Here is a 229767-nt window from a genome sequence, read left to right as displayed (position 1 = left end):
GGTGGCGAGGGACTTGGAGAGGTTGAGGATGCCCGCGCGGGCCGCGCTCGTGGTGATGAGGCGGGGCTCGGGCTGCTTGGCCAGGACGGCGTTGACGTTGACGACGCTCGCCGCGTCCGACGCCGCCAGGTGCGGGCGGGCCGCGTGCAGGGGGTTGAGGACGCCCGCGAACTTCAGCTCCAGCTCATCGCGCCAGTCGTCGGCGGTCGACTCGTCGAGGCCCTTCATACGGGACTGCCCCGCGTTGTTGACGAGCCCGTCCACCGACCCGAAGGTGTCGGCCGCGTGCCGCGTGAACTCCCGTACGGCGTCCGCGTCCCGCACGTCGCACACGCCCGTCAGCAGCCGGTCGCCGCCGCCGAGCGAGGCCGCGGCCTTGCCGAGCCGTTCGGCGTCACGTCCGCAGGTGGCGACGCGCGCACCCTCGTCGAGCAGGGCGCGGACCGTGGCCAGGCCGACGCCCGAGCTGCCGCCGGTGACCAGGACGGTCCGGTCGGCGAGGCCCAGATCCATAACTCATCGCTCCTGTACGTCAGTTCATCGTGAAGCCGCCGTTGACGGCGATCACTTGTCCGGTGAGATAGCGGGACTCCTCGCGGAGGAGGAAGGAGACGAGCCCGACGAGGTCGTCCGGCTGCTGCGGGCGGGAGATCGCCCGGTGGCCCCGGTAGAGGTCGTGACGCTCGGCCGGGACGCCCTCGGTGGCCTCGCACTCGGTGAGACCCGGCGCCACCGCGTTCACGGTGATGCCCTTCTCGCCCAGCTCGCGTGCCATCGCCCGCGTCAGCGCGATGACCGCGCCCTTGGAGGCGATGTAGTGGGCGAGCCGGGGAGAGCCGTAGAGCGCCGCGTCCGATGCGATGTTGACGATGCGGCTCGGGGAGGCGAAGAGCGGATGCAGGGCCTTGGCGACCAGCCAGGGGCCGCGGGCGTTGACCGCCATCAGTCGGTCCCACACCGCGACGTCGATGTCCTGGAACTCCCTGCCGCCGACGCCGTTGGCGAGCGCGGCATTGTTGACCAGGCCGTACAGCGACCCCAAGTCACTCACCTGCGCGGCGAGTTGCCCCACCGAAGCGGGGTCGCCCACATCGCACCGCACGAAGTGCGCGTCGCACCCCTCGGCCCGGAGCTCCGCGACGGCCCGCTCTCCGAGCCCGGGATCCACCTCCGCGACGACGACCCGGAAGCCGTCCTCGCCCACCCGGCGGGCCATGGCCAGACCCAGGCCACGGCCCGCCCCGGTGACGACGACGGAGGCGACGTCAGTCACGGGTGACGCCGTGCATCGGCGAGTGCTCGGGGTAGGTGGGGACCTGCGGCTTCTGGGTGCCGATGACGACGCAGAAGAGCGCGTCGGTGTCGCCCTCGTTCTTGAGGGAGCGCGCCACACCCGCGGGCACCACGATCATGTCGCGGTAGCCGAGCGTCCGGTACTCGGCCTCGCCCGCGCCCCGGTGGATGCCCACCTTGACCTGCCCCTCCAGGACGAAGAAGGCCTCCTCGACGTCGTGGTGGGTGTGCTCGGGCCCCTCGGCGCCGGGCGGAAGCAGCATGTTGGAGAAGGTGAAGCCGCCGGACGGCAGGATCCGGCTGTCGCTCTCGTGGTTGCCGGTCGCCCCGGAGCCGACGTAACGGATCTGCCCGCGACGGTACTGGGGCCCCGCCTTCTCCTGGAAGGAGAGCGTGTCGAAGTCCGCGACGCGGGACTCCTTCGTGGCGATCAGGGAGTCGGTGTACTTGCCGAGGTCGCCGCCGTTGTCGTACTCGGTGGTGGTCAGAGGCATGGGGAGGCTCCTACTCAGGGATTGCTCAGGGATTGCTCAGGGATGTGGGCGGTGATGCGGAGGTGCGAGAGCACCCAGGCGTTGAAGGCCCCGGGCTGCTCCTGGTTGGCCAGGTGACCGGCGTCCTTGACGATCACGTAGGCCGCTTTGTGCAGGGCCCCGGCGATGGCCTGGGAGGCCTCGACGCCGGTGACCCGGTCCTTCTCGCCGCAGAGGACGAGGGCGGGAGCGCTGATGCGGGGGATCTCGGGGCGCAGATCGGCGCCGGCCATGGACTCGGCGGCGTACGCGTATCCGGGGAGGCGCACGGACGCCGCCATGGTGTCGACGACCCGCCGGACGAGCTGAGGGGGCGCGTCCGGCGAGACGAGCCGGGGCCCGCGCCGCTCGGCGAACTCCCGCGGCCCGTGCTCCGCGAGCTCGGCGGCCCGCTGCCGCATGGCGTCGGCTTTCGCGGGATCGGTGCCGGACCCGGCGCTGGAGTCCGCGACGATCAGCGAGTCGACGAGACCGGGGTGCCGGGCCGCGAGCCGCAGCGCGATCACCCCGCCCCACGAGACACCGAGCACATGGGCGCTCGCGCCGCGCTCCCGGATGAGGTGGGCCGCCGTGTCGGCGAAGCCGTCCAGGTCCAACGGGCCTTCGGGGTCAGACGACTTGGCGTACCCGGGAGCGTCCCAGGCCACCACCCTCACGTACGCGGACAGCTCGGCGAGCTGCGGTGCGAAGGCGGCGGACGAGGAGCCGATGCCGTGCAGACAGAGCAGCAGCGGCCCTTCACTGCCCGCCTCCTCCACATGGATGGCCGGGGCGGTCACAGGATCTGCCCCGTCCGCCCGGCGAGCGCCGCGAGGCTGCGAAGGACCGCGTACGGCACGACCTGGCTGGTCGCAGGGTTGCCCGGGTCCGGCAGATGCGCGACCTCGAAGCGGTACGACCCGTGCGCGCCGGACGCCTCGATGACATGCCGCGTGCGGTGGGCGCCCGGATCGGCGACGACCTGGACCCGCACAGCGTCCAGGTCGCCGACGGCGAGGGCGACCGAGGCCGCGACATTCGTCGACTTGGGGAACTTCACCGGGACGTCGCGCGCGGTCCCGGACATCACCTCGACCGGGCCGGTCGCCGTCCGCATCCGGGACAGCAACTCCGCGCCCATCCACGGCTGTTCGAGGGTGGCGGGCAGCTTGGTGGTGGTGAGCCTGACCTCGTCCAGGGGGCCGAGGGAACGCACCGCCTGGAGCAGGTCGAGACCGCCGACCGCGCCCGAGGTGAAGTACACGCGTCCGGGCCCGGCGGACAGGAGCCGTTTGGAGAGCTCCTCGTCGGTGAGCGCGCCGGTCGATGCGATCAGCAGATCGGTGCCGGAGGCGAGGACGCGCTCGCCCCATTCCCGTACGACTCCCTGGCCCGCCGCCTCCACGATGAGATCGCAGAGTTCCAGGGCCTCGTCGAAGGAGACCTGCGGAGCGGGGGCGCTCTCACCGAGCGGACGGTTGTCGACGAGGCAGGTCAACTCGGCCCCCGAGACGCGCTGTTCGGCCAGTGCCGTGCCGACCACCCGGCCGATGGCGCCCCAGCCGACGATGCCGACCTTGCGTACGCTGCTCATGCCTGAACCTCCAGGGGGCGGGCGGGGGAGAGGGGGCCGGGGTCGGGAGAGCCCGCCATGTGGCAGCGGATCTCCTTCGACGGCGGGCCCGCCGTCCCCCACAGGTCGGACAGCTCGGGAACCCGCCGCCACACCTTGGCGATCCACGCGTCCTCGACGATCTGCGCGACCTCGGAGGTGTACTCGCAGACGAGGCCGGAGGGGTCGGTGAAGTAGGAGAAGGTGTTGTTGCCGGGGCCGTGCCGACCGGGGCCCCACTGCGGGGTGATCCCGTGGTGCCTGAGCCGGCCGAGGCCTCGCATGAAGTGGTCGACCGAACTCATCTCGTACGCCACGTGGTTGAGGGAAGCCCACTGAGCCTGGTTGAAGGCGATGCAGTGGTGGTCGGCGTTGCAGCGCAGGAACGCCATCTGGTGCTCGGACCAGTCGGAGACGCGAAGACCGAGGACGTCGCGGTAGAAGGCCACGGAGGCGTCGATGTCCGCCGTGTTGAGCACCGCGTGTGTGACACCGACCGGCACCGCACCGTCCTGGCCGCGTGGCGGGACCGCGTGGACCTCCGCGCTGATCTCGATCAGGCGGTGCTCGGGGTCGGTGAAGCGCAGGCCGTAGCCGCCGCCGACCTGGTCGAGGGGGCCGGGGCCCGTGACCGGGGTGATGCCCCGGGCGATGAGCCGCCGCGCCGCCTCGTCGACCTCGCCGGGCGTGGCCACCGCGAAGGAGATCCTGCCGAGCCCGGTGCGGTCGGCGCGGGTCAGCTGGAGGGCGTGGTGCTCGGCGCCGGTGCCGCGCAGCCAGGCGGCGGCGCCGCGCTCGGACTCGACGGTCTCAAGACCCCAGACCTCCTGGTAGAAATCGGCGGCCTCGGTGAAGGAAGGCGTGAGCAGTTCGACGGAGCGCAGGGCGCGCAGCCGTGCGACGGGGGGTTGAGGCATGACCTTCTCCAGAAGTACGGGGATCAGTTGGCCCAGGGGAGCGGCGCGTCCGAGAGGCCCCAGTACAGGGACTTCTGGCGCTGGTAGGCGCGGATGGAGTCGCGGCCCTTCTCCCGGCCGAGACCGCTCTCCTTCATGCCGCCGAAGGGCGTGGCGATGCTGAACTGCTTGTAGGTGTTGATCCAGACGGTGCCCGCCTCGACCCGGCGCGCGATGCGCCAGGCGGCCCGGTGATCGCGGGTCCAGATGCCGCAGGCCAGGCCGTAGACGCTGGAGTTGGCCTGCCGCACGAGGTCCTCCTCGTCGTCGAAGGGCAGCGCGACCAGGACGGGCCCGAAGATCTCCTCCTGGCAGGTGCGCGAGGAGTTGGGCAGGCCGTCCAGGACAGTGGGCAGGTAGTACGCCCCGTCCCCGTACTCCGCGCCCTCCGGCACGCCCCCGCCGCACAGCACCCGCGCGCCTTCCTCGCGGGCGATATCGACGTACGAGGCGACGGAGTCCCGGTGCTTGTGGTGGACGAGCGGCGCGACCTGGGTATCGGGGGACGTGCCGGGTCCGACCCGCAACTTCCCCACGCGCTCCACGAGTTCGCCGACGAACTCCTCGTACAGCTCACGCGCGACGAAGAGCCGTGACCCCGCGACGCAGGACTGCCCGCTGGAGGAGAAGACGCCGAACATCACGCCGGCCAGGGCCTGTTCGACGTCGGCGTCGGCGAGGACGACCGTCGGCGATTTGCCGCCCAGTTCGAGGGAGACCGGCATCAGCTTCTCGGCCGCCGCGTGCGCCAGCGTACGGCCGGTGCTCGTGCCGCCGGTGAAGGTGACCTTGCCGACGCGAGGATCGCGCACGATCGCGTCCCCGACGATGCTGCCGCGGCCGGGAAGTACCGACAACAGGCCTGCGGGGAGACCGAGTTCATGGAGCGCTCGGCTGATCAGGCGGCCGAGCGCGAGGGAGACGAGTGGCGTCCACTCGGCGGGCTTGAGCAGGACCGCGTTGCCTCCCGCGAGGGCCGGGGCGAGCTTCTGGGCGTCGCTGGCGATGGGGGAGTTCCAGGGGTTGATCGCGCCGACGACGCCGACCGGCTCGTACACGCTCATCGTCACGTAGTCGCCGCGCGAGGGCGTGATGGCCTCCTCCGCGGTCTCCAGGGCGGCGGCCGTGTAACGGAAGGTGGCCGCCGCGCTGCCCACCAGGGCGCGGGTCTCGGTGAGCGCCTTGCCGGTGTCGGCGGTCTGCAGGGCGGCGAGGTCTTCTGCGGAATCGTCGATCAACTCGGCGATGCGGTGCAGGAGTTGGGAGCGACAGTGAGGCAGGAGGTCACGCCAGCGGGGGTCGGCGGCGGCCTCTGCCGCCCCCTTGGCCGCTTCGGCCACCTCGTCGAGCGAGACCGCGTGGACGGCTGTCAGGGTCCGGCCCGTCGCCGGGTCGACCGTGTCGGCCGGTGCGCCCGCGCCGCGTCGCCACTCGCCCGCAATGAGGGCTTCGTCGGCTGGGATGCGGGGCATGGGGGCCTCCTTGCGGAACGTGACTTGGGTGGGGCGCTCAACACACTTCGGTAAGCGCTAGAAATCTAAGGGCTTAAATATCTGGAGCGCAAGACCCCACCGAAGAGTGGCCTTCGACGATTTCCCCTGCGGAGGCTCTTGACGTGCTCCGGTGCCGGGACGGTACAACTTAAGCGCTTAGAAACTTTGCGCTTACCCGCCCCTTGGCTCGGGTTTCCCCAGACTCCGTCGCCCGGCGCGTTCGCGCCGCTCGTCCCTGCCCTCCTGCTCGTCCCCGCCCCCGCCCCCTCAGCAGCGGAGTACCCGCATGACGATCGACGCTTCCCCGGACCGAGCGGTCCGGGCCGCCATAGCCGCCCGCTTCGAACGGCTCCCTCTGTGCCGCTGGCACGTCACCGTCCGGCTCATCGTGGGCGCGGTCACCTTCTTCGAGGCCTTCGACCAGCTCCTGATCGCCTACGCCCTGCCTGAGCTGCGCCACGAGTGGGACCTGAGCACGTCCGCCGCGACGCTGCTGCTCACCGTCGGCTCGATCGGCATGCTGATCGGGGCGCTGCTCTCCGGGCGGCTCGCGGACCGGATCGGCCGGGTGAAGGTCATCGCGCTGTGCATCGCGCTGTCCAGCGTCGCCAACCTGGCCCTGTCCTTCGCCACCTCGCCCGACGCCTTCATGGCCCTGCGGTTCTTCCAGGGCCTCGCGATCGGCGGTGAGGTCCCGGTGGCGGCCACGTTCATCGCCGAGATCACCCGCAGCCACCAGCGTGGCCGCTTCGTCCTCCTCTACGAGCTGGTGTTCCCCGCCGGTCTCACGGTCGGCGCCCTGGTCGCGGCCTGGGTGGTGCCCATCCTCGGCTGGCGCTGGATGTACGTGCTCGCGGCGCTGCCCGGCCTGCTCTGCATCCTCGTACAGCGGAAGGTCCCCGAGTCACCCCGGTGGCTGGCGGACCACGGACAGGCCGACAAGGCCGCCGAGGTGATGACCGGAATCGAGGCGGAGGTCGAGCGGATCACCGGAAAGCCGCTCCCACCGGTCCCCGAGGCGCTCCCCGTCGCCGCCCCCGGAGAATCCGCCTCCGGGCTGCGCGGTCTGTTCACCGGCCGCTACCGCCGCCGCACCCTGGTGATCGGCGTGCTCTGGTTCACCGGCTACTTCGTCAACTACGGGATCACGTCCTGGCTCCCGACGATCTACCAGAACCGCTACGACCTCACCCTCTCGGACGCGCTGCTCTACTCGACGGTCACGTCCTGCGCCGGACTCCTCGGCTGTCTGGTCGCCGCGCTCACGGTCGACCGGCTCGGCCGCCGGAAGGTCATCACCGGCTGCCTGGGCGGTGCGGCGGTGATGCTGGTGGCCCTCGCGGCCGTCGGCGCGGGCACGCCGGTCCAGGTCCTGGTGTGGACCTCGCTCGCCGCGGTCTTCTTCTTCGGCTCGAACATCTGCCTCTACCTGTACACACCCGAGCTGTTCCCCACGAGGATGCGGGCGCTCGGCAGCAGCATGGGCGGGGCGATGAACCGCCTCGGCGTCATCCTCGGCCCGATCGTGGTGGGCGTCGTGTACGCCGGCGGGAACGTGTCCACGGTGTTCGTGATGCTGGGGGCGGTGGCGCTGGTGGGTTCCGTGGTGGCGGCGGTGGGGGCGGAGGAGACGGCGGGGCGACGGCTGGAGGAGGTTTCGCCGTAGGCGGGGCTGAGTTATCAGCCCGTCCGGCGTTTGAGGACGAACTCGGCGAAGCCGGTGATAAACGCTGCTCAAAGCCCAGGGGCCAGCGCTACCCGAACCGCTCGATCCGGATCCGGTCAACCCGCTGGCCCCCGGCCACCAGCAGCCGCGACGCATGCTCGGCGAACCCGTTCGACCCGCAGATATACGCCTCCCAGCCACCCACGGGCTGCGCGGGGCCGAGGAACGGCGCCAGGTGCCCCGCGTTCAGTCGGCCCTGCGTACCCGTGAGGACCACCGTCGTCTCGTCGCCGTACTCATCCGCGTAGATCAGATCCTCACGCGTACGCGCCGACACGAGAAGCCGCAGCGGCACCGCGCTCCCGCCCCGACGCCAATGCCGCAGCATCGACATCAGCGGCACCACGCCCGAGCCCGCCCCGAGCAGCAGCGCGGGACGGTCACCGGGCCACGCGAAGAAGCCGGAGAGCGGTCCGCGCACCTCGACCACGTCGCCGACACGGGCGACCGTGTGCAGATGCCCCGACACCTCGCCCCCGGGCACGTGGTCCAGGGTGAGCTCGATCTCGCCGCGTTCGATCGCGTCAGCCGGGGCGGAGGCGATCGAGTAGTGGCGCTGGGCGACGTAACCGTCGGGCGCCGTGAGCCGCAGCATCAGATGCTGGCCCGGCAGATGTCCCTGCCAGTCGGCCACCTTCAGCCGGAAGGTCGAGACGGTTCCGGCGGCGTTGTCCCGGCGGACCTCCACCACGGTCGCCCGCTGCCAGACGGAAGCCGCGCGATTGCTCACCGCGATCCGGCCGGGCACGGCGAACCGCGTGGGCGGCACGAAGGTCTCGGTCACGTTCTCGGTCACGCTCTCAGTCACGTTCTCGGCCACGTTCTCAGTCACCGGCGTACCGCTCTTCCCGCCACGGGTTCCCCCGGTGGTGATAGCCGTTCTGCTCCCAGAACCCCGGTTCGTCGTGGTCCAGGAGCCGCAGCCCCGCGATCCACTTCGCGCTCTTCCAGAAGTAGAGGTGCGGGACGATCAGCCGCGCCGGGCCGCCGTGCTCGGGAGGCAGCGGGCCATCCCCGTACTCCCAGACGATCCACGCCTTGCCGCCCGTCACATCGGCGAGGGGCAGGTTCGTGGTGTAACCCGTGTGCGAGTACGCGACGACGTGCGTGGCCTCAGGGCGCGGCCCGGCGGCGGCCAGGAACGTGTCCAGGCTCACCCCGCCGAAGCGCACCCCGAACTTGGACCAGCTGGTCACGCAGTGGATGTCCCCGCGGTACTCCGAGGGGGGCAGTGCGTGCGCCTCGTCCCAGGTCCAGGTGCGGGGGGAGGCGACGAGCCCGTCCACGCGGAACGTCCAGTCCTCGGCCGTGAGGGCGGGCGTCACCTCGGCGGACAGGACGGGCCAGCCGTCGGCCGCGTCGTACTGCCCGGGAGGCAGCCGCGGGTCGCGGTCGGCGGCACGGGCGCGGCCGGTGAAGCCGCGGGTGGGTTCGATGGTCATACGTTGCTTGCCACTTCGGAGGTGCTGGTGGTGCTGGTGAGGCCGACCGCCGCGGAGTCCGCCGCGTCCCGCAGAGCGCGCAGCGCGCGCCGCTCGTCCAGTGTCTCCAGCGTACGGTCCCGCATCAGCACCCGGCCGTCGACCACGGTGTCCCGGACGTCGGAGGAGGTCGCGGCGTACGCCAGCATCGACCACGGGTCGTGCCGGGGTGTGAGGTGCGGCCGTGCCAGATCGAGGACGATCAGGTCCGCGCGCTTGCCGGGCTCCAGCGAGCCGAGCTGGTCGCCGAGGCCAAGGGCCCGCGCCGATTCGATGGTCGCCATGCGCACGGCCTGCTCGGCGCCGACCGCCGTCGGGTCGCCGCCCGCCTTGTGCACGAGCGCCGCGACCTTCACCGCGCCGAGCAGGTCGAGGGTGTTGGAACTCACCGCGCCGTCCGTGCCGAGGCCCACCGTGACACCCGCGTCGAGCAGGTCGGGGACGCGCGCTATGCCGCAGCCAAGCTTCAGGTTCGACACGGGGCAGTGCGCGACCGACGTGCCGGTGCGGGCGATGGTCTCGATCTCGCCGTCCGTGAGGTCCACCGCGTGCGCGAGCAGCGTGTCCGGGCCGAGCACGCCGAGCGAGTCGAGCAGCTCCACGGGACGCATCCCGTGCTGCTCGATGACGGTCTCCACCTCGCCCGCGTTCTCGGCGGCGTGCAGGTGAAGCAGCGCGCCGTGCTCGCGGGCCAGCGCGGCGATCGCCGTGAGCTGCTCGGGCCCCAGGGTGTACGCGGAGTGCGCGAAGAGCACCGGGCGTGTGCCCGGTGCCGGGGTGCGGGCGGCCAGGTCCGCCGCCGCCCAGCCGAGCCGGTCGGCATAGGGGCGCCCGTCCGGCGGGCCCGGCACGTCCATGAACGTGGGTCCTGTCAGCAGCCGCCACCCGGCGTCGCGGGCGACGGCCTCGGCAGCCTCGTGGAACCAGTACATGTCGAGCGCGGCGGTGACCCCGCCCCGTACGGACTCGGCGATCGCGCCCTCGATGCCCGCCCGCACCGTCTCCGGCGAGAGTCCCTCCGCCTCGGCCGGGATCACCCGGGCCAGGAAGCCCTGGAGCGTGACGTCGTCGGCGATGCCGCGGAACAGCGTCATCGCGAGGTGGGTGTGCGTGTTGATCAGACCCGGCAGGACGAGACAGTCACGGGCGTCCAGCTCCTCGGCGGCCTCATAGGCGGCGCGCAGCCGCTCGGCCGGACCGACCTCGACGATCCGCCCGTCGCGCACGGCCACGGCGCCGTCCTTCACGACGGTGCCCGACGCGTCGACGGTGAGGACGTCGCCGCCGTGGACCAGGAGATCTATGGAGCCGCCCCGGTCCTGGGCCGGCAGGTCAGTGGGGTGCATCGGTTCCGTTCTCCACAACGTCGTTCAGGTGTCTGCTCAGTGCTTCATGGCGGCAAGGATCCGTGCTTCATGGCGGCAAGGATCAGTGCTCCGTGGCGGCAAGGAGACGAAGCGCGTCCAAGGCTATCCGGGCGCCTCGGCCGACTCCTTCGGCCACCACATCGCGGTGCGGGTCGTACCCGCCTGTCGAGAAAGGTGCCTCCTCGTCGACGAGTTCGTCGGCGTTGGCCCCGTCGATGACGAGCGCGCCGCCCGCCGTGAGGCCGTGCGTGGAGGCGAAGACGAGCAGCGCCGAGAGCTCCATCTCGATGGCCGCGATCCCGGCCGCCGCGTACGCCTCGCCGGGCAGCGGCAGGAAGCCCGGCTGGAACGCGGCCCGCGTCCACACCACACCGCGGTGGTACGGCGCTTCGGCCGCGCGGGCGGCCCGCTGGAGCGCGATGACCGCCTCCGGAGTCGCGAACGCAGGGTACTCGGCGGGGATCAGCTGCTGGGTCACGCCGTCGTCGCGTACCGCCGCGTCCGCGATGACCAGGTCGCCGTCGCGGATGCCGGGGCGGATCGCGCCCGCCGTGCCGAGCCGCAGAATGGTGCTTACGCCCGCCTCCGCGAGCTCCTGGAAGAGGAGGATCGCGCCGGGGGCGCCGACGCCGTGCGAGGCGACGACGACCGGGGTGCCCTGCCAACTGCCGGTGAAGGTGCGGTACTCGCGGTGGTACGACACCTCCTTCGCGTCGTCCAGGAGGTCGGCGACGGAGCCGGCGCGCGCCGGGTCGCCGACGACGACCGCGCGGGTGGGCAGGCCGGTGCGGGGGACGCGGGTGATGGGCAGCGCGTCGAGGGGCGTACGGGCATCGGTCGTCACGAGGGTGCTCCTACCAGGGGCTGCTTGCGGCGGCGCCTGCGCGCCGTGGACAGGAAGAGGGCGGCCAGGGTCACCACGTACGGGGCGGCGTCGGTCGCCTGCTGCGGCATGCCGAGCCCCTGGAGACGGAAGCCGACGGCCTCCGCGACGCCGAAGAGCAGCCCGGCGAGCAGGACGCCGAGCGGCAGGGCGCGGCCCAGCATCACGGCCACCACGGCGATCCAACCACGCCCGGCCGTCATGTTCTCCGAGAACAACGTGACGTTGCCGAGCGCGAGTTGGGCGCCCGCGAGGCCGCACAGGACACCCGATGTCAGCACGGCGGCGTACTGGTACTTCGCGGGGCTGACGCCCAGCGTCGCCGCCGCGTCGGGCGCCTCGCCGACGCCGCGCAGGCGAAGGCCCCACGGATGGCGGGCCAGGAACACCCCGGCCACGGCGACGGCCGCCCACGAGAGGTACACGAGCGCCGAGTGCCCGGAGAGAACAGCCCCGGCGAACGGGATGTCGATGCCGTCGAGACCGGCCAACTCCGGATCGGAGAAGGTGCCCTGCACGCCGAAGACCGTACGCAGCAGGAACCCGGTAAGACCGACCGCGAGGAGGTTGAGCGCGACGCCGAGGACGACGGCGTCCCCGCGCAGACTGATCGTCCCGACGGCGAGGATCATCGAGTACGCCGCCGATGCGAGGGCTGCGAACACCACACCGAGCCAGGCGCTCCCGGTGAACCAGCTGCCCGCCACGCCGCTGAAGCAGCCGATCAGCATCATGCCTTCGAGACCGATGTTGAAGACACCCGCACGCTCGCAGATCGCACCGCCGAGTGCGGCGAGGAGGATCGGGGTGAGGGCGAGGAGCGCCGAGTGGAACAGCGCGGAGTCGATGCTCATCGCACGCTCACTTCCTTCACGTCGTTCGTGTCGTCGGGCAGCTCCGCGGGCTTCTTCCGGGCCCGCCGCCACGTCAGGTTGAGCCGGGCCGCGAGGAAGACGATGACGACGGCCTGCAAGACCTGCGTCAGCTCGCGCGGAACCTCGGTGGTGCGCTCCATGGCGAGCCCGCCCACTTCGAGCGCCGCGAAGAACAGGGCGGCGAACACCGTCCCTACGGGCGCCGCCGCGGCGAGGAGTGCTGCCGTGAGGCCGGTCCAGGTGTGCCCGGCCGCGGTGAGCGACCCGTCGATGAAGCGATAGGGGAAGCTGAGTACGCCGATGGCGCCCACCAGGCCCGCGACGGCGCCGGAGAGCGCCATGAGCCGCAGCGTGAGCCGTGGCCTGTCGACCCCCGCGTACGCGGCGAAGCGCGGATTGAGGCCCGTCATGCGGATCTCGTAGCCGGTGGCGGTGCGGGCGTCGGTGAACGCGAAGACGGCGGCGGCGACGGCCACGAGGAGCAGCCCGACGGTGACGGTCGAAGAACCGAAGGCGGGCAGCTCGACCCCGTCGGGCAGCCGCCGTGTCTGCGGAAGGCTCGACCCGTCCTCCTTCAGCGGGAAGCGCGCGAGGTAGGAGGCGAAGGACATCGCCGGATACCCGAGCAGCAGACTGCTGACGAGCAGCGGCACCCCGAACCGGTTCTGGCACACGGCGGCGAGCGCCGCGTAGGCCGCGCCTGCCGCCATCCCCGCGAGCAGCGCGGCGACGACGGTGAGGGGCGCGGGCAGCGGCGAGTAGAGCCCGGTGGTGGCGGCGGCGATCCCGCCGAGCACCAACTGCCCGTCCCCGCCCAGGTTGAGCAGCCCCGCCCGCATGGGGATCGCAAGGGCGACGGCGAGCCCGATGATGCCGGTCCCGGTGGTGAGCGTGGACCCGATGCCGTCTGGCCCCAGGGCGCCGCTGACGACGGAGCCGTACGCCCCGACGGGGTCGGCCCCCGTCCCGACGAGGAAGAGCGCGCCGACGACGACGGCGGCGACGACGGAGTGCAGGGCGGGGGAGCGCAGGCTCCGGCCGCCGAGGGAACGGATCACGGCGCCCATGTCAGGGGGCCTCCTTCGACGGGACGGGCCGATCGCTCTCGCGGGGAGACGGAACCCCGGACCGGGCTGTGGCGCCCGCCATGGCGAGGCCGAGCGTTCGCTCGTCCGCGTCCGCGCGGGCGTACTCCGCGGCCACCCGGCCCTCGTACATCACCAGGACACGGTCCGAAAGGCCGCGGATCTCGCTCAGTTCGGCGGAGACCAGGAGGATCGCGTGGCCCGCGTCCCGGTGGGCGATCAGCTGGTCGTGGATCGTCTGGACGGCGCCGATGTCGACGCCCCGGGTGGGCTGCTCGACGATCAACAGGGGGGATTCGTGGGCGAGTTCGCGGCCGATGACCAGCTTCTGCAGGTTGCCGCCGGACAGCGAGCCCGCCGTGTGACGGGACGAGGCCGCCTTGATACCGAAGCGTTCGATCAGGACCCGTGCGTGCTCGCGCAGCCAGGAAGGGCGCAGGAGGCCGTGCCCCCGATGGTGGCCCATCGCCAGGTTCTCCGCGATCGTCGCGGCCGGCGCCGTGCCGACCGCCACGCGGTCCTCGGGGACGTACGCGAGACCCGCCGCGCGGCGCCCCGCGGCCGACGCGTCCGTGATGTCCTGACCGGAGAGCGTGACCCGTCCGCGGGAGAGCGGACGCAACCCGGCGATCGCCTCGACGAGTTCACTCTGGCCGTTGCCCGCCACTCCCGCGATGCCCACGATCTCGCCCGCGCGGACGGTCAGCGAGACCTCGCGCACCGCGTCCGTCGACAGGGACTCGACCGACAGGAGTTCGCCGCCCGGCGCACCCGGCGGATGCACGCGGTCCAGCTCCACGGCCCGCCCGGTCATCGCCGCGGCGATCTCGTCCGCGCTGGTGTCGGCGGTCCGCATCCGGGCCGCGACCCGGCCGTCCCGCAGGACCGTCACCGCGTCGCTGCCCTCCATCACCTCACGCAGCTTGTGGGTGACGAGGAGGACCGTGCGCCCGTCGTCCGCGAGGGAGCGCAGGACGCCGAACAGGCTGTCGGCCTCCGCCGGGGTCAGGACGGCCGTCGGCTCGTCGAGGATCAGCGTACGGGCGCCGCGGTAGAGCAGCTTGAGGATCTCCACGCGCTGGCGGACCCCCACCGGGAGGTCCCCGACCTTCGCCGCCGGGTCCACCGCGAGCCCGTGCTCATCGGCGAGCGTAGCCACGCGCCGCAGCGCCTGCGCCCGGTCCATCAGACCGAAGCGGCGCGGCTCGGCGGCGTACACGACGTTCTCGGCGACCGTGAAGGACGGGAAGAGCTTGAAACTCTGGTGCACCATGCCGAGGCCCGCCGCGATCGCCTCGCTGGGGCTCGCGAAGGTCACCTCGCGCCCGTCGAGCAGGATCTGCCCGGCGTCCGGCCGCCGCAGCCCGTAGAGGACGGACGCCAGCGTCGACTTGCCCGCGCCGTTCTCACCCATCAGGGCGTGGATCTCACCGCGCGCGACGGTCAGGTCCACCCGGTCGTTGGCGAGGGTGCCGGGGTACTCCTTGGTGATGCCGCGGAGTTCCACGGCGGGGGGAGCGACGGTGGACTCAGGCCGCGGGGTCATTGACCTTCAGCTTCCCCGCGACGATCTCGTCCCGCAGCGACTCGACGCGCTTCAGCACGTCCTTGTGGCCGGCGATCAGGCACTTGGAGTCCGCGACGCCGGGCTCAAGACCGGTCAGCGACATGCCGCCCTCCTTGAGGCCGTACGACACCGTGGTGCCGCCCTTGCCCGTCAGGATCTGCGCGATGCCCTTCTCGACGGCGACATCGGTCTTCTTCAGTACGTTGTCGACGACGACCCCCGGGTTGCCCAGGCACTGGTTCGCGTCGACGCCGTACGCCTCGAAGCCCTTGTCCTTCGCGGCCTGGAAGACACCGGTGTTGCCGCCCGCGGCGGCCGCCATCACCTGGTCGACCCCGCCGGAACCGAGCGTCGCCGCCTGGTCCTTGGCGCGCGCCGCGTCGTTGAAGGGCGACTGCCCGCCGACGAAGAGCGTGCGGGAGCTGACCCCCGCCTTCACCTTCTTCGCACCGGCCGCGAACGGCTCGCTGTAGCGGCGGAACTGTGAGGTGTCGAGGACGTCGACGGCGCCCACCTTCTTGCTCTTGGTGAGCAGCCCGGCCTCGGCGCCCGCGAGGTAGACCGCCTCGTGCTCGCGGAAGACCGCGCAGGTGACGTTCTTGTACGTCTTCTTCGTGCACGCGTCGACGAGCAGGAACTGCTGCTTGGGGTGCGCCTCGGCCTGCTGGGCGGCGATGTCGGCGAACTCGAACCCGACGAGTGCGATGACATCGGGCGCGGAGTCCACGGCCGACTGCACGTTCTGCTGCTGGGAAGAGGTATCGCTGCTCTGGAAGACCTTCGGCGCCTTGGCGCCCTGCGCCTTCGCCGCCGACTTCACCCCGCTGACGGCCAGCTTGAGGAACTCGTTCTGCGCCACGGGGTCGGGCGTGACCAGCGTGAACGCCTTGGCTCCCGATCCGCCGTCGCCGTCCGAACCGCCCTTTTCCGCGGCGGCGTTGCAGCCGGTGGCGAGAAGGGCGGCGCCGACGGCGAGCGAGGACAGCCGAAGAGACGTACGACGGGATATGCGAAGCGACATGCGCAGGGACATACGGGAGCGCCTTCTCGAAGGAGCCTGGGAGCCCAGGCGGTGGCGGGGGAGGTCGGACGTGCGGAGCGGAGTCGCTCAGCGACAACAGCGGCACATTCGGCGGCCGTCGGTCACGGCGGGACAGCGTTGGGTCTTCATGGCCGTCCTCCTCGCACCGTGGGTCGATCCGTCCTGGATGGCGGTGAGGGTAACACCGGATTTCGGACAGCCGTACGAACGTCTCGAAATATGGTTCGAGCACGTCAGGTACGGTGACGACACCTCTCCCCGCATGGCCGGAAACGCCCCTATTCTCCCGGAGTTGAACACCCATGAGCAGCCAGGAACTGCGTGCTGTCCAGTGGCAGGCGGCTGTGGAGGGCGGCGACACACCAGCCCTCTCCCTGATCGACCAGACAGCGCTCCCGCACGCCCTGAATCGGCTCGACGTCACAGACGTCGACCAGCTGATCGACGCGATCGTGCGGCTCGTGGTCCGCGGTGCGCCCGCGATCGGCGCGGCCGGTGGCTACGGCGTCGCGCTCGCCATGGCACAGGGCGAGCGCGAGGGCTGGGACCGCGCACGCCTCGACGCGGAGGTCGCGCGCATCCGTGCGGCGCGGCCGACCGCCGTGAACCTGATGGTGTGCGTGGACCGGGTGGCCCCGCTTGTCGACGCCGGTCTGTCCGCGGTGCTCGCGGAGGCGGACGCGATCGTGCGGGAGGATCTGGCGGCGAACCACGCGATGGGCGCGTACGGGGCGGACTGGCTGGTCAAGCGGCTGCCCACGGACCGGCCGCTGCGGATCCTCACCCACTGCAACACGGGCGCGCTCGCCACGGCGGGCTGGGGCACGGCGCTTGGCGTCATCCGCGAACTGCACGGCCGTGGCCGCCTGGAATCCGTGTACGCCGACGAGACCCGCCCCCTGCTCCAGGGCGCGCGGCTCACCGCGTGGGAGCTGGCCCAGGAGGGAATCACACACTTCGTCCAGGCGGACGGGGCCGCGGCGGGCACGATCCTGCGGGGCGAGGTGGACGCGGCGATAGTCGGCGCGGACCGGATAGCCGCGAACGGCGACACGGCGAACAAGGTGGGCACGGTGGGGATCGCGCTGGCGTGCGCGTACGCGGGGATCCCGTTCGTGGTGGCGGCGCCCACCACGACGGTGGACCTCGCCACGGTCACGGGCGCGGACATCCACATCGAACTGCGGGGCGAGGACGAGGTGTTGGGGTGGGGAGGGGTACGGACTGCCCCGGCGGAGTCGCGTGGCCACAACCCCGCCTTCGACGTGACGCCGGGGTCATTGGTGACGGCGCTGGTGACGGAGCGGGGCGTGCGGGAGGTGTCGGCGGGGGAGCTGCCATAGATAGCCCGTCCGGCGTTTGAGGACGAACTCGGCGAAGCCGGTGATGGCGGCAGGCAAGGCCCCCGCGCCGAGCGGGTTTTCGGGAAGGGGCGGGGTTGGGGAAATTCAGCCCCGCGTCAGCTCAAGCTCCAGCAACCACTCCACCACCTCAGTACGATGCCGCGCCTCACGAGGATCCGCCCCCCAGACATAAAGCCCATGCCCAGCGACAACAACCGCAGGCATCCCCGGCTGAAGCGCCGCCTCAAGACGATCCCCCAGCACCCCCATGTCCTGGCTGTTCTCGATGACCGGCAGCGTCACAGCCACCTCATGCGTCGGATGCCCGAGCCCCTTCAGCATCTCCAGGTCCCGGAACGCCACGCCTTCCGGCTTCCGATGCCCCATGGCCACCGACGCCACGGTATGGACGTGCACCACGGCCCCGGCCCCGGTGAGCGCGGCCACCCGAGCGTGCAGCGCCGCCTCCGCAGAGGGCCGCCCCGCACCGAGCGCCGCACCGGACGCGTCCGTCAACACCACGTCCGCGGACGTCAGTTCACCCTTGTCGCGACCGCTCGCCGTCACGGCGAGCTGAAGCGGCGTACGCGAGAGGACCACGGACAGGTTCCCGGAGGTTCCCCGCATCCATCCGAACGACGCGAAGCGCGCGGCCTCGGCGGCAAGGACGGCGCCGGCCTCCTCCAGGTCAAGAACAGTGACGGTGTCACTCGCCGAACTCATCGAACGCTCCTAGCAAAGCTGATCTCATCGAAGGCCGAAACCTCCGTATGTCCGCCGACCCCGGCGGCGAAATAGGGCTCCCCGGCCCGCCGTACCCCGACGGTCCGCCACCCGGCCTCCCTGGCCGCGTCCAGCTCCCCGAGCCGGTCGGAGAGGAAGAGCGTGCGGCCCGCGGCAACACCGATCGCGGCCGAAATGGCCCGGTAGGAGTCCGCCTCCTGCTTGGGGCCCGCGTTCTCGGTGTCGTAGAAACCGCTCACGAGCTCCATCAGGGAGCCTTCGGGGGAGTACGTGAACCACGCCCGCTGGGCCGCGACGGACCCGGACGAGTACACGTACAACCGCGCCCCGTCCGCTGCCCAGCCGCGCAGCACCTCGATCACCTCGGGGTAGAAGTGCGAGACCAGCTCGCCCCGCGCGAAGCCCTCCGCCCAGAGAATGCCCTGAAGCGTCTTCAGGGGAGTCGCCTTGCGGTCGGCGTCGACCCATTCGCCCAGGATCTTCTCCACCCGTCCGGCATCCGCGTCCGGCTCACCGGCGAGATCCCGCACCTGCGCGACGGCCCGCGCCACCTGCGGCTCGTCGCCCCGCGAGGCGAGCAGCGCCCCGAAGCGCTCGCGCGCGTAGGGATACAGCACATCCACCACGAACCCCGTGGCGCTCGTGGTGCCCTCGATATCGAGCACCACGGCGTCCACGGCGTCCACGTTGTCCACGTCGGGCCCCGGCCCCACCGTCACGCGGCGTATCCCGCGTGGATCGCGTCGAAGTCCGGGAAGCGGTCCGCGATCGGGCTGCCCGTGAACGTGCCGATCCAGCCGTCCTCCTCGTGGAAGAAGCGGATCGCCGTGAACGAAGGGGACGTACCCATGTCGAACCAGTGCGTCGTGCCACGCGGCACCCCGAGCAGATCGCCCTTCTCGCAGTAGACCGCGTGCACTTCGCCGCCCACGTGCAGATAGAAGATGCCCGCGCCCGCGACGAAGAACCGCACCTCGTCATCGTCGTCGTGCGTGTGCTCGGCGAGGAACTTCTGCCGGGCCGCCTTCGCCTTCTCGGGCCACTCGGGGTCGTCGCTGGGGTGCAGCCCGACCACGTCGACTGTCCGGAAGCCCTCCTCGGCGTTCAGCAGGTCGATCTCCGCGCGGTACGCGGCGAAGACGGTGTCGCTGTCCGCGTCGGCGGGCACGTCCTCGCGCACCGGCCACTGCTCGTAGCGCACGCCGACAGGGGCGAGCGCGGCGGCGATCTCGACCGGGTCCGCGGTGCGGCGTACGACGGTCTCGGGGCCGGACTCCGGCCAGGTCGTCAGGAGGGTCATGGCTCGCTCCAGAAGGGGACAAGGTGGGTACGGGGGATCGTAACTCCCAGGTCAGCAGAGGTCAGCCGCGCTTACGCGCCGTCCCACAGGGTGGACGGCGCGGCCCGGCGGACCACCGGTGCGACCTCCTGTGCGAACCGCTGGAGCGTCTCGATCTGCTCGCCGCGCTCCAGGCCGAAGCCGTCCACGGTGATCGACTGCAGGTCGTGTCCGTACACCTCGTGGTAGCCGAGGATCTTGTCGATGATCTGCTGAGGGGAGCCGATGAGCTGCGGCCCGTCGGCGATCGCCTTGCTCTGGCGCACCTTCGCCTCGTACAGCTCGCGGTAGCGCGAGACCGCCTGCTCCGCGGAGTCCGCGATCAGAAGCCCGCCCGAGCCCGCCGCGACACGGGCGCCCGCCGGATCATGCCCGTACTCCTCGAACCGCTCGCGGTAGTGCGCGATCAGCTTCGCGTACGCGGCGCGCGGCTGGATGGCGTTGGCGGTGAAGAGCGGGTCCCCGTGTTTGGCCGCCAGATCGGGGGAGTTGAGGGAGGTGGCCGACCCGTGCCAGATCCGCGGCAGGCCCGCGTACGGGCGCGGCACCGTCGTCACGTCCTTGAGAGCGGGCCTGAACTCGCCCTCCCAGTCGACGTTCTCCTCGCTCCACAGGCGGCGAAGGAGCTCGTACTTCTCCTTCTGCAGATCCCACTGCCGCTCCTCGTCCAGCCCGAAGAGATCGAAATGACCGGCCTCCGCGCCCTTGCCGATCACCAACTCGATCCGGCCGCGCGAGATCTGATCGAGCGTCGCATAGTCCTCGGCGACCCGCACCGGGTCGAGGATCGCCACGACGGTGACGCCGGTGAGCAGCTTGATCCGGGTGGTCCGCGCGGCGAGCGCGCCGAGCACGACCGTGGGGCTCGACGACAGGAAGGCGCCCGCGTGCCGCTCGCCCACCGCGTACGCGTCGTAGCCGAGCCGCTCGGCGGCCACGCCGACCTCGATCACGTCCGCCAACCGATCGGCGGACGTGGGGAGTTGACCGGTCAGCGGGTGCGGGGCATGACCGATGATCGAGAGCACCTGGAACTTCATGGATCCACTCTCCCCGCGGCCTGTTGCACGCGTATGTACGCGGTATGGCAGCCCCGCCGGGGTACGCCGAAGGGCGGCTCCCGTGCGGGGGAACCGCCCTTCGACAACTCTCGTCCAGGTATGACTACTTGGCGTCGAGTACGTCCTGGACCTTGGCGCGTACGTCGTCCGTGGCGAGGCCGCGGATCGTCAGCGTCGTACGGCGGCGCAGGACGTCGTCCGCCGTCTCGGCCCACTCGTGGTCACGGGCGTAGACGACCTGCGCCCAGATCTCGGGGGCGTCCGGCGAGACGCGCTCGGCGAGCTCCGGGTTCTCGTTCGCCAGGCGGGCGATGTCGAAGGAGAGCGAGCCGTAGTGCGTCGCCAGGTGCTTCGCGGTGTCGGCGGCCATGCGCGGGCCGGGCGCGGGACCGTCCACCAGGAGACGGTGCGCGACCGCACGCGGGTTGGCGATGCCGGGCAGCGGAAGACGCTTCTGGAGCTGCGAAATCGGCTCATAGTCGTCGCCGAGGGGGTGCCCCGGCAGCGACTCCAGCTTCTTCATCACCGTACGGCCGATGTGGCGGAACGTCGTCCACTTGCCGCCCGCGACGGAGAGCATGCCGCGCGCGCCCTCGGTGACGACCGTCTCGCGCTTGGCCTTGGACGTGTCGCCGGGACCGCCGGGCAGGACACGCAGACCCGCGAAGGAGTACGTGATCAGGTCACGGGACAGCTGCTGGTCGCGGATGGAGAACGCGGCCTCGTCCAGGATCTGCGCGGTGTCGGCCTCGGTGACGCCGACGTCGGCCGGGTCGCCCTCGAACTCCTCGTCCGTGGTGCCGAGAAGCAGCATGTCCTCCCAGGGCAGGGCGAACGTGATGCGGTACTTGTCGATCGGCGTGGCCAGCGCGGCCTTCCAGGGGGCGGTGCGCTTGAGGACCAGGTGCGCGCCCTTGGAGAGGCGGATGGAGGGAGCCGCGTCGGGGTTCTCCATCTTGCGCAGGTGGTCGACCCAGGGCCCGGTGGCGTTCAGCACGAGGCGGGCGTTGACGCCGAACTCGTCGCCGCTCATGCGGTCCTTGAGCTCGGCGCCCGTGACCCGGCCCTTGGTGAAGCGCAGCCCCGTGACCTCGGCGTGGTTGAGGACGGCGGCGCCGGCCTCGACGGCCGCGCGGACCGTCATCAGGGCCATGCGGGAGTCGTTCATCTGGTCGTCGCCGTAGACGGCGACGGCCTTCAGGTTGTCCGTGCGCAGCTCCGGCACGTCCTGCGCGGCCTTGGAGGGCGAGAGGAGGTGGCCGACGCCGTCACCGAACGCGGACAGCGCGCTGTACGCGAACACGCCCGCGCCCAGCTTGGCGGCGCCGTGCGGGCCGCCCTTGTACACGGGCAGGTAGAAGGTCAGCGGGTTCGCCAGGTGGGGGGCCACCTGGCGGGACACCGCGCGACGCTCGAAGTGGTTCTCCGCCACCAGCTTCACCGCGCCGGTCTGCAGGTAGCGCAGACCGCCGTGGAGGAGCTTGGAGGAGGCGGAGGAGGTGGCGCCGGCGAAGTCACCGGCGTCCACCAGGGCCACCCGCAGTCCGGACTGCGCGGCATGCCAGGCGGTGGAGATGCCCAGAATTCCGCCGCCGATCACCAGGAGGTCGTACGTCGCCTTGGAAAGCTGCTCCCGGGTCTCGGCGCGGCTCGGGTGGGAACCGGCGGCCGGATGCGTCCCGAGGGCAGGGACGCTCTGCAGGGTGGTCATGTTGATTACTCCTCGCCACTTTCGTCGAGCCAGCCCATGGAGCGTTCGACGGCCTTGAGCCAGCTCTTGTACTCACGGGCGCGGGTGTCCGCGTCCATGGAGGGGGTCCACTCCGCCGCCCGGCGCCAGTTGGCACGCAGTTCGTCGGTACCGGACCAGAAGCCGACGGCGATTCCGGCGGCATAGGCGGCGCCGAGGCAGGTCGTCTCGGCCACCATCGGGCGCACCACCGGCGCGTCGAGGAAGTTCGAGAGCGTCTGCATCAGCAGGTTGTTGGAGGTCATGCCGCCGTCGACCTTGAGGGCCGTGAGCTCGACGCCGGAGTCCTTCGTCATGGCGTCGGTGATCTCACGGGTCTGCCAGGCCGTGGCCTCCAGGACGGCGCGCGCGATGTGCGCCTTGGTGACGTACCGGGTGAGACCGGCGATCACACCGCGGGCGTCGGAGCGCCAGTACGGGGCGAAGAGGCCGGAGAAGGCCGGTACGAAGTAGGCACCGCCGTTGTCCTCGACCGACGACGCGAGCGTCTCGATCTCGGCGGCGGAGTTGATCAGGCCCATCTGGTCACGCATCCACTGCACAAGCGAACCGGTGACGGCGATGGAGCCCTCGAGCGCGTAGACCGGCTTCTGGTCGCCGATCTGGTAGCCGACGGTGGTCAGCAGGCCCGAGTAGGAGTTGATGGCCGACTCACCGGTGTTCATCAGCATGAAGGTGCCGGTGCCGTACGTGGACTTGGCCTCACCCTTGGCGAAACAGGTCTGGCCGAAGAGGGCGGCCTGCTGGTCGCCGAGCGCCGAGGCGACGGGGATGCCGGGCAGGATGTCGCCGAGCTTGCCGCCGGTGACCTCGCCGTAGACCTCGGCGGAGGAGCGGATCTCGGGGAGCATGTTCATCGGGACGCCGATGGACTCGGCGATCTTCTCGTCCCACTTCATGGTGTGCAGGTTCATCAGCATGGTGCGTGACGCGTTGGTGACGTCGGTGACGTGCCTGCCGCCGTTGACACCGCCCGTCAGGTTCCAGATGACCCAGGAGTCCATGGTGCCGAAGAGGATGTCGCCCGCCTCGGCACGCGCCCGCAGACCGTCGACGTTGTCGAGCAGCCAGCGGGCCTTCGGCCCGGCGAAGTAGCTGGCGAGCGGCAGGCCCGTCTCACGGCGGAAACGGTCCTGGCCGACGTTGCGGCCGAGCTCCTTGCACAGGGCGTCGGTACGGGTGTCCTGCCAGACGATGGCGTTGTGCACCGGCTCGCCGGTGTTCTTGTCCCAGAGCAGCGTGGTCTCACGCTGGTTGGTGATGCCGATCGCCTTGATGTCTTCGTGCGTGATGCCCGCCTTGGAGATCGCGCTTGCGACGACCTCCTGGACGTTGGTCCAGATCTCGGTCGCGTCGTGCTCGACCCAGCCCGGCTTCGGGAAGATCTGCTCGTGCTCCTTCTGGTCGACCGAGACGATCCGGCCGTCCTTGTCGAAGACGATGCAGCGGCTGGAGGTGGTGCCCTGGTCGATGGCCGCGATGAAGGGGCCGGTGTGCGCGTCGTTGGTCACGGTGTGCTCCTGATTTCTTGCTCGGCGGTCTGTCTCAGCGGTCGTCGGTGGCTTCGCGCTCCTACTTGAACGCGAGGTTGTAGAGACCACCCGCGATGGCGCCGCCGATCAGCGGGCCGACGATCGGCACCCATGCGTACGTCCAGTCCGAGCCGCCCTTGTTGGGCAGCGGGAGCAGGGAGTGCACGATGCGCGGACCCAGGTCACGGACCGGGTTGATCGCGTAGCCGGTGGGGCCACCGAGCGAGAGACCGATGCCGACGACGACGAGCGCGGTGATCAGCGCACCGAGGACGCCGATGCCGTTGCCGTTGTCGTTCAGGCCCTGCGTGAGGATCGCGAGGACCAGCACGACGGTCGCGATGACCTCGGTCAGCACGTTCTGCGCGTAGTTCCGGATCTCGGGGCCTGTCGAGAAGATGCCGAGCACCGGACCGGCCTTGGGCGCGGCCTTCTGGTCGACAAGGCCCTCGTCCGCCGGCTGGGCGGCGAGGATCTCGGGGTCGGTCAGGTGCGCCTTGAACTGACCCATGTACGTGAGCCAGACCAGGATCGCGCCGATGATCGCGCCGAGCAGCTGCGAGCCGAGGTAGAGCGGAACATTGCTCCACTTGGTGCCGCCCTCGATGGCGAGGCCGATCGTGACCGCCGGGTTGAGGTGGGCGCCTGACACGCCACCTGCCAGGTAGGCGCCGGTCAGCACCGCGAAGCCCCACCCGAAGGTGATCGCGAGCCAGCCGGCGTCCTTGGCCTTGGAGGCCTTGAGCGTGACGGCGGCGCAGACGCCACCGCCGAGCAGGATGAGTATGGCGGTACCGATGGTCTCGCCGATGAAGATGTCGGAGCTGGACACCCGCGACTCCTTTGTCCTTCGTCCAGGGGAAGGCGAACCCCGGGTCCCTCCGGTGGTCCGCGACCTCAGGTGAGGTCTTGCCGGCCCTTGGCCTTGTCACACTCTAGCGCGTAATGCCGGTAGGTGTTCGACAATGCCGACCGATGGACGCGAGTCTCACCCCGGGGTTACCAGCCCGTCAAGAGTTCTGTTATTGAAAACACGATCGTTATTGATCGTTCCGGGTTATCGGTCCTGGCAGAGGTCGCCACGAGGTGAAACGCGTCCAACGATGGTTGCGCGAAAAGGTGTCCCGTGCATGTTGAGCGCCCCGAAGGGGCGCGGGGCCGTGACACGTGCGGCTCCGCCGCGGGACGCGATCGGCCACGGCGCACCCGCGGATCGGGATGCCGGAATCGGCGCAGCGCTAGAAGCGCCCGGCGCCCAGGTCCCGCGAGACGGCGCGGGCGCAGTCCCGTACGGCCGCGATCAGGTCGGGCCGCAGCTCCCCGTCCTTCTGGACCCGCTCGACCGCGCCGGTGATGCCGACCGCGCCGACCGGCATGCGCCGCCGGTCGTGGATGGGGGCGGCCACGGAGGCGATGCCCTCCCACGTCTCCTCGACGTCGGCGGCGTACCCGCGCGCGCGGGTCATGTCGAGTACGCCCTCGAAGCCCTCGGGGTCCACGACGGTGCGCTGCGTGAAGCTCTGCCAGTCGGCCTCGGCGGCCTCGCTGTGCGCCACCGGGTCGTACGCGGCGAGCACCTTGCCCAGCGCCGTGGAGTGCAGCGGCTGCATCGCCCCCACCTCCAGGACCTGGCGGCTGTCGTCGGGGCGGAAGACGTGGTGCACGATCAGGACGCCCTGCTGGTGCAGGACACCCAGGTAGACGCTCTCGCCGCTGGAGCGGGCCAGGTCGTCGGTCCACACCAGGGCGCGGGCCCGCAGCTCATGGACGTCCAGATAGCTGTTGCCCAGGCGCAGCAGCTCGGCGCCGAGCTGATAGCGGCCCGACGCGGACTCCTGCTCGACGAAGCCCTCCGCCTGCAGGGTGCGCAGAATGCCGTGGGCCGTGCCCTTGGCGAGGCCAAGGGCGGACGCGATTTCCGAGAGGCCGAGCCGTCGCTCTCCGCCCGCGAGAAGCCGCAGCATCGCGGCGGCCCGCTCGAGCGACTGGATGTTCCGTGCCATCGCAGCCCCTTCCTCCGTCCCCTGTGACTCCAACGTTCGACAATGCTGAACACTATCGGTCGTTGTCGACCTCCCGCTAACCAGCGGCAGGCGGTGTTTCTCGCCGTTTTCCGGCGCGCCCTGGAGTCGTACCCCGTGAAGGGCCTTTTTTGGACAGGGCGTCCGCCCCGTGAACACCCGCGCGCTTTGGACCTTCATCCCGCTACCCTGGCCGGGTGCGCCTTCCACCGAAGCGCAAAGCCGACAGCCGTCGCACCTCAGGGAGCTCTTTCATGGCCTCGTTGCCAACCCCCTCGTCCGGTTCCTCTTCCTCGAACGGAACCCGAGTCGATGCCCTCCGCGAAGCCCTCGCCACCCGTGTCGTGGTGGCCGACGGTGCGATGGGCACGATGCTCCAGGCACAGGACCCCACCCTCGAGGACTTCCAGAACCTCGAAGGCTGTAACGAGATCCTGAACGTGACACGCCCGGACATCGTCCGCTCGGTCCACGAGGAGTACTTCGCGGTCGGTGTGGACTGTGTGGAGACGAACACGTTCGGCACGAACTTCGCGGCCTTGAGCGAGTACGACATCCCCGAGCGGAACTTCGAGCTGTCCGAGGCGGGTGCGCGGATCGCCCGTGAGGTGGCGGATGAGTTCACCGTGTCGACGGGTCAGCAGCGCTGGGTTTTGGGTTCGATGGGTCCGGGCACGAAGCTGCCGACGCTGGGTCATGCCCCGTACACGACTTTGCGCGATGCCTATCAGATCAACGCCGAGGGCATGATCGCGGGCGGCGCGGATGCCCTGCTGGTGGAGACCACCCAGGACCTCCTGCAGACGAAGTCGGCGATCTTGGGTGCGCGGCGTGCTCTGGAGGCCACCGGCACGAACCTCCCGCTGATCTGCTCGGTCACCGTCGAGACGACCGGCACGATGCTGCTCGGTTCGGAGATCGGCGCGGCGCTGACGGCGTTGGAGCCGCTGGGCATCGACATGATCGGCCTGAACTGCGCCACGGGCCCGGCCGAGATGAGCGAGCACCTGCGCTATCTCGCCCGCCACTCGCGTGTGCCGATCTCCTGCATGCCCAACGCGGGCCTGCCGGTCCTGGGCAAGAACGGCGCGCACTACCCGCTGACCGAGGCGGAGCTGGCCGACGCGCAGGAGACCTTCGTACGCGAATACGGCCTGTCCCTGGTGGGTGGCTGCTGCGGTACGACCCCCGAGCACCTGCGCCAGGTCGTCGAGCGTGTGCGCGGCGTCGAGACGACCCGCCGTGAGCCGCACCCCGAGCCGGGTGCCGCCTCGCTCTATCAGACGGTGCCCTTCCGCCAGGACACCGCGTATATGGCGATCGGTGAGCGGACGAACGCCAACGGCTCGAAGAAATTCCGCGAGGCCATGCTGGAGGGCCGCTGGGACGACTGTGTGGAGATGGCCCGCGACCAGATCCGCGAGGGCGCCCACATGCTCGACCTGTGCGTGGACTATGTCGGCCGCGACGGTGTCGCCGACATGGCGGAGCTGGCGGGGCGTTTCGCGACCGCCTCCACGCTGCCCATCGTCCTGGACTCCACCGAACTCCCGGTGTTGCAGGCCGGGTTGGAGAAGCTCGGCGGCCGTGCCGTCATCAACTCCGTGAACTACGAGGACGGCGACGGCCCCGAGTCCCGCTTCGCGAAGGTCACCGCGCTGGCCCGGGAGCACGGCGCGGCGCTGATCGCGCTGACCATCGACGAGGAGGGCCAGGCCCGCACGGTCGAGCACAAGGTCGCCATCGCCGAGCGCCTCATCGAGGACCTGACCGGCACCTGGGGCGTCCATGAGTCGGACATCCTCATCGACTGCCTGACCTTCACCATCTGCACCGGCCAGGAAGAGTCCCGCAAGGACGGCATCGCCACCATCGAGGCGATCCGCGAGCTCAAGCGCCGCCACCCGGACGTCCAGACCACCCTGGGTCTGTCCAACATTTCCTTCGGCCTCAACCCGGCCGCCCGCGTCGTCCTCAACTCCGTCTTCCTGGACGAGTGCGTCAAGGCCGGCCTGGACTCGGCGATCGTGCACGCCTCCAAGATCCTGCCCATCGCGCGCCTGGAGGAGGAGCAGGTCAAGGTCGCCCACGACCTGATCTACGACCGCCGCGAAGAGGGTTATGACCCCCTGCAAAGGCTCATGGAGCTTTTCGAGGGCGTCAACATGAAGTCGATGAAGGCGGGCAAGGCCGAGGAGCTTCTGGCCCTGCCGCTGGACGAGCGCCTTAAGCGGCGCATCATCGACGGTGAGAAGAACGGCCTGGAAACCGACCTCAACGAGGCCCTGGAGACCCGCCCGGCGCTCGACATCGTCAACGACACCCTCCTGGAGGGCATGAAGGTCGTCGGTGAGCTCTTCGGCTCCGGTCAGATGCAGCTGCCGTTCGTGCTGCAGTCCGCCGAGGTGATGAAGACGGCGGTCGCCCACCTTGAGCCGCACATGGAGAAGTCGGACTCCGAGGGCAAGGGCACCATCGTCCTGGCCACCGTCCGCGGCGACGTGCATGACATCGGCAAGAACCTGGTGGACATCATCTTGTCCAACAACGGCTACAACGTGGTGAACCTGGGCATCAAGCAGCCCGTCGCCGCGATCCTGGACGCCGCCGCCGAGCACCGCGCGGATGTGATCGGCATGTCGGGTCTCCTGGTGAAGTCGACCGTGATCATGAAGGAGAACCTGGAAGAGCTCAACCAGCGCAAGATGGCCGCCGACTTCCCCGTCATCCTCGGCGGCGCCGCCCTCACCCGCGCCTACGTCGAGCAGGACCTGCACGAGATCTACGAGGGCGAGGTCCGCTACGCCCGCGACGCGTTCGAAGGCCTGCGCCTGATGGACGCCCTCATCGCGGTCAAGCGCGGCGTCCCCGGCGCCACCCTGCCCGAGCTGAAGCAGCGCCGCGTGGCCAAGAAGGACACTCCGGCCCTGGAGGTGACCGAGGACGAGGGCCCCGCCCGCTCGGACACTTCCGTCGACAACCCCATCCCCACCCCGCCGTTCTGGGGCACCCGCGTCGTCAAGGGCATCCAGCTCAAGGAGTACGCCTCCTGGCTGGACGAGGGCGCCCTCTTCAAGGGCCAGTGGGGCCTCAAGCAGGCAAGGACCGGCGACGGACCCTCGTACGAAGAACTGGTGGAGAGCGAGGGACGGCCCCACCTGCGCGGCTGGCTCGATGAGCTGCACACCAAGAACATGCTGGAGGCGGCCGTCGTCTACGGCTACTTCCCCTGCGTCTCCAAGGGCGACGACCTGATCATCCTGGACGACGAGGGCAACGAGCGCACCCGCTTCACCTTCCCGCGCCAGCGCCGCGGCCGGCGCCTGTGCCTGGCGGACTTCTTCCGCCCGGAGGAGTCCGGCGAGACCGACGTCGTCGGCCTCCAGGTGGTCACCGTCGGCTCGAAGATCGGCGAGGCGACCGCGAAGCTGTTCGCCGCCGACTCCTACCGCGACTACCTCGAACTGCACGGCCTCTCCGTCCAGTTGGCCGAGGCGCTCGCCGAGTACTGGCACGCCCGCGTGCGCGCCGAGCTCGGCTTCGGCGGCGAGGACCCTGCCGACGTCGAGGACATGTTCGCCCTGAAGTACCGCGGCGCGCGCTTCTCGCTTGGCTACGGAGCCTGCCCCGACCTGGAGGACCGCGCGAAGATCGCCGAGCTCCTGGAGCCGGAGCGGATCGGCGTCGAGCTTTCCGAGGAGTTCCAGCTCCACCCCGAGCAGTCCACGGACGCGATCGTCATCCACCACCCCGAGGCGAAATACTTCAACGCGCGTTAAGGCCGTCAAGTCGTACACTGGTCGGTCCAGTGCAGGCCGGTTGCTCGCCCGTCAAAAGGCAGCAACCGGCCTTCTCGTCCCTCATGGAGGTGTGTCCGGATGACCAGTACGGTTCCCGCGCTCGGTACCCGAACGGCCGAAGGCTCGGCCCTGCAGGCGGTCCTCCTCGACATGGACGGAACACTCGTGGACACCGAGGGGTTCTGGTGGGACGCCGAGGTCGAGGTCTTCGCCGCGCTGGGCCACAGGCTCGACGAGGCCTGGCGTGACGTGGTCGTCGGCGGCCCCATGACGCGCAGCGCCCGATTCCTCATCGAGTCAACCGGCGCCGACATCACGGTCCCCGAGCTCACCGTGCTGCTCAACGACGGCTTCGAGCACCGCATCGGCCGCGCCCTGCCGCTGATGCCGGGCGCCGCGAGACTGCTCGCCGAACTCGCCGCCCACGAGGTGCCCATGGCGCTGGTCTCCGCGTCCCACCGGCGCATCATCGACCGCGTACTGGAATCGATCGGCGCCCACCACTTCACGCTGACCGTCGCGGGCGACGAGGTGACACGGACCAAGCCGCACCCGGACCCCTACCTCCTTGCGGCGGCCGGGGTTGGCGCACAACCGGCCAGATGTGCGGTCATCGAGGACACCGCTACCGGCGTCGCGGCGGCCGAGGCCGCCGGGTGCCATGTGGTGGCCGTGCCGTCCGTGGCGCCGATCGCCCCGGCATCCGGCAGGACCATCGTGCCGTCCCTCGAACACGTCAACCTGCCTTTTCTGCAAGGCCTGATGGCTGAAAAGCGCTGAACCGTTGAAGGTGTGACCTTTCCCACTCCACAGGGGGTCGACAGCTGGCCGCGGCTGTGCGGGACCGCCGATATGGGCGAGTTGCGGTGTGACGTTGTGTCCTGATTGAGGGGAACCTGACGAAACCTTCCTGTGTCGGGTTATCGGTGCGTCCGCACCCGGTTTCGCTGCGTGATTGAGGGTCAACTCCGGTCCCGTCCAGCCCTCCTGGCGGTGCGGACTAATGTCGTCGCGAGAACATCGCCAAACCCCCACGGACCGACTGACCCCACCCCTCGTTGCCGGCCCGCACGGGAACAACAGCTCTGGAGAACGTCGAGCATGAACCGTAAGACTTTGGTGCTGCCGGCCGTCATAGGTCTGCTCGCTCCCGCGCTCGCGGCCTGCGGCGGGGCGGGTGGCGGTGGGGGAGACGACGCGATCGCCGTCGGCACCACGGACCGGTTCTCCACCTCACCCGAGATCCCGGCTCCCTTCGATCCGGCGTACGCCTATGACGCGGGCTCCTGGAACGTCGTGCGCCAGACGGTCCAGACGCTGATGGCCGCTCCGCGCGGCGGTGGAGACCCGGAGCCCGACGCCGCCGAGAAGTGCGGCTTCACCGACACCGGCAACGAGCGCTACGAGTGCACGCTGCGCAAGGGCCTGAAGTTCTCCGACGGCGAGCCGCTGACCGCCACCGATGTGAAGTTCTCCATCGAGCGGGTGCGGGACATCAAGATCAAGGACCCCAGCGGCTCCGCCGGCATGGTGTCCAACGTCGACGCGATCGAGACCGAGGGCGACCGGACCGTCGTCTTCCACCTCAAGAGCTCCGACGCGACGTTCCCGTACAAGCTGGCCACGCCCATCGCGGGCATCGTCAGCTCGGAGCACTACGCCAAGAACAAGCTGCGCGCAGGCTTCGACTTGGACGGCTCGGGCCCCTACACCGCCAAGCAAGAGGTCAAGGGCAACGAGCTCGTCAAGACGGTGTTCTCCAGGAACCCCAACTACAAGGGTGCCCTGAAGCCCAAGAGCGACAAGATCGAGATGCGCACCTACGAGTCCACCGACGCCATGGGCAAGGCCCTCAAGAGCGGCGACCTCGACATGATGACGCGCACCATGTCGCCCGAGCAGATCAAGCAGCTCGACGCGAACCCGGGCAACAACATCGAGCTGGTCGAGACCCCCGGCCTGGAGATCCGCTACCTCGGCTTCAACACGGACGCCACCACCGTCAAGTCCAAGGCGGTCCGCCAGGCCATGGCGCAGGTCGTCGACCGCGGCGCCATCGCCTCCGGCGTCTACGGCGACGCGGCCGAGCCGCTCTACTCCCTGGTGCCGGCCACGATCACCGGCCACACCAACTCGTTCTTCAACAAATACGGCAACCCGAGCCCGGCCAAGGCCCGGAACCTGCTGGAGAAGGCCGACATCAGCACCCCGGTGAAGCTCACCCTGCACTACACGAACGACCACTACGGCCCGGGCACCAAGAAGGAGTTCCAGCTCCTGCGGAAGCAGCTCAACGCGAGTGGCCTGTTCGACGTGTCGATCAAGGGTACGGACTGGAACACCTTCCGCCCCGCCGAGCAGAAGGGCGCGTACGACGTCTACGGGATGGGCTGGTTCCCGGACTTCCCCGACGCCGACAACTTCCTCACGCCGTTCCTCGACAAGGACAACATCCTCGGCTCGCCGTACGTGAACAGCACCATCAACGACGAGCTGCTCCCGCACTCGCGGCGTGAGGCCGACCGGCTCACCGCCTCCAAGAGCATCCAGAAGATCCAGGACATCGTCGCCGAGGACGTGCCGGTGCTTCCCCTCTGGCAGGGCAAGCAGTACATCGCCGCCCGGGACGACATCACGGGCGTCGAGTGGGCCCTCAACGCCTCCTCGAACCTGCAGCTGTGGGAGCTCGGCCGCGGTGTGAGCGGCTGACCTCCGCGCACACCGGCATCGGCCCAGCCGGGCTTCGCTCCACCGAATGACATCAACGACAAGGCACGTTCGTGAATTTGCGTAACCAGTGGCTGGCCCTTCCCCTCACGGGAGGGCTGGCCGCGGCTCTGCTGACCGGCTGCGGCACGGAAACGGGTGGAGCGGGGGAGGACGGCGACTCGGTGGTGATGGGGATGTCGGACGACGTCCTTGCCACCGACCCGGCCTCCGGCTACGACCCCGGGTCGTGGCTCCTGTTCAACAACGTCTTCCAGTCCCTGATGAGCTTCCCGAACGGGGCCACGGAACCGGAGCCGGAGGCTGCCAAGGAGTGCGGCTTCAGCGACACCAAGACCAAGGTCTTCACGTGCACGCTGCGCGACGGCCTGAAGTTCAGCAACGGCAACGCGCTGACTTCGAAGGACGTCAAGTTCTCCTTCGACCGCATGATGAAGATCAATGACGGCGCCGGTCCGGCGATCATGTTCCCGATGCTCGACCGCGTCGAGACGCCGAACGCCAAGAAGGTCGTCTTCAAGCTCAAGTACGCCGACGCGACCTTCCCCAGCAAGATCGCCTCCGGCGCCGGATCCATCGTCGACCACGCCTCGTACGACATGAACGCGCTGCGCGGGGGCGACGAGGCCACAGGCTCGGGACCGTACAAGCTCGACTCCTTCGACAAGGAGAAGGCGGTGTTCTCGGTCAACCCCGACTACAAGGGCACCGCCAAGGTGAAGAACAAGGGCGTCACCCTCAAGTTCTTCCACAACGACCAGAAGGGCCTGAAGAAGGCGCTCCTGGACAACCGGATCGACATCGCCTACCGAGGCCTCGGCGCGTCCGACATCGCGGACATCGAGCAGGACACCTCCGACGCGAGCCAGAACATCGACGTCGTCGAAGGCACCAGTGCCGAGGTGCAGCACCTGGTCTTCAACATGAAGGACCCGGTCGCGGGCAAGCTGGGCGTGCGCAAGGCCATGGCGTACCTGCTCGACCGGGACGCCCTGGTCAAGGACGTCTACCGGGACACGGCGACACCGCTGTACTCGATCGTCCCGGCCGGCATCGGCGGTCACAACACCGCCTTCTTCGACACCTACGGCGCCCGCCCGCAGCGCTCCAAGGCCGCCGCCGCCCTGCGCGAGGAGGGGCTGACCGGCAAGGTCAAGCTCACGCTCTGGTCCACGCCCTCGCGCTACGGTCCCGCGACCGACCAGGAGCTGAAGGCGATCGCCAAGCAGCTCAACGCGAGCGGCCTCTTCGACGCCGATGTGAAGTCGATCGAATTCAGCCAGTACGAGCGGGACATCAAGTCCGGCAAGTACGGCGTCTACGTCAAGGGCTGGGTGCCGGACTACCCGGACCCCGACAACTTCACGCAGCCGTTCTTCGGCAAGGGCAACGTCCTGAACAACGGCTACCGGAACAGCGACATCACCGGGAAGATCATCCCCGGCACCGCGGCCGAGAGCGACCGCACCAAGACCGACGAGGACTACGCCGACCTCCAGGGCATCGTCGCCGACGAACTGCCGATCCTGCCGGTCTGGCAGGCCAAGCAGTACGCGGTGATCCGCGACAACGTCTACGGCGTCGAGTCCTGCCTCGACGCCTCGACGGTGTTCCGCTTCTGGGAGCTCAGCAAGGCCTGACCCCACGGACAACCGAAGGTGGCCGCCCCACAAGGGGCGGCCACCTTCGTCGTTCGTCCGGCTGTAGCGGTTACCGCTTACTGGGCGCCCGGCCGCACCAGACCGCTCTCGTACGCGTACACAGCAGCCTGCACCCGGTCGCGCAGGCCCAGCTTCGTGAGCACATGGCCCACATGCGTCTTGACCGTCGTCTCGCTCACGAACAGATCCGCCGCGATCTCCGCGTTCGACAGGCCGCGTGCCACCAGCTTGAGCACCTCGACCTCCCGCTCGGTCAGCGTGTGCAAGGTGTCGGGCACCGGCTCGTCACCCGAGGGAAGATGACCGGCGTACTTGTCCAGGAGCCTGCGCGTGATGCTCGGCGCGAGCATCGCCTCGCCCGACGCGACCACGCGGATCGCCTGCACCAGCTCGTTCGCCGGGGCGTCCTTGAGCAGGAAGCCGCTGGCACCCGCGCGCAGTGCCTCCACCACATACTCGTCGAGGTCGAAGGTGGTCAGGACCAGAACCTTCGCCGGTCCGTCCCGGCCGGGCCCGGTGATCTGCCGGGTCGCCTCGACGCCGTCCATCCGCGGCATGCGGATGTCCATGAGCACCACATCGGGCTGCAGCGCCCGCACCTGGTCGAGAGCCTGTAGGCCGTCTCCGGCCTCGCCGACGACCGCGACGTCCTGCTCGGCCTCCAGAATCATCCGGAACCCCGTGCGCAGCAGTGGCTGGTCGTCGACCAGTAGGACACGGATCGCCACGTAACTCTCCTTCGCTAGCCCGGGGCCATTCTGCCCTGCGCGCCCTCGCCGGACTCGGGCACCCTCACCGCAAGGGGGTACGGCGGGGGAGTCCCGCCGAATTCCGGACATACGGCCTGGTGGTCGCACCAGCCACAGAGCTTCGTCGGCCTAGGGCGCCAGTCACCCGTCTCGGTGGCGAGCGTGATCGCCTCCCACAGGGCGTGCAGCTTGCGCTCGATCTGCTCCAGGTCCGCGATCAGCGGGTCGTACGTGATGACGTCGCCGCTGCCCAGATAGACGAGCTGCAGACGGCGCGGGACCACGCCCTTCAGACGCCACACCACCAGGGCGTAGAACTTCATCTGGAACAGCGCGCCCTCCGCGTACTGAGGGCGGGGGGCCTTGCCCGTCTTGTAGTCGACGATCCGCACCTCGCCGGTGGGCGCCACGTCCACCCGGTCGATGATGCCGCGCAGCTTCAGGCCCGAGTCCAGCTCCGCCTGCACGAAGAGCTCGCGCTCGGCGGGCTCCAGACGGGTGGGGTCCTCAAGGGTGAACCAGCGTTCGACGAGCTTCTCCGCGTCCGCGAGCCAGCGCGCGAGCCGCTCACCCTGCTCATCGTCGGCGAACAGCTCCGTCAGCTCCGGCTTCGCCTCCCGCAGACGGTCCCACTGACCCGGGATCAGGGACTTGGCGCGCGGCGCGGTCCGCTCATCGGCGGGAGCGTCGAAGAGCCGCTCAAGGACGGCGTGCACCAGCGTGCCGCGGGTCGCCGCCTCGCTCGGCTTCTCGGGCAGCTTGTCGATCACCCGGAACCGGTAGAGCAGCGGGCACTGCATGAAGTCACTGGCCCGCGAGGGCGACAGAGACGCAGGACGCACGGCCGTCACGGCGCCCTCGGTGCTGGTTTCCATGTAGACAGACCCTACGGCCCACCACTGACAACGGCCGCATACCATCGACGACAGACCCTCTCGCCCTGCATGATCGTGCGTGTACCGCGCCGGACAGGGGCGAGGGACGCTTCGAACGAGGGGACATCGTGGACGAGAGCGGCGGGAGCGGCAGGCCGCAGTCCGGGGGCACGGACGGCCTGCGGCCGGACGGCGCGGACGGCTCCGAGGAGTCGACGCGGCCCGGCGGCCCCGACACGCCCGCGGCCGGAAGCCCACGGGACCAGGACACGGGGTCCGACGCGCCGAGCTCCACGCACCGGCCGGCCGGCCGCCTCACGAAGACCCCGCCGGAGGGCAGCCCCGCCGAGCCCGCGGCTGGTGACCCGGGCACCGAAGGGGACGCGCCCAAGGCGACGCCGAAGGACACCCACCCCGACTTCGCGCACGCCACGCACGGCCCCACGCACAAGCCCGTCCCGCCCAAGGACAAGAAGGGGCCCGGCGGAGGGCTGCTCATGGGGCGGCCGTTCGGCGTCCCCGTGTACGTGGCGCCGAGCTGGTTCCTCGTCGCCGCCCTCATCACCTGGGTCTTCGGCGGCCAGCTCGACCGCGTCCTGCCCGAACTCGGCGCCGCCCGCTATCTGGTCTCCCTCTTCTTCGCCGTCGCCTTCTACGCCTCCGTGCTCGTCCACGAACTGGCCCACACCGTCGCCGCCCTGCGGTTCAAGCTGCCGGTGCGCCGGATCCAGCTGCAGTTCTTCGGCGGCGTCTCGGAGATCGAGAAGGAGTCCGAGACCCCGGGACGCGAGTTCATCCTCGCCTTCGTCGGGCCGCTGCTCTCCCTGATCCTCGCGGGCATCTTCTACGCGGCCATGAGCGTCGTCGAGCCCGGCACCGTCCCCGGCGTCCTGCTCGCCGGGCTGATGATCTCCAACCTCATCGTCGCCGCCTTCAACCTCCTGCCGGGCCTGCCCCTGGACGGCGGCCGCATGCTCCGCGCCGTCATCTGGAAGATCACCGGCAAGCCCATGAGCGGCACCGTCGCCGCCGCCTGGGTCGGCCGCGCCCTGGCCATCTCCGTCCTCGTAGGCCTGCCGATCCTCAACCAGTCCGGCGCGCTCGGCGGCGAGACCCAGGACATCGGCGGCATGGACACCGTCACCGACGCCCTGCTCGCCGCGATCCTCGCCGCGATCATCTGGACCGGCGCCGGAAACAGCCTCCGCATGGCCCGCCTGCGCGAACACCTGCCCGAGCTCCGCGCCCGCGCCCTGACCCGCCGCGCCGTCCCCGTCGAGTCGGCAACCCCGCTCTCCGAAGCACTGCGCCGCGCCAACGACTCCGGGGCCCGCGCCCTCGTCGTGGTCGACGCCGACGGCGACCCCACGTCAGTGGTCCGCGAGGCGGCCATCGTCGGAGTGCCCGAGCACCGCCGCCCCTGGGTCACCGTCAGCGGCCTCGCCCAGGACATCACCGAAGGCATGCGGATCTCCGCGGAGCTCGCGGGCGAGGAACTCCTCGACACCCTGCGGGCCACACCCGCCACGGAGTACCTCGTGGTCGAAGCCTCCGGCGAGATCTACGGAGTGCTCTCCGCCGCCGACGTGGAGCGCGCCTTCGTCAAGGCGATGGCCCGCCCCAGCTGAGCCCCACCCTGGTCCGCGGCCCCCGCACGGGCCGGTAGGCTGTTCACATGTCCGAACCGACCGGTGCCGCCCGCCGACGCGGGCCCTTCAAGGTCGGGGACCAGGTTCAGCTGACCGACCCCAAGGGCCGCCACTACACGTTCACGCTCGAGGCCGGGAAGAACTTCCACACCCACAAGGGTTCCTTCCCCCACGACGAGCTGATCGGTGCTCCCGAGGGCAGCGTTGTCCGCACCACGGGAAACGTCGCCTACCTCGCGCTGCGCCCCCTGCTCCCCGACTATGTCCTGTCCATGCCCCGCGGCGCCGCCGTGGTCTACCCCAAGGACGCGGGGCAGATCCTGGCCTTCGCCGACATCTTCCCCGGCGCCCGTGTCGTCGAGGCGGGCGTGGGCTCCGGCTCGCTCAGCAGCTTCCTCCTGCGCGCCATCGGCGACGAGGGAATGCTGCACTCCTACGAGCGCCGCGAGGACTTCGCCGAGATCGCCCAGCAGAACGTGGAGCGCTACTTCGGCGCCCCGCACCCCGCCTGGCAGCTCACCGTCGGAGACCTCCAGGACAACCTGAGCGACACCGACGTCGACCGCGTCATCCTCGACATGCTCGCCCCCTGGGAATGCCTGGACGTCGTCTCCAAGGCGCTCGTCCCCGGCGGCATCCTCTGCTGCTACGTCGCGACCACCACCCAGCTCGCCAGGACCGTCGAGTCCATCCGCGAGCTCGGCGGCTTCAACGAGCCGACCGCCTGGGAATCGATGGTCCGCAACTGGCACGTCGAGGGCCTCGCCGTCCGCCCCGACCACCGCATGATCGGCCACACCGGCTTCCTGCTCACCGCCCGCCGCCTGGCGGACGGCGTCGAGCCGCCCATGCGCCGCCGCCGCCCCTCCAAGGGCGCCTACGGCGACGACTACACCGGCCCGAACGCCGACGGCGGCACGCCCCGCGCCGAGAGCTGAGCACACCGACAGCGCGCACCCGCTGAACGCACAGGCGCCGCCGCCGAGTTCCCCCTTCGACCAGGGAACTCGGCGGCGGCGTCTTTCTGTTCACGGGCACACGTGCCTGTTCACGGATACGCGTGGACCCCGGTGTTCCGCCGCGGTGTGAGGTATGGCACCATCCTTGCCACCTCCCCCACCGGCACAGCCCTCACAGGAGACACTCCTAGTGCAGCACCCAGCCGTCCCGGAACTGGCACACAACACCACCCGCCCCATCCACTGGCTGGCCACCGCGGCCGCGCTCGCCGCCGTCATCGCGGGCTCATCCGTCCTGCAGCCCGACCACGCGAACGCCGCCCAGCCGGGTTCCGAGCCGTCCGGCAAGGTGGCCGCGGCGCCCGTCCCGGCCCCGGATCCGGCCACCGTCACGTACCCCATCACCTGCGGCAAGGTGAAGGCCGTCGTCAAGAAGAAGGCCTCCGGGGACCTCGACGGGGACGGCATCCCCGAGACCGTCGCCGTGGTGCACTGCGCCGCGGGATCGGGCACCCCGCCCGACGGCGTCTACGTGGTCACGCGCGCCACCGGGGGCAAGCCCCGGGTCGTGGCCACCCTCGTCGACCCGAAGGACCGTCAGAACGTCAGCGACTTCGCGGTACGCGACGGTGTGATCACCGCCACGCTCCTCGGCTACTCCTCGCCGAACGTGCCCAGCTGCTGCCCGGATCTCCAGGACAAGGCCAAGTGGCAATGGAAAGACGGCACGTTCGCGCGGTCCACACCGGCCGCGGCACACAGCGTGTGACCGTCCGTACATGAAGCAAGGGCCTGTGCCCGCCGCTGGACGGCGGGCACAGGCCCTTGCTTCATGCGCCAGTTCGCGCGGCCTCAGGCCGCGTCGGGACCGTAGACCTCGACCCTGTCCGAAACGCGGCGTACATGAATGCAGTCGCCCGGACACTCCTTCGCCGAGTCGACCACGTCGCGCAGAAGCGTCAGCGGCACCGGCGTTGTGGCGCCCGGAGCCTGCAGCAGCTCGTCCTCGCCGCTCTTCACATAGGCCAGCCCGTCGATGTCCAGCTCGAACACCTCAGGCGCGTACTGCGCGCAGATGCCGTCGCCAGTGCAGAGGTCCTGGTCGATCCAGACCTCCAGCGGATCACGGCTCTCGGAGCCCGTACCGGCCTCGTCTCCCACGGTCATCTCTCCTGCCGATCGTCACGCCGAGTGAGCCGACTTTGCAGCAAGTCGGGCCAGCCCTGACGGGTGTTGAACGCTTCGACGATACAACCGCCCGCTTTCCGATGTTGTTGGGTGGGTATCCCCTTGACGTGAGGGAGAGCGCAAGGGTGAAGATCGGACACACCTCTACCGTCTTTGTGATCTAGGGGTTTCAATCGACACCCACCCAGGTAGGGTCTGGAAGCGTCCAGCTCCCCTTGGAGGAGGTGAGGACCGTGGCAGCCCACGACGACGACATCAACCGCGGCATCCGGCCGGGACGAGGGTCTGAAGACCCCGCCGGTCAGGTTGCCTATCTCGAGCAGGAAATCGCCGTCCTGCGACGCAAGCTCGCCGACTCTCCGCGTCATACGAGGATTCTCGAAGAGCGGATCGTCGAGCTGCAGACCAACCTGGCCGGCGTGTCCGCACAGAACGAGCGGCTCGCCAACACGCTCCGTGAGGCCCGCGACCAGATCGTGGCCCTCAAGGAGGAAGTCGACCGGCTCGCGCAGCCGCCGGCCGGCTTCGGGGTCTTCCTCGTGGCGAACGAGGACGGCACGGCGGACATCTTCACCGGGGGCCGCAAGCTCCGGGTGAACGTCAGCCCCAGCGTGGAGCTCGAAGAGCTCAGGCGCGGCCAGGAAGTAATGCTCAACGAAGCGCTCAACGTGGTCGAGGCCATGGAGTACGAGAGCGTGGGGGACATCGTCACCCTCAAGGAGATCCTCGAGGACGGCGAGCGTGCCCTGGTGGTCGGGCACACCGACGAAGAACGGGTGGTCCGGCTCGCCGAACCGCTCCTCGACGTCACCATCCGCCCCGGCGACGCACTCCTGCTCGAACCCCGCTCCGGCTACGTCTACGAAGTGGTTCCCAAGAGCGAGGTCGAAGAGCTCGTCCTCGAAGAGGTTCCGGACATCGGCTACGAGCAGATCGGCGGCCTGGGCAACCAGATCGAACTGATCCGCGACGCGGTCGAGCTCCCCTACCTCTACCCGGACCTCTTCAGGGAGCACGAACTGCGGCCGCCGAAGGGCGTCCTGCTGTACGGGCCCCCCGGCTGCGGCAAGACACTGATCGCGAAGGCCGTCGCCAACTCCCTTGCCAAGAAGGTCGCCGAGGTGACCGGACAGGCATCGGGGAAGAGCTACTTCCTCAACATCAAGGGTCCCGAACTGCTCAACAAGTACGTCGGTGAGACCGAGCGCCACATCCGCCTGGTCTTCCAGCGTGCGAGGGAGAAGGCGAGCGAGGGCACCCCCGTCATCGTCTTCTTCGACGAGATGGAATCCCTCTTCCGCACCCGCGGATCCGGAGTCAGCTCGGACGTGGAGAACACCATCGTCCCCCAGCTGCTCGCCGAGATCGACGGCGTGGAAGGCCTGGAGAACGTCATCGTCATCGGCGCCTCCAACCGCGAGGACATGATCGACCCCGCGATCCTGCGCCCCGGACGACTCGACGTAAAGATCAAGATCGAGCGCCCGGACGCCCAGGCGGCGAAGGACATCTTCGCCAAGTACCTCACCGAGCGGCTCCCGCTGCACGCGGACGACCTCGCCGAACACAGCGCCGACCGGCGCACCACCGTGGACGGCATGATCCAGTCCGTCGTGGAACAGATGTACGCGGAGTCCGAGGAGAACCGCTTCCTCGAGGTGACGTACGCCAACGGAGACAAGGAAGTCCTGTACTTCAAGGACTTCAACTCCGGCGCCATGATCGAGAACATCGTCGGACGCGCCAAGAAGATGGCCATCAAGGCCTTCCTCGACGCCAACCAGAAGGGCATCAGGGTCTCCCACCTCCTCCAGGCTTGCATCGACGAGTTCAAGGAGAACGAGGACCTGCCCAACACCACCAACCCGGACGACTGGGCCCGCATCTCCGGCAAGAAGGGCGAACGGATCGTCTACATCCGTACGCTCGTCACCGGAAAGCAGGGCGCGGACACCGGACGCTCCATCGACACGGTGGCGAACACCGGTCAGTACCTGTAGAAGACAGGGCGGCTGCGGGTGTCCTTCGTGGGTACCCGCGGCCGTCTGTTTTTCAATGAAGGCAATGATCTCCCCACCAGGGCAAAGGCGCTCTAGGCTCTTCGGTACCGCCGCGTCGCGTTGTGCGGGGACGGGCACCGCACACGCACCGGAGAACCAGCGGTACTTGAGCGCCGCGCCCGAATGGGAGCGCCGCCGGGCAAGGAGGGCCGCATGACCGTACGGCGAGTAATGGGCATCGAGACGGAGTACGGCATTTCCGTCCCTGGCCACCCGAACGCCAATGCCATGCTCACCTCATCCCAGATCGTCAACGCCTACGCCGCGGCGATGCACCGGGCGCGACGCGCCCGCTGGGACTTCGAGGAGGAGAACCCCCTGCGGGACGCGCGGGGCTTCGACCTCGCCCGTGAGACCGCCGACTCCAGTCAGCTCACCGACGAGGACATCGGCCTCGCCAATGTGATCCTCACCAACGGGGCGCGCCTCTACGTGGACCACGCGCACCCCGAATACAGCTCACCCGAGGTGACCAACCCCTGGGACGCCGTCCTGTGGGACAAGGCGGGCGAACGCATCATGGCGGAGGCGGCCGAACGCGCCGCGCAGCTCCCGGGTGCCCAGCCGATCCACCTCTACAAGAACAACACCGACAACAAGGGCGCCTCCTACGGCACGCACGAGAACTACCTGATGAAGCGGGAGACCCCCTTCTCGGACATCGTGCGCCACCTGACCCCGTTCTTCGTCTCCCGGCAGGTCGTCACCGGCGCGGGCCGCGTCGGCATCGGCCAGGACGGCCACGAGCACGGCTTCCAGCTCAGCCAGCGCTCGGACTACTTCGAGGTCGAGGTAGGCCTGGAGACGACCCTCAAGCGGCCCATCATCAACACCCGGGACGAGCCGCACTCCGACGCCGAGAAGTACCGCCGTCTGCACGTCATCATCGGCGACGCGAACCTCTCCGAGATCTCGACCTATCTCAAGCTCGGCACCACCTCCCTGGTCCTCGCCATGATCGAGGACGGCTTCATCGCGGTGGATCTCGCCGTCGACCAGCCCGTGCGCACCCTGCACCAGGTCTCCCACGACCCGACCCTCAAGCGCCTCGTCACGCTCCGCAGCGGCCGCACACTCACCGCTGTCCAGCTCCAGATGGAGTACTTCGAGCTGGCCCGCAAGTACGTGGAGGAGCGTTACGGCTCCGAGGCCGACGAACAGACCAAGGACATCCTCACCCGCTGGGAAGACGTCCTGGGGCGCCTGGAGAGCGATCCGATGAGCCTCTCCGGAGAGCTCGACTGGGTCGCCAAGCGGGAACTCATGGAGGGCTACCGCCGCCGTGACAGCCTCGACTGGGACGCGGCGCGGTTGCACCTGGTGGACCTCCAGTACGCGGACGTACGGCCCGACAAGGGCCTCTACAACCGTCTGGTGGCCCGCGGCAAGATGAAGCGGCTCCTGGAGGAGCCACAGGTCGAGCGCGCCCAGACGAAGCCCCCCGAGGACACACGCGCGTACTTCCGCGGCCGGTGCCTGGAGCAGTACGCGGACGACGTGGCCGCGGCCTCCTGGGACTCGGTCATCTTCGACCTGCCCGGCCGCGACTCCCTCCAGCGGGTGCCCACCCTGGAGCCGCTGCGCGGGACACGCAACCACGTAAAGGAGCTCCTGGACCGCTGCCGCACGGCGGAGGACCTAGTACGGGTGCTCTCCGGAGGCTGAAAGACCCGGCGTGTGGGAATCATCGAGGTGGTCCCCGGACGTTGCAGTAACTACGGGGCCGATGTCAGACCTGGCTTATAGGGTCTGATCAAGTGCATCGAACCGAGCGAGCGGGGTGAGGTAGATGGCGACCAAGGACACCGGCGGCGGACAGCAGAAGGCAACGCGTTCCACCGAGGAGGTCGAGGAGCAGACAGAGGAAGCACAGGGCTCCGAAGACCTCAAGGAGCGCCAGGAGAAGTTGAGCGACGACGTGGACTCCGTCCTGGACGAGATCGACGATGTCCTCGAGGAGAACGCAGAGGACTTCGTGCGCTCCTTCGTTCAGAAGGGTGGAGAGTAGTTTCACCTTCGCTTCGGAGGTTCGATTCGGAGGTTGAGACGGGGGTTGCTGGGTTGACCGAAGGCCGGTGGGAGCAAGACCGGCCGCGCCTCGGAGACCTGGCGACGCTCTCCGGTGGGACCCGGGGGTCTCTTTGAACGCTCCAGCCGTTCATGTGGATCACCGTCATGAGGCGGGTAGGGTCCTGGCGTACTGTGCTTCAACTGCAATTCGGCCATCGGCAAGTTGGGAGATGATCCCGACACTCTGCGTCGGGCCGTCACTTACCTGGAAGGAAACGCGTGGAAGCCAACACTCGTAGCACCGGGCGTCTACCAGCTGCCTTCCTGACGCCTGGTTCCTCGTCCTTCATGGACTTTCTGGCCGTGCACCAGCCCGACATCCTGCCGGGCAACCGGCAGTTGCCGCCCACGCAGGGTGTGATCGAGGCGCCGCACGGCACCACGATCGTGGCGACGACGTTCCCCGGTGGCGTGGTGCTCGCCGGTGACCGCCGGGCGACCATGGGCAATGTCATCGCGCAGCGCGACATTGAGAAGGTCTTCCCGGCTGACGAGTATTCAGCGGTCGGCATCGCCGGCACCGCCGGTCTCGCCGTGGAGATGGTCAAGCTCTTCCAGTTGGAGCTGGAGCACTTCGAGAAGGTCGAGGGCGCGACGCTTTCCCTGGAGGGCAAGGCGAATCGTCTCTCGACGATGATTCGGTCGAACCTCGGAATGGCCATGCAGGGCCTGGCCGTTGTCCCGCTCTTCGCGGGTTATGACGTGGACCGGGAGAGGGGTCGCATCTTCTCGTACGACGTCACGGGCGGCCGTTCCGAGGAGCACGGCTTCGCGGCCACCGGCTCCGGTTCCGTCTTCGCGCGCGGTGCGATGAAGAAGCTCTACCGCAAGGATCTGACGGAGCAGGAAGCGACGACGCTCGTCGTACAGGCGTTGTACGACGCTGCGGACGACGACTCGGCGACGGGTGGTCCGGATGTCGCCCGTCGCATCTATCCGATCGTGACTGTGATCTCCGATGAGGGTTTCCGGAGGCTGGGAGATGAGGAGTCTTCCGAGATCGCCCGCTCGATCCTGGAGCGGCGCCTGGAGCAGCCCGACGGCCCGCGGGCCGCACTGCTCTGATCGATCCGTATTCGCCACTGACTGAGTCACTGACAGAAAGGGACGGATAGCCGGTGTCGACGCCGTTCTATGTCTCACCCCAGCAGGCCATGGCCGACCGGGCGGAATACGCCCGCAAGGGCATCGCCCGTGGTCGCAGCCTTGTTGTGCTGCAGTTCGCCGATGGCATTGTGTTCGTCGGCGAGAACCCGTCCCGTGCGCTGCACAAGTTCAGCGAGATCTATGACCGGATCGGCTTCGCCGCCGCCGGCAAGTACAACGAATACGAGAATCTCCGGATCGGCGGCGTGCGGTACGCCGACCTTCGTGGATATACGTACGACCGTGACGATGTGACGGCCCGTGGGCTCGCGAACGTCTATGCCCAGACGTTGGGCACGATCTTCTCGAGCCAGGCGGAGAAGCCGTACGAGGTGGAGTTGGTCGTCGCGGAGGTCGGTGCCACGGCTGACGCCGATCAGATCTATCGGCTGCCGCACGACGGTTCGATCGTGGACGAGCATGGCTCGGTCGCGGTCGGCGGCAACGCGGAGCAGATCAGTACGTATCTGGATCAGCGGCACCGCGACGGGATGTCGCTCGCGGAGGCGCTGAAGCTGGCCGTGCAGTCGCTGTCCCGCGACACCAACGGCACTGAGCGGGAGATCCCCGCGGAGCGCCTTGAGGTGGCGGTCCTTGACCGTACGCGGCCGCAGCAGCGCAAGTTCAAGCGCATCGTGGGCCGTCAGTTGGCGCGTCTTCTGGAGGGCGACGCTTCGGCGCCCACGGACGCCGCGTCCGACAACGAGGAGCCGGATTCCGATGCCGGTTCCGGATCCGGATCCGCCTCAGGGTCCGCCTCCGAGTCCACCGAGGAGTAGTCCGCCGCTTCGTACGCCCCGTGTCCTGGCCTCGCGGCCGGGGCGCGGGGCGTTCGTGTGCGTGGCGCGCTAGCGGGCGGCGGGGGCCGTGGAGCCGCGGATCACCAGTTCGACGGGGAGGGTGTCGGGCGGGGGCGTGCGGCCGTCGAGGACGGCGAGCAGGGACGTCATGCCGCGTTCGCCGAACCGCTCCGCGGGCAGCCGCACGGTGGTGAGTTCGGGTTCCACCGCGGTGGCCAGGGTCAGGTCGTCGAAGCCGGCCACGGAGAGGTCTTCGGGTACGCGAAGCCCCAGTCGGCGGGCGGCCTTGCAGGCGCCGGCGGCCAGGATGTCGTCGTCGCAGACGAGCGCGGTGGGCCGGGGTCCCGGCGTGGCCAGGGCGGCTTCGGTGACCGCGCGGGCGTCGTCGACGTTCAGGGGCGCCCTCGCGGTGCGTACGGCCGCTCCTGTGCCCCTGAGAGCCGCCGTGAGGGCGTCCGAGCGTACGTCGAAGGTCCAGGAGTCGACGTCGGCGGCCAGATGCAGGAAGTCGTGGTGTCCCAGGGCGAGCAGATGTTCGGTGGCCTGTCGCATGCCGTCGGCGATGTCCAGGTTGACGGTGGCGGCGCCGAGGCTGCCGGCCGGGTCGCTGTCGAGCATGACCAGGGGGAGCGTTTCGCCCTGGATGCCGGCGAGGGCGTCGGAGGCCATGGAGGAGGCGAGGATGCCGTCGAGGGAGGCGCGGCTGGAGTCGAAGGGGTCGCGGGCGGGGCCTGTGCCTTCGGGGGAGGGGTAGAGGACGACGGCGAAGCCGTTCTCGGCGGCGACGCGGGCGGCTCCGGTGTAGACGCGGGCGAAGAATTCGTTGGTGAGGGCGGGGACGACGAGGAGCGCGGTTCTGGTGCGGCCGAGGCGGAGGTTGCGGGCGGCGAGGTTGGGGCGGTAGCCGAGCTCCTGGGCGGTGGCCCGGACGCGCTCGGCGGTGCGCTCGGCGACGCGCCCGCGCCATTTCTCGCCGAACACGAGGGAGACGGTGGCCTGCGAGACCCCGGCGGCGCGTGCGACGTCGCGGCTGGTGGGGCGTGGCCCTGCGGCCTCCTGCTGTGGCCCGGCCACTACTGGTACCTCCCAGGTCGGTGCCGCGGGGCGGCGTCGAGGTGGACCCGCGGTCAGCGCTCATGGTACGTATGACCCTCGACGTTATACGTAAAACCTCGGTGCGCGCGGACCGGGCGAAGGGGTGGGAAGCATGGCTGCCGGATACGCGGAGATCCTCCGGACGAGATATGCCGGGCGGCTGCTCGCGGGCACGCTGGTGGGGCGGCTGCCGAACGCCACCGCAGCCATCGCCATCGTGCTGTTCATCCGCGCCGAGGGCGGGACGTACAGCCTGGCCGGCGGGCTCGCCGCGGTGTACGGCGTGGCCAACGCGGTGGGACAGCCGCTGCTCGGCCGCCTGGTGGACCTCTACGGCCAGCCGCGCGTCCAGCTACCGGCAGCGGTGCTCTCGGCGCTCGGCATGGGGGCCTTCGCCTTCACCGGCCCCGACTCGCTGGCCCTCGCATACGCCGCGGTGGGCGTGGCGGGTCTCTTCACTCCGCCCCTCGAAGGCGGCCTGCGCGCGCTGTGGCCGAGCGTGCTCGGCAAGGAGGGGCAGGTGCACACGGCGTACGCCATGGACGCCATCGCCCAGGAAGTCATGTTCACCGTGGGCCCCTTGCTCATCACCGGCTGCGCCGCGCTCTGGTCGGAGCAGGCCGCGCTGCTCGTCGTGAACGCCATCGGCCTCCTTGGCGCCCTCTCCGTAGTGGTGTCGCAGCCCTCGCGCGCGTGGCGTTCGGCGCCGCGTGAGGCGCACTGGCTCGGCGCGCTGCGCTCGCCGGGGCTCCTCGCGCTGCTCGGCGCGTTCCTCTTCATCGGCATGGCGCTCGGCTCGATCACCGTGGCCGGCGTCAGCTACGCCGACAGCAACGGCGGCGACGCGGTGTACGGGTGGATGATGGCGGCCCTGGGCCTCGGCGCCCTCATCGGCGGCTCCGTGTACGGCGCGCGGCAGTGGAGCGGCGTACCGGAGAAGCGACTCACCGTCCTGGTGGCCCTGCTCGCCCTCTGCTACTGGCCGTTGACGCTGACACCCGGCGCCGTCGCCATGACGGTGCTCGCGGGGGTCGCGGGGGTCTTTCTCGCGCCGGCGCTCGCGTGCGCGTTCATCATCGTCGACCGGCACGCCCCGAGGGGCACCGTCACCGAGGCGTTCTCCTGGCTCGTGACCACGTTCACCGTCGGCGCGTCGCTCGGAACGGCCGCCGCGGGGCCGGTCGTCGAGTGGGGCGGGACCGTGTGGGGCTTCGCCGTTCCGGGGCTCGCGGGCGTGGCCGCCCTGACAGTTCTGCTGGCCACGGGCCGGGCGCTCGCATACCCCGCTGATTCGGCGGTCGTTGCGGGTTCATCGGAAAATGATCGAAACGGTGCCGTCGAACCCGGTTTCAGCGCAGGGCATCAGGCGTAATGTTCAGTCATGGACCGCCGCATTTTCGGGCTGGAGAACGAGTACGGCGTCACGTGCACGTTTAGGGGACAGCGCCGTCTGTCGCCTGACGAGGTGGCGCGCTACCTCTTCCGCCGTGTTGTGTCATGGGGCCGCAGCAGCAACGTCTTTCTGCGGAACGGCGCCCGCCTCTATCTTGACGTCGGGTCACATCCGGAATACGCGACACCGGAATGTGACAACGTGACCGAGCTGGTCACGCACGACAAAGCGGGCGAGCGCATTCTGGAAGGCCTGCTCGTCGACGCCGAACGCCGCCTGCACGAGGAGGGAATCGCGGGCGACGTCTATCTCTTCAAGAACAACACCGACTCGGCGGGAAACTCCTACGGCTGCCACGAGAACTATCTGGTGGCCCGGCACGGGGAGTTCTCGCGGCTCGCGGACATCCTCATTCCCTTCCTCGTCACGCGACAGCTGCTGTGCGGCGCGGGCAAGGTGCTGCAGACTCCGCGCGGCGCCGTGTACTGCGTCAGTCAGCGTGCCGAGCACATCTGGGAAGGGGTCTCCTCCGCGACCACCCGCTCCCGGCCGATCATCAACACCCGCGACGAACCGCACGCGGACGCCGAGCGCTACCGCAGGCTCCACGTCATCGTCGGTGACTCGAACATGTCCGAGACGACCATGCTCCTGAAGGTCGGCGCCACCGACCTCGTACTGCGCATGATCGAGGCGGGCACGGTGATGCGGGACCTCACCCTGGAGAACCCGATCCGGGCGATCCGCGAGGTCAGCCACGACATCACGGGCCGCCGCAAGGTGCGCCTTGCCAGCGGCCGTGAGGCCTCGGCCCTCGAAGTGCAGCGCGAGTACTACGAGAAGGCCGTGGACTTCGTGGAGCGCCGCGGCATCCGCACGGGCACGGTCGAACAGGTCCTGGAGCTGTGGGGCCGCACGCTCGACGCGATCGAGGCAGAGGACCTCGACCGCATCGGCACCGAGATCGACTGGGTCATGAAGTACAAGCTCATCGAGCGGTACCGCGCGAAGAACAACATGACCATGTCGCATCCGCGGGTCGCGCAGATAGACCTCGCGTATCACGACATCCACCGCCGTCGCGGCCTGTACTACCTGCTGGAGAGGAAGGGCCAAGCCGCCCGTATCTGCAACGACTTGAAGATCTTCGAAGGCAAGTCGGTGCCGCCGCAGACGACCCGCGCGCGGCTGCGCGGTGACTTCATCCGCAGGGCCCAGGAGCAGCGCCGCGACTTCACGGTCGACTGGGTGCACCTGAAGCTCAATGACCAGGCACAGCGCACGGTGTTGTGCAAGGACCCCTTCCGGTCGGTGGACGACCGGGTGGAGAAACTGATCGCCGGTATGTAACCCCTGATGCAGGAGGTGCGTTGCGGGAACGCAACGCGGGGCGCCGTACGTTCCTCGTACGGCGCCCTTCTCCATGCGTAGAGTTGCGCGCACGCCAACCGACAAGATCGACCGATACGAGGCCCCCACCGTGCGCCGACGCTCACTTCTCCTTGCCGTTCCGGCCGGCCTGCTCACGCTGGCCGGATGTGGTGACGACAAGAAGGCCGACAAGGCCAAGTCAAGCGACAGCCCGTCCCCTTCCAACTCGACCTCGGCCGCGCCGACGGCGAAGATCGTGGACGGGCCGCTGCCCGAGATCACGAAGGGGGCGAAGTTCGGTCAGAAGCCGACCGTCGCCAAGGGGCCCGGCAAGCCTTCCTCCGACCTCGCGGTCAAGACCCTGGTCCAGGGCAAGGGCGCCGAGGTCAAGAAGGGCGACTACCTCCAGGCCAACTACCTCGGCCAGATCTGGGCCACGGCCAAGGTCTTCGACAACTCCTACGACCGCGGCAACCCCACGGTCTTCCCGATCGGCGTCGGTCAGGTCATCCCCGGCTGGGACCAGGCCCTCGTCGGCAAGAAGCTCGACAGCCGCGTGCAGCTCGCGATCCCCCCGAAGATGGGTTACGGCACCGAGGGCAACAAGCAGGCGGGCATCAAGGGCTCCGACACGCTGGTGTTCGTCGTCGACCTGGTCGGCACCTTCAGCAACAAGAGCTCGGCCAAGGGCAAGGAGGTCGCGCAGTCCAACATCGACCTCCCCAAGGTCGGTACGAACACGGACGGCAAGGCCCCCAAGATCGACGTCCCGAAGAAGGACGCTCCGAAGAAGCTCGTCGCGACCTACATCCTCGAGGGCGACGGCGACGAGATCAAGGAGACCGACAGCCTTCTGTGCCAGTACAAGGGGGTGCTCTGGGCCGACGGCAAGGAGTTCGACTCCTCGTACAAGAGCGGTCAGCTCGCCTCGTTCCAGCTGGCGCAGGTCGTCAAGGGCTGGGCGCAGGGCCTGACCGGCAAGAAGGTCGGCAGCCGCGTCCTGGTCATCGTCCCGCCGGAGCTCGGGTACGGCGACAAGCCGCCGCAGGGCAGCACCATCAAGAAGGACTCCACGCTGGTCTTCACCGTGGACATCCTCGCGAAGATGTAACACTGTCCCAGCTGGCCATTCGTATCAAAGCAGGAGCATCAGACGTGAGCATCGAGAAGCCCGAGATCGACTTCCCCGAAGGTCCGGCCCCGGCCGACCTGGAGATCGTGGACATCTGGGAGGGCGACGGTCCCGTGGCGAAGGCGGGTGCCACCGTCTCCGTCCACTACGTGGGCGTGGCCTTCTCCACCGGTGAAGAGTTCGACGCCTCCTGGAACCGCGGCACGCCGCTCCAGTTCCAGCTGGGCGCCGGCCAGGTCATCGCCGGCTGGGACCAGGGCGTACAGGGCATGAAGGTCGGCGGGCGCCGCCGGCTCACCATCCCGTCCCACCTCGCCTACGGCGAGCGCGGCGCCGGTGGCGGCGCCATCGCGCCGGGCGAGTCGCTGATCTTCGTCTGCGACCTCGTCGGCGCCTGAGCGACGACTGGGGCCTGGGTCTGATCAGACCTGTCCACCGAAGGGTCCATGCCTGTTCCGGCATGGACCCTCGGCTTTTGCCACGACACCCCGGGGCGGTACGGTCAGCGGTCGGAAGCACTGTTCAGAAAGGGCGTCGATGGCCATTGCCAAGGCCGAGCGGCTGATGAACCTGGCGCTGTGTCTGCTGGGGACGCGGCGGCCGCTCAGCAAGCGTGAGCTGCGCGAGTCCATCGAGGCCTACCTGGAAGCCGGGTCGGACGACTCCTTCAACCGGATGTTCGAGCGCGACAAGGACGATCTGCGCGAACTCGGCCTGGTCATCGAGACCGTGGAGAACCTCGACGGTGACGTCGGCTATCTCGCGCGCCGCGACAGCAACCGCCTGCCGCCCATCACCATCGACGCCGAGGAAGCCGCGGCGCTCGGCCTCGCCGCCAAGGTCTGGCAGCAGGCCCGCCTCGCGGGAGCGGCCAGCGGCGCCCTGCAGAAGCTGCGCGCCGCCGGGCTGCCCGAGGACCTTGACCCGTACGGGACGCACAGCGCCCTTGAGCCGCGCATCCCCGTGCACGAGGCGTCCTTCGAGCCGCTGATGCTCGCCTGCCGGGACCGCCGCCCCGTCGTCTTCGACTACCGCAAAGCCACCGCCGCACGCCCCGAGCCGCGCCACGTCGAGCCGTGGGCGCTCGAGTGCTGGCGTGGCCACTGGTATCTGGCGGGCTGGGACCGCGACCGCGGCGCCGAGCGCGTCTTCAGGCTCTCCCGCATCACCGGGAAGGTCCGCTCCCGCGCCGGTAAGTTCACCGTCGGCATCCCCGATGTCGTCACGGTGCGCGAGACCGTCGCGAGCTGGGCGGGGGAGAGCGCCGACCGCTCCGCCCTGATCAGACTCCGTACGGGCGCGGGCTATCCGCTGCGCGCCAAGGCCGCCCGGATACGTGAAGTGGGCGAGGGGTGGGACGAGTTGGAGATTCCGTACGGGCACGGGCTCGATGCCTGGCTGGTGGAGTTCGGGCCCGATGTGGTGGTCCTCGAGCCCGCCGAACTGCGGGCCGATGTCGTGGACCGGCTGCGCGCCGTGGCCAAGGGCTGAGGGGCGGAGCGACCATGGCCTCGAACGCCATCGACCAGACCCGGCGAATGCTCTCCCTGGTGACCTATCTGCGTGAGCGCCCCGGTGCCCACGTCAGCGATGTCGCCCGCGCCTTCGGGATCACTGAGGACGAGCTGATCTCCGACCTGGACGTGCTGCCGCTGTGCGGTACCAGCTTCCGCGGCGGGGACCTCCTGGACATCGACACCGACGGCGACCGCATCTGGTGGCACAACCCGGACGACGTGGCGGCCCCCCTGCGGCTCGCCGCCGACGAGGCCACCGCGCTCCTGGTGGCCGCCCGCGCGGTCTCCACGCTGCCGGGGCTGCGCGAGAGCGACCGGCAGGCGCTGCTGCGTGCCACCGCGAAGCTGGAGACGGCGGCGGGGGAGAACGCCGGGGCCAGCGCACGGCTCTCGGTGACCTTCGAGTCCGAGGGCGGCGTCTTCGCCGAGGTGGACCGTGCCATCTCCGAGCGGCGCAGACTCTGGCTGCGGTACTACTCGCCCGCGCGTGACGAGCTCACCGAGCGCGAGGTCGACCCGATCCGGCTCTTCGCCGTCGGCCACACGTACATGGAGGCGTGGTGCTACCTCTCCGAGGCGCGCCGCACCTTCCGCCTCGACCGGGTCGCCGAGATCAGGATCCTGGACGAGCCGTCGTCGCCGCCCGAGGTCGAACTGCGCGATCTCTCCGAGGGGCTCGTACAGCCCGCCGCCGAGGATCCCGAGGTGGTCATCGAGGTCGGGCCCGGCGGCCGCTGGGTCGCCGAGTACTACCCGCACGACAGCGCCGAGGAGCTCCCCGACGGCGGCCTGCGGATCACGCTGCGCACCCCGGACCCCACCTCGCTGCGCAGGCTCGCCCTGCGGCTCGGCGGGGACGGGCACATCGTCTCCCCGGCGGCCCTGGCTGACAGCGCGCGGCAGGCGGCACGCGAGGCGCTCGCGGCCTATGACCAGCACCCCGAAGGGTCGTACGACAGGCAGGAGCAAGGGCGTTGAACACCAGCATCATGTCCGAGATTCCCGGAATGTCGAGACTGGCCCCTGTTCTCTTCAAGGCCGCCTGCCCCGACTGCCGGGCCCGCTTCGAACTCTCCGCGGGCGCCCTGCGGTTGGCCATCGGCGCCTCCGCCCGCACCACCTTCTACTCGTTCACCTGCCCCGAGTGCGGCACCGCGGTGCGCAAGCCGGCCGGTGAACGCATCGTCGAACTCCTCACCGGCGGCGGGGTGCGGACCCTGCGTCTGCACTCGACCGTCTAGGCTCGGCGCATGTTCTGGGCGATGGTGGCGATTGCCGCGGGGTTCTGTGGCCTCGCCGTACTCGGCGTACTGGCGATCCGGGTCTTTGTCGAGGCGCAGCGACTCGGCGCCCAAGTGACGCAGACCACACAGCGGATCAACCGTGCGGCGGAGGATCTGGAGCAGGCGGCGGCCTCAGTGGCCCGAGCGGGCCGGGACGTCCTCTGAGACCTGTGAATCCCACAGAACCCACAGAACCCGCGGATCCTGAGGAGACGCGGCTTGCGCCTGCGGCCTGTCAACTTCCCTTGTCAGGAAGGTACGCTGCTGAGGTGGCCCGGAGTGCGAGGCGCGGGCCGCAACTGGGAGTACGCACAGGGATTGCCCTGCGTTCACCCCTGAGCGTTACGATCGCTGCCAGCACGGTGGCCGGACATCAAGTCCGGCCTGTCCGGCAGCCCCGCCCCTGCCGCCTCGGTGAGAAGGTAAAGACCTATGTTCGGAAAGATCGGCGCCCCCGAGATCATTCTCATTCTCGTCGTGATCGTTCTGCTGTTCGGCGCGAAGAAGCTTCCCGACATGGCCAGGTCGCTCGGCAAGTCCGCGCGCATCCTCAAGAGCGAGGCCAAGGCGATGAAGTCGGACGGGAAGAAGGACGAGGCCGCCCCGGCCGACCCGCCCACCGACCCTGCCGCCTCCGCTCAGCCGCGTACCATCCAGGCCGCACCCGGCGACGTGACCAGCTCGCGCCCGGTCACCGAGCCCACCGACAGCACGACGAAGCGCTGATCCAAGGCCGGCGACGGCCGGCCTGCCGCACGAGATGAGGACGTGGGTTGCTCAAGTCTGCCCGCAAGAAGGAACAGGATCCCGAGGGGCGGATGCCTCTTGCGGAGCACCTGCGTGAGCTGCGCAACCGGCTAGCCAAGGCCGTGCTGGCCATCATCGTCGTGGCGATCGTCGCTGCCTTCTTCTACAAGGACATCATCGAGTTCTTCACGAACCCGATCCTGAACTCCGTGGGGTGCGAGTCCAGCTTCGCCGAGCTGGCGGAGAAGGGCGGCGAGGAGACCTGCGCGCGCATCGTCCTGAACGGTCTGCTCACGCCGTTCACCCTCGCGCTGAAGATCTCCCTGATGGCCGGCCTGGTGCTCGCGTCGCCGATCTGGCTCTACCAGCTGTGGGCCTTCGTCGCCCCCGGACTGCACAAGAGCGAGAAGAAGTACGCCTACGGATTCGTGGCCGCCGGTTTCCCCCTGTTCCTGGGCGGCGGATTCTTCGCGTACAAGACGCTGCCGACGATGGCGCGAGTGCTGCTCGAATTCTCGCCCGGCGGGATCGACAACCAGCTGCCGCTGGATGAGCTGATCGACCTGGTCACCCGCATGGTGATCGTCTTCGGCCTCTCCTTCGAGCTGCCGCTCCTGCTTGTGATGCTGAACCTCACCGGGGTGCTCACCGGCAAGCGGATGCTCGGCTGGTGGCGCGGCATGATCATGGGCATCACGGTCTTCGCGGCCGTGGCGACGCCCAGCACGGACCCGCTGACCATGCTCGCCCTCGCCGGACCGATCTGGGTGCTGTACTTCGCGGCCACCGCGTTCTCGCTCATGAACGACCGGCGCAAGGCCAAGATCGAAGCGGCCGGGCCCGATGACGACGAGGCGTCCGACCTGGACCTCACGCCCGAGGACGTCGGCGAGATCGAGACCGTCTCCGCGAACAGGGCGCTGCCGGAACAGGCGAGCGGCGACGGCGCGAACCGAGATCGGGTAAACGGTTTCGACGACGTGACCTGACCTTGTAGGGTCCGGCCGTGACCAGCGAGATCACTCTCTTCGTCAATCCCACCGCGGGCCGCGGCCGGGGCGCTCACGCAGCGCAGCCGGCCGCTTCCGCGTTGCGGGCAGCAGGTTTCTCCGTGCGCACGGTCATCGGCGAGGACTCCGCCGACGCGTTGCGCAGGGCGCGCGATGCCGTCGAGGACGGTACGCGAGCGCTGATAGCCGTCGGCGGTGACGGCATGGCGAGCCTCGCGCTGCAGGCCGTCGCGCAGACGTCCACGCCGCTGGGCGTGGTCGCGGTGGGCACCGGCAACGACTTCGCGCGGGCCCTTGGGCTGCCGGTGCGGGATCCGGCCGCCGCCGGGGCAGTGATCGCCGAGGCGCTGGACGCGGGGCGCACGCGCGCCGTCGACCTGGGCCGGGTGGGCAAGACCTGGTTCGGCACCGTCCTCGCCTCCGGCTTCGACTCGCGGGTCAACGACCGGGGCAACCGCATGCGATGGCCCACCGGACGCTTCAAGTACGACCTGGCGATGGTCGCCGAACTGGCCGCCTTCAAGACCGTCCCGTACCGCATCACGCTGGACGACGGCGCGGTCCACGAGGTCGACGCGACGCTCGTGGCCGTCGGCAACGGATCGTCGTACGGCGGAGGCATGAGGATCTGCGCGCGGGCCGACATGAGCGACGGGCTCTTCGACGTCACGGTCGTGGGCGACTGCAGCCGTACGACGCTTCTGAAGGTCTTCCCGCGCGTCTACAAGGGCACGCACCTGGACCACCCCAAGGTCACCGCCTACCGGGCCGCGAAGGTCGAGATCGCCGCGCAGGGGGTCACCGGCTACGCGGACGGGGAGCAGCTCGGAGGGCTGCCGCTGACGGCGGAGTGCGTGCGGGGTGCCGTGCGGCTCCTGGTGCCCGAAGGGTCTTCAGCGCCGTAAGGCAGATAATGATCGTCCGTTGTCAGTGGTGGCCGGTAGTCTCGAAAGCACGATGACAGAGGACCTCTCACCGGCCGAGCGGTACGCGGCGGCGCGCGAGCGCGCTGTCGAGCAGGCCACCGCACTCGCGGGCTTCCGCGAGATGTACGAATTCGGCCTCGACCCCTTCCAGATCGAGGCCTGTCGGGCACTCGAGGCGGGCAAGGGCGTGCTCGTGGCCGCCCCCACGGGCTCGGGCAAGACGATCGTCGGCGAGTTCGCCGTGCACCTGGCCCTCCTTCAGGGCAAGAAATGCTTCTACACCACGCCGATCAAGGCGCTCTCCAACCAGAAGTACGCCGACCTCTCCAGGCGGTACGGCGCGGACAAGGTCGGTCTGCTGACCGGCGACAACAGCGTCAACTCCGATGCGCCCGTGGTCGTGATGACCACCGAGGTGCTGCGGAACATGCTCTATTCGGGCTCGCAGTCGCTGCTCAACCTCGGCTATGTGGTGATGGACGAGGTGCACTACCTCTCCGACCGCTTCCGCGGCGCCGTCTGGGAAGAGGTGATCATCCACCTCCAGGAGTCGGTGACGCTGGTCTCCCTGTCGGCGACCGTCTCGAACGCCGAGGAGTTCGGTGACTGGCTGGACACCGTGCGCGGCGACACCCAGGTGATCGTCTCCGAGCACCGGCCCGTGCCGCTGTTCCAGCACGTCCTCGCCGGGCGCCGGATGTACGACCTCTTCGAGGAGGGCGAGGGCCGGCGCAAGGCCGTCAACCCCGACCTCACGCGCATGGCGCGGATGGAGGCCAGCCGTTCGTACAACCCGCGTGAGCGCCGCAAGGGCAAGATGATCCGCGAGGCCGACCGTGAGCGCGAGCGCAGACAGCGCTCCCGTATCTGGACGCCGGGCCGGCCCGAGGTCATCGACCGGCTCGACTCCGAGGGTCTCCTTCCCGCCATCACGTTCATCTTCAGCCGCGCGGCCTGCGAGGCCGCCGTGCAGCAGTGTCTGCACGCGGGGCTGCGGCTGAACGACGACGACGCGCGGATGAAGGTCCGCGAGATCGTCGAGGAGCGCACGGCCGCCATCCCGGACGAGGACCTGCACGTCCTTGGCTACTACGAATGGCTCGAAGGCCTGGAGCGCGGCATCGCCGCCCACCACGCGGGCATGCTGCCCACGTTCAAGGAAGTCGTGGAGGAGCTCTTCGTCCGTGGCCTCGTGCGCGCCGTCTTCGCCACCGAAACGCTCGCCCTGGGCATCAACATGCCCGCGCGCAGCGTGGTGTTGGAGAAGCTCGTCAAGTGGAACGGCGAGCAGCACGCGGACATCACCCCCGGCGAGTACACGCAGTTGACCGGCCGTGCCGGGCGGCGGGGCATCGACGTCGAGGGCCACGCCGTCGTCCTGTGGCAGCGCGCCATGAGCCCGGAGCATCTCGCGGGCCTCGCCGGCACCCGCACGTATCCGCTGCGCTCCAGCTTCAAGCCGTCGTACAACATGGCGGTGAACCTGGTCGAGCAGTTCGGGAGGCACCGCTCGCGCGAACTCCTTGAGACGTCCTTCGCGCAGTTCCAGGCCGACAAGTCGGTCGTCGGGATCTCGCGGCAGGTGCAGAAGAACGAGGAAGGCCTTGAGGGTTACAAGGCCTCGATGACCTGCCACCTGGGCGACTTCGACGAGTACGCGCGACTGCGCCGCGAGCTAAAGGACCGGGAGACCGAGCTCGCCAAGCAGGGGGTCAACCAGCGCAGGGCCGCGGCTGCCGCGGCCCTGGAGAAGCTCAAGCCCGGCGACGTCATCCACGTACCCACCGGGAAGTACGCGGGCCTGGCGCTCGTCCTGGATCCGGGCATTCCCGCGGGCCGGGTCAACGGCCACCGCGGCTTCGAGCACCAGGACGGGCCGCGCCCCCTTGTGCTGACCGCCGAGCGGCAGGTCAAGCGGCTCGCCGCGATGGACTTCCCGGTGCCGGTCGAGACGCTGGAGCGGATGCGCATCCCGAAGTCGTTCAACGCGCGCTCGCCGCAGTCGCGCCGGGACCTGGCGTCCGCCCTGCGCACCAAGGCCGGGCACATCGTGCCGGAGCGCCACCGCAAGGGGCGCGCACCGGCCGCCGACGACCGCGAGATCGCCCGGCTCCGCACGGAGCTGCGGGCGCATCCCTGCCACGGATGCGACGAGCGCGAGGACCACGCGCGGTGGGCCGAGCGCTACCACCGCCTGCGGCGGGACACCGTGCAGCTGGAGCGGCGCATCGAGGGCCGCACGAACACCATCGCGCGGACCTTCGACCGGATCGTCGCGCTGCTCTCCGAGATGGACTATCTCCGGGGCGACGAGGTCACCGAACACGGCAAGCGGCTCGCCCGGCTGTACGGGGAGCTGGATCTGCTGGCCAGCGAGTGCCTGCGGGAAGGCGTGTGGGAGGGACTCAGCCCCGCCGAACTGGCCGCCTGTGTCTCGGCGTTGGTGTTTGAGGCCCGGGTCAGCGACGACGCGCTCGCCCCGAAGCTGCCCTCCGGGAAGGCGAAGGCCTCGCTCGGCGAGATGGTGCGGATCTGGGGGCGGCTGGACGCCCTGGAGGAAGAGTTCAAGATCAACCAGGCGGAAGGGGTCGGTCAGCGGGAACCCGACCTCGGCTTTGCCTGGGCGGCCTACATGTGGGCCTCAGGCAAGGGACTCGACGAGGTGCTCCGTGAGGCCGAGATGCCCGCGGGGGACTTCGTCCGGTGGTGCAAGCAGGTGATCGACGTCCTGGGGCAGATCTCAGCGGCCGCGCCGCGGGAGGGGTCGACCGTGGCGAAGAACGCCCGTAAGGCCGTGGACGAGTTGCTGCGGGGCGTGGTGGCCTACAGCTCGGTCGGATGACGGGACCGTAGGCACCTCAGCCCGAAAAGAACGCCGGGGCCGGCTGGAGAGATCCAGCCGGCCCCGGCGTTTGTGCGCCAACCGGAGGCGTGTTCCCCGATGTTCGACTCCATCACTCCGCGTGTTCGAACGATCGCCACGTGTGCAAATGGAGCCGAGTGTAGAGCTGTCGCCGGGGCCGCGCAGAGGGTTGCTGAATATGACTCGGCGATGATTCCGGCCCACTAAGCTCGCCCGGAGCGCGGCGAGTTGAAACGAGTTGCGATAGATTCGCGCGCTTGTTCCCAGATCTCCAGATAGTTCGTATACGTCTTCCGTTCTCAACTCCCCGTAGGATCCCCCCATTTCGCAGCTTCATCCCCCATTCCCCCCAAGACGAGTGTTCAGAGGGCATACATGGTGAGTGTTCAATCGCCTCCCGGTGGCCGAGAAGTTCCTTACGCACGTGTGCTGTTGCTGCCCTCCGTGGTGATGGCCGCGGCGACCGGAGCCGCCGTCGCGGCGGTCACGGAGCCCGCCCGTATCGCGGTGGGCTGGTGCGGCGCGATCGCGACCCTCGTGGTCATCGCGGTCGGCGCCGAAGCAGTGCGCCGCGGACGGACCATCCGGGAGCTGCATCAGCGGTACACGCAGCGGATCGCCTTCCTGGAGCGGCGCATCGCGTCCCACGACGACGAGACCGTCCGCCTCGGCAAGGAGATCATCCCCGTCGCGGTGCTCCGGCTCCGGCAGGGCGAAGCACCCTCGGAGGTCATCCGCCACCTCGTCGACGGCGACGAGTCCTTCTCCGAACTCCCGCAGTCGCAGCGCGACATGCTCCGCCACGTCCTGGACACCCTGGACAACGGAGAGGCGATGCGCGAGTCCTCGCAGCGCGCCTTCGTCAACATCGCCCGGCGCGTCCAGTCGATCGTGCACCAACAGAACGCGGAACTGCGCGAGATGGAGGAGTTCCACGGGCGCAACCCCGAGGTCTTCGACGACCTGCTCCGCATCGACCACGGCACCGCGCTGATCGGCCGCCTCGCCGACTCGATCACCGTGCTCGGCGGGGCCCGTCCCGGACGCCAGTGGCCCAATCCCGTACCGCTGTACAGCGTGCTGCGCGGCGGCATGTCCCGGATCCTGGAGTACCAGCGCGTCGACCTGCACTCGATCGCCGAGGTCGCCATCCGTGGCACATCCGTCGAGCCGCTCATCCACGCCTGCGCCGAGCTGCTCGACAACGCCACGCGCTACTCGCCGCCGCAGACCCGGGTGCACGTCACCGCGGTCGAGGTGCAGACGGGCATCGCCATCGAGATCGAGGACGGCGGCGTCAGCCTCAGCGAGGAGGCCAGGGGCAGGGCCGAGCACATGCTCGCCCAGGCACAGGCCGGTATCGACCTGAACGACCTCGGTGAGACCCCGCGCCTGGGCATGGCCGTCGTGGGCCGGCTCTCGCAGATGTACAACCTTCAGGTCTCGCTGCGCCAGTCCGCGTACGGCGGCGTCCGCGCGGTGCTCATCGTGCCGCACGAGATGATCACCAGCGATCCCGCGCCCGGCCTCGCGCACGGCATCGGCGCCTCCGCCGTGCCCCGGGTGAACGCCGAGGGCGAGCCCATCAAGGAGTCCCACGGCATCCGGCGCAAGAAGCCCCGCGTGATGACGGCGGGACCGCCGCTCTCCAAGCTCACCGCGGCCATGGAGGACGACATCCCCGAGGTCACCGAGTGGACGTCGAACGGCCTGCCCCAGCGCCGCAGCCGCGTCAGCATCCCGCTGGGCGAGCGGCTCGCCCAGCAGGCGGCGGACGAGGAGGCCGCCGCGCAGCGTGCGCGGTTCTCCCCGCAGACGCCCCCGCCCGAACCGGTGAAGAAGGAGGAGAAGGAGCCAGGTCTCTGGATCGAGGCCTTCATGAAGGGCGTCAACGGCGAGGACTCCGCAGCCGACGACCCGTTGTTCCCCAAGGGTCACAGCGAGAACGACCACGGCACCGCCGACAGTGCCGACAACGCCGACGAGGGGGGCTGGAAATGATCCAGCAACGGGCCAATTTCGACTGGATGCTCAAGGAACTCGCCGACGGGGTGCCGCAGACCCGGCAGATCGTGGTGCTCTCCGCGGACGGCCTGCGCATCGCGCGCTACGGCGGCGACCCCGACGCCGCCGACCGGATCGCCGCCGCCTGCGCGGGACTTCAGTCCCTGGCCGCGGCGGTCGCCACCGAGATCCCGCGCAGCGACGGCGGGATGCGCATGGTGATCATCGAGATCGACGGCGGCTACTTCTACCTGATGGCCGCGGGCGCGGGCGCCTACCTCGCCGTACTCGCCGACGAGACCGTCGACGCGGGTCTCGTCGGCAACCGCATGCGGGACCTGGTCGTCCGGATCGGCGCCCATCTGACGAGCCCGCCCCGGCGTGATGGGCAGGCCGTATGACTCCTCCGCAAGGCGAGAACCCCTCTCACCGGGACGACCCTCCCCAACGGCAACGGCGGAGCCGCGAGAACCCCGAGCGGCTCTACACCCTGACCGGCGAGGACATGGAGAGGGCGCCGATCGACCTCGTCACGCTGATCGTCGCGCACGGCGAGGCGCCCCCCGCGTGTCAGCCCGAGCACTCCGTCGTCCTGCGGCTGTGCAAGGCACCGCTTTCGGCCGCCGAGCTCTCGGCGTATCTCGCGCTGCCGTTCAGCGTGGTGACCGTCCTGCTGACGAAGATGCTCGGGGCCGGCCTGGTACAGGCGCGGGCGCCCATCGTCCGCTCCACGCTCCCCGATCGTTCCCTTCTCGAAGCGGTGATGCATGGACTTCAAAAGCTCTGACACGATCACCGGACCCAGCAGCGAGGACCATCTGCCGCACACGGCCACGGCGGCCGTGAAGATCGTGATCGTGGGCGGGTTCGGGGTCGGCAAGACGACCATGGTCGGCTCGGTCAGCGAGATCCGCCCGCTGACCACCGAAGAGACCATGACCCAGGCCGGTATCGGGGTCGACGACAACTACGGCTCCGAAACCAAGACGGCCACCACCGTGGCGATGGACTTCGGGCGGATCAGCGTCTCCGAAGAGCTGGTGCTCTATCTGTTCGGCACCCCCGGCCAGGAGCGCTTCTGGTTCCTGTGGAACGGACTCTTCGAAGGGGCGCTCGGCGCGGTCGTGCTGCTCGACACCCGGCGCCTCGAAGTCAGTTTCGACGTGATCGGGCGCCTGGAGGAGCGCGGCGTGCCCTTCGTCGTCGCCGTCAACGACTTCCCCGACGCGCCCCAGCACTCCATGGAGACGCTGCGTCGCGCCCTCGACCTGGACGAGGCGGTGCCGATGGTGAAGTGCGACGCCCGCCGGCGCGCCTCCAGCCGGGACACCCTGCTGACCCTCATGCGGTACCTGCACTCCCTGACCGTGGCCCGCGTCTGAACCTCACCTCATCAGCAACCCCGGAGCGACGAACGTGACGACCCCTTCCCACTCCCACCCCGGCATGGACGATCCGGCCATGCCGCCGCCCGGCTGTCCCGCGCACGGGCTCGGCCCCGGCGGCATGCGCCGGCTGTACGGGCCCGAGGCGGACACCGATCTCGCGGGCCTCTACGAGAAACTGCGCGCCGAGCACGGCGCGGTGGCCCCGGCCCTGCTGCACAACGACGTACCCATCTGGGCGGTCCTCGGCCACAGCGAGAACCTCCACATGGTCCGCACCCCCTCGCAGTACACCCGTGACCCGCGCCAGTGGCGGGCCGTCCTTGACGGTTCCATGGGCCCCGACAACCCGCTCGCCCCCGTCGTCACCTGGCAGCCCATGGCCAGCATGGCGGAGGGCGACGAGCACCAGCGGCTGCGCGGCGCGGTCACCGGCGCCATGGCGGGCCTCGACCACCGGGGCATCCGCCGCTACATCAACCGCTACAGCAACCTCTTGCTGAACGACATCTGCCAGGACGGCCGTGCCGACCTGGTGAGCCAGTTCGCCGAGCATCTGCCGATGATGGTGATGTGCCATGTCCTCGGCATGCCCGAGGAGTACAACGAGCGGATGGTGCAGGCCGCCCGCGACATGCTCAAGGGCACCGAGACCGCCATCGCGAGCAACGCGTACATCATGGAGGCGCTGATGCGCCTGGTGGCGCGGCGCCGGGCGAAGGCGGAGGAGGACTTCACCAGCAACCTCATCGCGCAGCCCGCGCAGCTCACCGATGACGAGGTCGCCGCGCACCTGCGGCTCGTGCTCATCGCCGCGTACGAGGCGACGGCCAACCTCATCGCCAACGCCCTGCGCATGGTCCTCACCGACCCGCGTTTCCGGGCCCAGCTCAGCGGCGGCCAGATGACGGTGCCGGAGGCGGTCGAGCAGTCCCTGTGGGACGAGCCGCCGTTCAGCGCCATGATCGGCTACTTCGCCAAGCAGGACACCGAGCTCGGCGGCCAGCAGATCAAGGCGGGCGACGGCCTGATCCTCGGCATCGCGCCGGGCAACGTGGACCCCGTCGTACGGCCGGATCTCGCCGCCAGCATGCAGGGCAACCGCTCCCATCTGGCGTTCAGCGGAGGCCCGCACGAGTGTCCGGGCCAGGACATCGGCCGTGCCATCGCCGACACCGGCGTGGACGCGCTGCTCATGCGCTTCCCGGACGTGGAACTCTCCGTCGAGGAGCACGAGTTGAGGTGGAACTCCTCGATCCTGTCCCGGCACCTGGTGTCGCTGCCGGTGCAGTTCGCGCCGCGGCCCCCGCAGGACGTGATGGCCCGGCCCATGGCGCGGGTGCCGGGTGCGCGCAACGACTGGCAGGTGTCGTCGCCCCCGCCGCGGCCCGCGTACCCCACCACCGCGGCGCCCCAGCCGGTGCCGCGGCCCGCCGCACCGCCGGCGCCGGAGCAGTCCGTGCCCGTAGCTGTGTCCGTGCCGCGGCAGGGGGCATGGCGGCGGTTCGTCACCTGGTGGCGGGGCTACTGACCGCCCGCTGAGCGGTCCTCCCACGCGTCGTACGAGGCCCAGGCCCCCAACTCGCGTGCGCTGACGAAGCGGTGGTCGGCGCCTGTGACGGGGTCCGTGAACTCCAGGACGCGGGCCAGGAGTTGAAGGGGCCGCCGGAAATCGTCCGGCGGCACCGGGCCCGTCACCACCGGATAGACCGGGTCGCCGAGGATCGGCAGCCCCAGGGCGTTCATGTGCACGCGCAGCTGGTGGGTGCGGCCGGTGTGCGGGGTGAGCCGGTACCGCGCCAACGTCCCCTTGTGCTCGGCGAGTTCGATGTGGCTCTCGCTGTTGGGCTCGGCTCCCGGGACCTCGTACGCGGCGATGATGCCGCGTTCCTTGACGATGTGGCTGCTTACGGTGCGGGGGAGTTCGACGTCGGGGGCGTAGGCGGCCACGGCCTCGTACTGCTTGCGCACCCGCCGCTCGCCGAACAGCGTCTGGTAGGCGCCGCGTTCCTCGGGTCGCACAGTGAAGAGGATCAGCCCCGCGGTGAGCCGGTCGAGGCGGTGCGCGGCGCCGAGCGCGGGGATGTCAAGATCCCTGCGGAGGCGGGCGAGCGCGGTCTCGGTGACGTGGCTGCCGCGGGGCGTGGTCGCCAGGAAGTGCGGCTTGTCGGCGACGACGATGTGCTCGTCGCGGTAGACCACGTCGATGCCGTACGGCACCACGACCTCGTCCGGCAGGTCCCGGTGGAACCACACGAAGGCGCCGGGCGCATAGGGGGCGTCCGGCGCCACGGGCAGCCCGTCCACGCCGACGATCAGCCCGCCCCGCAGCATTCCGTCGATCACCCCGGGTCCGGCCTTGAGCCGTTCGACGAGATGATCCCGTACGGTCTCCCACGCCCCGTCGGACGGGAGCTTGACCCGCATGGGGTCGACGCCGCGCCGCTGCGGCAGGGGAGCGGGCGGGATGCGGGGCTTGCGGGTCACAGCTGGCAAGACTACGGGGCTATCCGGGCGTGCTGATGCATGTCGTGCCAGCCGTCCTCGTGCAGGATCGCGCTGCGCTTGATGCCCTCCGGTGCGAAGCCGGTCTTGAGCGCGACGCGGCAGGACGCCCCGTTGGCCGTGGCGTGGAGGAGTTCGAGGCGGTGGAGGCCGACTTCGGCGAATGACCAGTCGGACAGCGCGGTCAGGGCGCGCGGGGCGATGCCCCGGCCGCGGGCCGACGGCATGGTCCAGTAGGCGACTTCGGCCTGCCCGTCGCCGAAGACGATGTTGCGCAGCGCGATGCGGCCCACCACCTCGTCCGTGGCGGCGTCGGCGATGGCCCAGTACGCGTCACGCTCTTCGGTCCAGGCCTTGCGCCAGCCCTCTATCCAGCCGCGGGTCTCATCGACGGACTCGGCGTCGCGTGCGTGCCAGCGCTGGATCACCGGGTCCTGGAACGCCTCGTACACGGCAGGCGCGTCGTCGGGGGACCAGGGGCGGATGATCAGCCCTCCGGGGGCGGGGATGGCCGGCTGTTCCCGGTGGGCGAAGGTGCCGGCGGCGACGACGTCAGGGATCTTGAAGGGCATGGGCTCATCGTGTCAGCGGGTCATCGCGGCACGTAGTGGTTTTCGCGGAGGTTCCAGCGGTGACGGGCAGCTCTCGCGATACATCGCGTGTATTGACCCTGTCGTGGGCTCGCGATATGTTCGTACCCGGATATTCGGAAGCGAGGTGATATCCATGGCGATGAAGCGCCGGAAGCTCAGCAATCCACTGGCCCTCGCGGTGATGGCGACGCTCACGCAGAAGCCCATGCATCCGTACGAGATCGCGCAGACGCTCCGCCGACAGGGCAAGGACGCCACGACGAAGATCAACTACGGCTCGCTCTACACCGTCGTACAGAACCTGGAGAAGCACGGCTTCGTCGAGGTCAGGGACGTGGAGCGGCAGGGCAACCGGCCGGAGCGCACGCTGTACGGCATCACGGACGCCGGGCAGCAGGAGATGGTCGAGTGGATGTCCGATCTGCTCGCGGTCCCGGCGCGCGAGTATCCGATCTTCGAGACCGCCCTCTCCCTCATGGGCGTCGTCCACCCCGACGAGGTGGCGCGCCTCCTCGACGAGCGGCTCGCCTCGCTGGAGGTGCAGGCGGCCAGTTCGCGTGGAGCCCTGGACAAGCTCTACGAGACGCTGCCGCGGGTCTTCCTGGTGGAGGCCGAGTACCAACTGCGCATGGTGGAGGCGCAGGCCGAGTGGGTCCGCGGCTTCCTCAAGGAGGTCAGGAGCGGTGAGCTCGGTGGCATCGAGGGCTGGCGCAGCTTCCACGAGACGGGGCGGATGCCGCCCGAATTCCAGGTCCTCGACGACGGAGGAGGCGCGGCGGACACCCAGTAGCGCCGCAGACGCGGCGCAATGAGAAAGACCCCGGCAGGAGCTGTTGGAGCAGCCCCCGCCAGGGTCTCGAACCCCGGACCGGACCCACCGTGAAGCGGGCCAGGCGATCGAGGTGCGGCACACCAAGGATAGCCCGGCGCTCTTCACGTGGATCGGCTCGGCGTATCGCGTAGGCGCAAGCAGCGCGTACGCACACCCGAAACCGCTCACGCAGAAGAGAGCTGTCGCCATGAGCATCAGCAGCATGTCCGCGCCGCCGCCACCCGCGGTCCAGGCGCGCCAACTCGTCAAGACCTACCCGGGCGGGGTCACCGCCCTCACCGGCATGGACCTCACGGTCGAGCCGGGCACCGTCTTCGGTCTCCTCGGCCCGAACGGCGCGGGGAAGTCCACCACCGTCAAGGTCCTCACGACCCTGGCCCGCCCCGACTCGGGCACCGCGACCGTCGCGGGCCACGACGTCCTGCGCCACCCCGGCCGGGTGCGCCGCGCGATCGGCGTGGTCGCCCAGAAGTCCGGCGCCGACCCGATGGCCACCGGCCGGGAGAACCTCCAACTCCAGGGCAGGCTCTACGGGTTGAGGGGGCAGACGCTGAACAGGAGGGTCGACGCCCTGCTCGACCGCTTCGCCCTCACCGACGCGGCGAAGCGTCAGGTCAAGGGGTACTCCGGCGGGATGCAGCGGCGCCTCGACGTCGCGCTCGGTCTGGTGCACCGGCCCGACGTGCTCTTCCTCGACGAGCCGACGACGGGTCTCGACCCCGAGGCGCGCACCGCCATGTGGGACGAGATCGCCCGCCTCGCCGGTGACGAGGGGCTCACCATCCTCCTCACCACGCACTATCTGGAGGAGGCGGACCGCCTCGCCGAGCGCATCGCGATCGTGGACCGCGGTCATGTCGTCGCCGAGGGCACGCCGGACGGTCTGAAGGGTGAACTGCGGGGCGACGCCGTGCACTTGGAGCTGCGCGAGCCGGTCGGGGCCGCGGGGCGGACGCTCCTGACGGGTGCGCTGTCCGCGCTGCCCGGGGTGCACGAGGTGCTGCTCGACGGGCGGCGGGCCAGCGTGCGCGCCGATGACGGAGCCGCGGCCGTGCCCGCGCTGCTCGCGGTTCTGGAACGGTCGGGGGTCGCGGTGGCCGCGGCGACCGTGGCGCGGCCCTCGCTCGACGACGTCTATCTGCGGTACGCGGGGCGCCGGTACTCCGAGGCCGAGTCTTCGGCCGGGGCTGATCCCGGCGTCTCGACGGAACCCGTTGCGACCACCGCCGGAGGTGCCCGATGAGTACGACTTCCGCCCAGGCCCTCAGCCAGACCGTGGCGCAGACCTGGTACATGACGCAGCGTCAACTCAGGGCGTTCATGCGGCAGCCCGCGTATCTGCTGATCACCCTCATCCAGCCGGTCGTCTGGCTGTTCCTGTTCGGCAACCTCTTCAAGAAGGTCGTCGAACTCGGCGGCTTCGGCACCACGTCCTATCTCGACTACCTCGTACCGGGCGTCGTCGTGATGAGCGCGCTGGGCTCCAGCATGTGGGCGGGCATGGGCACCCTCGAAGAGATCGAGCGCGGCACGCTCAACCGCTTTCTGACCACGCCGGTCAGCCGGGGCGCGCTGATGAACGCGAACGTCGTGCACAACGGCATCAGCACCGCCCTGCAGTCCGTCATCATCGTGCTGCTCGGCATGCTCGGCGGGGCCGACTACGCCGGTGGCGTGGGCGGTGTGACGATCCTGGTCGTCGCCGCCGTGCTGCTCGGCACCGTGTTCGGCGCGTTCTCCAACGCGCTCGGCATGCTGGTGCGCGAGCGTGAGTCCATCATCGGCATCAACACCTTCCTGCTGCTGCCGCTGACGTTCCTCTCCTCGGCGTTCATGGCGCCGGCGCAGATGCCGTCGTGGATGCGGCACCTCGCCGACTTCAATCCGCTCGACTGGGCCATGACCGCGGGCCGTTCGGCGATGTCGGCCGACCCGGACTGGGGCGCTGTGCTCGGCCGGGGCGGGGCGCTGCTCGTCCTCACCGTCGTGGCGGTGTGGCTGTCGACCCGGACCTTCCGGGTGTACCAGAAGTCCGTCTGAGGGCAGGCGGGTTCAGAAGGGGGACGCGGGTTCAGGAGGTGGCCGCCTGTGCGGGCGTCTCCTGCTCCGCCTCCACCTCCGCGTTCCAGTCGCGCTTGGCGGCCTGCCAGCCGTCCTCGTTGTGCCCGAGGCGCCAGTAGCCGGAGACCGAGAGACGCTCGCGGGGCACCTCGCGGTCCATCCGCAGATAGCGGCGCAGCTCCTTCACGAACCCGGCCTCGCCGTGCACGAACGCCTGCACGTCACCCGCCGGGAAGTCGAGGGAGCGTACGGCCTCGACGAGCGCCTCGCCCACGGGGCGCGAGCCGCGGTGCAGCCACTGGATGTCCACGGCCGAGGTGACCTTCTGCTCCTCGTCCGCGTCGGCGACCTCCACGAAGGCGTACGCCGTGGCGTCATCGGGCAGCGCCTCCAGGGCCGCGGCGATCGCGGGCAGCGCGCTCTCGTCACCGGCCAGCAGATGCCAGTCGGCGCCGGCGTCCGGGGCATACCCGCCGCCCGGGCCGAGGAAGCGGACCGTGGCGCCCGGCTGTACGTCCCGTGCCCACGGTCCCGCGAGGCCCTCGTCGCCGTGGACGACGAAGTCGATGGCGAGCTCGCGGGCCTGGGGGTCCCACGAGCGGACCGTGTACGTACGCGTCACGGGCCACTGGTCGCGGGGGAACTCCTCGCGGATCCGCTGGATGTCGAAGGGCTCGGGATAGCTCACGCCCTCGGCGGCGAAGAGCAGCTTCACGTAGTGATCGGTGGAATCGCCCGCCGTGAACTCGGCGAGGCCCTCGCCGCCCAGGACCACGCGCTGCATGTGCGGGGTGATGCGCTCGGTGCGCACGACGTGGGCGACGTGCGTCTTCTGTGCTTTGCGTGCAGGACGTTCTGCCATGGCGGCGGCCTCCCCTGATCAAATGCTGCTTAGGCTTACCTAAGCTAACACCTCAATCTTGAAGAGTCGTGAGCAATCTCTTCAGGGCTCCGCCCAGGTTCCACCGCGCGGCCAGCTCGTCCAGGGCCGCGGGATCGCGGGGCTCGCCCGGCAGCGCGAGATCCACGTCCGGCAGCGGTACGTCGCCCGCGACACGGACCACGGTCGGCGCGACGGCCACATAGGCCCGGGATTCGTCGAGCCGCTTGCGCTGCGAAGGCGTCAGCTTGCTCCGCGGGTCGTCCACCGCGGCCATGATCCCGGCCAGATTTCCGTACGCGTCGAGCAGCTTGGCCGCCGTCTTCTCGCCGATGCCGGGCACGCCGGGCAGCCCGTCGCTCGGGTCGCCGCGCAGCAGGGCCAGGTCGACGTAGCCGGAGGCGTCCACTCCGTACTTCTCGCGCAGCCAGGACTCGTCCGTGAGCTGGAGGCTGCCGACACCCTTGAGGGGGTAGAGGACACGGATGCCGCGCTCGTCGTCGACCAGCTGATAGAGGTCGCGGTCGCCGGTGACGATGTCGACCGGCCCTGTGGCACGGCCCGCGTACGTGCCGATCACGTCGTCCGCCTCGTACGACGCGACTCCCACACGGGCGATGCCGAGCGCGTCCAGGACGTCCTCGATGATCGGGACCTGCGGCGCGAGGGTGTCCGGGGTGTCCTCGGTGTCCGGGCCCGCCTCGGACTCCTCTGCGACGCGATGCGCCTTGTACGACGGGATCAGCTCGACCCGCCAGTGCGGGCGCCAGTCCGCGTCCATGCACGCCACCAGCTCGTCCGGCCGGTGGTCCTGGACGAGCCGGGCGATGAAGTCGAGCAGACCGCGCACCGCGTTGACCGAGGTGCCGTCCGGGGCCTTCACGGAATCGGGGACCCCGAAATAGGCGCGGTAGTACAGGGACGCCGTGTCGAGCAGCATGAGCCGCCGCGTTTGCTGAGTCACCTTCGCATCATGCCGCACGGCACTGACAGCGCTCCGTCGGCGCCTGCGGGTGGACAAAAGTGAACGGAATGTGAACTGGACCACTCTTGCGTTTGATCTGTGTAAGTGAGGGCAGGCGCCGAGCCGGAGCGCCTCCGGTCGAGGATTCAACTATTTCACCGGGCAAACGAGCGGGCAGAACCCGCGTCGCTCCACGGCCCGCCGGCGGGGGAGGCGGGCCGTGTTGGTTCAACCCGAGAGGTGTATGTGTCCAGGCTGCAAGCCGAACACCTGTACAAGGTATTCGGCAGACGACCCGCTGAAGCGGTGGAGAAACTCCGCCACGGAACCGACCGAGAGGAGTTGCGCGCCGAGGGCACCACTGCCGCGGTGATCGATGCCTCCTTCACCGTCGAGCCGGGCCAGATCTTCGTCGTCATGGGTCTCTCCGGATCCGGCAAGTCCACGTTGCTGCGCATGCTCAACGGTCTGTCGGAGCCGACGGCCGGACAGGTTCTCTTCGACGGCCAGGATCTGACCGGTCTGAGCGCCCGTGAGCTGCGCGAGGTGCGCTCCAAGAAGATCAGCATGGTCTTCCAGCACTTCGCCCTCTTCCCGCACCGCAGCGTCCTGGAGAACGCCGGTTACGGCCTTGAGGTGCAGGGCGTGCCGCGTGCCGAGCGCGAGGAGCGCGCCACCGTGGCGCTCGAACTCGCCGGCCTGAAGGGCTGGGAGAAGTCCTGGCCCGACGAGCTCTCCGGCGGTATGCAGCAGCGTGTGGGCCTGGCCCGCGCGCTCGCGACCGACGCGGACCTGCTCCTCATGGACGAGTCGTTCAGCGCGCTCGACCCGCTGATCCGCCGTGACATGCAGGACCAGCTCCTGGAGCTGCAGAAGCGCCTGAAGAAGACCATCGTCTTCATCACGCACGACCTGAACGAGGCTATGCGCCTCGGCGACCAGATAGCCGTCATGCGTGACGGCGAGATCGTCCAGATCGGCGGTGCCGAGGACATCCTCGTCACGCCGGCCAACGACTACGTCGCCGCGTTCACCCAGGACGTCGACCGCTCCCGTGTCCTCACGGCGGGCGCGATCATGGCCGAGCCCGAGGCGGTCTTCGGTACGAAGACGGCCGAGGGCAAGGAGCTGCAGACCCCCGAGGACGTGCTGGCCGCGGCCCCCGCGACGGTCAAGGCGGACACCCCGATCATCGAGCTGTTCACGCCGTGCTCCACGAGCACCGTGGCCGTCGCCGTGACCGACGACGAGGGCGCCCTCATCGGTGTCGTACCGCAGGCACGGCTGCTCGCCGTGCTCGGTGAGCCGATGAGTTCACAGGACGAACCGAAGGACACCGCGGTCCCGGTCCAGAAGAAGCAGGACAACGGCGTAGAGGCCGTGGGCAAGGTGGTCAGCGGTGCCTAGGATTCCGTTCGGTGAGTGGGTCAACAGTGGGGTCGACTGGCTGCTGAGCCACATGGCCTGGCTGTTCGACTTCTTCAAGACCGTCTTCCAGGGCGCCTACGACGGCATAGCCGACGTGCTCCAGGCGCCCGAGCCGCTGATTCTCGCGGGCATCTTCGCGGTCATCGCGTTCTGGCTGCGCGGCGTGATCGCCGGTGTGCTGACCTTCGCCGGCTTCGCGTTCATCGTCTCCCTCGAACTGTGGGACCACGCGATGATGACGCTGGCCCTGGTGCTGGTGTCCACGATCATCGCGCTGGTCATCTCCGTGCCCGTGGGCATCTGGGCGGCACGGTCGAGCACGGTCAGCGGCATCGTCCGCCCGGTGCTCGACTTCATGCAGACGCTGCCGGCGATGATCTACCTCATCCCCGCCATCCTGTTCTTCGGGATGGGCGCCCCCGCGGGCATCGTCGCCACCCTGATCTTCGCCCTGGCCCCCGGCGTCCGCATGACGGAGCTGGGCATCCGCCAGGTCGACAAGGAGCTGGTCGAGGCGGCCGACGCGTTCGGCACCACGCCGCGCAACATCCTGCTCCGCGTCCAGCTGCCCCTCGCCCTGCCCACGATCATGGCCGGTGTCAACCAGGTCATCATGCTGGGCCTGTCCATGGCCGCCATCGCGGGCATGGTCGGCACGGAGGGCCTCGGCGCCGACGTCAACGAGTCCATCGGCCAGCTGAACGTCGGCCTCGGCTCGGAGGCGGGCGTCGCCATCGTCATCCTGGCGATCTACCTGGACCGGATGACCAGCTCGCTGGGCACCCAGGTCTCGCCGCTCGGCCGCCGCGCGGTCGCGAAGCTGCGGGCCGCGCAGGGCCTGAACATCTTCAACTACCGTCCGCAGGCCGCGGTCGCGGTCGTCGGTGTGGTCGTCCTCGCGCTCGTCGCGGGCGGCATGGGCGCCTTCGGCGGTTCGAAGTCCGAGGACAGCGTCGCGGACGCGAAGAACATCGGCCAGGGCCGGGAAGTCAACATCGGCTACATCCCCTGGGACGAGGGCGTCGCCTCCACCTTCCTCTGGAAGGAAGTCCTGGAGCAGCGCGGCTTCAAGCCGCAGACCAAGCAGCTCGAGGCCGGTCCGCTCTACACCTCGCTCGCGTCGGGCGCGGTCGACTTCCAGACCGACTCCTGGCTGCCGACCACGCACGCCGAGTACTGGAAGAAGTACGGCGACAAGCTGGAGGACCTGGGCTCCTGGTACGGCCCGACCTCCCTTGAGCTCAGCGTCCCCTCGTACGTGAAGGGCGTCGACTCGCTCGAGGACCTCAAGGGCAAGAGCGGCACGTTCAAGGGCAAGATCGTCGGCATCGAGCCGAGCGCCGGCATGATGGGGCTGCTCAAGAAGAAGGTGCTCAAGGAGTACGGCCTCGACGGCGAGTACAAGGTCGTCGACGGTTCGACGCCCGCGATGCTGGCCGAGCTGAAGCGCGCGTACGCCAAGAAGGAGCCCATTGTCACCACGCTCTGGTCGCCGCACTGGGCGTACAGCGACTTCGACCTGAAGAAGCTCAAGGACCCGAAGGGCGCCTGGGGCAAGGGCGACGGCGTGCACACCCTGGCGCGCAAGGGCTTCTCCTCGGAGAACCCCGAGATCGCCAAGTGGCTGAAGAACTTCAAGATGAGCGAGAAGCAGCTCACGAGTCTTGAGGCCGAGATCAACAAGGCGGGCAAGGGCAAGCAGCAGGAGGCCGTCCGCGCCTGGCTGAAGAAGAACCCGGGCGTCGTCGACAAGCTGGCCCCGCTCCCGAAGAACTCCGGCTCCAAGGAGACCAAGCGTCCCTTGAACGCCGCGTACTTCGCGTGGGACGAGAACATCGCCGTCACCAATCTCTGGAAGCGTGTCCTGGAGAAGCGCGGCTACAAGATGAAGCTGACGCCGTCCGACGTCGGCCCGGTCTACACCGCTCTCGCGCAGGGCGACCTCGACCTGGATCTCGACGCCTGGCTGCCCACGGCCCAGAAGCAGTACTGGGACAAGAACAAGGCGAACCTCAAGGATCTCGGCTCCTGGTACAGCCCGACGTCCCTGGAGATCGCCGTCCCGTCCTACGTCAAGGGCGTGAAGTCGCTCGAAGACCTCAAGGGCAAGGGCGACAAGTTCAAGGGCAAGATCATCGGCATCGAGCCCGGTACGGGTGTGATGACGGCGCTCAAGAACAAGGTCCTGCCGGGCTACGGCCTGGACAAGGAGTACAAGATCGTCTCCGGTTCGACGCCCGCGATGCTCTCCGAGCTGAAGTCGGCGTACGCCAAGAAGGAGCCGGTCGCGGTCCTGCTCTGGTCGCCGCACTGGGCGTACAACGAGTACAAGCTCACCAAGCTGAAGGACCCCAAGGTCGCCTTCGGCAAGGGCGACACGATCCGGACGATCTCCAGCAAGGAGTTCCCCGAGCAGTACCCGCAGCTCACGAAGTGGCTCAAGAACTTCAAGATGAGCGAGAAGGAACTGGCCAGCCTGGAGAACGAGATCAACAAGGCGGGCAAGGGCAATGAGCCCAAGGCCGTCGACGCCTGGCTGAAGAAGAACCCGGGCTTCGAGCAGAAGATGGCTCCGCAGTCCTAGTTCTTCCTCCGCACCGGTGAATCACCGCTGAACGCCCAAAGGGGTGGGTCTCGCCTTGTGGCGAAGCCCACCCCTTTGGGCATTCCCGGGGGCACCACCGCTCCCTAGGCTGGGCAGCCTCCCCGCCGCTCGAACGTAAGTCCGCCTCCGTGACCGTCCGCGTCTCCCGCACCGTCCTTTGCCTCGCCGTGGCCCTGGCCCTCGCCGCCGCCCTGCTCCTGGCCCATCTGGCCGCCGCGAGCTCCGCCCCGGCCTCCGCCGCCACCGCCCGCCTCGCCGCCCTGGCCGGCGATGTGACCGCCGCCGACGGCCACCGCTACGACACGCGGGACGACACCGGCCGCACCATGGACGCCGCGCAGATCACGCAGACCCCCGGCGGAACATATCTGGCCGTCTACCACTCCCTCCTGGGCGACGGCCGCTTCCACGCAGCCGTCGCCACCTCCACCGATCTGCGGCACTGGCACCGCCGCCACGACTTCGGCCCCGGCACCCACCAGGCCTCCCTCGCCGACGACGGCCGCGGCGGGTACGTCCTCGCGTACGAGAAGGACCCGGAGAACCACATCGCCGTGCGCGCGTACGACGGTGAAGCCTCGCTGCTCACCGGGCGCGCTGCACGGGCGTTCGACGCGCCACGCACCCTCTCCCGGTGCGCCGAAGGCACGCCCAGCATCACCGCCGTACGCGACGACACGATCGAGCTCACCGGGCACTACCGCGCCGGCTGCGACACCGACCGTCAGCTTCGCGCCACTCTCACCGGCTTCCGTACGTGGCACGCGGCGCCCGACGAGCGGCTCGACCGGGCCCTGCTGGCCTGGGGCAACAGCGGGAACCTCGGGGACCGGGCGCCCGTTGAGCTGGACGGGCAGCAGATGCTCTTCGTGGAGGGCCAGCGGTGGCGCGGCGACTTCGGGAGCTGGCGCACCTACGCGTACGACCCCGTGAGCGGCCGGGCCGACCGGCTCGACATCACCACGCACGGCGGCAGCCGCGCCTTCGCCAACCCGTCGGCGGCCCTCGTCACCGACCCACAAGGCAGGCCTGCCTTGCTGGTCAGCCTCTTCATACCGGGGCAGGGAGCGGCTCCGGGGGAGGCGGGACAGCTCGTCTACTGGCACAAGCTGTAGGAGGCGGTCCGCGCAACGGGGCAGAACCGTTTGGCGAACATGCGTAGGGTGCAGAAAACCCAACAGGGTTGAGAGTGGACCGACGCGCAGAAGGGAGCCGAGGCGATGGACGAGCAGAAGGAAACCCTCCGGGTGGGCTCGGCCGTGCGGCGGCGCCGCCGGCACCTGGAGCTCACCCTTGCCGTGGTGGCCGAGCGCAGCGGTCTCTCGGTGCCGTTCCTCAGCCAGGTCGAGAACGAGCGGGCCCGGCCCAGCAGACGCTCCCTGCAACGTGTCGCCGACGCCCTCCTGACGACCGACGTCGAACTGCTGGCCGCCGCGGACCCCGCGTGCACGGTCGACCTGATGCGCTCCGACGAAGGTGAGGGCGAGGGATCCTCCCCTGACGTCCGCGTACGCAATCTGGTCCGCGGCCACCACCAGCTGCACGCCGTCGAGTTCACCGGCGACCACGACGAGGGGCGCGAGTTCCAGCACCGCAACGACGAGTTGATGTACGTGGTGGAGGGCGCCGTCGAGGTCGAGGCAGAGGGCAGGGCATACCGCCTCGGACGCGGCGACAGCCTGCATCTGACGGGCGGGGTGCGCCACCGGTGGCGGGCGACCGTGCCCGAGAGCCAGGTGCTCGTCGTGGCCGTCGCCGATCACATCGAAGCCCTGGACGACTCCCGGCGCTGAGGGGATGGCACGGTGACCGGAACGCGGATCGTCTCCCTGGTGCCTTCGCTGACCGAGGCGGTCGCCGTCGGTGCACCGGGCGCGCTGGTGGCTGCCACGGAATGGTGCAGCCATCCGGTGGACCTGGAGGTCGCCCGGATCGGCGGCACCAAGAACCCTGACGTGCGCCGCATCATCGGCCTCGCCCCCGACCTGGTGATCGCCAACGAGGAGGAGAACCGCGCACCTGACCTGGCGGCGCTGCGGGCGGCGGGGATCGAGGTGCTCGTGACAGAGGTACGGGACCTGCCCGGCGCCCTGCGCGAGCTGACCCGGGTGCTCGCCGCCTGCGGGGCGGGACGGCCCGGCTGGCTGGACGAAGCCGAGGAGGCGTGGTCCCAACTCGCCGTCCCCGAAGCCCGGTTGAAGGCGGTGGTCCCCATCTGGCGGCGGCCGTGGATGGTCCTGGGACGCGACACGTTCGCCGGAGACCTGCTGCGCCGCCTCGGTGTCGACAACGCGTACGCGACGCATGCCGAGCGCTACCCCCGCGTCCCGCTGGAGGAACTGCGGGAGGCGGCAGCCGACTTGGTGATCCTGCCGGACGAGCCGTACCGCTTCACTCGCGAGGACGGCCCCGAGGCGTTCCCCGTCCCGGCGGCACTGGTCAGCGGGCGCCACCTCACCTGGTACGGGCCCTCGCTCGCGGAGGCGCCGGCCGTGCTCAGCGGGGCGCTGCGAGCAGCTTTCCGGTCGTGAGGCCGCGCAGGGTCCGCGTGAGCGCCACCGCCCACGCCGCCACCAGCAGGACGTACAGGGCGATCGCAAGACCGTCGTACACCGCGAGCCCGGTGTGCTTGGCCAGGCCTTCGGCGCCCGTGACGCACGTACCGACGGGGAACGTGAACGCCCACCAGGTCATCGCGAAGCCCATGCCCCGGCGCCTGGCCCGCACCACCATCGCGCCCGCCAGCGCGAGCCACAGCAGGGCGAAGCCCATCACCGGAACGCCGTAGAGCACGGCGAAGACGGCGAAGCCCTGGTCGTAGGGGGCGGGGACGACGCCTGTCGCCGCGGTGTCGGCGAACTTGTTGACCGCTGTCGTCGACTGGCCGAGCGGGCCGAGCACCAGGAACAGCGCCGGCGTGAGCGCGAGCGGCAGCGGGCCTCCGGTCAGCAGGCGGGCGAGGATCAGCGGCAGCATCACGAGGGTGGCGAGCAGGCTCAGGCCGAACATCGCGACGCAGGCGAAGAGGAGCGTTTCCTGCGCCTGGCCCGCCGGGAGGTGCGGTACGAGGAGGGGGCCGACCGCGGCGGACACCATCGGCGCCACCACGGGCAGCAGCCAGACGGGGGATGCCTGGCCCGGCTCTATGCGGTGCTCGGTCACCATCAGGTACGGGATCGCGACGGCGGACGCGAGCCCGATGGCCGTACCGGTGACGAAGAGCACCGTGTCGAGCGCGACCGCGGCGCCCGCCCCGATCCAGTCGCCGCCCACGAGGATCGCGCCCGCGCCGACCGCGAGCAGGGCCATGGAGAGACAGCCGTAGAAGGGGGCGACAGCCGGGTCGAGGAGATGGGCGCGGGCCTGGTCGCGGTGGTGGACCCAGTGCAGGGTGCGGGCGATGAGGAGCGCGGCCAGCATCAGCAGGGAGAGCGCCCAGATGGCGGTGCACGCGGTCCGCAGGCCCGGCAGCCGCACCGGCAGGGTCGCGCCCGCGTTGGCGATGATCGCCGTGCCCATGACGGCGGCGTACCAGTTCGGGCCCAGGTGGCGGGTGGCCGGGACGGGGCGAACGAGGTGGCTGAGGCGGTCGGGGCGGGGGGTGACGGTGCGCGGGGGTGCCTGGGTGTAGGCGACGGTGACCATGAGTCCACCGTCGCGGATGGACGGGGCCCCCACCAGGAGGCATGTACGTATGAGGGCATAACCTGGGTTTATGGGTACGTCGTCTTCTGGGGCCCCGGGCCCTCCCGGCTCTTCTGGTTCCTCCGGTTTTTCCGGCTCTTCTGGTGCCTTTGATACGTCGCCGGCGGCGCCCCTCGCGCATCGCGTGCCGGACCTGGGGGCGCTCTCACTGCTGCTCGCCGTGGCGCGGCTCGGCAGCCTGGGGCGGGCCGCGAAGGAGCTCGGCATCACGCAGCCCGCCGCGAGCAGCCGGATCCGGTCGATGGAGCGGCAGCTCGGGGTCGCCCTGGTGGACCGGTCGCCGCGTGGCTCCCGGCTCACGGACGCGGGGGCGCTCGTCACGGACTGGGCGCGGCGGATCGTGGAGGCGGCGGAGGCGTTCGACGTGGGGGCGCAGGCCTTGCGGGACCGGCGTGACTCTCGGCTGCGGGTGGCGGCGAGCATGACGATCGCCGAGTATCTGCTGCCGGGCTGGCTGATCGCGCTGCGGACCCAGCGGCCGGACACCGCCGTGTCGTTGACCGCGGGGAACTCGACCGCGGTCGCGGAGCGGCTCCTCGCCGGAGAGGCGGACCTCGGCTTCGTCGAGGGGCTCACGGTGCCGAACGGCCTCGACGCGGCGGTCATCGCCCATGACCGGCTGATCGTCGTCACGGCTCCGGGCCATGCGTGGGCGCGGCGCGGAAAGCCGCTGGGGGCACGGGAGTTGGCGGCGACCCCGCTGATTCTCCGGGAGGAGGGTTCGGGTACGCGGCAGGTCCTCGACGCGGCGCTCGGCGGCCTCGCCCGCCCGCTGATCGAGCTGTCGTCCACCACCGCGGTGAAGGCGTCGGCGGTGAACGGGGCGGGGCCGGCTGTCCTGAGCGAGTTGGCGGTGGGGGAGGAGCTGACTTCCCGGCGCCTGGTGAGGATCCCCCTGGAGGGGGTGCTGCTGCGGCGGGAGCTGCGCGCGGTGTGGCCTACGGGGCATCGCCCTACCGGGCCGGCGCGGGATCTGCTTTCCCTCACGCGGTAGCCGGCGGGGGCGCCTTGGGCGGGGCGGTCGTGTTGCCCCGGGGTGGGAGACCCCGCCGGAGGCAAGACGTGACCCCGCGTCGGGGCAGGGGAGCGGATGGCCCTACCCCGCGGCGCGCACCAGCGCCGACATCACCCGGAGGTCCTCGCCCATCTCGGGATGCCACTGAACGCCCAACGTCCAGGCCCCGGAGGGCAGTTCGACCGCCTCCACCGTGCCGTCCGCCGCGTGCGCCGACACGATCAGGTCCCGGCCGAGCCGGTCCACCGCCTGATGGTGGTAGGTCGGGACGGCCGTCGGAGCCGGTGCGATGGACCCGTACAGCGTGCCCGGTACCGGCGTCACCTCGTGCGTGCCGAAGACACCAATCGCCTCCACGTGGCCGTCCAGATGCTGCACCAGCGTCCCGCCCAGCGCCACGTTGAGCAGTTGCATCCCCCGGCAGATGCCCAGCAGGGGCGTGCCCGACGCCAACGCCGCCTCGATCAGCGCGAGTTCCCACGCGTCCCGCTCCCGCGCCGGGGGGCCTGTACGTTCCTCACGCTCCGAGCCGTAACGGGCCGGGTCGACATCGGGGCCACCCGCGATGACCACGCCGTCGAGCCGGGCGACGACCTCATCGGCGTACGAAGGATCGTCCGGCGGAAGCATCGCGGCGAGGCCGCCCGCCGACTGCACCAGACGCGGGTAGCCGGCGGGGAGCAGCGCGGCGGGCAGTTGCCACACGCCCCAGCCCGCCTGCTGCTCCATGTACGTACTGACACCGATCAGTGGCCTGCCGGTCACGCTCACGCTCGTCTCCCTCGTGTCCTCGTGTCGCTCATGCTCAGTCGCGTTCCAGTTCAGCCTCCGCCGCGGCGAGTGCGGCGAACTCCTCCTCCGGTGCGCGCGCCACCAGACGCTTGCGGCTGTAGAAGCCGAAGTACGCGATCGCCACCACGTATACCGCGAGTGCGATCAGCGCCGCCGTCACGTCCACGAGGAACGTCGCGACCAGCGCCGAGCAGGCCAGGACGAGCGCCACCGACGACGTCAGCATGCCGCCCGGCGTACGGTACGGCCGCTCAAGGTCCGGCTCCCTGCGGCGCAGCACGATGTGCGAGAGCGACATCAGGGCGTACGAGATGGTCGCGCCGAACACCGCGACGTTCAGCATCCGTGCCCCGTCCCCGGTGGCCGCCGCCAGGGCGAAGCCGATCGCGCCGGGGACCAGAAGGCCCAGGTAGGGGGCCTTGCGGCTGCTCGTCAGGGAGAGGAAGCGGGGGAGGTAGCCCGCCCTCGACAGGGCGAAGAGCTGGCGCGAGCCCGCGTAGATCAGGGAGAAGAAGGACGCCACCAGGCCTGCCAGACCCGCGTAGTTGACGATGCGGCTGAGCGCCGTCGCCTTGCCGCCCGGCTGCAGCGCCTCCACCAGCGGGTTGCCCGCGTCCTGGATCGCGTTCGCGCCGCGCGCGCCCGCCGACGCGAAGAACGTCAGAAGCGCGAGGACGATGAGGATGGCCATCGACCAGCGGATCGCCCGCGGCAGCGTGCGCGCCGGGTCCTTGGTCTCCTCGGCCGCCAAGGGGACGCCCTCCACCCCGAGGAAGAACCACATGCCGAACGGGAACGCCGCCCAGATGCCCAACAACCCCATCGGCAGCCAAGAGTTGGAACCGAACGCGTCCGCCTCCACAGGGATGTCGTTCAGCTTCGACGCGTCGAAGTCCATGAACGCGCCGACCGCGAACACGAGGAGCGCCGCCACCGCGATGCCCGTGACCACGAAGCTGAAGCGCAGCGCCTCGCCGACGCCCCAGAGGTGAATGCCGATGAAGACGACGAAGCAGGCCAGATACACCGGCCAGCCGGAGGTGAGGCCGAAGAGGCCGAGGGACTCGACGTAGTCGCCGATGAAGATGGAGATCGCGGCGGGCGCCAGGATGTACTCGATGAGGATGGCCGTGCCGGTGAGGAAGCCGCCCCACGGGCCCAGCGCCCGGCGCGCGAAGCCGTAGCCGCCGCCCGCCGTGGGCAGGACCGACGACAGCTCGGCCAGCGAGAAGACCATGCACGCGTACATCACGCCCATGAGCGCCATGGCGATCCCGAGGCCGCCGAATCCGCCCTCCGCCAGGCCGAAGTTCCAGCCCGAGAAGTCGCCGGAGACGACATACGCGACGCCGAGCCCGGTGAGCAGCAGCCAGCCCGCGCTGCCCCGGCGCAGTGTTCTGCGCTCCAGATAGTCGTCCGCCGGTTCGGCGGTACTCGTCTTGGGGGACTCCACGGTCATGGCACGGCTCCTGGGGGCGGGCGGCTCAATGGGATGGGCGGCTCAATGGAACGGGCTGCTCAATGGATCGGATCCATACCTTTGCCGTGCCGGGTGCGAGAAATCAAGACCCCTGCGTTACACCGCCGTTAATCACCGCTCACCCGCCCCTTATGTCAGGAAGCCCCGCAGCAAGGCGGCCGTCCCCGCGCAGTGCTCACGCATCATCTCCCGCGCCCCGTCCGCGTCCCCGTCGAGCACCGCCTCCACCAGCGCGGTGTGCTGGCGCTGCGAATGCTCCAGGTTCCGTACCAACAGGGGGATGCAGTCCAGGAGGTCGTTGACGCTCGCGCGGACCGCCGCGTACTGCGCGGTGAGCGAGGGCGAGCCGCAGAGCTCGGCGAGGGTCAGATGCAGGAGTGTGTCCAGGCGGCGGTACTCGGAAAGGGGCGCCTCGTGGGTCTGCGCGAGCGCCGAGCGCAGCCGCTCCCGCTGCTCGTCGTCCAGGCCGTGCGCCGCGCAGAGCCCGGCCGCTCCCACCTCGAGGACCTCGCGGAAGCGCAGCGCGTCCTCGACGTCGATGCCCGCCACCCGCCGCCGCAGCTCGTCCTCGCCCGCGGCCTCGGGGCGCGGACGCACGAACGTGCCGCCGTACCTGCCCCGCCGCGACTCGACAAGGCCCTGGTCCTGGAGCACCTTCAGGACCTCGCGCAGCGTCACCCTGCTGATGCCGAGCCGGTCGGCCAACTCCCGCTCCGATGGCAGGCGTTCACCGCCGGGCACCAGGCCGAGACGTACGACCTGGAGGATCTGCTCCAGGGCCTCCTCGAAGCCGTTGCCCGCCCGTACGGGACGAAGGACCGGTGTGAGCCGGTCGTCGGCCCCGGCACCCGCCGCGTCGGCATCCGTGTGCGACATCTGGCCGTACCCCCTTCCCAATCAATGGTTCTCGGCAATACCTTATGGCTCTCGGCTGACCCAAGGAGGATTTTCCCGTGGCAGACCGCACACCCCCGCTCGGGATCGAGGAGCTGCGTGCTCTCGTCACGAGCGGCGAGATCGACACTGTCGTCCTGGCCTTCCCCGATATGCAAGGGCGGCTCCAGGGCAAGCGGTTCGCCGCACCCTTCTTCCTCGACGACGTACTGCAGAACGGCACGGAGGGCTGCAACTACCTCCTGGCCGTCGACACGGAGATGAACACCGTCGAGGGCTACGCCATGTCCTCCTGGGACCGTGGCTACGGCGACTTCGCCATGCGCCCCGACCTGAGCACCCTGCGCCGCGTCCCCTGGAACGACGGCACCGCGATGCTCATCGCGGACCTCGCCTGGAACGACTCCTTGCCCGTCGTGGCCGCGCCCCGTCAGATCCTGCGCCGGCAGCTCGACCGGCTCGGGGAGCACGGCTTCACCGCCAACGTCGGCACGGAGCTGGAGTTCATCGTCTTCAAGGACACCTACGAGCAGGCCTGGGACTCGGGCTACAAGGACCTCACCCCGGCGAACCAGTACAACATCGACTACTCCGTGCTCGGCACCGGACGCATCGAGCCGCTCCTTCGCCGCATCCGCAACGAGATGGCAGCCGCCGGGCTCGTCGTCGAGTCGGCCAAGGGCGAGTGCAACCCCGGCCAGCACGAGATCGTGTTCCGCTACGACGACGCCCTCGTCACCTGCGATCAGCACGCCATCTACAAGACCGGTGCCAAGGAGATCGCCTCGCAGGAAGGCGTCTCGCTCACCTTCATGGCCAAGTACAACGAGCGCGAGGGCAACTCCTGTCACATCCACCTCTCGCTCGCGGACGCGGACGGCACCAACGCCATGGCCGGTGACGGGCCCGGCGGGATGTCGGCCGTCATGCGGCACTTCCTGGCCGGGCAGCTCGCGGCGCTCCGGGAGTTCTCCCTGCTCTACGCGCCCAACATCAACTCCTACAAGCGGTTCAGGCCAGGATCGTTCGCGCCGACCGCCGCCGCCTGGGGGTACGACAACCGCACCTGCGCGCTACGGGTCGTCGGCCACGGACGCTCGATGCGCTTCGAGAACCGCCTCCCGGGCGGCGACGTGAACCCGCACCTCGCGGTCGCCGGACTCGTGGCCGCAGGCCTTCACGGCATAGAGCAGAAGCTCGAACTGCCCGATGAGTGCACGGGCAACGCCTACACCGGCGACTACGCGCACGTCCCCACCACCCTGCGCGAGGCCGCCGAGCTCTGGGAGAACAGCGCCATCGCCAAGGCCGCCTTCGGCGACGAGGTGGTCGCGCACTACAGCAACATGGCGCGGGTCGAGCTGGACGCCTTCGACTCCGCGGTGACCGACTGGGAGCTCCGCCGCTCCTTCGAACGCTTGTGAGGCACCCTTGCTCGACGTACGAAACCTCGAAGTACTGAACCCGGCGACCGAAGAGGTCATCGCGACCGTCCCCGCCGCCACCGCGCAGGACGTCGACGCCGCCGTCACGCGGGCCGCCAAGGCACAGGAGCGCTGGGCGGCCACCGCCCCCGCCGACCGTGCACGCCTGCTCCGCCGCTTCGCGGCGAAGGTCGACGAACACCTGGAAGAACTCGCCCGGTTGGAGGTGCGCGAAGCCGGTCACGTCATCGGCAACGCACGCTGGGAAGCGGGCAACGTCCGCGATCTCCTCGACTTCGCGGCCGGAGGAGTGGAGCGCCTGAGCGGCCGTCAGATCCCGGTGCCCGGCGGCCTGAACGTCACGATCCTCGAACCCCTCGGGGTCGTCGGCGTCATCGCCCCCTGGAACTTCCCGATGCCGATCGCCGCCTGGGGTACCGCCCCGGCCCTCGCCGCCGGCAACGCGGTCATCCTCAAGCCCGCCGAGACGACCCCGCTCACAGCGCTCCGCCTCGCCGAACTCGCCCTGGAAGCAGGCCTTCCCGAGGGGCTCTTCCAGGTCCTGCCCGGCGCGGGCGATGTCGCGGGCAACGCCCTCGTCGAACACCCCGGCGTCGCCAAGATCGTGTTCACCGGCTCCACCCCCGTCGGCAAGCAGATCATGACCAAGTGCGCCGACCGCGTGAAACGCCTGACCCTCGAACTCGGCGGCAAGAGCCCGAACATCGTCTTCGCCGACGCCGACGTGGAGGCCGCCGCCCTCGCCACCCCCATGTCGTACCTCGACAACTCCGGCCAGGACTGCTGCGCCCGCACCCGCATCCTCGTCCAGCGCTCGGTGTACGACCGCTTCCTGGAGATCGTGCGGCCCGCCGTCGAGTCGATCGTCGTCGGCGACCCGTCCGACGAGAAGACCCAGATGGGCCCGCTGATCTCCAGGTCCCAGCTGGAGCGCGTGCGTTCCTACGTCCCGGCCGGCACCGGAATCCACGGCACGGCCCCCGAAGGACCCGGGTTCTGGTTCCCGCCGACGCTCCTTACCGACGTCGACCCCGCATCGCCCGTTGCGACGGAAGAGGTCTTCGGCCCGGTCGCCGTCGTCCTCCCCTTCGAGGACGAGGCCGACGCGATCCGCCTTGCCAACGCCACCCAGTACGGACTGTCCGGCTCGATCTGGACCCGGGACGTGGGCAGGGCACTGCGGGTCTCGGGAGCCGTCCAGGCGGGGAACTTGTCCGTCAACTCGCACTCCAGCGTGCGCTATTGGACACCGTTCGGGGGTTACAAGCAGTCCGGACTCGGCCGAGAGCTCGGCCCGGACGCGCTCGCCGCTTTCACGGAAACCAAGAACGTCTTCATCAGCACGGAAAGCACGGAGGCCTGAGCACCCATGACCGACCAGAACATCTGCCGCCGCCTCGTCGGCCGCACCGCCGTCATCACCGGCGCCGGCAGCGGCATCGGCCTCGCCACCGCGCGCCGCCTCGCCTCCGAGGGCGCGCATGTCGTCTGCGGCGACATCGACGAGAGGGCGGGCAAGGCCGCCGCCGACGAGGTCGGCGGGACCTTCGTCAAGGTCGACGTCACCGATGCCGAGCAGGTCGAGGCGCTCTTCAAGACCGCGTACGACACCTATGGCTCGGTCGACATCGCCTTCAACAACGCGGGCATCTCGCCGCCCGACGACGACTCCATCCTGGACACGGGCCTCGATGCCTGGAAGCGCGTCCAGGATGTCAACCTCACCTCCGTGTTCCTGTGCTGCAAGGCGGCCATCCCCTACATGCGGCGCCAGGGCAAGGGCTCGATCATCAACACCGCGTCGTTCGTGGCGAGGATGGGCGCGGCGACGTCCCAGATCTCGTACACGGCGTCCAAGGGCGGTGTCCTCGCCATGTCCCGCGAGCTGGGCGTGCAGTTCGCCCGCGAGGGCATCCGCGTGAACGCGCTCTGCCCGGGCCCGGTCAACACCCCGCTCCTTCAGGAGCTCTTCGCCAAGGACCCCGAGCGGGCCGCGCGCCGCCTCGTCCACATCCCCGTGGGCCGCTTCGCCGAGGCCGACGAGCTCGCCGCCGCCGTGGCGTTCCTCGCCTCCGACGACTCCTCGTTCGTCAACGCCACGGACTTCCTGGTCGACGGCGGCATCTCGGGCGCGTACGTGACGCCTGTGTAGTCCGCCTCCGCAATTCATCCTCCAGCAACCACCCCGTCAGCCGGGCGTCGCACGACGCCCGGCTGACCTGCGTAAACACGGGAGTGTGTTCGTGAACTTCAAGCGCCGCGCCGCCGCGGCAGCAGCAGTGATCGCCGTCGCCGGAGCCGGTCTCGTCACCGTCCAGGCCACCGCGGAAGCCACTCAGCCCGTGCGGTCCCAGCCGAAGGACTGTCCCTCGCTCACCGTCTCCAAGGGCTGGTACGGCGAGAACAAGGTGCGGCTCCAGCAGATGATCGACGCGCATGGCCGTTGCGGCCCCCAGCGGCACCAAGGTGCCGCCAAGCCCGTCGCCACCTTCGACTGGGACAACACGGTCATCAAGAACGACGTCGGCGACGCCACCATGTTCTGGCTCCTGCGCAACAGCAAGATACGAACGCCGCACAACGCCGACTGGCACACCACGAGCCGCTACCTCACCGACCCAGCGGCCAAGGCCCTCGCCAAGGCCTGCCCCGGCACCGGCAAGACCCTGCCCACCGGCCGCGACGCGGACTGCGCCGACGAGATCGCCTCCGTCTACGCCGAGGGCACCACCACCGGCGGGTCCGCGGCCTTCGACGGCTTCGACCACCGCCGGATGGAACCCCAGTACGCCTGGCTCGCCCAGCTCACCCAGGGCTGGTCCGCCCGCCAGGTCAAGGGCTTCGCCGCCGCCGCGCGCAAGGAGAACCTCGCCGCGCCCATAGGCACCGAACAGCGCGTCGGCACCGGGAAGTTCACCGGCTGGGCCCGCTACTACGACCAGCAGCGGGACCTGATCCACACCCTCAAGAAGGCCGGCTTCGACGTCTACGTGGTCTCCGCATCCCCCGAGCCGATCGCCGAGGTCTGGGCGAAGGCCGCCGGGGTCGACGCCCGGCACACCATCGGCATCCGCAACGTCACCGCGCACGGCAGGCTCACCCCGCACCTCAAGGGCTGCGGCACGGTGAAGGACGGCGACGACTCGATGATCACGTACATCGACGGCAAGCGCTGCTGGATCAACCAGGAGATCTACAAAGTGCGCGGCGCCGCCGCCGAGAAGGTCCAACCGGCGCCCAGACGACAGGTGTTCGCGGCGGGCGACTCCGACACCGACATCTCCTTCCTGCGCGACGCCACCGCCCTGCGCCTCGTCCTGAACCGCAACAAGAACGAACTCATGTGCCGCGCCTACGACAACGGCGACAGCCGCTGGCTGGTGAACCCCATGTTCATCGAACCCAAGGGCAAACTGCCCGAGCCCTACCCGTGCGCCAGCACCGGCTACACCGAACGGGACGGCACCAAGGGTCCGGTGCGCCGCGCCGACGGGTCCGTCATCCCCGACCAGAAGGACACGGTGTTCCGCACCTCAACAGGCGCACAGGACTGATGTACGGTCCACTCACATGCGTAGCAGAAACACTTTGGCGCTGAGTCTGGCCGCCGCCGCCACCCTGGCGGCGGCCGTGCCCACAGCATTCCCCGCGGCCGCCGCCACGACCGCAGACACCGCCAACTCCCGTACGCCGGGCGCCCATTGCCCGCAGCTGTCCAAGAAGCTGACCTGGTACGGCGACAATCGCGCCCATCTACAGCAGATGATCGACGAGCGCGGGACCTGCGCCAACCCTCACCTGAGGCACGGCCACAAGCGTCCCGTCGCCGCCTTCGACTGGGACAACACCGTCGTCAAGAACGACATCACCGACGCGACGATCGCCTGGTCACTCCACCACGACAAGATCCTGCGCCCCGCCAGCTGGAAGTCCACCAGCAAGTGGATGACGGACGAGGCCGACAAGGCACTCACCGCGGCCTGCGGCACCGACGTGCCCGTGGGCGCGCCGCTGCCCACCTCCACGGACACCGCCTGCGCCGACGAGATCTTCGAGGTCCGCGAGGACGGCAAAACCATGAGCGGAGCCGCCGCCTTCGCGGGCAAGTGGGACCACCGGCACACCGTTCCGCAGTACGCCTGGGTGCCCCAGCTGTTCGCCGGACACACCGTGCCCGAACTGAAGTCGTACGCCGCGAAGGCCCGCGAGCAGGTGCTCGCAGCCCCCGTAGGCGCCACCCAGAAGGTCGGCACGCACGAGATCCCCGGCTACGCCCGCTACTACGACCAGCAGCGCGACCTCATCCGCACGCTCAAGAAGGCCGGGTTCGAGGTCTACATCGTCTCGGCGGGCTCGGAGCCGGTCACCGAGGTCTGGTCCGGCGGCAAGGGGGGCGTCGGCGTCGACCGCGAGCACACCATCGCCATCCGCTCCGTCCTCGACCGCAAGGGGCGGATCACCACCTGGAACCAGGGCTGCGGCGACGTACCGGTGAACAAGGGCGAAGCCATCCCCTACATCGACGGCAAGCGCTGCTGGATCAACCAGGAGATCTACGGCGTCAAGGGCAAGTCCGCCTGGCAGAAGCAGGACCGGTCCCACCGCATCGCACTCGGCGGCGGTGACGCCGACACGGACGTGACGTTCGTCGGCGACGCCACGGGCGCGCACCTCGTCCTGAACCGCAACAAGAACGAGGTCATGTGCCGTGCGTACGACGACGCCGATGGCCGCTGGGTCGTGAACCCCATGTTCATCGAACCTCTGAAGCAGAAGCCGGACCTCTACCCGTGCTCGACCTCCGCGTACAACGAACCGGACGGCAGCAAGGGCCCTGTCCTGCGCGGGGACGGCTCGGTGGTTCCGGATCAGGCGGACTCGGTGTTCTGACCTTCGCCCCACGATCTAGAGTGCCGGGATGAGCATGTCGCCCCCTCCCGGCTGGTACCCGGACCCGTCGGCGCCTACGGCACAGCCCGTCGAGCGCTGGTGGGACGGGTCCGCGTGGACCGAGCACCGGCGTACGCCCGAGGCCTTCCCAACGGGCCACGCGCAGCCGGGGTTCGGCCCGCCGCAGCCCCAGCCGGTGGCTTCCGGTGGCCGCAAGGGCAAGGCCGTCGCGCTCGCCGCCGCCGGGGTCGTCCTGGTCGCGTCGATCGTCACGGGCGTCGTGGTGCTCGGCAAGGACGACGATCCCCCTCCCGCGCCGCAGCCGACGGACCTCGCGGTCAGCGAAAGCCCGCCGCCCTCGCCCTCCCCGACACCCACCACGTCGGCGCCGGACCCCGACCCCTCCACCCTCCTCGACCCGCTCAACGGCATCACGATCCCCGTACCCGACGGCTGGGAGAAGGCCGACAGCACCGTCGGCGGCGATCCGACCGTCCGCACCCCCGATGTCTACGACTGCCCGGGCGAGGGCAGCCTCTGCCGCCACGGCACGGTCTACTCGCGCACGGCGACAGCGACCGACGAGCGCTCGGCGAAGGCGCTGGCCACCGGCGACATCAAGGACGCGGCGGACGCCGCCTACGAAGAGGACAAGGTCGGCCAGCAGCCCTTCGGCGGCATCACCCGGCACGAGAAGGCGAAGGAAGGGACCGTGGCGGTCGCGGGCCGCTCCGGCTACCTCGTGCGCTGGCGCGTCCACACGGCCAAGGGCGAGGGCGGCTACGTCCAGTCGCTCGCGTTCCCCTCCAGCGTCGGGTCCGAGGCGATGGTGATCGTCCGATTCGCGATCGACGCGGGGACCGGCGAGGGCGTGCCGCCCCTCGCCGACATGGACGAGATCACCAAGGGCATCCGCCCGGTCGGCGACAGCGACACGAGCGGCGGCGTGGGCAACAGCGTGGGCGCGACGCCCTGATGTCCTCTCGCGGGCGCGCGTTCCCCTTATAGAAACGTGTGGCCCTCTCCCCGATACGTCGGGACGGTCGCCGTCACCCGGTCGCCCTCGACGAGGCGCAGCGCGTCGAACCGCTCGCACATCTCCCCGGCCTTGGCATGCCGGAACCACACCTTGTCGCCGATCAGCAGATCGTCGGCGGGCGCGCCGAGCAGCGGCGTCTGCACCTCGCCCGCGCCCTCCTGCGGGTCGTAGCGCAGCCCTTCCGGGAGGTACGGCACGGGGGAGCGGTCGGGGCCCGCCGCGCCGGACGCGGGGTAGCCGCCGCCGAGCACGGTCACGATGCCGACGCCGGGGCGGCGGACCACAGGCTGGGCGAAGAGCGCGGCCGGACGCCCGCTGAACGACGTGTAGTTGTCGAAGAGCCGCGGTACGTAGAGGCCCGACCCTGCTGCGATCTCCGTCACCGCCCGCTCGGCCGCCGTGTGCTGCACACTGCCCGTGCCGCCGCCGTTGACGAACTCCAGGTCCGGCGCGACAGCCCGCACCGCGCGGATGGTCTCGGCCCGCCGCGCCACCAGCTCCTTGCGGGCGGCGGCCTGCATGAGCCGGATGGCCCGTGACCTGGCAGGCTGCCCGGCGACCGCGTCGCCCACCCCCGCCACATGCCCTTCGTACGCCATCACGCCCACGAGCCGGAAACCGGGCCGCCTGGCCACGGCGCGGGCGAGGGCGGCGACTTGGACGGGGGAGCGCAGGGGGGAGCGCAGGGCCCCGATCCGGACCTTCCCCCCGAGGACCCTGTACGCGGTGTCCAGCTCCAGGCAGACCCGCACCTCTTCGCGCCCGCCGTCCCTGGCCTCGTCGATGAGCCGCAGCTGTGCCGGGTCGTCGATCATCACGGTCACGGAGGAGGCGAGCTTCGGGTCGCTTGCCAGCTCGGCGAAGGCGGCGCGGTCGGCCGAGGGATAGGCGAGCAGGATGTCGTCGAACCCGGACCGCGCGAGCCACAGGGACTCGGCGAGGGTGAAGGACATGATCCCGGCGAAACCGTCGCGTGCCAGGACGCGTTCGAGCAGCGCTCGGCAGCGTACGGACTTGCTGGCGACCCGGATCGGCTTCCCGCCGGCCCGGCGCACGAGATCGTCGGCGTTGGCGTCGAACGCCTCCAGATCGACGATCGCGAGAGGGGCGTCGAGGTGTGCGGTGGCCCGGTCGTAGCGGGCCCTGTCAGCTGCTCGGGCTGTCATGGGCGAAGCTTGCCAGACGCCGTTACCCGAGGGTAGGGGGATGATCCGGGCAGATCGCCCGGGGCCGCGGACTGGTTCCCTCGCGACCGGAATCTGCCCTTAGAGTTACGCGCAGAAGAGCGAGGAAACGGGGGGTGCATGAGCACGGAAGCGCGACGGGCACCCGTCCCGCCACGTCCCACGGCACCGCCTCCACCGTCGGCTCCGCCGGCGTCCGCGCCCCCACCTGCGCCGTCCGCCCGCTTCCCCGACGTGCGGCCCGCCACCTCGGATGAGGCCCCGGACAGTGACCGGGACTCCGTACTGGGGGACCTGCTGGCACCGTTCGACCGGCTGCGGATGCCCCGGCCCGCGACGCCACCGGACGAGTCGGACGCCGCAGACGAGGCTGCCGCCGAGGCGGAGCAGCCCCCGCCGCCCGCGTCGGCACGCTTCCCCGACACACCACCCCCGACGACGCCCACGCGGACTTCGGCGGCTGTCTCGGCCCCGGCTCAGCTCCCGCCGCTCCCCCCGGCCCCGCCGCACGTCGGCGCCCCGGAGACGGAGGAGGCGCAGCGTGCTGCGGAGTACCGGCTCCGGCCCCCGATGCCTTCGGTGCCGCCCTCGGATCCGGCGACGGCGGGCATACCCGTGCCCGACTCGTCGACCGCTTCCGCCGGGCGGACCGCGGCCGTGCCCGGGCCGTCACCCCGGTCGGCATCTGGTTCAGCGGAGGAGGGCCTGCCTGACCCGGGGCTCATCTCTTCACCGGCCGCGCCGCCCGCTTCGGCAGCACAGCCCATATCCCCACCCCCTGCCCTCTCCCCCCGAACCACCGCCGCCCGCCGCGCCGTCGGTGCCGTTGACCTGACGCCGGGGCCCGGCGCCGGGCGGCCCTTCGTGTCGTTCGCCCGGCCCGCCCTGTACGACGACAGCACCACCCGGCTGCGGCCCGTCCGCTCCTGGGTGCGGCCCAGGGTGACCGCCGCCGCGGCCTGTGTCGTGCTCGGGCTCGGGCTCATCGGCGGTGCCGCCACCGGGAGTTGGCTGACCGGGGGCGCCGAGGGGCCGGGGGTCGCGCGGGACGCGTACGCCGTGGCGGGGGAGCTCTGGCACAGCGTGCCCGTCGACCAGCTCTTCCCGGCCACCATCAAGGGAGAGGGCGCGGGACCCGGCGGCGCCGACCGCACCTGGACCCGCGTCGCCGTCGCCCCCGACAGCAGCTGCAAGAACGCCTTCGATCCGCTCCTGCGCAAGGCACTCGCCCCGGCCGGCTGCCTGCGCCTGCTGCGCGCCACGTACACGGACGCGACCCGCAGTCATGTCACCACCGTGGGGCTGCTGTTCACCAAGGCCGACGCCGACGCGATGCGCTCCCTGCGCCACCGCTTCACGGAAGAAGGCCTCGACCGGCGCACCGACCTGATGCCCCGGCCGTACCCGGCCAAGGGCACCCCGGCCGCGGACTTCGGCGACGCCCAGCGCGCCTCCTGGACCGTCTCGGTACTCCCGGACGCCCCCGTCGTCGCCTTCTCCGTCTCAGGCTTCGCCGACGGCCGCACGGTCGGCGAACCCGAGCCCGCCGAAGAGGCCATGAAGACCTCCGCGACCACCGCCCCCGCCCAGGCGGGCCTCGGCAACGAGGCGAAGGGCATCGCCGACCGCGTCGAGCGGCGTCTGCGCAAGACCATCGCGGCCACGGAGAAGCCCTCATGAGAATCCGTCAGTCCGCCACCGCCGCCCTCGCCGCCGCGTCCCTCGCCCTCCTGCCCGCCACCACCGCGCACGCCGACGACGGCATCCGCGCCCAGCAGTGGGCCCTCGACGCCATGCACACCGATCAGGCCTGGCAGACCACCAAGGGCAAGGGCATCACGGTCGCCGTCCTGGACACCGGCATAGACGGCGGCCACCCCGACCTGACCGGCAGCGTCCTCGAAGGCAAGGACATGGTCGGCTTCGGCGCCAAGAAGGGTGACCGCTCCTGGGCCCGGCACGGCACGGCCATGGCCGGCATCATCGCGGGGCACGGACACGGCGCGGGCGGCGACGACGGCGTACTCGGCATCGCGCCCCAAGCGAAGATTCTGCCGATCCGCGTGATCCTGGAGGACGGCGACCCGGCCCGCGCGAAGGCCCGCAACACCCGGGGCAACGCCCTCGCGTCCGGCATCCGCTGGGCCACCGACCACGGCGCCGACGTCATCAACCTCTCCCTCGGTGACGACTCCGAGTCCGCCCACCCCGAACCCGCCGAGGACGCCGCCGTCCAGTACGCCCTGAAGAAGGGCGCCGTCGTCGTCGCGTCGGCGGGCAACGGCGGGGAGCGCGGCGACCACATCTCGTACCCCGCGGCCTACCCCGGAGTCATCGCCGCCACCGCCGTGGACAAGTACGGCGACCGCGCCTCCTTCTCCACCCGCCGCTGGTACGCCACCGTCAGCGCCCCCGGCAAGAAGATCGTCATCGCCGACCCCGACCGCGAGTACTACGAAGGCTGGGGCACCAGCGCCGCCTCCGCTTTCGTCTCGGGCGCCGTCGCCCTGATCCGCTCCGCCCATCCCGGCCTGACCCCGGCCCAGATCAAGAAGCTCCTGGAGGACACCGCCCGCGACGTCCCGGGCGGCGGCCGTGACGACTCACGCGGCTTCGGCTTCATCGACCCGGCGGCGGCGATCAAGGAGGGCGGCAAGAAGAAGCCGGAGGGGCTGAGCTCCGCTGCGTACGGCGAGAAGTACTTCGGCCCGGGGCCGGACGAAGACCACGGCGACGGCGGCCCCGCCGGCTGGGTCGGCCCGGTCGCGGCAGGCCTCGGCGTGGCCCTGCTGGTCGCGGCGGTCTACCTCTGGCGCGGCCGGAGAGGCACCGCCGCCCGCGGGTGAGGTCCCGTGCTCGCCCTGCGGCATGCCGGGCCGCGGCCCCTCGATAGGGTCGGGGCCGTGGCGAACAAGAACATCCCGGACCCCGGCTTCTCCGACGACGACGGCTCCGCCGACCCCCGGCTCACCGCGGCCCTGACCGCGTGGTCCGAGGACCGCACGGCCCACGGCCCCGTCCTGGAGGCCCTGGCCGGTGCCCGGCTGCTGGTCCCCGTGGTCGCCGTACTGGGCGAGGTCGAGACCGGTGAGGACGGGCTGCGGCGCGAGAAGTCCAGCGACATGGCCGTCCCCACCCTCAAGGCGGGCGACCGCAAGGCGCTCCCCGCGTTCACCTCCACCGGCTCCCTCGCCCTGTGGGACCCCGAGGCCCGGCCCGTCGCCGTCCCGCTGCACCAGGCGCTCCAGGCCGCGGCCCACGAGCAGGCCGACACGATCGTGCTCGACCTGGCGGGGCCCGTCGCGTACGAGATCAACCGCTCCGCCCTGATCGCCCTCTCCGAAGGCCGCCACAGCCGGGACCCGCTCGCCGACCCCGCCGTCACGGCCGCCGTCCGCGCGGCCGTCGCCGCCGAGCCGACGGTGCTCCGCGCCCACCTCGGCCCGGGCGCCGCGGACGGCACCCTCGCCTTGGTTCTCGACCCTGCCGCCGACCCGGCCGAAGCCGCCCAGCGCGTGGCCCGGCACCTCGCGGCCGACGAAACACTGAGGGCCCGCCTGGTGAACGGCCTCGACCTGGCACTGCTGCCTGCCGAGGCGACGCCACCGGGCGAGCCCCTCTACGTACGTCCGTGAAAGCTCAGCCGAAGACCGGCCCCGTGTACTTCTCGCCCGGGCCCTGACCCGTCTCGTCCGGCACCTCGGACGCCTCGCGGAAAGCCAGCTGCAGTGACTTCAGGCCGTCGCGCAGCGGAGCCGCGTGGAACGAGGAGATCTCCGTGGCGCTCGCGTCCATCAGGCCGGCGAGCGAGTGGATCAGCTTGCGCGCCTCGTCCAGGTCCTTGTGGCCCTCGCCGCCCTCGGCGAGGCCGAGGTTCACGGCCGCGGCGCTCATCAGGTGGACGGCGACCGTGGTGATCACCTCGACCGCGGGGACGTCCGCGATGTCACGGGTCAGGGTGTCGAAATCGGGGGAGTCGCCGGTGGCGGACTCGGGGGAGGGGGTCGCGTCGCTCATGTCCCACACGATATGCCGAGCACCGCGCGGCGTGTCCCGCGGGAGTCCGTGAGCGCGCCGGTTAGCCCCACCCCCGAGGAGCTGCTAACCTTGTGTAACGACCGGCCGGAGACTCGCGTACCAACGCAGGGAACCGGCCCACAAGTGGAGGCTCCGCTTCCCACCTAGCCACTCCCCGGAGCGGCGGGTCACCGGTCAGGCGGCCGCAGTCCCCGAGACTACGGCTGGCCCGAATGTGCGCCCCGCGATCATCGCGGAGGTGCTCCGGTAGTAATGGAGCCCCTTCCTGTGATCGGTTGGGGCATTTTTTATGCTCTCACTCGGTTGGTCTCTATAACAGACGTAACGCGGCTGTCCGCCAGACCGCCGCGTGGTGCTACCGAGGAGGATCCATCAGCGCCGAGCCCCGCATCAACGACCGGATTCGCGTCCCCGAGGTGCGACTCGTCGGGCCCAGCGGCGAGCAGGTCGGGATTGTGCCGCTTGCCAAGGCCCTGGAGCTCGCACAGGAGTACGACCTCGACCTGGTCGAGGTGGCGGCTACCGCCCGTCCGCCCGTGTGCAAGCTCATGGACTACGGGAAGTTCAAGTACGAGTCGGCCATGAAGGCCCGTGAGGCGCGCAAGAACCAGGCGCACACGGTCATCAAGGAGATGAAGCTCCGGCCGAAGATCGACCCGCACGACTATGACACCAAGAAGGGTCACGTCGTCCGGTTCCTCAAGCAGGGCGACAAGGTCAAGATCACGATCATGTTCCGTGGTCGCGAGCAGTCCCGGCCGGAGCTCGGCTTCCGACTGCTGCAGCGTCTCGCGAACGACGTCGAAGACCTCGGGTTCATCGAGTCGAACCCGAAGCAGGACGGCCGAAACATGATCATGGTCCTCGGTCCGCACAAGAAGAAGACCGAAGCCATGGCCGAGGCTCGCGAGGCCCAGGCGGTCCGCAGGGCGGACGCGAAGGCCAACCCGGGCCGCTCGCAGGACTCCTCCCATGGGGAGGAGCTCGACGAGGCTCCGGACGAGGCTGCCGCCGAAACCCCCGCCGAGGCCCCGACCGAGGCTCCCGCCGAGGCCTGATCCCAGGACGCGAGTCCAGGGGTCACCAACTGACACATACGGTTCCCGGATGCCCGGTTTCACGACCGGGCATCCGAGTGCCACTGACGAGGAGAGAACGGCGCTATGCCGAAGAACAAGACGCACAGCGGTGCCAGCAAGCGCTTCAAGATCACCGGCTCCGGCAAGGTGCTCCGTGAGCGTGCCGGCAAGCGCCACCTGCTCGAGCACAAGTCGTCCCGTCTGACGCGTCGCCTCAGTGGCAACGCCGAGATGGCCCCGGGCGACGCCAAGAAGATCAAGAAGCTTCTCGGCAAGTGAGTCCGGGCGCACACCGCGCCTGAACTCTGACCGGGACCCAATCGATACCGGGTCGTGTGAGTCCAACCACGGCCCCGCTACAAGGAGTTAACAAGTGGCACGCGTCAAGCGGGCAGTCAACGCCCACAAGAAGCGCCGGGCAGTCCTCGAGGCCGCCAAGGGTTACCGCGGCCAGCGCTCGCGCCTGTACCGCAAGGCCAAGGAGCAGGTCACCCACTCCCTGGTCTACAACTACAACGACCGCAAGAAGCGCAAGGGCGACTTCCGTCGGCTGTGGATCCAGCGCATCAACGCCGCTGCCCGCCAGAACGGCATGACGTACAACCGCCTCATCCAGGGTCTGAACGCCGCCAACATCGAGGTGGACCGCAAGATCCTGGCCGAGCTTGCCGTCAACGACGCGAACGCCTTCGCGGCGCTGGTCGAGGTTGCTCAGAAGGCTCTGCCTTCGGACGTCAACGCGCCCAAGGCTGCCTGACGCTGCGCTGAGCTGAGCGTGACCGGACCCGCAAGCCTGTGGCTTGCGGGTCCGAGTGCGTCCGCTGTCTTCAATTCTCGTTCCGAAGGTGACTTGATGCCCGCCAGTCCCGAGTTGATCTCCCCCAAGTCCCCTCGCGTCAGCGCCGCACGACGGCTCGGGAAGCGGAACTTCCGGGGGAAGGAGCAGCTGTTTCTCGCCGAGGGGCCGCAGGCCGTGCGGGAGGCCGCCGCGTACGCGGAGACGCTCGTCGAGCTGTTCGTGACCGTCGAGGCCGCCGAGCGGTACGCCGACATCGTGGGGGAGGCCCGTACCGCGGGGGCCCGGGTGCACCTCGCCGACGAGGACGTCATCGCCGACATCTCGACCACCGTGACGCCCCAGGGACTCGTCGGGGTCTGCCGGTTCCTGGATACCCCGTTCGACGACATCCTCGCCGCGAGGCCCAAGCTCGTCGCCGTCCTCGCGCATGTGCGTGACCCCGGGAACGCCGGCACCGTGCTGCGGTGCGCCGACGCGGCGGGGGCCGATGCCGTCGTGCTGACCGACGCCTCCGTGGATCTCTACAACCCCAAGTGCGTGCGCGCTTCGGTCGGTTCGCTGTTTCATCTGCCCGTGGCCGTCGGCGTACCCGTCGAGCGGGCCGTCCAGGGGCTGAAGGACGCGGGCGTACGCATCCTCGCGGCCGACGGAGCGGGCGAGGACGACCTCGACGACGAGCTCGACAAGGGCGCCATGGGCACTCCGTCCGCCTGGGTCTTCGGCAACGAGGCCTGGGGGCTCCCGGAGGAGACCCGCGCACTCGCCGACGCGGTGGTGCGCGTTCCGATCCACGGCAGAGCCGAAAGCCTCAACCTCGCGACGGCGGCGGCCGTGTGCCTCTATGCGTCCGCCCGTGCACAGCGTGCGGCTGGAGGGTGCCGTTCCGTCACTCCCAGCTAGTAGGGTGACGGGCTCGGAGGCCTCCTGCGCCGGTCCGAGAGGTGGGGTACGGGGAATGAGCATCGGCACGAGCGGATCACCGGGAGTACAGGACATCCTGTGTGCTCGCGGGGACCATGGCGCCCTCGGTGACCTCGGCGGCGGGCTCGGCCTCGACCCGGACGACCTCCCCGACGGCCTGGTCGTCGCGGACGAGACCGGCCGCGTCATCTGCTTCAACAGCGCGGCCGCCCGCATCACCGCCGTCCGCGCGACCGACGCCCTCGGTGCCCCGCTGGAACGCGCGCTTCCCTTAGAAGACCTCGAAGGCCGCCGCTGGTGGCGGCTGACCGATCCGTACGGCGGCCTCGCCACCCGCTTCGCCCAGCCCGAGCGGAATCTGCTGCTCCCCGGCGGGCGTGAGGTCCTCGTCTCCGCGCGCTATGTACGCACCGCGCCCACCGGACCCGTCCGCCGCGTCATCGTCTCCCTCCGCGACACCGAGGCCCGCCGCCGCACCGAGCGCAGCCACGCCGAGCTGATCGCCACCGTCGCCCACGAGCTCCGCTCGCCCCTCACCTCCGTGAAGGGCTTCACGGCGACGCTGCTTGCCAAGTGGGAACGGTTCACCGACGACCAGAAGAAGCTCATGCTGGAGACGGTGGACGCCGACGCCGACCGCGTCACACGGCTCATCGCCGAGCTTCTGGACATCTCCCGCATCGACTCCGGGCGGCTCGAACTGCGCCGCCAGCCCGTCGACATCGGTGCCGCCGTCGGCCGTCACATCCAGGCCTACGTGGCCTCCGGCCAGGACGCGGACCGCTTCCTCGTACGGATCCAGCAGCCCATGCCCGATCTCTGGGCGGACCCGGACAAGATCGACCAGGTGCTCAGCAACCTGCTGGAAAATGCCGTGCGGCACGGCGAGGGAACCGTCACCATCGACGTGGCACCCTCATCGTCCCCGCGTGAGCAGGGCGGGGCCGAGACGGCCGTGACCGTGAGCGACGAGGGTTCCGGCATTCCGGAGGAATCGATGGGCCGTGTCTTCACCCGCTTCTGGCGGGGCAGCAAGCGCGGCGGGACAGGACTGGGCTTGTACATCGTGAAGGGCATCGTGGAGGCGCACGGCGGGACGATCACCGTCGGCCGCGCGGCCAGTGGCGGCGCCCAGTTCCGATTTACGTTGCCCGTGGGCACTCCGGCGTATCTCCTGTGACCTTCTCCGGTCGCCACTGATCACTTCTGATCCGCCCGAGCACAGCCCGCGGGCTCATTCACCCGCGTCACCCCCGTTAGACTCGATCCTTGGCACGTTTGCGTCCCCCTATGTGGACGATTCGTCTCCGAGTCGTAGACGGGGACCATCACCAGCCAACCGGAAGCACGGGAAGAGATGTCGGCACCGAACAAGTCGTACGACCCTGTTGAGGTCGAGGCACTGAAACCTGAAGAGATCGAGCGCATGCGGGACGAGGCGCTCGCCGCCTTCGCCGCCGCGGGCGACCTCGAACAGCTCCAGGAGGCCAAGGTCGCGCACACCGGCGGCACCTCGCCGCTGGCCCTCGCCAACCGCGAGATCGGAGCGCTGCCCCCGCAGGCCAAGGCCGAGGCCGGCAAGCGCGTCGGCATGGCGCGCGGCGCGGTCAGCAAGGCGCTCGCCGCCCGCCAGAGTGAGCTCGAGGCCGAGCGCGACGCCCGGGTGCTCGTCGAGGAGGCAGTGGACGTCACGCTGCCGTACGACCGCGTCCCGGCCGGTGCCCGGCACCCGCTGACCACCTTCATGGAGCGCGTCGCGGACGTCTTCGTCGCCATGGGGTACGAGATCGCGGAGGGCCCCGAGGTCGAGGCGGAGTGGTTCAACTTCGACGCCCTCAACTTCACCCCGGACCACCCGGCCCGGCAGATGCAGGACACCTTTTTCGTCCAGGGCCCGAAGGGCTCCAAGGACACAGCGGGCGACGAGTCCGGTGTCGTGCTGCGGACGCACACCTCCCCGGTGCAGGCCCGCGCGCTGCTCGAACGCCGTGAGCCGCCCGTCTACATCGTCTGCCCCGGCCGCGTGTACCGCACGGACGAGCTCGACGCCACGCACACCCCGGTCTTCCACCAGATCGAGCTGCTCGCCGTGGACGAGGGCCTGACCATGGCCGACCTCAAGGGCACCCTGGACCACATGGTCCAGTCGCTCTTCGGCGCGGACATGAAGACGCGCCTGCGCCCGAACTACTTCCCGTTCACCGAGCCGTCCGCCGAGATGGACATGGTCTGCTACGTCTGCCGTGGCGAGTCCGTGGGCAACCCCGACCGCCCCTGCCGCACCTGCGGCAGCGAGGGCTGGATCGAGCTCGGCGGCTGCGGCATGGTCAACCCGAAGGTGCTCACCGCCTGCGGTGTCGACCCCCAGAAGTACAGCGGATTCGCCTTCGGGTTCGGCATCGAACGGATGCTGATGTTCCGCCACAACGTCGAAGACATGCGAGACATGGTCGAGGGTGACGTCCGGTTCACCCGGCCCTTCGGGATGGAGATCTGATGCGGGTCCCGCTTTCCTGGCTGCGGGAGTACGTCGATCTCCCCGCCACCGAGACCGGCCGTGACGTACAGGCCAAGCTCGTCGACGTCGGCCTCGAGGTCGAGACCGTCGAGCAGCTCGGCTCCGGCCTCACCGGCCCCCTGGTCGTCGGCAAGGTTCTCACCATCGAGGAGCTGGAGGGCTTCAAGAAGCCCATCCGCTTCTGCACGGTCGACGTCGGCCACGCCAACGGCACCGGTGAGCCGCAGGAGATCGTCTGCGGCGCGCGCAACTTCACGCAGGGCGACAAGGTCGTCGTCGTGCTCCCGGGCGCCGTCCTGCCCGGCGACTTCAAGATCGCCGCGCGCAAGACGTACGGCAGGACCTCGCACGGCATGATCTGCTCCGGCGACGAGCTGGGCATGGGCGACGACGGCAGCGGAGGCATCATCGTCCTGCCGCCCGAGCACGAGGTCGGCTCCGACGCCATCAAGCTGCTCGAACTGGTCGACGAGGTCCTGGACATCGCCGTCACGCCCGACCGCGGCTACGCCCTGTCGATGCGTGGCGTCGCCCGCGAGGCCGCCATCGCCTACGGCCTGCCGCTGCGCGACCCGGCGCTCCTCGACGTGCCCGGGCCGAACTCCTTCGGCTACCCGGTCAAGGTCTCCGACCCGATCGGCTGCGACCGCTTCACCGCGCGCACGGTCACGGGCCTCAAGCCCGAGGCCCGTTCGCCGATCTGGCTGCAGCGCCGCCTGCAGAAGGCGGGCATGCGCCCGATCTCGCTCGCCGTCGACGTCACGAACTACGTGATGCTGGAGCTCGGCCAGCCCCTGCACGCCTACGACCGCTCCCGCATCGAGGGCACGATCGGCGTGCGCCGTGCCGAGCAGGGCGAGAAGTTCACGACGCTCGACGGCGCCAAGCGCGTCCTCGACGCCGAGGACCTGGTGATCACCGACGACCGCGGCCCGATCGGCATCGCGGGCGTCATGGGCGGCGCCAACACGGAGATCGCGGACCACGAAGAGGCCGCGGGCACCACCGACGTCGTCATCGAGGCCGCGCACTTCGACGCCATCTCCATCGCCCGCACGGCCCGGCGCCACAAGCTGCCCTCCGAGGCGGCCAAGCGCTTCGAGCGCGGCGTCGACCCGCAGGCCGCGGCCGCCGCCGCGCAGCGCACGGTGGACCTCCTTGTCCTGCTCGCCGACGGCACCGCCGAGGCCGGGGTCACCGAGGTCATCTCGCCCTCCGGGCCCCGCACGATCAGCATGCCCGCCGATCACCCCGACAAGGTCGCGGGAATGGAGTACGGCCGCGAGACCGTCGTACGCCGTCTCCAGCAGATCGGCTGCGACGTCTACGGCCAGGACGCCCTGACCGTCACCGTGCCCTCCTGGCGCCCCGACCTCGCCGAGCCGAACGACCTCGCCGAAGAGGTCATCCGCCTGGAGGGGTACGAGAACCTCCCGTCGACGCTGCCCAAGCCCCCCGCGGGCCGCGGCCTCACCGACCGGCAGCGGCTGCACCGCCGCGTGGGGCGCGCGCTGGCCGGTGCCGGATACGTCGAGGCGCTGAGCTACCCCTTCATCGGCGAGAACGTCTTCGACCAGCTCGGTCTGGACGCGGACGACCCGAACCGCCGCGTGGTCAAGCTCGTCAACCCGCTCTCCGACGAGGAGCCCGCTCTTCGTACGACGCTGCTGCCGGGCCTGCTCAACACGCTCCGCCGCAACGACGGCCGGGGCTCGCACGACCTGGCCCTCTTCGAGACGGGCCTGGTCTTCCACCCCCAGGAGCACCTCAAGATCGCGGTGCGGCTGCCCGTCGACCGGCGTCCCACCACTGATGAGATCGCCTCCCTCACCGAGGCGCTGCCCGTCCAGCCCCGGCACGCCGCCGTTGTCCTCGCGGGCGCCCGCGAGCAGGCCGGCTGGTGGGGCAAGGGCCGCCCGGCGGACTGGGCGGATGCCGTCGAGGCGGCGCGCACCCTCGCCCGCGAAGCCGGTGCCGAGCTCATCGTCGACCAGGGGCAGTACGGCCCCTGGCACCCGGGCCGCTGCGCGGAACTGAAGGTCGTCATGGGCGGCGAGATCGTCTCCGTCGGGCACGCCGGCGAGCTGCACCCGCGCGTCGTCAAGGCGTTCGGCTTGCCCGCCCGCACCTGCGCGATGGAGCTCGACCTGGATCTCCTGGGGCGGTCCGGTGAAGGGGCGCTGCGGGCACCGCGGATCTCCACCTTCCCGGTGGCCACCCAGGACGTCGCGCTGGTCGTCGACAAGGAGGTACCGGCCACCGTGGTCGAGTACTACCTGAGCGGCGGCGCGGGTGAACTCCTCGAGTCCATCCGGCTGTTCGACGTCTTCGAGGGCGAGCAGATCGGCGAGGGCAAGAAGTCCCTGGCGTACGCGCTGCGCTTCCGCGCCGCCGACCGCACGCTGACCGTCGACGAGGCCTCCGCGGCCCGTGACGCGGCCGTCGCACTCGCGGCGGAGCGGACGGGCGCGGTGCTGCGCGGAGCGTAGTCACCGCTTGTAGTCGCCGCCAGGCGCACAAGGGGCGCAAAGAAGGGCGTATCCGGACCTCCGGGTGCGCCCTTCACTCGTTTGAGTGACTAGTAAGCCCTCTCTGACCCGTTCGGCCCAGTCGATCGACAGAATCAACCCGGCCGCAGGGGCTGACCTTGTCGGCCTGCATGGCCGCACGCTGTACAGGGCCGTAGGGGGGCCGTCGGCATGATCCGTATGAGGGCCGGTTCGAGGGGGCTCCGTGTGGAGCCGTCGCGGATCCGGCGCGTGCTCACACTCGGCCTTCCCACGGCGTGGGGGGCCGCGGCCATCACGTACAAACTCACCTGCCCGCTCGCCCAGCAGGACGGCCTCGGTGCGCGGATCGTCTCCAGTGCCGTCTTCTTCGCCGTCGGCACGGGGCTGATATTGAATCTCCGAAGCTCGCTGCTGCGGGAACTGCGCCAGCTCCGTGAGGTCGCGGGCGCCGCTCAGAACGTCCTGCTGCGTCCGCTGCCGCCGCGCGTCGAGGGCCTCACCGTCGCGGCCGGGCGGCTGTCCGCGTCACGCGGCGCCTCCGTCGGCGGCGATCTGTACGAGGTGGCGGCCACCGAACACGGTGTCCGCGTCGTCATGGGCGATGTGCGCGGGCACGGTCTGGCCGCCCTCGGTACGGCCGCCGCCGTCCTCGGCAGCTTCCGCGAGGCGGCCCATGAGGAGCCCGAACTGCCGCTCGTACTGCGGAGGTTGGAGCGCACCCTGGGGCGGCATCTGCGGGAGCGGTCGCGGGCGGAGCATCCGGCGAGCGGTGCGCTGGCCCCCGACAGTCCGCAGGCCGAGGAGTTCGTCACCGTACTCCTGATGGAGATCGCCCCTGACGGCGAGATGACCGCGCTCAACTGCGGTCACCCCTGGCCGTTCCGGCTGAGCGCCCATGCCGAGCCGGTCCGCGGCGGGGAGCCGCTGCCGCCGCTCGGGCCCTTTCCGCTCCCCGCCGAACTCTCCGTACTGCACTGTGGATGGCTCCTTCCGGGGGAGGCGCTCGCGCTGTACACGGACGGCATGGAGGACGCGCGGGACGCCGCCGGACGGTTCTTCCCGTTCCGGGCGGCGCTCACCGAAGCGGTGCGCGTCCCGCCGGTCGCGCCCCAGTCCGTGATCTGCGCGGTCTGCAGCCAACTCCGCCGCCACAGCGGCGGGTTGCCATCCGACGATGCCGCGCTGCTCATCCTGCGCAACGACCGCGGGCGCGTCCCCCAGCAGCAGGGAGAGACGGTGCGCCGGGAAAGCACCATGACGTGACGCACCGTCAACTCATCCCGGCCGAGCGCCGCCCGGCCCGCCTTGGAGTCGTCGGGCAGACAGCGGGGCGGGCGGCGCCGTGCGGGCCGCCGTACTTTTCGAGGGGGAGCCGGCGGCCCGGCCGGCCTCTGGTGAGGAACCTCAGTCAAGCGTGACAGGAGTGGTGACGGCAGAGCGCACACCCCCCGGATTCGAGCACTCCGTTCACACCCCGTGTGAAGTCACCTCTACTACGCTGGACACACCGAGTCACCGGAGGGCCTCCATGCAGCCCAACACCCTGCTCGACGCGATCCTCGACGAAGCCGGAATCTCCCACGCGGGCCTCGCCGCCCACGTCAACCAGGCCGGCAAGAGGCGGGGTCTCGCCCTGCGGTACGAACACACCGCGGTCTCCCGCTGGTTGAAGGGCCAGCGCCCCCGCGGCCAGGTGCCCGACCTGATCTGCGAGGTCCTCGCCGGGCGGCTCCAGCGCACCGTCACCCTCGACGACATCGGCCTCGGGGTGCCGGGCGTACCGACCGCGAGACTCGGCACCGCCGCATCGACGCTCTCCGGCTTCGTGGAGAGAGCCACCGCGCTGTGGCGCTCCGACGAACAGCAGCGCCCGCATCTGCTCGGCGCTCCCGCGGTCACCGGGACGCCCGCGGTCATGCCCGTCTGGGAGTGGGAGAACCCGCCCGAGGACGTGGACGTCTCGCGTGGCGGCAGGCACCCCGTGAGCACGGCCGACATCGACATGATGCGCGCGGCCCGCGCCCACTACGAGCAGATGTACCGCAAGACCGGCGGCATCGCGACCCGCACCCGCATCGTCGGCTTCCTCAACGCCGAGGCCGCGCCCCTGCTGCGCGGCAGCTACACGGACGAGACCGGACGCCAACTGCACCGCTCCACCGGCGGGTTGGTGGCCATCGCAGGCATCTGCGCCTATGACTCGGACGCGCACGGCCTCGCCCAGCGCTACTTCCACCAGGCCCTGCGCCTGGCAAAGGCCAGCGGGGACAGAGGACTTGGCGCCTATGTCATCGCGCTGCTGGTGAACCAGTCCCTGTTCATGCGCGAGTACCGCCAGGCGGTGGCCTTCGCGGAGGCCGCCCTGCGCGCCGCGGGGCGCGAGCTCACCCCGGCGCTCGCCTCCGATCTCTACGCCATGCAGGCCAAGTCGTACGCGCACTTGGGCGACGGCAGCAGCGCGCTGTCCTGCATCCGGCGTGCGGAGGCCGCGGCGGACCGTATCCGGCGTGGGCGCGAGCCGGACGAGACCGGCTATGTCCAGCCCGGGCTCGTCAACGTACAAGTGGCGGAGGCGCTGCTCAGCCTCGGCGACCTCACGGGAGCGTACGAACACGCGGCGGCGGCGGTGGACACACCGGCGCACGACCGGGGCCGGGTCCACCGGCTCGCCATGCTCAGCCAGATCGAACTGCGGCAGGGGAACACCGACGAGGCCGTCGCCACGGCGGTCGAAATGGCAGAACAGGCACGGGGGATGGAGTCCCAACGGCTGCGCGACCGGCTGCGGGCCGTGCGGGAACACCTCGTACGCAGCGACTGCGCGGGCACGGCCGAGGCAGCCGAACTCATCGACGGGGCGCTGCGCGTACCCCTGTGACGCGCACCGTGCGTACGACGGTGACGACGCGCGGCGAGCACTGAACTCCCGCGGCGTCCATACGCTGCTCTGAACACCCTCCTGCTGCGATATTGCCATCTACTCGGCGGAAGGTGGCAGAACCGTGCAGTGGACGAAACAAAGCGAACAAACTGTGTATGGAAATCGATGGTTCACCGTCAATCTGGCAGATGTCGAACTGCCCGACGGGCGGCACCTCGATCACTTCCTGATACGGCTGCGGCCCGTTGCCGTGGCCACCGTCGTCAATGACGCCAACGAGGTGCTGCTGCTTTGGCGGCACCGTTTCATCACCGACAGCTGGGGGTGGGAGCTTGCCGCGGGCGTCGTCGAGGACGGTGAGGACCTCGCGTACGCCGCCGCCAGGGAAATGGAGGAGGAGACAGGATGGCGGCCGGGCCCGTTACGACACCTGCTGAGTGTCGAGCCGTCCAATGGGCTCACCGATGCCAGACACCACATCTACTGGTCGGATGAGTGCACCTACATCGGCCATCCCGAAGACGACTTCGAGTCCGACCGCCGTGAGTGGGTCCCACTCAAACTCGTCCCTGACATGGTGGCCCGCGGAGAAGTACCGGCCGCCAACATGGCGGCGGCCCTCCTTCTCCTGCACCACCTGCGCTTGGGCCAGGACGCGCACTAATGGCCGATGGCCTGCCAAACCGCCACGGCGAGCGCACCGACCGCCGTCAGGGCGAGCAGGGCGGGCAGTGGCCAGCGTGTGTGCTCGAGTGCGGCGACCCGTACGGTCAGGTCGTCCTGGTTCTTCGCGCTCTGTTCGTCGTGTTGGAGGAGCAACGCCAGCTGTCCGTCGACGCGGGTCAGGCCCACGTCCATGCTGCGGCGTAACTCCGCGAGTTCCTCGGGGACCACGCGAGTTGCGGGGTCGGCGGTCACAATCCGTTCCTTTCCGTAGCTGTCCATCCCCCTGATGCGCACGGAAAGTCAACTCGCCCCGGGGCCGGGGCGGGAGAGTGTGCGAAGGGCATATGCGAGCCCATCGCGCACACGGTGTGTGAACGCCGCGGGCCCGGCACTCGAACGAGTGCCGGGCCCGCACGCGGTGTGAAGTGCCGGGTGCTCAGGCGTAGGAGTAGAAGCCCGAGCCGGACTTGCGGCCGAGCCGTCCCGCGTCCACCATCCGCTGGAGCAGCGGGGGAGCGGCGTACAGCGGCTCCTTGTACTCGGCGTACATGCTGTCCGCGACCGAGGCGACGGTGTCGAGGCCGATCAGGTCGGCGAGCTTGAGCGGGCCCATCGGGTGGGCGCAGCCCATCTCCATGCCGTTGTCGATGTCCTCGCGGCTCGCGATGCCCGACTCGAACATCCGGATCGCGGAGAGCAGATACGGGATGAGCAGGGCGTTGACCACGAAGCCCGAGCGGTCCTGGGCGCGGATCGCGTGCTTGCCCAGCACCTTCTCGACCATGGACTGCGCCCGGCTGATCGTCCCCTCGGACGTCGTGAGCGCGGGGATCAGCTCGACGAGCTGCTGCACCGGGGCCGGGTTGAAGAAGTGGATGCCGATGACCGAGTCGGGACGGGACGTCGCGACGGCCAGCTTCACCAGCGGGATGGACGAGGTGTTGGAGGCCAGGATCGCGTCCTGCCGGGTCACCACCTGGTCGAGAACCTGGAAGATCTCGGTCTTGACCGCCTCGTTCTCGACGACCGCCTCGATCACCAGATCGCGGTCGGAGAACTCCCCGAGGTCGGTCGTGAAACTGAGGCGGCCGAGCGTCTCGTCCCGCTCCTCCTCCGAGATCTTGCCGCGTTCGGCAGCCTTCGTGAGGGAGTTGTACAGCCGGGTGCGGCCGATCTCCAGGGCCTCGCCGGTGGTCTCCGCGACCTTCACATCAAGTCCGGAGCGGGCGCAGACCTCTGCGATTCCGGCGCCCATCTGGCCACAGCCCACTACTCCGACGCGTGCGATGTCGGGCATAGAGTCGGTCACCTCGTGCCTTTCGCTGATCAACGGGGCGGCAGGTCCCCCACCTCCCCCATACGGGTCGATGCCTGCCTCGGCCGTGAACGTTACTCCGGAACTTCGGGTGCATGACGGCCCGGGTCGGGCATGCTCTCCCGTAAAGGCAAGGGTGCCGGTGGATATACAGCTCAGGGGGCGAGCAGATGAGGCGTATGTCACGCCGGGGCTTCACCGTGGCGGCGGCCGCGATGGTGGCGGGGCTCACAGCGGCGGACGCGGCGGCCGTTCCACGGCGGGCACCTTCGCGCCGTGAGCTGCGCGGCATGTGGCTGGCCACCGTCGCCAACCGTGACTGGCCGTCGAAGCCCGGCCTCACGGTGGCCGAGCAGCGCGCCGAGCTGATGGGCCACCTCGACACGGCCGTACGGCGCCGGCTGAACGCCGTGGTCTTCCAAGTGCGCCCCACCGCCGACGCGTTGTGGCCCTCGCCGTACGAGCCGTGGGCGGAATGCCTCACCGGCGTGCAGGGCAAGCACCCGGGCTGGGACCCCCTGGGCACCGCCGTGCGCGAGGCACACCGCAGAGGCCTCGAACTGCACGCCTGGTTCAATCCCTTCCGCATCGCCAACCACACGGACCCCTCGCGCCTCGTTCCGACGCACCCCGCGCGGCTGCACCCCGACTGGGTCGTGCCGTACGGCGGGAAGCTCTACTACAACCCCGGTCTGCCCGAGGTGCGGCGCTTCGTCCAGGACGCGATGCTCGACGCCCTGCGGCACTACGACATCGACGCGGTGCACTGGGACGACTACTTCTACCCCTACCCCGTCGCCGGGCAGGTCTTCGCCGACGACGACGCCTTCGCACGCTACGGCAGCGGCTTCCCCGACCGGGCCGCCTGGCGCCGCGACAACATCGACCGCCTGGTGAGCGAGATGGCGACACGCGTGAAGAAGGTGCGTAAGCACGCGCAGTTCGGGATCAGCCCCTTCGGGGTCTGGCGCAACGCCTCGACCGACCCTCTCGGTTCGGACACCCGGGCCGGCGTGCAGACCTACGACAACCTGCACGCCGACACGCGCGGCTGGATCAAGAAGGGCTGGCTGGACTACATCTGCCCGCAGCTCTACTGGAACATCGGCTTCACCGTCGCGGACTACGGCAAGCTGCTGCCGTGGTGGGCCGACGTCGTCGAGGGCACGGGCGTACGCCTGTACGTGGGGGAGGCCCTCTACAAGGCGGGCGATCCCGCGCAGGCCGCCCCGTGGCAGGACCCGGCCGAGCTGTCCCGCCACCTCACCTACGCCAAGATGTTCCCGCAGGCGCGCGGGCACGTCTACTTCTCGGCGAAGGAAGTGGGCGTCGACAAGATCGGCGCGATGGCGCGGGTGGTCGCCGATCACTATCAGGAGCGAGCCAAGCCACCACGCTGATCTGATCTCCGGCCGAGCTCTGTCTCAGGGCGAGCTCTGTCTCCGGCCGAGCTCTACTGGGCCGGGCCCCCGTGTCGTACGACGGTGTCGGGGCCCGGCGACATCACCGTCTCGTGGCCGTCCTCAAGGCGGACTCGGTACGGCGGGCCGCCATCCGGGCCGAGCACCTCGACGACCTCCGCGATCCGGTCATGCTGTCCTACGACCCTGCCGTGGACCACCAGCTTGTCGCCTACGGTTGCGCGCATCTGGAGCGACCTCCTAGTCCCACCCTGCGGTTGCGTTCCGTGGCCGTCAGTCTACGTCGGGTGGCCGAAGGTGGGACCTGGACGTCCGCCCCTAGCCGCGCGCCCGCTGGGTGACCGCGATGCACACCAGGACGGCGACGGCCGTCAGCGGCGCCGCGATCGTGAGGTGCTCGCCGAGCAGGAACACCGACCAGACAAGGGTGAGCAGCGGCTGCGCGAGCTGGAGCTGGCTGGCCTTGGGGACGCCGATCGCCGCCATGCCGCGGTACCAGACGACCAGGCCGAGGAACTGCGATCCGATGGCGGCGTAGAGCAGCCCGGCGGTGCTGTGCCCGGTGAGCTCGAAGGTCTCGTGCCGCAGCGCGAGCGCCGCGCCGGCCACGGCGAGCGGCAGGCACAGGATGAGAGCCCAGCCGATGACCTGCCAGCCCGGCATCTCACGGGCGAGCCGGCCGCCCTCGGTGTAACCGGCGGCGCAGATCAGGAGCGCGCCGAAGAGATAGAGGTCGGCGGTGGTCAGGGCGCCGCCGCTCTGCTGGACGGTGAAGGCGATCACCGCCGCCGCACCGGCCAGGGCCGCGACCCAGAACATCCGCGAGGGCCGCGCGCCCGTGCGCAGCGCCGAGAAGACGGCGGTCGTCAGCGGGAGCAGGCCGACGACCACGGCTGCGTGGGCGGTGGTGGAGGTCTGCAGGGCGAGGGTCGTGAGCAGCGGGAAGCCGACGACGACTCCGGCGGCGACGACCGCGAGACCGGCCCAGTGGCGGCGCTCCGGAAGCCTGACCCGCAAGGCCAGCAGGGCGCTGCCCGCGATGACCGCGCTCAGCACGACGCGCAGGGCCACGAACGACCAGGGGCCGATGCCTTCGAGGCCCCAGGCCGTGGAGGGGAAGGTGAGCGAGAAAGCGATGACGCCGAGCGCGGCCATAAGGGTGCCGGTGCGGTGGGAGCCGTGCTGTCGCGACGCGGTCCGCCCGGTGTCCGCTGCTTCCGGAGTGCCTGTGGCCACCGTGGTGACTGCTATCCGGCTCGGGCGAGTAGCGCTATCCTGTGCTGTCATGCAAGAGAGTAGCAGTGTCGCTGAGTTGGCAAAACAGCTGACGGCTGAGCTGAACCGCTACTCGCCTGGTGGAAAGCTGCCGTCGAGCCGGGCGCTCGTCGACCGCTTCAGGGTGAGTCCGGTGACCGTGTCGCGGGCCCTTGGGCAGCTGGCCGCCGAGGGTCTTGTCGTCACCCGGCCCGGCGCCGGCGTCTTCAGGGCCGAGCCGCAGGCCGCCGCCGCACCGGCGGGGGACACCTCCTGGCAGGAGGTGTCGCTGAGCGCGGACGCGGCCACGGAGTTGGTGCCCCGCGCCGTGGACGCCTCCGGTGTCCTGGCCACGCTCGCGGCGCCCCCACCCGGCGTCATCGAGTTCAACGGCGGCTATCTGCATTCCTCGCTGCAGCCCGAGCGGGCCATGGCGGCGGCGCTCGCGCGGGCTGGGCGGCGGCCCGGGGCGTGGGGGCGTCCGCCGGTGGACGGTCTGCCCGAGCTGCGGGAGTGGTTCGCGCGGGGCATCGGCGGTGCGATCACGGCCGCCGAGGTGCTCATCACGGCGGGCGGCCAGAGCGCGCTCACCACGGCACTGCGGGCGCTCGCCCCGCCCGGCGCGCCGGTCCTTGTCGAGTCGCCCACCTACCCCGGCATGCTGGCGATCGCCCGCGCGGCCGGGCTGCGGCCGGTACCGGTGCCGGTGGACATCGACGGCGTACGTCCCCAACTGCTCGCCGCGGCGTTCAAGGCGACCGGGGCCCGGGTCTTCGTCTGCCAGCCGCTGTTCCAGAACCCGACGGGGGCGGTGCTCTCCGCCGAGCGCCGGCCCGAGGTGCTGCGCATCGCCCGCGAGGCCGGTGCCTTCGTCATCGAGGACGACTTCGTGCGCCGCCTCGTCCACGAGGACGCGGGCCCGCTGCCCAGGCCGCTGCAGTCCGACGACGCCGACGGTGTCGTGGTGCACGTCTGCTCGCTCACCAAGGCGACCTCGCCGAGCTTTCGCGTGAGCGCCCTCGCCGCGCGGGGCCCGGTACTCGAACGGCTGCGCGCGATCCAGGTCGTCGACCACTTCTTCGTGCCGAGGCCGTTGCAGGAGGCGGCACTCGAACTGGTCGGCTCACCGGCCTGGCCGCGCCATCTCCGGTCCGTGGCTGCCGAGTTGAAGGACCGCAGGGACGCGATGGCGACGGCTCTGCGCCTCGGCCTCCCCGAACTCGCCATGCCGCACATCCCCGCGGGCGGCTACCTCCTGTGGCTCCGCCTGCCGGACGGCACGAACGAGGCGGACCTGGCGGGCGCGGCACTGCGCGCGGGCGTCGCGGTGGCCCCGGGCCGCCCCTACTTCGCGGCCGAACCTCCGGCGGGGTACCTGCGGTTGAGCTTCGCGTCGCTCGCCGGGGCCGGGGAGATCGGTGAAGGCGTGCGGAGGCTGCGGGTGGCGTGCGACGAGGTGTGGGGCGGGTGAAGCCTGTGGGGAGGGTGAGGCCTGTGGGGAGGGTGACGCTGAGGCGGGCCTACGGCTCCGCCGGGTGAAATCCGCTCGACGGTCCGTCGGGACGCCTGCGAGCCTTGCGGCCATGACCGACGCACTCCACAGCTTCCCGACCTTTCCCACCGGGTACGAGGTATCCACCGACGCCGCCCGCCTGGACGCCGCCCGCGTCCACCACTGGCTCTCCACGGACGCGTACTGGGCGATGGGGAGGCCCCGCGATAAGCAGGACCGGGCGATCGCGGGTTCGCTGAACTTCGGGGTCTACGACGCGGCTTCCGGCGAGCAGGTCGCGTACGCCCGGGTGGTGACCGATCACGCCACCTTCGCGTGGCTCTGCGACGTGTACGTGGACCGGGCGGTGCGCGGCAAGGGGCTCGGGGGAGCGCTGGTGGCCGCCGTCAGGGACCACCTGGAGCCGTGCGGTCTGCGGCGGATTCTGCTGGCCACGGCCGATGCGCACGGGGTGTACGAGAGGGTCGGATTCAGCGGCCTCGCGGACCCGGCCAAGTGGATGGCGCTCGGCCTTCAGTGAGCGTCGGGCTTCAGGCGGGCGCAGCCCGTACGTAGTCCGTGGTGAGGATCAGATCCTTGGCGGGCCCCGCGACACGCCACCGTGTCCGCCAGTGGTCCGCGTCGAACACCTCGAACTCGCCCCGGTAGAGGTCGAGCGCGCAGGGGTGGTCGGCGTGGTGGTGGCCGGTGCGCAGGTCCAGATCGTGGAAGGGACGCCCGTCGGCGAACCGCACGCGGGCGGTGGCGGGGTCGTCGCCGGGCAGGTAGCGGAGGGTGCGCTCGGCGGGGCGGGGAGTGCCCTGCCAGGTGAAGGTGCCGGATTCGTGGTGGAGGAGGGCGGCGGTGGGGGTGCCGGTCTGCTGGTCCGGGCTTCCCTCGCCCTCCCCGGCGTCGAGCCACGTGAACACCGTCGTCCCCGAGAAGTGCCCCTCCGCGTTCCCCGCCAGGTCCCGTGCCGTCCGCTCCACCTTCCACGCACCTGCCAGGTACGCCAGCACGTCCGGCACCCCGTGATACACAGCCCGGCGCCCGTCATCGGCTTGTGCTGGCTCATCCGGGAAAGGCATGACCGCAGGCTACGCCGCCGCCCAGGCGCTTCGTCTACTTGTCGACGAAGCCGAGGCTGCCCTCGTCGTAGCGTGCCCCGGCGACCGCGCCCGCCGGTGCCACCGCGTCGATCGCCGCCAGCTCCTCGGCGGAGAGCTCGATGGCGACGGCGTCCAGGTTCTCGCGGAGGTACTTCTCCCGGCGCGTGCCCGGAATCGGCACCACGTCGTCGCCGCGGTGCTCCACCCAGGCCAGGGCGAGCTGCCCCGCGGTGACGCCCTTCTCGGCGGCGAGGGCTTCGAGGGCCTCCACGATGGCCAGGTTCCGTTCGAGGTTCCCGCCGGCGAACCGCGGCTGACTCCGCCGCATGTCGCCCTCCTGGAGGCCCTCCACCGAGGTGTACCGCCCGGTCAGGAAGCCGCGCCCGAGCGGTGAGAACGGTACGAGGCCGATGCCGAGCTCCCGGCAGACCGGCGCGATCTCCGCCTCCAGGTCACGCGTCCACAGCGACCACTCGCTCTGCAGCGCGGCGATCGGATGCACCGCGTGCGCCCGCCGCAGCGTCCGCGCGCTCGCCTCGGAGAGGCCGAGGTGGCGCACCTTCCCGGCCTCGACGAGCTCGGCCATCGCGCCGACGGTCTCCTCGATCGGCACGTTCCCGTCCACGCGGTGGAGGTAGTACAGGTCGATGTGGTCGACGCCGAGGCGCCGCAGCGAGGCGTCGCACGCCTCTCGTACGTACGCCGCGTCACCCCTGATCCGGACCGGCTCGCCGAGCCGGCTGGCGAAGCCGAACTTCGTGGCGATGACGGCCTCGTCGCGCCGCCCGCCGGCCAGCGCACGGCCGATCAGCTCCTCGTTGTGCCCCGCTCCGTAGAAGTCGGACGTGTCGAGCAGGGTGACGCCGAGGTCAAGGGCACGGTGGATGGTCGCGATCGACTGCGCGTCGTCCGAAGCGCCGTAGGCGTGACTCATCCCCATGCAGCCGAGCCCTTGCGCCGAGACGGTCAGTGCTCCGAGACGGCGCGTGGGAATGCTGGTCATGCCGGTACCTCCAGGTGGAGCCGTGTGCCTTGTGTCAGGCGGTCGGCTCCGACCCTAGGACTTGGAGTCGACTCCAAGTCAACCCACATCGGGGCGAGTGCACCTCAGGCCTTGTCCGCCGCCGCCCGCACCGCCGCCACGTCGATCTTCTTCATGCCGAGCATGGCCGCCATGGCCCGCTGCGCACGCCCCTCGTCGGGGTCGGTGATGAGCCTGCCGAGCTCCTCGGGGGCGACCTGCCAGGAGAGGCCGAACCTGTCCTTGAGCCAGCCGCAGGGACCTTCCTCGCCGCCGCCCTCGCGGAGCTTGTCCCAGTAGTAGTCGACCTCCTCCTGGTCGGCGCAGTTGATCAGCAAGGAGATGGCCTCGTCGAAGGTGAAATCGGGGCCGCCGTTGATCGCCGTATAGGGCTGACCGTCGAGCTCGAACTCGACGGTCAGGACGGTCCCGGCCGGCCGCGGGCCCGCCTCGCCGTAGTGGGTGACCTTCGTGATCTTCGAATTGGGGAAGACCGACACGTAGAACGTGGCCGCGTCCTCGCCTTGCGTGTCGAACCAGAGGTTGGGCGTGATGCGGGGCATGGCTTACTCCTGTCGTCGGTGCAGCGCGTCTCTGCCTGTACTGACTCTGCCTCCCGCGGAAACTCATCGCTGTGATGTTCATTTCGCTGGCGCTGTGTCGCTGCCGTGACGGTTCGTCGTTCAGGCTCGGCCTGAGAGCCCACAGCAGCTTCAGGGAGCCGTCATGCCCCTTCTCGAAAGCGTCATCGTCGCGATTGGCTCCCAGACCGCCCAGGGAGTGACGCTCTCCCTGCTGCGCGAACTCGTCGGAGTGCAGGAGAAGCAGCTGGCGGCGCTCAAGGAGATGCACCAGGACGTCCGGAAGATGCTGAACGGGCCCTGGCGCAAGGCACAGACGAAGTTGGAGGAGGCCGCTCACGCCGAAAACGCCCTGGTGCGGCGCGAGCGCCTGAGGGCGGCGCGGGACGCCCTCGACGACGCGGCCAGCCTGGAGCCGGACGGGACGCCGCGCCGGGCCACGATCAGTATCAACCTCGCGCTCGTCTACCGCATGTTGGGCCAGGACAAGGACGCCACGTACTGGGCTGTGAAGGGCTACGAGCACCAGACAGCAGCCGTGGCGACGGCGGTGCCTGGCACGCTTCAAGCGCTCAACTCGCGGGCCGCCATTCTCAAGTCCGCCACGGAGGGGAACTTCTGGGAGCTGGTGGCAAGGTCGCGCAAGAAGGACTCGCCCGGCACGGACCGCTGGCTGCGGGAGAAGTACGAACTGGGCCGGGTCCCCCGCAGTCTGCCGCCGGATGACTTCGATCCCGAGCACGCCGGGCCCGTGGCCCCCTCCGAGGGCTTCGCTCAGATGGCGCGCATGGTGAGCGGCACGTGGGGTGCCGCCGCCGCCAACGAACAGCGGCGCCTGTGGATGTGGGAGGCGATCGTCGCCGAACGCGAGGGCAGGGAAGACGAGTTGCTTCCCTACCTCATGGAGGTGGCGATGGCGGAGACGACCACCGACGCGGGGCGCCGCCTGATGGATCTGCACCGGATGGCGCATGCCGCGCACGAGTACCGGCGGGTCTGTGCCGCCCTCGCGCCGGACGCCGACGTGACGCCGTACGAGCTGCGCGTGGATCTCTCCACGGTGCGTAACGCCCGTGTCACCTGGGCGCCCGTGCGAGTGGCGCGCGGCGGTCAGGAGTTCATGTGGCGCGGCCGGGCCTCCGTGGAGGCCCTGGCGTTCAGCCCGGACGGGCGGAGCCTCGCTGCCGCGAGCGGCAACACCGCGTACCTCCTGGACAGTTCGGACGGCCACGAGATCTCCCGGGTGCGCCACTTCACCAGCAACAGGCAGTTGGGCGTCACGTGGGGCACGGTGTGGAGCGTGGCGTTCGGCGTGAACGGGCGTCGGCTCGCCACCGGGGGCGGTGACCATACGGCGCGGATCTGGGACCCCCGGGACGGCCGCGCGCTGCTGACGGTCCGCCACATGACGCCCCTCGGCTTCGTGCGCCGGGTCGTGTTCAGCCCGGACGGGGCGCGCATCGTGACGGCGGGGGGTGATCACACGGTGCGGGTCTGGGACGCAAGGGACGGCCGCGCGCTCCTGAAGATGTCGCACGGAAAGGCCGTCTGGGATGCGGTGTTCAGCCCCGACGGGGCGCGCATCGCCTCCGTGGGAGAGGACGGGACGGCGCGCGTGTGGGACAGCCGGGACGGACGGGAACTCCTGCGTATCGCCACCGGCTTCGTCACCGGCGTCGACTTCAGCCGGGACGGCCACCACATCGTGACCGCCGGGGGCGATGCTGTGGTGTGGCACAGCGGGAGCGGGCGCGAGGATCTTCGGGTGCCCGGGGACGCCTGGGATGTCGCGTTCAGTCCTGCGGACCCGCCGCGCATCGCCATCGCCCAAGGGGAGTCGGCGATCGTTGTCGACACCGTGAGCGGACGGGAGAGCGCGAGCTTCACGCACGACGGGATGGTGATGAGCGTGGCGTTCAGCCCGGACGGGCGGCGGCTCGCCACCGCGAGCGCGGACGAGACGGTGCGCGTGTGGCGTATCGAGCGCTGAACCCCCGCTGTCGATCACGATGACCATCGAACCGTCGCCGTCGCCGTCGCCGTCGCCGTCAGTCCGGACCGCGTTGCATAAAACTGCGGCGTTGCGTATAGTCATGCTCTCCAGGAGGAGGGTTCCATGGCGGTACGTGCAGCAGTGGCAGGGGCGAGTGGGTACGCGGGCGGTGAATTGCTGCGTCTGCTGCTCGTCCACCCCGAGGTGGAGATCGGCGCCCTGACGGGCAACTCGAACGCGGGTCAGCGCCTGGGCGCGCTGCAGCCCCACCTGATGCCGCTCGCCGACCGTGTCCTGGAGCCGACCACCGCCGAGGTCCTCGCGGGCCACGATGTCGTCTTCCTCGCCCTGCCCCACGGCCAGTCCGCCGCCGTCGCCGAGCAGCTCGGCCCGGACGTCCTCGTCGTCGACATGGGCGCCGACTTCCGGCTCAAGGACGCGGCCGACTGGGAGAGGTTCTACGGCAGCGAGCACGCCGGGACCTGGCCCTACGGCCTTCCCGAGCTGCCTGGCGCACGCGCGGCCCTTGAGGGGGCCAAGCGCATCGCGGTGCCCGGCTGCTATCCGACCGCCGTCTCCCTCGCGCTCTTTCCCGCGTACGCCGCCGGGCTCGCCGAGGCCGAAGCGGTCGTCGTCGCCGCCTCCGGGACGTCGGGCGCGGGCAAGGCCGCCAAGCCGCACCTGCTCGGCTCCGAGGTCATGGGCTCCATGTCGCCCTACGGCGTGGGCGGCGTGCACCGGCACACCCCAGAGATGATCCAGAACCTGTCCGCCGCCGCGGGCACCCCCGTCACCGTGTCCTTTACGCCCACCCTGGCCCCGATGCCCCGCGGCATCCTCGCCACGTGCAGCGCGAAGGCCACCGAGGGCGTCACCGCCGAGTCCGTGCGGGCCGCGTACGAGAAGGCCTACGCGGATGAACCGTTCGTGCACCTGCTCCCCGAGGGGCAGTGGCCCGCGACCTCCGCCGTGTACGGATCGAACGCCGTACAGATCCAGGTCGCGTACGACGAGGCGGCGGGCCGCGTCATCGTGATCAGCGCCATAGACAACCTCACCAAGGGCACCGCGGGCGGCGCCCTGCAGAGCATGAACATCGCCCTCGGCCTCGACGAGGCCACCGGGCTTTCTACGATCGGAGTCGCGCCGTGAGTGTGACGGCAGCTAAGGGATTCACGGCGGCGGGCATCGCCGCCGGAATCAAGGAGAACGGCAACCCGGACCTGGCCCTCGTGGTCAACACCGGGCCCCGCCTGGCCGCCGCGGGCGTCTTCACCTCCAACCGCGTCAAGGCCGCCCCCGTCCTCTGGTCGGAGCAGGTCGTCAAGGGCGGGCTCATCTCGGCCGTCGTCCTCAACTCCGGTGGCGCCAACGCCTGTACGGGACCCCAGGGCTTCCAGGACACGCACGCCACCGCCGAGAAGGTCGCCGAGACGCTCGACCTGAACGCGGGCGAGGTCGCCGTCGCGTCGACCGGCCTCATCGGCGTCACGCTCCCCATGGACAAGCTCCTGCCGGGCGTCGAGGCCGCGGCCGGTGAACTCTCCGCGCACGGCGGCGAGAAGGCCGCCATCGCCATCAAGACCACCGACAGCGTGCACAAGACGGCCGTGGTCACCCAGGGAGGCTGGACGGTCGGCGGTATGGCCAAGGGCGCGGGCATGCTCGCCCCCGGCCTCGCCACGATGCTCGTCGTCCTCACCACGGACGCCGACCTCGAAGCGGACGTCCTGGACAAGGCCCTGCGGGACGCCACGAAGGTCACCTTCGACCGGGTCGACTCCGACGGCTGCATGTCGACGAACGACACGGTGCTGCTCCTGGCCTCCGGCGCCTCCCAAGTCACCCCGGAGTACGCCGAGTTCGCCGAAGCCGTCCGCACCGTCTGCGACGACCTCGCGCGTCAGCTCATCGGCGACGCCGAGGGGGCGAGCAAGGACATCCGGATCGAGGTCGTGGGCGCCGCGACCGAGGACGACGCCGTCGAGGTGGGCCGCTCCATCGCCCGCAACAACCTCCTCAAGTGCGCACTCCACGGCGAGGACCCCAACTGGGGCCGGGTGCTCTCCGCCATTGGCACGACGAAGGCCGCCTTCGAGCCCGACCGACTGAACGTCGCGATCAACGGCGTCTGGGTCTGCAAGAACGGCAGCGTGGGCGAGGACCGCGACCTCGTCGACATGCGGTACCGCGAGATCCAGATCACCGCGGACCTGGCGGCGGGCACCGCCGAGCCCGTCGTGATCTGGGCCAACGACCTCACCGCCGACTACGTCCACGAGAACAGCGCGTACGCGTCATGAGCGCCCAACCGACCGCGCGGAAGCACACCGCGCTCCCCAAGGCCCAGATCCTCATCGAGGCGCTGCCCTGGCTGACCCGGCACCGCGGCAAGACCGTCGTCATCAAGTTCGGCGGCAACGCCATGATCGACGAGGAGCTGAAGGCCGCCTTCGCGCAGGACGTCGTCTTCCTGCACCACGCGGGCCTGAGGCCCGTCGTCGTGCACGGCGGCGGACCGCAGATCAGCGCCGCCCTCGAGCGGCACGGCATCGTCAGCGAGTTCAAGGCGGGCCTGCGGGTCACCACCGAGGACGCCATGGACGTCGTACGCATGGTCCTGGCAGGACAGGTCCAGCGCGAGCTCGTCGGCCTGCTCAACCAGCACGGCCCGCTCGCGATCGGCCTCACCGGCGAGGACGCGCACACCATCACCGCCACGAAGCACCAGCCCCGCATCGAGGGCGAGTTGGTCGACATCGGCCGGGTCGGCGAGATCACCGAGATCGACACCGGCGCCATCGAGGCGCTGCTCGCCGACGGCCGTATCCCGGTCGTCTCCTCGATCGCCCGCTCCCAGGACGACGGACATGTCTACAACGTCAATGCTGATACGGCGGCTGCGGCACTTGCGGCTGCGCTGGACGCCGAAACCCTGATGGTCCTCACGGACGTCGAGGGCCTCTACGAGGACTGGCCGAACAGCGACGAGGTGATCAGCCGCCTCACCGCGAAGGAACTGGAGAAGCTCCTTCCCGAACTGGCGAGCGGCATGGTCCCCAAGATGGAGGGCTGTCTGCACGCCGTACGCAACGGCGTCGAGACGGCCCGCGTGATCGACGGGCGGGTCCAGCACTCGATCCTGCTGGAGATTTTCACCGACGAAGGCATCGGCACGATGGTCGTCCCGGATGACGAGACACCGGACGACGAGACAGAGGGGGAAGCGGCATGACCGGCAACGAGGAGCTGACCCAGCGCTGGCAGGGCGCGCTGATGGACAACTACGGCACCCCCAGGCTGCCCCTCGTCCGCGGCGCGGGCACCAAGCTGTGGGACGCCGACGGCAAGGAGTACGTCGACTTCGTCGGCGGCATCGCGGTCAACGCGCTCGGCCATGCCCACCCGGCGGTCGTCGAGGCGGTCAGCACCCAGATCGCGTCCCTCGGCCATGTGTCGAACCTCTTCGTCGCCGAGCCGCCGGTGGCTCTGGCCGAGCGGTTGCTCCAGCTCTTCGGCCGCGCGGGCCGGGTGTACTTCTGCAACTCCGGCGCCGAGGCCAACGAGGGCGCCTTCAAGATGGGCCGGCTGACCGGGCGTTCGCACATGGTCGCCACCGACGGCGCTTTCCACGGCCGCACGATGGGCGCGCTCGCGCTCACCGGACAGCCCGGGAAGCGGGAGCCGTTCCTGCCGCTGCCCGGTGACGTCACGCATGTCCCGTACGGCGACGCGGAGGCACTGCGGGCCGCGGTCACCGAGGAGACAGCCCTCGTCATCATCGAACCCATCCAGGGCGAGAAGGGCGTCGTCGTGCCGCCCGCGGGATACCTCAAGGCGGCCCGGGAGATCACCCGGGCCACCGGGACCCTGCTCGTCCTGGACGAGGTGCAGACCGGAATCGGCCGCACCGGCCAGTGGTTCGAGCACCTCGCGCACGAGGGCGTCGAGCCCGACGTCGTCACGCTCGCGAAGGGACTCGGCGGCGGACTGCCGCTCGGCGCGACGGTCGCGTTCGGCGCCGCGGCCGACCTGCTCAAGCCCGGCCACCACGGAACGACGTTCGGCGGAAACCCGGTGGCGTGCGCCGCGGGCCTCGCCGTCCTGGACTCGATCGACGCCGAGGGTCTGCTCGACAACGTGAAGCAGGCGAGCGAGAAGCTGCGTGGCGGGATCGAGTCACTCGGGCACCCGCTCGTGGGCCATGTCCGAGGCGCGGGCCTCCTGCTGGGTATCGTGCTCACCGAGCCGCTCGCGCCCCAGGCGCAGCAGGCGGCTCAGGACGCCGGCTTCCTGGTGAACGCCCCCGCCCCCGATGTCGTACGGCTGATGCCGCCGCTGAACGTGCGCGACGACGAGGTGGAGGCGTTCCTCCGGGCCCTGCCCGGCGTGCTTGACCAGGCCACCGCGGCCAACGGGGACGGACGATCCGGAGAATGAGACGACGATGAGCCAGGCGCAAGGCAATGAGCACGCGCACCACCCGGATCACGCCGGGCCCGCCGTGCCGCAGACCCGCACCGCACGCCACCGCCGGATCGTGGACATCCTCAACCGGCAGCCGGTCCGCTCCCAGAGCCAGCTGGCGAAGCTGCTCGCCGACGACGGCCTCACGGTCACGCAGGCGACGCTCTCCCGGGACCTGGACGAGCTGAACGCGGTGAAGATCCGCAACGCCGAGGGCGACCTCATCTACGCGGTGCCGAGCGAGGGCGGCTTCCGCACGCCGCGCGCGCCGCTGGGGGAGTCGGCCAAGGAGGAGCGGATGCGGCGCCTCTCCGCGGAGCTCCTTATCTCCGCGGAGGCCTCGGCCAACCTGGTCGTCGTGCGCACGCCACCGGGCGCCGCCCAGTTCCTCGCATCGGCGATCGACCAGGCGGAACTGCACGACATCCTCGGGACGATCGCGGGCGACGACACGCTGATGCTGATCAGCCGGGAGGCCACGGGGGGTCAGGCGCTCGCGGACCATTTGCTGAGGCTGGCTTCGAACGAGCACTGAGCCCGAGCGAGCATGAGGGCCCGAGCGAACACCAGGCCCCGAACTGCCGGGCAGCGTCTAGGGCGTGTCCGGCAGTTCCAGCTCGAACAGCGCCGCGAACAGGCGCAGCCGGTCGCTGACCCAGTCGTCGCTCTCGCCCACCGCTCCGGCCGCGAAACTGATCTGGTCCGCCGTCACCGGGCCCCGCAGCGCCGGCAGCATGCCGTCCGCGTGACGCGAGAGCAGGATCAGGTCCTGCCAGAGCGGCAGCACGTCCGGCATCTGGGGCAGGCCGGGGTCTTGCTCGAACGGCAGATACGGGACGATCCGTTGCCACGTGCGCACGACCGGCTCGCCGAGCCGTCCCGCGAGGCTGACCAGGTCCAGCGCGCAGAGTGGGGTACCCGGCGGTGAGACACGGTGTTCGCCCCCGAGGGCGACGGTGTCCCTGACGTCGGGCACCGTCGCGGGCAGGGCCTGGACCTGGGCGACGCCCAGCACCGGGACGCAGGGGCCCAACTCCCCGAGCGGAGCCAGCCTTTCGTACGCGGCACGTGCGCCGATGCGCTGTTCGCGCGCGTACGCCGTGAGCTGTCCGGCGGTGAGAGCCGCCCACTTGGGCGGCTCGAACCACTCCTCGAACTCCTCGTCGTCATCCCAGGCGATCAGCGCCCGGACCTCCTCATGGCCGGGACGGAAGTCCGCGAGAGAGGCGGGCAGGTCGGGGACGGTCAGGCCCACGCGCGACGCCTCGCGACGCGCCGTCTTCCACATCGAGCGCAGCGATGTCTTCAAGTTGGCGCTGGCGACGAAGAGGATGTCCGCGGTCGGCAGCACCGGGTAGTCCGCGGCGTCGAACGAGGGGTCGTTGCCCGAGAAGGCATAGCGGCTGGGCACGGGCAGGGCCGCCCACGCCCGCAGGAGCGTGCCCGCCGCCGGAACGTCGACCCCGGCCTCCCGCAACTCCTCCAGCACCCACGCCGTGTCGTCCCAGTCGCTGTGCTGGTAACGGGCGAACGCCAGATCCCGGAGCGTGAGCCCGTCCTCGAGGTGTATCCCCACGGCATGCAGCACGCCCACGGACCGGGAGGTCTCCGGACCGGGCACGACGCGGCCCGCCGGGGTCTTGCCCCGGTGACGCCGGACATGGGACAGGCCGAGGAAGTCCGCCCAACGGGCGATCTCCTTCTCCGCCTTGCGCAGGCCGCACTCGCCCTCGGCCGCCAGCGCGAAGGTGGCGCCCCACGGCACCGTGAGTCCGCCTGCCTCGTCGGGCACGCAGAAGTCACGCAGGACACCGCGGATCTCCCACGGCACCGTCCCCCACCGCCGAACGGACTCCGGGTCGGGCGCGGTCCAGCCGAGCCAGGCGAAGCCGGAGAGCCGCTCCAGCACCTCTCGCGCGGAGATCCCCATGTGGTGTGCGATGTCGTGGATGTCCCACGGCCATCGGGTGCGGCGCCAGCCCCGGGCGCCGTCGTCGACGTACAGGAGCGCCAAGTCGGTCTCGTCGCACACGTGGTCCTGGTGGTGGGCGGGGGCGCGTGGCGGCGGTGCCGACAGGAAGGGAGCGAACCGGGCACAGCTGTCGGCGAGTTCGCCGAGCGGACAAGAGGTCGCGGCCGAGGCGCGGACAAGACCGCCCAAGTCGTCGGGGGCGTGCTGGTAGCTGTTCTCCTTCTCGTGCGTGTAGGACCCCCGGGCGTACACACGGCTGACGAGGCCCTCGACGATCTGCGCGTCACACCAGTCGGGAGTCCAGTCCAGATCGCCCTCCCCGACGCGAGGAGGGCCCAGTTCGGGATGGGCCACGCGCAGGGCGCGCTGGGCACGCAGCACGGCGCCGACCGTCGTGCTCTGGCTGTACGCGATCGCGACAGCCGCACGCCAGTCGCGGGGCAGTGCTCTTACCGAGGAGTGACGGACGCCCCAGGAGTGGGGCTTCCCCGAGGCGACCTCGGCCCAGCCGGGTTCGGGCACGGGATGACCGGCAGTCGACACGGGGAACGAGAGAACCGAGGCCGACGCGGACGGGGCGCGGTACGTCACGTGGGCGTGGCCGAGTACGGCGGCCCGCCAGGCACGCGTCAGGCCCGCCCGGTCCTCGTCCTGGGCCCTTGGGGTCGTCCCTTTGCCGAGCTGCGCATCGGGATGGAACCAGCCGGTGGTGTCCAGGTTCAGCTCAGGACCGTACGCATCCGTGCGTACCGTCACGCCGCTGCCCCTCCACCGCTGCCAGAGGGTACGGGCCGCGCGCAGGTTCTGCCGCTCCAGGGTCCAGAGCCAGCCCATGCTCAGCGCCTCCCACGAGGCGAGCGCGGATGCCCCCGCGGCCCACTGCCGTGCTTCCCAGGCCCGGTCGTACGACTCGAGCTTCTTGCGGTTGAGGCTGAGCGTGCCCGCGTACGGGCCCGTCAGGTTGAGGACGTAGCCGAACGGCTGCCGGTCGGTGCCGATGCCGTCGCACAGCACCGCGCCCTTGCCGTGCACCCACCACAGCACACCGGGCACGGCCTCCACCGCCGGGCGGCCCGCGTCCGGTCCGACCGGGGTCTGGAGCTCGCCGGGACCCCAGTGGTGCCGTCTGCCCGACGCGTCCTCGACCACCATCCCGAACTCGCTGACCAGGACCAGGCGGCGCAGCGTCGAGACGGGCGAGAGGCCCGAGTCCACCACCGAGTCCCGCAGATACAGGCGGATCCGCGTGCCGCCCTCCAGGAGGCCGTCCTCCATGGAGTCGTCGTGCTCCTGGATACGGAACAGACTCCCGCTGCCCGGGATGTCGACCCGCAGCGCCTTTCCGGCGGGGATGCCGTCGACGCCCACCTGGCGGGTGACGACGGTCATCTCGTCGGCGAGCATGAAGTAGCTGAACACCCCGATGCCGAAACGGCTGTTGGGGTAGAGGCGCAGCGCCGGGTCCTGCCGGTGCCAGTTGGCCTGCTCCTGGCGGAACGCCCGGGACTGCTCGAAGCGGCGGCCCGCCTTGGTGAAGGTGTTCTTCAGCTGCTCAAGGCCCATGCCCACGCCGTTGTCCCGGCACTCCACATAGCGCCCGCGCTCGTCGGTTCCCTCGACGACGGTGATCCGCCCCTCCCAAAGACCCGGATCGCCGCCCCTGCCCTCCAGATATCTGCGCCGCATCGCCCGGTGGCGGCAGGCGTCCATCGCGTTCTGGTACAACTCGCGCAGTGCCAGGTCCGGTTCCCCGTCGTAGATGCGCTCGCCCATGAACAGGTCGCGGACCTCGGTCTGCGCCAGCTGAAAACGCAGCAGCGGCACGTCGTACGCTCTGCGGCCCCGCTCCTGGACCGCCCGCAGCGCCCGGTCCGTGACGCGGGCCGGCACCCCGGACAGCAGGACGGAACGGGACTCGGGCAGCCCGCCGGCCGCGTTCCGCAGGGCGCAGGCGAGGTCGTCGGCCTGCTCCACGACGCCCGCGAGCGCGGCGTGCACCGCCGGGTGGGGACATGCCGCGTCCAGGGCCAGGTCCTGGTCCGCGGTGTGCCAGGCCGCGTCCCGCACCGCGTTGACGGCGTCCTGGGGGAGCACCGGATCAAAGACCGCGAGGTGCTCGGCGAGGACGTCCGGCAGGGTCCGCACGTCCAGCGCGAGGGTGGCGGCCAGATGGACCAGCGCCGCCGCCTCCGCCACCCGCAGCACCTGACTTCCGCCGGGCACCGGCACCGCGAGCTCCGACAGGGCGCCGGGCGCCAGGAGCGGGGCACCCAGTGCGACGCCGGAGGCCACGGAGGAGAGGGCCGCCGCCAGCTCGGCCACGCGCGGGCCGTGGCCGGCCGCACCGGCCGAACTGTCGAGGAGCCTTGCGGCCAGCGTCGCGGACTCCACCGGCGGGACGGGCTCCTCGTCGGTCTCGAACCGCTCGGTGATCCAGCGGTGCACCAGCCACAGGGCGACATCGCGCGCCTCCTCGACGCGGCCGTTCAGCAGGCAGGCGGAGAGCTTGTCCCTGATGTGCGGGTGATGGCCGGCCACCTGCTCGTAGTGTCTGCGCCACGCGTCGCCGTCCTTGCGCGGCCGGGCGCTGTACGCGGAGATGTCATGGGCGTGGCTCAGGCGTCGTGCCCAGGCGGCTTCATGCAGGAACGGGGCGGCGACGAGCGCTGCGGCCTCCACCGCGGAGAGCGCCACCGTCTTCGGCACCAGGCCCGGCAGCCGGTCGCGCAGCAGGCGTACGGGGAAGTCGTCGTCGGCCCACGGGTCGGGCATCCGCTCCTGGGCGCGGTGGACCACGTCGGCGCACTCCTCGACCAGTGTGGCGAGGCACTCCCGGAAGCGGGGGACCAGGCCCGCGTCCGACTCGGCCACCCGTTCCCACAGGGCGGTGTCCGAGGCGGCGTCGCGCCAGCCGTCCAGCAGTCTGCGGCCCGCGCAGACCTCCGTCTCACGGGCCTCGGCGTCCAGCTCGGACCCGTACCGGATCTGCGGCTCCTGCTCCACGCCCAGTTGTCGTCGCGCCGAGCGCAGGGTGTGCCGTCGGGCCGTCTCGTACACCTCGTGCACGGTCCGGGCTTCGGTCAACGGGCGGAACGCTTCCGCCAGGCCCTGGGTGAAGAAACTGCCCTCGGCCGTGAACCCGGACCGTTGCCCGGCGGCGCAGGCCGTGATCAGCGCGAACCGGCCGGACGGTTGGCCTCTGAGGATGCCGCTGCCGAACACGCCCGCACCGCCGGACGGTTCGTCACGGCACGCGTCGACCAGCCACAGCACGGTGCCCGCCCGGCAGTCGGAGAGGTACGCGCTGATGTCCGCGGGGACGAGAGTCTCGCGGTGGGGCCTGCGCCAGTCGCCGTCATGTGGGGCGCGCGCGTCCGAAGGGACGAGATAGTCGGTGCCGTCGATGCGGATGCCGTGCCCCGAGAAGTGGAGCAGCAAAGTGCCGTCGGCCGGGACGCTCCGTGCGACCTCGTCGATCGCGGTGGTGATCGCGGCCCGGGTTCCGTCGGGCACCGTCTCCACGTGGTAGCCCGCGGCCCTGAGCGCGGCGCCGAGCGCGCGCTGGTCGGCGGCCACGGGCTCCTCCAGCGGAGCGAAGTGATGCGCGGCGTCAGGCGTCGCCGCGACTCCGATCAGCAATGCGGTGCGTGTCTGCTCCATGCCCTCTCCCAGGTGCGAGCGCCTATCGTCGCATTTGGGAGGTGAGCCCGAAGGCCCTTGCGGAGAACGGGACTTACCTGGTCAGGCGGGCGGCGAGCGGATCGCCACGGAGGAACTCCACGAGCTCGTCCTGGCCCGGCGCGGTGGCGGGTCCCCGCCGGGTCACCGCGAGGGCCGCTGCCGCGTTCGCCCCACGCGCCGCCGTCTGCGGTTCGAGCCCACGCCCCAACAGGGCGAGGAACGCCCCCACATGGGCGTCCCCGGCCCCATTGCTGTCCACCGCGTCGACGGCGAAGCCGGGCACATGCGCCACGGCGTCCACGCCAGGGGCGGCAAGCCAGCACCCGTCCTTGTCGGCCCTCACAAGAACCCCGGCTCCCGGCGCGAGTCGCCCGCGCAGAGCGGCGGCGGCTTCTCGCGGGTCCGAGAGCCCCGACATCAGCGCGCCCTCGCGTGCGTTGCAGCTCAGCCAGTCGGTCCGGGCAAGGACCGGATCGAGAACGGCGGCAGGGATGTCGGCGACCAGCGGCGCCGGGTCGAAGCAGACCCGTACGTCCGGCGGCAGTGCGGCGGCGAAGGCCGACAGGAGGGGGCCGTTGATCTCCATCACGAGGCTGTACCCGGAGAGTTGCACCGTGTCGCCGGGCCGCAGCGCGTCCGCGACGGCCGCCGTCTCCGCCGCCGTCATCCGCGCGTCGACGCCGAAGCTGGTCACGAACGTACGCTCGCCACCGGCGTCCACCAGCGCGACACAGAAGCCGGTGTCCCCGTCCGTGCGCACCGGAAGCAACGTCCCGACGCCCTCGTCGGCGAGGGAGCGGCGGACGAGGTCGCCGTACGGGCCGGTCCCGTGCAGCCCCGCGTACACCGCGTCGGCCCCCAGACGTCGTGCGGCCGTCAGGGCGTTGAAGCCGCCGCCCGCGTACAACTCCGTACGGGAGCCGATCACGTCGCCGCCCCTTTCGGGCAGCGCGGGGATCTCGATGACGAGGTCGGCGATGACGTTCCCCGCCAGGACGAGGCGCGGGGCGGGGGAGGGGACGCTCATCGGACGGGCTCCTCAAGCGCGGGGGAGAGAGCGGCAGTTGTGGCCGGGCCGCGTCCGCCGAAGACGGCGTACACCGCCGCGCCCACTCCTGTCGAGACCGCCCAGCCCAGACCGTTGACGCCCGGCCAGGAGTCGGCGAGCGGTCCGGAGAACCACACGTCGTCCGCGCCCGTACCGGCGGTCGTGAACAGGAGCCCCGAGACGATCGCCGCCACCCAGGCGAGTACGGCGGGCAGCCGGAAGCCGCCGGTGTACCAGTATCGACTGGACCGCGAGGTGTCCATCAGGCCGTCCGGGTCGTAGTCGCGGCCCCGCAGCATGTCGACCGCGATCACCCCGATCCAGGCGGAGATGGGCACCGCGAGGAGGGTCAGGAAGGTGGAGAACGGTCCGTAGAAGTCGTCGGCGATCAGCATGAAGTAGATGCCGCCGAGGAACATCAGCACGATGTCGATCACCACGGCCCAGGCCCCCGGCACCCGCAGCCCCAGCGTGATCATGGTGAGGCCCGCCGAGTACGTCGACAGGTGGTTGGACATCAGCAGGCCGCCGAAGGCCGCGATCAGGTACGGGACCGCCATCCAGGACGGCAGCATCGCGTTGATCGCGGAGACCGGGTCGGAGGAGGTCGCGAGCGACGGGTCGCCCGCGGTGAGCAGCGAGCCCAGCGAGATGAGCACCACGAGCGGGATGCCCGCGCCGAACGCGGAGGCGGCGACCAGGCGGCGCCCCGGGACCGTACGAGGGAGGTAACGGGCGTAGTCCGCACCGGCGTTGGCCCAGCCGATGCCCGTGCCCGCGGCGATGAAGCCGATGCCCGCGATGACGCCACTGGTCGGTCCCGCGGGGCTCGCGAGCACCTTCGACCAGTCGACGGTCGCGACGAGGAAGCCCATCACGATCAGGTTCAGCACGCCGAAGAGGACCGTCGCCCACTTGTTGATCCACATGATCGTGGCGTGACCGAGGCCGCTGATCAGCAGCGTGCAGGCGATGAAGACCAGCAGACAGAGCACGGTCAGGAAGGAGTTCCGGTGGACGTCGAAAGCCACCCCGAGCAGGGCGAGGAGCGCGTACGCCGCCGTGGTCGTCGTGATCGTCTCCCAGCCGATCCGGCTCAGCCAGGAGACCAGGGTCGGACCCGCGTTCCCGCGCTGCCCGAACACCGCGCGGGAGAGCGTCAGCGCGGGCGCCCCACCCTTCTTGCCCGCCAGGCTCAACGCTCCCACCAGGGCGAACGATCCGAACGAGCCGACGATCGCGACCAGGGCTGCCTGCCAGATGTTCAGCCCGCGGAAGGCGACGAGCGTCGCGCCGAGCGGCAGCCCGAGGATCGAGATGTTGGCGGCGAACCAGGTCCAGAACATCTGGCTCGCGTGGCCATGACGCTCACTGTCGGGGACCGGCTCGATCCCCCGGGTCTCTACGGTGCCGACCTGATCGTTCTTCGTCGAAGCGGCCATGACGGAACCTCCTTGCGCGATACGTGGGGCGGGGACAGGGGAGTGAGCCTCAGCGGTGGGTGAGCAACTGGGCCGTCAGTGACTCCAGTTCGAGGTCGTTGACCGTGCGAAGGGTGCGTACGGCGTCGGCGGGCAGCCCGGAGAGCCCGCGCAGCGATCCGGCGACCGCACCCGCGATCGCGCCGATCGTGTCGCTGTCGCCGCCGAGATTCGCGGCGAGGAGCGCGCTGCGCCAGGGGTCGCCGCCGGTCAGTGCGAGCACCGCGAAGGCGGCGGGTACCGACTCCTGGCTGGCGACGCTGGTGCCGATGAGGGCGACGACACGGTCGAGGGCGGCGGCCTCGTCCAGGCCGTTCACCAGCGAGCGGGCCCAGGCGATACGGGCCGCGATGTCGGCGCCCGCGACCCAGTTTCCGCGCCGGGCACCGGCCTCGGCGGCGGCGATCGCGGCCTCGAAGGCCTCGTCGAGCGACCCGCCGGCGACGCCCGTGCTCACCGCCGCCGCGACGGCCGCCGCGCCCGCGATGCCGATGTTCGTGTCATGGGTGACCTGGCAGGACTCCACGACCCGGTCGAGGAAGTCGGGCAGCGGATCGGCGGCGAAGGCGATGCCGACCGGGGTGACGCGCATCGCGGCGCCATTGGTGGTGCCGTACCTGCCCGCCTCCTTGGGGTCGGTGCCGCCCGCGACGGCGTCCAGGGCGGCCTTGGTGGACGGGCCGAGCAGGTCGAAGGAGCCCTTGGACTTCATCTCCCGCTCCCAGGACAGGAGTTCGTCGGCGAACCGCAGGGGGTCGACGTGCCCGCCGCCCTCCACGAGCAGCCGCGCCACGATGACCGCCTGGTCGGTGTCGTCGGTCACGGAGCCCGCCGGCATGCCCGCGCTCACCGGGTTGTCGTCCCTCGCTGGTTCGAATCCGGTGAGGGTGCCGTAGACGCGTACGACGTCCTCGCGGGACATGACCTGGGTCGGCATGCCCAGGGCGTCGCCGAGGGCGAGTCCATAGAAGGCGCCGAGCGCGCGGTCGAGAAGGTCTGGGGGTGCTGCGGTCACGAGTGGCCTCCTCGGCCGGTGCGTACGTGCAGTTGGAACCGGGACGGGTCGAGCAGGCTGGTGACCTGCTCCACCACCTCCCCATCGGCGTCGCGGAAGACCTGGGCGAGTCGGATGAACGGCTCACCGGGCGCGCGGTGGAGCAGCCCCGCGTCCTTCTCGCCGAGGCCGGACACCGCGATGCGGGCGTCGCTCGACGCGGCGATGTGGCCCGCCGCGAGCAGCGTGCGGTTCAGGGAGCCGCCTTCGAGGCCGCGCTCGGGCAGGTCGGCGAGGGCGGGCACGGCGGGGACGCGGCTGCGCTCCAGGGAGATACCGTCGCCGTCGGGCAGTCGCCTGACGCGGTCGAGGGCGATGAAGCGGGCTTCCTCCAGACCCAGCTCGGCGGCGAGCTCCGGGTCGCTGATCCGCTCGAAGCGGAGGGTGTCCGTGGAGAGCTCGGTGCCCTGGTCGGCGAGTGCCCGGGTCCAGCCGAGCTGCTGGTCGAGTGGGGTCCCGTCGAACGTGACGATCGAGCCGATGCCCGCGTGCGTCTCGATGAGCCCCTGCTCGCCGAGTGCGCTGAGCGCCTGCCGCACGGTGGTGCGACTGACCCCGAACCGCTCCCGCAGCGCGTGCTCGCCGGGGAGGCGGCTGCCGTCTGCGTGCACCCCCGCGCGGATCTCGTCGGCGAGCACGTGCGCGACGCGATGATGTTTATGAACCTGTCCAGGCATGTCTAGAAGGTAAGCGGAGCTGATCCCTCCCGTCTACGGTCGGCCGACGTTTCGCCGGAAGATTCTTGTCCGGGAGGCGCGTCAGACCTTCTCGGACCGCCGCGCCCGGTGTGACATCCAGGCGGCGACCAGCGCGCCCGACACGTTGTGCCACACGGAGAACACCGCGGCGGGCAGCGCGGCCAGCGGGCTGAAGTGCGCGGTGGCGAGCGAGGCCGCGAGCCCCGAGTTCTGCATGCCGACCTCGAACGCCATGGCGCGCGAGGCGGGCGGGCCGAGCCGCGCCAGCTTGCCCGCGCCGTAGCCGAGGGCGAGGCCGAGGCCGTTGTGCAGGACGACGGCGACGAACACCAGCAGGGCGGCCGACTTGATGGCCGCCGCGCTGCCCGCGACCACGATGGCCACGATGACGGCGATGGTCAGGGCCGAGAGCCACGGCAGCGCGCTGAGCACACGCCCGATGTAGCGGTCGAACAGCAGGCGTACGACGAGACCGGCGATGACCGGCAGCAGCACGGTCTTGAGGATGTCCGTGACCATCGAGCCCGCGTCCACGGGCAGGTACTCGCCCGCGAGGAGCAGGGTCAGCGGCGGCGTGATGAGCGGCGCCAGCACGGTCGAGACGGTGGCGACGGAGACGGAGAGCGCCACATCGCCGCGCGCCAGATAGGTCACCACGTTCGACGCGGTACCGCTCGGCGCGCAGCCGACCAGAATCACGCCCGCCGCCAACTGCGGCGAGAGCCCCAGCGCGTGGGCGATCAGCCAGCCGAGCCCCGGCATGATCACGTAGTGCGCGACCAGGCCGAGCGCGACGGCCCAGGGCCGCTTGACGACACCCTGGAAGTCGAGCGGCGTCATCGTGAGCCCCATGCAGAACATCACGACACCCAGGAGGTACGGGACGTTCGTGCCCCAGTCCTTGAAGGCGTCCGGCGCCAGCAGGCCGAGGGCGCCGGCGGCGAGCACGAGGACGGGGAAGACCGTGACGGCGAGGCGGGCGGCCTTGTCGCCACTCTCCGTTGAGCTGGGGATCGTCTGTTCGGTTTGCACCCGGCGATGCAACGCCGCCGCGCCGCGTGGACGCAAGCCTGTCTCGATATGTGGTCGCTACAGGTATGGACCGGGACGTCAGTCGCAGTCGGCCGGGGGCAGTCGGAGTCGGCCAGAGCCGGCCGGGGTCAGCCCGATGCGCCGCAGGTGTTCACAGGGGTGACTGAATCCACCGTCTGGACGGGCAGCGTGACGTTCCGCGCACCGTCCCCGTCGTCCACCCGGACGACGACCCCGCCGCCGCCCGCGCGGACGAACTTCCCGCACAGCCCGCCCGTCGTCGTGCCGACCTGGACGAGGTGATCATCGGGCGAAGCAGTGGTGGTCCACGAGATGCCGACCGCCACGGCCACCAGCAGGACTCCGCTCAGGCAGCACAGCGAGGCGTACCGGAGGGACTGCGTGACCCGGACGACTTCCTGCTCGGTCCATTCGCGCAGGGCCTGTCCGGCCTGCTGGATCCGGTCTCCGGGGCGGCCGTGGGCGGCGCGCACCGCCAGGACGGAGCCGGCCACGAGCAGGAGGAACGCCGCGGCGATCAGAGTCGTCGCCCAGTACCGGGCGGCCTCGGGGAGTTGCGTGAGATCGTCGCGGCCCTTGAGGACGGCGAGGATCGCGAGTAGCGCGGTGAGACCCGTGAGCCCGGTACGCCAGCCCTCGGCCTGCCGCCTCAACTCGGTGAGCTGGGTGAACTCGAGCTCGCGGGCGAGTACGGCCCACCGGCGGTCGGACTGATCACTCATCAGGCGCTCACCGAGGGCTCGTCGGCGTCGCCCGGCAGCACCGCGGGCACGTGCCAGCTGGCGCCGCACCCCACGAAGGCGGCGTCCGGGGGCATATGGGGGTGGGGATGCCGACACTCGCAGAAGTGTCGCTCCCGGGTCAGGGCCGCCGCGTCGGCGGCGGGCGACGGTGCGGGCGTGCCCCGCAGCCAGTCCCGGAGCCCCTTGGTTCCGGTGCCGGGCAGGCCCCGCCGGTATTCGCTGGCCGTCCTGCCCCGGCAGCGGGGGCAGCTGCCTTCGAGTACGACGCCTTGGCCGTCGCCCGAGGCGCGCCAGGTGAAGGGGGTGGGCGCTTCGCCGACGTGCTGTTCGAGGTACTCGGACTGGAAGTCATGGGCGGCGGAGGTCGGTTCAGTCATTCTTGGTCAACCCGTCGAAGCGTAGATCGAACAGTGCGGCATACAGGCTCAGACGGTCCGCCACCCAGCTCTCGGACTCCCCGGTCGCGTGGGCGGCGCGAGCGATGTGCTCGGGCGACACCCGGCCCTTGACCGAGGGCTGCAGTCCGTTCAGGCCCTCGGTGAGGACAGCCAGGTCCTGCCAGAGGGGGATGAGTGGGGGTGGGTCCGGCAGGCGGGGCGGGTCAGGCATCAAGGGCAGGTAGGGCGTGATTCTCCGGAGCGAGTCCGGGATGCTCTCGCCGAGCCGCGCGCCGATGCTGACGATGCCGAGAGTGGTCAGCGGAGCGCCCTCGTGGGGAAGCCAGTTCTGGAAGGACAGGGCAACGAGATCCTGTTCGGTCGGGACCGAGTCCGGCAGGGCGTCAAGAGCTTGTGGTGAGAGTTCGGGGACGATGGCGCCAAGGGGGCGCAGGGTCGCGAGACGGGTGTACGCCGCGGCTGTGCCGATCCGCAGCTTCCGGGCGTAGGCGGCGAGGGCGCGAGGGACCAGGGGCTTCCAGACGGCGGTGGAGAGCACTCCACGGGCGTGGCCGGAGATTTGAGGCTGACGCGTCAGGGCTTGGGTGTCCTGCGGCGTGGGACGGAAGGGGGCCAGATCCTCGGGGAGCCGGGGGACGGTCAGTCCAAGGCCCTCGGCGTGCTGCTCGGCATGGCCCCACGCCCCACGCAGTGACTCGCGGAGGCGCTCGGCGGCATAGAAGAGACCGGCGGTGGTGATTTCGGACGCCGGGTAGTCCTCGTTGCCGTTGGTGGCCTCCTTGCCGGACAGGGCGAACCGGGCGGGCAGCGGCAGCTCCGGCCACGCGGTGATGACGTCGATGCCTGCGGGAACGGCGACCCCGGCCGTGCGGAGTTCGTCGACGGCTGCCTGGAGATCGGTGTTGCTCGGTGCCGCCTTGGCCGCGCGCGCCAGCGTGTCGAGGCTGATGACGTCCTCCAGCCGTCGGTCGAGCGTATGGAGGCTGTGCACGATGGCGCCCGTATGGCTCGACGGCACGAGACCGCCGCCATCGGCGCCGTCCGCGTAATGGCGTTCATGGATCAGGCCCAGCCGGGCAGTTGTGGCGGTGAGCCGTTCCTCGGCGTCCTCAAGGGGCGTCTGCCAGATGGTGGCCATGGCCACGGTGGCGGCCCAGCCCACCTCCTGACGCCCGTCGGGCCCGGGACGGGTGAACCTGTTGAGGGTGCGGTACAGGTCGTCATCCAGTTCCATCCATGGGGCGACTTCCCTGACGCCGGGAGGTGTCCAGCCGAGCCAGTCGAAGCGCGACAGCCTGCTCAGCAGCTCCGCCGGTGGAGTTCCGGTCTTCTCGCTGACCCTTCGTACGTCCTGCGGCACCGTGACGCGTCGCAGGAGCAGCTCGTAGGGGGTGTTGGACTTTGCGAAGAGGTGCTCGATGTCCTCTTCGGTGCATACGTAGTGCTCGTGATGTGAGGGGACGCGCGAGGCAGGGGAGCCGTGCAGTGGTGTGAGCCTCGAATAGCGCCGGGCAAGGCTCCCCAGGGGCAGGGACAGTTGATGGGAGGCCAGGACCAGGCTGGCGCGGTGGTCAGTGATGTCCCCGGCCCCCACCGCCCTTACGGTCCGGCCTTGGTACATGGGACCCGACAGCGCCTCGGCCAGCAGACCGTCGAGTCTCTCGGGGATCCATTCGAGATCCTCGGACGAGGCGGCGCGCGGGGCTTCGCGCGGATGGACGACACGCAGCCGTCGTTTCCGTCGCATGATGTCGGCCATGGTCATCCCATGTTCCACGGCATGGTGCACCACGCTCTGCCAGTCGTCGTCGACGTGGTCGGCGACATCGGCGTCTCCCGGTTCCGGTACGGGATGGCCCACCAGGTCGGCGGGGGAGGCGAGAGGGAACTCGCCGGGCGGGAGCTTCAGAGCGACGGCCCGCCAAGGATTGGTGCGCTCGACACTGGATGTGGCCCCCATGCTGTGCTCGAAGGGGACCGGGCTCGGAGACGAGACGAGCGCTTCGTCCCGGTGGAACCACCCTTGGGTGTCGAGGCAGTGGCGCTCGCCCTGCCTGCCCCGCGCCGCGGTGACGCCCTTGCCGCGCCACTCGTCCCAGAGCACCCGGGCGACGGCGCAGTTACGGCGCTCCAGCTCCCACAGCCACTCCATGGCGAGACCGGACCACGAGGCCAGCGACTTGGCCCCCTTGCGCCAGTTCTCCTGTGCCCACTCCAGGTCGTACTCCTGCAGCTCCTTGCGGCTGACACTGAGCTGTCCGGCGTGCGGCCCGGTCAGGTTCAGTACATAGCCGAAAGGCGCCTCGTCCGTGATGATGCCGTCGCACAGCACGGAACCCGGACCGTCCACCCACCACAGCACGCCCGGTATCGATTCCAGCCGTTCCACGACCTTGCTCCCCGGAGCGGACTGAAGCACCCCGGGCTCCCAGTCGTGCGCGTACCCCGTGGCGTCCCGTACCTCCAGGCTGAACTCGCTGACCCTGACCTGCTCGCGCAGGACGTTGACGCATGAGGACGCGCCGTCCGTCATGACTCCGTCCCGCAGATACAGGCGGACCCGCGTACCGCCTTCGGGCAGCCCGTCGTCCTTGCCGTCGTGCCGTTGCAGACGGAACAGGCTGCCACTGCTCGGGATGTCGACCCGGAAGGCGCGCTCCGCGGGGATGCCGTCGGGGCTCACCTGCCGCGTCACGATGGTCATCTCGTCGGCGAGCATGAAGTAGCTGAACACCCCGATGCCGAAACGGCTGTTGGGGTAGAGCCGCAATGACGGATCGTGCCGCAGCCAGCGGGACTGCTCCCGGCGGAAGGCCTTGGACTGCTCGAATCGGCTGCCCGCGCGCGTGAAGGTGTACTTGAGCTGTTCCTCGCTCATGCCCACGCCGTTGTCGCGGCACTCGATGTACCGCCCGCGGGAGTCCTCGCCCTGCTCGATGGCTATCTGTCCCGACCAGCCGACGGGCCTCGCACCGCTGCTGTTCAGGTACGCCCACCGCATCGCGCGGTACCGGCAGGCGTCCATGGCGTTCTGATAGAGCTCACGGAGCGCCAACTGCGGTTCGCCGCCGTACAGTTGCTCGCCCATCAGCAGCTCTCGCACTTCGGTCTGCGCCAGATGGAAGCGGAGCAGGGGGATTTCGTAGGAATCCTGTCCACCCACCTTCCGGGGGCGGAGATCCCGGTTGGTCACCCGGATGGGTGCCGCGCCGAGCAGGCCGGCCTCCTTGACCGGCAGGCCGGTGGCCGAAGCCGCGACCTGCTGGGCGAGTTGATCAGCCTGTTCGGCGATCTCCGTGAGTGCCGCGTGCACCGCCTGATGGGGGCAGGGCGCGTCGAGGTGGAGCGTGTTGCCTTCCCTTTCCCAGCTCATCCGATGGGCGATGCCTATGACGTCCTGCGGCAGGACGGGGTCCGTGACGGCGAGATGTTCGGCCACCACCTCCGGGAAGACGCGGACGTCCACGGCGAGCGCGGCCGCGAGGCGGAGCAGGGACGCCAGCGGGCGGATGCGCAGCGTCTGGTATCCGCTCGGCAGGAGGACCTTGCCCGGCGTGCGGGTCTTCAGCTCGTCGGGGGATTCCGTCAGACCGATGCTCGCGGCCGCCGCGCGAAGCAGCCCGGACAGTTCGTCGACCCGGTCCTGCTCCGTGCCCCGGCCGTCCAGGAGCGTGCCGGCGAGCGCGTCGGCGTGAGGGGCGGGCACCGCTTCGTCGTCGGTGTCGAATCGGTCGGCGATCCAGCGGTGCACCAGCCACATGGTGACGGCCACCGCGTCCTCCGTGCGCCCGCGTGAGCGGCACTCGGCGAGCTTTTTCGCCACGCGGGCGTTCTGGTCGCCGATCTGTTCGTAGTGCCTGCGATGCGCGTCCGCCCCCGAACGCCGCTCCAGCGCGTATGGATCCACCTCGGCCGCCTGGCTCAGCCGGTCGGCCCAGGCCGCCTCGCGGAGGAACGGTGCCGCGGCCAGTGCCGCCGCCTCCACGGCCGAGAGGCACTCCACCTCGGGCAGCAGACGGGGCAGCCAGTCGCGCAAGAGGCGTACGGGAAAGGCGTCGTCGGCCCAGGGGTCGGGGTACGGCAGTCTCTCCTGGGCGAGATGAAGGGTGCGGGCGCACTGTTCCACGAAGATACCGAGGCATTCCTGGAAGCGGGGGATGTCGTCCCTGTCCCGCGCCTCGACGCGCTGCCACAGGGGTGTGTCCCGGACGGCGTCCCGCCAGGCGTCGAGCAGGGGGCGCCCCTCGCAGATCTCCGCTTCCCTGGTCGCTGTCTCCGCGTTCGTTCCGTAGCGGATGCGTGCGGTCTGCGTCTGGCCGTGCCGCCGTGCGGCCTGCTGTGTCTTGGCGCGTGCCATCGCGAAGACGTCCTTGACGGACCGGGCCGACGTCAGTGGACCGAGTGCGTCGGCGAGGCCGCGGGTGAAGAAGCTTCCCTCGCCGGTGTATCCGCTGCGTTCCCCTGCCGAGCAGCCCGTCAGCACGGCGAAGCCGCCGTTTGGGGGGCCGTTGTCGATGACGTTGCCGAAGGCGACACCCTCTCCCTGTAGGTCCGTGCGACAGGCGTCGATCACCCAGAGAACCGTGCCCGCCGTGCAGGCCTTGAGGGATGAGCTGATGCTCGCGGGCAACAGTGAGTCCACATACGGCTCCTGCCAGACCCCGTCGCTAGGCAGGCAGGCGTCAAAAGGGACGAGATAGTCGGTCCCGTCGACGCGTACGCCGTGTCCGCTGAAGTAGAGCAGGAGGGTGCCGTCGGCAGGGACACCGCGGGCGACCTCGAATATCTTGGTTCTGATGTGGCTGAGGCCCGCGTTGTGCAGAGTTTCCACCTCGTAACCGGCGGCATCGAGGGCCGTGTTCATGAGCCGGAGATCGGCGTCGACCACTTCGTCGAGGGAATCGAAGAAATCGAGCGCCGACGGCGCGTGCCCAATCCCGATCAGCAGCGCTTTGCGCACGTGTCCCATCGTTCCTCCCGCAGGCCGAAGGAACATGATGGCACCACAAGAGCCACCCCACGCGCGGAGTTGACGTGTGGCACAGCCTTGTCAGTACCGCGTAATCGCCGTACCCCCCGAGTCCGTCCCGATCGCCATGTGCGGCCGCCGCCCCTGCTCGGCCCACCGCAGGATCCGCGCCATCGCGTCCTGGGGCACCGACACGCAACCCGCCGTCGCACCGCTCCCGTTGACGTGCAGGAAGATTCCGGCGCCGCGCCCCCGCACCGGGCGGTCGTAGTTGAAGCCGATCACCAGGGCGTGCGCGTACTGGGGGTCGTACGTGATGAGGTGCTCGGACTCGGCGGCTCGGCAGTCGGCGGGGCGGGGCTGGGTCCAGCGGTTGTAGGAGCGGGAGTCGTTGTCCTGGCACCACCAGGAGGTCTTCGCCACGCGGCGGTAGGCGTAGTCAGCGCCGGACGGCTTCGGTCGGATGCCGAAGGCGTACGGCAGCCGGAAGAGGCCGGTGGGTGTCGTGTTCGTCCCCTGCTTGCGGGTGGCGCCCTCGGCCAGGCCCTTCGCGCCGAACCGCGCCGCCGCCGAGCCGGATTCCACCCACCGCCCGCCGCGCCGGTCCCACCACGTGACGGTGCCCGTGGTGGAACTGGTGCGCGCGGCCTGCGCGGTGATGAGCTGGCTGCCGCCGCCCGTGTCGGCCATGCGGTCCGGCAGCGGAGGGTTCGCGCCGGGCGCGGCACCTAGGGTGCCGGCGGTGGCGAGGGCGAGCAGGGCTGCGGACGCGAGGGCGGCGGCACGGGGGCGCATGGCTCAGACCGTACTGGGAGGCAGGGGCAGCGGCAGCCCGGGCAGGCCGTCGATGCTCTGTGCGATCCACTCCTTCTTGGCGAAGTAGGCGCTCAGTGACTCGTCGTCCTCGCGCGCGAAGCGCTTGCTGTGCAGGTCGCGGTCCTCGTCGTACGACATGAAGGGCACCGCGTATCCGCAGGTGTCGCGGACGAGTTCGGCCGACACGACGATGATCGCGCGTAGGCCGTGCGGGGTCGGGTCGATGTCAGGGAAGTGCCCGAGCAGCTCCGCCCAGCGCGGGTCGTCGCGGAAGACGGGTTCGCCGCGGCCGTGCACCCGGACGATGTTCGGGGGACCCTGGAAGGCGCACCACATCAGGGTGATGCGGCCGTTCTCGCGCAGGTGCGCGACTGTCTCCGCGTTGCTGCCCGCGAAGTCCAGATAGGCGACGGTGAGGTCGTCGATGACGGCGAAGGAACCCGAGAGGCCCTTGGGGGAGAGGTTGACCGTGCCGTCGCCCGCGAGGGGCGCGGTCGCGGTGAAGAACATGGGCTGAGCTTCGATGAAGGTGCGGAGTCTGCCGTCTATGCGTTCGTAAGTCTTTCCCATGTCTAAGGATTATTCGTCAGAGATCCTTCGTCTGTCTAATTACTTCACGTAACGACTCGCGGTCGGGTTGAATTGACGAAACATACGGGACACTGCATACTCATGCATGACGGCGAATGCAGGGTAAGGAGTACGTGAAGTGAGCAGCAACAACGGCGGTGACGTCCGGCTCTGGGGCGGCAGGTTCGCGGACGGCCCCGCGGAGGCTCTGGCCAAGCTGTCGGCATCCGTCCACTTCGACTGGTGCCTCGCGCCGTACGACATCGCCGGTTCCCGCGCCCACGCGCGCGTGCTCCACAAGGCGGGGCTGCTCACCGAGGACGAGCTGACCCGCATGCTGGGCGGTCTCGACCAGCTCGAAGCCGACGTGGCCGACGGCTCCTTCGTGGGCACCATCGCCGACGAGGACGTCCACACCGCCCTGGAGCGTGGCCTCCTTGAGCGCCTCGGCGCGGACCTCGGCGGGAAGCTCCGCGCGGGCCGCTCCCGCAACGACCAGGTGGCGACGCTCTTCCGGATGTACCTGCGGGACCACGCCCGGATCATCGGCGGCCTGATCGCCGACCTCCAGGGCGCGCTCGTCGGCCTCGCCGAGGCGCACCCGGACGTCGCCATGCCGGGGCGCACGCACCTCCAGCACGCCCAGCCCGTGCTCTTCGCGCACCACGTCCTCGCGCACGTCCAGTCCCTCTCCCGGGACGCGGAGCGCCTGCGGCAGTGGGACGAGCGGACGGCCGTCTCGCCGTACGGCTCGGGCGCGCTCGCGGGTTCCTCTCTCGGCCTGGACCCGGAGGCCGTCGCCGCGGACCTCGGCTTCGAGCACGGCTCTTCGGCCAACTCCATCGACGGGACGGCGTCCCGCGACTTCGCGGCGGAGTTCGCCTTCATCACCGCGATGATCGGCGTGAACCTCTCCCGGATCGCCGAGGAGATCATCCTGTGGAACACGAAGGAGTTCTCCTTCGTCACCCTCCACGACGCGTTCTCCACCGGCTCGTCGATCATGCCGCAGAAGAAGAACCCGGACATCGCCGAGCTGGCGCGCGGCAAGTCGGGTCGCCTCATCGGCAATCTGACGGGTCTCATGGCGACGCTCAAGGCCCTTCCGCTCGCGTACAACCGCGACCTCCAGGAGGACAAGGAGCCGGTCTTCGACTCCTGCGACCAGCTGGAGACCCTGCTCCCCGCGTTCACCGGCATGATGGCGACGCTCACCGTGCACCGCGAGCGCATGGAGGAGCTGGCCCCGGCCGGGTTCTCCCTCGCCACGGACATCGCCGAGTGGCTGGTCAGGCAGGGCGTGCCGTTCCGTGTCGCGCACGAGGTCGCGGGCGAATGCGTCAAGGAGTGCGAGGCGCACGGCATCGAGCTCGACCAGCTCACGGACGAGCAGTTCGCGAAGATCTCCCAGCACCTCACCCCCGAGGTCCGCACCGTCCTGAACGTCCCCGGCGCCCTGGCCTCGCGCAACGGCCGCGGCGGCACCGCCCCCTCGGCCGTCGCCGCCCAGCTCGCCGAGGTCAAGGCCGATCTGACGGTCCAGCAGGAGTGGGCCGCGGCGCGTAAGTGACGCCGCAGCGTCGCGTGCCGCGTTGACGTGGGCATCGCGGGTTACGTTGGTCGCCTTCCGCAAGGAGCCGACCGAACGGAGCCCGCGATGCCTTTCGCACGTCTGGCCGCAGCGACCACCCCCACCGCCCACATCGGCTTCGGCCTGGCCGCCGTCGGCAGGCCCGGCTACATCACGCTCGGCCGTGACGCCGACCTGCCGCCCTCACGCAGCGTGGAGGCCCTGCGTGAGCGCACCCACGAACTCCTCGACGCCGCCTACGCCTTGGGTGTCAGGTACTTCGACGTGGCGCGCTCCTACGGTCGCTCCGAGGAGTTCCTCGCCGACTGGCTGCACGCGAGGCCCGACATCCGTGACGTCGTCATCGGCAGCAAGTGGGGCTATACGTACACGGCCGCCTGGAACGCCGACGCCGCGGGCCCGCACGAGGTGAAGGACCACAGCGTCGCCGCGTACGTCCGCCAGCGCGAGGAGAGCGCCGAACTGCTCGGCGAACGGCTCGATCTCTACCAGATCCACTCCGTCACCCCGCAGAGCCCCGCTCTCACCGACAAGGAACTGCACGCCGAACTGGCCGGGTTGGCCGCGGAGGGCGTGACCATCGGGCTCTCCGTGAGCGGCCCGGAGCAGGCGGCCGCGATCCGTGCCGCCCTCGCGGTGACCGTCGACGGCGAGCCCCTCTTCCGTACCGTGCAGGCCACGTACAACGCCCTGGAGACATCGGCGGGGCCCGCCCTCGCCGAGGCGCACGACGCGGGGCTCACCGTCCTGGTCAAGGAGGCCATGGCCAACGGCCGCCTCGCCGACCCGCACGCCCCCGCGGCCCTGCGGGAGATCGCCGCGGCGACCGGATTCGGCAGCGACGCGGTGGCCCTCGCCCTGGTGCTCCGGCAGCCGTGGGCGGGCGTGGCCCTCTCGGGCGCCGCCACCTCGGTCCAGCTCGTATCGAACTTGCACGCGGCAGCCGTCGACCTCGACGCGGAGCAGCTGGAGCGCCTCGCGGGGCTCGCCGAGGAGCCGGCCGCGTACTGGGAGCGGCGCGGGCAGCTGCCCTGGCACTGAGAAGGCCGCGAGAGACCCGTCTGAAGTCATGGGTGTGAGTGGCGCGCGTATCTCATGAGACAAAATTGTCTCATGAGGTCTATGATTGTCTCATGTCAGTCGATCGTGAACAGGTGCTGCGCAGCGCCGCCGCCCTCCTCACCCGCAAAGGCTCCGCCACGATGGACGAGGTGGCCCGGGCGGCGGGGATCAGCCGGGCCACGCTGCACCGTCACTTCGCCGGGCGCGACGCCCTCGTACGCGCCCTGGAAGAGCTCGGCATCCAGGAGTGCGAGGCCGCGCTGGCGGCGGCCAGGCTCGACGAGGACAGCGCGCGGGACGCGCTGCGCCGTCTGGTGAAGGAGTTCGAGCCGGCCGCGGGGCTGCTCGCGTTCCTCGTCACCGAGAACCAGCTCTTCGAGGACGACGCGCAGCACGCGGGCTGGGCCAGGCTCGACGACACCATCGGCGCCCTCTTCCGGCGCGGCCAGGAGAGCGGCGAGTTCCGCATCGACCTGACGCCCGTCTGGCTCACAGAGGCGCTGTACGGACTCATCGGCGCGGGCGCCTGGGCCGTACTGGACGGCCGGGTGGCCGCCAAGGACTTCACACACATGATCGCCGAGCTGCTGATCGGCGGCGCACAACGGAGAGTGGAACCATGACCAGCATCGAACAGCGGACCGCGTCGACGGAGGTCGAGCGCAGCCCCGGCCGCTGGCTCGCACTCGCCGTGCTGGTGCTCGCCGTGCTCCTCGTCGCCGTCGACGCGACCGTGCTCGGACTCGCGACGCCGTACATCAGCGAGGACCTGAAACCGACCGGCACGCAGCTGCTGTGGATCGGTGACGTCTACTCGTTCGTCATCGCCGGTCTGCTCGTCTCCATGGGCAGCCTCGGCGACCGCATCGGCCGCAAGAAACTCCTGCTGATAGGCGCCGTCGCCTTCGGCGGGGTCTCGGTGCTCAACGCCTACGCGACCACGCCCGAACTCCTCATGCTGGCCCGGGCGCTGCTCGGTGTCGCGGGTGCGACGCTGATGCCGTCCACCCTCGCGCTGATCCGGAACATCTTCCACGACCCGCGCGAGCGCAGCCTCGCGGTCGGCATCTGGGGTGCGATGGCCTCGGCCGGCGCCGCGGTCGGTCCGGTCGTCGGTGGGTTCCTGCTCGAACACTTCTGGTGGGGCTCGGTCTTCCTGATCAACCTGCCGGTGATGGCCGTGCTGGTCCTGGTCGGGATCAAGCTCCTGCCGGAGTCGAAGAATCCGGCGCCGGGTCCCTGGGACCTGATCAGTGTCGTGCTCTCGCTCATCGGCATGATCGCGATCGTGTACGCCATCAAGGAGGCGGCGGCGCACGGCATCCGCTGGGACATCGGCTTGGCCGCCGTGCTCGGCGTTGCGGCGCTCACCTGGTTCGTGCGGCGCCAGCTCACACTGGTGGCACCGCTCCTGGACATGCGGTTGTTCCGCAACCGGGGGTTCTCCGGTGCGGTGCTCGCCGACCTGCTGACCGTCCTCGGCCTTTCGGGCCTGGTCTTCTTCCTCTCCCAGTTCCTGCAACTGGTCCAGGGGAGGCGGCCGTTCGAGGCGGGCCTCGCGGAACTGCCCGCCGCGGTGGGCGCGGTGGCGGCCGGTCTGATCGCTGGCGTGGTCGCGCGGCGGTTCTCCGTGCGCGCGGTGGTCGCGGGCGGACTCGCGGCGGTGGGTGTCGCCCTGGCGGCGCTCACCACGCTGAGCCAGAGCACCGGCTATCCGCTGCTCGGCGCCTCGCTCCTGGTCGTCGGCATCGGCGCGGGCTTCTCGTTCACGGTGACCGCCGACGTCATCCTCTCCAGCGTGCCCAAGGAACAGGCGGGCGCGGCGTCCGCGGTCTCCGAGACGGCGTACGAACTGGGCGCGGCACTCGGCATCGCCCTGCTCGGCTCCATCGTGACGGGCGTCTACCGGGACTTCACGGCCCCCGCGGGCACCCCGCCCGAGGTGGCGTCGGCCGCGCACGAATCGCTGGGCGGCGCGGTGGAATCGTCGGGGGTGCTCCCGGCCCACCAGTCCGAGGCTCTGCTGACCTCGGCGCAGGACGCCTTCGTCGACGGCCTGAGGCTGGCCGCGGGGGCGGGGGCGGCGGTGCTGCTTGTCACCGCCGTGGCGGCGTGGTTTCTCCTGAAGGGCTCAAAGCTGGAGGACGGCGCCCCGTAAGGGGCGTGGTGCTCGCGGTGCTTTGCTGCGGGTGCGTCGTGGCTTGTCGCGCAGTTCGCCGCGCCCCTTCAGGGCGCGCCCCGGCAGCGCTGACAACGAAGGAGGGCCGTACCCCGCGGGGTACGGCCCTCCTCGTACGTCTCGTGCCGTCAGGCAGCCTTCGCCTTGGTGGCGTACATGTCCACGTACTCCTGACCGGAGAGCTGCATGACCTCCGTCATCACGGAGTCCGTCACCGCCCGCAGTACGTAACGGTCGCGGTCCATGCCCTCGTACCGCGAGAACTCCATCGGCTCGCCGAACCGCACCGTGACGCGGCCCGGGCGGGGGAGACCCTTGCCGCCCGGCTGGAGCTTGTCCGTGCCGATCATCGCGAAGGGGATCACGGGCGCGCCGGTCATCAGCGTGAGCCGCGCGATGCCCGTACGGCCCCGGTAGAGGCGGCCGTCGGGGGAGCGGGTGCCCTCGGGGTAGATGCCGAAGAGCTTGCCCTCCTCCAGGACGCGCCGCCCGGTCATCAGCGCGGCGACGCCGCCGTGGCCGCCGTCGCGGTCCACCGGGATCATGCCGGAGCCGGTGAAGAACCAGGCCATGAGGCGGCCCTTGAGCCCCTTGCCCGTGACGTACTCATCCTTGCCGATGAAGTACACCGGACGCGGGCAGACGAGAGGCATGATCATCGAGTCGATGAACGTGAGGTGATTGCCGGCCATGATGACCGGACCGGTGCCCGGAATGTTCTCGGCGCCTTCCACCCGAGGGCGGAACATCAGACGCAAGATCGGTCCGAGCACAGCCTTGATGAGCGCGAGACGGGACAACGAGCCCTCCGGTGTCAACGGGTCAACGACGAGTATGTGCAGGTGAGGACGATACTCGCGGGTGCCCGTCCATCGCACATCGGGTTCACACACTCGATACGCAGAGTTGACCCGCCGAAGCGTGGCGCAGCCCTCGGGGCGCCCTCCCTGAGACGACGTTATCCCTGTGTGCGGCGTGGTGCGCGTCCTAGTGGTCCTTGTCACGCCCGGTGCTCACGCGCTGCCACCGCGTCAGACGGCCCCGCGCCGGGGTCCGGAGCCCACCGAACGGAGCCGGTCCCGCACACCAGTAGCCATCCGTCATCACCCTTCCGTTCGGTCCAGGGTCTCCCATCCGTCACTCGTGGCCACCTACGATCGTGCCGCTTTGTCAGGTGCAAGGCAGCACATCGGGAGGAGCGCTCAATGGCTACGCAGAAGTCGAGGCATTCGGGGCCGGGGGAGCAGCGGCCGGGGCGACGCGCGGTACTGGGAGCGGCGGTCCTCGGGGCGGGCACAGCCGTCGTAGGACTGCCCGGCGTGGCGAGAGCCGACGCCAAGCACGGGCACGGCGGTTACAAGGACCTGCCCGTGCCGACGATCGTCGCGCACCGCGGCACCAGCGGCTACCGCCCCGAGCACACGCTCGGTTCGTACCAGCTCGCCCTCGACATGGGCGCGCACGTCATCGAGCAGGACGTCGTGCCCACCAAGGACGGCCATCTCGTATGCCGTCACGAGAACGACATCACCGCGACGACGGACGTCGCGGCCCACCCCGAGTTCGCGTCCCGCAAGACCACCAAGTCCGTGGACGGCGCCTCGCTCACCGGCTGGTTCACCGAGGACTTCACGCTCGCCGAGCTGAAGACGCTGCGCGCCAAGGAGCGCATCCCGGGCACCCGCCAGCGCAACACCCTCTACGACGGCCGCTGGGACGTGCCCACCCTGGAGGAGGTCTTCCAGTGGGCCGAGAAGCAGGGCCGTGAGCGCGGCAGCCGGATCTGGCTGCACATCGAGACCAAGCACCCCACGTACTTCCGCAAGCTGGGCCTCGGCCTGGAGGAGCCGCTCGCCAAGCTCCTGCGCAAGTACGGGCGGCACAAGAAGAACTCGCCCAACTTCCTGCAGTCCTTCGAGCCCAGCAGTCTCCAGCGCCTGAACAAGCTCGTCGGCCCGCCGCTCGTGGTGCTCCTGTCCACCGCGAGCTCCCGCCCCTGGGACTTCGTCGAGGCGGGCGACCCGCGCACCGTCGCCGACCTCATCAAGCCCGAGGGCCTTCAGTGGATGGCGTCGTTCGCGCAGGGCATCGGCCCCACGCTCGACCTGGTCATCCCGAAGAAGCCGGACGGCAGCCTCGGCACCCCGACCACGCTGGTCAAGGACGCGCACGACGCGGACCTGATCCTGCACCCGTACACGATGCGCAACGAGAACACCTTCCTGCCCACGAACTTCAAGAAGGGCACCGACCCGAACGCCTACGGCGACGCCTTCGGAGCCTTCAAGACGTACTTCGAGACGGGCATCGACGGGATCTTCTCCGACAACAGCGACACCGCCCTGCTCGCCCGCGAGGACTTCGTCAACGGCTGATCGCCCGGCCCCGGTAGGGGTGACAGACGGCCGCTCCGGCAACCTCCTGCCGGAGCGGTCGCGTCCCGCCCTGCATGACGACCGAGCTCATCCCCGCACTGCGTCCCCTCCTCGCCGCCGAGGCCTCCGCCGCGGCACTCGGCACCGGCACCGACCCCGGCGACCTCGAACAGGCCGTCTGGCTGCGCCTGCTCGAACGGATGGAGGCCGCCGACCCGCCCGCCGACCCCGCCATGTGGCTGCGGGCCGCCGTCGCGTCCGAGGCGCGCCGCACCCGGCGTACGGCGGAACGTGAAGTGGCGTACGCGACCGAGCCCGCCGACACGTCCGAACACGGCCCCGAACAGCGCGCCCTGCGGGCCGACCGCGAGCGCACCCTGCACGCGGCGGTGCGCAGACTGCCCGGCCGCTGCCCCGGACTCATGGCGGCACTCCTGTCCCCCAAGGACCTCACCTACCGCGAGATCGCAGGGCAGTTGGGAATGTCACAGGGCAGCCTGGGGCCCGAACGTTCCCGATGCCTGGGATGCCTGCGCAGAATGCTCGCGGCGGAGGTTGCAGTTCCCGACCCGCGGGGAAGGGAGCGTTAGACAACCGGCGGAGCAGGTGAGCGGGAGGCATGCACACATGGGCATGAGCGTGACCATCTCGGAGGCGGGCGGGCAGGACGCCGAGAAGATCCTCAAACTGCAGTACCTGTGCTACCAGAGCGAGGCCGAGCTGTACGGCGACTACTCCATCGAGCCGCTCACGCAGACCCTCGACTCCATCACGGCCGAACTGACCACCGGCAGCGTCCTGGTGGCGCGGCTCGGTGACGAAGTGGTCGCGTCGGTGCGCGGCACGGTCGACCCCGACGGCACGGCGCGGATCAACAAACTCATCGTCCACCCCAGGATGCAGCGGCACGGCCTGGGCGGCCGGCTCCTGGAGGCGATAGAACACCGGCTCGGCGCGGGCGGCACCGCCAAGTGCTTCCAGCTCTTCACCGGCCACCGCAGCGAACAGAACCTGCAGCTCTACCGCAAGCATGGTTATGCGGCGGTGAACACCCGGCACGTGAACGAACGGCTCACGCTGGTGACCCTCGCCAAGGAAGCGGTCGCGGGGGCGTACGCGGCCAAGGTCTAGCGACCCGAGGAGGTCCGTGCCTTGTTCAGCCAGAAGATCGCCGTGACCGGAAGGATCACCGGGATGAACAGATAGCCCATTCCGAAGTCCGACCACACCGTGGCGTCGGGGAAGGCGGACGGCTCGACGAGCGTCCAGGTCCCCACCGCCAGGACGCCCACCAGCTCGGCGGCGCAGCACACCAGCGCCGCCTTGCGGGCCCTCTCGCCGCCCCGCACGAGCGAGTACGTGATGAAGCCGTAGACGAGACCCGCGAGCGCGGACAGCGTGTACGCGAGCGGGGCCTTGTGGAAGTCCGTCGAGATCTGCACGGCCGAGCGCGAGACCGCGCCGACCACCATCACCCCGTACAGCCACACCAGAAGGATGCCGGGCCCGCTGATCAGCTTCCGCCGGGTGCCCTTGGTCTTCCCGTCCGGGGTCACCGTCACCTCAGCCTCCCCAGATGTCGTAGAGCCGCACTTCGAGCACGGCCAGGACCACGCCACCCGCGGCGACCGTGATGGAGCCCCAGCGGGTCCGCTCCGCCAGGGACATGAAGCCCGCGGCCGGGATACAGGCGAAGGAACCGATCAGATACGCCACGAAGATCGTCGTGCCCTGCTCCGCCTTCTCGCCGCGTGCCAGCTGGACGATGCCGACGATCAGCTGGACGGTGGCGAGCAACGTCACCACGCCCATCCCGATGAAGTGCCAGTCCTTGGTCGGCTGGTCCCGGTAGGCGGCGAAACCGCACCACGCGGCGAGGGCGAGCGCGGCCACAGCGGTCGCGATCGTCAGGGCAACAAGCATGCGGTGACTTTATTACGGGCCCAATGACCCGATGCGCGCACCCCTGGGGTGGCCCGTACGCTCGGACACCATGAAGATCCAGGCAGAAGCGCTCTTGTTCGACAACGACGGAACTCTCGTCTCCTCCTTGGAGTCGGTGTACCGCTGCTGGACCCGCCTGGCGCAGGAGTACGGAATCACCGCCGAGGAGTTCGCCCGCGTCGAGCTGCACGGCCGCCCCGCCGCCGAGATCATCGCCGACATGCTGCCCGCCGAGCGCGTGGCCGAGGCCGTCGCCCGCATCGAGGAGCTGGAGGTCTCGGACGTCGAGGGCGGCGTCGTGCTGCTCCCCGGCACCCGCGAGCTGCTCGCATCGCTGCCCCCGGAGCGCTGGGCCGTGGTCACCTCCGCGGGGCGACGCCTTGCCGAGGCCCGGCTCGCGGAGGTCGGCGTCAGCCCGAAGACGCTGATAGCCGCCGACGACATCACGCGCGGCAAGCCCGACCCGGAGCCCTTCCTGCTCGCGGCGGCGAAACTGGGCGTCGACCCGGCGCGCTGCGTGGTCTTCGAGGACGCGCCCGCGGGTCTCGCCGCGGGGCGCGCGGCAGGCATGACCACCGTGGCGTTGGCCACAACGCACACCGCCGGCGAGCTCTCCGCCGACGTCGTCGTGAAGGACCTCTCGGCCGTGTCGGCGCAGGCCACCGCGGGTGGCGTGGAGATCGTCACCGAGGACTGAGGAAGCCCCCGAGCACGTCCGCGCCTGTCCACCGGCTGTCCGTATAGCGGACAACCGGGGCGGGCCTCGAACTCACGCGTGTTTTACTGGTCCACATGACCATGACGAGCAGCCGCACCCCTGCGACCGAGGCGATCACGACGCCCGGTGCTCGTTGTATGTGTCGAATGTGCGCCTTCTGAGGGCCCCCGCACCACCCCTGAGCCTCGCGCCCCGAAGCGAAGCCGCTGTGCCGCGCCCCTATGCGACGTACTGCATGTACACGACGTAGGAAGCGGCCGGCCCCGCGCACACCTCCTCCGGTTCCTTTCGCCACCGCGAGAAACCGTGCCGCGTTCCCCACGAATGCCCCGTGCCCGGCGAGAGACGCGCCGCGCACTCGACAGTGACGGAAACCCCTGTGATCACCACTTCCGGCCTGACCAAGGTCTACCGCTCACGCGGTCGTGAAGTAACTGCCCTCGACGGCGTCGATCTGCATGTCCGCGAAGGCGAGGTGTACGGCGTCATCGGCCAGTCGGGCGCCGGTAAATCCTCGCTGATCCGCTGCGTCAACCTCCTTGAGCGCCCCACCGCCGGCACCATCAGCGTCGCCGGCCAGGACCTCACCGCCCTCGCGGGGCGCGGCAGCCGCGCGAGCAAGGACCTGCGCCGGGCGCGCAGCCGCATCGGCATGGTCTTCCAGCACTTCAACCTGCTGTCATCGCGCACCGTGCAGGACAACGTCGAACTGCCCCTGGAGATCCTCGGCCTCACCCGCGCCGAGCGCTCCCGCAAGGCCCTGGACCTCCTCGACCTGGTCGGCCTCGCCGACAAGGCGAAGTCCTACCCGGCGCAGCTCTCCGGCGGCCAGAAGCAGCGCGTCGGCATCGCACGCGCGCTCGCCGGCGACCCCAAGGTGCTGCTCTCCGACGAGGCGACCAGCGCCCTCGACCCGGAGACCACCCGCTCGATCCTGCACCTCCTGCGCGACCTCAACCAGCAGCTCGGCCTGACCGTCCTGCTGATCACGCACGAGATGGACGTCGTCAAGAGCGTCTGCGACTCCGCTGCCCTGATGCGCGGCGGACGGATCGTCGAGTCCGGCACCGTCACCGAGCTGCTCGCGACGCCCGGCTCCGAGCTCGCCACCGCGCTCTTCCCGGTCAGCGGCGCGGCGACGGGCGAGGACCGCACCGTCGTCGACGTGACCTTCCACGGCGAGGCCGCGACCCAGCCGGTCATCTCCCAGCTGTCGCGCACGTACAACATCGACATCTCGATCCTCGGCGCCGCGATGGACACCGTCGCCGGACGCCAGGTCGGCCGCATGCGCATCGAGCTGCCCGGCCGCTTCGAGGAGAACGTCGTCCCGATCGGCTTCCTGCGCGAGCGGGGACTGCAGGTGGACATCGCGGGCGAAGACCCCGTGACCACGCCGAAGGACTCCACGCTGCTGGTCAAGGAAGGTGCCAAGTGACCTGGTCGGAGATGCAGCCCCTGCTGGAGCAGGCCTGTTGGGACACCCTCTACATGGTCGGCTGGTCCACGCTGATAGCCATCGTCGCCGGACTGCCGCTCGGCATCCTGCTGGTCCTCACCGACCGCGGCGGGCTGCTGCAGAACACAGTCCTCAACAAGGTCATCGGGCAGATCGTGAACATCGCGCGCTCGATGCCCTTCATCATCCTCATGGTCGCCCTGATGGGCTTCACGCGCTGGATCACCGGCACGACGATCGGCCGCGACGCCGCCATCGTGCCCCTCGCGATCGGCGCCATCCCCTTCTTCGCGCGCCTCGTGGAGACCGCGGTGCGCGAGGTCGACGGCGGTCTCGTCGAGGCCGTGCAGTCGATGGGCGGCAACATCTGGACCATCGTGCGCAAGGTCCTCGTACCGGAGTCGCTGCCCTCGCTGATCTCCAGCACCACCACGACGATCGTCACGCTCATCGGCTACTCGGCCATGGCGGGCACGGTCGGCGCCGGCGGCCTCGGTGACATCGCGATCCGCTACGGCTACCAGCGCTTCGAGACCGAACTGATGTGGATCACCGTCGGCATCCTCGCCGTCGTCATCTCCGTCATCCAGTTCGCGGGCGACTACGCGGCCCGCAGGCTCCACCACCGCGGCGGCCACTCGGGCGCCGCGCCCAAGCTGCGGCTTCTCAAGCTCAAGACGCCCGCATCGCAGGCTTCCTGACGCCTTCCTGAGGCCGGACCCCTTTACCCCGCACACCCCATCGCGGGGCGTACCACCCATGGAGAAAGGCACTTTTCGTGCGTAACACCGCCAAGATCACCACCGCTGTCCTCGCCGCCGGAGCCCTCACCCTCGGGCTCTCCGCCTGCGGCTCCGACAAGGGCTCCGCCGCGGGCGACAAGGACGGCAAGCTCGTCGTCGCCGCGACCCCGACGCCGCAGGGCGAGATCCTCACCTACGTCCAGAAGCATTTGGCGAAGAAGGCCGGGCTCGACCTCCAGGTGCAGGAGTTCACCGACTACGTCACGCCGAACACCGCCGTCCAGCAGGGCGAGGTCTTCGCGAACTACTTCCAGCACAAGCCGTACCTCGACGACTTCAACAAGAAGAACGGCACGGACATCGTGCCCGTCCCCGGTGCCACGGTTCACCTGGAGCCGCTCGGCGTGTACTCCAAGAGCATCAAGAAGATCGGTGACCTGAAGAACGGCGCCACCGTCGCCGTCCCGAACGACACCACCAACGAGGCACGCGCGCTCAAGCTGCTCGCGGACAACGGCATCATCGAGCTCAAGAAGGGCGTGGGCTACGAAGCCACCCCCAAGGACATCGCGAAGAACCCCAAGAACCTCAAGTTCAAGGAGCTCGAAGCCCCCACGCTGCCCCGCAGCCTGGGTGACGTCGACGCCGCGGTGATCAACGGCAACTACGCCCTTGAGGCCAAGCCCGCGCTGAGCCCCGCCAAGGACGCCATCGTCGCCGAGTCCGCCAAGGGCAACCCCTACGGCAACTTCCTCGCCGTGAAGAAGGGTGACGAGAACGACCCCCGCGTGAAGAAGCTCGCCAAGCTCCTCACCTCGCCCGAGGTCAAGAAGTTCATCGACGACAAGTACGACGGCGCCGTCGTCGCGGCGTTCTGATCATGCGTACGTCCGTCATCGCCGCCGCGGCGGGGACCCTGGCCCTCACGCTGGGCCTCACCGCGTGCGGCGCGGACTCCGGCAGCGGATCGGGTGGCTCCGGCGACACGCTCACCGTCGGGGCCACCCCGACCCCGGCCGGCGAAGTCCTCACGTACATCCAGGAGAACCTCGCGAAGAAGGCGGGACTCGACCTGCGGATCACGGAGTTCACGGACTACGTCTCGCCGAACACCGCGCTCCAGGAAGGGTCCCTCGACGCCAACCTGTACCAGCACACCCCGTACTTGGAGGACTTCAACAAGTCCAAGAAGACGGACCTGGCACCGGTCACCGAGGTGTACCTGCCCCCGATGGGCGTGTACGCGAAGAAGCTGAAGGACGTCTCCGGGCTCCGCTCCGGCGACACCGTCGGCGTTCCGAACGACACCACCAACGAGGGCCGGGCGCTCCAACTCCTCGCCTCCCAGGGCGTCATCGGGCTCAAGAAGGGTGTCGGCGGCACCGCCACGCCCGAGGACATCACGTCCAACCCGAAGAAGCTCACCGTCAAGGCGCTCGATCCCGCGCAGCTGCCGCGCTCGCTCGACGACCTCGACGCGGCCGTCATCAACAACAACTACGCGCTCGACGCCAAGCTCAGCCCCAAGGACGACTCCATTCTTCTGGAGTCGCCCAAGGACAATCCGTACAACAACGTGCTCGCCGTCAAGAAGGGCGACGAGAACGATCCACGGATCAAGAAGCTTGCCGAACTGCTCACTTCAGCCGAGGTGAAGCAGTTCATCAAGGACAAGTACAAGGGCTCTGTCCTGCCCGTCGAAACGAGCTGACGCACAGTCCGTTTCCGCCCTCACCACGGGGTCCTCTCCTGACGAAGGAGCGGACCCCGTGGTGCGTTTGCGCGCCGGCATGCTGCATGCTGGGCACTTCAGCAGGCCCGAGGGTTCCAGGTTACGGAGCAGCGCATGACAACCACCTTGCCCGACATCTCCATCAGCACGGAGCGGTTGGTGCTGCGCCCGCTCGAGGACTGCGACGTCTCCGCGTACGCGGAGATGATGAACGACGAGATGGTCACCGCCTGGACCTCCACGCCCCAGCCCTTCACCGAGGCCGACGCCCGCGACTGGATCACCCGGCTCGCCCCCGCCGAACGCACCGAGGGCCGCGGCATCGTCCTCGCCGTCACGGAGTTCCTCACCCAGCGCCTGGTCGGCATCGTGCAACTGCGGGACACCGACTGGCGCGTGCGCTCCGGGGAACTCAACTACGTCATCGCCCCCTGGGCCCGCGGCGAGGGCTACGCATCCGAGGCCGCGCTCGCCACCGCCCAGTGGCTCTTCAACGACCAGCGCTTCGAGCGCATCGAGCTGCGCACCGCCGCCGACAACACCGCCGCCCAGCAGGTCGCGCAGAAGATCGGCTGCATCAGCGAGGGTGTTCTGCGGGGCGCCTGGATAGCGCGTACGAGGAATGGCGGGGATCCGTTCGGCGGCTGGATCGACGTCCGCACCGACCTCATCGTGTGGAGCCTGCTGCCCGAAGATCTCGAGGGAGTGGGCGAGCAGCTCGCGGACAGCGGGTTCAGCGCGTTCTCCGACTGGAACTGACCCCCGGCGCATCTCCGGGCCCCAGCGGGTACGCTCGCCCCTGGCCACACGCGGTTGCCCCCTACACGCGACGCCCGGCCCCTCAGACGTCCAGCGCGAACCCGAGCGAGAACCCAGGAGACAGACGACGATGGCCGACCGCGTCACGGTGATCGGCTGGGACGGCTCGCCGCTGACCGCCGCGGCGCGCTCGGCGCTCGGCGCCGCCACCCTCGTCGCGGGCGCCGCCCATCATCTGGCGCTCACCGAGGTGCCCCCGGCCGCCGAAAGGATCCGCCTGGGCAGCGTGGCCCTGGCCGCCCGCCGCATCGCCGCCCACCGAGGCACCGCGGTGGTCCTCGCCGACGGCGACCCCGGCTTCTTCGGCGTCGTACGCACCCTGCGCGCCCCCGAATTCGGCCTGGAGGTCGAAGTGGTGCCCGGCGTCTCCTCCGTCGCCCAGGCCTTCGCCCGCGCCGGGATGCCCTGGGACGACGCCCAGGTCGTCGTCGCCCACCCCCGCACCCTGCGCCGCGCGGTGAACGTCTGCCGCGCGCACACCAAGGTCGCCGTGCTCACCTCACCCGGCGCGGGCCCCGCCGAACTCGGACTCCTCCTCCAGGACGTCCACCGCACCTTCGTGATCTGCGAGGAGCTCGGCACCCAGCGCGAGCAGGTCACCGTCCTCACCTCGGACAAGGCCGCCGACCACACCTGGCGCGACCCGAACGTCGTCATCGTCATCGGCGGCCCCGTCGCCGCCTCCGACACCGGCTGGATCGCGGGACGCGATCCGGGAGCCCCGCGCGGCTGGGCGCTGCCCGCCCCCGCCTACGGCGGCGAGGCCCAGCTCGGCGAGGGCGAGAGCGACCGGCTGCGGGCGGCCCAACTGGCCCGCCTTGGACCGCGCGTGGGCGACCTGGTCTGGGACATCGGCTGCGGCGGCGGCGCCTTCACCGCGGAGGCGGCACGTTTCGGCGCCGCCGTCATCGCCGTCGACGCCGACCCCGACGCCTGCGCCCGCACCATGGCGGTCGCCCGCCACTTCCGCGTGCAGCCGCAGATCGTGCACGGCACCGCGCCGCACATCCTCGAAGACCTTCCCGAGCCCGATGTCGTACGAGTCGGGGGCGGGGGAGTCGCGGTGGTCTCCGCCGTCGCCGACCGGCGCCCCGCGCGCATCGTGACGCACGCGTCGACCCGTGACGCGGCCGAACTCATCGGCAGGGACCTGACGGAGCACGGATACGCGGTGGAATGCGCGCTGCTCCAGTCCGTCGAGCTCGACACGCGGGCCTGGACGGAGCGGGAGCGGACCGTGGTCTTCCTGCTCTCAGGACAGTTGCCCGATCGCGCCCCGTGACCCTGCCGCCGCACGGTGCGGGGTAGGCTGGCGGATCGTTGTACCGCACCCGAGTGTCCGGCAAATAGTTGGTCAATGTCCGGAAAGCTCGCCCGTTTTGGGGGGTGTGTGGTACGGCATGACCGGAGGGCGCGCAACGTGGCGCAGTCCACAGCGGGCCGTCGCGGATCAAGCTGCCGTGGAGGCATGCCGACCGGGACAATGCCTGTTGTCCGTATGCGGTTCGTGCCGCGCGGCGCGCACGCTCGTTGAGATTGACGGGCGGTTGGTGCGCCGCTCCGGGCAATGGGGCTTCCCCGGCCTAAGGCTGAGGGGCGGTCGAAGAAGCACTAACCGATGGGCGAGGGGTTACGCATGACCGACACCGGCCAGGTCCCGGGCGAGGGACTGCCGGAGAACGCAGGCATGGTGGAGCAGCCGGGCGTCCCCGCCCCGGGTGCGTACACCTACCTCGACCCCTCCGAGAATCCCGCCGAGAGCGTCGCCACCGCCGATGACGACGACCTGCTGTTGATGCCGGGCGCCCAGGGCGCCTGGAGCGACGCGCCGTCGGCTCCGCCGCAGCAGGGGGAGCCGGGGCAGCATGCGGGGGCTCCGCAGGTGGCTGCTTCGGGGGGCCAGTACGCGGCGGCCGGTCAGCCGGTGGCGGACCCGTCCATGCCGGATCCGTCCATGCCGGATCCGTCCATGGCGGGTCAGTCGGCGGCTCCTCAGTACGCGGCTGATCAGTCTCTGGGCGGTCAGCCGCTCGTGGGCCAGCACGCGGCGGCCCCCCAGTCGGCCGCCCAGCACTCCGTCGGGCAGCAGCAGCCTGCCGCCCAGCCGCAGGTCGCGCACCAGCCGGGCCCGCACGAGACGGCGGGGCGCGACAGTGGCTCGGTCGACCTGAACGGCGTCCAGCTGCCCGGTTCCCCCGCCCCGGCGCCCGCGTCGCACCCGGGCACCACCCGCCGCCCGCTCCACCGGGGGCCTTCGGGACCCGCCGTGCCCGACGGCGCCGGGAGTCCCGTCCGTTCCCTCGCCGACCGCGGCCCGGCCGGTGCGCCGCAGCACGCCGCGCCCGTACGGCACGCGGGTCCGCCGACGGTAGGGCCCGAGTACCTCGACATTCCGCGGGACGAGGAGGGCGTGCTGCCGGGGCCGCAGCTCGGCGAGATCACGCCGCAGGGGGCGACCCCGTGGACGGCTCAGCCGCAGCCTTCCCAGGCGGGTCAGCCTGCGCAGACCTCGCAGCACTCCCAGTCCGCGATGTCCGCACAGGCTGTCGGACCAGCAGAAACGGTCGTCCCGGAGGGCACACCCGTCACGCAGGACGCGCCGGTCGCACAGGACGCACCCGCCGACGAGGTCCCGCAGCCCGCGCCGGCCGTCGAGCTCCCCCAGCAGGCCGCGGCCGCTTTCCCGCAGGCCGCGGACGCCGCCGATGCCGCGATCGCGCAAGGCACCGAGGCCGACGCCCAGTTCGCGCACGCCGACGGCGAGGCCGGTCAGCCCGCGTTCGCCGTGGACCCGGCCGTGGCGGACGCCCCGGATGAAGCGAGCCCGGAGCTCCCGCTCACCGCCGACGCGCAGGGCTCCGGCCGGCCGCAGTTCGCCGTGGCCGGGGCGCAGCCCTGGTCGGACGCCCCGATCGCGGGCGCCGCACACATGGCCCAGGGCCCGCAGGGACCGCAGACCCCGCAGTACGCGGACGCCCCCGTGGCCCACATGCCCCAGGGCGAGGGGCTCCCCGGCGGCCCGGCCCAGGCGTTCGCCGACCCCCAGGCGTCCACGCCCCTCGGCCAGTTCGTGCCGGTCGAGGGCTCGGTGCCGACCACGCCCCACCTCGCACCGACGCCTCCGCGCGCCCTGTCCGTACCCCCGGAGCACTTCGAGCCCCCGCAGCCGGCCGCGGAGACCGAGGCCCCCGCCCCGGACGCCGTACCGGCAGAGGTGACGGAGACCCCGGAGCCCTCGCAGGCCCAGGAGCCCCTGGCGCTCATCGAAACGACGGAAGCCGCCGAAGTCACCGAGCCCGCTCCGCCGCAGCCCGCGGCCACCGTCCCCGCGCCGCGCGACGGCGGCGAGCCCGCGGCCGTGACTCCCGTACCGGACGCGGCGGAAGAGCCCGTGACCGAGGCGCCGGAAGCAGCAGGCGAGGCCGAGCCTCTCGCAGTGGTCGACGCCCCAGCAGAAGCAGAAGCAGAAGCAGAAGCAGTAGCCGCAGCCGAGACGGCCCCCGTAGCCGTGGCCGAAGCCGTGCCCGCCGAGGCCCCGGAAGCCCCCGAACCGGCGGAAGCCACGCAGGAGCCCGCTCAGGCCGCCCCCGCCGAGCAGCCGGAGCAGCCCCAGAAGCCGGAGCAGCCCCAGCAGCCGCAGGCCCCCGCCGCCCCCGCGTACGACGACGCCGAGCGCGAAGCCGTCCTGCGCGTCATGCGTGAACGCCGTGACATCCGCAACGGCTTCCGCAGCGACGCCATCCCGCACGAGGTCCTGCTCCGCGTCCTGGAGGCGGCCCACACGGCGCCCTCCGTGGGCCACTCCCAGCCCTGGGACTTCGTCGTCATCCGCTCGGCGGAGACCCGCCGCACGATGCACGAACTGGCCATGCGCCAGCGCGACGCGTACGCGAAGTCGCTTCCCAAGGGCCGCGCGAAGCAGTTCAAGGAACTGAAGATCGAGGCCATCCTCGACACCCCGGTGAACATCGTCGTCACCGCCGACCCGACCCGCGGTGGCCGCCACACCCTCGGCCGCCACACGCAGCCGCAGATGGCCCCGTACTCCTCGGCCCTCGCCGTCGAGAACCTCTGGCTCGCGGCGCGCGCCGAGGGGCTGGGCGTCGGCTGGGTCAGCTTCTTCGACGAACGCGAGATGGTCAGAACCCTCGGGCTGCCCGAGCACCTCGAAGTGGTGGCCTATCTCTGTGTCGGATACGTCGATGAATTCCCGGAGGAGCCCGAGCTGATGCAGGCAGGCTGGTCCAAGCGCCGCCCGCTCTCGTGGGTCGTACACGAGGAGACGTACGGACGCCGCGCGCTGCCCGGCGAGGACCCGCACGACCTGCTCGCCGAGACCATCTCCAACATCCGCCCCCTGGACGCGAAGGCGCTCGGCGAGGCGTGGGAGCGGCAGAAGCGGATGACGAAGCCGCCGGGCGCGCTCGGCATGCTGGAGATCATCTCCGCGCAGCTCTCCGGCCTCTCCCGGCAGTGCCCGCCGCCGATCCCGGAGCCCGCGGCCGTCGCGATCTTCGCGGGCGACCACGGCGTGCACGCCCAGGGCGTCACCGCCTGGCCCCAGGAGGTGACCGCGCAGATGGTCGCCAACTTCCTCGGCGGCGGCGCCGTCTGCAACGCCTTCGCCAACCAGGTGGGTGCCGAGGTCTGCGTCATCGACGTGGGCGTGGCGAGCGAACTCCCGGCCACCCCCGGCCTGTTGCCCCGCAAGATCCGCGCGGGCACGGCGGACATGACGACGGGCCCCGCCCTGACCCGCGAAGAGGTCAAGGCGGCCGTCGAGGTGGGCATCGAGACCGCCCGCGACCTGGTGGCGGCCGGCAACAAGGCCCTGCTCACCGGCGAGATGGGCATCGCCAACACGACCGCGTCCGCGGCGCTCATCTCCGTCTACACGGACACCGACCCGGGCGAGGTGACCGGCCGCGGCACCGGCATCAACGACGAGATGCACAGCCGCAAGGTCGACGTCGTACGCCGGGCCCTCGAACTGCACCAGCCCGACCCGGCCGACCCGATCGGCGTCCTCGCGGCGATCGGCGGCCTGGAGCACGCGGCGATGGTGGGCCTGCTCCTGGGCGGCGCCTCCCTGCGTACGCCCGTGATCCTGGACGGCGTGAGCGCGGGCGCGGCGGCCCTGGTCGCCCGTGCCATCGCCCCGGAGGTCCTGGCGGCCTGCATCGCGGGCCACCGCAGCGCGGAGCCCGGCCACGTGGCGGCCCTGAACAAGCTGGGCCTGCGCCCCCTGGTGGACCTGGACCTCCGCCTCGGCGAGGGCACGGGCGCGCTGCTCGCCCTCCCGATCGTCCAGAGCGCGGCCCGCGCGATGCACGAGGTGGCCACGTTCGACTCGGCGGGAGTCACGGAGAAGTAGCGGCACCACGTCCCGGAGAAAAACCGGGGGCCCGGGGCGAAGCCCCGGTTTCGGGAAGGGGCGGTCTTGGAGAGAGAACGCAACCCCGCCCAGCCATACTGAACCCGCACGTCACAGCAGCCGCCCCACCGTCGCAGCGGCACCCGAAAAGCCCCGCACGAGGAGCCACCCGCCATGGCAGAAAGCCCCGCCTACCCCGTAGGCCTCCGCCTCACCGCCCGCCGCACGGTCGTGCTCGGCGGCGGCCAGGTGGCCCAGCGCCGCCTGCCCGCCCTGATCGCGGCAGGCGCCGACATCCTCCTCGTGTCGCCGACGGCGACCCCCTCCGTGGAGGCGATGGCGGACGCGGGCGAGATCACCTGGGAGCGCCGCCGCTACGAGGACGGCGACCTCAAGGACGCCTGGTACGCCCTCATCGCCACCAGCGACACCGAGGCCAACCGGGCCGCCTCCGCGGAGGCGGAAACGCACCGCGTCTGGTGCGTCCGCTCCGACGACGCCGACGCGGCCACCGCCCTGACCCCCGCGACGGGCCGCTCCGAAGGCGTCACGGTCGCCGTCCTGACCACGGACATCCACGGCCGCGACCCCCGCCGCACCGCGGCCATCCGGGACGCGGTCGTCGAAGGCCTGCGCGATGGCACCCTGGTGGCGCCCCACTACCGCACCCGCACCCCAGGCGTAGCCCTCGTCGGCGGCGGACCCGGCGACCCCGACCTCATCACGGTCCGCGGCCGGCGCCTGCTCGCCGAGGCCGACGTGGTCATCGCCGACCGGCTCGGCCCCCGCGACCTGCTCGCCGAACTCCCGCCGCACGTCGAGGTGATCGACGCCGCGAAGATCCCGTACGGCCGCTTCATGGCCCAAGAGGCCATCAACAACGCCCTCATCGAGCATGCGAAGCAGGGCAAGTCGGTCGTCCGCCTGAAGGGCGGCGACCCCTTCGTCTTCGGCCGTGGCATGGAGGAGGCCCAGGCGCTCGCCGAGGCGGGCATCGCCTGCACGGTGGTCCCCGGCATCTCCAGCTCGATCTCGGTACCCGGAGCGGCCGGCATCCCCGTCACGCACCGCGGCGTCGCGCACGAGTTCACCGTGGTCAGCGGCCACGTGGCCCCGGACGACGAGCGCTCCCTGGTCGACTGGCCGTCCCTGGCCAAGCTCCGCGGCACCCTCGTCGTCCTGATGGGCGTGGACAAGATCGGCAAGATCGCCGAGACGCTCACCGCGCACGGCCGGTCGCCCGAGACCCCCGTCGCCCTCATCCAGGAGGGCACCACCGCGGCCCAGCGCCGCGTGGACGCCACCCTCGCGACGGTCGCCGCCCAGGTGACCGCCCACGAGGTGAAGCCCCCGGCGGTGATCGTCATCGGTGACGTGGTGAACGTGGGACCAAAGCTTCGCGCCTGACCCCACCACTCCCCGCGTAACCATCGGTAACCCAACCCGCCCCAAGGCGTTGGCACCACACCCAGGACAAGGCAGTATCACCCTGTGGCTGATCTCATCACCGTTGACGACCCCACCGACCCGCGCCTGCGCGACTACACGGGCCTGACCGACGTCGAGCTGCGCCGCAAGCGCGAGCCCGCCGAGGGTCTCTTCATCGCCGAGGGCGAGAAGGTGATCAGACGCGCCAAGCAGGCGGGCTACGAGATGCGCTCGATGCTGCTCTCCGCGAAGTGGGTCGACGTCATGCGCGACGTCATCGACGAGGTCCCGGCTCCCGTGTACGCGGTCAACCCGGACCTCGCCGAGCAGGTCACCGGCTACCACGTGCACCGCGGCGCCCTCGCCTCGATGCAGCGCAAGCCGCTGCCGACATCGGACGAACTCCTCACCACGGCCCGCCGTGTCGTCGTCATGGAGTCGGTCAACGACCACACCAACATCGGCGCCATCTTCCGCAGCGCCGCCGCCCTCGGCATGGACGCGGTCCTGCTCTCACCGGACTGCGCGGACCCCCTCTACCGCCGCTCGGTGAAGGTCTCCATGGGCGCGGTCTTCTCCGTCCCCTACGCCCGCCTGGAATCCTGGCCGAGGGGTCTGGACGGCGTACGCGAGGCGGGGTTCAACCTCCTCGCGCTCACCCCGGACGAGAAGGCGAAGACACTCGACGAGGCGGCCCCGCACCGCATGGACCGGGTTGCGCTGATGCTCGGCGCGGAAGGCGAAGGCCTCACCACGAAGGCCCTGATGGCAGCGGACGAATGGGTCCGCATCCCGATGGCCCACGGCGTCGACTCCCTGAACGTGGGAGCGGCGGCGGCGGTCGCGTTCTACGCGGTGGCGACGGGCCGCCCTCAGCTCTGAGACGTCCCGGGCTCCAGCGGCTGACTCTGCTGTACGCCGGGCACGCCCCGCCCGTCCGGCGTGCCCCCGAGGCCGCGCGCAGGCCCCTGGCACCCCTGGGCCGCCGCGATCCCCAGGGCCACGAGCAGCGTCACGACCACGAACACGAAGAGCCGCTGACGTAGCAGCCGCGGATTGGCGGGCCGCCGCGCGCCGCCGGAGCGGGTGGTGTTCCTGGCCTGCCCGGGACGCGAGCCGGAGCGCGAGGAACCGGATCCGTTCCGCGAAGAACTCGGCCGCGATGAATTGGGCCGCGATGAACCTGTGCGCGAGGGACCCGTGCGCGGGGAATCGGGCCGTGACGCGCTGGGCCGCGGTGGGGGAGTGCCCTGCGGATGACGCCGCTGGGTGCGCTGGTCCGCGTACTCCGAGGCCATCCGTCCCGTCGGCCTGTCCTGGTCCTGCCGGGGCGCGGGCGGCCGGGCGTCGCCAAGGCCCTGCGCCTCACGGGCCGCGATCTCCTTGAGCCTGAGGGACAGTTGGAGCGTGCTGGGACGTTCCTCCGGGTCCTTGGCGAGGCAGGCCCGGATGAGCGGGGCGAGCGCGTCCGGGACGCCGCCGAGCTGCGCCTCCTCGTGGACGACGCGGTAGAGCATGACCTCTGAACTGCCGTGCCCGAAGGGCGAGTCCGCCATTCCCGCGTACGCGAGCGTGGCACCGAGGGCGAACACGTCTGTGGCGGGGGTGACGGCGGCGCCGCGCACCTGCTCGGGCGCCAGGAAGCCGGGGGAGCCGACGGCGGTGCCCACATGGGTCAGCGTCGAGGCGCCGGTGGCCCAGGCGATGCCGAAGTCGATGATCCGCGGGCCCTTCGGGGACAGCAGGATGTTCGACGGCTTCAGGTCGCGGTGCACGACACCGGCCTCGTGCACGGCGACGAGCCCTTCGGCGAGCGCCGAACCGACCACCGCCACATCGGCCGCGGAGAGCGGCCCCTCGGCGGCGACCTTGTCGTGCAGGGAGGGCCCGGGGACGTACTGGGTGGCGAACCACGGACGGTCGGCGTCGAGATCGGCGGCGACGAGCCGCGCGGTACAGCCGCCGCGGATACGCCGGGCCGCGGAGACCTCTCGCGCGAAGCGCGAGCGGAACTCCTCGTCCTCCGCCAGATCGGGCCGGATCACCTTCAGGGCGACGCGCTGCCCCCGCCGGTCCGACCCCAGGTAGACGACACCCATGCCGCCGGCGCCCAGCCGCCTGTGCAGTCTGAACGAGCCGACGACACGCGGGTCCTCGCGCCGGAGCCGCATCATCGCCATGTCCATCCCCGCTGCCCGGTCCGTTGTCGTGCCACAGCTTACGTTTCCGTGGCCGGGCAGGTGCAGAGGCCGCGCCCTCGCGGCCCGACCGATTGTCAGTGCCGGGTGGGAAACTTGAAGAGTGGTCAGGGGCACGGGGGCGGGCGGCCGTTGTGCGGGGCGTCGCTCCCAACCATCCATCGCTGAAGGGGGATTGATCCCGTGAAGGGTGATCGCGTGGAGATAGTCGTGGACGCCGGGGACACGACGCGTACGTACGAGGTGGTGGCGAGCCGGGCGGGCCGCCGGGTGGAGACGGCGGTCCGCAGAGGGGTGGTCGAAGTGAGCGAAGTCACCCGTAGTGGCTCAGTCGTGCGGACGGCACGGTTCATGGCCACCCGCGTCCTGGCACTGGTCGAGCAGCCCATCCCCAGGGAGGACACATCCGAGCGGACGGCCCGCCCCCTCCGGGAAGACCCTGAGACCTAGGACCCCGTCTCCACCCATGGGAGTACATGAGCGGCGATCGCTCATCCTCCGGGAGGCCCGGCAATCGGTACGAGGGCATGACGCCCAAGGCTTGCGGCGCACCTAGATTTGAAGTCAAGCGGCGGGTGTCAGCACTCGTCCCCCGAGGTCAGACACCCGCCGCTGCTAAGTCCATACAGATTCGGTCAGGAGAGGAACCATGGCGGACACGGCACCGCGGGCAATGTTCCGCACGCAAGGACGCAAGGCTTTCGCCACGTTCGGCGTCCGCCCGTCCGGCACGCGTCACCCCTTGGTGGCGACGGCCATGGTTCTTCCCCTGGCGGCCCTGCTCGTAGTCGTCTTCGGCGGCTGGGAAGCGGTGGTCACACAGGCGTCGTCCGTGGGCGTGATGCTGGGGCGCTGAGCGGCGCCCCAGGCCCGGATGAGCGGTCCGGGCGGGGACATCCGGCCAGGAAACCCCGTGGGGACGGGGGTGCGGCGGACGGCAATGAGAAATGCCCGCGCAGCTGGGGAGCTGCGCGGGCCTTTCTTTGCGCGGGGCTCCGCCAGTGTCCTTGGGCGCCCTTGATCACCGGCTGCGCCGAGCTCGTCCTCAAACGCCGGACGGGCTGGATACTCCGTACCCTCACCGAAGACCTACCGCCGCACCCCCGAGGGACCCGTGACCGCTATCCTTCCCGCCCTCACCGCCAAGGCCCGCCACACCGCACACCGCACCCCGTGCGCCTGCGCCCCGGAAGCCGTCCTGGCGGACCGCGACGACGCCACGGTCGTCCGGCACGGCGACACGGTCGCCAAGGCACACGCCCACGGCACGGACCCCGCCGAGCTGGCGGCCCGCCTGAACGTCGCCGCAGCCCTGCGCGGCACTCTCCTCCCCCCGCTCAGCGAGACGGCGGTCCCCCTCCACGGGCGCCTGGTCACCTTCTGGCCGCACGGCACCCCCGTGGACCGCGACGACCCGGACGCCGCCCCGTGGGAAGCCGCCGCCACCCTCCTCGCCCGCCTGCACTCCACACCCCCGGCCGAACTCCCGCACCCGCTCCCGGACATGCGAGGCCCCGCGAAGGCCGCCCGGGCGATGCGGCGGATGCGGGACGCGGGACCGCACCCGGCCTCCGCCCCCGTCGAGCGTGCCTGGGCCACCCTCCCCGCCTGGGCCCGCGCCGAAGCCCCGGCGCCCGCCCCCAAGCTCCTGTGCCACGGCGACCTGCACCTCGGCCAGCTGGTCCGCACCCGGGAAGGGCGCTGGCTGCTCATCGACATCGACGATCTCGGCCTCGGTGACCCCGCCTGGGACCTGGCCCGCCCCGCGGCCTGGTTCGCCTGCGGCCTCCTGGCCCCCGAGGAGTGGACCCGCTTCCTCACCGCCTACCGCCAGGCACGAGGCCCCGCGCTCCCTGCGGACGGCGGCGACCCCTGGCCCGCCCTCGACGTGGCGGCCCGCGCCCTCACCGCGCAGACCGCCGCCGTGGCCGTCGCCAAGTCCGTCAAGGAGAACCGGCCCCTGGACGAGATCGAGCAGGCGGTGGTCGACGCCTGCGAGCGAATGGCGGCCCTCCCGCCGGAGTTGGCGCCGGCTGTCACGAAGTAGGGTGCGACGCACCGAAGCCGGGCAGAGATCCGGCGAAGCATTCACGACCGGCGAGGAGTTGAGCCGACCATGCAGTGTCCCAAGTGCCATGCACCGATGCACACGTACAACCGCAATGGCGTCCAGATCGAGCAGTGCAGCGGTTGCCGCGGGATATTTCTCGACTATGGCGAGCTCGAGGCCCTGAGCCGGGTCGAGTCCCAGTGGGGCGGCCAGCAGGCCCCGCCCCCACCGCCGGCCCCGCAGCAGGGGTACCCGGCCGCTCCCGCCCCGGCGTGGGGCGCCCCTCAGCACGGCGGCCACCACGGCGGTCACGGCGGGCACTACGGCCACAACCAGCGGCACAAGAGCTTCGGGCACATGCTCTTCTCCTCCTGACCGGAGGAACGACGAAGCCCCCGGCCGTGGGAACGGCCGGGGGCTTCGTATGGATGGTGCGCGATACTGGGATTGAACCAGTGACCTCTTCCGTGTCAGGGAAGCGCTCTCCCGCTGAGCTAATCGCGCGGGTGGACCTACGTGTGCTGCGTACTGCCTGTGCTGCGTGCGCGATACTGGGATTGAACCAGTGACCTCTTCCGTGTCAGGGAAGCGCTCTCCCGCTGAGCTAATCGCGCGGGGATCCTTACGGACCAGTGGACGATACTGGGATTGAACCAGTGACCTCTTCCGTGTCAGGGAAGCGCTCTCCCGCTGAGCTAATCGTCCTTGGAGGTGGAGACGGGATTTGAACCCGTGTAGACGGCTTTGCAGGCCGTTGCCTCGCCTCTCGGCCACTCCACCAGGAGGGCGGGGGTTCGGGAAGATCCCCCACTTCCTGCGAGCGGACGACCAGGTTCGAACTGGCGACCTCAACCTTGGCAAGGTTGCGCTCTACCAACTGAGCTACGTCCGCTTGTCTTTCCCGGCCCGCTTGCGCGTCCCGGCGACGTGTTGAACTCTAGCGGATTCCTGGGCCAGTACAAAAACGCGTTTGCGCAGCGTGCTGCGCTGTCACCGGCCCGGGGTGGCACCAGGACACCGGTCATAGACTCACAAGCGTGCACAGCCCCCCTCAGACGTCCTCCCGGCCACCCTCCGGGGCGCCCCTGCCCATGGCGCGCTTCGGCGGCCTGATCGCGACCGGCCTCAGGGACGTGACCAGCGATCCCTCCGCGCTGGACTCCAGCGGTTTCTGGGCGGTCTCCGCGAGCTTCGAGGGCGAACTGGTCTGCGCCCGCTTCGAGGACGTACGCGAGGAGCCGGTGCCCGCTCCGGTGCCGGGGGCGTGGCGGGGGCCGGCCGCCGGTGACTGGACGTCGTCGCTCGATCGCGCCGCGTACACCGAGGGAGTACGGCGCGTGCGCGCGCACATCGCGGCCGGTGACGTCTACCAGGCGAACCTCTGCCGCGTGCTGTCCGCGCCGGTCTCCGACGGCGCCGATGTGGACGCCCTGACCGCGCTCCTCGCGCGCGGGAACCCCGCTCCGTACGCTGGGACGATCCGTCTCCCGGAGCACGGCGTCGAGATAGCCACGGCGTCACCCGAGCTGTTCCTGCGCCGCGAGGGCCGGGTCGTGGAGTCGGGGCCGATCAAGGGCACCGGCCGCACCGAGGCGGATCTCCTGGAGAAGGACTACGCCGAGAACGTCATGATCGTGGACCTCGTCCGCAACGACCTCGGGCGGATATGCGTGACCGGCTCCGTCTCCGTCCCGGACCTGTGCGTGGTCGAGAAGCATCCCGGGCTCGTCCATCTCGTCTCCACCGTCCGCGGCGAGCTCCGCCCCGGCGCCGGGTGGCCCGAACTCCTCGCCGCGGCCTTCCCGCCCGGTTCCGTCACCGGCGCCCCCAAGTCCAGCGCCCTACGCGTCATCGACGCCCTGGAGACCGCGCCCCGCGGCCCGTACTGCGGCGGCATCGGCTGGGTCGACGCCGACCGGGGCACCGGTGAACTGGCCGTCGGCATCCGCACCTTCTGGATCGACCGGGCGGCGGGCGCGCTGCGGTTCGGCACCGGGGCGGGCATCACCTGGGGCTCGGACCCCGAGGGGGAGTGGCGGGAGACCGAGCTGAAGGCGGAACGGCTGCTGGCGGTAGCGTCGGGGGCGTACGAAGTGAGTGGAGGGACCCTCTAGTGAAGATCTGGCTCAATGGCGGGCTGCAGGACCCCGATGCCGCCCGCGTCTCCGTGTTCGACCACGGTCTGACCGTGGGCGACGGCATCTTCGAGACGGTGAAGTCGGTCGAGGGACGGCCCTTCGCGCTGACCCGGCACCTGGACCGGCTCGCCCGCTCGGCCCGCGGCCTCGGCCTGCCCGAGCCCGACCAGGACGAGGTCCGCGCGGCCTGCGCCGCCGTCATCGACGCCAACCCGATGCCTCTGGGGCGGCTGCGCATCACGTACACCGGAGGCCTCTCGCCGCTCGGCTCGGACCGTGGTGACCAGGGCCAGACGCTGGTGGTCGCCCTCGGCGAGGCCCCGAGGCGCCCCGACACGACCGCCGTGATCACGGTGCCGTGGACCCGTAACGAACGCGGCGCCCTGACCGGCCTGAAGACCACCTCGTACGCGGAGAACGTCGTCGCCCTTGCGCGCGCCCACGAACAGGGCGCTTCGGAGGCGCTGTTCGCCAACACCGTGGGGCGGCTGTGCGAAGGCACCGGCTCGAACGTCTTCGTCGTGCTCGACGGCGAGATCCACACGCCGCCGGTCGCCTCCGGGTGCCTGGCGGGCATCACGCGCGCGTTGGCCGTCGACTGGACGGGCGCGCGGGAGACGGATCTGCCGCTCGACGTCCTGGACCGGGCCGAAGAGGTGTTCCTGACCTCGACGCTCCGTGACGTCCAGGCCGTCCACCGGATCGACGGGCGCGAACTGCCGGGCGCCCCCGGCTCGGTGACCGCAAAGGCGATGCGGATCTTCGGCGAGCGGGCGGGCGACGACCTCGACCCGTGAGCGATCGGGCCAGGAATCCAACCGCTGCTAATCCTGATGACGCACGAGCCGCAGGGCGGGTAGAACACCACTGATGACCACGACCCTGCGGCCGACCGGGCCGCTCAAGAAGAGCGCTGACGGCGCCAAGACACGCACCTACGAGGTGTGTGTGAACAGCCGTCCGGTGGGCGGGATAGAACTCGCCACGCATGCCGTGTTCGGCCCCGAGGTCGCCCAGATCAGGCGGCTGCGCGTCAAGGAACCCGACCGCAGACGCGGTCGCGCCACCGTCGCCGTGCTGGCCGCCGAGGAAGTGGTGCGCGGCTGGGGCTGCAACCGGATCGAGGTGACGGTCCCCGCCAAGGCCACCGCGGCCCACCGCCTCGCCACGTCCCTGGGCTACGTGGAGCGCAACCGCCAGATGGCCAAGCCCCTGACCGAAGGGCCCGGCGCGCTGCCCGCGGGCGTCGAGGGGCGGTCGATGACCGAGGACGAGTACGCGGTCTGGCTGGCCCATGAGCAGGAGGTCTACGCCCAGACGTGGATCGAGCGCGGCGTCCCCGAGGCGGAGGCGCGCGCCAAGTCCGAGGCCGACCACGCCGACCATCTGCCCCAGGGCCCCGCCACCCCCGGCGCCCGCCTCAGCGTGCTGACCCACGAGGGCGCGAAGGTCGGCACCCTCTGGGTGGCGCTGCGCGAGGCCGACGCGTTCGTCTTCGACGTCGAGGTCGACGAAGAGCACCGAGGGCGCGGCCATGGGCGTTCCCTGATGCTCCTGGCGGAGGCCCAGGCCCACGAGGCGGCCCTGAACCGCATCGGCCTCAACGTCTTCGCGGGCAACACCCCGGCGCTGCGCCTGTACGAGTCGCTGGGCTACGAACCGACCACGTACTACGTCTACAAGGAGCTGCTCTAGACGTCCTGGGCGTCTTGGGTGTCTTGGGCGTCTTGCTGTCCGGGGGTCGCCAGCAGGCGGTCCACCAGTTCCTCGACGCGCTCGCGCAGGCCGTCCTGGCTCTTGCCGCCGTCGAGGCGCTCGCCTGCGATGACGTACGTCGGTGTCCCAGTGACGCCGATCGCCTTGCCCTCGGCCTGGTCGGCGTCGACGATCAGGATGTGCCGGCCGTCGACGAGGGCGGTGTCGAACTCCTCGGCGTCCAAGCCCAGTTCACGGGCGGACTCGACCAGGAAGGGTTCGCCCTGACGGTTCAGCTCCTCGACCTTGCCGAGCACGGCCTCGACGTACGGCCAGCCCCGCCCCTGCTCAAGAGCCTCCTCGGCGGCCTGGGCGGCGGCGAAGGAGTGCTTGTGCTTCTCCAGGGGGAAGTGCCGCAGGCGCAGGTCGACGCGGTCGCCGTAGCGGGCACGCAGCGCGCGTACGTCGTCGAGGGCGGTCCGGCAGTCCGGGCACTGCAGCTCGCACCAGATGTCGATGACGAGGGGGCCGGTGGGCACGGAGGCTGCGAAGGGGGCGTCGGGGGAGTCGGGGGAGTCGGGGGCAGAGTCGCTCATGCGCCCAGTCTTCCAGCCTCGCGTTCGCCCGCCCAACCGGGACCGCGGGCACGCCGACCGGAACCTGGGGAGGAGGGCTGACCCTGATATGTCCCTGAAGTCCGCTCGGAGCGTGGCTTGTGGACCCCCACCCGGTGCAGGATGGAAGGGACGACCGAGTCACTGTCTACGCCCGCACGCCTGGAGGACCGGATGATTGCCGAGACCGTCTGTTCCGCCGTATCCGCGGCCGGCCTCGGCATAGCCGCGATCACGGCGTACCGCAAGCGTTTCCTCGCCGCGACGCGCCTTGCCGCCTACTCCTTGGTCCCCGTCGGCCTGGTGATGACCGGCGTCGTCGGGTGGCTCGCCGACACCGCCTTCAGCATGAAGGCGTGGGCGGGCTTCGGCGTCCTCGGGGTCGCCTGGCTGCTCTTCATGATCACCCGCGCCGTCGAGCGCCGCTCCGGAGGCACCCGCAAGGAGCGCAAGGCCGCGAAGGCCGCCCAGCGCGAAGCGGTGGCCCCCGCGGCGTCCGCGCCCTCCCTGGGCCCGGGCGCCCGCCCGGCCGCCCAGCCCGCGGCCAAACAGCAGGCGGCCGCGCCCAAGGAGGACTTCAGTGACATCGAGGCCATCCTGAAGAAGCACGGTATCTGACGGCGGGTGTCTCTCCGGGGCGTCGAGCGCGCTCTGCGGGATCGTGGAGGTCGCGAAGTCCCTGAGGTAGAAGTAGAGCCGGGTCAGGTGCGCGCCGGGGCCGTATTCGCGCTCCAGGAGGCCGAGCGTCTCGGCGGCGTTGTGCGACATCTCGTAGCGGAACCCGCGCCGTGGATTGGCCAGCGGTGCGCGGCCCGCGGGGTCATCGGGGTGGATGCCGCGGTGGGGAGTCCGGTGCCAGGTGGTCGCCCGGGCGGCGGGCGCCGTGGACACCGGGACCATCGTGACCGCGGCGGTGCCGAGCGCGGTCGTCAACAACCGTCTGCGTGCCACGCGCATGAGCGGCTCCCTCGTTCGTGGGGACGGCGGTGCCGCCGAGTCTGACGAGGTGAGGCGCTGGTGAGCCCTGGACGGAACGCTCAGGGCGCTGGACTTTTCCGGTCACGGGATTCAGCGAACTCCCGCCCTTTTCTGGCGTGTTGGTCAACGGTGGTCCGCTGACTGCGTCATCATCGCGGCGAGATGCTGGACACCACCGCACCGGGCGATGCCGCCCCGCCGACCGACGAGCGAGCCGCGCCGACCGAGGAGCCGCAAGGCTGCCTCTTCGCGCTCTCCCAGCCACCCCTGATGATCTTCCTGGCGGTGATCGGCTGCCTGCTCCTGATGGGTTCGTTGCACGATCTGCTGCGTCTATAGGCGGCTGAGGCGGCGGGCCCTCAGCCCGCCGCCTCCTTGCGCCGGGCGCGGTAGGCGGCGACGTGCAGCCGGTTTCCGCAGGTGCGGCTGTCGCAGTAGCGGCGCGAGCGGTTGCGGGAGAGATCGACGAAGGCGCGTCGGCAGTCCGGTGCCTCGCAGCGCCGCAGCCGCTCCTGCTCCCCGGCGACCACGAAGAACGCCAGCGCCATCCCGCAGTCGGCGGCGAGATGGTCGGCGATGGAGGCGCCGGGCGCGAAGTAGTGCACATGCCAGTCGTAGCCGTCGTGGTCGGTGAGCCGGGGGGTGGTGCCCGCCGCCGCGATCAGTTCGTTGATCACCGCCGCGGCGGCCGGTGGCTCGGGGGACGCGAAGACCTCGTAGAACCGGCTCCGGATGTGCCGCACTCCGGCGAGGTCACGCTCCGAGAGCACCCCGACGTCACTTATGTCGTGGCTTCGTACGAACTCGCCCAGGGCCGCCAGATCCGCGAGCCCCTCCGTCTCGCCGCCACCGGCGCCCTCTTCGTCCGGCGCGGTGTTCACCAGATCGACCACGGCGTCGAGTGCGCACCGGGTGTCGTGGGTGATCAGCACGATTTGCTCCCTGGCCTGGGGGGTCGGGCCGATGCCCGCCGATGCTGGCCGATGCTAGCGGCTTCCCGACACGACGCACCGGCGCCGGGGGGGGGGGGGGCCCCCCCCCCCCCCCCCCGGGGGGGGGGCCGGGGCGCCCCCCCCCCCCCCCCGGCGCCGGTGGTTGCCCTATGCGGTTGTCATGCCCGAGCCGTCGCCCCGAGTCGGACGGCGCCGGGCGCTCTCGCGCGGCCTGGAGCTAGCTTTCGGCCAGGATGTGCGAGAGCTCCGTATCCAGATCGAAGTGGCGGTGCTCCGTGCCGGGAGGCACGGCCGCGTCGGTTCGCTTCAGGAACGATTCCAGTGCCCGCGCCGGGGCCTCGAGCAGAGCCTCACCCTCGGGGGAACTCAGGGCAATGCAGACGACTCCCTGACCGTGGCTCCGGGACGGCCAGACTCGGACGTCGCCGGTACCGGTGGGCCGGTGCAGGCCCTCGGCGAGGAGGTCGCGGGCGAACACCCACTCGACGGTTTCCTCGGCTCCGGTGTGGAAGGTGGCGTGCACGGCATAGGGATCGGCCGTGTCATACCGCAGTCCTGCGGGTACAGGCAGTGAGGACTCGCTCGACACAACGAGGCGCAGGTGCAGCTCGCAGCTGACCGTGGTGTTCATAAGCGCCAGGGCCTTTCGCTCAGTGTGCGCTCGGGGATTCGCACGTCGGCGAAATCGACATGCCACCTACGGTGCCGTTGTAAACCCCTCTGAGGGTTTTGGGTGTCTTTAGGTAGCTCGTACGGCGGGTTGTCTGTTCAGTCCGTACAGCCATTCCAGTGACCGGTTTCCGTCCGGTAGGGTTTGGCCGTATGAATACGGGGAGTAACGAGCCGGGGGTCACCGAAGCGGTCACCGGTACGACCAAGGACGAGCAGCCGCTTGGGTCGCGTGCGCCGGATTTCATCCAGGCCCGCAGGGCGCTGCACCTCAGCTGGCAGGTGGGCGTCTTCATCGTGGGTCTCGCGGTGGTTGCCGCGGGCATCGTCATGCTGCCGCTGCCCGGCCCGGGCTGGCTGGTGATCTTCGGTGGAATGGCGATCTGGGCGACCGAGTTCGTCTGGGCCCAGCTGGTGCTTCGCTGGACGAAGCGGAAGGTCACCGAGGCGGCGCAGCGCGCGCTCGACCCCAAGGTGCGCCGCCGGAACATCATCTTGACGACCATCGGCCTGGTGATCATCGCCGTGCTCGTCGCGATCTACGTCTGGAAGTTCGGCTTCGAGATGCCGTGGAAGATCAAGGAGTGACCTTCGGGTGACTCCGAGGCGGTCGGAGGCACCCGCTGACATGCGGTAATGTTCTCCGTGCGCCCGGGGCGATTAGCTCAGTGGGAGAGCGCTTCGTTCACACCGAAGAGGTCACTGGTTCGAACCCAGTATCGCCCACCCCGGAACTGCGGCCCGGAGGCTTTTAGCCTCCGGGCCGCAGTCGTATTCGCTTCCTTTTCCCTGCGGCGCAAGGGAATTGATGTTCCGTCGGATGTAGCCGGCCGCAATCGGATGCCGCGGGAAAAGCGGATCAGTGCATTCTGCCGAGAACGTCACGGACCCGGCGTGCGTCGCGCAGCCGTTGTTCGTACGTCGCGCCGATGGCCAGGAGCAGCAGTCCCGCGAGCGCGGGGGGCAGCCAGCGGGGCAGGGCGTCGACCACCTGGACGACGTAGGGCGCCAGTTCGTGCAGTGCGTCCAGGGTGAGGACCGCGCCGCCGATGGCCAACGGCGCCTGCAGTCGGTGCCGGGCGCCCGCCAGGGTGATCAGCAGGGCCGCGGTGCCCAGGAGCAGAGGCCGCTGCCAGTTCGTGTCGCTCCAGGCCGCCGCGAGGCTCGGCAGGAGGGTCACCGCGAGGCCGGGGCCGTAGGCCGTCCAGGAGGACGCCTGGGGGTCGCCGCGGCGCCGCAGGGCGCCGATCAGGAGGACGGGGAGGGTGGCCGGGAGCGTGTACGCCTCCGGGGTCTCGACGCCCCACGCGGCCAGGCGCACCCAGCTCGCCAGGAGGAACAGCGCCCCGGCCGCGTATCCGGCGGGGCGGCGGTCGGTGCGGAGGGCGGTGCCGGCGGCGATGACTCCGCCGAGCGTGAGGGCCAGGGCGAGGGTCGGCGGGTGCCCCGCGGTGAGGACGATCGCGAGTCCGCCCGCCGCTGCCCCGGCGATCTCCACCGGTGGCGTCAGCGGGTGCCGCCCCCCGAGCCGGGCCGCCGCCAGGGCGGCAGCGGCCGGTACGGCGAGCGTCAGCAGCCCCGTGTGCTCCAGCCGCAGGTCCAAGGCGCCGCCCGTGGCGCAGGCGAGCGCCGTGACGTACATGAGGGCCGCGCAGACGGCGCCGGGCGCCACGCCCCTAACAGACCCCTGGCGGCGGGCGGCTAGCACCGTGGCCACGAGGAACAGCGCCGTCAGGACGCCGAGTGTGCCGAGCGTGGCGGAGGTGGTGGCCAGGGCGAGGAAGGAGACGCTCGCCGATGAGGCGACCGCGAGCCCCAGCGAGGTCAGGGCGAGCACCGCCGACCCGGCGCGCGTCGCGACGCCGAGCAGGGCCGCGGTCAGTACCAGGTGAGCGGAAACCCCGGCCGCGTAAGGGAGTTCGAGCGCGGCCGGCAGGATGAACAGCGAGGCCCAGGCCAGGGCGAGGGCGCCGGAGCGGGCGGCGACGGGGTTCAGGGGAGACGTGCCGGGGCGCGGCGCGTCCGGAGCGGAACTGGCGGAAGGCGTAGCTGTTCCCTGTGCGGTGGGACCGTCAGGCCGCGTCGCCCCTCCCCCCGCCGCGTCAAGCCGCAGTTCCGCCCCAATCCGGGCCCCCGCCAGCAGCACACCGGCGACCACGGCCAGCACCAGCGACGCCATTGCCGGGTCCTGCACCGGTAGTTCGTCCGTGAAGGCTGCCTCGCCCGCGTCCGACGGGGCGCCCGACCACGCCTTTCCTGCCCAACTCGCGGGACCCAGCAGCGCGGAGACGAACGCGGGCAGCGTCCACAGCGCCGTCAGCGTGTGCACCAGGAGGGCCGAGCCGGCGAGTCCGCGTACCACTGGGCGTGGCAATGAGCTGCGTACGACCGGCAATAGGGCGACCGCGCACGCCAGGTAGGCGGGGACCGTCCATGCGGCGGGCAGCGCCTCGCGCAGTACGCCGCCGGTCGCCGCCACGACGAGCAGGCCGGAAGCGAACGCGGCGCTCGTCGCCTGCGGCCGTCGCGTGATCAGCCACGACGCCACCAGCGCGATCGACGCGGCGAGCGCGAGGAGCGCCGAAGCCCGCACCGCGCCGGTGAGATCCGTGGCGGTCCAGGAGAGCACCCCGGCGCCCGCCACGCCCCACAGGCCCGCGGCGCAGCCGCCGACGGACGCCAGCACGCGTACGCCTCGGTCGCTCGCCCGCAGTGCCACGGCGACGTCGAACGCCGCCGTCGCGAGGAGCGCCGCAGTCGTCGTGTGGTCGCCCGCCTCCGCGGCCCGTGCCCAGAGGAAAAAGGGGAGTTGAGCGGCCACCACGGCCGACGGCACAGGAAGCCGCAGCTCCCGGAAGAGCAGGCCGTACGCCGTCCACAGCGCCGCGAGCACGGCGGACGCGGCCGCCGCGTAGCCGAGGGGCTCCGCCTGTGGCAGGGCGACGACATGGAGGGCGTACGCGTCAAGGACGGTCAGGATGAGACCGAGCGCGGCCACCGTCTCCGCCGTCGAGCGCAGCTTCCGGCGCAGCAGCACGGAGGGCACACCGAGCGCCGTCAGTGTCACGGCCGCGAGGACCGCGCTACGGCCGCCGATGCCCAGGTGGCCCCAGCTCACCAGCGTGAACGCGATCGCCGCGACGGCCAGAAGGATGCCGCCCAGCGTGAGCAGCACGTTCTGCACGTTCGGCGGTGTGGCGTCGGGTGCGCGGACCGGCCGCGCGGGAGCGGGCACGGGGGCGGCCGTCGCCCGCAGGGCGGCCAGCAGCCAGGTGCGGCGGTGCAGCAACTGCGCCCTGCGCGCGTCGAGGTGGAGCAGCTCCAGGTCGAGGATCCGCAGCTCCTCGGCCGGGGGCGGAATGTTCGTCATGCCGCTGGAGTGTGGTCCAGGACACTGCGACAGGCATCGGTGCGGATACTCAGGACGTACTCAGATCGGGCCCCGTACGGGCAGACTCTGCCTATGGACTGGAGCCACTACCGCTTCCGCAGCGTCTGGAACCTGCCCGCGCCGCCCGCCGACGTGTACGCGGTCCTCGAACGGGCCGAGGACTATCCGGCCTGGTGGCCCCAGGTGCGCGAGGTGGTGTCGATCGACGAACGCACCGGCACCGCGCGCTTCCGCTCCCTGCTGCCGTACGACCTGTTCGTCACCGCCGAGGAGCGGCGCCGCGACCCGGCGGCCGGGATCCTGGAGATCGCGATGACCGGGGACCTGGACGGCTGGGCACGCTGGACCGTCACGGCGGTGCCGGGCGGCACGCGGGCGCGCTACGAGCAGGAAGTGGTGGTGCGCAAACCGCTGATGCGACGCCTCGCCGTCCCCGGGCGACCCGTCTTCCTCCTCAACCACGCGCTGATGATGCGCGCGGGCGAGCGAGGCCTGAAGGCGCACCTCAGGAAGGAGCTCGGGCAGCGCTGACCGCTCTCGCGGAAGCGGTTTGAAGGAAACCCGCGGGGACCTGTATTGTTCAGTCCGTTCCCGGGCGATTAGCTCAGTGGGAGAGCGCTTCGTTCACACCGAAGAGGTCACTGGTTCGAACCCAGTATCGCCCACCCGGAGAATGCCGGTCCGTCACCGACGGACCGGTTTTTTCATGCCCGCATGCGCCGCAGGCGGCGATCGTCAGGTCGTAATCGTCAGGCGGCCGCCGGGAGTTCGGGACGCAGCGGCCACGCGGGATCCACGGCCTCCGGCGTACCGCTGCGCGCGAACCACGCCTGCAGACCGCGTGCCTGTGCCGCGTGCCACACCGCCTGCAGCGCGTGCAGCTCGGGCGGCGAGAGCCGTTCGAGCCGGGACGCGAACCGCTGCCCCACCGCTCGTACGACATCCAGCGCGGCCTGCGCGTCGGCCGCCGCGTCGTGCGCCTCGTCGAGCTCCACCGCGTAGTGCGCGCACAGATCGCTCAGCGTGCGGCGGCCCTTGCGGTAGCGGTCGAGCTGCTTGTCCAGGACCCGCGGGTCCAGGACGCACAGCGGTGCGCCCGCCATGTAGTGGCCGAGCGAGGACGCGCGGTGCCTGCGCAACTCCCGGTCCAGGATCGTCAGGTCGAAGGGCGCGTTCATCACCACGATGGGGCGGCCCGCCGCCCCCTGTTCCGCGAGTTCCCTCGCTATCTCCTCCATCACCGGCGCGGGCCAGCGGCCGTTGCGCTGCAGATGTTCCTCCGTCAGTCCGTGGATCGCGGTGGCGCTCTCGGGCACCGGAACGCCCGGGTTCACCAGCCAGCGGGTGATACGCGGGCGGGTGCCCGCTCCTTGCTGGACGACGACGGCGGCCGACACTATGCGGTCGGTCTCGACGTCAACTCCTGTGGTCTCGGTGTCGAATGCGGCCAAGGGCCCCTCGTACCAGCACGTCATGGCGACGCAACTCCTCGTTCATGTCCGGCAGATGGCTTGCCTCCCCGCCCTTGCTGGTGATACCCGGGCCGTTTGCGCTGTACGCGGCCCGGAGACAACAGAGGTACGGGGTCTGGAAGTTGACCGGCCCGAAGCGGGTATTCACTGGTTCGGAAGGCACGTTGGACATGGCGCTCGCGCAGCCCGAACAGGGTGGGCTGCTGCCCGAGCGGATCGCACCGCCGCGCGGCACACTCGCCACCACCGCCTGTATGGAGACCCTTCAGGTGGGTTATCTGCACGCCGTCGCCGCCGCGGCGGGGTGTTCGCTCTCGCAGCCCTTTCCGGACAACGGCATCGACTGGCACGTCAGCCACAGCGCCCCCGGGCACACGGTCGACGACGAAGTCACCATCAAGGTGCAGCTCAAGTGCACCTACCAGATACCGCCGAACCCCCCGGGCGCCGCCTTCTCCTTCACGCTCGACAACCCGCACCTGGAGAAGCTCGCCCGCACCCCGGTCGCGGTGCACAAGATCCTGGTCGTGATGCTCGTGCCCCGGTCGCAGGACGACTGGCTGCGCGCGGGCCATGACCGGCTCGACCTGCGGCACTGCTGCTACTGGACCAACCTCGCCGGACACCAGGTGACCGGCCGGCGCAGGACCACCGTGCGCGTCCCGACCTCGCGGATCTTCGACGACAAGGCCCTCTGCGAGATCATGACGCGGGTCGGGACGGGAGGGAGACCCTGATGCACCGCCCGATCGACGAACCCCTACGTTCCGTTCGCCCGCACCCTGTTGAGGCCGCGGGCTCCTGGCACGATCAGCCCGGTCCGCTGGGCTCCCTCGGCCCTCCCGATCCCGCGCAGGTCGACCCCGCCGTGCTCGGCGCGCTGCTGCACCGGCACGGCTGGCACCGGCGCGGGGGAGCGGCGGGCCGCTATGCCCGCTGGACCCCGCCGGGGCCCGGAGCGGGCGCCACGAGCCTGCTGGTGCCGGAGAGCAGGGCCTTCCCCGACTGCGAGGACCTGCTCGGCGAGGCGCTCATCGCCCTGTCGCGCAGCGCGTCGCCGTCCGCCCGTGACGTGCTTGTCGGGCTCACCGTGCCCAGCGACGAGATCCGCTGGTGCCGTGACGTCCCGGCGGGCCCCGCGGGCACGGCGACCTGGACAGCGGAGGAGCAACTGCGGTCGGCGGCACGGCAGATGCTGCTCGCGGGGGCCCTAGCGGCGCGCGGCCGTGCCGGGTACTACGGCGCGCGGCACCGCGGGCCCGCCGCCGCGTCCCTGGAGAACGTCCTGGTCGGGCCCGCTCCCGGCGGGCGCAGGCTCACCGCGTTCGTGCCCGTCCTGACCGGGCGGCTCCTCGCGGTGCGGCTGCACCAGGCGCTGTACGCGGTCCGTGAAGCCGTCGACTACCAGCGCGCCACCGGAGGCATGGACGCCTTCGACGGCGCCGTCGAGGCGGGCGTCAGCCATGAGCTGACGGAGGCCGTCGTGGCCCTGGTGCGGGGCACCGAAGGGGCACGGATCGCCGTGGAGTGGGCGCCCGCGGCCGGGGTCCCCGAGGGGTGCGCCGTCGACGCCGAGCCCGTCGAGTTCTCTCCCGGTGACTTGCAGGTGCTCCGGGAGGCGGGCGCCCGTTACCTGCGGGACGAGCCTGCGATGCCGGTGCGGATCACGGGGGCCGTGGTGCGGATGCGGCGGTCGGGGCCGCGGGGTGAGGGCACGGTGCGGGTCCGGGTGCTCGCGGGGGCGGACGTCGCCCACGTACGCATGACGCTCGACGAGGAGTCCTACCGCATCGCGGGCCATGCCCACCTGGTGGGGCTGCCGATCCGGGTGCACGGGCGGCTCGAGAGCCGGGGCGGGTTCCGGCGGCTCACCGGCGCCTGCGGGGTGGTGCCCGTGCAGGTGGACGACGCGGAGAAGGACCGCCTGATGAAGTCGCTCCAGGAGCATCTCGACTTCTTCGGGGAGGCGTGCAGCGGCGACTGAGTGGGGCGCGGCCGAGGCCCCGGGGATAACCGTTTCGCGATGGGTGCCCCCGGCTCGGTACGATTCGTTTCGCGCGCAGGGCAGATCTGCCGCGACCCCTTCAGGTAGGAGAAGACCGGTGTCAGACGTCCGTGTGATCATCCAACGCGATTCCGAGCGGGAAGAACGCGTGGTGACGACGGGCACTACGGCCGCCGAACTCTTCGCCGGTGAGCGCACCATCGTCGCCGCCCGCGTGGCAGGCGAGCTGAAGGACCTCGCGTACGCCGTACAGGACGGCGAGGAGGTCGAGCCGGTCGAGATCTCCTCCGAGGACGGCCTGAACATCCTGCGCCACTCCACCGCGCACGTGATGGCGCAGGCCGTGCAGGAGCTCTTCCCCGACGCCAAGCTCGGCATCGGCCCGCCGGTACAGAACGGCTTCTACTACGACTTCGACGTCGAGAAGCCCTTCACGCCCGAGGACCTCAAGGCCATCGAGAAGAAGATGCAGGAGATCCAGAAGCGCGGCCAGCGCTTCTCGCGCCGCGTCGTCACCGATGAGGCCGCCCGCGAGGAGCTCTCGAACGAGCCGTACAAGCTGGAGCTCATCGGCATCAAGGGCTCCGCGTCCAGTGACGACGGCGCGGACGTCGAGGTGGGCGGCGGCGAGCTGACCATCTACGACAACCTCGACCCGAAGACCGGCGACCTGTGCTGGAAGGACCTCTGCCGCGGTCCCCACCTGCCCACCACCCGCAACATCCCGGCGTTCAAGCTGATGCGCAACGCCGCCGCGTACTGGCGCGGCAGCGAGAAGAACCCGATGCTCCAGCGCATCTACGGCACCGCCTGGCCCACCAAGGACGAGCTCAAGGCCCACCTGGAGTTCCTCGCCGAGGCCGAGAAGCGCGACCACCGCAAGCTCGGCAGCGAGCTGGACCTGTTCTCCATCCCGGAGCAGATCGGTTCGGGCCTCGCGGTCTTCCACCCCAAGGGCGGCATCATCCGCCGGGTCATGGAGGACTACTCGCGGCGCCGTCACGAGGAGGAGGGGTACGAGTTCGTCTACACCCCGCACGCCACCAAGGGGAAGCTCTTCGAGACCTCGGGCCACCTGGACTGGTACGCCGACGGCATGTACCCGCCCATGCAGCTCGACGAGGGCGTGGACTACTACCTCAAGCCCATGAACTGCCCGATGCACAACCTGATCTTCGACGCGCGCGGGCGTTCGTACCGTGAACTGCCGCTGCGCCTCTTCGAGTTCGGCACCGTGTATCGCTACGAGAAGTCGGGCGTCGTGCACGGCCTGACCCGTGCCCGCGGCTTCACCCAGGACGACGCGCACATCTACTGCACCAAGGAGCAGATGGCGGACGAGCTCGACACGACGCTCACCTTCGTCCTGAACCTGCTGCGCGACTACGGCCTGACCGACTTCTACCTGGAGCTCTCCACCAAGGACCCGGAGAAGTTCGTCGGCTCGGACGAGGTCTGGGAAGAGGCCACCGAGACGCTGCGCAAGGTCGCCGAGAAGCAGGGCCTGCCGCTGGTTCCCGACCCGGGCGGCGCCGCCTTCTACGGCCCGAAGATCTCCGTGCAGTGCAAGGACGCCATCGGCCGCACCTGGCAGATGTCGACCGTGCAGCTGGACTTCAACCTGCCGGAGCGCTTCAACCTGGAGTACACCTCGCCGGACGGCACCAAGCAGCGTCCGGTGATGATCCACCGCGCGCTCTTCGGGTCGATCGAGCGGTTCTTCGCGGTGCTCCTGGAGCACTACGCGGGCGCGATGCCGCCGTGGCTGGCCCCGGTGCAGGCGGTGGGCATCCCCGTGGGGGACGCGCACATTCCCTACCTCCAGGAGTTCGCGGCCGAGGCCAAGAAGAAGGGCCTGCGGGTCGAGGTGGACGCCTCCTCGGACCGTATGCAGAAGAAGATCAGGACGCAGCAGAAGCTGAAGGTCCCGTTCATGATCATCGTCGGTGACGACGACATGAACGCGGGCACGATCTCCTTCCGCTACCGCGACGGCTCGCAGGAGAACGGCATTCCGCGCGACCAGGCGCTCGCCAAGCTGCTCGACGTGGTGGAGAGCCGCCAGCAGGTGTGACCCTCCCCGCCGATGCGAGGATCAGGCCCCCGGGACGTTCAGCGTCCCGGGGGCCTCTCGTCGTCCTCCCGTGCGAACACCTGGAGGAGCCATGACGAGAAGGACCCCGTGACCGCGCCGAGCAGGGCGAGACCGCAGGCCATCAGACCCACCGCGACCAGGCGCCCCATCGCCGTCACGGGCGTGACGTCGCCGTAGCCCACCGTCGCGAGCGTGGCCGACGTCCACCACACCGCGTCCCCGAACGTGCGGATCGTGGCGCCCCGCGCCGCGTGCTCATGCTGGTAGACGGCGAGCGCCCCGGCGAAGCCGAGGAGCAGCGCCGACAGACCGGCGTACGTGACCACGCGCGCGTGCAGGGCCAGGCGCGGCTTTCCGCGCCTGTGCTGGACGGCGCCATAGATGTGCACGATGCGCAGCGGCCGCAGCAGGGGCAGGACGAGGACCAGGGTGTCCAGCCAGTGGGTGCGTACGAAGCGCGGGCCCTGCCCGCTGAGCCGCCAGCGCACCGCGTAGTCCACGGCGAACACCGCCCAGGCCGCGAAGATCACCGCGAGGCAGGCGGTGCGCCCCGCCGGGGGCAGTCCGGAGGCCAGGACCCGCACCGCGTACGCGGCCAGGAAGAGCATCGAGGCCACGGCCAGCGGCGCCTGCGTGCGGTTCTCCCAGCGGGCCTGACGGCTGTCATCGGTCATCGGCCCAGCTTCCCCGCGGAGCGCCCGGCGGCTGCCCCGCCGACACGCTTCGAACGGGCGAAGTCATATGCTGCACAGCATGACGAGTGAGCCGGAGCAGCAGATCGGAGTGGGGACGCAGGACGCGTTCCAGCGCCTGTGGACGCCCCACCGGATGGCGTACATCCAGGGCGAGAACAAGCCGAGCGGTCCGGGGGCCGACGACGGCTGTCCCTTCTGCTCCATCCCGGCCAAATCCGACGAGGACGGCCTGGTCATCGCCCGGGGCGAGCAGGTGTACGCGGTGCTCAACCTCTACCCGTACAACGGCGGCCACTTGATGGTCGTGCCCTACCGCCACGTCGCCGACTACACGGAGCTGACCGGCCCGGAGACGGCCGAGCTCGGCGAGCTCACCAAGCAGGCCATGACGGCGCTGCGCACCGCGTCCGGCGCGCACGGCTTCAACATCGGCATGAACCAGGGCACGGTCGCGGGCGCAGGCATCGCCGCGCATCTGCACCAGCACGTCGTGCCCCGCTGGGGCGGCGACACGAACTTCATGCCGGTCGTCGGGCACACGAAGATCCTGCCGCAGCTCCTCGCGGACACCCGCACGATGCTGGCCGACGCCTGGCCCACCGCGCTCTGACGCCGCTCACGCGTCGTACACGTCCGCCTTCCTCGGCATCGGGTCCTGGACCGCGCCGCTGAGGAAGCCGGAGCGCGTACCGAACTTCTCCGTGTCGACGCCGTTCTCCTCAAGGACCCTGATGGCCGCCGAGTGCACCACGCGGAGCACCGGCGTGGCCGCGCGCAGCGCGTCGTCGGCCATGAAACGATGCCGCCACGGCTTGTCCGCCCAGGCGTGCCGCAGGCCGAAGGGCTCGGGCAGGACCAGCTTGCCGCCGAGGTAGTCCAGGAGCGGCGGATACCACGTGAAGGGCGCGCGCACCGCGAGGCGCACGACCTCGTCGGCGTCGACCAGCGGCAGCTTGCGCTCCATGGTCTCCCAGAACTTGATGGGCTTGGCGACCTTCTTCACCTTGGGGTCGGGCTTGCTGGTGAACAGGGAGTGGACCGGGCCGAGCGCGTGGCCGGTCACCTCGATGCGCAGCGTCTCGTGCAGGACCGTCACCGTGATCAGCATCGTGATGACCAATTGGCCGTCCCAGAGCGTGAACTGGACGCCCAGATAGTGCCGGTCGCCGCTGCCGAACTGCTGCTCGTTGCAGATCCGCTGTATCTCGTGCCCCCGGACCTGGAACGCCTCGACGTCCGTGCCGCTGGGGCGGGCGACCGCCTTCGCGTTCTCCCCGATGGGGGAGACGATCCAGTGCTTTATCGACGGGGTCGGGAAGCCACCCGTGTGCAGCGGGCCACGCTCGAGGAGGCGCAGCTGGTCGTGGACCGCCCGGATGATGTCCCAGCTGCGGAACGGATGGATCTCCGTGCCTTCCTTGGCGGAGACCAGCTCCTCGGCGAGCTGCCAGCTGCCCCAGCGCGTGCCCATGCCCAGTATTCCCTTGGGCCCCGCGTAGAAGACCGAGTTGCTCTGCTGCTCGGCCGAGAGACGGGCAAGGCCCTGGCGCAGCCGCTCGGCGGCCGTCTCGCCCGGGCTGCCGGGCACCGCCTCGGGGATCTTGGCGCCGATGCCGCCGCCGGAGAGCAGGCTCGACCAGCGCTCGCGCAGGTTCCACGCGGTGCGCTCGGCGATCTGCTTGGCCCAGAACCAGCCCGCCACGGGGACCACGACCGCCGCGCGTATGTACCAGCCGAGGAGGCCGCCGATCGGCAGCTTGATCAGGAAGAGCACGGCGAGCACACCCAGGGCGACCAGGACGGCCGTGGCGATCGCGCTCGCGCGCTTGTCGTCGCGCTTCACCACCGCCTGCTTGACCGTGAAGATCAGCAGCCAGACCAGGAGCCCGGGCAGGAAGAGCACCCCGCACACCACCATCACGAGGGTGAGCCAGCGGTCGCGGTCCTTGCGGATGTTGTTCGCCGCGAGGCAGTGCTCGACGATCGACTGCGGTTCCATGCCGAAGGACTGGATGAGCGGCTTGCGGGCGCCGCCGAGCATCCGCACCTGCACGGCCCGCGCGAACGCCTCGCCCAGATTCGGCGCGAAGAGCGAGAACAGGCCGTCCTGCACCTCGGACTTGTGCCATTCGGTGTTGGCATCGAGGATCTTCGCGGCCTGGTCGTCCCGGTACGCGGCCGACGCGAGGGCGTGCGTCGCCGCTGTCTGGCCGGCGGCTCCCGACAGCGGGACCTGGGCCCCGGGCCTGAAGTCGAATACGTCGTCCGCCACTGCCGCCCCCATCGCCGCAAATCCGTCGCTGCTGCGGCTCTTCCCGACTTCCGTACCTGGCACACCTGTTGATCAGGTCATCAGCGTATCGGGACGCACCGACTTCCGGCAGGGGGCGGCCGGCCACCGTCAACTAGGAGACGTCCTGCGCCTGTTCACGGATCCTCTCGGAGAGCTGGGGCGGCATGGGTTCGTGGCGTGCGTAGGTGCGGCTGAAACGGGCGGTGCCCTGCGAGAGTGACCTCAGGTCCACGGCGTAGCGCCCGATCTCGATCTCGGGGACCTCGGCCCGTACGAGGGTGCGCCCGCCCGGCGCCTGCTCGGTGCCGACCACCCGGCCCCTGCGCCCCGAGAAGTCGCTCATCACCGCGCCCACGTGGTCGTCGCCGACCAGCACCCGCACCTCGGCGACGGGCTCCAGGAGGTGGATCCTGGCGTCGGCCGCGGCTTCCCGCAGGGCGAGCGCGCCCGCCGTCTGGAACGCGGCGTCGGAGGAGTCCACCGAGTGCGCCTTGCCGTCGAGCAGCGTGATGCGTACGTCGATGAGGGGGTAACCGGCGGCCACGCCTCGCCTGGCCTGCGCGCGCACGCCTTTCTCGACGGACGGGATGAACTGCCGGGGCACGGCGCCGCCCACGACCTTGTCCACGAACTCGATGCCGCTGCCGCCCGGCAGTGGCTCGACCTCGATCTCGCAGATCGCGTACTGCCCGTGTCCGCCGGACTGCTTCACATGACGGCCGCGGCCCCCGGACCTGCCCGCGAACGTCTCCCGAAGGGAGACCTTGTGGGCCACCACGTCGACCTGCACGCCGTAGCGGCTGCGCAGCCGCTCCAGGGCCACGTCGGCATGGGCCTCGCCCAGGCACCACAGGACCACCTGGTGGGTGTCCTGGTTCTGCTCGAGGCGCATCGTCGGGTCCTCGGCGACCAGCCGGGAAAGACCCATGGAGAGCTTGTCCTCGTCCGCCTTGCTGTGCGCCTGGATGGCGAGCGGCAGCAGCGGGTCGGGCATGTCCCAGGGCTCCATGAGGAACGGGTCGTCCTTGGCCGAAAGGGTGTCGCCGGTCTCGGCGCGGTTCAGCTTGGCCACGCAGGCAAGATCGCCCGCGACACAGCTGGTGAGCGTGCGCTGCTGCTTGCCGAAGGGGGAGGAGAGCGCTCCGACGCGCTCGTCGACGTCGTGGTCCGCATGGCCGCGGTCGGCCAGACCGTGCCCCGAGACGTGCACGGTCTCGTCGGGGCGCAGGGTGCCGGAGAAGACGCGTACGAGGGAGACGCGCCCTACGTAGGGGTCGGAAGCGGTCTTCACCACCTCGGCGACCAGTGGCCCTTCGGGATCACAGGTGAGCGCGGGCCGCGCCTTGCCGCCCGGTGTGGTGACAGCCGGCGCCGGGTGCTCAAGGGGAGTGGGGAAACCGCCCGTGATCAGTTCCAGGAGCTCGACCGTGCCGATGCCCTGCCGGGCCCCCTCGGCCGCTGGAGCCGCCGCGAGGACGGGGTAGAAGACGCCGCGCGCCACGGCCCGTTCCAGGTCGCCCACGAGGGTCTTGAAGTCGACGTCCTCGCCGCCGAGATAGCGGTCCATGAGGGACTCGTCCTCACTCTCGGCGATGATCCCCTCGATCAGTTTGTTGCGCGCCTCCTCGATGAGGGGCAGCTGGTCATCGCCCGGCTCCGACTCCTTGCGCTCGCCGGACGCGTAGTCGAAGACCCGCTGCGAGAGCAGCCCGATCAGGCCGGTCACCGGAGCGTGTCCGTCCGGCCCCTGAGCGCCGTGCAGCGGCAGATACAGCGGCAGTACGGCGTCCGGGTCGTCGGCCCCGAAGGCCTCGGCGCACCTGCGCGTCATCCCGGTGAAGTCGGCGCGGGCCGCCTCCAGATGGGTCACCACGATGGCCCGCGGCATGCCGACCGCCGCGCACTCCTCCCACACCATGCGGGTCGCCCCGGTGATGCCTTCGGTGCCCTCGGCCGCCGATACGACGAAAAGGGCCGCGTCCGCCGCGCGCAGACCGGCCCTCAACTCGCCGACGAAATCGGCGTACCCGGGGGTGTCCAGGAGATTGATCTTGAAGCCGTCCCACTCGACGGGGACCAGGGACAGCTGTACGGAACGTCGTTGCCGGTGCTCTATGTCGTCGTAGTCGGAGACGGCCGTGCCGTCCTCCACGCGGCCCGCCCGGTTCACCGCCCCCGCGGTCAGCGCGAGGGCCTCCACGAGGGTCGTCTTGCCCGATCCGCTGTGGCCGACCAGCACCACATTCCGTACGGACGCGGGGTGGTCGGCCGTCGCTGCCCTGCCGGCGGCTCCGGGGTGTGCGTTCGCCTTGTCGCCCATTGCCTTGGCCTCCCGGTCACGTACCTGGTGAGGAGGCAGAGCCCCCTCGGGGATGCTGGCTGCTCGCGGACACGCGGGGCCGCGTGCGGGTCGGCTCCCGGCGACGCCCGCGGTGCTTTCGAGCTTTCCACTCGGGTCACTGTGCGTCCATACGTCGTACGCGATCGTGAGGGGGCGAGCCGGTCCGTCAAGGGCGTGACTACGATGGGCCAGCCGGTGGCCAACAGGGCCGCGCGGCTCACCAACCCCTCGGGAAGGCCATGCTGAACAAGTACGCGCGTGCTTTCTTCACGCGTGTTCTCACGCCGTTCGCCGCGTTTCTCATCCGCCGCGGGGTCAGCCCCGACGCGGTCACCTTCATCGGCACCGCCGGTGTGGTGGCGGGTGCGCTGGTCTTCTTCCCGCGTGGCGAGTTCTTCTGGGGCACGATCGTGATCACGCTCTTCGTGTTCTCCGATCTCGTCGACGGGAACATGGCACGCCAGCTGGGCCGCTCGAGCCGCTGGGGCGCCTTCCTGGACTCGACGCTCGACCGCGTCGCCGACAGCGCGATCTTCGGAGGCCTCGCCCTCTGGTACGCGGGCTCAGGCGACGACAACGTCCTGTGCGCCGTCTCCATCTTCTGCCTGTCCAGCGGCCAGGTGGTCTCGTACACGAAGGCGCGCGGCGAGGCGATCGGCCTGCCCGTAGCGGTCAACGGCCTGGTCGAGCGCGCCGAGCGCCTGGTGATCACGCTGGTCGCCGCCGGCCTCGCGGGGCTCCACAAGTTCGGGGTCCCCGGCATCGACGTACTGCTGCCGATCGCCCTGTGGGCCGTCGCCGTCGGCAGCTTCGTCACACTCGTCCAGCGCGTCGTCACCGTACGCAAGGAGTCCGAGGAGGCAGACGCGGCGGACGCGGCGGCCGGCCCGGACGCCCGGGCACAGGGCAGTGAGGCCACGTCGTGAAGGACCGACTGACCGACGCCCTCTACGGAGCCGGCTGGAGCACCGTCAAGAAGCTCCCCGAGCCCGTGGCGGTGCGGCTGGGCCAGACCATCGCCGACGCCGTGTGGAAGCGCCGCGGCAAGGGCGTCCTGCGCCTTGAGGCGAACTACGCGCGCGTGGTGCCCGACGCGAGCCCGGAGCGCCTGGCCGCGCTCTCCAGGGCGGGCATGCGCTCCTACCTGCGCTACTGGATGGAGTCGTTCCGGCTGCCGTCCTGGAGCCGGGAGCGCATCAAGGAAGGCTTCGACGTCAAGGACGCCCACCACCTCACCGACGCTCTCGCCGCCGGCAAGGGCGTCATCGTCGCGCTTCCGCACCTGGGCAACTGGGACCTGGCGGGCGCGTGGGTCACCACGAAGCTCGAGACGCCGTTCACGACGGTCGCCGAGCGGCTCAAGCCCGAGACGCTGTACGACCGTTTCGTGGCCTACCGCGAGAGCCTCGGCATGGAGGTCCTGCCGCACACCGGGGGCTCCGCCTTCGGCACGCTGGCGCGGCGGCTGCGCGCGGGCGGCCTGATCTGCCTGGTCGCGGACCGGGACCTGTCGGCGTCCGGCGTCGAGGTGAAGTTCTTCGGGGACACCGCGCGGATGCCCGCAGGACCCGCGATGCTCGCCCAGCAGACCGGCGCGGCGCTGCTGCCGGTGACGCTCTGGTACGACGACTCACCGGTCATGAAGGGCCGCATCCACCCACCCGTCGACGTCCCCGAGACAGGTACCCGCACCGAGAAGACGTCTGTCATGACGCAGGCGCTGGCAGACGCCTTCGCCACGGGTATCGCCGACCATCCGGAGGACTGGCACATGCTGCAGCGTTTGTGGCTCGCTGATCTCGATCCGTCGAAGGAACCCGCCGACGGCCGTGAGGGTCCGGCCGAGGGGACCGCGCCGTGAGGATCGGCATCGTCTGCCCCTACTCGTGGGACGTGCCGGGCGGCGTCCAGTTCCACATCCGCGATCTGGCCGAGCACCTGATCCGCCTCGGGCACGAGGTGTCCGTACTGGCCCCGGCGGACGACGAGACTCCCCTTCCGCCGTACGTCGTGTCGGCGGGCCGCGCCGTCCCGGTGCCGTACAACGGCTCGGTGGCCCGGCTCAACTTCGGGTTCCTCTCGGCCGCGCGGGTGCGGCGCTGGCTGCACGACGGCACGTTCGACGTCATCCACATCCACGAGCCGACCTCGCCCTCGCTCGGACTGCTCGCGTGCTGGGCGGCGCAGGGCCCGATCGTCGCCACGTTCCACACGTCCAACCCGCGCTCCCGGGCGATGATCGCGGCGTATCCGATCCTGCAGCCCGCCCTGGAGAAGATCAGCGCGCGCATCGCGGTGAGCGAGTACGCGCGCCGCACGCTCGTCGAACACCTGGGCGGCGACGCGGTCACCATCCCGAACGGCGTGGACGTCGACTTCTTCGCCAAGGTCGAGCCCAAGGCGGAGTGGCAGGGAGGCACGATCGGCTTCATCGGCCGCATCGACGAGCCGCGCAAGGGCCTGCCGGTGCTGATGAAGGCGCTGCCGAAGATCCTCGCGGAGCGCCCGGAGACCCGGCTGCTCGTCGCGGGACGCGGCGACGAGGAAGAGGCCGTCGCCTCGCTGCCCGCCGAGATGCGCGAGCGCGTGGAGTTCCTCGGCATGGTCAGCGACGAGGACAAGGCGCGGCTGCTGCGCAGTGTCGACGTGTACGTGGCGCCCAACACCGGCGGTGAGAGCTTCGGGATCATCCTGGTCGAGGCGATGTCGGCGGGGGCGCCCGTCCTCGCCAGCGATCTGGACGCCTTCGCACAGGTCCTCGACCAGGGCGCCGCGGGCGACCTGTTCACGAACGAGGACGCGGACTCGCTGGCCGCGGCGGCCCTGCGGCTTCTCGGCGACCCTGAGCGCCGCGAGGAGTTGCGCGAGCGCGGCAGCAAGCACGTGCGGCGCTTCGACTGGTCGACGGTGGGCGCGGACATCCTCTCCGTGTACGAGACGGTGACGGACGGCGCCGCCGCGGTGGCCGCCGATGAACGCTCGGGGCTGCGGGCGCGGTTCGGGCTCGCGAGGGACTGACCCCTCGCCGGGCACCGGCCCTGGGAGCCCGGCGGTAGTCCCCGGCACCGGCCCTGGGAGCCCGGCGGTGAAGCGGGGCGGTCGCCTGGACTAGCCTCGGGCCGGTGACCTCGACACTGATCTGGATCGCGGTAGCCCTCTTCGCGATCGGCCTCTACCTGAGCTGGACCGCGGGCAGGCTCGACCGGCTGCACGCCCGCATCGACGCGGCCCGTGCCGCCCTCGACGCCCAGCTCCTTCGCCGCGCCTCGGTCGCCCAGGAGCTGGCCACCTCGGGGGTGCTCGACCCCGCGGCGTCCATCGTGCTCTACGAAGCGGCGCACGCCGCCCGGCAGGCCGAGGAGGAGCACAGAGAAGTCGCCGAGAGCGAGCTCAGCCAGGCGCTGCGGGCGATCTTCGGCGAGGTCCAGCAGGTCGAGGTGGTGCGCGAGGCCCCCGGCGGCGACGAGGCGGCGACCGAGCTGGCCGCTGCCGTACGCAGGGTGCCGATGGCCCGGCGTTTCCACAACGACGCCGTACGCGCGGCCCGTGCCCTGCGCAGGCACCGATCGGTCCGCTGGTTCCGCCTCGCGGGCCACGCACCCTTCCCCATGGCCTTCGAGATGGACGACGAGCCGCCGGTCGCGCTGGCCGACCGCGCGACCACATAGAGCCACCGCCCGGCCGCTGACCAGGGGCAACCGGGACGCTGACCAGGGGCGGCCGGGAAAAATGAGCCACCGGTCACCCATTGGCCCTTGCTGTGGACTGGTCGTCGGGAGTTTCCTCGTAGACGCAGGAACCCGTCTTCAGCGAGCGAGGTCAACTCCGTGTCCAGCACCCCTTCCAGCAGCAACCAGTCGCCCGAGACCGGCACCGCGCGCGTCAAGCGCGGCATGGCCGAGCAGCTCAAGGGCGGCGTCATCATGGACGTGGTCAACGCCGAGCAGGCGAAGATCGCGGAGGACGCGGGCGCCGTGGCCGTCATGGCCCTGGAGCGGGTCCCGGCCGACATCCGCAAGGACGGCGGCGTGGCCCGGATGTCCGACCCGAACATGATCGAAGAGATCATCGAGGCCGTCTCCATCCCCGTCATGGCCAAGTCCCGCATCGGCCACTTCGTCGAGGCCCAGGTGCTCCAGTCCCTCGGCGTCGACTACATCGACGAGTCCGAGGTCCTCACCCCGGCCGACGAGGTCAACCACAGCGACAAGTTCGCCTTCACCACGCCGTTCGTCTGTGGCGCCACCAACCTGGGCGAGGCCCTGCGCCGCATCGCCGAGGGCGCGGCCATGATCCGCTCCAAGGGCGAGGCCGGCACCGGCAACGTCGTCGAGGCCGTGCGCCACCTGCGCCAGATCAAGAACGAGATCGCCAAGCTGCGCGGCTTCGACAACAACGAGCTGTACGCCGCCGCCAAGGACCTGCGCGCCCCCTATGAGCTGGTCAAGGAGGTCTCCGAGCTCGGCAAGCTGCCGGTGGTCCTCTTCTCGGCCGGTGGCGTCGCCACCCCCGCGGACGCCGCCCTGATGCGTCAGCTCGGTGCCGAGGGCGTCTTCGTCGGCTCCGGCATCTTCAAGTCGGGCGACCCGGCCGCACGCGCCGCCGCCATCGTGAAGGCCACCACCTTCTACGACGACCCCAAGATCATCGCGGACGCGTCCCGCAACCTCGGCGAGGCCATGGTCGGCATCAACTGCGACACCCTCCCCGAGGCCGAGCGCTACGCCAACCGCGGCTGGTAGGCACCCACAGATGAATGACACCCCTGTAGTCGGCGTCCTGGCACTCCAGGGCGACGTACGGGAGCACTTGATCGCCCTGGCCTCGGCGGACGCCGTGGCCAGGCCGGTCAGGCGTCCCGAAGAGCTGGCCGAGGTGGACGGCCTGGTCATCCCGGGCGGTGAGTCCACCACCATCTCCAAACTGGCCGCCCTCTTCGGCCTGTTGGAGCCCCTACGCGCGCGCGTGCGCGCCGGTATGCCGGTCTACGGCACCTGCGCGGGCATGATCATGCTCGCCGACAAGATCCTGGATCCGCGCTCGGAGCAGGAGACCTTCGGCGGCATCGACATGATCGTCCGGCGTAACGCCTTCGGGCGCCAGAACGAATCCTTCGAGGCGGCCGTCGATATCGACGGCATCGAAGGGGCTCCGGTGGAGGGCGTCTTCATCCGCGCCCCCTGGGTCGAGTCGGTCGGCGCACGCGTCGAGGTGCTCGCCGAACACGAGGGACACATCGTCGCCGTGCGCCAGGGCAACGCACTTGCCACGTCGTTCCATCCCGAGCTGACGGGCGACCATCGCGTGCACGAACTTTTCGTCGGGATGGTGCGGGGGAACGCGACGGCGGGATCCTTGTAGGATCTCCGGGAGCCTTCCGGGCCTTAAGGTCGGGGAGAGTTCGTTCTGGTTGGGTAACGCGAAGGAGACAGGCAGATGTCCGGCCACTCTAAATGGGCTACGACGAAGCACAAGAAGGCCGTGATTGACGCCAAGCGCGGCAAGCTCTTCGCGAAGATGATCAAGAATATCGAGGTCGCCGCCCGCACGGGCGGCGCCGATATCTCGGGTAACCCGACCCTCTTCGACGCCATCCAGAAGGCCAAGAAGAGCTCGGTCCCGAACAAGAACATCGACTCCGCGGTCAAGCGCGGTGCCGGTCTCGAAGCCGGTGGCGCCGACTACGAGACGATCATGTACGAGGGCTACGGGCCGAACGGCGTCGCGGTGCTCATCGAGTGCCTCACCGACAACCGCAACCGCGCCGCCTCGGACGTACGCGTCGCCATGACCCGCAACGGCGGCTCCATGGCGGACCCGGGCTCCGTGTCGTACCTCTTCAACCGCAAGGGCGTCGTGATCGTCCCCAAGGCCGAGCTGTCCGAGGACGACGTCCTCGGTGCCGTCCTGGACGCGGGCGCCGAAGAGGTCAACGACCTCGGCGAGTCCTTCGAGGTGCTCTCCGAGGCCACCGACATGGTCGCGGTCCGCACCGCGCTCCAGGACGCCGGCATCGAGTACGACTCGGCCGACGCCAACTTCGTCCCGACCATGCAGGTCGAGCTGGACGAGGACGGCGCACGGAAGATCTTCAAGCTGATCGACGCGCTGGAGGACAGCGACGACGTGCAGAACGTCTTCGCCAACTTCGACGTGAGCGACGAGGTCATGGAGAAGGTCGACGCGTAGCGCTGCCGCGAGCTGAGCAGTCTCGGCGGGCCGGGTGGGACACACGTCCACCGGCCCGCCGCTGTTGTCGGTGGCAGCGGATAGCCTGGCGTGAAGTCAAAGATCGCCGCCACGACGAGGGGAGGGGGCGCGCATGCGCGTACTGGGGGTGGACCCCGGCCTGACCCGGTGTGGTGTGGGGGTGGTCGACGGAGTCGCCGGACGCCCGTTGACCATGCGCGGAGTCGGCGTCGTCCGCACGCCCGCCGACGCCGAGCTCGGCCACCGTCTTGTCGCCATCGAGCAGGGCATCGAGCGGTGGCTCGACGAGTACGACCCCGAAGTCCTCGCCGTGGAGCGGGTGTTCAGCCAGCACAACGTGCGTACGGTCATGGGTACGGCCCAGGCCAGCGCCGTCGCCATGCTCTGCGCGTCCCGCCGCGGCATCCCCGTCGCCCTGCACACGCCCAGCGAGGTCAAGGCCGCCGTTACCGGCAGTGGCCGCGCCGACAAGGCCCAGGTCGGAGCCATGGTCACCCGCCTGCTGCGGCTCGACGCCCCGCCCAAGCCCGCCGACGCCGCGGACGCCCTCGCCCTGGCCATCTGCCACATCTGGCGCGCCCCCGCGCAGAACCGCCTCCAGCAGGCCGTAGCCCAGAACCGCCTCCAGCAGGCCGCGGCCCTGCACGCGTCGAAGAGCGCAGCCACCAGGACTCCCACAGCACAGAAAGGCCGTACCGCATGATCGCCTTCGTCAGCGGCCCCGTCGCCGCCCTCGCCCCCGATACCGCGGTGGTCGAGGTCGGTGGCGTCGGCATGGCCATCCAGTGCGCGCCGAACACGCTCTCCACCCTGCGCATCGGCCAGCAGGCGAAGCTCGCCACCTCCCTCGTCGTCCGCGAGGACTCACTGACTCTGTACGGCTTCGCGGACGACGACGAGCGCCAGACCTTCGAGCTCCTGCAGACCGCGAGCGGCGTCGGACCGCGCCTCGCGCAGGCGATGCTCGCCGTGCACAGCCCGGACGCCCTGCGCCGCGCGGTCGCCACCGGTGACGAGAAGGCCCTCACCGCGGTCCCGGGCATCGGCAAGAAGGGCGCCCAGAAGCTGCTCCTCGAGTACAAGGACCGCCTCGGGGAGCCCCTCGGCGCAGGCGGCCCCGCGATCGGCACCGCCGTCACCTCCGGCTGGCGCGACCAGCTGCACGCGGCGCTCATCGGCCTCGGGTACGCCACGCGCGAGGCCGACGAGGCGGTCGCCGCCGTCGCCCCGCAGGCCGAGGCGAGCGAGAAGCCCCAGGTGGGCCAGCTCCTCAAGGCGGCCCTGCAGACGCTCAACCGCACCCGCTAGCCCCTGACCACCAGAACCGCATCGCGAGGCAAGCTCATGAACTGGGACGAGACGACCGACGACGCGACTGCCCCGGCGAGCGCGACCGAGCGGCTCGTCGGTGCGTCTGCCGACGGCGAGGACCAGGCCGTCGAGGCCGCCCTCCGCCCCAAGGACCTGGACGAGTTCATCGGCCAGGAGAAGGTCCGCGAGCAGCTCGACCTCGTCCTGCGGGCGGCCCGCGCGCGCGGCGCCACCGCCGACCACGTCCTGCTCTCCGGCGCCCCCGGCCTCGGCAAGACCACCCTCTCGATGATCATCGCGGCCGAGATGGCCGCCCCGATCCGCATCACCAGCGGGCCCGCCATCCAGCACGCGGGTGACCTCGCCGCGATCCTCTCCTCCCTCCAGGAGGGCGAGGTCCTCTTCCTCGACGAGATCCACCGGATGTCCCGGCCCGCCGAAGAGATGCTCTACATGGCGATGGAGGACTTCCGCGTCGACGTCATCGTCGGCAAGGGCCCCGGTGCCACCGCCATCCCCCTCGAACTGCCGCCCTTCACCCTGGTCGGCGCCACCACGCGCGCGGGATTGCTCCCGCCGCCGCTGCGCGACCGCTTCGGTTTCACCGCGCACATGGAGTTCTACGAACCCGCCGAGCTGGAGCGCGTGGTCCACCGCTCCGCGCAGCTGCTCGACGTGGCGATCGACGTGGAGGGCGCCGCCGAGATCGCGGGCCGCTCCCGAGGCACGCCCCGCATCGCCAACCGTCTGCTGCGCCGCGTGCGCGACTACGCCCAGGTCAAGGCCGACGGCGTGATCAACAGAGACATCGCGGGCGCCGCCCTCAAGGTCTATGAAGTGGACGCCCGCGGCCTCGACCGCCTTGACCGCGCCGTCCTGGAGGCCCTGCTCAAGCTGTTCGGCGGCGGGCCCGTCGGCCTGTCGACGCTCGCGGTCGCCGTGGGGGAGGAGCGCGAGACGGTCGAGGAGGTCGCCGAGCCCTTCCTCGTACGGGAGGGACTGCTCGCGAGGACACCGCGAGGCCGGGTCGGGACGCCCGCGGCATGGGCGCATCTCGGCCTTGTTCCCCCGCGGCAGGCGGGCGGAATCGGACAAGGGGACCTGTTCGGGGCGTGACGGCGCGCGTACTCGCCCGGTCAGGAACTGCGGTGCGATGCTGAGCGTTGTTCGTTAGGTGCGGACTCGCTTAGACTCCGCCGATGCCGCCCTTGTGGGCGGCGCGCCCACCCCCGTCCATCAGGCCGCTTATCTGCGCGGTCATGCGAAGGAAACTCCGTCCCGTGAATATCGTGACCCTCCTCCCCTTCATCGTGCTCATCGGGGCCATGTTCCTGATGACCCGCTCCGCCAAGAAGAAGCAGCAGGCGGCCGCGGCGATGCGCAATGAGATGCAGCCCGGCACCGGCATCCGCACGATCGGGGGCATGTACGCCACCGTCAAGGAGGTTCACGACGACGCGGTCCTCCTTGAGGTGGCTCCGGGCGTGCACGCGTTCTACGCGAAGAACTCCATCGGCGCTGTCCTCGAGGACGAGGAGTACAACCGCATCGTTCACGGCGCGCCCGCCGACCTGAAGTCGGACAGCCCTGTCGTCCCGGACGACGCCTCTTCCCTGACCGAGACCGACGAGCCCGCCGCCGACGCTTCCGACGACTCGCCCATCGACCTCGGCAAGAAGGACGCGGACACCGCGACCGACAGCGAGGCCACCGACGCCGAGCCGAAGAAGACCGACGGCGAGTCCGACGCGAAGTAACCACGACCGGGGTTCGTGGCGCGCGCCGCTCGCGATGCCACGGCCCCCGAAGTGCGTGGATTTCGTGACGGGTCTCGACACCATTTCATGGCCGCCCACCTGGGAACTCCCCGCTCAGTGACGGGGCAGCACACCGGACGCGGGGCGGTTGGACAGGGAGAACGAGAAGGTGGCAGCACCTAAGAAGGGCCGAAGGCAGAGCGCCCCGGGCAAGCCGGGCCGCTCTTTGGTCTTCATCCTGATCGCCCTCGTGGCGCTCACCGGGGGGATGTTCCTCTCCGGAAACACCACGCCCCGCCTCGGCATCGACCTTGCCGGCGGTACGAGCATCACGCTCCAGGCGAAGAACGAGCCGGGCCAGAAAAAGAGCGCGATCAACCCGACCAACATGAACACCGCGGTCAGCATCATCAACAACCGCGTCAATGGTCTGGGTGTGTCCGAGGCCGAGGTGCAGACCCAGGGCGAAGACAACATCATCGTCAACATCCCCAAGGGCACGAACGAGAAGCAGGCGCGCGAGCAGGTCGGCACGACCGCTCAGCTCTACTTCCGTCCCGTCCTCACGGTGGCCGCCGGTGAGCCCACGCCGGACCCGTCGGCCTCCCCGTCCGGCTCCGGCAAGGAGAAGGACAAGGCGACCGAGAAGGGCGACGACAAGGCGACGTCCTCCACGACGCCGACCGCCTCGAACTCGCCGACCTCCCAGGGCCGCGCCGTCACCGACGGCCTGAAGGCGGACGCCACCCCGACCCCGAAGGCCTCGGACAAGGGCAGCGACAAGGACAAGTCCAAGCCGACGCCCACCCCGCCCGCGGACCCGGCCACCGCCGCCCTGCAGAAGAAGTTCACCGCGCTCGACTGCACCGACAAGGCGCAGCGCGGCAAGGTCGGCGACGGCGTCAAGCCGTCCGAGCAGACCATCGCCTGTGGCAAGAACAACGCAGGCCAGTGGGAGAAGTACGTCCTCGGCCCCGCTGAGCTGAACGGCAAGGACGTCGACGACGCCAAGGCCACCATCAACCAGCAGAGCGGTGCCTGGGTCGTCAACATGGAGTTCACGGGCGGCGGCTCGAAGAAGTTCTCGAAGACCACCAGCAAGCTCTCGCAGCAGCAGCCCCCGATGAACCAGTTCGCCATCGTCCTCGACGGCGAGGTGGCCTCGGCCCCCAGCGTCAACACGACGCTGAACTCCAACGCGGAGATCTCCGGCAGCTTCACCCAGGACTCGGCGCAGGACCTCGCCAACATCCTGTCGTACGGCGCCCTGCCGCTCACCTTCCACGAGCAGAGCGTCACCACCGTCAGCCCGGCCCTCGGCGGCGAGCAGCTGCACGCCGGTCTGATCGCCGGCGCCATCGGTCTCGCGCTCGTCATCATCTACCTGGTGGTCTACTACCGCGGCCTCTCGATGATCGCCATCGCGAGCCTCCTGGTCTCCGCGGCACTGACGTACGCCCTGATGACGCTGCTCGGCCCGGCCATCTCCTTCACCCTGAACCTGCCCGCGGTATGTGGTGCGATCGTCGCGATCGGTATCACCGCGGACTCGTTCATCGTGTTCTTCGAACGCATCAGGGACGAGGTCAGAGAGGGACGTACGCTGCGGCCCGCCGTCGAGCGTGCCTGGCCGCGTGCCCGGCGCACCATCCTGGTCTCCGACTTCGTGTCGTTCCTCGCCGCGGCGGTGCTCTTCATCGTCACCGTCGGCAAGGTCCAGGGCTTCGCGTTCACGCTCGGCCTGACCACCTTGCTCGACGTCGTGGTGGTCTTCTTCTTCACCAAGCCGCTGATGACGCTTATGGCGCGCAAGCCGTTCTTCGCGAACGGCCACAAGTGGTCGGGCCTCGACCCCAAGCGGCTCGGCGCCAAGCCCCCGCTGCGCCGCACCCGCCGCGCCACTGGTTCTGCCGCTGGCCCTGTCGACCCGAAGGAGGCGTGAGATGTCGAAGCTCGGCAGTCTCGGCGCCAGGCTCTACCGCGGCGAGGTCGGCTACGACTTCGTCGGCAAGCGCAAGATCTGGTACGGCATCTCGATCCTGATCACCATCACGGCGATCGTCGGCCTCGCGGTGCGCGGCCTGAACATGGGCATCGAGTTCGAGGGCGGCGCCGTCTTCACCACCCCGAAGACCAGCGTCTCGGTCGCGCAGGCCGAGAAGTACGCGGAAAAGGCCTCCGGCCACGACGCGGTCGTCCAGGAGCTCGGCTCGGGCGGTCTGCGGATCCAGGTCGCCGGTGTGGACACCGCCAAGTCCGACCAGATCAAGTCGGACCTGGCGTCGGACATGGACATCAAGTCCGACGCCATCAACGCCGACCTCGTGGGCCCCAGTTGGGGTGAGCAGATCAGCCAGAAGGCCTGGACGGGCCTGATCATCTTCATGGTCCTCGTGGTGATCTACCTGGCGATCGCCTTCGAGTGGCGCATGGCCGCGGCCGCGCTGATCGCCCTGATCCACGACATCACGATCACCGTCGGTGTGTACGCACTGGTCGGCTTCGAGGTCACCCAGGGCACGATCATCGGTCTGCTGACCATCCTCGGTTACTCGCTCTACGACACCGTGGTGGTCTTCGACAGCTTGAAGGAGCAGTCGAAGGACCTCACCAAGCAGACCCGCTGGACCTACAGCGAGGTCGCCAACCGCAGCATCAACAGCACCCTGGTGCGCTCGATCAACACCACGGTCGTCGCGCTCCTGCCGGTCGCCGGGCTGCTCTTCATCGGTGGCGGCTTCCTCGGCGCCGGCATGCTCAACGACATCTCGCTGTCGCTGTTCGTCGGCCTCGCGGCCGGTGCGTACTCCTCGATCTTCATCGCCACGCCGCTCGTCGCCGATCTCAAGGAGACCGAGCCGCAGATGAAGGCGCTCAAGAAGCGCGTCCTCGCCAAGCGTGCCGCCGCCGCGGCCAAGGGCGAGTCCGTGGAGAACGCCCCGGGCGACGAGTTCGACGAGGACGGCGAGGACGACGACCCGCAGGACGACCTGCCACAGGACGCCGCCCCCGCGGGCGTCGTCGGCCCGCGCACGCAGCCCGCGGCCCGCAACCGCGGCCGTGGCCGTCCTTCGGGGAAGCGCCGATGACCGGGCTCGCCGGTACGACGGAGCTGCTGCTCAGCCGCATCCGGGACGTCCCGGACTACCCGGAGCCTGGGGTGATGTTCAAGGACATCACCCCGCTCCTGGCGGACCCGGAGGCGTTCGCCGCGCTGACCGAGGCCCTCGCGGACCTCGCTGTGCGGTATGGCGCCACGAAGATCGTCGGCCTGGAGGCCCGCGGCTTCATCCTCGGCGCCCCGGTCGCGCTCCGCGCGGGCCTCGGCTTCATCCCCGTACGCAAGGCGGGCAAGCTCCCCGGAGCGACGCTCAGCCAGAGCTACGACCTGGAGTACGGCAGCGCCGAGATCCAGGTGCACGCCGAGGACCTCGCCGCCGACGACCGCGTCATGGTCATCGACGACGTCCTGGCGACCGGCGGCACCGCCGAGGCCTCCCTGCGGCTCATCCGCAGGGCGGGCGCGCAGATCGCCGGGGTGGCGGTCCTGATGGAGCTCGGCTTCCTCGGGGGCCGCGCCAAGCTGGAGACGTCCCTGGAGGGCGCCCCGCTGGAGGCCCTCCTCACGGTCTGACCAGTTACCACGTACACCCCGAGGCGGGCCCGGAGGAATCCGGCGCCCGCCTCAGGTGTTCCTCCTGTACAGAGCCGTCTCAGGAGCTGAGGGCGAGCCGAAGGCCGAGGATCGATACCATGGGCTCTTCGGGGCCTGACCGGGGGACCCGGATCGCGCACAGGGAGCGCCTCTTGCCAGACGAGTCCAAGGCACTCACCGCCGCCAAGGCCGCAGAGGCCAAGCGCGCGGCGGCGCTCGCTGCCGCACCCGCCAAGAACGCGACGCCTCCCAAGAGCGCGACGCCCGCGCGGCAGCAGGAGAGCGCGCCCCCCAGCACGCCCCCGAACACCTCCGGCGCCAAGCCCGCCCCGAGCACGCCCGGCGACAGCGCCAAGGGCGAACGGTCGGCTGATTCCTCGCGCCCCAAGCCCCCCACCGAGGCCCGTGCGGGCAGCACGACGCCCACGCCCCGCCCCACCGCGGCCAAGAACGAGCGCTCCGGCTCCTCCAACCGCGTACGCGCCCGTCTCGCCCGTCTCGGCGTCCAGCGCTCCAACCCGTACAACCCGGTCCTTGAGCCGCTCCTTCGGATAGTGCGCAGCAACGACCCCAAGATCGAGACGTCGACGCTGCGCCAGATCGAGCGCGCCTACCAGGTCGCCGAGCGCTGGCACCGCGGCCAGAAGCGCAAGAGCGGCGACCCGTACATCACGCACCCCCTCGCCGTGACGACGATCCTGGCCGAGCTGGGCATGGACCCGGCGACCCTGATGGCAGGGCTCCTCCATGACACCGTCGAGGACACCGAGTACGGCCTTGACACCCTCAAGCGAGACTTCGGCGACCAGGTCGCCCTGCTCGTCGACGGCGTCACCAAGCTGGACAAGGTCAAGTTCGGCGAGGCAGCGCAGGCCGAGACCGTCCGCAAGATGGTCGTCGCCATGGCCAAGGACCCGCGCGTCCTGGTCATCAAGCTCGCCGACCGCCTGCACAACATGCGCACGATGCGCTATCTCAAGCGGGAGAAGCAGGAGAAGAAGGCCCGCGAGACCCTTGAGATCTACGCACCCCTGGCCCACCGCCTGGGCATGAACACCATCAAGTGGGAGCTGGAGGACCTCGCCTTCGCGATCCTCTACCCCAAGATGTACGACGAGATCGTGCGCCTGGTGGCCGAGCGCGCCCCCAAGCGTGACGAGTACCTGGCCATAGTGACCGACGAGGTCCAGGCCGACCTGCGGGCCGCCCGCATCAAGGCCACCGTCACGGGACGGCCGAAGCACTACTACAGCGTCTACCAGAAGATGATCGTGCGAGGCCGCGACTTCGCCGAGATCTACGACCTGGTGGGCATCCGCGTCCTCGTCGACACGGTCCGCGACTGCTATGCCGCCCTCGGCACGGTCCACGCGCGATGGAACCCGGTCCCCGGCCGGTTCAAGGACTACATCGCGATGCCCAAGTTCAACATGTACCAGTCGCTGCACACGACGGTGATCGGCCCCAGCGGCAAGCCCGTAGAGCTCCAGATCCGTACGTTCGACATGCACCGCCGCGCCGAGTACGGCATCGCCGCGCACTGGAAGTACAAGCAGGAGCCCTCTGCGGGCGCCTCCAAGGTGCGCACCGACGTGCCGAGGAAGGCCGGCGGCAAGGACGACCACCTCAACGACATGGCGTGGCTGCGCCAGCTCCTGGACTGGCAGAAGGAGACCGAGGACCCGAGCGAGTTCCTCGAATCGCTGCGCTTCGACCTGTCGCGCAACGAGGTCTTCGTGTTCACGCCGAAGGGCGACGTCATAGCGCTCCCGGCGGGCGCCACCCCGGTCGACTTCTCGTACGCGGTGCACACCGAGGTCGGCCACCGCACCATAGGAGCGCGGGTCAACGGACGGCTCGTGCCGCTCGAATCGACCCTGGACAACGGCGACTTGGTGGAGGTCTTCACCTCCAAGGCGGCCGGCGCGGGCCCGTCCCGCGACTGGCTCGGCTTCGTCAAGTCACCGCGGGCGCGCAACAAGATCCGTGCGTGGTTCTCCAAGGAGCGCCGCGACGAGGCCATCGAGCAGGGCAAGGACGCCATCGCGCGGGCCATGCGCAAGCAGAACCTGCCGATCCAGCGGATCCTCACCGGCGACTCGCTCGTCACGCTCGCGCACGAGATGCGCTATCCCGACATCTCGTCGCTCTACGCGGCGATCGGCGAGGGCCACGTCACCGCGCAGTCCGTCGTACAGAAGCTCGTGCAGGCGCTCGGCGGCGAGGAGGCCGCCAACGAGGACATCGCCGAGAGCACACCGCCCTCGCGCAGCCGCAGCAAGCGCCGCGCCAACGCCGACCCCGGTGTGGTCGTCAAGGGCGTCGAGGACGTGTGGGTCAAGCTGGCCCGCTGCTGTACGCCCGTCCCAGGCGACCCCATCATGGGCTTCGTCACGCGCGGCAGCGGAGTGTCGGTCCACCGCACCGACTGCGTCAACGTGGACTCGCTGTCCCGCGAGCCCGAACGCATCCTGGAGGTCGAGTGGGCACCCACCCAGTCCTCGGTCTTCCTGGTCGCCATCCAGGTAGAGGCCCTGGACCGCTCGCGCCTGCTCTCCGACGTCACGCGCATCCTCTCGGACCAGCACGTGAACATCCTGTCCGCGGCCGTCCAGACCTCCCGCGACCGGGTCGCCACCTCACGCTTCACCTTCGAGATGGGTGACCCCAAGCACCTGGGCCATGTGCTCAAGGCGGTCAGGGGAGTCGAGGGCGTCTACGACGTGTACCGAGTGACGTCGGCACGGCGGCCTTAAGCGGCCCGCAGAGCCGGGGGTCGAGGTACCCCGCACATGCTGAGGGGCTTGCGTACGAATCGTACGCAAGCCCCTCAGCATGTGAACCTCTGAGACTAGCCGCCGAACTCGTGCAAGCCCTTGAGGGCCTGGTCAAGCAGCTCCTGGCGGCCGTCAAGTTCCCGCTGGAGCTTGTCGGCCTTGGCGTTGTTGCCCGCGGCACGCGCCTTGTCGATCTGCTCGACCAGCTTGTCCACCGCCGCCTGCAGCTGGCCCGTCAGGCCTTCGGCCCGAGCCCGTGCCTCAGGGTTCGTACGGCGCCACTCGGCCTCTTCGGAGTCCTGGAGGGCCCGCTCCACCGCGTGCATCCGGCTCTCGACCTTCGGCCGCGCGTCCCGCGGGACGTGGCCGATGGCCTCCCAGCGCTCGTTGAGCGTACGGAAGGCGGCACGCGCCGTCTTGAGGTCCTTCACCGGGACGAGCTTCTCGGCCTCCTCGGCCAGCTCCTCCTTCAGCTTCAGGTTCTCCGTCTGCTCGGCGTCACGCTCCGCGAAGACCGAGCTGCGCGCCGCGAAGAACACGTCCTGGGCGCCGCGGAAGCGGTTCCACAGATCGTCCTCGTGCTCGCGCTGGGCGCGGCCCGCGGCCTTCCACTCGGTCATCAGGTCGCGGTAGCGCGCGGCCGTCGGACCCCAGTCGGTCGAGTTGGAGAGGGCCTCGGCCTCGCCGACCAGCTTCTCCTTGGTCTTACGGGCCTCTTCGCGCTGGGCGTCCAGCGAGGCGAAGTGGGCCTTGCGGCGCTTGGAGAACGCCGAGCGGGCATGCGAGAAGCGGTGCCACAGTTCGTCGTCGGACTTGCGGTCCAGGCGCGGCAGCCCCTTCCAGGTGTCCACAAGCGCGCGAAGGCGCTCGCCCGCCGCCCGCCACTGCTCGCTCTGGGCGAGCTCCTCGGCCTCGACGACCAGCGCCTCCTTGGCGTGCCTCGCTTCGTCCGACTGCTTGGCCTTTTGGACCTTGCGCTCTTCACGGCGCTCGTCGACGGTCGCGACGAGCTTGTCCAAGCGCTTGCCCAGGGCGTCCAGATCGCCGACCGCGTGCGCCTCGTCCACCTGCTGGCGCAGATGGTCGATGGCGGTCATGGCGTCCTTGGCCGACAGATCCGTCGTCTTCACCCGGCGCTCGAGAAGTCCGATCTCGACGACCAGACCGTCGTACTTGCGCTCGAAGTAGGCAAGGGCCTCGTCAGGAGATCCGGCCTTCCAGGAACCGACCTCCCGCTCGCTGCCGTCGGCCTTGCGCACGTACACGGTCCCCGTCTCGTCGACGCGGCCCCACGGGTCGCTGCTCACAGCGCCTCCTCCACATGATGCCGGCGCAGGGCCTCGGGGCCCCCGGCATCGTCCACAGTTTCGTCACCGCCAACATAGGCGACCGGCGGGGCGGCTGTCCGCATCCCGCACATTGGAAGTTTGCCCGCGGGCGGTCAGGATTTCGACACGGTCGCCTTGTCGATGACGACCGTCGCGTTCGGTGCGCCGTCACCCCGCCCGGTGCTCTCACCGGCGTCGGCGATCTTCTTGAGCACCTTCATCCCGGAATCGGAAATGGTCCCGAACGGTGTGTAGTCGGGCGGGAGCTGACTGTCCTGGTAGACCAGGAAGAACTGGCTGCCGCCGGTGTCCCGGCCCTGCTTCTTCCCGGCGTTGTACTGGTTGGCCATCGCGACCGTACCCGCCGGATAGACGTTCCCCTTCAGGCGCTTGTCCTTGAGGTTCTCGTCCGGGATCGAGTAGCCGGGACCGCCCTTGCCTGTGCCCTTCGGGTCGCCGCACTGCAGGACGTAGATGCCGCCCGCGGTGAGCCGGTGGCACTTCGTGTGGTCGAGGTAGCCCTTGTTCACCAGGAAGTTGAAGGAGTTGACCGTGTGCGGGGCCTTGGCCGCCGACAGGCTCAGGTCGATGTCGCCGCAGGTGGTGGCGAGCTTCATCGCGTAGTCCGCTGACTTGTCGATCGTCAGCTTCGGTTCCTTCTTGAAGCTGAGCGGCTTCACCTTGCCGCCCGCGGGCTTCTCGCAGGGGTCCGCCTTGGTGGTGGGGCTCGCGTTCGCCGCGTTCTCGGACTTGCCGTCGTCGTCGAAGGCTCCCGCCGCGTACGAGACCGCGCCACCGGCCACGACCACCGCGAGGGCCGAGGCGATCACCGCGTTGCGCACCCGCGCCCTGCGTCGCGCGGCCTCCCGGCGCTGCTGCTGCCGCAAGAACTTCTCCCGGGCGAGCTGACGCCGCCGCTGATCGTTGCTGACCACCGGGTTCTCTCTCCTCTGCGTGGATGACCGCTTCTGTGTGCCCCGTACCGTATATGGGTTAGCTGTGGAATCGGGAGCGCCGGTAGGCTCTGATCTGCCGCGATCCCGCGCGGTCACCTCCGCCGGACGACGAACGAAGGACGATCGTGCTCATTGCCGGGTTTCCCGCCGGGGCCTGGGGCACCAACTGCTACTTGGTCGCCCCCGCCGCAGGCGAGGAGTGCGTGATCATCGACCCGGGCCATCAGGCCACCGAGGGAGTCGAGGACGCGCTCAAGAAGCATCGGCTCAAGCCCGTCGCGGTCGTCCTCACCCATGGCCACATCGACCACGTCGCCTCGGTCGTTCCGGTCTGCGGGGCGCATGACGTGCCCGCGTGGATCCACCCCGACGACCGGTACATGATGAGCGACCCGGAGAAGGCCATAGGCCGTTCCTTCGGCGCGCAGCTCCTTGGCGAACTGACGGTGGGGGAGCCGTCCGACGTCAAGGAACTGGCCGACGGCGCACGGCTGAAGCTCGCCGGTCTTGACTTCTCCGTCGCGCACGCGCCGGGGCATACGAAGGGGTCGGTGACCTTCCAGCTCCCCGAGTCCGCCGAGGTCCCCTCGGTGTTCTTCTCGGGCGACCTGCTCTTCGCCGGCTCCATCGGACGCACCGACCTGCCCGGTGGATCGCACGAGGAGATCCTCGAGTCGCTGGCGCGCGTGTGCCTGCCGCTCGACGACTCGACCGTGGTCCTGCCCGGTCACAACGAGCACACGACCATCGGCCGTGAGCGCGCCACCAACCCGTATCTGCGCCAGGTGGCCGCCGGCCTGGGAGCCGACGACGCTCCCCGACGAGGAATGTGACGAGAGAAAACCCGTGAGCACCTTCAAGGCCCCCAAGGGCACGTACGACCTGCTCCCGCCGGACTCCGCGAAGTACCTGGCGGTCCGCGAGGCCATCGCCTCGCCGCTGCGGAACTCCGGGTACGGCTACGTCGAGACGCCCGGCTTCGAGAACGTCGAGCTGTTCTCGCGCGGCGTCGGCGAGTCCACCGACATCGTCTCCAAGGAGATGTACGCCTTCGAGACCAAGGGCGGCGACCAGCTCGCCCTGCGCCCCGAAGGCACCGCGTCCGTGCTGCGCGCGGCCCTTGAGGCCAACCTGCACAAGGCGGGCAACCTCCCGGTCAAGCTCTGGTACTCCGGCTCGTACTACCGCTACGAGCGCCCGCAGAAGGGCCGCTACAGGCACTTCTCGCAGGTCGGGGCGGAGGCGATCGGCGCGGAGGACCCGGCCCTTGACGCGGAGTTGATCATCCTCGCGGACCAGGCGTACCGCGCCCTGGGGCTGCGGCAGTTCCGCATCCTGCTGAACTCGCTCGGCGACAAGGAGTGCCGCCCCGTCTACCGCGCCGCGCTGCAGGATTTCCTGCGCGGGCTCGACCTGGACGAGGAGACACGTCGACGTATCGACATCAACCCGCTGCGGGTCCTGGACGACAAGCGCGACGACGTCCAGAAGCAGCTGGTCGGCGCCCCCATGCTGCGCGACTACCTGTGCGACGCGTGCAAGGCGTACCACGAGCAGGTCCGCGAGCTGATCACGGCGGCGGGCGTCGCCTTCGAGGACGACGAGAAGCTGGTCCGCGGCCTCGACTACTACACCCGCACGACCTTCGAGTTCGTCCACGACGGCCTCGGCTCGCAGTCCGCGGTGGGCGGCGGCGGACGCTACGACGGCCTCTCCGAGATGATCGGCGGCCCCTCGCTGCCGTCGGTCGGCTGGGCACTCGGCGTGGACCGCACGGTCCTGGCCCTGGAGGCGGAGGGCGTGGAACTCGAACTGCCCTCGGCGACCAGCGTGTTCGCGGTGCCGCTGGGCGACGAGGCGCGCAAGGTGCTGTTCTCCAAGGTGACGGAGCTGCGCAGGGCGGGCGTCGCGGCGGACTTCTCGTACGGCGGGAAGGGCCTCAAGGGCGCGATGAAGAACGCCAACCGCAGCGGTGCGCGCTTCACGATCGTCGCGGGCGAGCGGGATCTCGCCGAGGGCGTCGTCCAGCTGAAGGACATGGAGTCCGGAGAGCAGGCGGCTGTCGCCGTGGACGAGATCGTGGCCGTCCTCAAGGACAAGCTGGCCTGAGCGCCTGTGCCCCGAAGGGGCGCGGGGAACTGCGCGACCAGCCACGACGCAGTCGCAGATGAAGTCTGTTGATGAGGGCCCCGGGTGCGACACCGCACCCGGGGCCCTCATCACTGCTCCAGCAAGCCGAACCGCATCGCACTGGTGACCGCCGCGGTCCGGTCATCGACGCCCAACTTGCCAAAGGCCCGCAGCAAATGCGTCTTCACGGTCGACTCGGCGACATACAACCGCCGCCCGATCTCCGCGTTCGTGCACCCGTCGGCGACAAGCCGCAGCACCGCCGTCTCCCGCTCGGACAGCCGGGGCCGCTCCGGCCGCGTACGCAGCTGGTCGACGAGACGAGCCGCCACCGACGGGGCGAGGACCGTCTCCCCGCGGGCAGCGGCCCGCACCGCTTCGGCCAGCTCACCCCGGGCCAGGTCCTTCAGCAGATACCCCGCCGCCCCCGCCTCCACGGCCCGCAAAATGTCGCGGTCCGTCTCGTACGTGGTGAGCACGATGACCCGGCAGGGCAGCCCCGCCGCCGCCATCCGCTCGATCGAGTCGGCCCCGCCACCGCCGGGCATCCGCAGGTCCATCAGGACGATGTCCGGCCGCAGCTCCGCGGCGAGCGCCTCCGCCCGGGGCCCGCTCGACGCCTCCGCGACGACCTCCAGGTCCGGCTCGGCGCTCAGCATGGCGCGCAGCCCTTCGCGTACGACGGGATGGTCGTCCGCCAGCACGATGCGGATCACAGGACGGTCCTCTCGGGGATCAAAAGCTCGGGGATCGGGAGCAGGACGGTGACGGTCGTGCCATGGCCGGGGCCGCTCGCCACCTCGGCCGTGCCGCTGACCTCGGCGGCCCGCGCCCGCAGCCCTCGCAGCCCGTACCCGGGGCGCGGCAGAGCGGGATCGAAGCCGCAGCCCGTGTCCCGTACCGCAAGGCTGAGCGAGCCCGCAGCGTAGGCCAGGGCCACGGTCGCGGACGCGCCGGGCCCCGCGTGCTTGCGTACGTTGGCCAGGGCTTCCTGGCAGGAGCGCAGGGCCACCACCTCCAGGCCCGGCGGCAGCGGCCGCACGTCACCCGTCACGGAGACCTCGGCCTCGTGCCGGGCCGCGAGGCGCCGCAGCGCGTCCGGCAGGGAGCCACCGGCCAGGTCGGCCGGCGCCCGCCCGGCGACAAGGGCCCGCGCCTCCGCGAGGTTCTGCCGGGCCGTCGCCTCCATCAGCTCCAGGTGGCGGCGGGCGGCGGGCACGTCCCGCTCCAGCTCGGCGTCGACCGCCTGGACGAGCATGAGGACGCTGGTGAAGCCCTGCGCCAAGGTGTCGTGGATCTCGCGCGACATGCGCTCCCGCTCCGTGAGGGCGCCGCGCTCGGCGGAGAGCCGGGCGACCTCCTCGCGTCTCGCGTCCAACTCGGCGATGAGATCGGCCCGTTCGAGGCTCTGCTCGATGATGCGGACGGTCCAGCTGCCCATCGCCACCGAGAAGACCAGCGTGACCACGGCGAAGACGGAGTTGTAGAAGACGTCCTGGGACGAGGGCCGCCACAGCAGCGCCCAGCCCGCAACGGGCGCGATGTTGATGACCGTGACCGCCACGAGCGCCCGGCGCATCCGCAGGCAGATGAAGCACTGCGGGATGAGCGCGAAGGTCATCAGACGGGTCTCGCCGACCAGCACGCCGGGCGCCAGGAACAGCACGATCGCCCCGCTGACGTAGATCAGCGCCCGGCGATCGTCGGCCCCCTCCTCGGTCAGGACAGCGCGCCCGAACCACACGTACCAGGGGACGAGGAGCAGCAGAAGCCCCGCGGTGGTGAGCCGGATGGGCCACCCCGGCTCCGCCGTGCCGAGCACGAAGACCAGGGTGGCCGCCCACACCACGGCGAAGTACGCGTCCCAGATCCGGAAGGTGCGCTGCCAGATGTTCGAGTCGCGCGGCCCGGCCGCGTCGCTCATCCGTTGCGCCGGTTCTTCCACCGGAAGGTCAGCAGACACAGCAGCAATCCTCCGACGCACCAGGCGCCGAGCACCAGGGCAATGCGTCCGTACTCCCAACTGCCCGCCTGTTCGAGGACGTTCGCCGATTCCGGCAGGAACACCCCGCGGAACCCCTGGCACATCCACTTCAGCGGGAAGAGCGCGCTGACGTTCAGCATCCAGTCGGGGATCGTGTCGATGGCGATGTAGACACCCGAGATGAACTGCAGCACCAGGAACGGCAGCACGACCACGGAGGTCGCGCTGCGCCCCGACTTCGGGACGCTGCTGATCGCGATGCCGAGCAGCGCGCAGCCCGTGAGGCCGAGGACGAAGATCCAGCCGAAGGTGAGCCACTTGCTCGCGCTCGTCGGCAGCTCGACGTCGAAGAGCGTCACGCCGACGAGCAGCAGGGCCACGGTCTCCAGGATGCCGGTGACCAGGACGAGCCAGATCTTGCCGAGGAAGTAGGCGGCCGGCGGCATCGGCGTCCCGCGCAGACGGCGCAGCACCTTCTCGTCCCGCTCGATCGCGATGGAGATGCCGAGCGACTGGAAGCTGGTGGACATGATGCCCGCGGCGATCATCGCGGCCACATAGAGCTGGGACGCCGTGATGCCCGCGCCCTCCACGTCGTCGCGGAAGATCGACGCGAAGAGGAAGAGGAAGACGATGGGGAAGGCGAAGGTGAAGACCACCTGCTCGCGCAGCCGGAAGAACTGCCTCAGCTCCAGCGCGCCCTGGTGCAGGCCGAGCCCCCAGGCCGAGGGCAACCGCTGCCGGGAGCGTTTTGAGGAACGTACGCCGGTTGACGTCGCCGTCGATGTCATCGCGCTTCCTCCTGCCCGGTGAGGCGTAGGTATACGTCTTCGAGGGTGGGGCGGCTGACGCGCAGCCCCGGAATCTCCCCGTCGAACCGGACCGTGAGCTCGGCGACGGTCCGCGTCGGGGTCTTCGTCCGCTCGCTGCGCGGGCTCCCGTCCCGGTCGGTCCACTCGACGACGGCCTCGGTGCCGTAGCGGTGGCGCAGGGCCGCGGGCTCGCCCTCGGCCACCACCCGGCCATCGGCGATCACCGCGAGGCGGTGCGCGAGAGCCTCGGCCTCCTCCAGATAGTGCGTGGTGAGCACGATGGTGGTGCCCTCGTCCGCGAGCTTGCGGATCAGGGTCCAGAACTGGCGCCGGGCGGCCGGGTCGAAGCCCGTCGTCGGCTCGTCAAGGAGCAGGAGTTCGGGGTCGCCGATGACGCCGAGCGCGACGTCGAGGCGGCGGCGCTGGCCGCCCGAGAGACTCTTGATGCGGCTGGTCGCCTTCTCCTCCAGGCCGACGAGCGCGATGACGTCTTCGGGGTCACGTGGCCTCGGGTAGTAGCGGGCGAACTGACGTACTGTCTCGCGAACCGTCAACTCAGCGGGCGCCGATTCGTCCTGCCATACGATCCCGACGCGCGAGCGCCAGGCACGTCCGGCGGACGCCGGGTCGGCGCCGAGCACGGTGACATCGCCGCCGTCCCGCGCGCGATGGCCCTGAAGGATCTCCACGGTGGTGCTCTTGCCCGCGCCGTTGGGACCGAGGATGCCGAAGACCTCCCCGTGGCGGATGGCCAGGTCGATGCCGTCGACCGCCGTCACTTCGCCGTAGCGCTTGCGCAGCCCCCGTACGTCCACCACGAGTTCGCTCGGCCCGGATGTCGTGCCGTCGTCAGCTGTCATGTCGTCGAGCCTTCCGGCGGACCGAACGTTCCGGGACCTCCGTGCGTACCTCCTTATGTCCATCGAACGGTGGACACCCGCGCGCGTGCGGCACAATGTCCCTGCCCCCAGGCCCCCCAAGCGACGGAACGGCGTGATGAGCAAGACGACCTCGGCAAGCGAGAGCCGCCCCTCCCAGCACGATCACGAGCACGGCGGAGGGGACGCGGACGCGCCACGCGGTGTCGGGGGAAGTCGTGCGTTCGCGCTGCTTCTGGTGATCACGGGTGCGGCGGGGCTGCTTGCGGCGTGGGTCATCACGCTTGACAAGTTCAAGCTCCTTGAGGACCCGGATTTCACGCCGGGGTGCAGCCTCAATCCGGTGGTGTCCTGCGGGAACATCATGAAGAGCGAGCAGGCGTCGGCTTTCGGGTTCCCGAATCCGATGCTGGGCATCGCGGCGTACGCGGTCGTGATCTGTGTCGGGATGAGTCTGCTGGGCCGGGCGCGTTTCCCGCGCTGGTACTGGCTGACGCTGAACGCGGGCACGCTCTTCGGGGTCGGGTTCTGCACGTGGTTGCAGTACCAGTCGCTGTACGAGATCAACTCGCTGTGCCTGTGGTGCTGCCTGGCCTGGGTCGCCACGATCGTCATGTTCTGGTACGTGACGTCGTTCAACGTCCGCAACGGATTCCTGCCGGCGCCTTCCTGGCTGCGTACGTTCTTCAGTGAGTTCACCTGGGTGCTTCCGGTGCTGCACGTCGGCATCATCGGGATGCTGATCCTCACGCGCTGGTGGGAGTTCTGGACCAGCTGACAGACGGTGCCGAGGGCGTTGTCAGTGGGCTGACGTAGGGTTCGAAGCGTGGAGCCCGACCTGTTCACCGCAGCTGCCGAGGACCGCCAGGAGAAGGACCCTTCGACAAGTCCCCTGGCCGTCCGGATGCGCCCGCGCACCCTCGAAGAAGTCGTCGGCCAGCAGCATTTGCTGAAGCAGGGCTCGCCCTTGCGCAGACTGGTCGGCGAAGGCGGGGGAGGACCGGCCGGGCCCTCCTCGGTGTTTCTGTGGGGGCCGCCGGGCATCGGCAAGACGACCCTCGCGTACGTGGTCTCCAAGGCCACGAACAAACGCTTCGTGGAGCTCTCCGCGATCACCGCGGGCGTCAAGGAAGTCCGCGCGGTCATCGAAGGGGCCCGCAGGGCGATGGGCGGCCACGGCAAGGAGACCGTCCTCTTCCTGGACGAGATCCACCGCTTCAGCAAGGCCCAGCAGGACTCCCTGCTGCCCGCCGTCGAGAACCGCTGGGTGACGCTGATCGCGGCGACGACCGAGAACCCGTACTTCTCGATCATCTCCCCGCTCCTCTCGCGCTCCCTCCTCCTCACGCTCGAACCCCTCACGGACGACGACCTGCGCGGCCTGCTGCGCCGGGCGCTCACCGAGGAGCGGGGTCTGGGCGGCGCGGTGGAGCTGCCCGAGGACACCGAGGAGCATCTCCTGCGCATCTCCGGCGGCGACGCCCGGCGCGCGCTCACCGCCCTGGAGGCGGGCGCGGGTTCGGCGCTCGCCAAGGGGGAGAAGGAGATCACCCTCCAGAGCCTGGAGGAGTCCGTCGACCGCGCGGCCGTGAAGTACGACCGTGACGGCGACCAGCACTACGACGTCGCGAGCGCCCTGATCAAGTCCATCCGGGGCTCGGACGTGGACGCCGCCCTGCACTATCTGGCCCGGATGATCGAGGCCGGCGAGGACCCCCGCTTCATCGCCCGGCGCCTGATGATCTCCGCCAGCGAGGACATCGGCCTCGCCGACCCCACCGCGCTGCCCACCGCGGTCGCCGCCGCCCAGGCCGTCGCCATGATCGGCTTCCCGGAGGCCGCGCTCACCCTCAGCCACGCGACGATCGCCCTCGCCCTGGCCCCGAAGTCGAACGCGGCGACGATCGCCATCCAGTCCGCCCAGGCCGACGTCCGCGCGGGCCTCGCGGGCCCCGTCCCGCCCCACCTGCGCGACGGGCACTACAAGGGAGCGGCCAAGCTCGGCCACGCCCAGGGGTATGTGTATCCGCACGACGTGCCGGGCGCGATCGCGGCCCAGCAGTACGCACCGGACGCGGTCGCCGCCAAGCGTTACTACCAACCCACGCGCTATGGAGCCGAGGCGCGGTACGCCGACGTGGTCGAGCGGGTGCGCGAGCGCCTCAAGGGCGAGTAGCCGCACCACGACGTCGCGGCCCGACGCCGCCCATCGCGGCCTGCGGCTGAGGCACCCCCCGACACCCGGTACACTTGCCCGAAGTGCTGCGTCCCGTGTCCGGTCTCGTACCGGACGCCACCAGAACGGGACATCCAGCCGGAGCCCCGGACCTCACCGTCCAGGGATCTCCAGGAGCGTCGCGCACCGTCGAAGGTGTCGCGGGCAGCCCACCACCATCTCGTACTCCGGGAAGCGGTCGGTGGGCCACTCGCGTGCTGCACATAGTGCCCAGACCAGGGAGCGGCTGCCCGCCGGATCCAGAACCACCGGATCCGATGGGTTTCCCAGGCTGCGGATTGCGACCTCCCCTAACCCTGGTGAAGCCGATTTTCACATTGAACAGAGAGGTTGGTTCATGCCGAACCAGTCCCGCCCCAAGGTCAAGAAGTCGCGTGCCCTCGGCATCGCGCTGACCCCGAAGGCCGTCAAGTACTTCGAGGCCCGCCCCTACCCGCCGGGCGAGCACGGCCGTGGGCGCAAGCAGAACTCGGACTACAAGGTCCGTCTGCTCGAGAAGCAGCGTCTGCGCGCGCAGTACGACATCAGCGAGAAGCAGATGGCCCGTGCCTACGACCGCGCCAAGAAGGCCGAAGGCAAGACCGGCGAGGCCCTGGTCATCGAGCTCGAGCGCCGTCTCGACGCCCTGATCCTGCGTTCGGGCATCGCCCGCACGATCTACCAGGCCCGTCAGATGGTCAGCCACGGCCACATCGAGGTCAACGGCGGCAAGGTCGACAAGCCGTCGTTCCGTGTCCGTCCCGACGACGTCGTGATGGTCCGCGAGCGCAGCCGCGAGAAGCCGCTGTTCCAGGTCTCCCGTGAGGGCGGCTTCGCCCCCGACGGCGAGATCCCGCGTTACCTCCAGGTCAACCTGAAGGCCCTCGCCTTCCGTCTGGACCGTGACCCGAACCGCAAGGAGATCCCCGTGATCTGCGACGAGCAGCTCGTCGTCGAGTACTACGCCCGCTGACCCGGACGTAGCTCTCCCTGCTTCAGCCCGTCGCCCGCCCTCCCTTCGTGGTGGGGCAGGCGGCGGGTTTTTGCGTTGTTCGCGGGGCCCGTGCGCAGGGCCCGGGGCACCGCGGCGTCCGGAGCGAGGTCCATCCCGGTGGCCAGGCACTCCTCGTAGCGCGCGTCGCCCAGCTGTTCGCGGGCCTGCGACTCGCACAGCGCGTGCGGCCCGCCGAAGTTCCCGGAGCCGAACAGCGGAAGGCCGACCGACGGCCAGATGCGCGCCGCCGCACCCTGGAGGACCGCCGCCTCGGCCGGATCGCCGTCCGCCACGGTGAACAGGGCGAGCAACTCGATCGCGAGCACCGTGCCGAGCAGATCATGGAAGGCGTGGTCCAGGGCCAGACACCGCATGACCAGGTCACGGGCCGTCGCCGTCTCGCCGCGCGTCCAGGCCGCGTAACCGAGCACATAGAGGGCGTACGCGAGAGTCCAGCGCTCCCCGTGGTCCTCGCAGACCTGGCGTACGTCCTCGCAGAGCTCCACGGCGTCGGCGAGCTCGCCCCGGAAGGCGAGGGCCATCGCCAGCTCGACCTGGCCCATCAGGACGTTGCTGTTCAGCTCGCCGATCTCGCGGTACTGCTCCAGGGCCGAGCGCAGCAGGGTCTCCGCGCGCGGAGTGTCGTCGCCAAGCAGCGCGAGGCAGCCGATGCGGTGCACGGCATACGCCGCCGCGACGGCGCTGCCGGTGCGCTCCGCCTCGTCCTTGCACTCCTGCAGCGCGGCCAGCGCCGCGACCGTGTCACCCTGCAGGACGGCGACATAGCCGAGCACCCACAGCGCCTTGAGCCGGGATTCGTCGTGGTCGCCGTCCAGCTCCAGAGCGCGGTCGAGCCAGTGCCGCCCCTCCGCGAGCCGCCCGCAGCCGACCCAGTAGAACCACAGGCTTCCCGCCAGATACTGGCCCAGATGCGCCTCGTCGGGCTCGGTCAGGCAGTACTCCAACGCGCCCCGCAGATTGGGCAGTTCGCAGTCGACGAGCTGGGCGACCTGCGCCTGGCGCGGCGAGAACCAGTCGAGCTCGCACCAGGTGGCGAGCCCCATGTACCAGTCGCGGTGCCTGCGCCGCATCCGCGCGGCGTCACCGGTCGCCTCCAGCCATTCGGCGCCGTAGGCCCTGACCGTGTCGAGCATCCGGTAGCGCACGCCCGTCGGCCCTTCCTCGCGCGTCACGACGGACTGCGCGAGCAGCTCACCGAGTACGTCGAGTACGTCGTCGGCGTGCAAACCGTCCCCGCTGCAGACGTACTCGACCGCCTCCAGGTCGAAGGGACCGCAGAACACCGAGAGCCGCGACCACAGGAGGCGCTCGGCGGCCGAACAGAGCTCATGGCTCCAGCCGATCGCCGTACGCAGCGTCTGGTGGCGGGGCGGTGCGTCGCGCCGCACCCCCGTGAGCAGGGCGAAGCGGTTGTCGAGCCGGGCGAGCAGCTGCGCGGGCGACAGGGCCCGCAGCCGCCCCGCCGCCAGCTCCACCGCCAGCGGGATCCCGTCCAGGCGGCGGCACAGCTCCGCCACGTCGGCTTCGTTCTGCTCGTCCAGGGCGAACCCGGGCAGACCGGCCGCCGCCCGGTCGGCGAAGAGCGCCGTCGCGTCCTCGGTGGGCAGCGGCGCCAGCGGGAAGATCCGCTCGCCGCAGGTGTCCAGCGGCCTGCGCCCCACCGCGAGGACGCGCAGCCCGGGGGAGTGGTGCAGCAGTTCTCCCACCAGGGAGGCACAGGCCTCCACCAGGTGCTCGAACCCGTCGACGACGAGGAGCACCTCCCGCTCCGCGAGATGGTCGAGCAGCACATTTCGCGGCGCCCGGTGTGTCTGGTCCGTCAGGCGCAGCGCCTCGGCGACCGCGTGCTCCACCAGTTCGGGATCCCGTACGGCGGCGAGCTCCACCAGCCAGGCGCCGTCACGCGCATCGGCGCCGGCGGCGGCCCGGACGGCGAGGCGCGACTTCCCGACTCCGCCGACTCCGGTGACAGTGACAAGGCGGCCCGCCTCCAACGCGGCGGCGAGACCGGCGAGTTCCGCCGTGCGCCCGACGAAGGCGTTGAGCTCCAGGGGGAGGTTGCCGGGTCTCGGCGAGCGGGCGGGAGGAACGTGCCGACCGTGACCTGGGCCCTGAGAGCGTCGCATGAGATACGGAGCGTACCGACCCATAAGCACTCCGTACAATCTGTTCGGGCAACTCCCTTGGCCGTGCACGGTAATGCGGTGCGGAGCCCTCGCCCCGGCGCGATAGGGTCGGAGGACGACTTTTCGATGTTCAGGGCCGATATTCAGGGAGCGGTGCACAGTGTCCGGTGGAGAGGTGGCCGGGATCCTGGTGGCCGTCTTCTGGGCGATCCTGGTCTCCTTCCTGGCCGTGGTGCTGGTGAGGCTGGCGCAGACGCTCAGGGCGACCACCAAGCTCGTCGCGGACGTGACCGAGCAGGCCGTCCCGCTCCTCGCGGACGCCTCCAGCGCGGTGCGCTCGGCGCAGACCCAGATCGACCGGGTCGACGCCATCGCCTCCGACGTACAGGAAGTCACGTCGAACGCGTCGGCGCTCTCCACGACCGTGGCCTCCACCTTCGGCGGGCCCCTCGTCAAGGTCGCGGCGTTCGGCTACGGGGTGCGCAGGGCCCTGGGCCGCAAGGCAGGACCCGAATCAAACAATGTGCCCCCGGCGCCCGCCCGACGTACCGTGATCGTGGGGCGCACGGTGCCCTCAGCGCGGCGGCGGGGCAAGCGGAAGAAGGACTGACGCAGCGATGTTCCGCCGTACGTTCTGGTTCACCGCGGGCGCCGCTGCCGGTGTGTGGGCCACCACCAAAGTCAACCGCAAGATCAAGCAACTGGCCCCCGAAAGCCTCGCGGCGCAGGCCGCGAACAAGGCGGTCGAGGCGGGTCACAAGCTCAAGGACTTCGCCCTCGACGTCCGCGACGGCATGGCCCAGCGCGAGGCCGAACTGGGCGAGGCCCTCGGTCTCGAAGCCCCGGTCGACGCCGAACTCCCCGGGCAGCGCCACGTCGTGGTGGCCATCGAGGACGCCAAGACCAGCAAGACCGACAAGAACAAGCAGGGCAAGTACCTCTCGAAGTCGAAGTACTCGTACAACCGGAATGAGGACCACTGATGGAGTCGGCCGAGATTCGCCGCCGCTGGCTGAGCTTCTTCGAGGAGCGCGGGCACACCGTCGTCCCTTCGGCGTCGCTCATCGCGGACGACCCGACTCTGCTCCTCGTCCCCGCGGGCATGGTGCCCTTCAAGCCCTACTTCCTGGGTGAGGTCAAGCCGCAGTTCTCGCGCGCCACCAGCGTGCAGAAGTGCGTGCGCACGCCCGACATCGAAGAGGTCGGCAAGACCACGCGGCACGGCACGTTCTTCCAGATGTGCGGCAACTTCTCCTTCGGCGACTACTTCAAGGAAGGCGCCATCACGTACGCCTGGGAGCTGCTCACCAGCTCCGTGGCGGACGGTGGCTTCGGCCTCGACCCCGAGCGCCTGTGGGTGACGGTCTACCTGGACGACGACGAGGCCGAGACCATCTGGCGCGAGAAGGTGGGCGTCCCCGCCGAGCGCATCCAGCGCCTTGGCAAGAAGGACAACTACTGGTCCATGGGAGTCCCCGGACCCTGCGGCCCCTGCTCCGAGATCAACTACGACCGCGGCCCCGAGTTCGGTGTCGAGGGCGGCCCTGCCGTCAACGACGAGCGGTACGTGGAGATCTGGAACCTGGTCTTCATGCAGTACGAGCGCGGCGAGGGCACCTCGAAGGAGGACTTCGAGATCCTCGGCGACCTGCCGAGCCAGAACATCGACACCGGCCTCGGTCTCGAGCGTCTCGCCATGATCCTTCAGGGCGTACAGAACATGTACGAGACCGACACCCTGCGCGTCGTCATGGACAAGGCCACCGAGCTGACCGGCGTCCGCTACGGCGCCGAGCAGGGCTCGGACGTCTCGCTGCGCGTCGTCGCCGACCACATGCGTACGTCCGTGATGCTCATCGGCGACGGCGTCACGCCCGGCAACGAAGGCCGCGGCTATGTGCTGCGCCGCATCATGCGCCGCGCCATCCGCAACATGCGCCTGATGGGTGCCACAGGGCCGGTCGCCCTGGAACTCGTCGACACGGTCATCAAGTCGATGGGCGAGCAGTACCCCGAGCTCCGCACCGACCGCAAGCGCATCGAGACCGTCGCCCTCGCCGAAGAGGCCGCCTTCCTCAAGGCCCTCAAGGGCGGCACGAACATCCTCGACACCGCCGTCACGGAGACCAAGGCCGCCGGCGGCAAGGTCCTCGCCGGCGACAAGGCGTTCCTGCTGCACGACACGTGGGGCTTCCCCATCGACCTCACCCTGGAGATGGCCGCCGAACAGGGCCTCTCCGTGGACGAGGACGGCTTCCGGCGCCTGATGAAGGAGCAGCGGGAGCGCGCCAAGGCCGACGCCCAGGCCAAGAAGACCGGCCACGCCGACCTGCACGCCTACCGCGAGATCGCCGACGCCTCCGGCGCCACCGACTTCACCGGCTACAGCCTCACCGAGAACGAGGCCGCGATCGTCGGCCTCCTGGTCAACGGCGTCTCGTCCCCCGCCGCCCGCGAGGGCGACGAGGTCGAGGTCGTCCTCGACCGCACCCCCTTCTACGCCGAGGGCGGCGGCCAGATCGCCGACTCCGGCCGGATCCGCCTCGACAACGGCGCCGTCGTCGAGATCCGCGATGTACAGAAGCCGGTCCCCGGCGTGCACGTCCACAAGGGCGTCGTCCAGGTCGGCGAGATCACGGTCGGCGACCAGGTCTGGGCCTCGATCGACGTGCACCGCCGCCGTGCCATCGCCCGCGCCCACTCCGCCACGCACCTCACGCACCAGGCGCTGCGCGACGCGCTCGGCCCGACGGCCGCCCAGGCCGGTTCCGAGAACCAGCCGGGCCGCTTCCGCTTCGACTTCGGCTCCCCGTCGGCCGTGCCCACGGCCGTCATGACGGACGTCGAGCAGAAGATCAACGAGGTGCTCGCGCACGAACTCGACGTGCAGGCCGAGGTCATGTCGATCGACGAGGCCAAGAAGCAGGGCGCCATCGCCGAGTTCGGCGAGAAGTACGGCGAGCGCGTGCGCGTGGTCACCATCGGCGACTTCTCCAAGGAGCTGTGCGGCGGCACCCACGTGCACAACACCGCCCAGCTGGGCCTGGTGAAGCTGCTCGGCGAATCGTCCATCGGTTCGGGCGTGCGCCGCATCGAGGCCCTGGTCGGCGTCGACGCGTACAACTTCCTGGCCAAGGAGCACACGGTCGTCGCCCAGCTCCAGGAGCTGGTCAAGGGCCGTTCCGATGAGCTGCCCGAGAAGATCTCCGCCATGCTCGGCAAGCTGAAGGACGCCGAGAAGGAGATCGAGAAGTTCCGCGCGGAGAAGGTCCTGGCGGCCGCCGCCGGTCTCGTCGACAACGCCAAGGACGTACGAGGCGTCGCTCTCGTCACCGGCCAGGTGCCGGACGGCACGGGCGCCGACGACCTGCGCAGGCTGGTCCTCGACGTGCGCGGCCGCATCCAGGGTGACCGCCCGGCCGTCGTGGCCCTGTTCACCACGGCCAACGGCCGCCCGCTGACGGTCATCGCCACCAACGAAGCCGCCCGCGAGCGTGGCCTCAAGGCCGGCGACCTGGTCCGTACGGCCGCCAAGACCCTCGGCGGTGGCGGCGGTGGCAAGCCGGACGTCGCCCAGGGCGGCGGCCAGAACGCCGCCGCGATCGGCGACGCCATGGCCGCCGTCGAGCGCCTCGTGACCGAGACGGCCTGATGACTGAGGCTGCCCAGGGCATGCGCCGGGGCCGACGCCTCGCCATCGACGTCGGTGACGCCCGGATCGGGGTCGCCTCGTGCGACCCCGACGGGATCCTCGCCACTCCGGTGGAGACGGTGCCGGGACGCGATGTCCCGGCCGCCCAGCGCCGGTTGAAGCAACTCGTCGAGGAGTACGAACCGATCGAGATCGTCGTCGGTCTCCCTCGCTCCCTCAAGGGGGGCGAGGGCCCGGCGGCCGTCAAGGTCCGTGCCTTCACCCAGGACTTCGCGCGCTTGGTGGCGCCCGTTCCGGTGAGGCTCCTCGACGAGAGGATGACCACAGTGACGGCCAGTCAGGGGCTGCGCGCCTCGGGCGTGAAGTCCAAAAAGGGCAGGTCTGTCATCGATCAGGCGGCTGCCGTCATCATCCTCCAGCAGGCACTGGAGTCCGAACGGGCGTCAGGTAAAGCCCCGGGCGAGGGCGTCGAGTTCACTGCTTAATTTCCCGGTTCAGCTGACGCCTCAGAAACTTGGTCTCTAGTGTGTGAGACGTGAAGACCAAGCATGTACGGCGGGCTTTCAAGTTCCGCTTCTACCCGACGGATGGGCAAGCGGCAGCGCTGGCCCGGACGTTCGGGTGCGTACGCAAGGTCTACAACTTGGCTCTGCAGGCGCGCACTGAGGCGTGGTATCAGCGACAGGAACGAGTGAGCTACGTACAGACGTCGGCCTTGCTCACTGAGTGGAAGAAGACCGATGATCTCGCGTACCTGGGAGCAGTCTCCTCGGTTCCGCTCCAGCAGGCACTGCGCCACTTGCAGGCTGCGTTCGTCAACTTCTGGGAGGGGCGGGCCGGGTACCCCAACTTCAAATCGAAGAAGAAATCGCGCTCGTCGGCGGAGTACACACGTTCGGCATTTCGCTGGCGGGATGGGCGTCTGACGCTGGCGATGATGGATGAACCGCTGGACATCGTCTGGTCAAGGCCTCTGCCAGACGGCGCTGAGCCGTCCACGGTGACAGTCTCACGTGATGCTGCTGGGCGATGGTTCGTATCTCTTCTGGTGGAAGATCCGTCCGTCCAGCCGCTTGGTCCCGCCGAGAATGATGCGGTGGCGCTTGATGTCGGGCTGACATCGTTGGTGACGCTCTCCAAAGGAGAGAAGATCGCCAACCCCAGACATGAACGTCGCGACCGCGGACGTCTTGCCCGAGCTCAGCGCCAGCTGGCACGTAAGGAAGCTGGGTCGAAGAATCGGGAGAAGGCGCGACGACGGGTTGCAAAGATCCATGCCCGCATTACGGACCGTCGGAGGGATCACCTCCACAAACTGACTACTCGACTCGTGCGTGAGAACCAAACGATCGTGGTCGAGGACCTGAACGTCCGGGGCATGCTGAAGAACCGTTCGCTGGCAAGGGCCATCTCTGACGCGGCATGGACTGAGCTCCGTGGCATGTTGGACTACAAGTGCCACTGGTACGGACGGCAACTTGTAGTCGTGGACCAGTGGTACCCGTCGAGCAAGACATGCTCGGCGTGCGGGCACCACCTTGCGAAGCTCCCCCTCAACGTCCGACAGTGGACGTGCCCTGCATGTAGCACCCTGCACGACAGGGACGTGAACGGGGCTAAGAACCTTCTGGCCGTCGGGCAGGCGGTCACAGCCTGTGGAGCTGGTGTAAGACCTCAACGGGATACTTCCCGGACGAGGCTGCTGGCTGCGAAGCAGGAAGCCAAGCAGGCGACTGCTGGACGTTTCTCGCTTGGGAAATGATTGTCAACTGATCGCGATACGGTAACGTTCCGCGCGATGCGGCGGTGTTCGAACAGCTGCCGCACAGCATCAAGAGGCGGAACGGTTGCCCTCCTATCCAGTCGGTGGCCCCGCCTCGCGGCATGTAGGGGATCGATGACTGAGTATGGCCGGGGCCCAGGCTCCGAACCGTGGCATCCCGAGGACCCGTTGTACGGGGACAGCGGATGGGGAGGACAGCAGGCCTCCGCCGGCCCGTCCTCCTACGGCGGCCAGGGGCAGTACCACCCTCAGCAGCCGCAGCATCCCCAGCAGCCGCAGCAGGCGCAGTACGACGACTGGAGCACGGGCCAGCAGCAGGCTTATGGCCAGGGCCAGCAGCAGTACGGCGGGCCCGCCGGGCAGCAGCAGTACAACCCCGGTCCTGAACAGCAGTACAACCCCGGCCCCGAGCAGCAGTACAACCCCGGCCCCGGAGAGCAGTACAACGGCGGCTGGGACACCGGCCAGCAGGGGCACCTCCCGTACAACGCCGACCCCTCGGATCCCTACGGAAACCAGCCGGGCGGCTACGGCGCCGAGAGCCCGGACTACTACGGCACGCCCGACGCGTACCCCCCGCCGGAGCCGCCGAGCCGCCGCCGCCCCGAACCCGAGCCGCAGCAGGACTGGGACCCGGGACCGGACCAGGGCGAGCACGCCTTCTTCTCCGGCGCCGATGATGACGACGAGGACGACGACGATGCGCCCGGGCGGCGCGGTGGTCGCGGGGACCGGCGCGGCGGCCGGGGCGGCAAGAAGCCGAAGAAGCGCAAGAGCGGCTGTGCCTGCCTGGTCGTGACGCTGGTCTTCGCCGGTGGTCTCGGCGGAGTCGGCTATTTCGGCTATCAGTTCTACCAGGACCGATTCGGTACGGCGCCGGACTTCGCGGGCGAGGGGGCCGGCAGCACGGTCGTCGACATCCCGAAGGAATCCACCGGCTATGCGATCGGCCAGAAGCTGAAGGAAGCCGGGGTCGTCAAGAGCGTGGACGCCTTTGTCTCCGCGCAGGCGCAGAATCCCGACGGCGACACGATCCAGGCGGGCGTCTACACCCTCAAGAAGGAAATGTCGGCGAAAAGCGCTGTCGACCTGATGCTGAGCCCGAAGAGCCGCAATAACCTCATCATTCCTGAGGGCAGGCGGAACGTATGGGTCTATGAGCAGATCGATAAGCGTCTCGCCCTCAAGAAGGGCACCACTGAGGGCGTCGCCGAGAAGAAGTGGAAGGAACTCGGACTTCCTGCCTGGGCGAATACGAACAAGGACATCAAGGATCCGCTGGAAGGATTCCTGTATCCCTCCAGTTATCCGGTCGCCAAGGGCCAGAAGCCCGAGGACGTCCTCAAGAAGATGGTCGCCCACGCCAATGAGCAGTACGAGGCGATCGATCTCAAGTCGAAGGCCGACGCGCTGAATCTGAAGGATCCGCTCCAGGTTCTGACGGTCGCGAGCCTCGTCCAGGCCGAGGGCAAGTACAAGCACGACTTCGAGAAGGTCGCGACGGTCGTCTACAACCGCCTGAAGCCGGGCAACACCGAGACGTACGGCCTCCTGGACTTCGACTCGACGGTCAACTACCTGCGCGGCAAGTCCGAGTTGGCGACGGGCTCGGTCGACGAGCTCCGCAGGATCAATGACCCCTACAACACCTACAAGATCAAGGGCCTGCCTCCCGGCCCGATCGGCAACCCGGGCGATGTGGCGCTGAAGGCCGCACTGAATCCGGCCAAGGGCAAGTGGTACTACTTCGTTTCCGTCAGCGACGACAAGACGCTCTTCGCGGAGACGAATGAAGAGCAGAACCGGAACCGCAAGAAGTACGAAGAGAACCTGAAGGAACAGAACGGTCAATGAGCGCTCAGAAGCGCCGAGCCGCGGTACTCGGTTTCCCGATCGCCCATTCGCTCTCCCCGGTGCTGCACCGCGCCGCATACGCGGATCTTGGTCTGAGCGACTGGTCGTACGACCTTTTCGAGGTCGATGAGCCCGCGCTCGCCGGATTCGTCGAAGGGCTCGGCTCCGAGTGGGCCGGGCTTTCGGTGACGATGCCGCTCAAGCGGGCGATCATTCCGCTGCTCGACGGGATCAGCGAGACCGCGGCGTCCGTCGAGGCCGTCAACACGGTCGTGTTCGGGGCGGACGGACGCCGTCACGGCGACAACACCGACGTCCCCGGCATGGTCGCCGCCCTGCGCGAACGCGGCATCGAGGAAGTGGAGTCCGCGGCGATCCTCGGCGCGGGCGCCACCGCCTCGTCAGCGCTCGCGGCGCTCGCACGGGTCTGCACGGGCGAGGTCGTCGCGTACGTACGCAGTGACGCCCGCGCGGCGGAGATGCGGGAGTGGGGCGAGCGGCTCGACGTGCCCGTGCGCACCGCGGACTGGGCGGACGCGGCGGAGGGGCTCAATGCGCCCTTGGTGATCGCCACGACCCCGGCGGGCGCGACCGACGCGCTGTCGGCCGCCGTGCCCGAGCGGCCCGCCACTCTCTTCGACGTCCTGTACGACCCCTGGCCCACGTCTCTCGCGGCCCGCTGGTCGGCGTACGGCGGCGCTGTCGTCAGCGGACTCGACCTCCTGGTGCACCAGGCGGTGCTGCAGGTCGAGCAGATGACGGGACGCGCTCCGGCGCCGCTCGACGTGATGCGCAAGGCGGGGGAGCACGCGCTGGCCGCGCGCTGAGCGTCCGCTTCCTGGACCGGAGGCCGGGTCCTCTGCCCCGACGTGGGAGGATCGGGGTGGCGGGCCAGGGCCGCGCACCCGGTCGCGCCGCCGCAGTTCCAGGCGCGAGCATGAGGAGCACCGTTGAGCAGGTTGCGTTGGCTGACCGCGGGAGAGTCCCACGGACCCGCACTTGTCGCGACGCTGGAGGGTCTTCCCGCCGGCGTGCCGATCACCACGGAGATGGTGGCGGACCACCTGGCCCGGCGGCGCCTCGGCTATGGGCGCGGTGCGCGCATGAAATTCGAGCGCGACGAGATCACCTTCCTGGGCGGCGTCCGGCACGGCCTGACCATGGGATCGCCGGTCGCGATCATGGTGGGCAACACCGAGTGGCCCAAGTGGGAGCAGGTCATGTCGGCCGACCCGGTCGACCCCGAGATCCTCGCCGACCTGGCCCGCAACGCCCCGCTGACCCGGCCACGGCCCGGCCACGCCGACCTCGCGGGCATGCAGAAGTACGGCTTCGACGAGGCCCGGCCGATCCTGGAGCGCGCCTCCGCCCGAGAGACCGCGGCCCGCGTCGCGCTCGGCGCGGTCGCCCGCTCGTACCTCAAGGAGACGGCCGGGATCGAGATCGTCAGCCACGTCACCGAGCTGGCGTCGGCGAAGGCGCCCTACGGCGTCTACCCGACCCCCGCCGATGTCGAGAAGCTCGACGCCGATCCGGTGCGCTGCCTCGACGCGGACGCGAGCAAGGCGATGGTCGCGGAGATCGACCAGGCCCACAAGGACGGCGACACCCTGGGTGGCGTCGTCGAGGTGCTCGCGTACGGCGTGCCCGTGGGCCTCGGCTCGCACGTGCACTGGGACCGGCGGCTCGACGCGCGGCTCGCCGCCGCGCTCATGGGCATCCAGGCCATCAAGGGCGTCGAGGTCGGCGACGGCTTCGACCTGGCGCGGGTCCCAGGATCGAAGGCGCACGACGAGATCGTGAGCACCGACGACGGCATCAAGCGCACCTCCGGCCGCTCCGGCGGCACCGAGGGCGGCCTGACCACCGGTGAACTGCTGCGGGTGCGTGCCGCGATGAAGCCCATCGCGACCGTGCCGCGTGCGCTCGCCACCATCGACGTCGCCACCGGCGAGGCCACCAAGGCGCACCACCAGCGCTCCGACGTGTGCGCGGTGCCGGCCGCCGGCATCGTCGCCGAGGCGATGGTCGCGCTCACCCTGGCCGACGCCGTCGCCGAGAAGTTCGGCGGCGACAGCGTGGCCGAGACCCGGCGCAACGTGACGTCGTACCTCGACAACCTCCAGATCCGGTGACCGGCCCCCAGATCGTTCTCGTCGGGCCGATGGGCGTGGGCAAGTCGACGGTGGGCGCACTGCTCGCCGAGCGGCTCGGCACCGTCTACCGGGACACCGACGCCGACATCGTGGCCGCGCAGGGCCGGGAGATCGCGGAGATCTTCGTGGACGAGGGCGAGCCGCACTTCCGCGAACTGGAGCGCCAGGCCGTGCGCGCGGCGATCGCCGAGCACGAGGGGGTCCTCGCTCTCGGCGGGGGCTCCATCCTCGACGAGTCGACCCGAGCACTCCTCGCGCCGCACCCCGCCGTCGTCTATCTCTCGATGGACGTCGAGGAAGCGGTCAAGCGCACCGGCCTGAACGCCGCGCGCCCGCTGCTCGCGGTCAACCCGCGCAAGCAGTGGCGCGAACTGATGGACGCCCGCCGCCACTTGTACGCCGAAGTCGCCCGCGCCGTCGTCGCCACCGACGACCGCACCCCCGAAGAGGTCGCCCAGGCGGTCCTCGACGCACTGGAGTTGAAGGAAGCATGACGGAGATGGCCGAGACGTCGGGGCAGACGCCCACGCGCATCCAGGTCGGCGGCACCGCGGGCACCGAGCCGTACGAAGTCCTCGTGGGGCGCCAGCTCCTCGGTGAGCTGCCCGGCCTGATCGGCGAGCGGACCAAGCGCGTCGCGATCATCCACCCCGAGGCGCTCGCCGAGACGGGCGACGCGCTGCGCCAGGACCTGGCCGACCAGGGCTTCGAGGCCGTGGCGATCCAGGTGCCGAACGCCGAGGAAGCCAAGACCGCCGAGGTCGCCGCGTACTGCTGGAAGGCCCTTGGCCAGTCCGGTTTCACCCGCAGTGACCTCATCATCGGCGTCGGCGGCGGAGCCACCACGGACCTCGCCGGGTTCGTGGCCGCGACCTGGCTGCGCGGGGTCCGCTGGATCGCCGTGCCGACCACCGTGCTCGGCATGGTGGACGCGGCGGTCGGTGGCAAGACCGGCATCAACACCGCCGAGGGCAAGAACCTCGTGGGCTCCTTCCACCCGCCCATGGGTGTGCTGTGCGACCTGGCCGCGCTCGACTCGCTGCCGGTCAACGACTTCGTGTCGGGCCTCGCGGAGATCATCAAGGCCGGTTTCATCGCCGACCCGGTGATCCTCGAACTGATCGAGGAGGACCCTGAGGCGGCGCGCAGCCCGCAGGGGCCGCACACCGCCGAGCTGATCGAACGCTCCATCAAGGTCAAGGCCGAGGTCGTCTCCGGCGACCTCAAGGAGTCGGGCCTGCGCGAGATCCTCAACTACGGCCACACGCTCGCGCACGCCATCGAGAAGAACGAGCGCTACAAGTGGCGGCACGGCGCCGCCGTCTCCGTGGGCATGGCCTTCGCCGCCGAACTCGGCCGCCTCGCCGGGCGACTCGACGACGCGACCGCCGACCGGCACCGCACCGTCCTGGAGTCGGTCGGTCTTCCCCTGAGCTACCGCTACGACCAGTGGCCCAAGCTCCTGGAGACCATGAAGGTCGACAAGAAGTCCCGCGGTGACCTGCTGCGGTTCATCGTCTTGGACGGCCTCGGCAAGCCGACCGTCCTGGAGGGCCCCGACCCCGCCGTGCTGCTCGCCGCGTACGGCGAAGTGGCCAAGTAGCGGGGCGAATCGGCCCACGAGAACAAGCCACGGGCACCCTGCGGCCTCCCCGGCCGTTCACACAACGTCGGCCGGGGACGGTACCGTTCGGTAACGGGTGGCCCCGGCCGCCGCCCGACCAGCGTCAGTCGCACGAGACGGAGTGGCACCGGATGCAGCACGCAGTGGGGTCGCCGCTGCCGCCGCCCCCTCAGCCGGGGCACGGACCGGCCACCGGCTGGTCGCCGGCCGCACATCACCCGAGTGGTCCGCCGCCGGGTGCCGCGTCGGGCGGCCCACCGCCTCCCGCGCCGGGTTTCGCCGGCGCCCCGCACTCTCAGGGCACAGCCCCGCACCCGCCGGGCACAGCCCCCCACCCTCAGGTCCAGGCCCAGCACCCCCACGCCCCCGCACCGCAGCACGCCGGGCCGGGCGTCCCGCAGCACGGCGCCGCCCCCCAGCACCCCAACGCCCCGGGCGCCCCCGTGCCCCCGACCCCGGACACGACAGGGCACATCCAGCTCCCGCCCGGCGGCCCCGTCGCCATGCCGAGCCCGCCGCCCGGCATGGCCCAGACGGATACCAGCGCCACCACGCTCGCCGTGCTCCTGATCGGCCCGGCGGGCGCGGGCAAGACGAGCGTCGCCAAGTTCTGGGCAGAGCACCGCCGCGTACCGACGGCGCACATCAGCCTCGACGACGTACGCGAATGGGTGCGCTCGGGCTTCGCCGACCCCCAGTCCGGCTGGAACGACCACTCCGAGGCGCAGTACCGCCTGGCCCGCCGGACCTGCGGCTTCTCCGCGCGCAACTTCCTGGCCAACGGCATCTCGTGCATCCTCGACGACGCCGTCTTCCCCGACCGCCCGGTCGTCGGCCTCGGCGGCTGGAAGCGCCACGTGGGCCCCGGCCTGCTGCCGGTGGTCCTGCTGCCCGGCCTGGAGATCGTCCTGGAGCGCAACGCGATGCGCAGCGGGAACCGCCGCCTCACGGACGAGGAAGTGGCCCGCATCCACGGCCGTATGGCCGGCTGGTACGGCTCGGGCCTGCCCATCATCGACAACTCCCAACTGGACGTCCCCGCGACGGCCCGCCTCCTGGACGACGTCCTCCTGCGCTCCATCGCGAGCCCGCCGCAGTGGTAGGCGCTCAGCCCCCTGGACCGCCCGGTCGGACGCGCTGAACCGGCCGACCCGGGCCGGCGCTCATAGGCTCGTGGCATGTCAGAGGTGTACGCGGCCCGCCGTGAGCGGTTGAGGGAGCGTTGTTCCGCGGGGGGCAGCGCGTCGGCGCTGGTGTCCCGGCCCGCCAACGTGCGGTATCTCGCGGGAGCGGCGCCGCAGGGTGCCGTGCTCCTGCTGGGCAGGCGGGAGGATCTGCTGCTGTGCCGCCGTCCACCCGACGGTGAGCAGGACGAGGGGCGGCCCGACGCGGGACTGCGGGTTCAGCTGCTCGACTCGGCCGGAGGGGATCCCGCCGTCGCGGGAGCCGACCTCGCGGCGACGCAGGGCGCCGACGCGCTCGCCGTCGAGGAGCACCACCTGACCGTCGCCCGGCATCGTGCCCTGGGGTCCGTCGCGCCGCGGCTGCGGTTCTCGGATCTGGGGGGAGCGGTCGAGCAGCTGCGGCTCGTCAAGGACGAGGAGGAGATCTCCTGTCTGCGGATCGGCTCCGAGATCGCCGACCAGGCACTGGGTGAGCTGCTCGAATCCATCCTGGTCGGGCGTACGGAACGCCATCTCGCCCTGGAGCTGGAGCGCCGGCTCGTGGACCACGGAGCGGACGGCCCCGCCTTCCCGACCTCCGTCGGCACCGGGCCGAATTCCGGCAGGGGCGGCCACCGGCCCACGGACCGGCGGGTGGAAGAGGGAGATTTCCTCTCCGTGTGCCTGGGAGCCAGCTATCGCGGTTACCGTTGTGAGATCGGGCGTACGTTCGTCATCGGTACGTCTCCCGCGGACTGGCAGATCGAGCTGTACGACCTCGTATTCGCCGCTCAGCGGGCGGGCAGGGAGGCTCTCGCACCGGGCGCCGCCTACCGTGACATCGACCGCGCGGCACGTCTCGTACTGGACTCGGCGGGGTATGCGGACGGCCTCCCTCCGCTGATGGGACACGGTGTGGGGCTCGAAATCGACGAGGACCCGCAGTTGGCCCCCGCGGCCATGGGTAAACTGGACGCCTGCGTGCCGGTCACCGTCGAACCGGGGGTTCACCTCCCGGGACGGGGTGGTGTCCGGATCGATGACACGCTCGTCGTGCGCCCCGAGGCGGACGGCGGACCCGAGCTACTCACCATTACGACCAAGGAGCTGCTCGCGCTCTAGCTTTTCAGCTGTGCGCGTGCGCCGGGGTCGTCCACGTCAGTCCAGGAGATTCCGCAACCGTGGCTTCCACGAACGACCTCAAGAACGGCCTGGTGCTCAAGCTCGACGGGGGCCAGCTCTGGTCCGTCGTCGAGTTCCAGCACGTCAAGCCCGGCAAGGGCCCCGCCTTTGTGCGCACCAAGCTCAAGAACGTGCTGTCGGGCAAGGTCGTCGACAAGACCTTCAACGCCGGCGTCAAGGTCGAGACGGCCACGATCGACAAGCGCGACATGCAGTTCTCCTACATGGACGGCGAGTACTTCGTCTTCATGGACATGGAGACGTACGACCAGCTGCACGTCGACCGCAAGTCGGTCGGTGACGCCGCCAACTTCCTGATCGAGGGCTTCACGGCCTCCGTGGCGCAGCACGAGGGCGCAGTCCTCTTCGTCGAGCTGCCCGCCGCCGTCGAGCTGGTCATCCAGGAGACCGAGCCCGGTGTCCAGGGCGACCGCTCCACCGGCGGCACCAAGCCCGCCACGCTGGAGACCGGCCACCAGATCCAGGTGCCGCTCTTCATCACCACGGGCGAGAAGATCAAGGTCGACACCCGTGACAGCGGCTACCTCGGCCGGGTGAACAGCTAACCGTGGCTGCTCGTAATACGGCCCGCAAGCGCGCCTTCCAGATTCTTTTCGAGGCCGACCAGCGTGGCGCAGACGTAGTGACGGTCCTCGCGGACTGGGTGCGCCACTCGCGGGCCGATACCCGGCAGCCGCCGGTCAGCGAGTTCACGATGGAACTGGTCGAGGGGTACGCGCAGCACGCGCGCCACATCGACGAGCTGATCTCGCAGTACGCCGTCGGGTGGTCCCTGGACAGGATGCCGGTCGTCGACCGCAACATCCTGCGGATCGGCGCGTACGAGCTGATCTGGGTCGACGCGACGCCGGACGCCGTGGTCCTCGACGAGGCTGTGCAGCTCGCCAAGGAGTTCTCCACGGACGAGTCGCCGTCCTTCGTGAACGGCCTGCTCGGCCGTTTCAAGGACCTGAAGCCGAGCCTGCGCCGCGACGAGGCGTAGAACCGGCTCTCAAAGCCGCTCAGAGGGCCCGCAGCGACGCTGCGGGCCCTCTGGCGTATCCCAGTGGCCCCACGGGCCTCAGAGGCCCCTGTACGCAAAACGCCGGGGGGGGGGGGGGGCCCCCGGGGGGGGGCCCCCCCCCCCGGCGGGGCCCGGGGGGGGGCCCCCCCCCCCCAAAAAAAAAAATAAAAAAAAAAAAAAAAAAAAAATATAATGGAATTATAAAAAACACG

General features: G+C 70.3%; 209 protein-coding genes, 7 tRNA genes and 1 pseudogene (1 of these 217 only partly in view). 138 read left to right on the top strand and 79 right to left on the bottom strand.

The window, feature by feature from the left end:
• The 7 genes in view from ACGFX9_RS08205 to ACGFX9_RS08175 are tightly spaced (at most 23 nt apart) and all read right to left on the bottom strand, a layout consistent with a single transcriptional unit that may run on beyond the window.
• Positions 1-513, bottom strand: partial view of an SDR family oxidoreductase gene (locus ACGFX9_RS08205; RefSeq protein WP_393466629.1) — the 5' portion only. It extends 273 nt beyond the left edge of the window; 513 of the gene's 786 nt are visible here — the first part of the coding sequence; the start codon lies at positions 511-513; its stop codon lies beyond the left edge, outside the window.
• Between the two features lie 19 nt (positions 514-532).
• The gene (locus tag ACGFX9_RS08200) at positions 533-1273 is read right to left on the bottom strand and encodes an SDR family oxidoreductase (protein ID WP_393466626.1); all 741 of its coding nucleotides are present in this window, start codon (positions 1271-1273) and stop codon (positions 533-535) included.
• Positions 1266-1787 (bottom strand): cupin domain-containing protein, encoded by a 522-nt coding sequence (locus tag ACGFX9_RS08195; protein WP_393466622.1) that lies wholly within the window; start codon positions 1785-1787, stop codon positions 1266-1268. The genes ACGFX9_RS08200 and ACGFX9_RS08195 overlap by 8 nt, the downstream gene beginning before the upstream one ends.
• Before the next feature lie 14 nt (positions 1788-1801).
• Entirely contained in the window at positions 1802-2605 is an 804-nt protein-coding gene (locus ACGFX9_RS08190) for an alpha/beta fold hydrolase (protein WP_393466618.1), read from the bottom strand.
• Entirely contained in the window at positions 2602-3399 is a 798-nt protein-coding gene (locus ACGFX9_RS08185; RefSeq protein WP_393466615.1) for an aspartate dehydrogenase domain-containing protein, read from the bottom strand. The genes ACGFX9_RS08190 and ACGFX9_RS08185 overlap by 4 nt, the downstream gene beginning before the upstream one ends.
• Positions 3396-4334 (bottom strand): VOC family protein, encoded by a 939-nt coding sequence (locus ACGFX9_RS08180; protein WP_393466612.1) that lies wholly within the window; start codon positions 4332-4334, stop codon positions 3396-3398. The genes ACGFX9_RS08185 and ACGFX9_RS08180 overlap by 4 nt, the downstream gene beginning before the upstream one ends.
• Positions 4335-4357: 23 nt before the next feature.
• Positions 4358-5845 carry an aldehyde dehydrogenase family protein gene (locus tag ACGFX9_RS08175; RefSeq protein WP_393466609.1) on the bottom strand — a complete coding sequence of 496 codons (1488 nt, stop codon included), beginning with the start codon at positions 5843-5845 and terminating at the stop codon, positions 4358-4360.
• 307 nt (positions 5846-6152) lie between these two features.
• Between ACGFX9_RS08175 and ACGFX9_RS08170 the strand changes: the two genes are divergently transcribed.
• The gene (locus ACGFX9_RS08170; protein ID WP_393466607.1) at positions 6153-7532 is read left to right on the top strand and encodes an MFS transporter; all 1380 of its coding nucleotides are present in this window, start codon (positions 6153-6155) and stop codon (positions 7530-7532) included.
• 88 nt (positions 7533-7620) lie between these two features.
• On the opposite strand, the gene ACGFX9_RS08165 is transcribed toward ACGFX9_RS08170, so the two are convergent.
• The 8 genes from ACGFX9_RS08165 to ACGFX9_RS08130 all read right to left on the bottom strand — a co-directional run bounded on the left by ACGFX9_RS08165 (position 7621) and on the right by ACGFX9_RS08130 (position 15871).
• A complete protein-coding gene (locus tag ACGFX9_RS08165) occupies positions 7621-8376 on the bottom strand; it encodes an FAD-binding oxidoreductase (RefSeq protein ID WP_393468285.1) in 756 nt (251 codons plus the stop codon).
• 40 nt (positions 8377-8416) lie between these two features.
• Positions 8417-9028: a sulfite oxidase-like oxidoreductase gene (locus ACGFX9_RS08160; RefSeq protein WP_393468282.1), complete on the bottom strand. Its 612-nt coding sequence runs from the start codon at positions 9026-9028 to the stop codon at positions 8417-8419.
• A gap of 2 nt (positions 9029-9030) precedes the next feature.
• Positions 9031-10419, bottom strand: coding sequence for an amidohydrolase (locus ACGFX9_RS08155; protein ID WP_393466605.1), 1389 nt, complete (start codon positions 10417-10419; stop codon positions 9031-9033).
• Between the two features lie 82 nt (positions 10420-10501).
• Positions 10502-11284, bottom strand: coding sequence for a purine-nucleoside phosphorylase (locus ACGFX9_RS08150; RefSeq protein ID WP_393466602.1), 783 nt, complete (start codon positions 11282-11284; stop codon positions 10502-10504).
• A complete protein-coding gene (locus ACGFX9_RS08145) occupies positions 11281-12177 on the bottom strand; it encodes an ABC transporter permease (protein ID WP_393466599.1) in 897 nt (298 codons plus the stop codon). Before ACGFX9_RS08145 ends, ACGFX9_RS08150 begins: the two co-directional genes overlap by 4 nt.
• Positions 12174-13265: an ABC transporter permease gene (locus tag ACGFX9_RS08140; RefSeq protein ID WP_393466597.1), complete on the bottom strand. Its 1092-nt coding sequence runs from the start codon at positions 13263-13265 to the stop codon at positions 12174-12176. The genes ACGFX9_RS08145 and ACGFX9_RS08140 overlap by 4 nt, the downstream gene beginning before the upstream one ends.
• A 1-nt stretch (position 13266) precedes the next feature.
• Positions 13267-14829 carry an ABC transporter ATP-binding protein gene (locus ACGFX9_RS08135; protein WP_393466594.1) on the bottom strand — a complete coding sequence of 521 codons (1563 nt, stop codon included), beginning with the start codon at positions 14827-14829 and terminating at the stop codon, positions 13267-13269.
• Complete coding sequence (locus ACGFX9_RS08130; protein ID WP_393466591.1) at positions 14813-15871, bottom strand: BMP family ABC transporter substrate-binding protein; 1059 nt, start codon at positions 15869-15871, stop codon at positions 14813-14815. The genes ACGFX9_RS08135 and ACGFX9_RS08130 overlap by 17 nt, the downstream gene beginning before the upstream one ends.
• 323 nt (positions 15872-16194) lie before the next feature.
• On the opposite strand from ACGFX9_RS08130, the gene mtnA reads away from it, so the two are divergent.
• A complete protein-coding gene (gene mtnA / locus ACGFX9_RS08125; RefSeq protein WP_393466588.1) occupies positions 16195-17235 on the top strand; it encodes an S-methyl-5-thioribose-1-phosphate isomerase in 1041 nt (346 codons plus the stop codon).
• A gap of 105 nt (positions 17236-17340) precedes the next feature.
• Here mtnA and mtnB read toward each other — a convergent pair whose 3' ends face one another.
• From mtnB to ACGFX9_RS08085, 8 genes are all read right to left on the bottom strand, one after another.
• Positions 17341-17958 (bottom strand): methylthioribulose 1-phosphate dehydratase, encoded by a 618-nt coding sequence (gene mtnB, locus ACGFX9_RS08120; protein WP_393466586.1) that lies wholly within the window; start codon positions 17956-17958, stop codon positions 17341-17343.
• Entirely contained in the window at positions 17955-18698 is a 744-nt protein-coding gene (gene mtnC / locus ACGFX9_RS08115) for an acireductone synthase (protein WP_393466584.1), read from the bottom strand. Before mtnC ends, mtnB begins: the two co-directional genes overlap by 4 nt.
• Positions 18695-19279, bottom strand: a complete 585-nt coding sequence (locus tag ACGFX9_RS08110; protein WP_361834158.1) for a cupin — start codon at positions 19277-19279, stop codon at positions 18695-18697. Before ACGFX9_RS08110 ends, mtnC begins: the two co-directional genes overlap by 4 nt.
• Positions 19280-19350: 71 nt before the next feature.
• Positions 19351-20358, bottom strand: a complete 1008-nt coding sequence (locus ACGFX9_RS08105) for an LLM class flavin-dependent oxidoreductase (RefSeq protein ID WP_393466582.1) — start codon at positions 20356-20358, stop codon at positions 19351-19353.
• A 124-nt stretch (positions 20359-20482) separates the two neighbouring features.
• The gene (locus ACGFX9_RS08100; protein WP_393466579.1) at positions 20483-22090 is read right to left on the bottom strand and encodes an FAD-dependent oxidoreductase; all 1608 of its coding nucleotides are present in this window, start codon (positions 22088-22090) and stop codon (positions 20483-20485) included.
• Between the two features lie 5 nt (positions 22091-22095).
• Positions 22096-23640, bottom strand: coding sequence for a glycerol kinase GlpK (gene glpK / locus ACGFX9_RS08095; protein WP_393466576.1), 1545 nt, complete (start codon positions 23638-23640; stop codon positions 22096-22098).
• Positions 23641-23701: 61 nt separating this feature from the next.
• Complete coding sequence (locus ACGFX9_RS08090) at positions 23702-24493, bottom strand: MIP/aquaporin family protein (RefSeq protein WP_393466574.1); 792 nt, start codon at positions 24491-24493, stop codon at positions 23702-23704.
• A 406-nt stretch (positions 24494-24899) separates the two neighbouring features.
• The gene (locus ACGFX9_RS08085) at positions 24900-25664 is read right to left on the bottom strand and encodes an IclR family transcriptional regulator (RefSeq protein WP_393466571.1); all 765 of its coding nucleotides are present in this window, start codon (positions 25662-25664) and stop codon (positions 24900-24902) included.
• A gap of 272 nt (positions 25665-25936) precedes the next feature.
• Here ACGFX9_RS08085 and metH point away from each other — a divergent pair, with 272 nt between their 5' ends.
• From metH to ACGFX9_RS08065, 4 genes are all read left to right on the top strand, one after another.
• Positions 25937-29461 (top strand): methionine synthase, encoded by a 3525-nt coding sequence (gene metH / locus ACGFX9_RS08080; protein ID WP_393466568.1) that lies wholly within the window; start codon positions 25937-25939, stop codon positions 29459-29461.
• Between the two features lie 99 nt (positions 29462-29560).
• Positions 29561-30262, top strand: a complete 702-nt coding sequence (locus tag ACGFX9_RS08075) for an HAD-IA family hydrolase (RefSeq protein ID WP_393466565.1) — start codon at positions 29561-29563, stop codon at positions 30260-30262.
• A 321-nt stretch (positions 30263-30583) separates the two neighbouring features.
• A complete protein-coding gene (locus ACGFX9_RS08070) occupies positions 30584-32191 on the top strand; it encodes an ABC transporter substrate-binding protein (RefSeq protein WP_393466562.1) in 1608 nt (535 codons plus the stop codon).
• 71 nt (positions 32192-32262) lie between these two features.
• Complete coding sequence (locus tag ACGFX9_RS08065) at positions 32263-33849, top strand: ABC transporter substrate-binding protein (RefSeq protein WP_393466559.1); 1587 nt, start codon at positions 32263-32265, stop codon at positions 33847-33849.
• Between the two features lie 77 nt (positions 33850-33926).
• Here ACGFX9_RS08065 and ACGFX9_RS08060 read toward each other — a convergent pair whose 3' ends face one another.
• Positions 33927-34598 carry a response regulator transcription factor gene (locus tag ACGFX9_RS08060; RefSeq protein ID WP_135332738.1) on the bottom strand — a complete coding sequence of 224 codons (672 nt, stop codon included), beginning with the start codon at positions 34596-34598 and terminating at the stop codon, positions 33927-33929.
• 14 nt (positions 34599-34612) lie between these two features.
• On the bottom strand, positions 34613-35494 hold the full coding sequence (locus ACGFX9_RS08055; RefSeq protein ID WP_393466556.1) for a RecB family exonuclease: 882 nt from the start codon (positions 35492-35494) through the stop codon (positions 34613-34615).
• A gap of 128 nt (positions 35495-35622) precedes the next feature.
• Here ACGFX9_RS08055 and ACGFX9_RS08050 point away from each other — a divergent pair, with 128 nt between their 5' ends.
• The 3 genes from ACGFX9_RS08050 to ACGFX9_RS08040 all read left to right on the top strand — a co-directional run bounded on the left by ACGFX9_RS08050 (position 35623) and on the right by ACGFX9_RS08040 (position 38871).
• Positions 35623-37122, top strand: coding sequence for a site-2 protease family protein (locus ACGFX9_RS08050; RefSeq protein ID WP_393466553.1), 1500 nt, complete (start codon positions 35623-35625; stop codon positions 37120-37122).
• A gap of 47 nt (positions 37123-37169) precedes the next feature.
• Complete coding sequence (locus ACGFX9_RS08045) at positions 37170-38081, top strand: tRNA (adenine-N1)-methyltransferase (protein WP_393466550.1); 912 nt, start codon at positions 37170-37172, stop codon at positions 38079-38081.
• A 211-nt stretch (positions 38082-38292) separates the two neighbouring features.
• Complete coding sequence (locus ACGFX9_RS08040) at positions 38293-38871, top strand: hypothetical protein (RefSeq protein WP_393466547.1); 579 nt, start codon at positions 38293-38295, stop codon at positions 38869-38871.
• A gap of 83 nt (positions 38872-38954) precedes the next feature.
• On the opposite strand, the gene ACGFX9_RS08035 is transcribed toward ACGFX9_RS08040, so the two are convergent.
• Positions 38955-39269, bottom strand: a complete 315-nt coding sequence (locus ACGFX9_RS08035; RefSeq protein WP_393466544.1) for a ferredoxin — start codon at positions 39267-39269, stop codon at positions 38955-38957.
• Positions 39270-39523: 254 nt separating this feature from the next.
• Between ACGFX9_RS08035 and arc the strand changes: the two genes are divergently transcribed.
• The 6 genes and pseudogenes from arc (at position 39524) to prcA (ending at position 45345) form a co-directional block, all read left to right on the top strand.
• Positions 39524-41290: a proteasome ATPase gene (gene arc / locus ACGFX9_RS08030; protein ID WP_361834188.1), complete on the top strand. Its 1767-nt coding sequence runs from the start codon at positions 39524-39526 to the stop codon at positions 41288-41290.
• A gap of 213 nt (positions 41291-41503) precedes the next feature.
• Positions 41504-43015 (top strand): depupylase/deamidase Dop, encoded by a 1512-nt coding sequence (dop, locus tag ACGFX9_RS08025; RefSeq protein WP_393466541.1) that lies wholly within the window; start codon positions 41504-41506, stop codon positions 43013-43015.
• A gap of 124 nt (positions 43016-43139) precedes the next feature.
• A complete protein-coding gene (locus tag ACGFX9_RS08020; RefSeq protein WP_160503981.1) occupies positions 43140-43358 on the top strand; it encodes a ubiquitin-like protein Pup in 219 nt (72 codons plus the stop codon).
• Between the two features lie 127 nt (positions 43359-43485).
• Positions 43486-43688: pseudogene (locus ACGFX9_RS08015) on the top strand (endonuclease domain-containing protein); the annotation flags it as partial.
• The gene (prcB, locus tag ACGFX9_RS08010; RefSeq protein WP_393466537.1) at positions 43640-44485 is read left to right on the top strand and encodes a proteasome subunit beta; all 846 of its coding nucleotides are present in this window, start codon (positions 43640-43642) and stop codon (positions 44483-44485) included. The pseudogene ACGFX9_RS08015 and the gene prcB, both read left to right, overlap by 49 nt.
• A 53-nt stretch (positions 44486-44538) precedes the next feature.
• Positions 44539-45345 (top strand): proteasome subunit alpha, encoded by an 807-nt coding sequence (prcA, locus tag ACGFX9_RS08005; protein ID WP_393466534.1) that lies wholly within the window; start codon positions 44539-44541, stop codon positions 45343-45345.
• A gap of 69 nt (positions 45346-45414) precedes the next feature.
• Here the strand turns inward: prcA and ACGFX9_RS08000 are convergent, their stop codons facing one another.
• Positions 45415-46440 carry a LacI family DNA-binding transcriptional regulator gene (locus ACGFX9_RS08000; RefSeq protein WP_393466530.1) on the bottom strand — a complete coding sequence of 342 codons (1026 nt, stop codon included), beginning with the start codon at positions 46438-46440 and terminating at the stop codon, positions 45415-45417.
• Positions 46441-46573: 133 nt separating this feature from the next.
• On the opposite strand from ACGFX9_RS08000, the gene ACGFX9_RS07995 reads away from it, so the two are divergent.
• The 17 genes from ACGFX9_RS07995 (at position 46574) to ACGFX9_RS07915 (ending at position 63623) form a co-directional block, all read left to right on the top strand.
• Positions 46574-47833, top strand: coding sequence for an MFS transporter (locus ACGFX9_RS07995; RefSeq protein ID WP_393466526.1), 1260 nt, complete (start codon positions 46574-46576; stop codon positions 47831-47833).
• Between the two features lie 9 nt (positions 47834-47842).
• Entirely contained in the window at positions 47843-49204 is a 1362-nt protein-coding gene (pafA, locus tag ACGFX9_RS07990; RefSeq protein ID WP_135334215.1) for a Pup--protein ligase, read from the top strand.
• 130 nt (positions 49205-49334) lie between these two features.
• Complete coding sequence (locus ACGFX9_RS07985; protein ID WP_393468279.1) at positions 49335-50336, top strand: FKBP-type peptidyl-prolyl cis-trans isomerase; 1002 nt, start codon at positions 49335-49337, stop codon at positions 50334-50336.
• 44 nt (positions 50337-50380) lie between these two features.
• Positions 50381-50755 carry an FKBP-type peptidyl-prolyl cis-trans isomerase gene (locus ACGFX9_RS07980; RefSeq protein WP_393466523.1) on the top strand — a complete coding sequence of 125 codons (375 nt, stop codon included), beginning with the start codon at positions 50381-50383 and terminating at the stop codon, positions 50753-50755.
• Positions 50756-50894: 139 nt separating this feature from the next.
• Positions 50895-51848, top strand: coding sequence for a helix-turn-helix transcriptional regulator (locus tag ACGFX9_RS07975; RefSeq protein ID WP_393466520.1), 954 nt, complete (start codon positions 50895-50897; stop codon positions 51846-51848).
• A gap of 14 nt (positions 51849-51862) precedes the next feature.
• Positions 51863-52852, top strand: a complete 990-nt coding sequence (locus ACGFX9_RS07970) for a helix-turn-helix transcriptional regulator (RefSeq protein ID WP_393466517.1) — start codon at positions 51863-51865, stop codon at positions 52850-52852.
• Positions 52853-52863: 11 nt separating this feature from the next.
• Positions 52864-53115, top strand: a complete 252-nt coding sequence (locus ACGFX9_RS07965; protein ID WP_393468276.1) for a hypothetical protein — start codon at positions 52864-52866, stop codon at positions 53113-53115.
• 9 nt (positions 53116-53124) lie between these two features.
• Positions 53125-53322, top strand: coding sequence for a hypothetical protein (locus ACGFX9_RS07960; RefSeq protein ID WP_393466514.1), 198 nt, complete (start codon positions 53125-53127; stop codon positions 53320-53322).
• A 267-nt stretch (positions 53323-53589) separates the two neighbouring features.
• Positions 53590-53883, top strand: coding sequence for a Sec-independent protein translocase subunit TatA (gene tatA / locus ACGFX9_RS07955; RefSeq protein WP_393466512.1), 294 nt, complete (start codon positions 53590-53592; stop codon positions 53881-53883).
• A 47-nt stretch (positions 53884-53930) separates the two neighbouring features.
• Positions 53931-54893: a twin-arginine translocase subunit TatC gene (gene tatC, locus ACGFX9_RS07950; protein ID WP_393466509.1), complete on the top strand. Its 963-nt coding sequence runs from the start codon at positions 53931-53933 to the stop codon at positions 54891-54893.
• A 17-nt stretch (positions 54894-54910) separates the two neighbouring features.
• Positions 54911-55819 carry a diacylglycerol kinase gene (locus ACGFX9_RS07945; protein WP_393466506.1) on the top strand — a complete coding sequence of 303 codons (909 nt, stop codon included), beginning with the start codon at positions 54911-54913 and terminating at the stop codon, positions 55817-55819.
• A gap of 52 nt (positions 55820-55871) precedes the next feature.
• Positions 55872-58682, top strand: coding sequence for a DEAD/DEAH box helicase (locus ACGFX9_RS07940; protein ID WP_393466503.1), 2811 nt, complete (start codon positions 55872-55874; stop codon positions 58680-58682).
• A gap of 396 nt (positions 58683-59078) precedes the next feature.
• The gene (locus ACGFX9_RS07935; protein ID WP_393466501.1) at positions 59079-60704 is read left to right on the top strand and encodes an ATP-binding protein; all 1626 of its coding nucleotides are present in this window, start codon (positions 59079-59081) and stop codon (positions 60702-60704) included.
• Positions 60701-61108 (top strand): roadblock/LC7 domain-containing protein, encoded by a 408-nt coding sequence (locus ACGFX9_RS07930; protein ID WP_393466499.1) that lies wholly within the window; start codon positions 60701-60703, stop codon positions 61106-61108. Before ACGFX9_RS07935 ends, ACGFX9_RS07930 begins: the two co-directional genes overlap by 4 nt.
• The gene (locus ACGFX9_RS07925) at positions 61105-61494 is read left to right on the top strand and encodes a DUF742 domain-containing protein (RefSeq protein WP_393466497.1); all 390 of its coding nucleotides are present in this window, start codon (positions 61105-61107) and stop codon (positions 61492-61494) included. The genes ACGFX9_RS07930 and ACGFX9_RS07925 overlap by 4 nt, the downstream gene beginning before the upstream one ends.
• On the top strand, positions 61475-62089 hold the full coding sequence (locus ACGFX9_RS07920) for an ATP/GTP-binding protein (protein WP_393466494.1): 615 nt from the start codon (positions 61475-61477) through the stop codon (positions 62087-62089). The genes ACGFX9_RS07925 and ACGFX9_RS07920 overlap by 20 nt, the downstream gene beginning before the upstream one ends.
• A gap of 34 nt (positions 62090-62123) precedes the next feature.
• Positions 62124-63623 carry a cytochrome P450 gene (locus ACGFX9_RS07915; RefSeq protein ID WP_393466491.1) on the top strand — a complete coding sequence of 500 codons (1500 nt, stop codon included), beginning with the start codon at positions 62124-62126 and terminating at the stop codon, positions 63621-63623.
• On the opposite strand, the gene ACGFX9_RS07910 is transcribed toward ACGFX9_RS07915, so the two are convergent.
• Both ACGFX9_RS07910 and ACGFX9_RS07905 read right to left on the bottom strand, forming a co-directional pair.
• Positions 63617-64519 carry an RluA family pseudouridine synthase gene (locus ACGFX9_RS07910; protein ID WP_393468273.1) on the bottom strand — a complete coding sequence of 301 codons (903 nt, stop codon included), beginning with the start codon at positions 64517-64519 and terminating at the stop codon, positions 63617-63619. The genes ACGFX9_RS07915 and ACGFX9_RS07910 overlap by 7 nt on opposite strands.
• Positions 64520-64590: 71 nt before the next feature.
• Complete coding sequence (locus ACGFX9_RS07905) at positions 64591-65169, bottom strand: GNAT family N-acetyltransferase (RefSeq protein WP_393466488.1); 579 nt, start codon at positions 65167-65169, stop codon at positions 64591-64593.
• Between the two features lie 154 nt (positions 65170-65323).
• On the opposite strand from ACGFX9_RS07905, the gene ACGFX9_RS07900 reads away from it, so the two are divergent.
• The 3 genes from ACGFX9_RS07900 (at position 65324) to ACGFX9_RS07890 (ending at position 68062) form a co-directional block, all read left to right on the top strand.
• Positions 65324-65980, top strand: coding sequence for a PadR family transcriptional regulator (locus tag ACGFX9_RS07900; RefSeq protein ID WP_393466486.1), 657 nt, complete (start codon positions 65324-65326; stop codon positions 65978-65980).
• Positions 65981-66224: 244 nt separating this feature from the next.
• Positions 66225-67265, top strand: coding sequence for an ABC transporter ATP-binding protein (locus tag ACGFX9_RS07895; RefSeq protein ID WP_393468270.1), 1041 nt, complete (start codon positions 66225-66227; stop codon positions 67263-67265).
• Positions 67262-68062: an ABC transporter permease gene (locus ACGFX9_RS07890; protein WP_393466483.1), complete on the top strand. Its 801-nt coding sequence runs from the start codon at positions 67262-67264 to the stop codon at positions 68060-68062. Before ACGFX9_RS07895 ends, ACGFX9_RS07890 begins: the two co-directional genes overlap by 4 nt.
• A gap of 31 nt (positions 68063-68093) precedes the next feature.
• On the opposite strand, the gene ACGFX9_RS07885 is transcribed toward ACGFX9_RS07890, so the two are convergent.
• Together ACGFX9_RS07885 and ACGFX9_RS07880 are read right to left on the bottom strand one after the other, a co-directional pair.
• A complete protein-coding gene (locus ACGFX9_RS07885; RefSeq protein WP_393466480.1) occupies positions 68094-68945 on the bottom strand; it encodes a siderophore-interacting protein in 852 nt (283 codons plus the stop codon).
• Positions 68946-68997: 52 nt separating this feature from the next.
• Positions 68998-69903 (bottom strand): 5'-3' exonuclease H3TH domain-containing protein, encoded by a 906-nt coding sequence (locus tag ACGFX9_RS07880; RefSeq protein WP_393468267.1) that lies wholly within the window; start codon positions 69901-69903, stop codon positions 68998-69000.
• 270 nt (positions 69904-70173) lie between these two features.
• Between ACGFX9_RS07880 and ACGFX9_RS07875 the strand changes: the two genes are divergently transcribed.
• From ACGFX9_RS07875 to ACGFX9_RS07855, 5 genes are all read left to right on the top strand, one after another.
• On the top strand, positions 70174-71334 hold the full coding sequence (locus tag ACGFX9_RS07875; RefSeq protein ID WP_393466477.1) for a glycine betaine/L-proline ABC transporter ATP-binding protein: 1161 nt from the start codon (positions 70174-70176) through the stop codon (positions 71332-71334).
• Complete coding sequence (locus tag ACGFX9_RS07870) at positions 71327-73939, top strand: ABC transporter permease/substrate binding protein (protein ID WP_393466474.1); 2613 nt, start codon at positions 71327-71329, stop codon at positions 73937-73939. Before ACGFX9_RS07875 ends, ACGFX9_RS07870 begins: the two co-directional genes overlap by 8 nt.
• Before the next feature lie 149 nt (positions 73940-74088).
• A complete protein-coding gene (locus ACGFX9_RS07865) occupies positions 74089-75075 on the top strand; it encodes a hypothetical protein (protein WP_393466471.1) in 987 nt (328 codons plus the stop codon).
• Between the two features lie 105 nt (positions 75076-75180).
• On the top strand, positions 75181-75753 hold the full coding sequence (locus tag ACGFX9_RS07860) for a helix-turn-helix domain-containing protein (protein ID WP_393466468.1): 573 nt from the start codon (positions 75181-75183) through the stop codon (positions 75751-75753).
• 12 nt (positions 75754-75765) lie between these two features.
• Positions 75766-76491: a helical backbone metal receptor gene (locus ACGFX9_RS07855; RefSeq protein ID WP_393466465.1), complete on the top strand. Its 726-nt coding sequence runs from the start codon at positions 75766-75768 to the stop codon at positions 76489-76491.
• Here the strand turns inward: ACGFX9_RS07855 and ACGFX9_RS07850 are convergent.
• The gene (locus ACGFX9_RS07850; protein WP_393466462.1) at positions 76457-77605 is read right to left on the bottom strand and encodes a TDT family transporter; all 1149 of its coding nucleotides are present in this window, start codon (positions 77603-77605) and stop codon (positions 76457-76459) included. The genes ACGFX9_RS07855 and ACGFX9_RS07850 overlap by 35 nt on opposite strands.
• A gap of 70 nt (positions 77606-77675) precedes the next feature.
• Between ACGFX9_RS07850 and ACGFX9_RS07845 the strand changes: the two genes are divergently transcribed.
• Positions 77676-78659 (top strand): LysR family transcriptional regulator, encoded by a 984-nt coding sequence (locus tag ACGFX9_RS07845; RefSeq protein ID WP_393466459.1) that lies wholly within the window; start codon positions 77676-77678, stop codon positions 78657-78659.
• 102 nt (positions 78660-78761) lie between these two features.
• Here the strand turns inward: ACGFX9_RS07845 and ACGFX9_RS07840 are convergent, their stop codons facing one another.
• The 3 genes from ACGFX9_RS07840 to ACGFX9_RS07830 form a co-directional block, all read right to left on the bottom strand.
• The gene (locus ACGFX9_RS07840) at positions 78762-79445 is read right to left on the bottom strand and encodes a gamma-glutamyl-gamma-aminobutyrate hydrolase family protein (RefSeq protein ID WP_393468264.1); all 684 of its coding nucleotides are present in this window, start codon (positions 79443-79445) and stop codon (positions 78762-78764) included.
• Positions 79446-79485: 40 nt separating this feature from the next.
• Positions 79486-80931, bottom strand: coding sequence for an ethanolamine permease (eat, locus tag ACGFX9_RS07835; RefSeq protein ID WP_393466456.1), 1446 nt, complete (start codon positions 80929-80931; stop codon positions 79486-79488).
• Positions 80932-81081: 150 nt separating this feature from the next.
• On the bottom strand, positions 81082-81828 hold the full coding sequence (locus ACGFX9_RS07830; protein ID WP_393466453.1) for a FadR/GntR family transcriptional regulator: 747 nt from the start codon (positions 81826-81828) through the stop codon (positions 81082-81084).
• Between the two features lie 77 nt (positions 81829-81905).
• Here ACGFX9_RS07830 and ACGFX9_RS07825 point away from each other — a divergent pair, with 77 nt between their 5' ends.
• From ACGFX9_RS07825 to ACGFX9_RS07800, 6 genes are all read left to right on the top strand, one after another.
• Positions 81906-83270: a glutamine synthetase family protein gene (locus tag ACGFX9_RS07825; protein WP_393466450.1), complete on the top strand. Its 1365-nt coding sequence runs from the start codon at positions 81906-81908 to the stop codon at positions 83268-83270.
• A 7-nt stretch (positions 83271-83277) separates the two neighbouring features.
• The gene (locus ACGFX9_RS07820) at positions 83278-84654 is read left to right on the top strand and encodes an aldehyde dehydrogenase family protein (RefSeq protein ID WP_393466447.1); all 1377 of its coding nucleotides are present in this window, start codon (positions 83278-83280) and stop codon (positions 84652-84654) included.
• A gap of 6 nt (positions 84655-84660) precedes the next feature.
• Positions 84661-85443, top strand: a complete 783-nt coding sequence (locus ACGFX9_RS07815) for a 3-oxoacyl-ACP reductase (RefSeq protein ID WP_393466445.1) — start codon at positions 84661-84663, stop codon at positions 85441-85443.
• Positions 85444-85534: 91 nt separating this feature from the next.
• Positions 85535-86845, top strand: a complete 1311-nt coding sequence (locus ACGFX9_RS07810; RefSeq protein WP_393466442.1) for an HAD family hydrolase — start codon at positions 85535-85537, stop codon at positions 86843-86845.
• A gap of 16 nt (positions 86846-86861) precedes the next feature.
• Positions 86862-88181 (top strand): haloacid dehalogenase-like hydrolase, encoded by a 1320-nt coding sequence (locus tag ACGFX9_RS07805; protein WP_393466439.1) that lies wholly within the window; start codon positions 86862-86864, stop codon positions 88179-88181.
• 28 nt (positions 88182-88209) lie between these two features.
• A complete protein-coding gene (locus ACGFX9_RS07800) occupies positions 88210-89157 on the top strand; it encodes a DUF2510 domain-containing protein (protein ID WP_393466436.1) in 948 nt (315 codons plus the stop codon).
• Positions 89158-89183: 26 nt separating this feature from the next.
• Here the strand turns inward: ACGFX9_RS07800 and ACGFX9_RS07795 are convergent, their stop codons facing one another.
• Positions 89184-90386 carry an amino acid deaminase/aldolase gene (locus ACGFX9_RS07795; RefSeq protein WP_393466433.1) on the bottom strand — a complete coding sequence of 401 codons (1203 nt, stop codon included), beginning with the start codon at positions 90384-90386 and terminating at the stop codon, positions 89184-89186.
• 252 nt (positions 90387-90638) lie between these two features.
• Here ACGFX9_RS07795 and ACGFX9_RS07790 point away from each other — a divergent pair, with 252 nt between their 5' ends.
• From ACGFX9_RS07790 to ACGFX9_RS07780, 3 genes are read left to right on the top strand one after another with little or no spacing between them, the layout of a single operon-like run.
• A complete protein-coding gene (locus ACGFX9_RS07790; RefSeq protein WP_393466430.1) occupies positions 90639-92084 on the top strand; it encodes a hypothetical protein in 1446 nt (481 codons plus the stop codon).
• The gene (gene mycP / locus ACGFX9_RS07785; protein ID WP_393466428.1) at positions 92081-93250 is read left to right on the top strand and encodes a type VII secretion-associated serine protease mycosin; all 1170 of its coding nucleotides are present in this window, start codon (positions 92081-92083) and stop codon (positions 93248-93250) included. The genes ACGFX9_RS07790 and mycP overlap by 4 nt, the downstream gene beginning before the upstream one ends.
• A 57-nt stretch (positions 93251-93307) precedes the next feature.
• Positions 93308-94039, top strand: a complete 732-nt coding sequence (locus tag ACGFX9_RS07780) for an SseB family protein (RefSeq protein WP_393466425.1) — start codon at positions 93308-93310, stop codon at positions 94037-94039.
• Positions 94040-94043: 4 nt separating this feature from the next.
• Here ACGFX9_RS07780 and ACGFX9_RS07775 read toward each other — a convergent pair whose 3' ends face one another.
• Positions 94044-94421, bottom strand: coding sequence for a DUF1844 domain-containing protein (locus ACGFX9_RS07775; protein ID WP_393466423.1), 378 nt, complete (start codon positions 94419-94421; stop codon positions 94044-94046).
• Positions 94422-94813: 392 nt separating this feature from the next.
• On the opposite strand from ACGFX9_RS07775, the gene infC reads away from it, so the two are divergent.
• The 10 genes from infC to ACGFX9_RS07725 all read left to right on the top strand — a co-directional run bounded on the left by infC (position 94814) and on the right by ACGFX9_RS07725 (position 105814).
• Entirely contained in the window at positions 94814-95500 is a 687-nt protein-coding gene (gene infC, locus ACGFX9_RS07770) for a translation initiation factor IF-3 (protein ID WP_393468262.1), read from the top strand.
• Between the two features lie 105 nt (positions 95501-95605).
• Entirely contained in the window at positions 95606-95800 is a 195-nt protein-coding gene (rpmI, locus tag ACGFX9_RS07765) for a 50S ribosomal protein L35 (RefSeq protein ID WP_135330421.1), read from the top strand.
• A 94-nt stretch (positions 95801-95894) separates the two neighbouring features.
• Positions 95895-96278 carry a 50S ribosomal protein L20 gene (gene rplT / locus ACGFX9_RS07760; RefSeq protein ID WP_393466420.1) on the top strand — a complete coding sequence of 128 codons (384 nt, stop codon included), beginning with the start codon at positions 95895-95897 and terminating at the stop codon, positions 96276-96278.
• 96 nt (positions 96279-96374) lie between these two features.
• Positions 96375-97220 (top strand): TrmH family RNA methyltransferase, encoded by an 846-nt coding sequence (locus ACGFX9_RS07755; protein ID WP_393466416.1) that lies wholly within the window; start codon positions 96375-96377, stop codon positions 97218-97220.
• Positions 97221-97275: 55 nt separating this feature from the next.
• Entirely contained in the window at positions 97276-98421 is a 1146-nt protein-coding gene (locus ACGFX9_RS07750) for an ATP-binding protein (RefSeq protein ID WP_393466414.1), read from the top strand.
• A 177-nt stretch (positions 98422-98598) separates the two neighbouring features.
• Positions 98599-99738: a phenylalanine--tRNA ligase subunit alpha gene (pheS, locus tag ACGFX9_RS07745; RefSeq protein ID WP_393466411.1), complete on the top strand. Its 1140-nt coding sequence runs from the start codon at positions 98599-98601 to the stop codon at positions 99736-99738.
• Positions 99738-102248: a phenylalanine--tRNA ligase subunit beta gene (gene pheT / locus ACGFX9_RS07740; RefSeq protein ID WP_393466408.1), complete on the top strand. Its 2511-nt coding sequence runs from the start codon at positions 99738-99740 to the stop codon at positions 102246-102248. The genes pheS and pheT overlap by 1 nt, the downstream gene beginning before the upstream one ends.
• 210 nt (positions 102249-102458) lie before the next feature.
• Positions 102459-103532 (top strand): PP2C family protein-serine/threonine phosphatase, encoded by a 1074-nt coding sequence (locus ACGFX9_RS07735; protein ID WP_393466405.1) that lies wholly within the window; start codon positions 102459-102461, stop codon positions 103530-103532.
• 265 nt (positions 103533-103797) lie between these two features.
• Positions 103798-105147, top strand: a complete 1350-nt coding sequence (locus ACGFX9_RS07730) for a transcriptional regulator (protein WP_393466402.1) — start codon at positions 103798-103800, stop codon at positions 105145-105147.
• A 124-nt stretch (positions 105148-105271) separates the two neighbouring features.
• The gene (locus tag ACGFX9_RS07725) at positions 105272-105814 is read left to right on the top strand and encodes an NUDIX hydrolase (RefSeq protein WP_393466399.1); all 543 of its coding nucleotides are present in this window, start codon (positions 105272-105274) and stop codon (positions 105812-105814) included.
• Here the strand turns inward: ACGFX9_RS07725 and ACGFX9_RS07720 are convergent.
• Together ACGFX9_RS07720 and ACGFX9_RS07715 are read right to left on the bottom strand one after the other, a co-directional pair.
• On the bottom strand, positions 105811-106068 hold the full coding sequence (locus ACGFX9_RS07720) for a hypothetical protein (RefSeq protein WP_393466397.1): 258 nt from the start codon (positions 106066-106068) through the stop codon (positions 105811-105813). The two genes, ACGFX9_RS07725 and ACGFX9_RS07720, sit on opposite strands and share 4 nt — an antisense overlap.
• A gap of 184 nt (positions 106069-106252) precedes the next feature.
• Positions 106253-107113, bottom strand: coding sequence for a 3-hydroxybutyryl-CoA dehydrogenase (locus ACGFX9_RS07715; RefSeq protein ID WP_393466394.1), 861 nt, complete (start codon positions 107111-107113; stop codon positions 106253-106255).
• Between the two features lie 188 nt (positions 107114-107301).
• On the opposite strand from ACGFX9_RS07715, the gene ACGFX9_RS07710 reads away from it, so the two are divergent.
• On the top strand, positions 107302-108531 hold the full coding sequence (locus ACGFX9_RS07710; RefSeq protein ID WP_393466391.1) for a glycoside hydrolase family 10 protein: 1230 nt from the start codon (positions 107302-107304) through the stop codon (positions 108529-108531).
• A 53-nt stretch (positions 108532-108584) separates the two neighbouring features.
• On the opposite strand, the gene ACGFX9_RS07705 is transcribed toward ACGFX9_RS07710, so the two are convergent.
• Together ACGFX9_RS07705 and ACGFX9_RS07700 are read right to left on the bottom strand one after the other, a co-directional pair.
• Entirely contained in the window at positions 108585-108779 is a 195-nt protein-coding gene (locus tag ACGFX9_RS07705; protein ID WP_393466388.1) for a DUF1918 domain-containing protein, read from the bottom strand.
• A 91-nt stretch (positions 108780-108870) separates the two neighbouring features.
• Complete coding sequence (locus tag ACGFX9_RS07700; RefSeq protein WP_393466385.1) at positions 108871-109839, bottom strand: DMT family transporter; 969 nt, start codon at positions 109837-109839, stop codon at positions 108871-108873.
• Between ACGFX9_RS07700 and ACGFX9_RS07695 the strand changes: the two genes are divergently transcribed.
• On the top strand, positions 109838-111277 hold the full coding sequence (locus ACGFX9_RS07695; protein WP_393466382.1) for a PLP-dependent aminotransferase family protein: 1440 nt from the start codon (positions 109838-109840) through the stop codon (positions 111275-111277). The two genes, ACGFX9_RS07700 and ACGFX9_RS07695, sit on opposite strands and share 2 nt — an antisense overlap.
• 112 nt (positions 111278-111389) lie before the next feature.
• Positions 111390-111839: a GNAT family N-acetyltransferase gene (locus ACGFX9_RS07690; RefSeq protein WP_393466379.1), complete on the top strand. Its 450-nt coding sequence runs from the start codon at positions 111390-111392 to the stop codon at positions 111837-111839.
• A 10-nt stretch (positions 111840-111849) separates the two neighbouring features.
• Here ACGFX9_RS07690 and ACGFX9_RS07685 read toward each other — a convergent pair whose 3' ends face one another.
• From ACGFX9_RS07685 to ACGFX9_RS07675, 3 genes are all read right to left on the bottom strand, one after another.
• Positions 111850-112386, bottom strand: a complete 537-nt coding sequence (locus ACGFX9_RS07685) for a DUF6314 family protein (RefSeq protein ID WP_393466375.1) — start codon at positions 112384-112386, stop codon at positions 111850-111852.
• Positions 112387-112420: 34 nt separating this feature from the next.
• Positions 112421-113410: an aldo/keto reductase gene (locus ACGFX9_RS07680; protein WP_393466372.1), complete on the bottom strand. Its 990-nt coding sequence runs from the start codon at positions 113408-113410 to the stop codon at positions 112421-112423.
• A 104-nt stretch (positions 113411-113514) separates the two neighbouring features.
• Positions 113515-113991 (bottom strand): VOC family protein, encoded by a 477-nt coding sequence (locus tag ACGFX9_RS07675; RefSeq protein ID WP_393466369.1) that lies wholly within the window; start codon positions 113989-113991, stop codon positions 113515-113517.
• A 163-nt stretch (positions 113992-114154) separates the two neighbouring features.
• Between ACGFX9_RS07675 and ACGFX9_RS07670 the strand changes: the two genes are divergently transcribed.
• The 6 genes from ACGFX9_RS07670 (at position 114155) to ACGFX9_RS07645 (ending at position 121004) form a co-directional block, all read left to right on the top strand.
• Positions 114155-115999, top strand: a complete 1845-nt coding sequence (locus tag ACGFX9_RS07670; RefSeq protein WP_393466367.1) for a WD40 repeat domain-containing protein — start codon at positions 114155-114157, stop codon at positions 115997-115999.
• 126 nt (positions 116000-116125) lie between these two features.
• Positions 116126-117154: an N-acetyl-gamma-glutamyl-phosphate reductase gene (argC, locus tag ACGFX9_RS07665; RefSeq protein ID WP_393466364.1), complete on the top strand. Its 1029-nt coding sequence runs from the start codon at positions 116126-116128 to the stop codon at positions 117152-117154.
• Positions 117151-118305: a bifunctional glutamate N-acetyltransferase/amino-acid acetyltransferase ArgJ gene (gene argJ / locus ACGFX9_RS07660; RefSeq protein WP_393466362.1), complete on the top strand. Its 1155-nt coding sequence runs from the start codon at positions 117151-117153 to the stop codon at positions 118303-118305. Before argC ends, argJ begins: the two co-directional genes overlap by 4 nt.
• Positions 118302-119237 carry an acetylglutamate kinase gene (gene argB, locus ACGFX9_RS07655; protein WP_393466359.1) on the top strand — a complete coding sequence of 312 codons (936 nt, stop codon included), beginning with the start codon at positions 118302-118304 and terminating at the stop codon, positions 119235-119237. The genes argJ and argB overlap by 4 nt, the downstream gene beginning before the upstream one ends.
• Positions 119234-120442, top strand: coding sequence for an acetylornithine transaminase (locus ACGFX9_RS07650; protein WP_393466356.1), 1209 nt, complete (start codon positions 119234-119236; stop codon positions 120440-120442). The genes argB and ACGFX9_RS07650 overlap by 4 nt, the downstream gene beginning before the upstream one ends.
• Positions 120443-120449: 7 nt before the next feature.
• Positions 120450-121004: an arginine repressor gene (locus ACGFX9_RS07645; RefSeq protein WP_393466354.1), complete on the top strand. Its 555-nt coding sequence runs from the start codon at positions 120450-120452 to the stop codon at positions 121002-121004.
• Between the two features lie 57 nt (positions 121005-121061).
• Here ACGFX9_RS07645 and ACGFX9_RS07640 read toward each other — a convergent pair whose 3' ends face one another.
• From ACGFX9_RS07640 to ACGFX9_RS07590, 11 genes are all read right to left on the bottom strand, one after another.
• Entirely contained in the window at positions 121062-126101 is a 5040-nt protein-coding gene (locus ACGFX9_RS07640) for a caspase family protein (protein ID WP_393466351.1), read from the bottom strand.
• Positions 126102-126174: 73 nt separating this feature from the next.
• Positions 126175-127149, bottom strand: a complete 975-nt coding sequence (locus tag ACGFX9_RS07635; protein ID WP_393466348.1) for a PfkB family carbohydrate kinase — start codon at positions 127147-127149, stop codon at positions 126175-126177.
• Positions 127146-128612, bottom strand: coding sequence for a purine-cytosine permease family protein (locus ACGFX9_RS07630; protein ID WP_393466345.1), 1467 nt, complete (start codon positions 128610-128612; stop codon positions 127146-127148). The genes ACGFX9_RS07635 and ACGFX9_RS07630 overlap by 4 nt, the downstream gene beginning before the upstream one ends.
• A gap of 49 nt (positions 128613-128661) precedes the next feature.
• The gene (locus ACGFX9_RS07625) at positions 128662-129666 is read right to left on the bottom strand and encodes an ADP-ribosylglycohydrolase family protein (protein WP_393466342.1); all 1005 of its coding nucleotides are present in this window, start codon (positions 129664-129666) and stop codon (positions 128662-128664) included.
• Positions 129663-130382, bottom strand: a complete 720-nt coding sequence (locus ACGFX9_RS07620) for a GntR family transcriptional regulator (protein WP_393466339.1) — start codon at positions 130380-130382, stop codon at positions 129663-129665. The genes ACGFX9_RS07625 and ACGFX9_RS07620 overlap by 4 nt, the downstream gene beginning before the upstream one ends.
• 81 nt (positions 130383-130463) lie before the next feature.
• Positions 130464-131435: a bile acid:sodium symporter family protein gene (locus ACGFX9_RS07615; protein WP_393466337.1), complete on the bottom strand. Its 972-nt coding sequence runs from the start codon at positions 131433-131435 to the stop codon at positions 130464-130466.
• Between the two features lie 128 nt (positions 131436-131563).
• A complete protein-coding gene (locus ACGFX9_RS07610; protein ID WP_393466334.1) occupies positions 131564-132178 on the bottom strand; it encodes a hypothetical protein in 615 nt (204 codons plus the stop codon).
• A complete protein-coding gene (locus tag ACGFX9_RS07605) occupies positions 132178-132576 on the bottom strand; it encodes a hypothetical protein (protein ID WP_393466332.1) in 399 nt (132 codons plus the stop codon). Before ACGFX9_RS07605 ends, ACGFX9_RS07610 begins: the two co-directional genes overlap by 1 nt.
• The gene (locus ACGFX9_RS07600; protein WP_393466329.1) at positions 132569-137566 is read right to left on the bottom strand and encodes a caspase family protein; all 4998 of its coding nucleotides are present in this window, start codon (positions 137564-137566) and stop codon (positions 132569-132571) included. The genes ACGFX9_RS07605 and ACGFX9_RS07600 overlap by 8 nt, the downstream gene beginning before the upstream one ends.
• An 81-nt stretch (positions 137567-137647) precedes the next feature.
• Complete coding sequence (locus ACGFX9_RS07595; protein WP_393466327.1) at positions 137648-138361, bottom strand: L,D-transpeptidase; 714 nt, start codon at positions 138359-138361, stop codon at positions 137648-137650.
• Between the two features lie 3 nt (positions 138362-138364).
• Entirely contained in the window at positions 138365-138952 is a 588-nt protein-coding gene (locus ACGFX9_RS07590) for a pyridoxamine 5'-phosphate oxidase family protein (RefSeq protein WP_393466324.1), read from the bottom strand.
• A 139-nt stretch (positions 138953-139091) separates the two neighbouring features.
• On the opposite strand from ACGFX9_RS07590, the gene argH reads away from it, so the two are divergent.
• The 4 genes from argH (at position 139092) to ACGFX9_RS07570 (ending at position 143763) form a co-directional block, all read left to right on the top strand.
• Entirely contained in the window at positions 139092-140522 is a 1431-nt protein-coding gene (gene argH, locus ACGFX9_RS07585; RefSeq protein WP_393466321.1) for an argininosuccinate lyase, read from the top strand.
• 87 nt (positions 140523-140609) lie between these two features.
• Positions 140610-141584 carry an aldo/keto reductase gene (locus ACGFX9_RS07580; RefSeq protein WP_393466318.1) on the top strand — a complete coding sequence of 325 codons (975 nt, stop codon included), beginning with the start codon at positions 140610-140612 and terminating at the stop codon, positions 141582-141584.
• 92 nt (positions 141585-141676) lie between these two features.
• Complete coding sequence (locus ACGFX9_RS07575) at positions 141677-142228, top strand: TetR/AcrR family transcriptional regulator (RefSeq protein ID WP_393466315.1); 552 nt, start codon at positions 141677-141679, stop codon at positions 142226-142228.
• A complete protein-coding gene (locus ACGFX9_RS07570; protein ID WP_393466312.1) occupies positions 142225-143763 on the top strand; it encodes an MFS transporter in 1539 nt (512 codons plus the stop codon). Before ACGFX9_RS07575 ends, ACGFX9_RS07570 begins: the two co-directional genes overlap by 4 nt.
• A gap of 149 nt (positions 143764-143912) precedes the next feature.
• Here the strand turns inward: ACGFX9_RS07570 and ACGFX9_RS07565 are convergent, their stop codons facing one another.
• Positions 143913-144533, bottom strand: coding sequence for a lysophospholipid acyltransferase family protein (locus ACGFX9_RS07565; RefSeq protein WP_393466309.1), 621 nt, complete (start codon positions 144531-144533; stop codon positions 143913-143915).
• A 456-nt stretch (positions 144534-144989) separates the two neighbouring features.
• Here ACGFX9_RS07565 and ACGFX9_RS07560 point away from each other — a divergent pair, with 456 nt between their 5' ends.
• The 3 genes from ACGFX9_RS07560 (at position 144990) to ACGFX9_RS07550 (ending at position 147290) form a co-directional block, all read left to right on the top strand.
• Complete coding sequence (locus ACGFX9_RS07560; RefSeq protein ID WP_393466306.1) at positions 144990-146159, top strand: glycerophosphodiester phosphodiesterase; 1170 nt, start codon at positions 144990-144992, stop codon at positions 146157-146159.
• Positions 146160-146233: 74 nt separating this feature from the next.
• On the top strand, positions 146234-146749 hold the full coding sequence (locus tag ACGFX9_RS07555) for a sigma-70 family RNA polymerase sigma factor (protein WP_393466303.1): 516 nt from the start codon (positions 146234-146236) through the stop codon (positions 146747-146749).
• Positions 146750-146786: 37 nt separating this feature from the next.
• Entirely contained in the window at positions 146787-147290 is a 504-nt protein-coding gene (locus tag ACGFX9_RS07550; protein ID WP_393466301.1) for a GNAT family N-acetyltransferase, read from the top strand.
• Here the strand turns inward: ACGFX9_RS07550 and ACGFX9_RS07545 are convergent.
• Together ACGFX9_RS07545 and ACGFX9_RS07540 are read right to left on the bottom strand one after the other, a co-directional pair.
• On the bottom strand, positions 147287-147721 hold the full coding sequence (locus tag ACGFX9_RS07545) for a hypothetical protein (RefSeq protein ID WP_393466298.1): 435 nt from the start codon (positions 147719-147721) through the stop codon (positions 147287-147289). The genes ACGFX9_RS07550 and ACGFX9_RS07545 overlap by 4 nt on opposite strands.
• Before the next feature lies 1 nt (position 147722).
• On the bottom strand, positions 147723-148082 hold the full coding sequence (locus tag ACGFX9_RS07540) for a hypothetical protein (RefSeq protein ID WP_393466296.1): 360 nt from the start codon (positions 148080-148082) through the stop codon (positions 147723-147725).
• A gap of 70 nt (positions 148083-148152) precedes the next feature.
• Between ACGFX9_RS07540 and ACGFX9_RS07535 the strand changes: the two genes are divergently transcribed.
• The 10 genes from ACGFX9_RS07535 (at position 148153) to ACGFX9_RS07490 (ending at position 161258) form a co-directional block, all read left to right on the top strand.
• Positions 148153-148800, top strand: coding sequence for an HAD-IA family hydrolase (locus tag ACGFX9_RS07535; RefSeq protein ID WP_393466293.1), 648 nt, complete (start codon positions 148153-148155; stop codon positions 148798-148800).
• Between the two features lie 400 nt (positions 148801-149200).
• Positions 149201-150259, top strand: a complete 1059-nt coding sequence (locus ACGFX9_RS07530) for a methionine ABC transporter ATP-binding protein (protein ID WP_393466290.1) — start codon at positions 149201-149203, stop codon at positions 150257-150259.
• Complete coding sequence (locus ACGFX9_RS07525; protein WP_393466287.1) at positions 150256-150981, top strand: methionine ABC transporter permease; 726 nt, start codon at positions 150256-150258, stop codon at positions 150979-150981. Before ACGFX9_RS07530 ends, ACGFX9_RS07525 begins: the two co-directional genes overlap by 4 nt.
• Before the next feature lie 77 nt (positions 150982-151058).
• Positions 151059-151901 carry a MetQ/NlpA family ABC transporter substrate-binding protein gene (locus ACGFX9_RS07520; RefSeq protein ID WP_393466284.1) on the top strand — a complete coding sequence of 281 codons (843 nt, stop codon included), beginning with the start codon at positions 151059-151061 and terminating at the stop codon, positions 151899-151901.
• 2 nt (positions 151902-151903) lie between these two features.
• Complete coding sequence (locus ACGFX9_RS07515; RefSeq protein ID WP_393466281.1) at positions 151904-152734, top strand: MetQ/NlpA family ABC transporter substrate-binding protein; 831 nt, start codon at positions 151904-151906, stop codon at positions 152732-152734.
• Between the two features lie 135 nt (positions 152735-152869).
• On the top strand, positions 152870-153514 hold the full coding sequence (locus ACGFX9_RS07510; protein ID WP_393466278.1) for a GNAT family N-acetyltransferase: 645 nt from the start codon (positions 152870-152872) through the stop codon (positions 153512-153514).
• Positions 153515-153644: 130 nt separating this feature from the next.
• Positions 153645-154856 carry a precorrin-6y C5,15-methyltransferase (decarboxylating) subunit CbiE gene (gene cbiE / locus ACGFX9_RS07505; RefSeq protein WP_393466275.1) on the top strand — a complete coding sequence of 404 codons (1212 nt, stop codon included), beginning with the start codon at positions 153645-153647 and terminating at the stop codon, positions 154854-154856.
• Positions 154857-155210: 354 nt separating this feature from the next.
• The gene (cobT, locus tag ACGFX9_RS07500) at positions 155211-158948 is read left to right on the top strand and encodes a nicotinate-nucleotide--dimethylbenzimidazole phosphoribosyltransferase (RefSeq protein WP_393466272.1); all 3738 of its coding nucleotides are present in this window, start codon (positions 155211-155213) and stop codon (positions 158946-158948) included.
• A 174-nt stretch (positions 158949-159122) separates the two neighbouring features.
• A complete protein-coding gene (gene cobA / locus ACGFX9_RS07495) occupies positions 159123-160355 on the top strand; it encodes a uroporphyrinogen-III C-methyltransferase (RefSeq protein ID WP_393466269.1) in 1233 nt (410 codons plus the stop codon).
• 84 nt (positions 160356-160439) lie between these two features.
• Complete coding sequence (locus ACGFX9_RS07490) at positions 160440-161258, top strand: TrmH family RNA methyltransferase (RefSeq protein WP_393466266.1); 819 nt, start codon at positions 160440-160442, stop codon at positions 161256-161258.
• Here the strand turns inward: ACGFX9_RS07490 and ACGFX9_RS07485 are convergent.
• Positions 161249-162562, bottom strand: a complete 1314-nt coding sequence (locus ACGFX9_RS07485) for a serine/threonine-protein kinase (protein WP_393466263.1) — start codon at positions 162560-162562, stop codon at positions 161249-161251. The two genes, ACGFX9_RS07490 and ACGFX9_RS07485, sit on opposite strands and share 10 nt — an antisense overlap.
• A 195-nt stretch (positions 162563-162757) precedes the next feature.
• Between ACGFX9_RS07485 and ACGFX9_RS07480 the strand changes: the two genes are divergently transcribed.
• From ACGFX9_RS07480 to ACGFX9_RS07465, 4 genes are all read left to right on the top strand, one after another.
• On the top strand, positions 162758-163024 hold the full coding sequence (locus ACGFX9_RS07480) for a hypothetical protein (protein WP_393466260.1): 267 nt from the start codon (positions 162758-162760) through the stop codon (positions 163022-163024).
• A 199-nt stretch (positions 163025-163223) separates the two neighbouring features.
• Positions 163224-163430, top strand: a complete 207-nt coding sequence (locus tag ACGFX9_RS07475; protein WP_393466257.1) for a hypothetical protein — start codon at positions 163224-163226, stop codon at positions 163428-163430.
• Between the two features lie 258 nt (positions 163431-163688).
• The gene (locus ACGFX9_RS07470; protein WP_393466254.1) at positions 163689-164621 is read left to right on the top strand and encodes an aminoglycoside phosphotransferase family protein; all 933 of its coding nucleotides are present in this window, start codon (positions 163689-163691) and stop codon (positions 164619-164621) included.
• Between the two features lie 69 nt (positions 164622-164690).
• The gene (locus tag ACGFX9_RS07465) at positions 164691-164999 is read left to right on the top strand and encodes a zf-TFIIB domain-containing protein (protein WP_393466251.1); all 309 of its coding nucleotides are present in this window, start codon (positions 164691-164693) and stop codon (positions 164997-164999) included.
• 54 nt (positions 165000-165053) lie between these two features.
• Here the strand turns inward: ACGFX9_RS07465 and ACGFX9_RS07460 are convergent.
• The 5 genes from ACGFX9_RS07460 to ACGFX9_RS07440 all read right to left on the bottom strand — a co-directional run bounded on the left by ACGFX9_RS07460 (position 165054) and on the right by ACGFX9_RS07440 (position 165516).
• Positions 165054-165128 (bottom strand) — tRNA-Val (locus ACGFX9_RS07460).
• A 38-nt stretch (positions 165129-165166) separates the two neighbouring features.
• Positions 165167-165238, bottom strand: a tRNA-Val gene (locus ACGFX9_RS07455).
• 19 nt (positions 165239-165257) lie between these two features.
• A tRNA-Val gene (locus tag ACGFX9_RS07450) sits at positions 165258-165329 on the bottom strand.
• 1 nt (position 165330) lies between these two features.
• Positions 165331-165404: transfer RNA gene (locus ACGFX9_RS07445), tRNA-Cys, on the bottom strand.
• A 39-nt stretch (positions 165405-165443) separates the two neighbouring features.
• Positions 165444-165516 (bottom strand) — tRNA-Gly (locus ACGFX9_RS07440).
• 199 nt (positions 165517-165715) lie between these two features.
• On the opposite strand from ACGFX9_RS07440, the gene ACGFX9_RS07435 reads away from it, so the two are divergent.
• The 3 genes from ACGFX9_RS07435 (at position 165716) to ACGFX9_RS07425 (ending at position 168457) form a co-directional block, all read left to right on the top strand.
• Positions 165716-166738: a chorismate-binding protein gene (locus ACGFX9_RS07435; protein WP_393468259.1), complete on the top strand. Its 1023-nt coding sequence runs from the start codon at positions 165716-165718 to the stop codon at positions 166736-166738.
• The gene (locus ACGFX9_RS07430) at positions 166738-167559 is read left to right on the top strand and encodes an aminotransferase class IV (RefSeq protein WP_393466248.1); all 822 of its coding nucleotides are present in this window, start codon (positions 166738-166740) and stop codon (positions 167557-167559) included. The genes ACGFX9_RS07435 and ACGFX9_RS07430 overlap by 1 nt, the downstream gene beginning before the upstream one ends.
• 73 nt (positions 167560-167632) lie before the next feature.
• Entirely contained in the window at positions 167633-168457 is an 825-nt protein-coding gene (locus ACGFX9_RS07425; protein WP_393466245.1) for a GNAT family N-acetyltransferase, read from the top strand.
• Here ACGFX9_RS07425 and ACGFX9_RS07420 read toward each other — a convergent pair.
• Positions 168454-169053 (bottom strand): DsbA family protein, encoded by a 600-nt coding sequence (locus ACGFX9_RS07420; protein WP_393466242.1) that lies wholly within the window; start codon positions 169051-169053, stop codon positions 168454-168456. The genes ACGFX9_RS07425 and ACGFX9_RS07420 overlap by 4 nt on opposite strands.
• Before the next feature lie 192 nt (positions 169054-169245).
• Here ACGFX9_RS07420 and ACGFX9_RS07415 point away from each other — a divergent pair, with 192 nt between their 5' ends.
• The 3 genes from ACGFX9_RS07415 to ACGFX9_RS07405 all read left to right on the top strand — a co-directional run bounded on the left by ACGFX9_RS07415 (position 169246) and on the right by ACGFX9_RS07405 (position 170388).
• Positions 169246-169689, top strand: coding sequence for a hypothetical protein (locus ACGFX9_RS07415; protein ID WP_393466240.1), 444 nt, complete (start codon positions 169246-169248; stop codon positions 169687-169689).
• A gap of 241 nt (positions 169690-169930) precedes the next feature.
• Complete coding sequence (locus tag ACGFX9_RS07410) at positions 169931-170092, top strand: hypothetical protein (RefSeq protein ID WP_393466237.1); 162 nt, start codon at positions 169931-169933, stop codon at positions 170090-170092.
• Between the two features lie 119 nt (positions 170093-170211).
• A complete protein-coding gene (locus tag ACGFX9_RS07405; RefSeq protein WP_393466234.1) occupies positions 170212-170388 on the top strand; it encodes a hypothetical protein in 177 nt (58 codons plus the stop codon).
• Positions 170389-170408: 20 nt separating this feature from the next.
• Here ACGFX9_RS07405 and ACGFX9_RS07400 read toward each other — a convergent pair whose 3' ends face one another.
• Both ACGFX9_RS07400 and ACGFX9_RS07395 read right to left on the bottom strand, forming a co-directional pair.
• Positions 170409-170981, bottom strand: coding sequence for a CGNR zinc finger domain-containing protein (locus ACGFX9_RS07400; RefSeq protein ID WP_393466232.1), 573 nt, complete (start codon positions 170979-170981; stop codon positions 170409-170411).
• Between the two features lie 238 nt (positions 170982-171219).
• Positions 171220-171633: an SsgA family sporulation/cell division regulator gene (locus ACGFX9_RS07395; RefSeq protein WP_003959770.1), complete on the bottom strand. Its 414-nt coding sequence runs from the start codon at positions 171631-171633 to the stop codon at positions 171220-171222.
• A 191-nt stretch (positions 171634-171824) separates the two neighbouring features.
• Between ACGFX9_RS07395 and ACGFX9_RS07390 the strand changes: the two genes are divergently transcribed.
• Positions 171825-172259, top strand: a complete 435-nt coding sequence (locus tag ACGFX9_RS07390; protein WP_393466229.1) for a TIGR02611 family protein — start codon at positions 171825-171827, stop codon at positions 172257-172259.
• A 66-nt stretch (positions 172260-172325) separates the two neighbouring features.
• Positions 172326-172397, top strand: a tRNA-Val gene (locus ACGFX9_RS07385).
• A 133-nt stretch (positions 172398-172530) separates the two neighbouring features.
• On the opposite strand, the gene ACGFX9_RS07380 is transcribed toward ACGFX9_RS07385, so the two are convergent.
• Positions 172531-175041, bottom strand: coding sequence for an SCO7613 C-terminal domain-containing membrane protein (locus tag ACGFX9_RS07380; protein WP_393466226.1), 2511 nt, complete (start codon positions 175039-175041; stop codon positions 172531-172533).
• A gap of 93 nt (positions 175042-175134) precedes the next feature.
• On the opposite strand from ACGFX9_RS07380, the gene ACGFX9_RS07375 reads away from it, so the two are divergent.
• Positions 175135-175593 (top strand): SRPBCC family protein, encoded by a 459-nt coding sequence (locus ACGFX9_RS07375; RefSeq protein ID WP_393466223.1) that lies wholly within the window; start codon positions 175135-175137, stop codon positions 175591-175593.
• Between the two features lie 62 nt (positions 175594-175655).
• Positions 175656-175727 (top strand) — tRNA-Val (locus ACGFX9_RS07370).
• An 84-nt stretch (positions 175728-175811) separates the two neighbouring features.
• Here ACGFX9_RS07370 and ACGFX9_RS07365 read toward each other — a convergent pair.
• Positions 175812-176537, bottom strand: a complete 726-nt coding sequence (locus ACGFX9_RS07365; RefSeq protein ID WP_393466220.1) for a 3'-5' exonuclease — start codon at positions 176535-176537, stop codon at positions 175812-175814.
• Between the two features lie 167 nt (positions 176538-176704).
• Between ACGFX9_RS07365 and ACGFX9_RS07360 the strand changes: the two genes are divergently transcribed.
• From ACGFX9_RS07360 to thrS, 3 genes are all read left to right on the top strand, one after another.
• Positions 176705-177271, top strand: a complete 567-nt coding sequence (locus tag ACGFX9_RS07360; protein ID WP_393466217.1) for a DUF4365 domain-containing protein — start codon at positions 176705-176707, stop codon at positions 177269-177271.
• Positions 177268-178518: a hypothetical protein gene (locus tag ACGFX9_RS07355; RefSeq protein WP_393468256.1), complete on the top strand. Its 1251-nt coding sequence runs from the start codon at positions 177268-177270 to the stop codon at positions 178516-178518. Before ACGFX9_RS07360 ends, ACGFX9_RS07355 begins: the two co-directional genes overlap by 4 nt.
• A gap of 118 nt (positions 178519-178636) precedes the next feature.
• On the top strand, positions 178637-180613 hold the full coding sequence (thrS, locus tag ACGFX9_RS07350; protein WP_393466214.1) for a threonine--tRNA ligase: 1977 nt from the start codon (positions 178637-178639) through the stop codon (positions 180611-180613).
• 38 nt (positions 180614-180651) lie between these two features.
• On the opposite strand, the gene ACGFX9_RS07345 is transcribed toward thrS, so the two are convergent.
• A complete protein-coding gene (locus ACGFX9_RS07345; RefSeq protein ID WP_393466211.1) occupies positions 180652-181308 on the bottom strand; it encodes a potassium channel family protein in 657 nt (218 codons plus the stop codon).
• Positions 181309-181375: 67 nt separating this feature from the next.
• Here ACGFX9_RS07345 and ACGFX9_RS07340 point away from each other — a divergent pair, with 67 nt between their 5' ends.
• A complete protein-coding gene (locus ACGFX9_RS07340) occupies positions 181376-181939 on the top strand; it encodes an HIT family protein (RefSeq protein ID WP_393466208.1) in 564 nt (187 codons plus the stop codon).
• A 6-nt stretch (positions 181940-181945) separates the two neighbouring features.
• On the opposite strand, the gene ACGFX9_RS07335 is transcribed toward ACGFX9_RS07340, so the two are convergent.
• Together ACGFX9_RS07335 and ACGFX9_RS07330 are read right to left on the bottom strand one after the other, a co-directional pair.
• Complete coding sequence (locus ACGFX9_RS07335) at positions 181946-183613, bottom strand: hypothetical protein (RefSeq protein ID WP_393466204.1); 1668 nt, start codon at positions 183611-183613, stop codon at positions 181946-181948.
• Between the two features lie 121 nt (positions 183614-183734).
• The gene (locus ACGFX9_RS07330; protein WP_393466201.1) at positions 183735-185942 is read right to left on the bottom strand and encodes an elongation factor G-like protein EF-G2; all 2208 of its coding nucleotides are present in this window, start codon (positions 185940-185942) and stop codon (positions 183735-183737) included.
• Positions 185943-186202: 260 nt separating this feature from the next.
• On the opposite strand from ACGFX9_RS07330, the gene pgsA reads away from it, so the two are divergent.
• The 15 genes from pgsA (at position 186203) to ACGFX9_RS07255 (ending at position 201652) form a co-directional block, all read left to right on the top strand.
• Positions 186203-186889: a phosphatidylinositol phosphate synthase gene (gene pgsA / locus ACGFX9_RS07325; RefSeq protein WP_393466198.1), complete on the top strand. Its 687-nt coding sequence runs from the start codon at positions 186203-186205 to the stop codon at positions 186887-186889.
• Positions 186886-187824 (top strand): phosphatidylinositol mannoside acyltransferase, encoded by a 939-nt coding sequence (locus ACGFX9_RS07320; protein ID WP_393466195.1) that lies wholly within the window; start codon positions 186886-186888, stop codon positions 187822-187824. The genes pgsA and ACGFX9_RS07320 overlap by 4 nt, the downstream gene beginning before the upstream one ends.
• Positions 187821-188981 (top strand): glycosyltransferase family 4 protein, encoded by a 1161-nt coding sequence (locus ACGFX9_RS07315; protein WP_393466192.1) that lies wholly within the window; start codon positions 187821-187823, stop codon positions 188979-188981. The genes ACGFX9_RS07320 and ACGFX9_RS07315 overlap by 4 nt, the downstream gene beginning before the upstream one ends.
• Positions 188982-189085: 104 nt before the next feature.
• Positions 189086-189631, top strand: coding sequence for a hypothetical protein (locus tag ACGFX9_RS07310; protein WP_393466189.1), 546 nt, complete (start codon positions 189086-189088; stop codon positions 189629-189631).
• Positions 189632-189790: 159 nt separating this feature from the next.
• Positions 189791-190705 (top strand): pyridoxal 5'-phosphate synthase lyase subunit PdxS, encoded by a 915-nt coding sequence (gene pdxS, locus ACGFX9_RS07305; RefSeq protein ID WP_393466186.1) that lies wholly within the window; start codon positions 189791-189793, stop codon positions 190703-190705.
• 10 nt (positions 190706-190715) lie between these two features.
• A complete protein-coding gene (gene pdxT, locus ACGFX9_RS07300; protein WP_393466184.1) occupies positions 190716-191324 on the top strand; it encodes a pyridoxal 5'-phosphate synthase glutaminase subunit PdxT in 609 nt (202 codons plus the stop codon).
• Between the two features lie 75 nt (positions 191325-191399).
• Positions 191400-192152, top strand: a complete 753-nt coding sequence (locus tag ACGFX9_RS07295) for a YebC/PmpR family DNA-binding transcriptional regulator (protein WP_393466181.1) — start codon at positions 191400-191402, stop codon at positions 192150-192152.
• Positions 192153-192285: 133 nt separating this feature from the next.
• Positions 192286-192876 (top strand): crossover junction endodeoxyribonuclease RuvC, encoded by a 591-nt coding sequence (gene ruvC, locus ACGFX9_RS07290; protein ID WP_393466178.1) that lies wholly within the window; start codon positions 192286-192288, stop codon positions 192874-192876.
• On the top strand, positions 192873-193481 hold the full coding sequence (gene ruvA, locus ACGFX9_RS07285) for a Holliday junction branch migration protein RuvA (protein ID WP_393466175.1): 609 nt from the start codon (positions 192873-192875) through the stop codon (positions 193479-193481). Before ruvC ends, ruvA begins: the two co-directional genes overlap by 4 nt.
• A 36-nt stretch (positions 193482-193517) precedes the next feature.
• Positions 193518-194600, top strand: a complete 1083-nt coding sequence (gene ruvB / locus ACGFX9_RS07280) for a Holliday junction branch migration DNA helicase RuvB (RefSeq protein ID WP_393466172.1) — start codon at positions 193518-193520, stop codon at positions 194598-194600.
• 164 nt (positions 194601-194764) lie between these two features.
• Positions 194765-195241: a preprotein translocase subunit YajC gene (yajC, locus tag ACGFX9_RS07275; protein ID WP_393466169.1), complete on the top strand. Its 477-nt coding sequence runs from the start codon at positions 194765-194767 to the stop codon at positions 195239-195241.
• Between the two features lie 169 nt (positions 195242-195410).
• Entirely contained in the window at positions 195411-197183 is a 1773-nt protein-coding gene (gene secD / locus ACGFX9_RS07270; RefSeq protein ID WP_393466166.1) for a protein translocase subunit SecD, read from the top strand.
• 1 nt (position 197184) lies between these two features.
• A complete protein-coding gene (gene secF, locus ACGFX9_RS07265) occupies positions 197185-198330 on the top strand; it encodes a protein translocase subunit SecF (RefSeq protein ID WP_393466163.1) in 1146 nt (381 codons plus the stop codon).
• Positions 198327-198875, top strand: a complete 549-nt coding sequence (locus ACGFX9_RS07260; RefSeq protein ID WP_393466160.1) for an adenine phosphoribosyltransferase — start codon at positions 198327-198329, stop codon at positions 198873-198875. Before secF ends, ACGFX9_RS07260 begins: the two co-directional genes overlap by 4 nt.
• 173 nt (positions 198876-199048) lie before the next feature.
• The gene (locus ACGFX9_RS07255; protein ID WP_393466157.1) at positions 199049-201652 is read left to right on the top strand and encodes a RelA/SpoT family protein; all 2604 of its coding nucleotides are present in this window, start codon (positions 199049-199051) and stop codon (positions 201650-201652) included.
• Between the two features lie 95 nt (positions 201653-201747).
• On the opposite strand, the gene ACGFX9_RS07250 is transcribed toward ACGFX9_RS07255, so the two are convergent.
• Positions 201748-202980: a DUF349 domain-containing protein gene (locus tag ACGFX9_RS07250; RefSeq protein WP_393466154.1), complete on the bottom strand. Its 1233-nt coding sequence runs from the start codon at positions 202978-202980 to the stop codon at positions 201748-201750.
• A 134-nt stretch (positions 202981-203114) separates the two neighbouring features.
• Positions 203115-203936 (bottom strand): peptidylprolyl isomerase, encoded by an 822-nt coding sequence (locus ACGFX9_RS07245; protein ID WP_393466151.1) that lies wholly within the window; start codon positions 203934-203936, stop codon positions 203115-203117.
• Between the two features lie 146 nt (positions 203937-204082).
• Here ACGFX9_RS07245 and ACGFX9_RS07240 point away from each other — a divergent pair, with 146 nt between their 5' ends.
• Both ACGFX9_RS07240 and hisS read left to right on the top strand, forming a co-directional pair.
• Entirely contained in the window at positions 204083-204790 is a 708-nt protein-coding gene (locus ACGFX9_RS07240; protein WP_393466148.1) for an MBL fold metallo-hydrolase, read from the top strand.
• 13 nt (positions 204791-204803) lie between these two features.
• Positions 204804-206066, top strand: a complete 1263-nt coding sequence (gene hisS, locus ACGFX9_RS07235) for a histidine--tRNA ligase (RefSeq protein ID WP_393466145.1) — start codon at positions 204804-204806, stop codon at positions 206064-206066.
• 110 nt (positions 206067-206176) lie between these two features.
• Here the strand turns inward: hisS and ACGFX9_RS07230 are convergent, their stop codons facing one another.
• The 4 genes from ACGFX9_RS07230 to ACGFX9_RS07215 are packed head-to-tail and all read right to left on the bottom strand — an operon-like array spanning position 206177 to position 209743.
• Positions 206177-206803 (bottom strand): response regulator, encoded by a 627-nt coding sequence (locus ACGFX9_RS07230; RefSeq protein WP_393466142.1) that lies wholly within the window; start codon positions 206801-206803, stop codon positions 206177-206179.
• Positions 206800-208011 (bottom strand): sensor histidine kinase, encoded by a 1212-nt coding sequence (locus tag ACGFX9_RS07225; RefSeq protein ID WP_393466139.1) that lies wholly within the window; start codon positions 208009-208011, stop codon positions 206800-206802. Before ACGFX9_RS07225 ends, ACGFX9_RS07230 begins: the two co-directional genes overlap by 4 nt.
• Complete coding sequence (locus ACGFX9_RS07220) at positions 208008-208862, bottom strand: ABC transporter permease (RefSeq protein ID WP_393466137.1); 855 nt, start codon at positions 208860-208862, stop codon at positions 208008-208010. Before ACGFX9_RS07220 ends, ACGFX9_RS07225 begins: the two co-directional genes overlap by 4 nt.
• A complete protein-coding gene (locus ACGFX9_RS07215; protein ID WP_393466134.1) occupies positions 208859-209743 on the bottom strand; it encodes an ABC transporter ATP-binding protein in 885 nt (294 codons plus the stop codon). The genes ACGFX9_RS07220 and ACGFX9_RS07215 overlap by 4 nt, the downstream gene beginning before the upstream one ends.
• A gap of 136 nt (positions 209744-209879) precedes the next feature.
• Here ACGFX9_RS07215 and ACGFX9_RS07210 point away from each other — a divergent pair, with 136 nt between their 5' ends.
• The 3 genes from ACGFX9_RS07210 (at position 209880) to rpsD (ending at position 212949) form a co-directional block, all read left to right on the top strand.
• Positions 209880-210539 (top strand): vitamin K epoxide reductase family protein, encoded by a 660-nt coding sequence (locus ACGFX9_RS07210; RefSeq protein ID WP_393466131.1) that lies wholly within the window; start codon positions 209880-209882, stop codon positions 210537-210539.
• 48 nt (positions 210540-210587) lie between these two features.
• Positions 210588-211937 (top strand): replication-associated recombination protein A, encoded by a 1350-nt coding sequence (locus ACGFX9_RS07205; protein WP_361834509.1) that lies wholly within the window; start codon positions 210588-210590, stop codon positions 211935-211937.
• A gap of 397 nt (positions 211938-212334) precedes the next feature.
• Complete coding sequence (gene rpsD / locus ACGFX9_RS07200; RefSeq protein ID WP_160503779.1) at positions 212335-212949, top strand: 30S ribosomal protein S4; 615 nt, start codon at positions 212335-212337, stop codon at positions 212947-212949.
• Here rpsD and ACGFX9_RS07195 read toward each other — a convergent pair.
• Positions 212937-215117 (bottom strand): ATP-binding protein, encoded by a 2181-nt coding sequence (locus ACGFX9_RS07195; RefSeq protein WP_393466128.1) that lies wholly within the window; start codon positions 215115-215117, stop codon positions 212937-212939. The two genes, rpsD and ACGFX9_RS07195, sit on opposite strands and share 13 nt — an antisense overlap.
• Before the next feature lie 160 nt (positions 215118-215277).
• On the opposite strand from ACGFX9_RS07195, the gene ACGFX9_RS07190 reads away from it, so the two are divergent.
• From ACGFX9_RS07190 to nusB, 14 genes are all read left to right on the top strand, one after another.
• Positions 215278-215727, top strand: a complete 450-nt coding sequence (locus ACGFX9_RS07190; RefSeq protein ID WP_393466125.1) for a DUF948 domain-containing protein — start codon at positions 215278-215280, stop codon at positions 215725-215727.
• A gap of 7 nt (positions 215728-215734) precedes the next feature.
• Positions 215735-216100: a DUF6167 family protein gene (locus ACGFX9_RS07185; RefSeq protein ID WP_393466122.1), complete on the top strand. Its 366-nt coding sequence runs from the start codon at positions 215735-215737 to the stop codon at positions 216098-216100.
• On the top strand, positions 216100-218769 hold the full coding sequence (gene alaS, locus ACGFX9_RS07180) for an alanine--tRNA ligase (protein ID WP_393466119.1): 2670 nt from the start codon (positions 216100-216102) through the stop codon (positions 218767-218769). The genes ACGFX9_RS07185 and alaS overlap by 1 nt, the downstream gene beginning before the upstream one ends.
• A 20-nt stretch (positions 218770-218789) precedes the next feature.
• Entirely contained in the window at positions 218790-219254 is a 465-nt protein-coding gene (gene ruvX / locus ACGFX9_RS07175; RefSeq protein WP_393468253.1) for a Holliday junction resolvase RuvX, read from the top strand.
• Positions 219255-219304: 50 nt separating this feature from the next.
• On the top strand, positions 219305-220531 hold the full coding sequence (locus ACGFX9_RS07170; RefSeq protein WP_393466115.1) for an RNA-guided endonuclease InsQ/TnpB family protein: 1227 nt from the start codon (positions 219305-219307) through the stop codon (positions 220529-220531).
• A gap of 135 nt (positions 220532-220666) precedes the next feature.
• Entirely contained in the window at positions 220667-222406 is a 1740-nt protein-coding gene (mltG, locus tag ACGFX9_RS07165) for an endolytic transglycosylase MltG (RefSeq protein ID WP_393466111.1), read from the top strand.
• Entirely contained in the window at positions 222403-223233 is an 831-nt protein-coding gene (locus ACGFX9_RS07160) for a shikimate dehydrogenase (RefSeq protein ID WP_393466108.1), read from the top strand. The genes mltG and ACGFX9_RS07160 overlap by 4 nt, the downstream gene beginning before the upstream one ends.
• Before the next feature lie 123 nt (positions 223234-223356).
• The gene (gene aroC / locus ACGFX9_RS07155; protein ID WP_393466105.1) at positions 223357-224541 is read left to right on the top strand and encodes a chorismate synthase; all 1185 of its coding nucleotides are present in this window, start codon (positions 223357-223359) and stop codon (positions 224539-224541) included.
• A 29-nt stretch (positions 224542-224570) separates the two neighbouring features.
• Positions 224571-225056 (top strand): shikimate kinase, encoded by a 486-nt coding sequence (locus ACGFX9_RS07150; protein WP_393468251.1) that lies wholly within the window; start codon positions 224571-224573, stop codon positions 225054-225056.
• 5 nt (positions 225057-225061) lie between these two features.
• On the top strand, positions 225062-226165 hold the full coding sequence (aroB, locus tag ACGFX9_RS07145; RefSeq protein WP_393468248.1) for a 3-dehydroquinate synthase: 1104 nt from the start codon (positions 225062-225064) through the stop codon (positions 226163-226165).
• 152 nt (positions 226166-226317) lie between these two features.
• Complete coding sequence (locus ACGFX9_RS07140) at positions 226318-227289, top strand: Pro-rich N-terminal domain-containing protein (RefSeq protein ID WP_393466101.1); 972 nt, start codon at positions 226318-226320, stop codon at positions 227287-227289.
• Positions 227290-227364: 75 nt separating this feature from the next.
• On the top strand, positions 227365-228471 hold the full coding sequence (locus ACGFX9_RS07135) for an aminopeptidase P family protein (protein WP_393466098.1): 1107 nt from the start codon (positions 227365-227367) through the stop codon (positions 228469-228471).
• Positions 228472-228530: 59 nt separating this feature from the next.
• Positions 228531-229097 (top strand): elongation factor P, encoded by a 567-nt coding sequence (gene efp, locus ACGFX9_RS07130; protein WP_393466095.1) that lies wholly within the window; start codon positions 228531-228533, stop codon positions 229095-229097.
• A 2-nt stretch (positions 229098-229099) separates the two neighbouring features.
• A complete protein-coding gene (gene nusB / locus ACGFX9_RS07125; RefSeq protein ID WP_393466093.1) occupies positions 229100-229534 on the top strand; it encodes a transcription antitermination factor NusB in 435 nt (144 codons plus the stop codon).
• Positions 229535-229767: the final 233 nt, after the last annotated feature.

This window comes from Streptomyces sp. NPDC048436 (assembly GCF_043200355.1).
Lineage (GTDB): Bacteria > Actinomycetota > Actinomycetes > Streptomycetales > Streptomycetaceae > Streptomyces.
Note: the sequence above shows the minus strand (reverse complement) of the source record. Positions and strands in the feature narration are given on the sequence as shown.

Bases quoted from the DNA above. Each gene is read 5' to 3' on its own strand.
- ACGFX9_RS08135 (WP_393466594.1), bottom strand. From the start codon at position 14,829: ATGACCCCGCGGCCTGAGTCCACCGTCGCTCCCCCCGCCGTGGAACTC.
- ACGFX9_RS07650 (WP_393466356.1), top strand. From the start codon at position 119,234: ATGACCGGCAACGAGGAGCTGACCCAGCGCTGGCAGGGCGCGCTGATG.
- ACGFX9_RS08180 (WP_393466612.1), bottom strand. From the start codon at position 4,334: ATGCCTCAACCCCCCGTCGCACGGCTGCGCGCCCTGCGCTCCGTCGAA.
- ACGFX9_RS07905 (WP_393466488.1), bottom strand. From the start codon at position 65,169: ATGCCCTTCAAGATCCCTGACGTCGTCGCCGCCGGCACCTTCGCCCAC.
- ACGFX9_RS07260 (WP_393466160.1), top strand. From the start codon at position 198,327: ATGACCGGGCTCGCCGGTACGACGGAGCTGCTGCTCAGCCGCATCCGG.
- ACGFX9_RS07570 (WP_393466312.1), top strand. From the start codon at position 142,225: ATGACCAGCATCGAACAGCGGACCGCGTCGACGGAGGTCGAGCGCAGC.
- ACGFX9_RS08055 (WP_393466556.1), bottom strand. From the start codon at position 35,494: ATGGAAACCAGCACCGAGGGCGCCGTGACGGCCGTGCGTCCTGCGTCT.
- argB (WP_393466359.1), top strand. From the start codon at position 118,302: ATGAGCGCCCAACCGACCGCGCGGAAGCACACCGCGCTCCCCAAGGCC.
- ruvX (WP_393468253.1), top strand. From the start codon at position 218,790: ATGCGCCGGGGCCGACGCCTCGCCATCGACGTCGGTGACGCCCGGATC.
- ACGFX9_RS08035 (WP_393466544.1), bottom strand. From the start codon at position 39,269: ATGACCGTGGGAGACGAGGCCGGTACGGGCTCCGAGAGCCGTGATCCG.
- ACGFX9_RS08045 (WP_393466550.1), top strand. From the start codon at position 37,170: ATGTCCGAACCGACCGGTGCCGCCCGCCGACGCGGGCCCTTCAAGGTC.
- ACGFX9_RS07595 (WP_393466327.1), bottom strand. From the start codon at position 138,361: ATGCGCCCCCGTGCCGCCGCCCTCGCGTCCGCAGCCCTGCTCGCCCTC.
- ACGFX9_RS07895 (WP_393468270.1), top strand. From the start codon at position 66,225: ATGTCCGCGCCGCCGCCACCCGCGGTCCAGGCGCGCCAACTCGTCAAG.
- ACGFX9_RS07815 (WP_393466445.1), top strand. From the start codon at position 84,661: ATGACCGACCAGAACATCTGCCGCCGCCTCGTCGGCCGCACCGCCGTC.
- ACGFX9_RS07885 (WP_393466480.1), bottom strand. From the start codon at position 68,945: ATGGCAGAACGTCCTGCACGCAAAGCACAGAAGACGCACGTCGCCCAC.
- ACGFX9_RS07215 (WP_393466134.1), bottom strand. From the start codon at position 209,743: ATGACAGCTGACGACGGCACGACATCCGGGCCGAGCGAACTCGTGGTG.
- ACGFX9_RS07695 (WP_393466382.1), top strand. From the start codon at position 109,838: ATGCAAGAGAGTAGCAGTGTCGCTGAGTTGGCAAAACAGCTGACGGCT.
- mtnA (WP_393466588.1), top strand. From the start codon at position 16,195: ATGAGCAGCCAGGAACTGCGTGCTGTCCAGTGGCAGGCGGCTGTGGAG.
- ACGFX9_RS08110 (WP_361834158.1), bottom strand. From the start codon at position 19,279: ATGACCCTCCTGACGACCTGGCCGGAGTCCGGCCCCGAGACCGTCGTA.
- ACGFX9_RS07940 (WP_393466503.1), top strand. From the start codon at position 55,872: ATGACAGAGGACCTCTCACCGGCCGAGCGGTACGCGGCGGCGCGCGAG.
- ACGFX9_RS07705 (WP_393466388.1), bottom strand. From the start codon at position 108,779: ATGCGCGCAACCGTAGGCGACAAGCTGGTGGTCCACGGCAGGGTCGTA.
- ACGFX9_RS07435 (WP_393468259.1), top strand. From the start codon at position 165,716: ATGGCGCGCTTCGGCGGCCTGATCGCGACCGGCCTCAGGGACGTGACC.
- ACGFX9_RS07195 (WP_393466128.1), bottom strand. From the start codon at position 215,117: ATGCGACGCTCTCAGGGCCCAGGTCACGGTCGGCACGTTCCTCCCGCC.
- ACGFX9_RS08070 (WP_393466562.1), top strand. From the start codon at position 30,584: ATGAACCGTAAGACTTTGGTGCTGCCGGCCGTCATAGGTCTGCTCGCT.
- ACGFX9_RS07225 (WP_393466139.1), bottom strand. From the start codon at position 208,011: ATGAGCGACGCGGCCGGGCCGCGCGACTCGAACATCTGGCAGCGCACC.
- ACGFX9_RS07645 (WP_393466354.1), top strand. From the start codon at position 120,450: ATGAGCCAGGCGCAAGGCAATGAGCACGCGCACCACCCGGATCACGCC.
- ACGFX9_RS07960 (WP_393466514.1), top strand. From the start codon at position 53,125: ATGTTCTGGGCGATGGTGGCGATTGCCGCGGGGTTCTGTGGCCTCGCC.
- ruvB (WP_393466172.1), top strand. From the start codon at position 193,518: ATGAACTGGGACGAGACGACCGACGACGCGACTGCCCCGGCGAGCGCG.
- secF (WP_393466163.1), top strand. From the start codon at position 197,185: ATGTCGAAGCTCGGCAGTCTCGGCGCCAGGCTCTACCGCGGCGAGGTC.
- ACGFX9_RS07845 (WP_393466459.1), top strand. From the start codon at position 77,676: ATGGGTACGTCGTCTTCTGGGGCCCCGGGCCCTCCCGGCTCTTCTGGT.
- ACGFX9_RS07690 (WP_393466379.1), top strand. From the start codon at position 111,390: ATGACCGACGCACTCCACAGCTTCCCGACCTTTCCCACCGGGTACGAG.
- ACGFX9_RS07510 (WP_393466278.1), top strand. From the start codon at position 152,870: ATGACAACCACCTTGCCCGACATCTCCATCAGCACGGAGCGGTTGGTG.
- ACGFX9_RS07475 (WP_393466257.1), top strand. From the start codon at position 163,224: ATGGCGGACACGGCACCGCGGGCAATGTTCCGCACGCAAGGACGCAAG.
- ACGFX9_RS07605 (WP_393466332.1), bottom strand. From the start codon at position 132,576: ATGACTGAACCGACCTCCGCCGCCCATGACTTCCAGTCCGAGTACCTC.
- ACGFX9_RS07135 (WP_393466098.1), top strand. From the start codon at position 227,365: ATGTCAGAGGTGTACGCGGCCCGCCGTGAGCGGTTGAGGGAGCGTTGT.
- aroB (WP_393468248.1), top strand. From the start codon at position 225,062: ATGGCCGAGACGTCGGGGCAGACGCCCACGCGCATCCAGGTCGGCGGC.
- ACGFX9_RS07920 (WP_393466494.1), top strand. From the start codon at position 61,475: ATGGACTTCAAAAGCTCTGACACGATCACCGGACCCAGCAGCGAGGAC.
- ACGFX9_RS07880 (WP_393468267.1), bottom strand. From the start codon at position 69,903: ATGCTGCTCGACACGGCGTCCCTGTACTACCGCGCCTATTTCGGGGTC.
- ACGFX9_RS07670 (WP_393466367.1), top strand. From the start codon at position 114,155: ATGCCCCTTCTCGAAAGCGTCATCGTCGCGATTGGCTCCCAGACCGCC.
- ACGFX9_RS07930 (WP_393466499.1), top strand. From the start codon at position 60,701: ATGATCCAGCAACGGGCCAATTTCGACTGGATGCTCAAGGAACTCGCC.
- ACGFX9_RS07860 (WP_393466468.1), top strand. From the start codon at position 75,181: ATGGACGAGCAGAAGGAAACCCTCCGGGTGGGCTCGGCCGTGCGGCGG.
- argC (WP_393466364.1), top strand. From the start codon at position 116,126: ATGGCGGTACGTGCAGCAGTGGCAGGGGCGAGTGGGTACGCGGGCGGT.
- ACGFX9_RS08170 (WP_393466607.1), top strand. From the start codon at position 6,153: ATGACGATCGACGCTTCCCCGGACCGAGCGGTCCGGGCCGCCATAGCC.
- ACGFX9_RS07680 (WP_393466372.1), bottom strand. From the start codon at position 113,410: ATGACCAGCATTCCCACGCGCCGTCTCGGAGCACTGACCGTCTCGGCG.
- ACGFX9_RS07295 (WP_393466181.1), top strand. From the start codon at position 191,400: ATGTCCGGCCACTCTAAATGGGCTACGACGAAGCACAAGAAGGCCGTG.
- ACGFX9_RS07380 (WP_393466226.1), bottom strand. From the start codon at position 175,041: ATGACGAACATTCCGCCCCCGGCCGAGGAGCTGCGGATCCTCGACCTG.
- mycP (WP_393466428.1), top strand. From the start codon at position 92,081: ATGAGAATCCGTCAGTCCGCCACCGCCGCCCTCGCCGCCGCGTCCCTC.
- ACGFX9_RS08140 (WP_393466597.1), bottom strand. From the start codon at position 13,265: ATGGGCGCCGTGATCCGTTCCCTCGGCGGCCGGAGCCTGCGCTCCCCC.
- ACGFX9_RS07555 (WP_393466303.1), top strand. From the start codon at position 146,234: ATGACGACCGAGCTCATCCCCGCACTGCGTCCCCTCCTCGCCGCCGAG.
- rpsD (WP_160503779.1), top strand. From the start codon at position 212,335: ATGCCGAACCAGTCCCGCCCCAAGGTCAAGAAGTCGCGTGCCCTCGGC.
- ACGFX9_RS07340 (WP_393466208.1), top strand. From the start codon at position 181,376: ATGCTGCACAGCATGACGAGTGAGCCGGAGCAGCAGATCGGAGTGGGG.
- ACGFX9_RS07345 (WP_393466211.1), bottom strand. From the start codon at position 181,308: ATGACCGATGACAGCCGTCAGGCCCGCTGGGAGAACCGCACGCAGGCG.
- metH (WP_393466568.1), top strand. From the start codon at position 25,937: ATGGCCTCGTTGCCAACCCCCTCGTCCGGTTCCTCTTCCTCGAACGGA.
- ACGFX9_RS07405 (WP_393466234.1), top strand. From the start codon at position 170,212: ATGCTGGACACCACCGCACCGGGCGATGCCGCCCCGCCGACCGACGAG.
- ACGFX9_RS08175 (WP_393466609.1), bottom strand. From the start codon at position 5,845: ATGCCCCGCATCCCAGCCGACGAAGCCCTCATTGCGGGCGAGTGGCGA.
- ACGFX9_RS07635 (WP_393466348.1), bottom strand. From the start codon at position 127,149: ATGAGCGTCCCCTCCCCCGCCCCGCGCCTCGTCCTGGCGGGGAACGTC.
- ACGFX9_RS07640 (WP_393466351.1), bottom strand. From the start codon at position 126,101: ATGGAGCAGACACGCACCGCATTGCTGATCGGAGTCGCGGCGACGCCT.
- ACGFX9_RS07185 (WP_393466122.1), top strand. From the start codon at position 215,735: ATGTTCCGCCGTACGTTCTGGTTCACCGCGGGCGCCGCTGCCGGTGTG.
- dop (WP_393466541.1), top strand. From the start codon at position 41,504: ATGACCGTACGGCGAGTAATGGGCATCGAGACGGAGTACGGCATTTCC.
- ACGFX9_RS07375 (WP_393466223.1), top strand. From the start codon at position 175,135: ATGGACTGGAGCCACTACCGCTTCCGCAGCGTCTGGAACCTGCCCGCG.
- ACGFX9_RS07730 (WP_393466402.1), top strand. From the start codon at position 103,798: ATGCAGCCCAACACCCTGCTCGACGCGATCCTCGACGAAGCCGGAATC.
- ACGFX9_RS07890 (WP_393466483.1), top strand. From the start codon at position 67,262: ATGAGTACGACTTCCGCCCAGGCCCTCAGCCAGACCGTGGCGCAGACC.
- ACGFX9_RS08195 (WP_393466622.1), bottom strand. From the start codon at position 1,787: ATGCCTCTGACCACCACCGAGTACGACAACGGCGGCGACCTCGGCAAG.
- ACGFX9_RS07395 (WP_003959770.1), bottom strand. From the start codon at position 171,633: ATGAACACCACGGTCAGCTGCGAGCTGCACCTGCGCCTCGTTGTGTCG.
- tatA (WP_393466512.1), top strand. From the start codon at position 53,590: ATGTTCGGAAAGATCGGCGCCCCCGAGATCATTCTCATTCTCGTCGTG.
- ACGFX9_RS07910 (WP_393468273.1), bottom strand. From the start codon at position 64,519: ATGCGGGTCAAGCTCCCGTCCGACGGGGCGTGGGAGACCGTACGGGAT.
- ACGFX9_RS07630 (WP_393466345.1), bottom strand. From the start codon at position 128,612: ATGGCCGCTTCGACGAAGAACGATCAGGTCGGCACCGTAGAGACCCGG.
- ACGFX9_RS07360 (WP_393466217.1), top strand. From the start codon at position 176,705: ATGGCGCTCGCGCAGCCCGAACAGGGTGGGCTGCTGCCCGAGCGGATC.
- ruvA (WP_393466175.1), top strand. From the start codon at position 192,873: ATGATCGCCTTCGTCAGCGGCCCCGTCGCCGCCCTCGCCCCCGATACC.
- cobA (WP_393466269.1), top strand. From the start codon at position 159,123: ATGGCAGAAAGCCCCGCCTACCCCGTAGGCCTCCGCCTCACCGCCCGC.
- ACGFX9_RS07415 (WP_393466240.1), top strand. From the start codon at position 169,246: ATGATTGCCGAGACCGTCTGTTCCGCCGTATCCGCGGCCGGCCTCGGC.
- ACGFX9_RS07715 (WP_393466394.1), bottom strand. From the start codon at position 107,113: ATGCCCGACATCGCACGCGTCGGAGTAGTGGGCTGTGGCCAGATGGGC.
- ACGFX9_RS07830 (WP_393466453.1), bottom strand. From the start codon at position 81,828: ATGTCGCACACGGATGCCGACGCGGCGGGTGCCGGGGCCGACGACCGG.
- ACGFX9_RS07700 (WP_393466385.1), bottom strand. From the start codon at position 109,839: ATGACAGCACAGGATAGCGCTACTCGCCCGAGCCGGATAGCAGTCACC.
- ACGFX9_RS07580 (WP_393466318.1), top strand. From the start codon at position 140,610: ATGCCTTTCGCACGTCTGGCCGCAGCGACCACCCCCACCGCCCACATC.
- ACGFX9_RS07390 (WP_393466229.1), top strand. From the start codon at position 171,825: ATGAATACGGGGAGTAACGAGCCGGGGGTCACCGAAGCGGTCACCGGT.
- ACGFX9_RS07620 (WP_393466339.1), bottom strand. From the start codon at position 130,382: ATGCCTGGACAGGTTCATAAACATCATCGCGTCGCGCACGTGCTCGCC.
- ACGFX9_RS07330 (WP_393466201.1), bottom strand. From the start codon at position 185,942: ATGGGCGACAAGGCGAACGCACACCCCGGAGCCGCCGGCAGGGCAGCG.
- pgsA (WP_393466198.1), top strand. From the start codon at position 186,203: ATGCTGAACAAGTACGCGCGTGCTTTCTTCACGCGTGTTCTCACGCCG.
- cbiE (WP_393466275.1), top strand. From the start codon at position 153,645: ATGGCCGACCGCGTCACGGTGATCGGCTGGGACGGCTCGCCGCTGACC.
- ACGFX9_RS08155 (WP_393466605.1), bottom strand. From the start codon at position 10,419: ATGCACCCCACTGACCTGCCGGCCCAGGACCGGGGCGGCTCCATAGAT.
- ACGFX9_RS07970 (WP_393466517.1), top strand. From the start codon at position 51,863: ATGGCCTCGAACGCCATCGACCAGACCCGGCGAATGCTCTCCCTGGTG.
- ACGFX9_RS08185 (WP_393466615.1), bottom strand. From the start codon at position 3,399: ATGAGCAGCGTACGCAAGGTCGGCATCGTCGGCTGGGGCGCCATCGGC.
- ACGFX9_RS07220 (WP_393466137.1), bottom strand. From the start codon at position 208,862: ATGACATCGACGGCGACGTCAACCGGCGTACGTTCCTCAAAACGCTCC.
- ACGFX9_RS07515 (WP_393466281.1), top strand. From the start codon at position 151,904: ATGCGTACGTCCGTCATCGCCGCCGCGGCGGGGACCCTGGCCCTCACG.
- ACGFX9_RS07425 (WP_393466245.1), top strand. From the start codon at position 167,633: ATGACCACGACCCTGCGGCCGACCGGGCCGCTCAAGAAGAGCGCTGAC.
- ACGFX9_RS07465 (WP_393466251.1), top strand. From the start codon at position 164,691: ATGCAGTGTCCCAAGTGCCATGCACCGATGCACACGTACAACCGCAAT.
- ACGFX9_RS07590 (WP_393466324.1), bottom strand. From the start codon at position 138,952: ATGGGAAAGACTTACGAACGCATAGACGGCAGACTCCGCACCTTCATC.
- pdxT (WP_393466184.1), top strand. From the start codon at position 190,716: ATGAATGACACCCCTGTAGTCGGCGTCCTGGCACTCCAGGGCGACGTA.
- ACGFX9_RS07600 (WP_393466329.1), bottom strand. From the start codon at position 137,566: ATGGGACACGTGCGCAAAGCGCTGCTGATCGGGATTGGGCACGCGCCG.
- ACGFX9_RS07550 (WP_393466301.1), top strand. From the start codon at position 146,787: ATGGGCATGAGCGTGACCATCTCGGAGGCGGGCGGGCAGGACGCCGAG.
- ACGFX9_RS07775 (WP_393466423.1), bottom strand. From the start codon at position 94,421: ATGAGCGACGCGACCCCCTCCCCCGAGTCCGCCACCGGCGACTCCCCC.
- ACGFX9_RS07805 (WP_393466439.1), top strand. From the start codon at position 86,862: ATGCGTAGCAGAAACACTTTGGCGCTGAGTCTGGCCGCCGCCGCCACC.
- ACGFX9_RS07160 (WP_393466108.1), top strand. From the start codon at position 222,403: ATGAGCGCTCAGAAGCGCCGAGCCGCGGTACTCGGTTTCCCGATCGCC.
- cobT (WP_393466272.1), top strand. From the start codon at position 155,211: ATGACCGACACCGGCCAGGTCCCGGGCGAGGGACTGCCGGAGAACGCA.
- ACGFX9_RS07750 (WP_393466414.1), top strand. From the start codon at position 97,276: ATGAGCATCGGCACGAGCGGATCACCGGGAGTACAGGACATCCTGTGT.
- ruvC (WP_393466178.1), top strand. From the start codon at position 192,286: ATGCGCGTACTGGGGGTGGACCCCGGCCTGACCCGGTGTGGTGTGGGG.
- ACGFX9_RS07965 (WP_393468276.1), top strand. From the start codon at position 52,864: ATGTCCGAGATTCCCGGAATGTCGAGACTGGCCCCTGTTCTCTTCAAG.
- ACGFX9_RS08075 (WP_393466565.1), top strand. From the start codon at position 29,561: ATGACCAGTACGGTTCCCGCGCTCGGTACCCGAACGGCCGAAGGCTCG.
- ACGFX9_RS07535 (WP_393466293.1), top strand. From the start codon at position 148,153: ATGAAGATCCAGGCAGAAGCGCTCTTGTTCGACAACGACGGAACTCTC.
- ACGFX9_RS08020 (WP_160503981.1), top strand. From the start codon at position 43,140: ATGGCGACCAAGGACACCGGCGGCGGACAGCAGAAGGCAACGCGTTCC.
- ACGFX9_RS07420 (WP_393466242.1), bottom strand. From the start codon at position 169,053: ATGAGCGACTCTGCCCCCGACTCCCCCGACTCCCCCGACGCCCCCTTC.
- pheS (WP_393466411.1), top strand. From the start codon at position 98,599: ATGTCGGCACCGAACAAGTCGTACGACCCTGTTGAGGTCGAGGCACTG.
- ACGFX9_RS07575 (WP_393466315.1), top strand. From the start codon at position 141,677: ATGTCAGTCGATCGTGAACAGGTGCTGCGCAGCGCCGCCGCCCTCCTC.
- ACGFX9_RS07755 (WP_393466416.1), top strand. From the start codon at position 96,375: ATGCCCGCCAGTCCCGAGTTGATCTCCCCCAAGTCCCCTCGCGTCAGC.
- ACGFX9_RS08145 (WP_393466599.1), bottom strand. From the start codon at position 12,177: ATGAGCATCGACTCCGCGCTGTTCCACTCGGCGCTCCTCGCCCTCACC.
- pheT (WP_393466408.1), top strand. From the start codon at position 99,738: ATGCGGGTCCCGCTTTCCTGGCTGCGGGAGTACGTCGATCTCCCCGCC.
- ACGFX9_RS07675 (WP_393466369.1), bottom strand. From the start codon at position 113,991: ATGCCCCGCATCACGCCCAACCTCTGGTTCGACACGCAAGGCGAGGAC.
- ACGFX9_RS07485 (WP_393466263.1), bottom strand. From the start codon at position 162,562: ATGGACATGGCGATGATGCGGCTCCGGCGCGAGGACCCGCGTGTCGTC.
- ACGFX9_RS07560 (WP_393466306.1), top strand. From the start codon at position 144,990: ATGGCTACGCAGAAGTCGAGGCATTCGGGGCCGGGGGAGCAGCGGCCG.
- ACGFX9_RS07710 (WP_393466391.1), top strand. From the start codon at position 107,302: ATGAGGCGTATGTCACGCCGGGGCTTCACCGTGGCGGCGGCCGCGATG.
- ACGFX9_RS07150 (WP_393468251.1), top strand. From the start codon at position 224,571: ATGGGCGTGGGCAAGTCGACGGTGGGCGCACTGCTCGCCGAGCGGCTC.
- mtnB (WP_393466586.1), bottom strand. From the start codon at position 17,958: ATGAGTTCGGCGAGTGACACCGTCACTGTTCTTGACCTGGAGGAGGCC.
- ACGFX9_RS07900 (WP_393466486.1), top strand. From the start codon at position 65,324: ATGGCGATGAAGCGCCGGAAGCTCAGCAATCCACTGGCCCTCGCGGTG.
- ACGFX9_RS08130 (WP_393466591.1), bottom strand. From the start codon at position 15,871: ATGTCGCTTCGCATATCCCGTCGTACGTCTCTTCGGCTGTCCTCGCTC.
- ACGFX9_RS07735 (WP_393466405.1), top strand. From the start codon at position 102,459: ATGATCCGTATGAGGGCCGGTTCGAGGGGGCTCCGTGTGGAGCCGTCG.
- ACGFX9_RS08085 (WP_393466571.1), bottom strand. From the start codon at position 25,664: ATGGCACGGAACATCCAGTCGCTCGAGCGGGCCGCCGCGATGCTGCGG.
- ACGFX9_RS07925 (WP_393466497.1), top strand. From the start codon at position 61,105: ATGACTCCTCCGCAAGGCGAGAACCCCTCTCACCGGGACGACCCTCCC.
- ACGFX9_RS07685 (WP_393466375.1), bottom strand. From the start codon at position 112,386: ATGCCTTTCCCGGATGAGCCAGCACAAGCCGATGACGGGCGCCGGGCT.
- ACGFX9_RS07975 (WP_393466520.1), top strand. From the start codon at position 50,895: ATGGCCATTGCCAAGGCCGAGCGGCTGATGAACCTGGCGCTGTGTCTG.
- rpmI (WP_135330421.1), top strand. From the start codon at position 95,606: ATGCCGAAGAACAAGACGCACAGCGGTGCCAGCAAGCGCTTCAAGATC.
- ACGFX9_RS07365 (WP_393466220.1), bottom strand. From the start codon at position 176,537: ATGACGTGCTGGTACGAGGGGCCCTTGGCCGCATTCGACACCGAGACC.
- ACGFX9_RS07995 (WP_393466526.1), top strand. From the start codon at position 46,574: ATGGCTGCCGGATACGCGGAGATCCTCCGGACGAGATATGCCGGGCGG.
- pafA (WP_135334215.1), top strand. From the start codon at position 47,843: ATGGACCGCCGCATTTTCGGGCTGGAGAACGAGTACGGCGTCACGTGC.
- ACGFX9_RS07850 (WP_393466462.1), bottom strand. From the start codon at position 77,605: ATGGTCACCGTCGCCTACACCCAGGCACCCCCGCGCACCGTCACCCCC.
- ACGFX9_RS07210 (WP_393466131.1), top strand. From the start codon at position 209,880: ATGAGCAAGACGACCTCGGCAAGCGAGAGCCGCCCCTCCCAGCACGAT.
- ACGFX9_RS07935 (WP_393466501.1), top strand. From the start codon at position 59,079: ATGGTGAGTGTTCAATCGCCTCCCGGTGGCCGAGAAGTTCCTTACGCA.
- ACGFX9_RS07140 (WP_393466101.1), top strand. From the start codon at position 226,318: ATGCAGCACGCAGTGGGGTCGCCGCTGCCGCCGCCCCCTCAGCCGGGG.
- ACGFX9_RS07610 (WP_393466334.1), bottom strand. From the start codon at position 132,178: ATGAGTGATCAGTCCGACCGCCGGTGGGCCGTACTCGCCCGCGAGCTC.
- ACGFX9_RS07800 (WP_393466436.1), top strand. From the start codon at position 88,210: ATGAGCATGTCGCCCCCTCCCGGCTGGTACCCGGACCCGTCGGCGCCT.
- eat (WP_393466456.1), bottom strand. From the start codon at position 80,931: ATGACCGTGGAGTCCCCCAAGACGAGTACCGCCGAACCGGCGGACGAC.
- mltG (WP_393466111.1), top strand. From the start codon at position 220,667: ATGACTGAGTATGGCCGGGGCCCAGGCTCCGAACCGTGGCATCCCGAG.
- ACGFX9_RS08100 (WP_393466579.1), bottom strand. From the start codon at position 22,090: ATGACCACCCTGCAGAGCGTCCCTGCCCTCGGGACGCATCCGGCCGCC.
- ACGFX9_RS07335 (WP_393466204.1), bottom strand. From the start codon at position 183,613: ATGGGGGCGGCAGTGGCGGACGACGTATTCGACTTCAGGCCCGGGGCC.
- ACGFX9_RS07540 (WP_393466296.1), bottom strand. From the start codon at position 148,082: ATGCTTGTTGCCCTGACGATCGCGACCGCTGTGGCCGCGCTCGCCCTC.
- ACGFX9_RS07795 (WP_393466433.1), bottom strand. From the start codon at position 90,386: ATGACAGCCCGAGCAGCTGACAGGGCCCGCTACGACCGGGCCACCGCA.
- ACGFX9_RS08105 (WP_393466582.1), bottom strand. From the start codon at position 20,358: ATGAAGTTCCAGGTGCTCTCGATCATCGGTCATGCCCCGCACCCGCTG.
- ACGFX9_RS07565 (WP_393466309.1), bottom strand. From the start codon at position 144,533: ATGTTCCGCCCTCGGGTGGAAGGCGCCGAGAACATTCCGGGCACCGGT.
- alaS (WP_393466119.1), top strand. From the start codon at position 216,100: ATGGAGTCGGCCGAGATTCGCCGCCGCTGGCTGAGCTTCTTCGAGGAG.